Origin of the sequence: Flavobacterium sp. GSP6 (assembly GCF_003984855.1) — a bacterium.
GTDB lineage: Bacteria > Bacteroidota > Bacteroidia > Flavobacteriales > Flavobacteriaceae > Flavobacterium.
The window spans coordinates 57,543-220,184 of record NZ_RYDO01000004.1; the positions used below are offsets into that span (position 1 = coordinate 57,543).

Genomic DNA, 162,642 nt, shown 5'->3' on the forward strand with positions numbered 1-162,642 from the left:
TGTTACTGAGTTTCCTCTTCCCATTCAAAAAATAATCTGTGAAAATTGGTGTAATCTGTGTTAAAAAAGATTTCTTATGTGATTTACTTAAGCCGTTTGAACACAGTTCTTTGGTCTCCTTCCTCTAACATCTATCCAGACAAAACACCTCTATTTTTAATACACGACAGTATATAATAGTTGTTACTGAGTTTCCTCTTCCCATTCAAAAAATAATCTGTGAAAATTGGTGTAATCTGTGTTAAAAAAGATTTCTTATGTAATTTACTTAAGCCGTTTGAACACAGTTCTTTGGTCTCCTTCCTCTAACATCTATCCAGACAAAACACCTCTATTTTTATTGATGACACACAAGGAATAGTCTTTTTGTTCGGCTTAAAAAAAATAGTGCGTGTAAGAAAATGTTTTATTTCATATATTTGACGTGAATATCGTTTAAAGCGCATAACCTAAAACCAATCAATTTTGAACCCGGAAACCAACAGAAATGCAACCCGATTTAATTCTAAATTTTTTTCAAGAATAAACCGAAGGCTGAACATGCATAATTTAGGTTATTTGCCCCGATGGATCATCGTATTAATTGATCTTATGGTGCTTACCACCTCCTTTGTGTTTACTTTTCTGATCTTTAAAGGAACAGGAATGGATTATATTATTACCGACCACAGCGCAATTTTAATTGCTGGTTTTTTTGCGACTAATTTGTTTTTCTTTTGGCTTTTCAGAACCTATTCCGGGATCATTAGGCACTCTTCTAATATTGATGCGGTCAAGTTGTTATTTTCACAAATGTCCGTACTGATTGTTTTTTTTATTTTTAATTTTCTTTTCCAAATTTTTTTTAAACAAAAAGCATTCTTAAATACAGCCCTTTTTATCAATATTGTACTTTCTTTTTGTGGCCTGTTTTTATACCGAGTGGTCGTGAAGCAAACGTTTGAGTTATATTTTTCAGAAAAGAACGACAGTAAATTGATACGAACCATAATTTATGGAACCGATGCCAATGCGATTTCGGTAGCGAATGCGCTGAAATTTGAAACACCATCCCGCTTTAAAATAGTCGGGTTTGTAGATAAGAACAATCAAAACGCATCTAAGCGCATGCTGGATTTGCCTATTTTAATCCAAAAGAAAAAGTTGCCTACACTAATGCGTTCTATAGGTGCCGAAAGTGTCATTATAGCGGATAAAAGTTTGTCTAAAGAAGAACAGATTGTGATCGTAGACCAGTGTCTGGAGTATAATTATAAGGTATTTACCGTTCCGCTGATCTCCGATTGGGAAAATCAAAAGGAAATTTCCCAAAAAGTAAAAACCATACAAATTGAAGATTTGCTGGAGCGAAAACCAATAGTGCTGGACAATAAAGCCATATCGAAACAATTAAAGGATAAGGTAGTTTTGATTACTGGTGCAGCAGGTTCTATAGGAAGCGAAATCGTCCGACAAATATTGGTGTTTAATCCTAAGAAAATTATTATTCTGGATCAGGCGGAGACCCCATTGCATCATTTAAAACTGGAAACCGAAAACATCAGTACCACAGTAAAAATATGCACGGTAATTGGAGATGTCAGAAACAGACAGGCTATGGATGAAATCTTTAAAGCCTACCGTCCGCAGGTTGTTTATCATGCTGCAGCTTATAAACATGTGCCGCTGATGGAAGAAAATCCCTGTCAGGCTATATTCACCAATATTGAAGGAACTAAAATTCTGGCTGATTTGTCTTGTTTGTACAAAGTCAAAAAGTTTGTGATGGTCTCTACCGATAAAGCGGTAAACCCAAGTAATGTCATGGGAGCCAGCAAACGGATCGCCGAAAAATACGTGCAGTCCTTGCAACTCAGGGATCAGATTGAGAACGGGGAGGAAGCTACAAAGTTCATTACGACGCGTTTTGGTAATGTTTTGGGATCCAATGGATCTGTAGTGCCTTTGTTTACAAAACAAATTGCCGAAGGAGGGCCGCTGACCATCACCCACAAGGACATCATCCGTTATTTTATGACCATACCAGAGGCGTGTCAACTAGTGCTGGAAGCGGGTGCGATGGGGAACGGAGGGGAGATTTATATTTTTGACATGGGTAAACCGGTTAAAATTATTGATTTGGCTCGAAAGATGATTAAGTTAGCGGGATTTATTCCGGATAAAGACATTAAAATACAAATTGTAGGGTTGCGTCCCGGGGAAAAATTATACGAGGAATTGCTCAATGACACGTCTAAGTCGATACCCACACACCATGCTAAAATTATGATTGCGCAGGAAATTCAAGAAGAGTTTGAAGCATTACATGCAGATATTGATGAATTAATTTGTATTGCCAGCAGGTTCGGAAATAAGGCTATTGTGACGCAAATGAAAAAGATTGTGCCTGAATTTAAAAGTATGAATTCAGCGTATGAAATATTAGATAAACACGAGGAAGTTGCTGCGGTTCCTTATTTAACAGAACAATAATTATTGTGAACTTCTCAATACGCTTCGCACTCGGAGCGACGTGTTTCGAGAACCGTTTTTAATTCCAAATTTATTACTTCCCATACGATCGCCCAAAATCAAGATCACTCGTACGGATGAAAATTGCAATTAAAACAATCTTCATCCAGCGAGTTTCATATTTGACTTTATGATGTTTAAACTTTGGACTTAATTGGTTCCGAGTTGGGTATTGGATTATTTATTTTTCTTTGCTTTAATCAACAGCTCCAGCTGATCCCAAAGTGCTTCCGGTATCGCTTCTAACAGATTGAATTGTCCGGCGCCTTTCAGCCACTCACCACCATCAATCACCACCACTTCACCATTGACATACGCTGAAAAATCAGAGACCAGATAAGCCGCTAAATTAGCCAATTCCTGATGGTCTCCCACGCGTTTCAATGGCACTTTTTTTGCCATATCAAATTTCTCGGCTAAGTCACCGGGTAGTAAACGGTCCCATGCGCCTTTAGTCGGAAAAGGTCCCGGTGCAATTGCATTAGAACGGATTCCGTATTTTGCCCATTCTACAGCAAGACTGCGCGTCATTGCCAGGACACCTGCTTTTGCTGTCGCACTAGGCACCACATAAGCAGAACCGGTCCAGGCATACGTTGTTACGATGTTTAAAATGGTTGCTGATTTTTGTTTGGTGTCAATCCAATGTTTCCCAAAAGCAAGGGTGCAGTTTTTTGTCCCTTTCAAAACAATATCAATCACGGTGTCAAAAGCATTAGCAGAGAGTCTTTCTGTGGGGGAAATGAAATTTCCGGCGGCGTTATTAAGCAGGACATCCACTTTGCCAAAAGTGTTCAAAACCTCTTGCAGCATGTTTTCGACTTCACTATAATGACGTACGTCACATTGAATAGGAAGGCAGGTTCCGCCAGTTAGCGTTTCCAGCTCCGCAGCGGTTTTTTTTAGTTTTTCTAAATCCCTGGAGGTGATGGCGACTTGCGCACCTAATTCCAAGAAATAGTGAGTCATCGCTTTTCCTAAACCACTTCCGCCTCCGGTGACTACAATCACTTTGCCTTTAAGAGCATCGTCCCGTAACATTTTATCTGTATAACTCATGTTTTTTATGTTTTAATGGTAAATATAGCAAAATTAAATAGTATGCATGCATAATAAAATAATAATATATTGAAACGATTTGCTAAAGGATGAATCCATTACACGACGATTCAACAGTTTCTCCCGCGTGTGTGTTGTAATCATTTTTGTTTTTGGAGTGCATGCTTTTTCTATAATCGCCCAATTTGGGGTGTAATGATCGCGTACTATGGGAACTTCATAACAATAAATATACTCGTGCTGCTATTTGGAAGTTTACTCCTAAAAAAAATCATTAATTCTAATCATAAAAATAGGGTTTTATAATTAGAATTAATGATTAGAGGTGTTGTTTTATTAAGTCCAACAATTCAGCGTATTCTGTTGTTTTATTGAATTGTAACTTTGTTAACGGATCTGGTTTACCTTTTTAGTAAAAGAAAAAGAAGTTTGAATTTACATTTTGTGGATGATAAAAATAGTCGGTCGTTTGTGCAAGTCGATGGCTTCTTTTTTCCAGGCCGCAATTTTCTTAGTCTTGATATATTCGGTCGGTAAAGTGATATCCGCAGCAATGCACAAGTGTGTTTCGGGATGCAGTGTTTGTACTAAATCTTCCAATAATTTGTTGTTGCGATACGGCGTTTCTATGAAAATCTGAGATTGATTTTTTTCAAAAGAAACTCTTTCCAAGGTTTTGAAACTGGCTTTTTTTTCGTCTTTTTCAATAGGCAAATAGCCATGAAACGTAAAGCTTTGTCCGTTCATTCCGGAAGCCATCATGGCCAAAAGGATGGAAGAAGGACCAACCAAAGGAACAACCTGAATGCCTTTTTCATGGGCTAATTTGACAATCACAGCACCAGGATCAGCCACTCCGGGACAGCCTGCTTCGCTCATTAAGCCCATATTTTGCCCTTCCAGCAATGGTTGTATAAAGTCTAAATGTTCTTTGGTTTCAGTGTGTTTGTTCAAAACAAAAAGTTTTAACTCGGATTGTTTCTTCTCAGGACTAACACCTTTGATCGATTTGCGAGCTGTTTTGTCGTTTTCTACAATATAATAATCAAGGAGGTCAATACTTCTTTTTATGGTTTGCGGCAAAACATCCATAGGATCGCAATCGCCCATTGTGGTAGGGATTAAATAGAGTTTTCCTAAAACAGCGTTTGGTTTCATAGGTGTAATTTATGTTCCTTAAAATGGTGTGTTTATAGTTTAGTATGGTCAGTATATTGTTAGGATATCCAAAATAATTTGATCCGAAAAAACTAGGTGTGTTTGGCGATTAGCTTTTGTGCAAGAACCGTACACGCTTCATCCAGCATGTTGTACACAATTTCAAATCCATTAGGCAAACCAAAATATGGATCAGGAACATCTACTTTTTCGTTTGGAAATAAGTCATTCAAAATCAGTTGTACTTTTTCTATTTGTTCCGGGTGCTCCGCAAGCTGCACGACATCCTCATAATTGGAATTATCCATGACATAGATATAATCAAATGTGTCGAAATCAGCACTACTGAATTGCCTCCCTTTTTGATTTGAAATGCTAATTTTGTTTTTTTTTGCAACAGCAATAGAGCGTTCGTCCGGCGAATGGCCAATGTGCCAGGATCCAGTTCCTGCCGAATCCACTGAGAATTTGTTCTTTGGAAGCTTAGAAGCTAATAGGCCTTCAGCCAATGGGGAACGACAAATGTTTCCCAAACAAACCATTAAAATTTTTATGGACATAAGGTGTCTATAGCGTTAATTTTTTATTGATATCTTCCACAAATTTTTTGAATTGCTTGTCCGTAGCCACTAAATTATCAACGGTTTTGCAAGCGTGTAATACTGTAGCATGATCGCGATCTCCAATTTGGGAACCAATATTTGCCAAAGAGGCTTTTGTGAATTTCTTTGCAAAAAACATCGCCAATTGTCGGGCTTGCACGACGTGTCTTTTTCTGGTTTTGGATTGCAGTGTTTCTAAATCCAGCTGGAAATACTCCGAAACAATTTTTTGAATGTAATCAATAGAAATTTCTCGTTTTACATTTTTTACAAATTTTTCAACGACACTTTTAGCCAGTTCCAGCGTTACTTCTTTTTTATTAAAAGACGACTGTGCAATCAATGATATAATGGCTCCTTCTAATTCCCTTACATTCGATTTGATATTACGCGCTACGTATTCGATGATTTCGTCCGGAATTTCAACGCCGTCTCTGTACAATATGTTTTTTAGGATGGAAATTCTGGTTTCATAATCCGGTTGGTGCAATTCAGCACTCAATCCCCATTTGAAACGCGAAAGTAACCGTTGTTCAATATCTTGCATGTCAACAGGCGCCTTGTCCGAAGTTAGGATGACCTGTTTGCCGTTTTGATGTAAATAGTTGAATATGTGAAAAAACACATCCTGAGTTCCTGACTTTCCGGAAAGAAATTGCACGTCATCAATAATTAAAACATCAATTAATTGATAGAAATGGATGAAATCATTTCGGTTATTTTTCTTAACCGAGTCGATGTATTGTTGGGTAAAAATTTCAGCCGAAATGTATAAAACGGTTTTTTCAGGGTATTTGTCTTTTATTTCTACCCCAATGGCATGCGCCAAATGCGTTTTTCCAAGACCAACACCACCAAAAATCAATAACGGATTGAACGAAGTTCCACCCGGTTTATTGGCAACAGCCATACCTGCAGAACGAGCCAATCGATTTGAATCCCCTTCTAAAAAGTTGTCAAAACTATAATTTGCATTCAGCTGTGATTCGATTTTTAAATTTCGGATGCCTGGAATTACAAATGGATTTCTTAATTCGGGGTTTAAGTTTTTAAAAGGAGCATCTACTTCTTGCGGCTTCATAGGAACTCTATTGGCGCTTGGCAACTGTTCCGTAAACGGTTGTTTATTGCCGTAAGTGTTTTCCATTCTGATTTTATAAAGTAACTTAGCATTTTTTCCAAGTTCTTTAGTAAGGGCCACTTTTAACAATTTTACATAGTGCTCCTCGAGCCATTCGTAGAAAAATTTACTAGGTACCTGAATATATAATGCGTTATCGGTAAGTTCAACTGATTTGATTGGTTCGAACCAAGTTTTGTACGCTTGGTCTTGGATGTTGTCTTTTATGAAAGACAAACAGTTTTCCCATACTGATTGAGCAGTTTTGTTCATATATTCTATTAAATTATTTTTAATTGGTAATTTTTATCTTACTAAAAAAAAGAGGTTGTGTGATTATTTATTGGGGTAACAAATATGTGAACAAATTTCTGTAAAAAAAAATATATAGGGCACTAATTTCCCGAATTATTGTTGTAAGGCGCTTTTTTAAATTTAAATTTTTTTAATACATAAGTAATGAAAGATCATCAAATAGAAGTTCGGGTGCGATACTCGGAAACGGACCAAATGGGAGTTGTATACCATGGGAATTACATTCCTTATTTTGAGATAGGAAGGGTGGAATGGCTTAGAAACAAAGGGATCTCTTATAAAAATATGGAGCAAAGCGGAATTGCGCTGCCTATTGTTTCTATGAATATTAATTATAAAAAATCAGCGCGCTATGATGAGTTGTTAACGGTTCATACGATTTTCAAAAGCCAGACTTCGGTGAAGATAGAATTTGATTGTGCTATTTATAATGAATCTGATGAGTTATTAACAACGGCTCAATTTATTTTGGTTTTTGTCTCCTTAAAAACAGGTCGTCCAATGGCTCCTCCAGCGTATATTTTAGAATTGTTAAAAACAATCGAATAAAGTACAAAAGAAGCAATATTGAATGGGAATTAGAGTCGTTTTATACCGATTTCAAACATCGAATTGAAAGTGTCGAATAGTTTTTCGGCATTTTTTTTTCGGGTTTTTAGCTCGATTTTACCTATCGGAAGGGTAGTAATCGCACTTATTTCCATTTCCTGAGATACAATTTCCAATTTTTGTTCCTTGATGACCCGCATTACTTTATTCATATTTTGGTACTCAAAGGCGAGGCTAAAATGACAATCGATTGTTTTCTCTATAATGGCACAGCTTTCCAGAATCAGTTGTGCCGTGGTTTTATAGGCAGTAATCAAGCCGCCAACGCCTAACTTTACGCCGCCAAAAACCCGAACTACGACTAGCAGGATATTAGTGACTGAAAACGACTGAATTTGTCCGTAAATAGGCATACCGGCACTATGGCTTGGTTCTCCGTCATCGTTTGCTCTATAGGCCACTGTGCTGGTGCCAATTTGATAGGCATAGCAAAAATGTCCTGCATGAGGATGTTGCTTCCGCAAAATATCGATGAGCGGCTTTACTTCGTCCTCCGATTGAATGGGATAGGCATAGCCAAAAAATTTGCTGTTTTTTTCTTTGAATAGCAGTTCCTCTGAAGAAAATGCAATGGTGTTGTATGTGTCTTTCAATTGAAATTAAAAAAAGGAGTGAAATTTGAAATTTGATATGACTTGAAGCGGTTCTTTCAAATTATTTTTTTGTCCAGTAAATGGATGACATCTTCTGTGCCTACTTGTAAATTCCAAACTTCAAATCCCAATGCGAGTGCGACATCTGTATTTTCTTTTTTATCATCGACAAATAACGTTCGCTTGGGCGCTAATTCATGGTTGCTTATCAAATGATGAAAAGCGTCAGGATTTGGTTTTCTTAAGCCTAGCTCAAATGAAAAATAGACTTTCTCAAAGCATTGGTAAAAATCCCTGTAAAAAGAAATCCCGTTTTTGCGTTCGAACGTTTCTATATGAATAGCATCCGTATTGGATAATAAAAACAAGCGGTATTTTTGCGAAAGCATTTGCAGGAATTCCAATCGATACAACGGGAAATCGAGGAGTATGGCATTCCAAGCGGCTAGAATTTCTTTGGTGGTGGCATTTGGAAGATGTTTTTGAATGCCCAAAAGGAAATTTTCACGGGAAATTTTTCCGGTTTCAAACTGGATGTTCAAATGGTCTAAATCAGCATTCCATTCCTTCAGGCCTAATTTCTGGAACGCAGTAACGGTGGCTTGTTTGTCTAAGTTGATAAAAACATCTCCAAAATCAAAAATGATAGTGTTAATCATGGTTTCTGTGAATTAGAAGTTCGTCTGAACCTATGCATTGTTTTGTGAACTGTTTTTGAACAAGAATAGGCGCCTTGATTCCAGTTTTAAATTGGATATTTCCAACAAATATTCGAGCTTCGTCCCAAAGATTAGCATCGATAAAAGTTTGCAGCGTTTGCCTTCCGCCTTCAATGATAACGGATTGAATTTGATGTTTGTACAGGGATTGAACCAAGTGTTCAGCTGTGTTTTTTTCAAAATCGATGCACTCAAAGATAGTATTTTCTTTTTCAACACCCGTTTTAAATCCGGAAAAAAGGATAGTTTTAACGTGATTGTCAAAGATGTGACTGTCTTTTGGGATGCGGTTCTTTTGATCTAAAACCACCCGAATGGGATTGTTTCCATACCAATCGCGCGCATTGAGTTTTGGGTTATCATCAATAACAGTTTGTGTTCCCACCAGTATGGCTTGCTCCTCGGTGCGCCATTTATGAACCAGTTGTCTGGAATAAATAGTGGTGATCCAGACCGGTTTTTTTTCTGATTTTTCTTTTGGCGCAATAAAACTATCTTGACTTTGTGCCCATTTCAAGATAATATACGGTCTTTTCTTTTTGTGAAAGGTAAAAAACCTTTTGTTGAGCTCCTGGCATTCGTCTTCCAGAACGCCTAGGGTTACGTGTACTCCGGCTTCCATGAGCTTTTTGATTCCGTTTCCTGCCACTTTTATATTGGGGTCAACAGTGCCTATAACTACATTTGGAATTTTATTTTTGATAATCAAATCACAACAGGGCGGTGTTTTGCCAAAATGACTGCAGGGCTCTAAACTCACGTAAATAGTTGCTTTATTCAGCAGCGATTTGTCTTTTACGGAATTTATTGCAAGGACTTCTGCGTGCGGTTCTCCTGCTTTTTGATGCCAGCCTTCGCCAATGATGTTGCCGTCACAAACAATTACACTGCCTACTAACGGATTTGGATAGGTGGTTCCCAGACCATTTTTGGCCAGCTCGACGCACCGTTTGATGTATTTTTCATGTATTTTCACTCTACAAAAGTAGTGATTTTTGCGTGTAGCCCCAATCAGGTACCCAAACTTGGGATTGAGGCAGGATTAGTTTTAAAAACTTTAGAGAATAACAACAAACAATTGATACTTTTGTGGCTAAAATTAGTTTCTGAAAAAAAATGGAAAAGTACCGCATTAGAAAAATAAAAAAAGAAGACAATCTCGCAGTTGCAGCATTGATACGAGCAGTTTTTGACGAATTAAAGATTCCAAAAGTAGGAACGGCGTATGAAGATCCGTATTTGGATTTAATGTATGAGGAGTATAATAAGCCAAAATCAGTTTATTATGTGGTGGAAAAGGATGGGAAAATTATAGGTTCTGCCGGGGTTGCCCCACTTGAAAATGAAGCAGAAACCATTTGTGAACTTCAAAAAATGTATTTCCTGCCGGAAACCAGAGGTCTTGGACTTGGAAGTCAGATGATGGCTCAGTGTTTAGAAAGTGCCAAGGATTTTGGTTTTGAAAATTGTTATCTTGAAACCATGCCATTTATGCTTGATGCCCAGAAACTGTATAAGAAAGTAGGTTTTGAATACCTTGAGTCGCCCATGGGAAGCACTGGTCATACCAGTTGTCCGATATGGATGCTCAAAAAATTATAAATCATGAATTTTAAATGAAAAACAGTTCCGTTAAAATTAGAGATTACAGAACCCAATTTATTCAAGAACTGACTCCAATTTATGATGCCGGAGAAGCAGAGAGTTTTTTCTATTTAATAGCAGAAGAAAAGCATCAACTGAAAAGAATAGATCTGGCCTTGCATCCTGATTTGGTTTTTTCGGAAACGGAAAGGGTAGTTTGGAATTCGATTTTGGCACAATTAAAACAGGAAATCCCGATACAATATCTTTTAGGCAAAACGAGTTTTTACGGATTGGATTTTGAAGTCAATGAAAATGTATTGATTCCAAGACCCGAAACCGAAGAACTAGTCGCATGGATTATTAGAAATAATTTAAAGATTGAAAAATTCAAAGATTTAAAGATTCTTGACATAGGCACGGGAAGTGGTTGTATTGCTGTTTCATTGGCAAAACACATTCCGAATGCGCAGGTTTTTGCAATTGATGTGTCTGAAAAAGCGTTGGCTACAGCCCACAATAACGCCCACAATAATGCTGTAAATATTACTTTTATCAAGCAGAACATTCTTGAAACTGAAGATTTACTTCAGGAATTTGATGTTATTGTTTCTAACCCGCCGTATGTTCGCAATTTAGAAAAAGAGGAAATTAAGAAAAATGTATTGGACTATGAACCGCATCTGGCACTTTTTGTAGAAGATAATGACGCATTGATTTTTTATAAAAAAATAGCCAAACTGGCTCAAAAAAATCTGCTGCCAAACGGAAAGTTGTATTTTGAAATTAATCAGTATTTAGGCAAAGAAATGGTCGATTTACTCGAAAAAATGAATTTCAAAAACATCGAATTACGAAAAGATATTTACGGGAATGACCGGATGATTAAAGGAGAAATAAGTAATTAGTATTTATAAGTTGAAAACGGATCAGTTTTTCAAAAGTTTTAGAGACTGACCACTGTAATCTACTCATAACGCAAGGCTTCAATGGGATCCAGGACCGCCGCTTTGATTGCGGGATATAAACCGGAAGCAATCGCTACAATGAAACTGGTAATAAAAGCCGCCATGATAGCGCCCCACGGAATTACAAAGGCAAAGTCCATGGCTGTGGCAATACCAAATCCGATTAGGATTCCAAAAATAATGCCTACTAATCCGCCCATTTGGCCTATCAGTAATGTTTCTATAAAAAACTGAATGGCGATTGTCGTTTTCTTGGCTCCCAAGGCTTTACGGACTCCAATTTCCCGGGTGCGTTCCGTAACGGAGACGATCATGATATTCATCAGGGCTATCGAAGATCCCAGCACGGTGATGATGCCTATAAGCCAGGATGCCAGTCCCAGGTATTTTGTGATTCCTAAAATTCGGTTGATCAAGTCATCGCTGCGCACGACGCCAAAATTACTGTCTTCTACGGGACTCAATTTACGAACCCGGCGCATCGTACTTGTGGCGTTGTCCAAGGCTTGTTCCAGTAATTCTTTTTTGCCCACCATGACACTCACTGTATAATTGATGTTGGGTGCCGTAAACAAGGAGCGCGCTAGTTGAATTGGAATCAAAACCCGTAAATCCTGACTGTTCCCAAACGTGGATCCTTTCTCTTTCAAAACTCCGATGACCTTAAATTTAGCTCCTCGGATGGATATTGTTTTATCAATGGGATTTACGTCTTTCAGCAATCCTTTTTCAAAATCAGACCCTACAACACATACATACGCATTGTTGTCAATGTCAAATCCTGTAAAATTGCGACCGGAACTGGTTGCTAATCCGGAATTCGTTATGAAAAATTCGTCAACTCCGAGGATCGCATTTTCGGGATCCGTTTTTGTTGCCTCATATTTTACTTCGGCGGCAGATGTCGCGGTAAATGAAAGCGACGTTTCTGTAAATGGGTAGTTGTATTTTTTCTTGAAAGCCACAGCCTCCGGATAAGAAATGATGGGATTAATGATTTCTCGCTCGTCCCCGCCACGATTTCGAGTGGTGTTTTCGTACTGTTTAATGTTGAAGGTATTGGCTCCCATGGAGGCAAAATCTGAGGAAATAGTGTTTTCAAGTGCCGAAACAACCGTAAGAATACTGACTAAAGCCGTGATCCCAATAGCGATAATCATCACCGTAAGCACCGTTCGCAACAATTGCGTTCGGATGGAACCAAATGCAATCCGAATATTTTCTTTGAATAATTTTAACATCATATACGTTTGACACGAAATTACAATTTTTGTTACAAATTAAGCTTTCGAAGACAGAATATTTATTTTGAATCAATATATTTGGTGTGAGAAAAATTTAAATTTCCATTTTTAGGAAATATATTTTTTTGAAATTTTTAATTTATAATTATTTGAAATGAATAATATTTTTTTCGCCTTTTTCTGTATTCTTTTTTGTAGCAATATTGGTCACTCCCAGAATTTTAAAATCACTAAAATGATTGCTGATAAAACAACAAAAGTACCTTTAGAAAACGTTAGTATATATAATGATAAAGATAATTCTACAACAAATCAAGAAGGATTATTTGTATTTATTTCTGGCCGTAATGAAATTAATTTTAATTTGCTGGGCTATAATTCTCTGAAAACTACTTTTGAAAGAATAGAAAGGCACGACACCATTTTTATGGAAGCCAAAGCGTTTGAACTAAAGGAGGTTGTTGTGGCTAATAATGAATCGTTTATCAAAAAAGTATATGATAAAATGGTCGACAATTATAGTGCAAAGTATACTTCAAACTTCTTTTTAAGAAATGTACTCAAAAAAGGCAACAGCATCGTCGTGTTGCAGGATATTCACGCCAAAAGAGGTAAAAATTCATTTCCCAAAAATTTTAGTGAGATCGAAGTTTTAAATATGAGGAAAACTAGTTTTTTTGAAAAAAAGAAGCAGATTGATTTTGCCTTTCCAGATTTTACAGAGTTTTTTGGTGGATTCTATCCAGCGTTGGATCAAAATATTTTTACCGAGGTGGATTATAATGATTTTGATTTTAGAAAATTTTTATTTGAAGCCAAACAAAAAAATGTTTGGGGGCAAATTAGTAAAGGGTATTTTATTATTAATAGAAATGATTACGCAATTGTCGAATTTTTTGTATCAATGTATGATAATCCTGAAGTAATACCTTTTAAGAAATTTAAGCTTTCAAGTACGCAATATAGGACCACACGATACGAAAAACTCGTCACCTACAATAAAAACAGTACAGTAAATAAATACTATCTCAATTTAGCAAAACTGAATGCACAGGTAGAAGTATTAGCTGATAAAAATAGCGATGGGTCATTTAAATACAACTTAACAATGGATTATTTTACAACCAATTCTGTTACTAATGAAAAAGTAGAATCCAATTTTGCTGTTGATAAAGATGTTTTTAAAGCTAAATTTCCTTATTCGGCAACCTTTTGGAACACTCAAAATCAACTGCCTTTAACGAATGAGCTTAAAGATTTTTTGAAACGAGTTTCTGATAACAAAGACCAAAAGAAGGAATTTGAGATAATTGGAAATTTCTAATTTTTTTTATTTAAAAATCAAGATATTTGCAGAGAGAATTAGGATTTTCAATGTAGCCATTACGATTTTGAAGAAATCGATTTTGTTTTTTGTAATTCGTATTTCGTAATTTGTAATTAATTAAAATGGCATCAAAACCTAGTATTCCAAAAGGAACCAGAGATTTCTCACCAACCGAGGTGGCAAAACGGCACTATATCATCCAAATCATAAAAAACAATTTCGAGAAATTTGGTTTTCAACCCATAGAAACCCCTTCATTTGAAAATTCCGAAACCCTAATGGGAAAATACGGAGAAGAAGGCGACCGTTTGATTTTTAAGATTTTGAATTCCGGAGACTATTTGGCGAAAGCCAATGCCACGCATCTCGAAAATAAAGACAGTACAAAACTGACAGCGAGCATTTCGGAGAAAGCGTTGCGGTATGACTTAACCGTTCCATTTGCCCGGTATGTGGTACAGCACCAAAACGAGATTGAATTCCCGTTCAAAAGATACCAAATCCAACCCGTTTGGAGAGCGGATCGCCCCCAAAAAGGCCGTTTCAGAGAGTTTTTTCAATGTGATGCGGATGTGGTAGGGTCTAAATCATTGTGGCAAGAAGTAGAATTAGTGCAATTATATGACACTGTTTTTTCAGCTTTGGGATTAGAAGGGGTAACCATCAAAATCAATAATCGAAAAATATTATCCGGAATTGCAGACGTGATTGGAGCATCGGATAAACTGATCGATTTCACAGTGGCACTCGATAAACTGGACAAAATTGGCGAAGACGGGGTCAAAAAAGAAATGATGGAGAAAGGAATTTCAGCAGCAGCAATTCTGAAAGTCCAGCCGTTATTCCATTTTACAGGAACCATTTCTGAAAAAATAAGCCAACTTTCAGTCTTGCTTGCTGAGTCAGAGGAAGGAATGAAAGGCGTGGAAGAATTGCGTTTCATTTGTGATAATGTGATGAAATTAGGTTTGAGCAATTCGACTTTAGACCTGGATGTAACTCTGGCTAGGGGATTGAATTATTATACCGGTGCCATTTTTGAAGTGGCGCCGCCAAAAGCTGTTGCAATGGGCTCCATTGGCGGCGGCGGACGATACGATGATTTGACCGGAATTTTTGGATTGAAAAACATGAGTGGTGTGGGGGTTTCTTTTGGACTGGACCGCATTTACCTGGTGATTGAAGAATTGAATTTGTTTCCGGAAACCGTAACAGCAACTTCAAAAGCATTGTTTATTAATTATGGTGATGCTGAAGCTTTTTATGGATTGCAAGCCATTCAGAAGCTTAGAGCTGCAGGAATTAAAGTGGAATTGTATCCGGATAATGCTAAAGTGGCCAAGCAGTTTCAGCATGCGGACAAACGAGGAATTCCTTTTGCCGTAATTGCAGGAGAACAGGAAATAGCGTCGGATACGTTTGTGCTCAAAAATTTAATATCGGGGGAACAGCGTACAGTGGATTTTGAGAGTCTAAAACAAGATTTATTACGGTCTTAATTTAAACACATAAAAAAAGCTCCGTTTTAGTACACGAAGCTTTTTTTTACTATTAGGTAATGGTGAATTAATAATTGTTTAGAATAAAATCGTGAGTTTTTACTTTCTAAAAGTGTTCTAAATAAAAAATTTTAACAAAGCTAAAGAAACAATAGCAAGATAATCTTAAAATAATCTTAAAATTTTGAGTACTCAGGTGTTATATTGAAAAGAAAAGCGAAATCAATAAAAAGATGACAATTTGACATTTTAAAAGAATTGGCAGTACTTTTGCAATCCCAAAAAGAATAAAAATGAAGTTTAAGAATATTTTTAAAAATACGAGTACTATGACTACCGAAAATACAGAAATCGATCAAGAATTAGAGGAGGTGACATTAGAAAATAATGCCAATGAAGAGCAAATCATTGTTGAGGAATTAAGTGTAGAAGAGCAATTAACGCAAGACTTAGCTAAAGAGAAAGATAAATATTTACGCTTATTTGCTGAATTTGAAAATTACAAACGCAGAACAACCAAAGAGCGTATTGAATTATTCAAAACGGCTAATCAAGAAGTGTTATTAGCGATGCTGCCTGTATTGGATGATTTTGACAGGGCTTTGGTTGAAATAAACAAATCGGATGACGAATTGTTGACAAAGGGAGTGGAGCTTATTCATGAGAAATTAAAAAGCACTTTGATTTCTAAAGGATTAGAGCAAGTTGAGGTTAAAGCTGGAGATGTTTTTGATGCGGATTTTGCAGAGGCAATTACTCAGATTCCAGCTCCAAAGATGAAGGGGAAAATTGTTGATGTTCTTGAAAAAGGATATAAATTAGGAGACAAGATCATTCGTTTTCCAAAAGTGGTTATCGGTCAGTAGAGATGCGATTTATTGCGTCTTAATTAAATAGACAAAGACGAGATACATTGCGTCTGTACTGTATAAAAAAATAAAAATGAAAAAAGATTTTTACGAAATATTAGGCATTTCCAAAAGTGCTGATGCTGCTGAAATTAAAAAAGCATATAGAAAAAACGCTTTACAGTACCATCCTGACAAAAATCCCGGAGACAAATCGGCAGAAGATAAATTCAAACTAGCTGCTGAAGCTTACGAAGTATTGAGCGACCCTCAGAAAAAAGCCAAATACGACCAATACGGCCATCAAGCTTTTGATGGATCGGGTGGTTTCAGTGGCGGAGGTGGTCACGGAGGTATGAATATGGATGATATTTTCAGTCAGTTTGGGGATATTTTTGGTGGCGGTTTTGGTGGTTTCAACAGTGGTGGAGGCGGTGTTCGTCGCGCTAAAGGAAGCAACCTGCGCATCAAAGTAAAATTGACGTTGGAAGAAATTGCCAACGGCGTGGAGAAAAAAGTAAAAGTAAAACGTAAAGTTCAGGCCCCTGGAGTTAGTTATAAAACGTGTTCAACCTGTAACGGTCAAGGACAAGTAATGCGGGTTACGAATACCATTTTGGGCAGAATGCAATCGGCTTCTACCTGTCCTACCTGTGGTGGTTCCGGACAAATTTTAGATAAAAAACCAGCCGAAGCAGACGCACAAGGAATGATTCTTGAAGATGAAACGGTTTCTATAAAAATACCTGCGGGTGTGGTAGACGGCATGCAATTGAAAGTGTCTAATAAAGGGAACGATGCTCCGGGAAACAGTATTCCGGGAGATTTAATTGTGGCAATTGAAGAGTTAGAGCATGAATTCTTGAAACGCGAAGGAGAGAATTTACACTACGATTTATACATTAGTTTTGCAGAAGCGGTTCTAGGAATTTCCAAAGACATTGAAGCTATAAACGGAAAAGTGAGAATCAAACTAGAAGAAGGAATCCAATCCGGTAAAATTTTGAGATTAAAAGGAAAAGGAATTCCGAGTATCAATGGGTATGGAAACGGTGATTTACTGGTTCATGTCAATGTTTGGACGCCAAAAACGCTGGATAAAGATCAAAAACAGTTTTTCGAAAAAAATCTTACGGATGAGAATTTTATTCCAAATCCGGAAAAATCAGACAAATCCTTTTTTGAGAAAGTAAAAGACATGTTTTCATAAAAAAAAAGTTAGACTCGAGTTATCGATTCGATAAAAAAAATACATTACCCATCCTTGTTATAATAAGGATGGGTTTTTTATGAAATCACCATTAACAATTTGTTTGCATACAAACAGCAATAAATACAAAGCGATAACATAGATGACCGCTGAATATTAAATGCTACATATAGGAAACAATTCTTAGTATTTTGGTACTAATTATTTACTTTTACACCAATTAAAAAATAAGCATGAGTAATATTCTTGAAGTGAATAAAGTTGTCAAGCAATACGGTGATTATGTTGCGCTTAACCAGGTTTCATTAACGGTTCCTAAAGGAAGTATCTACGGACTTTTAGGTCCAAACGGAGCCGGAAAAACATCACTTATCCGAATAATAAACCAAATTACATTACCGGACAGTGGCGAAATTATTCTTGATGGCGAAAAACTGCAACCCAAACACGTTCAATATATAGGATATTTACCGGAAGAAAGAGGCTTGTACAACACGATGAAAGTAGGAGAACAATGCTTGTATTTAGCCCAGATGAAAGGGCTTTCTAAAGCTGAAGCCAAAAAACAACTGGAGTATTGGTTTGAAAAGTTTGAAATACAAGGCTGGTGGAACAAGAAAATCCAAGAACTTTCTAAGGGAATGGCTCAGAAAATTCAGTTCGTCGTGTGTGTGTTGCACAAACCAAAACTATTGATATTTGATGAACCTTTTTCTGGTTTTGATCCCGTGAATGCCACTATTATCAAAGAAGAAATTCTGGCGTTGCGAGAAGAAGGAGCCACCATAATTTTTTCGACACACCGCATGGAAAGCGTAGAAGAATTATGTGATCACATCGCTTTGATTCACAAATCAGATAAACTGATTGAAGGAAAACTGGACGATGTTAAAAGACAATTTAAAACCAATAGTTTTGAAGTGGGTATTTTATCGGATAATGCAACGGGATTGATGTCTGCTATTACACAGAAATTTAGCGTTGCTCCGGCACATTTTAAATCACTGAATAACGAGTTAAAACTGGAAATCCAACTCGGAAATGCTACGCCAAATGAATTATTGAATATCCTCACGCAATGTGGACAAGTAACACATTTTGTAGAAAAAATTCCAAGTGTAAATGATATTTTCATTCAAACAGTAACACAATAGATGGTCAGACTTCTTAGATTGTCAGACTTTTTACAGTTTCCTAATCTAATTGTTCTAAAAAAATCTAAGCAATTTAAAAATTTAAGCAGTCTAAAAAATGAGTATCATTTCATTAATCATAAAAAGAGAATTTATTACTAAAGTGCGTAATAAATCTTTTGTTGTAATGACTTTTTTAAGTCCGTTGTTATTTGTTGGGATAGCAGCATTTATAGGCTATTTAAGTTCCATGAAAGCGGATACCAAACGCATCGCCATTCATGATGAATCAGGTTTGTTCGTTAAAGAATTTATACTTAAAAACAAAAACAGCCAGTACAAATACCTCGATTTATCTCTTGTAGATTTAAAATTTTTGAAAGACAGCATCGCTGACGAGCGCTATGAAGGACTATTATATATTCCAAAGTCAGAACACACAAAGGATTTCGAAAATAAAATACAGTTTATTTCAAACAACAGTCCCAGTATTTCCTTTATAGAAAAAGTTCAGGATGTGATTGCCAATAAATTGACTAAAAACAATTTAGAAAAAGCACATTTAGATACGCTTGCCATAAAAAAAGCCCAGGCCCAAGTCAATATTAGTTTGACAAAAGCATCGGGTGAAGAGAGTGTCAAAGGACTTAACGAAATCAAAATTGGGATTGGTGGCGCATTTGGATACCTCATAATGATGTTCATAATCATCTACGGAAACATGGTGATGCGAAGTGTGATCGAAGAGAAAACCAGCCGAATTGTAGAGATTATTATATCCTCGGTCAAACCGTTTCAACTGATGATGGGCAAAATCATTGGAACTGCGCTAGCCGGATTGCTGCAGTTCCTTATTTGGGCTATCATTGGACTCTCATTAATGTTTGCAGCCTCAGTCTTTTTTGGGGTAAATGTGGGTCCAAGCTCCAGTGTTTCGCCTGAATTGATGCAAGCTGCACAGCAGGAAATGACTGGAACTGCCCAAATGTATATTAAGGAATTATGGAATCTGCCCATTGCAAATATCTTGATTGGATTCGTGATTTATTTCATCGGCGGTTATTTTTTGTACAGTTCGTTTTACGCAGCCATTGGTGCCGCAGTAGACAATCAGACGGACTCACAACAATTCCTTTTACCTATCATTATGCCATTGATGCTGAGTGTTTACGTTGGTTTTTTTACGGTTATCAATGATCCACACGGAACAATTGCCGTTATTTTTTCAATGATTCCGCTTACATCACCAATTGTTATGCTGATGCGAATTCCGTTTGGCGTACCTTTGTGGCAAATCGCCATTTCAGTAACGCTGCTATTTGGCACCTTCTTTTCTGTAGTTTGGTTTGCCGCAAAAATATACCGAATAGGAATACTAATGTATGGCAAGAAACCCACTTGGAGGGAATTATATAAATGGTTGAAATACTAATAGAAGTTTAATCGGTTATTTGGTTAACTGATTAACCCAATAAAGAAAAGAGATGTCAAAAATACTAATCATAGAAGATGAGGCCGCCATTCGAAGAGTACTTACAAAAATACTTTCGGAAGAAAATGATACTTATCAGGTGGAAGAAGCCGAAGATGGTCTTGCAGGTCTTGAAAAAATAAAAAATAACGATTACGATTTGGTTTTGTGCGACATCAAAATGCCTAAAATGGATGGTGTTGAGGTACTGGAAGCTGTAAAAAAAATCAAGCCCGAAATTCCTATGGTGATGATTTCTGGTCATGGCGATATGGAAACGGCTATCAATACAATGCGTTTGGGAGCCTTTGATTACATCTCAAAACCGCCCGATTTAAACCGATTGTTGAATACAGTTCGAAATGCTTTGGACAAAAAACAACTTGTAGTAGAGAACAAATTTCTGAAGAAAAAAGTCAGCAAAAACTACGAAATGATTGGCGAAAGCGACGCCATCAATCACATTAAAGTGATGATTGAGAAAGTAGCCCAAACCGAAGCCAGAGTTTTAATTACGGGACCCAACGGTACCGGAAAAGAACTGGTTGCACATCAATTACATGAAAAAAGTGAGAGAGCTAACTTCCCTTTAATCGAAGTGAATTGTGCGGCTATACCATCGGAATTGATTGAAAGCGAATTATTTGGTCACGTAAAAGGAGCGTTTACCTCCGCAGTGAAAGACCGCGCAGGAAAATTTGAAGCGGCAGATAAAGGCACTATTTTCTTGGATGAAATTGGAGATATGAGTCTTTCGGCGCAAGCTAAAGTATTGCGTGCTTTACAGGAAAGTATGATTACCAGAGTGGGAGCGGACAAAGATATCAAAGTCGATGTTCGTGTAGTCGCGGCAACCAATAAAGATTTAAAAGTCGAAATTGCCGAAGGACGTTTCCGGGAAGATTTATACCATCGTTTGGCCGTGATTTTGATAAAAGTTCCGGGATTGAACGAAAGACGGGATGATATCCCGATGTTGATTGCTCATTTTGCCGAAAAAATTGCTTTGGAGCAAGGAAATGCGGTAAAAAAATTCTCTTCAGCAGCGATTCATTTATTGCAGGATTATGATTGGACAGGAAATATTCGGGAATTACGAAATGTAGTGGAGCGTTTGATTATCCTTGGCGGAAACGAAATTTCTGAGAATGATGTGAAGTTATTCGCATCTAAATAAAATTAATTTAATGATTTAAAAATTTAATGATTTAAAGATTAGGCAATAGCTTTAATCTTTTAATTTTTTAATTTTTAATCTTTCAATCTAAAATAAATGAAACTAAAAAAAATAAACCAAGCGTTACAACAAGCCCTGATTGAAAACGGTTTGACTGAGGCCAATGCAATTCAAAAAGAAACATTTTCGACACTAAAAAGTGGTTCGGATTGTATTATTATTGCACCAAAAGGAAGCGGGAAATCAACTACAATCGTGCTAAATGTAATTCAGAGATTGACAGGAGCAACCGAAGAATCGCCAAGGGCTTTGATAATTGTTGAAGACAAAGCGAAAGTATTGGAAATGGAATCCCTATTTGAAAAATATGGGAAGTATTCTAATTTAGAAGTCTATGGTGTTCATGACAAAGGAGATATGGAATACGATAAGAATTATATTTCCAGCGGAATTGACGTGTTGATAGGGACTCCAAATAAACTAAGTGAAATGTTTACTACGGCTGGTTATAATGTAAACCGATTAAAAATGCTTGTTCTTGATGATGCAGATCCAATTTTGAAATTGCGTCATGAGACAAAAATCATGCGTATTTCGAATAGCATTGTCAAAACCCAACGTATTATTTTGTCGGAACAATTCACCGAGCGAATAGAGGTTCTTGCTGAAAAAATGCTGGTGGAGCCTTTTGAATTCGATTTTGATGGAGAAGAGGAAGAGGAAGAGGAGGAAGATTTAGAACCTGAAGTTGGAGATGACTTCCATAGCTAGAAGAAAATAAATAATTTATACTCCTTATGCTCCGCAAAGTTTTTAACTTTGAGGGGCTGTGGTTCAGTCTATGCTCCGCAAAGTTTTAACTTTGAGGAGGTGTGGTTCAGTCTCAGACTGAAGTAATAATGATATGAAAGAAGGCTAGATTACTTGCTCCGCAAAGTTTTTAACTTTGAGGAGGTGTAGTCAAGTCTCAGACTGAAATAATAACGATATGAAAGAAGGCTACATTATCCGAGACCAATCAAAACCTCATTTTATTACGGCAACAGTTGTAGATTGGGTAGATGTGTTTTCTAGAAAAAATTACAAAGATTGCATTATTGAAAGCTTGGATTTTTGCATAAAAAACAAAGGGATGATTTTGTATGGATTTGTAATTATGTCCAATCATATTCATTTGATTATTCAATCCGAAGAAAGTAAATTATCTGATTTGATTAGAGATTTCAAAAAGTTTACGGCAAAGACTATTTTGAATAAAATAGAAAACGGACCGGAAAGTCGCGCAGACTGGATGTTAAAACGATTTGAATTTGCTTGTAAAAGTCATACGCGTAATGAAAAATATCAGTTTTGGCAATATGGCAGCCATCCCGAAGAAATCTTTTCTGAAAAATTTATGTGGTCTAAATTAGATTATATCCACATGAACCCAATACGAGCGGGAATAGTTATTAAAGCGTCACATTATTGCTATTCAAGTGCATCAAATTATGTAAATGATGAAGGAATCATAGCAATTACAAAAGTTGACAATCCAGTAATAGATGTTTTAAAACCGTCTTCAATAACGAATAATTTTATTTGGTAACGAGGTCAAAATAAAATAGGGAAAACTATTAGATTATAAATAACAAGGTCAGGAGACCTTTAACGCATCCTCAAAGTTGGAAACTTTGCGGAGCTGGATATTACATTAAAAATAATAAGGTCAGGAGACCTTTTACGCATCCTTAAAGTTGGAAACTTTGCGGAGCTAAGAACAGGATATTAGATTATAAATATTAAGGTCAGGAGATCTTTAACGCATCCTCAAAGTTGGAAATTTTGCGGGGCTAAGAACAGATATTACATTGAAAATAATAAGGTCAGGAGACCTTTAACGCATCCTCAAAGTTGGAAAGTTTGCGGAGCTAAGAACAGATATTACATTGAAAATAATAAGGTCAGGAGACCTTTAACGCATCCTCAAAGTTGGAAAGTTTGCGGAGCTAAGAACAGATATTACATTGAAAATAACAAGGTCAGGAGACCTTTTACGCATCCTCAAAGTTGGAAATTTTGCGGAGCTAAGAACAGATATTACATTAAAAATAATAAGGTCAGGAGATCTTTAACGCATCCTCAAAGTTGGGAATTTTGCGGAGCTAATCAAAATAAAATAGGGAAACTATTAAATTATAAATAATAAGGTCAGGAGACATTTAACGCATCCTCAAAGTTGGAAACTTTGCGGAGCTAAACAATTAAATAAAGAGTAAAATGGGATTAATGAAAGTGTTTTCGGGAAGTGAAATTTTAGCAATGGCGTTACAAGAAAAAATCGAAGCGATTGGTGTAAATGTAGTAGTGAAAAACAATATACAATCGGCTCGATTGGGAGGATTTGGAAATTCAGATTTAGCGGTTGAATTGTTTGTTCAGGAAACCGAGTTTGCAAAAGTAAACCCCGTTATTGAAGAATTCAGAATGAGTATTTAAATTAGTATATTTGCTATTCAAATACGGCTATAAGACGGATATAACTGCGAAAAAAAATAGAATTGATGGATTGATTACTTCACATCGATCATGAACGTAAACTGAGAAAATAATAGTGTTTAAATCTGTTTTAGACCAGAAATTTGTTGCTCATACTATAGCTGTTATACAGTTTATAAAGAAGCTGATAGATGAATTTTATCAGAAAAACATACAACTATTGAGGATTTAGAGAAAGAAATGGAGAAATGGTAATATGCAAAAGCCAATTACCATACTTTAGTATAATGAAGCGAAAGCCGATTTAAAATTAATAGTTGAATTGATTAAATTAAAATCTCTTCAAGGAGCGAGAAATGGTATCAGAGATATTGTAATTCAAAGTAAAAATATTCATTTTGTGGAACAATATCAACTTGATGAATTCTTGGGAGAACCATACAGAAGAATGATTATTCTAACGTATAAAATTATTTATAAAATTCATTCTGAAATGAAAATTCGTATTCTTCAAATTTTTGACAATCGTCAGAATTCAATCAAATTGAAAAAGTAATTTGTGAATCCGCAGTAATTGAAACTACTACGTTTAAAAAATAAAAATGAAATATAAAATGTTGGTTTTGGACATGGATGATACTTTGTTGAACGATGATCATACCATTTCAGACGAGAATAAAGGGATGTTGGCTAAGGCGCAGGAATTAGGGGTTTATGTTATTCTGGCTTCTGGGCGACCTACACCTGCAATGATTGCCTACGCCAAAGAGCTACAATTGGATAATTCCTACATGATATCCTACAACGGGGCAGTAATTACCGATTTAAAGGAAGATAAAATTATTTTTGAGCAAATGTTGACACAAAAGCAAATCCATGAATTGTACGATTATAGTATAAAAAGTAAGACACATATTATTACCTATATTGACGGTAAAATTGTAAGTGAAACGGATTCTGAATACATAGAAATTGAAAAGAAAATTACCGGTTTAGCCCATAATAAAGTGGTGAGTTTTAAAGAGGAAGTGCAGTCTTCAGCTGTAAAATGTATTTTATTGCAAGAGCCAAGTTATCTTAAAGAAGTAGAAAAAGACCTGAAAATCGATATGCCGCATCTAAGTGTCAGCATGTCTAAGCCGTTTTTTCTGGAAGTAGCACAAAATGGAATTGATAAAGGAGCCAGTATTGAATTTTTAGCCAAAAAATTAAATATTCTGCAAAGTGAAATTATTGCTGTTGGAAATGCAGGGAATGATTTAACCATGATTGAATATGCTGGATTGGGTATTTGGGTGGATAATGTGGATCCTGAATTAAGACACAGAGGAGATTTTATCGTGGCATCAAATAATAATCATGGAGTGGCTGAGGTGGTAAGACGGTTTATATTGAACTAAGATTTTTTTTAGGAGTTTTACAACTAATATAAAAATCAAGGTATTGTTGTAATCTTTGTAGGAGACCTGTTCGAATTTCTAAAAGCTTTTCTCTTTTTGTCTCAGTTCAGTAGTTTTTGAAGCAATTGCATATTCCTTCTTGTATTGTTTCTGAACGGCGTTAAAAAGCACTTGTAAAAGGTGGTGTCAGAAAAAATTCCTTTTGGGTTGTAAATTTATTTTAGCAATTTTATGCATAGAGTACAGATAAATTAAATTCATACTGAGCAAAATTCACTAAATGGTTTGCTGTATTAGTTTTAATTGCAATAATGGATGCCGTAGCACTTTTGAATTAAAATCCTTGGTAAACAGGAACTCAATATTGCTCATTTGAAACGCAAAATCAGGACTGGAAGCGTTATGAATACTATTGATTTTATATTCCCAATTTGAGTAGCGCTAGATTGAAAATCGGAAAGCTGCATTTGGTACTTATCATGCCATTCAACAATGTTTTGAGCATTTGCTTGAATTGCATTAAAAAGGAATGTAACTAAAATTATTTCTTTCATCTTTTGAGTCTAAATTAGTCGACTTCACGATGCTAGTATATAGAAAATTATTGATTTCATTTTCCAGAATATTGTTCGTAAATTTGCACTCTTAATTTTTTGACAACGATTTCATTAATTGAGTTATCTTATGGAAAACAGAAAAAAAGTTGCTTTTTATACACTAGGTTGTAAACTGAATTTTTCAGAAACGTCAACAATTGCCCGTACCCTGCAAGACGAGGGTTTTGATCGGGTAGGTTTTGAGGAAGTGGCTGATATGTATGTGATTAATACGTGTTCCGTTACGGAAAACGCGGATAAGCAGTTCAAGCAAGTTGTGCGAAAAGCGATGAAGTTGAACAATAAAGCCTTTGTAGCGGCGGTGGGTTGTTATGCGCAATTGAAACCCGAAGAATTAGCGAGTGTTGATGGAGTCGATTTAGTCCTTGGTGCTACCGAAAAATTTAAATTGACCGATTATATCAATGATTTGTCGAAAAATGATTTTGGTGAAGTACACTCCTGCGAGATTTCCGAAGCTGATTTTTATGTGGGAAGTTACTCGATTGGGGATAGAACCCGTGCGTTTTTGAAAGTACAGGACGGTTGTGATTACAAATGTACTTATTGCACAATTCCATTAGCAAGAGGAATTTCCAGAAGTGATGAACTGGAAAATGTATTGAAAAATGCAGCCGAAATTTCGAAACAAAACATCAAGGAAATTGTGCTTACCGGCGTAAATATTGGTGATTACGGAAAAGGGGAATTTGGTAATAAAAAACACGAACATACTTTCCTGGAATTGGTTCGGGAATTAGACAAAGTAGAAGGAATAGAAAGATTGCGAATATCCTCTATTGAACCGAATTTATTGAAAAATGAAACGATTGAATTTGTATCAAAAAGCAGAACTTTTGTGCCGCATTTTCATATTCCGTTGCAGTCTGGAAGCAATGATATTTTGAAATTAATGAAGCGTCGGTACCAACGTGAAATTTATACTGAAAGGGTAAATAAAATTCGGGAAGTGATGCCGCATGCTTGCATTGGCGTGGATGTGATTGTGGGTTTCCCTGGAGAAACAGACGAGCATTTCCTGGAAACCTATCATTTCGTGAATGATATGGATATTTCGTATTTGCACGTTTTTACCTATTCTGAACGTGATAATACTGAGGCAGCAACCATGGCAGGTATTGTTCCTGCTAATGTTCGGGCTAAACGCAGTAAAATGATGCGCAGTTTATCCGTCAAAAAACGCCGTGCTTTTTATGAAAGTCAGTTGGGAACTAATAGAACTGTTTTGTTCGAAAGTGAAAATAAAGAAGGCTATATTCACGGGTTTACGGAAAACTATGTGAAAGTAAAAACCCCCTGGAATCCGGAATTAGTAAATACATTACAAAAAATCAATTTGACAAAAATTGATGAAGACGGTAGTGTCCGAATGGAATTTGTTACAACTTTGGTTTAATTAGTTTTTAAACATATAAGTCATATAAGCAAAAGATTAAAAACCATTAAGGGATTAAGTTCATTAAGTTAAACGCTTAATTTTCTTAATCCCTTAATGCTTTTTTTTTACTAGATATTGGTCATTCGACTTTAAGACTTATGACTTCCGAATACTTTTAAGGATTTGTAGACCAAATACTGCTGTTTTTAATGAAAACGCGTCGGTTAAGTTTGAGTTGTGCGATGATTAACTCTGCCATATCTTCTGCTTGCATGACTTTTTCCGGATTCCCGTCGGTCAGTTTTAAATCTTTGGCCATTTCCGTGGCAACCGTACTTGGGGTTAAGGCCGTTACACGAATATTGTGTTTACGCACTTCCTGCATCAACGATTCCGTTAATCCTAAAACGGCAAATTTTGAGGCACTGTAAGCGCTTGTCAATGCATTGCCACTTAATCCGGCTGTGGAAGAAATGTTGATGATGTCCCCGGTTTGTCTTTCGATCATATTGGGTAAAACGGCGCGAGTTACATAATAGGTTCCCATTAAGTTTACCTGAATGATGCGTTCCCAATCCGTAGGTTCTAATTCTAAAAATTTTCCAAAAGCGGCTATTCCGGCATTGTTGATTAGAATATCAATGGTTCCAAATTCAGCCAATGCTTGCTCAACGGCAGCGTTTACCGAGTTGATATCAGCAACATCAGCAGTTATTGCAAGTGCTTTTACGCGCAACGAACGCACTTTTGCCGCTACGCTGTCTATTTCATCCTGTGTTCTGGCAATCAAAATTACATTAACACCTTCTTTGGCTAGGGCCAAAGCGATTGCTTTACCAATTCCTTTTCCTGCGCCGGTGATCAGGGCATTTTTATTTTTTAAATCTGTCATTTGGAGAATTATTTTAGGCCAATAAAAGGCTAAGTTTACTGTAAAAGTAGTCCGTTTTACATTTGAAATCTATTTTGATTTTCTATTTAATCTAAATTTAACGTTCTGTTATTTTGACAGCAACGAACATTTTTTAATCAAATGGACTTTATTTTTTGTCCAATGTCAGTTTGTAAATTTCGGTTTCTAAAACCTCGGTATCTTTGTCTTCACAGAGCAGAAATTCTATTTTTTCTTTTGAATTGGCGTATAAAGTCAACCCCTCGAATTTATGGGTGCTGCTAATTTTTTGTGTGAAATCGATTTTCATGGTTGTCAGGTTGATGCTTCCAATAAGACTTCCTAAAATTTCGCCATCCTCATAAGTAGATTTGGTATCTTCGGCTGTGGCCAAAAAATAAATGCTGTTGTCGACTAAAACGGCATCGGTAAAACTACTTCGTACTCCTTGTATTTTTGGGAGTTTGTAGTTGTTTGAAAGAATAGCGAAATCAGTAGTGAGGTTTTTTCCTTCGATGGTAAAAAGGACATTCTTATTGGCGCTTCCGTTGCCACGATTCACTAAAAACCAACTTTTGCCATTGTAGACGGCACCTTCAATGTTGAAATCTTCGGCTTTTATTTCCCCGAAACTTTGCAGCGCTGCATATAAATTAGTGATATCATTTGTGGCAGTTACTCTTTTATGGCTGGAGTTGATTTGAATCATTTTGTTCCTTTTTTCGGTGGAACCGGAGCCAAAAACATACACGCTGTCTTCAAAATGGGTTATGGCTTCAAAATCAGCTTTGTCTTTTTTTGGCGTGTTCTCTGTAGGATTTTCCAGTAGCGGATAGCGTTTTAAATCCTTGGAATCGATGTGATATTCGTAAAGAAAGCCGCTGTTGTCGCCAATAATCAGTAGCAAATTGTCTTTGTAAACAAGTCCTGATGCGGAACCAATGCCGATAATTTGAAACAGTAATTCGAGTGTGAATTTTTCCATTGTATATGTTTTGAAAACAAGTGCCTAGCCCAGATAATAGTGGAAATCCTTTTATTATTTTTCTTTAAAATAATAAAAGATTGCAACGAATAGCTGGAATATGCTCCTAAAATTCATCAGGATTAATCCTTATAGTTTGTTACATTTGAGTTGCAAAGATAAATTATTTGTTATGAAATCTATAAATCCCGATGATTTTAAAGTGATTGGCAAAATGGAGCGAGTTGCAGGATGTGATGCATGCGCACAACAGGTTCTGGTTTTGATTTGTTTGCAAGGCATGGATACATCGTTAAGTGTAGCCTGATTCGGGAAGTTTGCGGTTTTTAACCGAATGCAAAATAACGTTATAGTTTGAAACCATAAGCCACACGAACGCCAACTTGTCCTACACCTTCTCCTAGAGTTCCATTGTTATTCACTCTAGGAAAATCAGAATAGTGCTCATATCGCAAAGAGATATCAATGTATTTTGTAGCGTAACCAATACTTGGCGCTACGATTAATGAGGTTTCATTATAACCGTTAGTCACTGCAAAAGCAGCACCGGCTTCTCCCATTACATAAAATTGATCGTCCCATATAAAAGCTTTAAAACCTGCTTTTGCCGGAATAAACCCTAGATCAGATCCATCAGCTTTACTTACAAATAAGTTGTTGAAACCAGTTGTTACGGTTACAGAATATCGTTTTGATAAATCATATTGTAATCTGGCATCGGCTCCTAAAGTTAATTTGTATGGATCATTTACGGAATATCCACCATTTACACCAACTCCTAAACGGAATCCTTGATCATAGTGCTCTACTTTGGTTGTTTCTTGAGCTTGTACATTATTTGCAAACATCATTACGATGGTACATGCAAATGCGATTTTCATTTTTTCTGTGATTTTCATAATTGTATTTTTTAAATTTATATTCTGTTTTGTAGGTTAAACTGCCCCCAAAACAACATATCAAAAGTAACAGTACCAATGCTGAAAAAGTTATACAATTATTTCGTTTTGTTATAGAATTTATAACTTGCAGCCTGTTTCACTAAAAAAGTAGTGATATATATCAAATAGTAGTGATGCAATTGAAAGCTTCTAATTATATTTGCCATCAAAAAAGCAAAAAGTGAATTTATCCCAATACTTCAAAGAGTTTTCTTATAATATAAGATTAGCGTATCCCATAATTTTAGGAATGTTGGGACATACCTTAATAGGGATTGTTGACAATTTCATGGTAGGAAAATTAGGGTCTACGGAGCTGGCGGCGGTATCACTGGGAAACAGTTTCATCTTTATTGCGTTATCGATAGGAATAGGATTTTCAACAGCAATTACTCCTTTAGTTGCAGAAGCTGATGCGGAAAAAGAGGAGGATAAAATCCGTTCTATTTTTCACCATGGATTGCTTTTATGTACAGTTCTTGGAGTCGCTTTATTTATTCTGACCGTTTTGTCCAAACAAATTATGTACTTGATGCACCAACCCAAAGAAGTGGCTGACATGGCTGCTCCGTACATTGACTGGGTTGCTTTTTCTTTGATTCCGGTAATAATATACCAGGGATACAAACAATTTGCGGATGGTTTAGCAAAAACTAAATATTCTATGTATGCCATACTTATGGCTAATGTGGTGCATATTTTTTTTAACTATGTTCTTATTTATGGCATTTGGATTTTTCCTAAATTAGGTATTCTTGGGGCGGCTTTAGGAACTGTCATTTCAAGAATTATGATGGTCGTTTTTATGCATTATTTAATAAAAAGAAATGCAGCATTAAAACGATATTTCAAAAATTTCAGTTTCAAGGAAATACGAAAATCAGTGTTGAAAAAAATCATCAATCTTGGGTTGCCTTCAGCCATGCAAATGCTGTTTGAAGTAGCATTGTTTACCGCTGCTATTTGGCTTTCAGGTTCGATTGGAAAAAACAGTCAGGCCGCCAATCAAATAGCCCTCATCCTGTCATCATCAACATTTATGGTCGCTATGGGATTGAGTGTTGCCGCCATGATCCGCGTGAGTCATACCAAGGGAATGAATGATTACAAAGAATTGATTGTTGTAGCCCGTTCTATCTTTTTACTGGCTATAATTTTAGAAACATTTTTTGCCATTATTTTTGTGGCGTTTCATCAATACTTGCCACATTTATTTTTGAATATGTCTGATTCGGCTCAAATAATTGATAATTCTGAAATTATCACTATCACATCAAAATTACTGTTAGTAGCCGCTGTTTTTCAAATTTCAGATGGAATTCAAGTTGTTGTTCTTGGTGCTTTACGTGGCTTGCAAGATGTGAAAATCCCCATGTATATTACCTTTGTGTCCTATTGGGTTATTGGTTTTCCAATTTCCTACTATCTGGGAAACTATACCAATCTAAAAGCAGTTGGAATTTGGATCGGGCTTTTGGCAGGATTGACGGCAGCCGCTTTATTTTTGTATATTCGCTTTGCAAGATTGACAAGAAAGTTGGTAATGCAAAGCGAGAATAAATAAAACAATAAATACTTAACTATTAAATTCATGGAATTACCAAAATTTTTACTGGGCGACAACACCGATTTTCCTGAAGATATTTTTATCATTCATTTGGATTATCCCCGATTTATTATCAATCTGAAAGACGATGAAGTCGAATTTATCGAAGAAGCCGAAGATCTGGATGAAGGCGAACTAAATGCAGAAATGGAAGGATTAATTATTCTTGCCAATGAGTTTTACGATAGAGAAATCAAACTTTACGAGGAGTAAATCTATTTTTTAAAATAGGTTTCTAATAATTTTTGAGCGGCTGCAAAGGGTGAAATTTCATCATTTTGCACCGCTTTTTTAGTTGCATTCATTGATGCTTGAATTTCCGGATTATTGTAAAAATTAGTTTTTAATTGTTCGTTGATGGTTTCTAACATCCAATATTGGTTTTGTTCTTTCCGTTTTTCAAAGAAATAATTATTGACTTTAGTAAGTTCCAGAAATTTATGAATGGTTTCCCAAACTTCCGCTATTCCTTCGTGACTTATGGAGCTACAGGTAGAAGTGGTAGGGATCCAGCCTGATTTTTTAGCCGGAAAAAGATGCAGAGCTCTCTTGAATTCCAGTTTGGCTAATTGAGCTTTTCGGATATTGTCTCCATCGGCTTTATTAATTACGATGGCATCAGCCATTTCCATAATACCGCGTTTTATTCCTTGTAAATCATCACCAGCCCCGGTAATTTTTAACAACAAAAAGAAATCTACCATGCTGTGTACTGCGGTTTCACTTTGACCAACACCCACCGTTTCGATCAATATAGTGTCAAAACCGCAGGCTTCACAAAGCGTGATGGTTTCCCTGGTTTTTCGGGCTACTCCACCTAGGGTTTCCCCAGAAGCAGATGGTCTGATGTATGCATTTTTGTCTTTAACCAATTCCTCCATTCGGGTTTTATCACCTAAAATACTTCCGTGCGAAATGGTACTGCTCGGATCTACTGCCAAAACAGCTACTTTCTTTCCTAAACTGGTCAAGTGCAAACCAAAGGCTTCAATAAAAGTGCTTTTTCCTACTCCGGGAACCCCTGTTATTCCTATTCTGACGGATTTATTGGCGTGAGGCAAACAAGCATTTATGACTTCATTGGCTTTCGCTAAATGGTTGGTGTTTGTACTTTCTACTAACGTAATGGCACGACTCAAAGCTGTGATATTTCCCGCTAATATACCGCTAAAGAGTTCGTTAGATGAAGGCTGTATTTTTCTAAATTGCTGGATATGTTCCACCGCTGCAGCACTGATAGCTTCAGGAGAAGAAATCCCAGGTTTTTCGTTAAGGGCAGAATGAAGTAGTTTTTTATTTGGCAAAGCAGCTTTTTTTAAAAGTAAAATTAATAAAAAAGGATGGTGAATGAATGGTGATTTGCATAAAATATCAAATTGATCGTGATCAGGCTTTTGATGCACAGCTAAATCAATAATTTTATTTTTTGAATTGAGTTTATAAAGGATTTGTCAATATCTTTGCACCATTATGAATAATTTTATCTTGATTTTTGTTTTTTTATTCCTCGGTATTGTGCTGCAAAATATAAAAGCATTCCCTGTTATTAGTGTTTACAAGCTGTTAAATAAGCTTGTTATTTATATTTGCCTTCCGGCTCTGGCCTTGTATTATATTCCAAAAATAGACTGGAGTCCTGAATTGTTATTCCCTATTGGGGTAGCCTGGATTGGATTTGTAGTTTCCTATTTGTTTTTTAGTTTTTTAGGAAACAAATTTGGCTGGTCTAAGAAACTCACTGGGTGTTTAATTATCACGGCTGGTTTAGGGAACACATCTTTTTTAGGTTTTCCAATAATTGAAGCATTATACGGTGAAGAAGGTTTGAAAACGGCTATTTTAGTAGATCAGCCCGGTTCTTTTGTAGTGCTTTCGACCTTAGGGATTCTGGTGGCAACAGTATACTCTACCGGAAGTCCAAATGGTGTTCAAATTGCCAAGAAGATTCTGTTTTTTCCACCTTTTATAACTTTTTTAGTAGCCTGTTTGATGAATGTTTGTAATGTGGATTTCCATGAGTACATCCAAGTTCTATTTCAAAAAATGGGAAGTGCAGTAACTCCTTTGGCTTTGCTATCGGTTGGTTTGCAATTGCGTTTTGAACGGAAAAGCCAGCACTGGAAGTTTTTAGGACTGGGCCTTTTGTATAAATTAATTTTGACCCCGGCTCTTATTTATGTGTTGTATGTATTGATTTTGCAACAGCATTCTAAAATTATTCAAGTTGCTATTTTAGAGTCGGCTATGGCCCCAATGATTACAGCTTGTATTTTAGCTTCTACGCACGGTTTAAAACCTCGATTGAGCAGTATGATGATCGGTTTTGGAATACCACTATCTTTTATCACGTTGTTGTTTTGGTATTTTTTGGTTCAATTGGTGTAATTTCTCGGTTGCTAAAGAAAAACGATAAACTAGCCTCACTTACTTCATTCCAATATCGGAAAGGATGGTGATACGTTGGTATAGGACTATGATTTCGCACTGCTTTGAAAGAAAAAAAGTTGATTTTAGTTTGAAATCCAGAAAAAGGAATGTGCCGTACTATTATATGGGAGCAGCGTACTCCTATTTATTTTGAATAAAAAAAGCTCGCCTGGATTAAAATCTTTAGCGAGCCTTTTAAAAAATAAAAAACAAACAAACTTATTTTTGATTCTCCAAGCGGTAGGAAGTTGTTTCAGTGTAGGTTTTTCCAAATTGATCTGTGGCTTTAATCTCGATCGTATGTACGCCTATTTCCAGATTCGTAGGAATTTTTCCTTTCCAAAGATGTTTGCTTTCTATAGGATTAGACGAGCGTCTACCAGGAATTAATTCTTCGGTTAGATCCCATTCATAAACCTCAGTGGCATACGAAGGATCTATTTCCTTTACATAGTCCATTGCTTTCCATTCGCCTTGGTCTACACGGTATTCGAGGCTGTCGTTTTTACTTCCCATAAAGAAATTCACATAAATTCCGGATCGGGTAGGACGGCCTTTTTCCACTACTTTGGGTGCAAAAACTTCCATTTGATAGGTTTTGGGTTTGCCCGCCACTTTATAATCCAGACTGTATTTATTTCCTTTAAAATTAATAAAGGCGTATCCTTTTGGTGTTCCATCACGCATGGTCGAAACCGGAACGCCTTCGGAATTCAGTTTTCCGGAATACCAATCTCCGGAAGTGGTTCCTACATTGTAATGATGGTGTGGTTTTTCCTGCAACCAGCCATCGGTTTTGCCAAAGTAATCCTGGCGTTGAATGTGGGTATGGGCAGAAAGAGAAAGTGTGTTTGGGAAATCTTTTAAAAGTTCGAATAACTGATCCCGATCTGCATTTCTGAAAGTATCTTCATCGGTAGGCTCACTTATTGGAATATGAAAAGCCAGCACTATTAAATGTTCTTTTGAAACCAATTTCAAATCATTGGCTATAAACTGCAACTGTTTTGGTGTAAAACCGCCCCAATATCCTTTTTGATTTCGGGGATCAGGATAGAGCACATTATCCATGACGATAAAATGGACTTTACCATAATTGAAGACATAATTTGCTGGGCCAAAATGGGCTTCGTAGGTTTCATCGGCCATTTCATCTGTGGTGGCATCAAAATTAAGATCGTGATTTCCCAATAAATTGTACCACGGAATCCCCGCTTTTTGTACCGCTTTAATGTAAGGATTAAAAAGAGCAAGGTCATTTCCTACTAGATCTCCCAGGCTCAATCCGAAAGGAACATTTTTAATTCCTTCTACTTCGGCTACAATCCCTTTGGCAAAAAAGTCAACTTCAGCCTGGGTATAAGGTTGCGGATCACCAAAAATAAGAGCTGTGAACTCTTGATTTTCCTGTTGGGGAACCAAACCAAAATCGATTGATTTAGGCAATTTTCCCGTGGGGTCTACTCCTTTGAATTTTAATTGAGGAGAGCCATTGGGTTTGTGATTGTAAAAAAACTGAGGCAGATTATTTTCATCCACGCCTACTTTATAATTGGTGGGTTTAATTACGGCTATAATTGCATCGTCGCTAATAGGCAGGATGTATTTACCTTTTTCATCGGTAAGGACCACTTCCAGACCATTGGTTACGGAAACATTAGCAATTCCTTTTTCATTTCGTTCTTTTTTGCCGTTCTGATTGTGGTCTTCAAAAACACAACCTTGAACGTTGGTTTGTGCCATAATTCCTATTGAAAACAGCAAGGCACAAATGGAGAATGTTGATTTTTTCATTGTTTATTTATTTTAAATTAAGATTTTATTTGTCCCACCAAACTTTAGTGTTAATATCATCTGTACCCAACATTTCAACTGCTTTGAGGTAATTTTGCTGGTTGTTGATTTGAATGCTCGTTGGATAATAAAAACGGGAAGGCATAATTCCATTATTTTCCATGGCAGTCGTTTTTGGAAGAATTGGGAATCCAGTTCTGCGGTATTCAAACCACTGTTGGTAATCGATAAAATAAAGGGCATAATATTTTTGAAGCATGATTTTTTCTAAAGTGCCATCATAAGCTGCTAATGAATTATCAAAATAAGTACTGGGTATTGTGGCTCCCAATTGCTCCATGGCGGCCTTAACTCCTTTTTTATAATGCGTTTCGGCATCCGTGGTGAATCCTCTTTGCGCCATTTCGGCTTTTATAAAAGCTACTTCGGCATACGTCATCAAGAAAATATTCATGGGATTGGTTATCTGAGTTGCATTAAACGTAGAAGCATTGTAAGCAAACTGAGATTCAGCTCCTGCATAGGCACTGGGAATTCCTTTGTAGCCTATGGAAACATTGTTCAAGTCTCTTGCAACACCAGCAATAACAGGTCTTCGGGGATCGGCCATGGTGTTTAGATTGTCTATAAAAAAAGAGGCTATTTTTACGTTTAAACTAAAATCCTGCGGTCTTCCCCAAGGAGAAACATTAGGGGTTACCCCAGTTACTTTCAGGATGGCAGATTCGGATGTGTTTTCAAAAACAGGGTATTGTGTTGGATTTTGAATCATCGTTGCCAACTTTTGAAAAGAATTGGTTTCGGTACGGTTGGATATTCTCAACAACAAACGCATTTGAAGGGAATTAGTGAATTTTCTCCATTTCGTGACATTGTTTTGAAAGAGGATGTCACTGGCATAAATCATAGGAGTAGTGGAATTATAAAGGGCATTTGCTCGTTCTAAATCGGCTAAAATAGTGGTGTAAATTAATTCCTGAGAATCAAATGCGGGATAAAGGTTGCCTTCCTCACCGTTTACAGCTTCGGTCATGGGAACCGGTCCAAAAATATCCGTAAGATTGGCATACACCCAAGCATTTAGTGTCAGTGCAATGGCTTCATAATTGCGATCCTCTGCCCGTATCGCCGCAGTTTTCATTTCCTTGATATTATTGAGCCATTTGTAATAATTAGCCCAGGACGAATAGCCTATTTCCTGACTTAAATCATAACGGTGAAGCCCTCCGGAAACGCTGGGAAAGGGGAGCGATACCTGCATCAAATCGAACGTGACACCCGCACTTCGGGTCGCGTTGTGTGTAGCCAGACCATAAATAATAGGATTAATTAATGTTCCCGGACTTATCTGGGCAATCCGGTTAGGGTCTTCATTGAGCTCGCTAAAATCGCCCGTGCAAGCAAAGTTTAGCAGTATTAGAACTAAAGTTGTAGTAAAAATTTGTATTTTTTTCATCTTTAAATAATAGTTTAGAAATTCACTTTTAAATTAAAACCATAGGTAGCAGGGGTGGGCATTTGACCCATTTCGATACCGGGTAAAATAGTATCTCCATTTAAGGCTGCCGTTTCCGGATCGAAAATAGGAAAGTCAGAAAGAACCGCTAAGTCTCTACCGAAAACCGATACATCTAAACTTGTAATGCCGGTATTCTTAAGCCATATTGGAGAGAAACTGTATTGCAGACTTACTTCTCTCAATTTTACATAAGAAGCTTCAAAAGAGTTGGACTCGACATTGGCTCTGCGGTAATACCTGGCGTACCAGTCCGGAGTCAGTGCCTCAGTAGTGTTTTGAGAATACGTACCATCGGAATTTAATACAACTCCTTCGCCTACAATCACTCCTTCTTCGCGTCCTTTTATGGTAGATCTGATTTTACCCATTTCAGATAGTTTATGATGGGTTTGGGAATAGATGATACCGCCAAGTTGACCATCCAACATGACATTTAAACCTATGTTTCCAAATTTAAAACTGTTGTATAATCCGGCTCTCCAATCCGGAGTGGCATCGCCTATGTATTGAATTTCATCCGGATAGGCCGGTAAACCCGCATTGTCATATACAATCTGACCGTCAGGAGATCGTACAAAACCGTAGCCGTATATTGCGGTTGTTGTGCCACCCTCTTTGGCAATCAATGTGGCTGAACCTCCTGAACCAATGGTTTGTTGTCCCTGAATACCATCGGCAAGTTCCATGACGCGATTCCAGTTTTTGGACCAAGTTAAAGTGGTTGACCACTTAAATTTATCCATATTGACAATTTTTCCGGTTAGGGTGAGTTCAACTCCTCGATTTCGAACTTCGCCAGAATTCATGATGCCGGAACTGAATCCCGTTGTGATGTCTAAGGGAACAGAAATAATTTGGTTTTTAGTCGTTGTCTGATAGACCGTCGCGTCAAAATTGATTCTGTTTTTGAATAATCGCCCTTCAAAACCGGTTTCAATACTGGTGGTGATTTCCGGTTTAAAATTGGCATTATACAAGGTTGATGGCGCTACTGCTGAACTTGCAAAGGCAGATTGATCGTAGTATTTACTGGTTCTATACGGATCAGTATCATTACCCACTTGGGCAAGAGACAATCGGTATTTAAAATATTCCAGTGATTTGGGTAAGTTGAATATTTCAGAAAGAATAAAACTGGTATTTACAGAAGGGTAAAAGAAAGAATTGTTTTGTACTGGTAAAGTACTGGACCAGTCGTTTCTGCCCGTAACATCTAAGAAAATCTGATCTTTAAAAGAAAGGGAGAACAGTCCGTACAAGCTATTGACTTTTTTATAACTGTCATTTACACTTATGATTGGATTGCTGATCCCATTTGCCAATTTATAAACATCAGGAACGACCAAGCCTTCCACAGCAGCATCCATCCTTTGGTATTTATAGCTCATCGCATTTCCACCTGCTGACGCAGAAAAGGAAAAATCGTTTGACAGCTTATTCTTGTAAGTCAATAAAAAATCAGAATTTACTTCCTGCATAAATACATCCTGTGTTCTAAAAAATCCTTTAGCATACCGGTTGATACTGTAGGGTCTTTTTTGCTCCCGATCCTGATGGTAGGTGTTTAAAGCAGTTCTCAATAAAAGATCTAAATTGGGAGCCAACTGGATTGTGGCGTTCAGATTTCCCACGATTTGGTTACTTGCTAAGGAATTTGTAGCTTCATTGGCAATTAAATAGGGATTATCAATATAACTACTGAAGGGTTGCAGCTGTTGGATTTGGTTTTGACCTTGTCTCCAAATAGGGCGGTACCAATCGAGATCTACATTTGGATTTTGGAAAATCGTAAAGTAGGCGATAGAGCCATTATTGTAACCGGTACTCGGTAAATTGTCACTGTCTCTGTTGTTGTAATTGATCACCGAAGCAATTTTAATTTTATCCGAGATTTTATAATCCGCATTCACAGAGGCTGTAATTCTTTCAAATCCGGTATTAGGCATGATCCATTCATTTTTAGAATGACCAATAGACATTCTCATGGAACCATTTTTGTCCCCGCCTTGAAGCGTGAGGTTGTTGTTTATAGTAATTCCGGTACGCCAGAAATCTTTAATATTATTCTTGTAGGGAGTCCAAGGTGTTCTTTCGGTTCCTTGAGTCTGCGTTACGGGATCGTATTGAAAATAGGATTGTCCGTCAAATTTTGGTCCCCAGGCGCTACTGGTGGAACCCGTATTGTTTCCATCGGCAGAACTTAAATAGGAATAATACGGATTTCCATTTCGATCAAATGATTTGCCGGTACCCTGACCATATTCATATTGGTAATCTGGCCAACGTTGAATGACGTCAAAAGTGACTCCTGTATTATAGCTAATCCCAAGGCCTTTGTTCTTTTTACCGGATTTGGTAGTGATAATTAACGCACCATTTGCGGCACGACTTCCATAAAGTGCAGTGGCTCCGGGTCCTTTTAAGACTGTTACGTTTTCGATATCATCAAGGTTAAGGTCTGAAATACCGTTACCAAAATCAACTGGAGAATCGCGGCCCATATACGCACTGTCAGATCCTGAGCTGGTTATTTTACTGTTTAGGGGAACACCATCTACAATAATTAAGGCATTATTCCCATTGGGATTCAACGAATTATTTCCTCTTAAGGTAATTTGTTGGGAATTTAGAGGCCCGGATCCTGAGGAAACGATATTTAAACCGGCCACTTTTCCTTTTAGGCCTGAAGACCAGTTATTTGGAGCAGTTTGTGCCAGATTATCAGCATTGATGGTTTGTTGCGAAAAACCCAATTGTTTTTCCTGTCTTTTAATTCCTAAAGCAGTTACCACAACCTCGTTCAGCGCATTAGTGTTCGCTGTTAAGCGGATTACCAGTGGCGCAGAATTATTTGCGGATACTTCTTTGTCATCAAAACCCATATAGGAAACTACTAAAATCGCATTAGCCGTGGAGGTGGTCAGACTAAATTTTCCGTCAAAATCAGTTGTGGTGCTGTTTGTAGTTCCTTTTTCTAAAACGCTTGCTCCAGGTAAAGGCAAGCCTTGAGAATCATTTACTGTGCCGCGTGTGAGCTGCTGAATTGAAGGAGATTTGGTTACAGAAATGGTATTGTTGATGCGGCGAAATTGAAAGCCAGTTTGGGCGGTAATTTTATTTAAAATAGTATGTATGCTTTCCTTGTTTACCACTAAAGTCAAACGTTGTTTTGAAGAGGCGATTGCTTGGTCAAAAACAAAGGTGTAAGGAGTCTTTTTTTCTAAGATATCAAAGACTTCCCTGATTTGGATTTCTTTGATGTCGATAGAGAAGTTTTTCTCCTCGGTAGTTATAGTTGTATAAGGCATTGCAGCCATTTCAGAAAATATGAAGAGGAAACTGAACAGGTACAGGTATTTTTTTAATTTTAGGGAAAAAAGAAATTGGATTTTCAAATTCATTTTAATAGGTTTTAAATATTTATTTTGTTTTAATGGGATCTCAATTCGAATGCCACTTAAGTATTGGTTTTAATAGCGAATTCCAGCATTTACTTCTTTGGTTTTTCTCGTATAAAAATGGTGTTTTGGTTTTGAACGTGAATTTCTAATTGTTTTACCTCGGCAATACTGTTGAGGATAGTAGTGATATTTTCGTTTTTAAATTTTCCGGTAATCCGAAGTTGCTCTAATTCCGGATGCTCAAAAAGAATGGTGACATTAAATTTATTTCTCAAAATTGCGGCTGTTTCGCCAAGGCTTGTATTTTCGAGCACTATAATATTTTTAGTCCAAGCCAAGAAATCTTCCCGGGTATTGTTTGTGAGCAGTGGAAGCTGTGATGTATGAAAACGCAGTTGTTGATTTTTAGTTAGCAATACGTTGTGATTGGGGTTTTCTTTAGAATTCACGGTTACTTTTCCGGATAGCACACGGATGGTATTGGGATAATTTTCATACGCGCTAATGGTAAAAGAAGTTCCTAAAACTTTGATTTTGAATTGAGGGGTTTCTACTGTAAAAGGACTTTTTGGATTGCGAACTACTTTGAAATAAGCTTCTCCTTTAAGGTCTAGTTTTCGGTTGTTTTTGAAATTGGTTGCGTAAGTAACGCTGCTGTTGCCATTTAAAACCAGCTGACTGCCATCAGGCAAAAAGAGTGTTTTTATTTCCCCTTTGGCAGCGGATTGTGTGATGCGATTTGTACTGGTAGATTGGGTTATTACGAAAGAAATTCCGATAAAAAGAAGTGCAATGGCAGCTATTTTGCCTATATTCGAATAGCGTTTTTGCTGCTTTCCTTTGGGCTTGTTAATGGTAGTATTTATTTTATGTAGGATTGCATTTCTTTTCTCTTGGGTTAAAGAAAAGATTATGATGTTTTGTTCTTTCTCTGTTTGTTTAAAGAAGAAGGTTTCTACAGCCTCTTTTTCGGATAGGGTGCATTTATTTTGAACATATTTTTGGGCTAATGTGAGGAAGTCTTCTTTTTGCAAAACGGGTCTTTTTACTATAAGTACCCGCTGGTATTGTTTTTACGTAGTGGGAAATTCAGTCTTAAAGATTTGGTAACAGAAGTGGGCGTGGATTAACATTGCAGCAACATTCCCGTAATAAAAATCGAGAATTGGCAGGGGTCAATCTTCATTTTAAGCAATTTCAATCCATCACTGATGTGCTTTTCTACGGTGCGGACTGAAATGTTTAATTTTTGGGCAATTTCAATATTGGTGTAATGTTCCAATCGGCTCAGGATTATGACTTCTTGGCTTCTGGGAGGGAGTTTCTTTATTTGCTTAAAAATTTCGGATTCAAATTCTTGGTATACTAAATGCTTGTCGGTTCCGGAAGGATTCGGGATGTTTTGGAGTATTTCAAGATGCCCGGAATCAAATTTTAAATCCCGAATGTGATTGGCAACTTTGTATTTGACGGCTCGGAGTAAATAACCTTCTAAATTTTCAATAGATGTATTGGCTGATTTTTCCCAGAGACTAATAAATATTTCCTGAACAATATCTTCGCAAATGGCTTCCTCTTTGTAGATTTTAAAAGCATAGGTATACAATCTTTTCCAATAACGGTCAAATAAGATGCCAAAGGCAAGCTGATCCTGGTGCTGCAATCTTGTTTGTAATTCCGTATCGGATAATAGTAGTAGTGTTGTTTTCATGCTGTAGTAGTTGCTACAAATGAAATCAATTTTAACGTGCTGGGATTCGAAAGGAGTTTAAGCTATGGTTAACGAATGTCGATGATTTATCCCCAACGGGGTTGAACATTTTTTTTCTGGTTAAAAAGAAAAACGGCGCTGAAATAAGCGTCGTTTTTTATAAAGTGAAAATGGAAGGTTTTAGTTTAGCATTTTTTTCCGCTGGCTTTTGCCATTGTTGCCGCACACTTTTTTCCTTCGGCTTTGCATTTTGTTTTGCATGTTTCAACTTCTGCGGCAGTCATTGCTTTGGAGTCTTTTTTGGCACAACAGGATTCTTTTTTAGCTTTTGCGACAGCTTTTACTTCTTGCGCACTAAGAGCAGTAGTGAAGAATGCAATTGCAACAAATGTTAGTATTTTTTTCATGTTATAAATTTTAAAATTGGTTTATTTACTTTGGATATCAGTCCAAATATAGATAATAATTCAAATCAATTTTAAAATTCAGAGTACTATTAAAAATATAAGGTAAGTTTTATTTTTTATAAATATACTTTTTAAGTATTTCTCTAAATAAGTTTTGCTCTTCTGCCATTAATAAGATTATTATACAGGACCGTCCGTAATTATACCACTTAATTATTCCAGCCACGAATTACCCGAATTACCCGGAATTTTTATTTTAATTTTTAAAAAAAATGCTGAAAATTAATGTGATTCGATGCTAACTTTTTTAGGAATAGTTCTCTTTTGTAAATATAGTCCACTTAGTCGAGAGTCCTTTTGTTTTTTAGCAACTGTCATTTTACAGAATTATCAATAGGGCCCATGCTAAAAAATGAAATTGTGGTTATTTTTGACTTAGCCTGCAATACAAAAGAATGGAATCAAAAAAATATAAAAAGGAGTACCCATAGATTGAATGGATTTTGCGGTCAATTACGGGTTATTTTATTGGAATGAAAAAATCAATTTATTGGTGCTAAATTACAAATGGGTAGGAACTTATTTTACGATAATTTTTTTGCTGATGCTTCCTTTGGACGTTTTCAGTTTTACAATATACACTGCAGCTGCGTTATCTTGAATCTGGATTTTCATATTGGTTTGTTCTTTGTCCACAACCTTCCATTCATCCATTAATTTCCCTTGAATATTGAAAAGAGAAACAGAAAGAACGGTGTTGTCATTTGCACTATTTGCAATATTCAAAACATTATTAGAACGGGTAAAGAATACAGTAATTGCGCTATCATATACTGGGTTTTGTACCGCAAGACTTTTGTCAGTAAATCGCAAAGAGAAACGATTCGTAACATATCCTTCGGGAAGTGTTACCTCATAAAGTTTGTTTTTTAGGCTATTGTAAGTATCAGTTTCTTTATCGTAAATAAAGATATTTTGGTTTTCATCAAAGTTTTCTAAGGCATCAATACCAAACGATACTTTTCCAGCAGCCTCTGTTTGAACCCCAATAGGGAAGGAGGCCTCTTGATTAAAATAACCTTCTCCTTGTATGGCTAATTTATTTTCGCCATTCAATAAATACATATCACTAGGATAATCATCAATGTTATAGGCATCATAGCCATCATTCATTTCTGTGTTCGCTTTTTCCTCCATAAAGGCTAGAAGTACCTGTCTGTGAAAAGTTTTGTCGATAACATTAAATCCGAGACGTATTTTTTTGTGCGTGTCGTTCTCAATTCGAGCATTGCTGTTGTCAGTCCAATGATTTGAATCTTTAGGTGTTTTAGAGATTCTATAGATTGTCTGCGAAAGACCGAGAGAATCTTCTTTAACAAAATCTCTTTGATTATTATTAAAAGTTACGGTACCACCAGATCCAATTTTTCCAATTACAAAAAATCCTTGTCCTACGGGAATGTATCTTTTTGGATCTAATTTTGAGGATGATCCAGTACCACTTATGAAATCGACTCCTGTAGCACTTGGAGCGACTCCACCGGATAAGTTTCTAATGCCATAACCACCTTGATACGCCGTTAAATCATGCGAATTGTTGGTCGAATAATGTTCCCAGAAATACAAGGCGCCATCAATTGCCGGATTAGTTGTTGACGTTTCAATAGAATTAATATTATCCATTATAAATTGATCAGCGTCCAATGCTGAAGGATACGGATTGCCTACCAGTAATAACTGATCAGAACCAACGGTATTTGTTATAGTACCATTATTTGGTTTTCCTGAAAAGGTAAGGTTTTGTGTTCCTGAAGTTCCCGGTCCTTTCAAGGTGAATCCTTTTCCTGCTTGAAGTGTGCCTGTTTCTTCTATTTGAGTCCAATTAGCATAATCAGAGGTATTCAGGTTGCTGTCAAATTTATAAATCCAGTAGCGTGCTAAACTAAATGGAGTCGTAGCGCCGTCATAACCATTAATCCAAGTTATCGTTCCTGGAACTGCAGGATTTGTTCCGTCCCTTAAGACTTCAGCTACAGTAAAATTATTGGTAGTATCGTTAATTCGACCCACCGGAGCACTCCAATAGTTAAAATTGAATTTATTGCCTTGGCCTTGCTGGTCTCTTTCTATGGATCCTGCACTTGTTGCATCTAAGTCACTGCCTAGTTTTTGTACCAATTGGGATCTGCCTACTAAGTCTATTTTTCCATCGAGTTTTAGATAATGGGAGACTTCTATTTTGGAATTGTTAGTTGCACTTAAAGTATTGCTGTTAACAAATAATCCTAAAACGGTTTTATTTCCTGGAGAAGTAATAATGTGGGTTGTTTTTACAATATTCCAATCTATGGGAGTAGTATTGTTGATAATAGATAAACTATATGGTACATCTTGATTTCCTCCATTTTTCCATGTTGTTGGAGTTTGCCATAACCCATTACTATCACTAATGTATGGCATCGGAGCATTTTGTACATTGATTGATATTTTATCAGGAATTACTAAACTTCCTCTGTTCACATTTACTGAATCATCGTCAAGATGTGTTCCTATGTAAGAGTTCATAGAGTAATAAGCAATTAAATTATTCCAAAGTAAGGTATTAGTATCGTTTTTAGTAATTGTAGAAGGAATAATAGTTCCAATTGTTCCGGTATTACTTTGTACTATTTCTTGGTTCATAATAAATTGAATCTCTGTTGCGGTAAGTACTCGATTCCACATTCTGAGTTCGTCTATATCACCTTTAAAGAGGTTATTAATGGCGTTTTTAGTTATGTACTGGCCACCAATACTGAAAGTCCCTGTTGATGTACCAGGATTTCCGGTCATTGTCACTGTTTTTTCAAAAACACCATCAATATAAATAGATAATGTATTGGAAGTATGGGTATATGCTATATTATGCCATTTTGCATTTGGTAAAATGGTATTTGTGATAGCGGTACTTAAAACAGCTGACCCATTGTACCATTCAAACCTAACTCTATTGTCGTTTTGTAAAACTATTTGATATCCATTTCCAGCAGCGGATTTTTTTGATAAAATAGTTCGTTCATTTGCTAAAGTATTATTGCCATTTGGTTGTATCCAGGTCATAAAAGAAAATGCAGCAGGTAGTTCGTTGCTATTGCCAATTCTTACAAAATCGTCAAGCCCATCGAGTGTTATATGTAACGGTTTTGTGGCTCTATGTGCCACACCAAAAGTGATGTATTTAGTTCCATCAAAATCATATAAACAGGTTTGATTGCCACTCGCTGTTGACATGAAAACAGTTTCAAGTCCTGTTGTAAAAGCTGAATTGGTAGCCACAACCATTACGTATGCGTCTGTTGGGCCTAAAGCAGGTAATCCGCTTAAGAATGTCGCCGCTGGAATGTTGACACGAACGGTGCCTACGTCTATTCCTGTTTTTTCTACTACTTTCCATTTCCTGTTGACTACCTCAGTACTAGTAGAAATGGTTGTTGGTCCAAGATTAATGTTTAAGTTGATTCCAGAGTTTGACATTGTGCCATTGTTGGAACCCCACATCAGATAGTTTCTATCTCCTCCAAAATTATTTGGATTATTACTATTGGTGCTTGTTATATCACCAAGCCCAATAGTTAAAACTGTATTAGGATTTTCACTTTTAGATTGCTTTTGTATTAGTACAGTATTATCATCTCTTCCTATTCCAGCTATGTCATAATTAAAACCTGTATTAGCTGCAACATCCCAAATAGGATCTCCATTGGAATCGATGTAGTTTACATCTCCAAAATTATCTGCTGTCGTACTTCCGCTTGCGTGTAAGGTTACTCCATTCTTAATTCCCAAATAAGATTGTATTTTTTGTTGCTCAAGCTCAGTTCTGGCGGTCGAATAACTTGCTACCTCTGTTATTCTACCATCTAGATAGGTGTTAAATAAAACTCCTCCTACTAAAAAACCATTAAGAGTAAATCTACCGACTCCTAATTGATAAACAGAATTGTTAAAATCCGAAAAAGTTAACGGAGTTCCTGTACCACTTGTCCCAGTTGTAGCTGTATGAGTATCAATTTTTTTACCATTCAAATAAATTTCAGTAACGTTTGGAGTTACTGAGGTATTTGATTTGATATTTAAAATCATTACGGTTCCTCCAACAGTATTTGTAGGAGAAGGTGGTGCATAACTTCGACCATAAGAGTCTGGATTACTGGACACTGAATAGGTTCCAATCATGTGGGATATTAAATTGTCACTATTAAATCGAGAGGAAATTCTTCCTAATCCCAGTCCAGTTCCATCTTGCCCAAAATTTTCAGTTGTTATCCTTCCAGATATTATTTCTTGTGAATTATTTGTTGATTTATCGGAATTACCGTTTGTTTTTACTACAACATAATAATCCGTAGACCAATAGCCTCCCTTTCCTTTTAAAACATTACTTCCACTTCGACTAAAATCTACAACAGGATTAAAATTAATGTTTCGACTCGCATCGTTTCTGTATTTAGGAGCAAAAGTACCATAACCGTTTGCACTATTGTCATAGGCTTGGTCTGACCATGAGGTTACTGTACTGTTATCAGTTGTTGAGTTTGTCCCTACATTTGCTTTTAACCAAAGTTTAAGATTTCCGTTTATATTACCAGGCCCTATCGCTGGATTTGCTGGTGCAGTAATATGTTCTCCTTTAATTATGACATTGTCAATAGCTACTCCGTCATCGTTACGATTATTATCTGATCCAAAATTAATTCTAAATCGTAAAGAGGTAGCATTATTTAATCCAGCGACATCACTACCAGATATCGAGGCTTCTATAAATTTAGATGGACTTTGCTCTACTTCAGTATTTATTCCAGACCATCCATGAACATTATTACCTATACCATTAACATCATTGTCATTATACCAATTATTTACATTACTAGAGTTTCCTAATCTGACCCATCCTGTTAATCCAAGTGGGTCAGTAGTGTATTCTATATTCATACCATCCCAGTTGACTTCTGTTTTATAACGAATATCAATATAGAATTTAACATTATTAAAACCGCTAGTTGAAATTACAGGACTCGTTAATCTTGTTAAATAATTAATTCCATAATCGTTGTAATTATTTATGCTCCAGTAACTTCCTTCGCCAATTATAGGATTTGCGTTATAGGACCATGATCCATTTCTCCCTGATTCAGTGCTTGATGTCCAGCCTCCATTATTAGCGTCAAAATTTTCGTAATGTATGGTTTTGGTCTGTGAATATCCTAAAAAAACAAGACATAAAAGCGCTATAGTAAAACAGGTTGTTTTTGTAAAAAGTAAAGTTCTTTTCATGTTTAGGAAATGTATGAATTATCGTGGTTATAATTGTAAACTGGTATGGTACAAGAGACTAATTATCGTTATTAATGAATTTTAATCCTCATTCAATTAAGACTTTTACACTATAATTTAACTGTTCAAATATAAAATATTTTTCAGTAAAACACTCTTTTTTTACCGTTTAAAAGCTATTATCACCGTTTAAACGCGTAAAAATGTATTTTTTCTGCTTTTTTTGTAAAAAAAAAATAGGCAAGGCAGTACTGAATTTCTACAAAGAGAGGCGTAATAATTTTTATAAATACCTAAACAGGATTTTAATTTACTGTAATAACAAATCGTGCTTGTTTTAATTTTTTTCCATCTTTTTTACGGATTAAAACGCAATTTTTAACTAATTTTAGCACCTTATTCAGAGTATACAGCTAGGTCAAAAAGGAGTCAAAAGCATCTTAAATAGTATGGCTTTCAGTCTTTTGTTTTTAATTAATTTAACGGTTTAGGCTGCTTTTTGCTACTCCTTATTCGCGTTAATAATACAGTTTTATTAAAAAATATGAATTCATCTTCTGATAATGCAACACAAATTGACACTGCCGTTATTGCACAGCAAACCGTGTATCCTGTCCTGTTTTCTATTGCATTTGCTCATTTGCTCAATGATTTATTACAGGCCGTTATTCCGGCCGCGTACCCTATTTTAAAAGAAAATTTTAATTTAACCTTCACCCAAATCGGGTTAATTACCTTGGCCTATCAATTAGCGGCTTCCATTTTGCAGCCGATCGTGGGACTCTACACGGACAAAAGACCAAAACCTTTTTCCCAAATTTTCGGAATGCTTTTTACCTTATCCGGAATTGTGGGTTTGTCCTATGCGTCCAGTTTTTCAATGATCATAGTGTCGGTTGTATTGGTCGGGATCGGTTCGTCTATTTTTCATCCTGAAGCATCCCGAATCTCCTTTTTGGCCTCTGGAGGAAAACGGGGTTTGGCACAATCCATTTTTCAGTTGGGGGGCAATGCAGGAACAGCAATCGGGCCTTTACTGGTTGCCTTAATTGTGGTTCCTAATTCCCAATATCACATCATTTGGTTCGTCTCCGTCGCCCTTATCGGATTGGTTGTTTTGAGTAGGATTGCCCTGTGGTATCAAAATCATTTGAGTTTAAGGAGCGCTAAAAAAACGGTAATCAATTTGCCTAATTTGTCTCAAAAAACGATCGCAATCTCCGTGGGAATTTTGATGGTTTTGATATTTTCAAAATTCTTTTACATGGCCAGCATGTCCAGTTATTTCACCTTTTATTTAATCGAAAAATTTGGATTATCAGTGCAGGATGCCCAGTTTCACTTGGTTTTGTTTTTAGCTTCTTGCGCAATAGGAACTTTAATTGGTGGGCCTTTGGGCGATAAATACGGCAGGAAATACGTCATTTGGTTCTCTGTCTTGGGAGCCGCGCCTTTTACCTTACTGTTGCCGTTTGTCGATTTATTTTGGACCGGAGTCCTTTCCGTCCTCATTGGAACTATAATGTCCTCAGCCTTTCCGGCTATTCTGGTTTTTGCACAGGAATTACTGCCTAAAAAACTCGGAATGGTTTCTGGACTTTTCTATGGTTTCGCCTTCGGAATGGGAGGTTTAGGCTCTGCTTTACTCGGAAATCTAGCAGATCACACCAGCATCACTTATGTCTATTACCTGTGTGCCTATTTGCCGCTGATCGGAATTATTGCTTTCTTTTTGCCTAATTTAAAGAAAAAATAATACTTTTTCGTAGCTATATTTACTTCGTCAGTTCGCTTCGCTCGTATCCTGCTCTGTACTTGTATTCCAAGGTAATAAAAACTACAGCTGAAAAAGCCTCGTTTTTCTAAATCGGGAGATGCTGTTGCGATCAGAGCTCTAGGTATTTGGTTTCCTAATGGCATTATTTTTTAAAGGGCTTCGTTCTGGTTTTTATAAAAATTAGTAGAATTTTAAGAGTTGTTTTCCCTCTATAGTGTGTTTATTTCAATACCTTACAGTGTTACTAATTATTAAAATAAACAAGTATGGCAACAGTACGATTAGGCGATATTGCTCCTGATTTTGAAGCAGAAACGTCACAAGGAAAAATAGAATTTCATCAATGGCTGGGAGATTCCTGGGGTATTTTGTTCTCACATCCCGCTGATTTTACACCGGTTTGTACCACTGAGTTAGGAACAGCAGCACTGTATTATCCTGAATTTAAAAAACGAAATGTCAAGGTAATCGCATTGAGTGTAGATAGCGTCGATTCACACATGGAATGGATTAAAGACATCAATGAAACTCAAAATACTACTGTAGATTTCCCTATAATAACCGATGAAGACAAGCATATCGCGGAACTATATGACATGATTCATCCCAATGCAAGTGAGAGTTTCACCGTTCGTTCCGTTTTTATAATAGGACCAGACAAAAAAATAAAATTGACATTGACCTATCCGGCATCAACCGGTAGAAATTTTGATGAATTATTGCGTGTCATCGATAGTCTGCAATTGACAGCTAATTACAGCGTGGCCACACCGGCCAACTGGAAAGATGGAGACAGTGTTGTAATTTCGCCTGCGGTTAAAGATGAAGATATCCCGACTAAATTTCCAAAAGGCTACGAAAGGGTTAAACCGTATTTGCGAATGACTCCGCAGCCCAATAAATAATGTTTTTTAGAAAACCGTATAAACATGAAAGCAGAATGAAAATAAATTCATTCTGCTTTTCTATTTTGTCAAAAATTAAAAATTACTTCTTATTGGTAATTAATAAACCAGAAACAATGATGCCCATACTAATAATTTGTATCAATCCAATTGCTTGATTTAGGAAAAAGTAAGCAAGAATACCGCTGAATATTGGGATTAAATAATAGATTAGAGCTGTTTTCGATGTGCCTATCAATCGTATGGCTTCGTTCCACAAATAGAAAGAAACCAGCGAAGCAAAAATGCCAACATAGGTGGTAATCAGAATCGTTTTAGTGTCAAAAACAACTTTTTTGTAAAACAAATGTTCACAAAGATAAAAAGGAAAAAGGAGCAGTGTGCCTATTACAAAAACACTAAACAAAAATACTTTTGGTGTTAATTCAGGTGGTTTTTTACGCACTAAAATAGTGTAATACGCAAAAAAGAAGCAAGCCACAAGCATCAATAAATCCCCAATGGTAAAGTTGATTTTTAGCAAGGCCTGAAGCGAACCTTTGGTAATTAGCACTAGAACCCCTGTGATTATAGTTACAATTCCTATGATTTTCAGATTAGAAACGGTCTCTTTAAAAATAATTCTGGAGATTACAACAATAAATAACGGAATCGAAATGGCGATTAGCGATAAATTCACAGCACTCGTTGTTTTTCCTGCAATGTAAATTAACGTGTTGAAAATAGTGATTCCCAATACCGCCGTAAACACAAGATACCGGAGGTGTTTTTTTACAATTGTGAAATTTTTGATAGTGCTTTTTAAAGCAAATGGAGCCAAAACGAGACATGCAATTGTCCAGCGCCAAAAGGCCAGTCCTATAGGAGGAATGTGGTCTTTTATGCCACTGGCGATGACCATATTAACGGACCATAACAAGGTAGCAAATAAGGCAAATAGAACTCCTTTAGTGGGATTACTCATTAAACCAAATTATGAATTTTAGCATACTGTAGTAACATAATAGTCTTGGCATCCTGCATTTGACCAGATTCAATCATGGCATACGCTTCTTCAAAAGACATTTCAATCACATCTATATTTTCTTCCTCATGTGCTACTCCGCCACCGTCACTTACTTTCATAGATTCATCGTACTCGCCAACAAATAAATACAATATTTCAGTTACAGCTCCTGGCGACATATATGTTTCCATGACTTTTTTGACTGTAGAAATACGATATCCTGTTTCTTCTTCGGTTTCTCTAATGATGCATTGCTCCGGATTGTCTTGATCCAAAAGGCCGGCACAAACCTCAATCATCATGCCGGTTTCATTCCCGTTAAGATAGGTTGGCAAGCGAAACTGACGTGTAAGAATAACGGTTTTTTGTAAAGTGTTATAAAGCAAAATGGCGGCTCCGTTTCCTCTATCATAGACTTCTCTTTTTTGGGTAATCCAGGAGTCGTCTTTTTTTTGATAGTCAAAAGTGACTTTGTTTAAAAGGTACCAATTGTCTGAGAGCAATTCGGTTTTTTGTATTTTAATGGTTGGGTTTTTCATTCGTAGGAATTGATTTTTACACTAAAAAAAACGTCCCGATTTATCGGGACGTTTCATAATCTTATTTCAGAATCGTTTGCTTTCTGTCTGGACCTACAGAAACAATTTTGATAGGCACTTCTACTTCTTTTTCGATGAATTCAATGTATTCTTTTAATTCGATTGGTAACTCATCATATGTGGTCATACCAGTCAAATCTTGTTTCCATCCTTTGAAATCCTGATACACTGGAGTTACATTTTCCGGTTCAATGTTGTATGGGAAATGTGAAATATTTTCTCCTTTATAATTGTATTCCGTACATACTTTCAACGTTTCAAATCCTGAAAGGACATCCCCTTTCATCATCATCAGTTGGGTTACACCATTCACCTGAACCGCATATTTCAGTGCTACTAAGTCTAACCAGCCACAACGTCTTTGTCTTCCGGTTACTGATCCAAATTCATTTCCAACACGGGCCATAGTTGCACCATCTTCGTCAAAAAGTTCAGTAGGGAACGGGCCACTTCCAACGCGTGTTACATAGGCTTTGAAGATTCCGTATACTTCCTTGATTTTATTTGGAGCAATCCCTAAACCAGTACAAGCGCCTGCGGCAGTTGTATTAGAGGAAGTCACAAATGGATAGGTTCCAAAATCAACATCTAATAACGAACCTTGGGCTCCTTCACATAATATTGATTTACCTGCTTTTTGCGCTTGGTGTAAATATTCTTCGCTATCAATAAAGTCTAATTTTTTTAGCTCTTCGATAGCTTCAAAAAATTCTTTTTCTAATTCTTCTAAATTGTATTGTATCGCAACATCATAGAATTTTATCATGGCTTCGTGCTTGTCAGCCAAAGCTCTGTAACGATCTGTAAAATCTTCTAATTCAATATCACCCACACGGATTCCGTTTCTTCCGGTTTTGTCCATATAAGTAGGGCCAATTCCTTTTAAAGTAGAACCAATTTTTGCTTTTCCTTTAGATGCTTCTGATGCGGCATCTAACAAGCGGTGCGTTGGCAAAATTAAATGCGCTTTTCTTGAAATGATTAATTTGTTTTTGATGTCTAAATTAAATTTTTCAAGGCCTTCAATTTCTTTTTGAAAAACTACAGGATCAATTACAACTCCGTTTCCAATGATGTTTACAGCAGTTTTATGAAAAATACCGGAAGGAATAGTTCTAAGAACATGTTTTATTCCATCAAATTCTAAAGTGTGTCCTGCATTTGGACCTCCTTGAAAACGTGCAATAATGTCATATTTCGAAGTAAGAACATCCACAATTTTTCCTTTTCCTTCATCTCCCCATTGCAACCCTAGTAATAAATCTACCGTCATTCTATATGTTATTTGTAGTTAATTTTTATATTTAGGAACGATCTTGTTCGTCCAGAGTATTCTTTTCCTTTTTTACACCGTAAAGGTATAAGGAGTGATTTGTAATTTCTATATCGAAAATTTCCTCAATTGTTTTTTTGATGCTTTGGATTCTAGGGTCACAAAACTCGATTACTTCACCGGTATCAGTCATGATAATGTGATCGTGCTGTTTGTCAAAATATGATTTTTCGTAATGTGCCTGATTCTGTCCAAATTGGTGTTTGCGCACTAAAGCACAGTCCAATAATAATTCGATCGTATTGTAAAGGGTTGCCCTACTAACCCGATAGTTTTTATTTTTCATTTTGATGTAGAGATTCTCTACGTCAAAATGTTCTTCACTATCGTAAATTTCCTGAAGAATAGCATAACGTTCAGGCGTTTTGCGATGTCCTTTTTTTTCAAGATACATTGTGAAAACATTTTTTACAATTTCTTGATTCTTGTTGTTATCTGTGGAAATGAGTGTCATATGCTGGCAAAGATAAATTTTTTAGTTTAAAGATTAAAATTTCCGGTTTGTTTAGTTTCAAGTTTGTTCCGTTTCAGGTATGAAAAGCTACATTATGTAAAAAACCAGCAACTTTTCTAGGTTTTATAAACTCGGGTTACCTTATCTATTCCATCAATCTTTTTGATATTATTGATTAATTTTTTTAAGATTGTATTGTTCTGAACAATTACGGCCACCTGCCCATGAAAGATACCTGCCTCTGTGCTCAAAGAAATACTCTGGATGTTCACATGCATATTATTCGATATCACTTTTGTCAGCTGGTTGGTAAGTCCTAAAACATCCATTCCGGTTATGTTTATGATGGCTTTGAATTCTTCTTGGGAAGAGTCAATCCATTTGGCCGTCATGATCCGGTAGGCATAGTTGGATTGCATTCCAATCGCGTTTGGGCAATCTTTTTTATGCACTTTTATCCCTTCGTTTATCGTGACAAACCCAAACACGTCATCCCCGGGAATTGGGTTGCAACACGGGGATAATTTATAATCCAGTTTGTCATGTTCTTTGCCAAATACGAGCATGTCATAATTGCTGCTTATTATTGGTTTATGAATGTCCTCATCAGCTGTGCTAGCGGTTCGTTTTATTTTATTCTTGAAAAAATTAATAAAAGTATTGCTTTTTTGGGCGGCATAATCTTTGAGTTGTTGGTTTTCTATAGCGCCAATCCCGACTCTGTAAAATAAATCTAAGCTTGTTTTTAACTTAAAAAAATTGACTAGCTCATTTACAACAGATTCATTTAAAGTTATTTTTAAATGCTTTAGTTTACGCGTCAGCAGTTCTTTTCCTTCTTCTCCAATTTTCTTGGTGTTCTCGTTTAAAACATTTTTTATCTTAGTTTTGGCTCTTGAAGTGGTCACATAATCCAGCCAGTTGATCGTTGGTTTTTGATGTTGTGACGTGATTACTTCAATTTGATCACCACTTTTTAATTCAAAATTCAACGGGACTAATTTTCCGTTTACACGTGTTCCCCTGGTGCGAATGCCTATTTCGGAGTGAATGCTGAAAGCAAAATCAAGCGATGTAGCACCTTTGGGCAAGGATTTTATTTCTCCCTTTGGGGTAAAAACAAAAATTTCTTTTGAATATAAATTCATCTTGAAATCCTCCACAAAATTTACTGCATTTGTCTCAGAATTCTCTAAGGCTTCTTTTAGTAAATTGAGCCAGACATCCAAACCACTTTCTTCGGTAGCGCCATTTTTATATTTGTAGTGCGCAGCATATCCTTTTTCGGCAATTTCATCCATGCGTTCGCTGCGTACCTGAACTTCAATCCAGCGCCCTTTGGGTCCCATTACGGTAATATGCAAGGCTTCGTAGCCAGTAGATTTTGGAGACGAAATCCAATCGCGCAACCTACTCGGGCTGGGCCTGTAGTGGTCCGTTACAATGGAGTATATTTTCCAAGCGATGAATTTTTCGTCATGGGGAGTTGATTTGTAAACAATTCGGAGTGCAAATTTATCATACACTTCGTCAAAACTTACATTTTGAGCCTGCATCTTTCTCCGGATGGAGTAGATTGATTTTGGACGGCCTTTTATGATATAATCAATTCCTTCAGTATCTAAGGATGTTTTTAAAATATTTGAAATAGCCTCAATATACGCATCCTGCTCCTCTTTAGTTTCTTTTATTTTACTTACGATTTCATTGTATACTGCTGGTTCCGTATATTTTAATCCTAAATCTTCCAGTTTTGTCTTGATATTGTACAAACCCAATCGATGGGCCAGTGGCGCATAAATGTACAAGGTTTCAGATGCAATTTTAGTCTGCTTGTCCTCTTGCATCGAATCCATGGTTTGCATGTTGTGCAGGCGATCAGCAAGTTTAATCAGGATTACGCGCACATCATCATTTAGTGTCAAAATCATCTTGCGAAAATTTTCGGCTTGCATTGAAACGTTCAGGTCTCTTTGCACCATAGATATTTTTGTTAATCCTTCAACAATTTGGGCTACTTTAGGATTAAATAAGCGCTCGATGTCCTGAATTGTAGTGGGTGTATCCTCGACCACATCGTGCAATAATGCAGCTGCAATAGAGGTTGCTCCCAAACCTATTTCTGAAGCAACAATTTTTGCTACAGCGATAGGATGAAAAATATAGGCTTCACCGGACTTTCTGCGTTGCTCTTTATGGGCTTCTACAGATACATCAAAGGCTTTCCGGATGAGTTTTTTGTCCTCATCACTCAAGGTTTGGTAGCTTATTCGAAGTAACTCTTTGTACTCCTGAGCAATAGCTTTATTTTCTTTTTCTAAATCTATTTCGATCATAACGGCATGGTTCATTTCTTAAAAATAGCAATAAGTTAGCAGATATGCAATTTTATTTAAGCACGATATTACAGGATTTTTTTAAACGCTAAATTTTGAAAGTCATAACTGAAATCAGTCCGTCCGGAAATGGGTTTTATTGTGATTCAGACTGCTTTTCAATTGCCCCACATTCTAAAAATAAATACACATCAGCATGAAAATAGGTATTATTCCATTTTACCACACAATTACTGTCTTTGCAGAAAAAATAGCACCATAAAGTTGTGGGAACGTTTGGAAGCAAAATAAAATTTCTCTTTTACTTGAAAGTTGTACTTCTCTAAACCAATTGTCTTTAGGTGTGCCAATGAAAATTTTGAAATCTCCTATCAAAAAAGCATTCATCTTCAGTCTAAAATCCCCGTTGTCTTTTGGCTTCAAAGATCAAGATGGCTGCAGCAACGGAAACATTCATAGAATCGATTTCGCCCTGCATTGGAATAATAATATTGCGCGTGGCTTCTTCTCGCCATGCTGCTGTCAAGCCAGTTGCCTCTGTTCCTACTACTAAAGCCGTTGGTGTGGTGTAATCTTGGGTATGATAGGAAGTGGAGTTTTGTAGCGTTGCACAATAAAAATTGATTTTTCGTTCCTTCAAAAAAGCAATAATTTCTGCTGTAGTTCCGGTTGCAATTTGGTTGGTAAACAAACAACCTACGCTGGAACGCACAATATTTGGGTTGTATAAATCGCTTTTTGGGTTGGCAATAATCACGGCATCCAGATTAGCAGCATCCGCAGTGCGCAACAAAGCGCCAATGTTTCCCGGTTTTTCAGGTGCTTCAGCAACTAGAATCAATGGGTTTTCGGATAATTCTAAATCGGATAATCGCAATGATTTGGTTTTGGCTATAGCCAAAATACCCTCGGTGGTATCGCGATAAGCCAGTTTCTGGTAGACTTCTTTGTTGATTTCGATCAATTCTGCATTTTCAGAAAATTGATGCGCTTCAGTTTCGGAACAAAGTTCAGGTAAAAACAATAAAGTTTCTATTTCGTAACCGCCTTTGATGGCAATTGAAATTTCCCGTTTTCCCTCTATCAAAAAAGTACCGGATTGTTTGCGCGCTTTTGCTTTTTCCTGCAATTGCACTAAGGATTTTATGTGCGGATTTTGTATCGAAGTAATTTGTTTCAAGGCTTTCCTCTATTTAATTAAACACGACAAAGATACACAGAGAAAATCCAGTTTTCTAATCTGATCCGAATATTTATTTGGAAGCAATAGCAGCATTAATGCCAGTTGCTTTGGTTATTTTTACGAGTATTTTCTTTATTTTTGTAAAAATTCCATATTTAAAAAATTTCAATCTAAATGTTTTACTTTCTAGACTTTGTCGGTACGATTGCTTTTACCATGTCAGGCGCATTGACCGCTATGAGTAAAAAACTCGATCCTTTTGGGGTGTTCATCATTGCGTTTGTAACGGCTGTTGGCGGGGGAACCTTACGAGATGTTATGATTGGTAGGACGCCCGTGGGCTGGATGCTGGACCTGAATTACGTGTATGTGATTTTTTTGGGGTTTGTTTTGTCGATTATTTTCAGGAAAAAATTTGATCGTTTGCGCACTTCTTTGTTTTTATTTGATACCGTCGGGCTGGGCGTTTTTACATTAATTGGTCTTGAAAAAGGAATAAATATTGGTTTGCATCCTGTTATATGCATTGCATTAGGAACGATCACAGCTTGTTTTGGAGGGGTTATTCGGGATATTTTATGCAACGATATTCCGGTGATTTTCAGGCGGGAAATTTACGCCACGATTTGTATTCTGGGCGGAATGCTATTTTTTATGCTTCGGGAATTTAATTTGGATAAGGATATTTTATACATAACAACGTCAATTTTTATTATTATAATTCGGTTGATGGCCGTAAAATTCAAATGGTATCTGCCCACTTTAGAACCTAAATAAAAAATGATTACTTTCACAAAGTCTAAAACCAAAGCGTGAAAAATTATACCGTCAAACGATATCAAAAAAGCGATTATGACCATTGGAATTCCTTTATTGGTCAAGCCAAAAATGCAACCTTTTTGTTTCACCGTGATTTTATGGAATACCATGAGGATCGCTTTGAAGATTTTTCAGTACTGATTTATGACAAACAAAAACTGGTAGCAGTTTTGCCAGCTAATAAACTGGAAAACAGCATTTTTTCACATCAGGGTTTGACCTATGGCGGCTTGGTTTATTCAGCTATAATAAAAGCAGAAATAGTAGCGGAACTTGTAGACTGTCTTTTGTCTTTTTTTAAAGACCATAGCATCCAATCCTTTTATTTGAAACAAATCCCTTTTTTTTATCTTTCAAAAGGAAATGCTGAAATGGAGTTTTTCCTGCTTAAAAAAGGCGCTTTTCTGGAGAAGAAAGAAATGAATTTGGCCATTAATTTAGCAATGCCACTGACTGTTTCTAAAAGTAAATTGAAGCATTTGAGAAAAATGGAAGCACTCGACTTGCAACTTGTCGAGGAAGCGGAGCCGGACTCTTTCTGGGAATTGGTTTTAGAACCAAGATTGCGTGAAAAATACAATGCAAAACCAGTTCATACCTTGCAAGAAATCACAAAATTAAAGATATTATTTCCGCAAAACATCAAACAATTTTCAGTGTATTATGACGATGTAATAGTTGCCGGAGTGACGCTGTTTGAAACCGAAACGGTGGTGAAATCACAATACGGAGCTACCACTAAAAAAGGCGAGGAGTTGCGCGCATTGGATTTTGCATTTATTACCTTAATAGAAAAATACAAAAAACAAGGCATGCTTTTTTTTGATATGGGTATTGTAAATGATACTAATGAAAGCGGATTTCATGCCGGACTTTTGAAACAAAAAGAAGAATTAGGCTGCACGGTATATGGCCAAGACTTTTATAAAATGAATCTAGTATGATACCATTTTTAGATTTAAAAAAAACAAACAAGCCCTATGAGACTGCTTTTCAGGAAAAATTAAAAGGGTTTTTAGCGAATGGTTGGTATATTTTAGGGAATGAAGTCAGCGAGTTTGAAACCAATTTTGCGGCTTATTGCGGAACAAAATACTGTATTGGGACGGGAAATGGTTTTGATGCTTTAGTGCTCATTTTTAAAGCCTATATCGTGTTAGGAAAACTGCAAAAAGGGGACGAAGTCATTGTGCCAGCAAACACGTACATTGCCAGTATTCTCGCTATTTTGCAAGCAGATTTAATTCCGGTTCTGAGCGAGCCAAAATTAGAAACCTATAACTTGGATCCCGATTTAATTACAGCAAAAATTACTTCTAAAACGGGAGCGATTCTAGTGGTTCATCTCTACGGACAGCTGGCAGAAATGGAGAAAATAAATGAAATTGCTGTAGCAAACAATTTATTAGTAGTAGAAGATGCGGCTCAGGCTCACGGGGCTTCCTTTGAAGATGAAAGTGCGAAGACCATAAACCAAAAGCCAAAAACCCAAGCCTATAGTTTTTATCCTGGGAAAAATCTAGGGGCATTGGGCGATGCCGGTGCCGTTACGACTAATGATTCTGAATTAGCCAGGGTTATTCAGTCGCTTCGAAATTACGGATCGGAAACCAAGTATTATAATGACTATGTAGGGATAAACTCCAGATTAGACGAATTGCATGCTGCTTTTTTAAATGTGAAATTACCGTTTTTAAATGCTGAGAACGACCGCCGAAGAACAATTGCCAATCGCTATTTATCAGAAATAAAAAACGATAAAATAATACTTCCATTTTGGGATTTGTCAAACAATCATGTCTTTCATTTATTTGTCATTCGAACTCAGGATAGAACGGATTTACAAGAATATTTACGTCAAAACGGAATTCAAACGGTTATCCATTATCCAGTTTCGCCCCACCGTCAAAAAGCTTTCTCTTCTGAGACTGCGGGATGGAATATGTTGTCCTTTCCAATTACTGAAAAAATTCATGAAGAAGTTTTGAGTTTGCCCATAAGTCCTGCCTTGACACCGGAGGAGGTTCGTCATATTATTGCAATTTTAAATACATATTAAAAAGTGTCCGATAGTAAAACGTCATATCATCGCATTGTAAAAACGACTTCGCTTTTTGGAGGTGTTCAGTTTTTTATGATTATTATTGGGGTTATCCGGACTAAGTGTATTGCTGTTTTTATTGGGCCTGAGGGAATGGGGATTATTTCTTTGTTGAACTCGGCGATGAATCTTGTGGGCGGTGTTACTGGTTTAGGGATTGAAACCAGTGGTGTAAAACACCTTTCCAGTAGCTACAAAAACGACAATTTAAGTACGATTGCATCTGTAGCAGCACTTATAAAAAAGCTCGCAGTACTAACCGGGATTTTAGGATGCGTTCTTGTGATCCTGTTTTCTAGTTGGCTGAGCCAAATTACTTTTGGGAATTCGAATCATACTTTTACCTTTGTTTTTATTTCGATCACCTTGTTGTTCCGGCAATTAATGATTGGCCAGCTGGTTGTTTTGCAGGGTTTAAGAAAAATGCGGTTTTTAGCCAAAGCTAATTTTTATGGAAATGGATTGGGGTTGTTAGTTTCAATTCCGTTGTATTATTATTACCGGATTGATGCCATTGTCCCAACCATCATAGTTGCCTCTTTAGCCTCACTATTGGTTTCTTTTTATTATTCGAAAAAAATACCATTTGAAAAAAATGTGTTTTCCAAAGAACAAGGAAATGCCGAAGGAAAAAGTATTATTAGACTAGGTATTTTATTGACATTAAGTGGTTTGCTGACCTTGTTATCAACGTATTTGATTCAAATTTTTGTTGGAAAATGGGGTAGTTTAGAACAAGTTGGGTTTTACAATGCCGGTTTCACCTTGTTGAATTCCTATGTGGGAGTAATTTTTACGGTCATGAGTACCGATTATTTTCCAAGATTAGCGTTCATTAGTACGGATAATGAAAAAGTAAGAACCAGTGTTGTTCAGCAATCGTTTGTTTCAATATTGATTATTACACCGGTAATCATTTTGTTTTTAACGTGCATTCCGTTGATTGTGAAAATTATATTTACACCGGAATTCAACGCCATTATTCCAATGGTTTGTTTTGGAATAATAGCAATGTTGTTTCGGGCCGTTTCGTGGTCAATGGGCTATATTTTGATTGCCAAAGGCGATTCGAAAATGTTTATGCGAACTGCTGTTGGATTTAATAGCATTTCGCTTATTTTGAATATTTTTGGGTATTATTATTATGGTTTGGAAGGTCTTGGATTTAGTTTTTTGCTCTATTATTTCATTCATTTTTTGGGTTTAAAAATAATCACCAAAAAAAGATATGGGTTTTATTTTGAAAGCGATTTTTATAACACTTATTTAATTTGCATCTTGCTGTGTGTGGCAACTTTTTTGTTCAGATACCTTCCAAATCCAATTTTAAAGTATGGCTTAATGTCACTAATGGTAGTAGTGTCGATTGTTTTTGTTTTATTTGAAATGAACAAAAAGACCGCATTAAAAGAATTGTTCAATGCTATAATTAAGAAAAAGAATGATTGAAATACTTAAGAATGTTTACAGAAAAGTAAGATTTTTTTATCATCGGTTACAACTGTATTATTCCGTAAACTGGACCAAAACACTGTACTTTAATTTTAAAAAATTCCCGTATCCTATTGCTAAGCAGCTCCCTGTATTTTTTTATGGAAAAGTAAAATTTACTTCAATAACGGGTGCAATCAAAATTGAGGGAGTTGTCAAAAAGGGAATGATCGGTTTTGGACAACCTTATGAAATGAACACGCTTCACAAAGGAATTGCCGAAATTACTATTTTGGGAACGCTCATTTTAAAAGGTCACATACAATTAGGTAAAGATTATTTTATTTATGTTGGTGACGGTGGATTGTGCGAATTGGGACACATGGCTTCATTGGCCTCAAATGCAAAATTGATTTGTATGGAGCATGTTGTATTAGGGGATTACGCCCGTTTTGGTTCGGAATCACAAATTATGGACACTAATTTCCATCAGATGATGGATACTACAACGGGTGAAAAGTTTAAAATGACAGCACCAATTAGAATAGGAAATTACAACTATGCAGCCAGCAGGGTTACGGTACTGCAAAATACGACTACCCCTGATTTTTGTACGATAGGCTCCAGTAGTGTGTGTACTGCGGATTATACGTCATTTGGTTCAAATATTTTGATTGGTGGTATTCCGGCAAAATTTATAAAAAACGCCATTTCCAGAGATTGGGAAGGAGAGAAAGCCTTGCTGGACGAGTATTTGATAGTGTAGTTTATGAAGCTAACAAATGAAATCGCAACTTAATTTCCATAATAATATAGCGCAGTAACAACGTATTATGAGCAGTTTTATAGGCGAGAATCATCTCAAAATGAATGCGTTTTAAAATTGCTTTATCCTCTTTTTTTGTTCTATTGAGCCCAATTGCTTTTTTAAGTATCAAATATGTACTCTGATTAATTTTTCTGGCTCTGGCATCTTTTTTCTTAAAAAAATGCGTGCCTAGGGAGTGGTGTACAATTCTTTTTTGAACCAGAATAGCATCAATAAAGTCAAATTCGTACGTTCGGGAAGCCCGAATCCAAAAATCCAAATCCTCGTACGCCAGCGTTTCATCATAGCCGTTCAAAGCATCGAACAGTGATTTTTTGACCATTGATGAAACGGAGCAAATACAGTCACCACCAGAAAGAAATGATTCATAAATATCTCCCGTTGTTCTTTCCTTGACTACCTTTTGAAAGCTATCAACAGGGAAATAATAAGATTCGTGTTTGCCTTTTTCAGTGATTAATTCGACGTTTCCATATACAATTCCAAGATTTTTAAAAGTTGTGTTGTTGAAAGCATTTATTTGTGAAGTGATGCAATTGGGCAATAATACATCATCAGCAGCCAAGTCAATAATATAATCCCCTTTTGCTGTTTTTAAGGCATTATTGAAAGACTTAGTATTCCCTAAATTAGTGTCATTGGCTATAAATGGAATTTGTGGATAATCCAGAAGCCATTTCTCAATTACGGATTTAGAATTATCAGTACTGCAATCGTCTACGATAATCAACTCAATAGTATTGTAGTGTTGGTTTAATACGGACATTAAGCTCTCTATTACATAATCTTTATGATTGTAACACAAACAAATAACGGTGACTAGTGGATTATCTTGCATGTTTTTTTAAAAGCGTTATATTTGAGACGAAAATAACAAATTGAGAATGATAATACCCAATAAAAAATATAAAATCGCATTAATAGGGTACCGATTAAGTGATGGAGGTGCTGAAAAAGTGATGGCTGTTTTATCCTTTTTTTTTGAAAAACAGGGCATAGAAGTTCATACTATTATTGTTCTGGATGCCGTTTCCTATTCCTATTCCGGAAAATTAGTCAATTTGGGTAAAATGAAAAACAAAACCAACGGTTTTTCAAATAAATTCAGTCGGTTTTTATTTTTGAAGAACTATTTGAAAGAGCATGAATTTGATTTTATTATTGATTTCCGATTTAGGATAAAACCCATTCAAGAATTATTAATTTCAAAATGGCTTTATAAAACCAATACTATTTTCACCGTGCACAGTTATTTGATTAATCATTATATGCCCAATTGGTCGGTGCTTACCCGATACATGTATGGAAATTGTTATAAAGTGGTTAGTGTTTCTAATCAATCGAAAGAGTTAATAGCGCGAAAGCACCAGCTGAAAAACGCAATTACCATTTACAACCCTATAGATATTGAGGAAATTGTCAGGAAGAGTGAAGAACCTGTTTCACTTAACTTCAAGTATATTATTGGGATAGGTCAAATGGAAACTAATATCAAGCAATTTGATAAATTAATTGAAGCGTATGCCCATTCGACTTTATCCCAAAAAGGGATACATTTGGTTTTATTAGGGGAAGGCAAAAGAAAAAATATTCTTTTAAAGTTAGTAAAAGAAAAAAAGCTGGGAGATAAAGTTCATTTTTTAGGGTTTAAACAGAATCCGTTTAAGTACCTGAAAAATGCTAAATTTTTTGTTTTGAGTAGCTTGAATGAAGGACTGCCAAATGTTCTACTAGAATCATTAGCCTGTAATACGCCGGTAATATCCTTTGACTGCTTAGCCGGTCCAAGTGAAATAATTGTAAATAAAGAAAATGGTTTATTAGTTGAAAATCAAAATGGTAGTAAAATGACGGAAGCGATGAATTTATTCATTGAAGACGAAGTATTGTATCAGCATTGTAAACAAAATGCATTGGCAAGCGTACAATCCTTCTCAATTGAAAATATAGGCATGCAATGGTTAGATGTAATGAAAATTAGCAGAAAATGACAACAGTAGAAAACGTACAAGTATTAAAAATTCCTGTAATAGACGATGTTCGTGGAAACTTAGCCTACATTCAAAGTGGTGTAATTCCATTTGAATTCAAACGAATTTACTATCTCTTTGATGTGCCTAGTACTGCTTTTAGAGGCGGTCATTCCCATATTCAGCAACAAGAAATTTTAATTGCATTGAGCGGTAGTTTTGAGGTGGTTGTTCATGACGGTATCGAGAAAAAAAGCTACCTATTAAATAAACCAAACGTAGGTTTACTTATTACAACAGGAATTTGGAGAGAACTGCAAAACTTTTCTTCGGGATCAGTTTGCTTGGTTTTAGCCTCAGATATGTTTAAAGAAGAAGATTATATCAGAGATTATGACGAATTTTTGAAATCAAAAAAATGAAGTTGCTATTTGTAGTTCCTAACATTAATAACGCCGGAGGTGTGGCAAGAGTTATTGCTGTCAAAGCCAATTATCTGGTTGAACAATTAGGCTATGAAGTTGTTATTCTGACTCAAAACGGAGGTCATTCTCCTTTGTTTTATTCTTTTAATAAGAAGATCACTTTTCACGATATGATTTTAAAAGGAAAAAATCTTTCTTTTTTGAAAGCGTATTGTAAGAAACTAAACAGTTGTATTAAGACTGTAAACCCGGATATTATACTTGTTTGTGATAATGGTCTAAAGGCATATTTAATTCCTTTTATTATAAAATATAAAATTCCTCTGGTGCTAGAAATGCATAGTTCCAGGTTTATTGAAGAAAGTGAAATTGTGACAAACAGTTTTACTAAATTGTTCTCGAATCTTGTTTTACAACTGAAAAAAAACGGAATAAAAAAATACAATCGATTTGTTGTTGAAACAAACGAGAGTATTTCAGAATGGAACATAAAAAACACACTGGTTATTGCGAATCCTTTATGGTTTGTAACGGAAAAATCTGGTGAATTAACAAACAAAAAAGTAATTGCGGTAGGGCGACATACGTACGAAAAAGGTTTTGACAGCATGTTGCACATCTGGAAAAAAGTGGTTTTAAAACATCCAGATTGGATATTGGAAATTTATGGAAAATCTAATGAAAATATCGATTTAAAACAACTTGCCCAAAAATTGGATGTTTCAAATAATATAGTTTTTTATGAACCTGTTCAGAATATTAACGAAAAATATTTAGATGCTTCATTTTATCTGATGACGTCTCGATATGAAGGTTTTGGAATGGTGTTAATTGAGGCAATGGCTTCCGGATTACCCTGTATTGCTTACGATTGTCCTTGCGGACCAAGAGCAATAATCACGCATAAAGAAGATGGATTTTTGATTGAAAACGGGAACGAATCGGATTATGTAGCGGCTATAGAAATTTTAATCGAAAACGAGGTGTTACGAAGTGAAATGGCAAAAAAGGCAAAATTATCGAGTAAAAAATATCACATCGATGCCATTATGCAAACTTGGCATCAATTGTTTATTGGACTCAAAAAAGGAGTTTAGGTTCTGCTCTTAAAGTCAATGGAGCATAAATAACCTGCTCTGAACAAATTAAAAACCAGTATATTAGGATTGTCTCCGGTCAAGTTTTTAAATAATAATTTTTCAAAAACGGCATTTATTTTTGAAATAATAAAAGTTGATTTGGTTGTTTTTAAAAAATGATACAGTTGCAATAATCGTACAAATTTAATGTCAATTTTTTTCTTCTGATACAATAAATTTAAATTTTCTAAAGACTCTTTGGTCTTGTTCAAATACACTAGATTAGTGTCTAAATCGCCATGTTCAACAGGGTTTTCTATATGGCTTACTTTGGATTTTAATTTGCTTAGTTGAAACGAGAGTTGGGTGTCATCGTGACCATATTTTTTTATGGTTTTGTCAAATTGTACTGTGTCAAAACAGACTTTTTTAATTATGGTATTATTAAAAAGTAGTGAGTGATAGGGTTTTGTCTTTCTGTTTGCAGCGGATTTATCTTCAATGAATCTTCCGTACTTCCACCGTAGTTTTTGATTATCAGAAGGACATTTTTCTGGATGCAAGCGTCCTCCATAAACCACATCAAAATCAAATAAATTTGATAAATATCTTTTGATATAATCAGAATTCACAATAGTAGAATCCCCGTCTATAAAAAGTAAATACTCAAATTTTGCTTTTTCGGCAAGTGAATTCCTGTTTTCTCTGTGGGCAATGTTTTCTTTTAATGAAACAAAACTGCAGTGAGAAAGCAAATTTATTTTTTCATTAAAAATATTTAGGGAAGAATCAGAAGCATCATCTTGGCATAAAATCTCAAAATCAATATTGCATTCCAAACATTGTTTGCGCAGCTCCAATGCTAAAGGATACACATTATAATTGTATATTGGGATAAGAATAGAAAGCATTACACGGCTCTCTGTTGCACTACTTCAAAAATTCGTTCGTCCTCACATTTTAATGTTTTCGAAGGGAATTTCATAAGCAACGCATAATCATGAGTGGCCATAATGACTGTTTTTCCATTGGCATTGATGCTTTTTAAAACTTCCAAGACTTCAGCACTGGTTTGTGGATCCAGATTCCCGGTAGGTTCATCCGCAAGTATAAGTTCAGGATCGTTGAGTAAAGCTCTGGCAATGGCAACACGTTGTTGCTCACCACCTGAAATTTGGTGTGGCATTTTGTTGCCAAACTCTTTCATTGCTACTTTGTCCAGCACCTCATCAATTTTTCGCTGCATTTCATCAGCATCAGTCCAGCCTGTAGCTTTCAGGACAAATAACATATTGTCTTTAATGGTTCTGTCCGGCAGTAATTTGAAATCCTGAAAAACGATTCCAATTTTTCTTCTCAAAAACGGAATGTCATCTTCTTTTAAGGTGGCTAAATCAAAGTCAACAATACTTCCTTCGCCTTCTTTTAAAGCCAAATCACCATACAAGGTCTTCATTAAGCTGCTTTTTCCGGAACCTGTTTTTCCTATAATATACAGGAATTCACCATGTTTTACCTCCAAATTTACATGAGCTAAAATAGTTTTTTGTTCTTGGAAAATAGTAACGTTTTTTAAAGACAGGACGGATTGTGACATAATACAGTTTATTTATGGGGTAAAAGTAACAAGATAACGGTTCTATTCAAAATAAATTCTATTCTATTCAACGGATTTTCAAAAAACAGGTATAAACAAGGGAAAGTCCGAATTTTATTTAAAGCCAATTTATCCGCACTTTATTGCTGCTTGAAGTTCCCATTTTAGCATAAAAAAAGAGTAGAAAATGAAGGTTTTCTACTCTTTTAATGAAATATAATTTGTTAAGGACCTTTTCAGTAGCCTCACTCAAACAGGATAGTTTTGTTGCTTTAAGGAACAAATGAAATCAAGACGGAAGTTCTTATTTTTTAAAGCGCAATCCTCTATCGGGATAATCCGTTATGATGCCATCAACTCCCCAACCTAGAACCGTTTTCATCCGACTTGCTTCATTAATAGTCCAAGGAATAACTTTCATTCCTTTGGCATGTAATTCCGCTACAATTTCGGCAGTCAATAGCGTATGTTCTGGACTGTAGCTGTCTGGGATAAATCCCAAAGCATCTAAATTTGTTTTGACACTATCTTTGTACACCAGAGCCGCTAGTTTGTAATCAGGGTAGGCTTGATGGATATAGCGCAGTACTCTAAAATCAAAACTCTGGATAGTTAGTCTTTCCATAGGGATACGCCCTTGGATTGTTTTAATAAATAAATCCGCAAAAACCTGAGGTGTTGGATGGTATTTATTGTCCCCCTCTGGAGTACTTTTTATTTCAATATTATAGAAGATCTTTTGGTCAGATAAAAGTTCAGACTGCGCAATTACATCCAACAGCAATGGTTTTGAAACCCTACTATTAGTCTGCTCCGGAAATTGTGGATGTTCGATGGTGCCACAATCATAGTGCTGTACTTGTGAATAAGTAGTCTGATAGATATTTAAGTTTAATTCGTCCTCCTTGTTAATAGTGTTTCCTAAACTATCCAAACAAATTATGTGGTTGAAAAAAGGATCATGTGATACCAGTATTTGGTCGTCCTTTGTAACAACTACGTCTAGCTCTAAGGTGTTTACTCCCAATTTGATTGCGTTTTCAAAGGCAACTAACGAATTTTCGGGGTAGAGTCCTCTTGCTCCACGATGCCCCTGTAAATCAAAATTAAAGTGAGTTTGAATTTCACCAGGAAGTAATTGGACTGTTTGTTTTTCTTGTTTAGCCTTGCAACCTAGCAGGCACAATACTAAAACTACTGTGATTAAAATTTTATTCATATTTTTATTGTAAGATTGTTTGGTTTAAAAAGCGTACCGTAGCCCGATAAACACCTTGCCAATCCTTAGAGCGCAAATCACATGCAATAACATGATCACCACTTTCTGGAAAGGCTATTTTTGTTTTTTTATTTTCAGGGGTTCCTAAAGAGTTATACATTGTATGCATGGCAGAAACGGAAACGACTTGGTCTTGTTCTTTTTCGTTTTTGTAATAATAGCCTAAGAAAACCGGACACTTGACCTTTGTAAATGTAGTTTCGGTCATGTTTTGCTTAAGCATAGTGATTAAGGAAACATAGCCATTGATGTGGTAATTGGTAGACCAGTACTTAGCTTGTTCCTCTGGGCGGTTTTGTGTTCGCATATTGCCACCAATAGTTTCTTTGAATTTCTCTCTACCACCAGGCAGGATGATACCCGCCATAGCAGGATTAAATAAATCGACAAAAGGCGAATAGAGGATCAATCCCGAGATGCTAGGATCTTCGGATGCCAATTTCAAGCTTAAAGTTCCTCCCGTCGAGGTACTGACCAAAATTACTTTTTCTCCCAGTTTTTTCCCAATTTCTAGTGCTTGTTGAGCAGAGGCAATATAGTTTTCAGGCGTAAGAAATTCGAAGGTGTTTTTACGATAAAGACCATGTTCCTCTAAACGCGAGAGGTAGATGTTGGCTTTGTATTTTGTAGAAAGCTTTTTTAAAACCGGTTCTCCCTCACGGTGACTGGCACCAAAACCATGCAAATAAACAAAAGCAACAGCTGTTTTTTTGTTTTTATACCCATCAGCCCATATTATTTTAGCCGCATTGTTTGGCTTGATTCCAATTACTTTGGCCTCTGTAGTAGCGAGATAGGAATCTAAGCTGGATATTTCTACTGTGCTTATTCCTACTTGGCTAAAAATAGAAGTACAAAAAAAGAGTGCTGCAAGTAGTGTGTTTATTGTTTTTTTCATTTTTGTTAAAATTTAACAGCCATTTGTACACCATAGAACTGAGGTGCACCAGCTATAAAAGTTGGTATTCCAAAAGCACCACCGGTATTTCCGGCATCAATAATATACTTTTTGTCAAAAAGATTAGTCATGAATAATCCTATTTCGTATTTTTTTCTAATGGTTAATCCTGTTCTGATATTCAAAAGACCATACCCTGCTTGTGAAATATTAGGTAAGTTTGTTTCTTCAAAAAACACTTTCGATTTGTATGTATAGCTTGGTCTAAGGTAAAGGTCTAAGATAGTGTTTACAGATGGATTGTAATTAAAACCAACAGAAAAGGAATGTTTTGGAGTCAATCGAAAAGTATTTCCCGCCAATTGTTGTTGGTTTCCGTCTGAATCCGTTTCATCAAAGGCAGCATCGATGTACGCATAATTGACAAAGAAAGAACTGTTTTTTGTAAACTGATATTGCAAGGCCGTTTCAAAACCAAAAGTTGAGGCAGAACCGCTGTCATTTGGCTGAATCACTAAACCATTCTGTTCGTCTAATCGTGCGATAGTCGTTTGAAAATTGCTGTAATCGTATATAAAAGCATTGATGTCAAATTGCAATCGGTTGTTTAGGAAGAGAGATTTGGCGCCAAATTCATAAGACCATACCGTTTCATCCGATAATACATTAACAGTTTTCGCGGTAACATTAATTACGTTAGGTCTTCGGCCTCTGGCAACATTCCCAAAAAGAGTAATGTGGTCCGTTATATCATAATTTATAGCAAATCGTCCAACAGCTGAGGTGAAGGTTTCGCTGGCAGTACGTTTTCCATTTGTAGGAGCAAATAAGTTGTTAGGAAAAACTCCTAAAAAATTACCCAATACACCAGGCTGATCTGCATTTTGAACCTCTAAACCGGCATTACTATTTTCTAAAGTAGCTCTTACACCCAAAGTAAAAGTCAATTTATCAGTTAAATCATAAGATGCATCTGCGAAGATATCTCCAGAATAATTCTCTCCAAAATTGGTTGATTTTTCTTTGTTGAAAGCTAAAAGCGGAGCTCCTGCCAATGGACCAAAAGCAGGGTCGTTTGGAATATTTGGGTATAAGGTAGGAACGCCATTAACGATTAGTGTGTTTCTAGCTGCCAATAAGGCAAAATAACTTTGTTCATTTACTTCAAAAGGAACCGCTTGAGATCCTTTTTCGTAAAAAGCATTTGCGCCAACGAAACCGGATAATTTATTTTTATCATTAAAATTAAATCTCATTTCTTGGCTGAATTGTTTTCCTTCGGCAATTTCTCTAAAGTAAAGCACTGGAGCTGCCGTACCATCGGCATCAAAAGCTTCATCTGATTTAAATTCTCTGTAAGCTGTGGTGGCGGTCATATCCCAATTAGGATTGATTTCAGATTTCAATATCGCTGTAAGACCATAAACTTTTCTGTCGATCCCCAATTCGGTTCCTCTTTCTAAGTCCGCAAAGGTATTTGGGTTGGTTGTTCCGCCTAAAGGGGCATAAGTTCCGCTTTTGAAACCCGTTCCCGGTGGGGTATCCTGTTGCCAGTTTGCAATTAAATCTAAACTGGTTTTATCACTCATTAAATATTTTAAGGAAGTTCTAAAAGCTAGTGTTTCTTTACCATTCAAGTTGCCTCCGGATCTGTTTTCTATAAAACCATCTCTTTTACTCAGGATTCCGGCTACTCTTACAAATAGTTTGTCCTTAATAAGGGAAGTGTTTACAAACCCATTCATTGAGAACTGGTTGTAATTACCCGTTCCTATTTTTAGTTCTCCTGAATTTTCGTTTTTAGCTTTGTTTTGAATAATATGCATGGCACCAATTTGTGCACCTCTGCCAAAAAGAGTTCCCTGAGGGCCTTTTAGAACTTCAACGCGTTCAATGTCAAATAACTCTACTACAGATCCTCTGGATTTACTGATGGAAACGCCATCTTGAAAAATTGAAACGCGTGGTTCTACTCGAGAATCCCCACTATCACTGGTAATCCCTCTAATAACGATCCCAGGATTATTTACACTTTGAATCTGGATTTGTAATCCAGGAACATAATCTGAAAAGGCATCATATTCTGAAATCCCTAAATTTTCAATAAATTTCCCCCCATAAGAGGTAATGGCGATGGGAACATCTTTATTTAATTGTTCTCTTTTTTGGGCGGTAACAATAATACCATCTAATTGAAAGGAACTTTCTTTTAAAATAAAATTTTGTGTTGTTTCGGATTGGTTTAAGGAGATTGAAATTTTTTGGCTTTCGTAACCAAGATAGGCCACTTGAATTGTGTAAGTGCCGAATTTTATATTTTGCAATTGGTAACTTCCAGCAATATCAGTTATCGTGTTCTTAGATGTGGTATTAATGTTGATTGATGCACCAATAAGAGGTTTGCCTGATTCGTCTGTAATAATTCCATTTAAAGTGCTGTTTTCTTGTGCTTTAATAGTAAAAAACCATAGTGTACTCAATAAAATAAAATAGTAATTAACTTTCATTTTTTTTATATGTTTATGTTTAAATTTATTAAAGTAAAGATATTTTTAAGGTGTTAAGTCAAAACTCGTTGTCCGTTACTATTGTGTTAACGGATCCGGTGATCAGGTTATTAAAAGGTATAATAATTGGTCAGTCTGTTTTAAGAAGGTTAAATTATAAACGGTTAAAAAAAAATATTCATAATAAAAACCAATCGCAATTCGTTATAAAGATCAGAATGCAATACATTTGAATTATTAAAATAAAACCACAATGCGTAAAATTTCTTGGCTTTTCTGTAGTTTCTTCATTAGTAGCACTATCAGTATTTCGGCACAAAAATCAACTATTTATACCCACGATTTAAAGGATTTCAACAAAGCGGTTTCGTTGTTTAACGAAGAACAATATGCATCGGCACAAATTATTTTTAATAAAGTAAAAGAATCCGCCGGCACCGATGAATTAAAATCAGATTGTGCCTATTATGTGGCAAATTGCGCCATTCGTACTAATCAAGCCAATGCAGATCAGATGATGGAACGCTTTGTTTCGGATTATCCTACGAGTGTCAAACAAAATCAAGCGTATATCGAGGTGGCACAGTATCATTTTAGTTTGGGAAATTATCCCCAAGCCCTGCAATGGTTTGACAAAGTGGATGAAAGGAATCTGAGCAGAAAGGAACAAGACCAGTTTAATTTTCAAAAAGGGTATAGTTTTTTTAATGCCAAAAAGAAAAAAGAGGCAACTGTTTATTTTAATAAAGTGGTGAATGCTCCTGAATATGGTTCGCAAGCTAAATATTACTTGGGATTTATGGCCTATGAAGGAGATGATTATAAGCAAGCGACAAAATATTTTGACGCCGTTTCCGGAGAAGAAAAATACAAGGAAAAACTGTCTTATTATCAGGCGGATATGAATTTTAAATTAGGAAATTTCCAAAACGCAATTGATTTAGGGGAAAAAGCAATGGCCAAATCAAATCCTTTAGAAAAATCGGAACTTAATAAAATCATTGGCGAAAGCTATTTTAATTTAAAAAAATACGATACCGCAATTCCCTATTTAGTTGCTTATCAAGGTAAAAAAGGAAGATGGAATAATACGGATTTTTACCAATTAGGATATGCGTATTACAAACAAAAAGACTACGAAAATGCCATTTCTCAGTTCAATAAAATCATAGGTGGGAAAGATTTTGTTGCACAAAACGCCTATTATCATTTGGGGGAAAGTTACCTCAATACAAACAAGAAACAGCAAGCTTTAAATGCTTTCAAAAATGCGTCGGAAATGTCATTTGACGAAGCAATACAGGAAGATGCGGGTTTGAATTACGCTAAATTAAGCTATGAACTTGGAAATTCCTATCAAAGTGTGCCTGCAATTTTGCATGCTTTTTTGAAGAAATACCCCAATAATGCCAACCGTTCAGAAATAGAAAGACTCTTGATTGATTCTTATATTTCTTCTAAAAACTATAAAGAGGCCTTAGTAATATTGGAAAAAAACAGATCCCCTGAAAACAAATTAGCGTACCAGAAAGTTACTTTTTTCAATGGGTTAGAATTGTATACAGACGGTGATTATCCGGAAGCCTTGACTATGTTTACGCAGTCTATGAACGAACAGAAAGATCCGTATTTTACTGCCAGAGCGGCTTTCTGGAAAGCAGAAACAGAATATGTTTTGAATGATTTTAAAAATGCGTTGTTGAGTTTCAAACAATTTGCAGGCTTTGCACAAGCCTCAAAAACTCCTGAATATAAAAATCACAATTACACGATTGCGTATGCTTATTTCAAATTGAAAGAGTACGATCAGGCAGGAAATTATTTCGAAAATCAGATTGAAAAAGCACCAGAGGATAAAGTACGTTTGAATGATTCGTATTTGCGTTTGGCAGATTGTCGTTTTGTAACCTCAAAATACGGTCCCGCAATGGATGCGTACTCTAAAGTGATAGCCTCTAAAAGTGTCGATGCGGATTATGCGTATTTTCAAAAAGCAATTTCCTATGGATTTATGGATAAAAACGATAAAAAAATAGAGGAATTGAATGCTTTTTTACAATTGTATCCAAAATCGGGTTACCGAGATGATGCTTTATTTGAACTAGGGAATACGTATGTTGCCGAAAATAAAAATGATTTGGCTTTAAAAGCGTATGAGCAACTGAATACAGAATTCAAAAAGAGTTCTTTTGCCTCAAAATCTATTTTGCGCCAGGGATTAATTTATTTTAATTCAGACAGGAATGATCAGGCAGTAGTGAAGTTTAAGAAAGTAGCGGCTGAATTCCCTCGGTCTCCGGAGGCATTAGAAGCAGTAGCTGCAGCCCGATTAATTTACGTAGATACGGGCCGAGTAGATGAATATGCAATTTGGGTACGTACCCTAGATTTTGTGGCTGTCACGGATGCAGAGCTGGATAATGATACATTTGAAGCTGCCGAAAAACAATTTCAACAAAACAATACCAAACAGGCAATTACAGGTTTCAGCGGGTATTTAAGTCAATTTTCCCCAGGAATACACGCCTTGAAGGCTAATTATTACCTGGCGCAATTGTATTTTTCTGAAGGATCTGAAAGCAAATCAATTCCTAATTATGAATTTGTAATAGCCCAATCCAGAAGTGAATTTACGGAGCCATCTTTAGTGCGTTTGGCACAGTTTTTTCTGAAAAATAAGGAATATGACAAAGCAATTCCGGTATTGTCCCGTCTAGAAAACGAAGCAGATGTTTCTCAGAATAAAACATTTGCACAATCCAATCTGATGAAATGTTTTTATGAAAATAAGGACTATCCAAATTCAGTAGTGTACGCGGAGAAAGTCTTAATGAATCCAAAGACTGATGATAATGTCAAAAGTGATGCGCAAATTATCATTGCACGCGCAGCAATGCAAACTGGTGATGAAGCCATAGCACGAGCGGCTTATGCCAAAGTAATGACAATTGCTAAGGGGGAATTAGCGGCCGAAGCCCTGTACTACGATGCTTATTTTAAAAATAAAGAAGAAAATTTTGAAGCTTCTAATGTTGCCGTTCAAAAATTAGCCGAAAATTATGCGAGCTATAAGTATTTTGGAGCCAAAGGATTAGTCTTAATGGCGAAAAATTTTTACGGACTCAAAGACAGCTATCAGGCGACTTACATTTTAGAAAACGTCATTCAGAATTTTACTGATTTTCAGGATGTAGTTTCAGAGGCACAAACTGAATTAGAAAGAATTAAAGCGGAAGAGTCCAAAACAAATGCATCGATAACTAAATAAAGCTGTGAGTGGAAGTTAGAAAAACAACCAAAATCAACGCGAAAAAATAACTGAAAACAAAAAAAAACATACGGAATGAATCTACCTTTTTACATCGTTGATGTTTTTGCAGAGAATAAATATACAGGCAATCAACTCGCGGTTTTTTTAGGTGCTGATTCCTTGAGCGACCAGCAGCTGCAGACAATTGCCCGCGAAATCAACTTTGCCGAAAGCACCTTTATTACTAAGCTTCAACCGGAGAATAAAACTGCTGCGATTAGGATTTTCACACCAGACCACGAAATGCAGTTTGCAGGCCATCCAATCATAGGAACATCATGGGTTTTGATGCATAAAATATTTGAGAATAAACCTGAAAAGATTTCGCTGTCGGTTCCAATTGGTGAAATTCCGGTACATCAATCGGGAGATTTGGTTTGGCTACAGGCGGCTCAACCGGAGTTTTTGAATACTTTTTTAACGGAAGATTTTTTATCCTTCAGCAATTTAAGCAGAGCTGATTTTGAGGATGAATTTCCCATTCAGGAAGTGACTACAGGAAGCGCTTTTGTGATTGTTCCTATTAAAAGTAAAAAGGCACTAGAGCATTTGATTCTTGATAAGGATAAAATGAACGAATGGCTGCATGCACACTGCAAAACCAGTCATAGAGCGTTGTATTTTTATTGTTTGGTAGAAAAAAAGCTGAGTAGCAGGATGTTTTGTATTGAAGCAAATCAGCTTATAGAAGACGCGGCTACGGGAAGTGCGAGCACGTGTTTACAGGCTTTTCTTTTAAAATATCACTCGCCGGAAATTCAAATGATTAATCATCAGGGCGATTTTATAAACAGAGCCTCTCAGATTTATTTCGATGGAAAATTAGCTGAAAATCAGTTTGATATTAAAATTGGGGGAAAAACACAATACCTCGCAAAAGGAGAATGGGAAGTGTAACGTACCGGTTAAAAATGCAGTAGTAAAAAAAGTAGCAGTAGGAAGTTAGCAGTAAAAAAATAAAACATGACATTTAAAAACAAAGTAATATCGGTTATAAATAATAGCGTAACGTTTTCGGATCCGTTCCCTTTGGGGAGCGTTGGGTTGGGGATTTTATTTCTTTTCGTTTCTCAAGTTTCATTTGCACAAAAGAAAGAGCAAATAGGTACCGAGACCGTAAATGTAGTCAAGCCATTCACACCAACCATATTAGATGCTTTCAAAGTGAAGGAAACACCGTTGCTGGACGAAGAAGATAACACAAAAAAGGAAACCGTAAAGTATACTATTTTCTCTTTCCCGGTAGCATCAACTTTCACGCCGTCTAAAGGAAAAGCAGCAGGCGTAGAGAAAGAAAAAGAAGCCGTTTTGTTTCAAAACTACGCCACATTTGGTGTAGGGAATTACGGAACCTTTGTAGGGGAATTATATGTGAATCATGACCTTAATGCTACGGATTATATTGGTGGCATGTTTCGGCATCACTCCTCCCAAGGGGGTATTGAAAAGGTGATTCTGGACGATCGTTTTTATGACACTTCGATTGATTTGATGTATGGATCAAATCGAAAAGAAGTTTCATGGAATCTGGATTTAGGATATCAAAACCAAACGTACAATTGGTATGGATTACCGGCTGATTTTGGTACTACGCTGGCGCCTCAGGACAGAGCAATCTTGATCAGTGGAATCAGGCCGCAGCAATCCTACAGTACGCTGACGTTAGGAGGGAATGTAGCTTTTAACGAAAGTTTTTTTAATAAAATGAGTCTAAAATTTAATCATTTTTCTGATATTTTTGATTCTTCAGAAAATAGGTTTTACGCCAAGCCAACTGTAGAATTTGATGTGATAGATAGTGCTGTAAAAACTGACTTAATCATAGATTATGTTGGTGGAAGTTTCAATAATAATTATTTAAATACCAATACAGAACCAATCAAATACGGTTTTACAAATCTGGGAATTGCACCTAGTTTTGTGATGCAGGAGGAGGATTGGACACTGAATATTGGTGCCGCTATTTTTTATAGTCTGGACAATCAAAACAGCAATAATAAATTTTTTGTGTATCCAAAATTTAACGCTTCCTATAATGTTGTTGGTGATTTGATGATTTTTTATGCGGGAGCCGAAGGAAATTTAAAACAAAACTCGTACCAGGACTTTGTAGATGAAAATCCTTTTTTGTCACCAACACTCGCTATTGCACCTACGGATCAGCAGTATGATGTTTTTGCAGGATTAAAAGGGAAATTGACTAATAATATGAGTTATAATATAAGAGGTTCCTATATTAATGAGCGCAACAAGGCTTTGTTTAAAAGCAATAATTACAATGAAAATGCAACCAATCAGGACTATGCTTTTGGGAATTCTTTTCAAGTGGTGTATGACGATATGAGAACGTTGAATTTTTATGGAGAAGTAAAAGCTGATTTTTCTAAGAACGTGACTTTTGGAATCAACGGAAGCTTTAGCAGTTTTACAAATGATTTTCAACAAGAAGCGTGGAATTTGCCGGCTATAAAATTAAATTCAAGCTTGGATGTTAACATAACAGAGAAGTGGTTTGCTGGTACAAATGTGTTCTATGTGGGCGAGCGAAAAGATTTTCAGGTTAATACCAATGTGGTGACTAACGCTGCTCCTGTAACTTTGAAGTCTTATTTTGATGTCAATGCAAATGTTGGTTACAAATATAGCGACCGATTGACTGCTTTTGCCAGAGCCAATAATATCACTAATAATGCCTACCAAAAATGGCAAAATTATCCAGTGCAGGGATTTCAGGTGATTTTAGGCGTGAACTATAAATTTGATTTTTAATCCCTACTCCAGCCCTACCCGAAGGAGAAGGAGCCGAAAAGTAAAACAATCTTCGCTTTTTTTATTTAAAAACTTTGAATGCCTGACAGGGTTCAAAACCCTGTAAGGCATGTAAATCTACTTATGACTTTCAAACAAAAAATACATACCCATTACCTGCAATTAGTTCAGGATCGAATCGATGTTTTCAAAGACATGATTGTCGCACTTACCGAAGATTCTAAAAACGATGCTAAAGGTTCAGCCGGAGATAAACATGAAACCGCTTTGTCTATGATGCACATTGAGCAGGAAAAACTCAATCGTAAATTGAGAGAAGTACTGGACCAAAAAACAGTTTTGGATAAAATTGATGCTGGCACAGTTGCCGAAACCATTATTGTGGGGAGCTTGGTAAAAGCGAACGGAATCTATTTGTACCTGAGTGTGGCACTTCCTAAAATCAATGTCGAAGGAATCAATATTATCGCATTATCACCACAATCACCTTTGGGAAATAAACTGATGGGAAATCAAGAAGGATTTACTTTTGAGATAAATGGTACGAAGTATTTGGTTGAGGATATTAAATAAAAATCCGTTATTTACATCCGTCTCATTTGCGTCCCATTTTACAATCCGCAACTTCAATTCTATTTTTAGCGCCTTTCCATTACGGTTTAAACGTAAATTCTATTTTTTAGTTATAAATTATAACTAAAAAGAGTATTTGCGTTTTTCAATTAGAACTATAACTCCATCTTTGCCCTATCAAAATGAACAAAGCAGGTTTCTTTCATAACTTGACTCGAGAGTTTTACTCGAACAGGCGAAGCAAACCTTAAACTTTAAACAAAAAAATTATGTGCGGAATAGTATGTGCCTTTGATTTAAAACAAAAAGCGGAAGTTTTAAGACCGCAAGTATTAGAAATGTCTAAAATTATCCGTCATCGTGGACCGGACTGGAGTGGAATTTTTAGTAATGAAAAAGCCATTTTGTCTCACGAACGACTGGCAATTGTTGATCCTGCTTCAGGGAAACAACCGTTGTTCAGTGAAGACAAACAACTTGTTTTAGCAGCAAATGGTGAAATTTACAACCACAGAGAATTACGTAAACAATTTGAGGGTAAATATAACTTTCAAACCGAAAGTGACTGCGAAGTAATTCTAGCACTTTACAAAGAAAAAGGGCCTCATTTTATAGATGAAATGAATGGGATTTTTGGATTTGCTATTTATGATGTCGAAAAAGACGAGTATTTTGTTGCTCGGGATCACATGGGAATTATTCCATTATACATAGGTTGGGATGAACACGGAACTTTTTATGTGGCTTCTGAATTGAAAGCATTAGAAGGCTATTGTACTAAAATCCAATTATTTCCTCCAGGACATTATATGTCGAGCAAAGATGGCGAATTTGTACAATGGTATAAAAGAGAATGGACAGATTATGATGCTGTAAAAGACAACGTAACCAGCATTGATGAAATCAAAGTGGCTTTAGAAGCTGCTGTTCACAGACAACTAATGAGCGATGTACCTTATGGTGTCTTGCTTTCAGGAGGTTTAGATTCTTCTATTACTTCGGCTGTGGCCAAAAAATATGCGCAAAAACGTATTGAATCCGGAGATGTTGCTGATGCTTGGTATCCGCAATTGCACTCTTTCTCGGTAGGATTAGATGGTTCTCCAGATTTAGCGGCGGCGCAAATCGTAGCGGATCATATTGGAACCATTCACCACGAAATTAAATTCACTATTCAAGAAGGGTTAGATGCAATTAAAGATGTAATTTACAACTTGGAGACTTACGATGTGACTACGATTAGAGCATCAACACCAATGTGGTTGATGGCAAGAGTTATTAAATCTATGGGTATCAAAATGGTGTTATCAGGTGAAGGAGCAGATGAACTTTTTGGAGGATATTTGTATTTTCACAAAGCGCCAAACGCGAGAGAATTTCACGAAGAAAACGTACGTAAATTAGGAAAACTTCACATGTACGATTGTTTACGAGCGAACAAAAGTTTAGCCGCATGGGGAATTGAAGGACGTGTGCCATTTTTAGATAAAGAATTTATGGATGTGGCGATGCGCGTTAATCCACAAGATAAAATGATCAATACAGAACATCCTATGGAAAAGTGGGTGGTTCGTAAAGCTTTTGAAGAGATGTTGCCGCCAAGTGTAGCTTGGAGACAAAAGGAACAATTTAGTGATGGTGTAGGTTATGGGTGGATTGATACATTAAAAGAAGTTGTCGCTGTTGAAATTACCGATGAACAATTAGCAAATGCTAAATATAAATTTCCGTTGCAAACTCCTACTTCAAAAGAGGAATATTATTACCGTTCGATTTTTCATGAGCATTTTCCAAGTGATGCCGCCGCTTTGTGTGTGCCGCAAGAAGCAAGTGTGGCGTGTAGTACAAAAATTGCATTGGAATGGGATGAAGCGTTCAAAAACATGAATGATCCGTCCGGAAGAGCGGTGGCAAGTGTGCATGATGATGCGTATGCAAAAGCATAAATACAATTAAATAAGATTTTATAAATAGATAAAACGCTCTCCCTTTTGAGAGCGTTTTTTTATGAGAAATATATTTCGAGAGTAGTTTAGAATTTGAAGAAACATTATAATTACACATTGTCTAAAATAATTAGGAGGAGTTCTTTATATTAGCAAAACTAAAATGTTTATTATGAGAGATATTACTTTATTCTTTGTTTTATTTTTATTGATTTCGTGTGATCAAAAAAATAAGATTTCCGTTGATACCATTATTACCGGTGCCACTATTTACACGGTCAATAACTCCTTTGAGAAAGCTTCGGCTATGGCAATCGATGAAGGTAAAATTATCGCTATTGGGACTAATGGTGAAATTTCAAAACAATATGAATCCAAGAATACGATAGATGCGAAAGGTAAATTCATTTATCCAGGCCTGATTGATGCACATTGCCATTTTTATAGCTATGGATTGAGCTTGCAGGAATCGGATTTGCGCGGTACCAAAAGCATGAACGAAATAATTTCCCGTTTAAAGGCTTTTCAAAAAGATAAAAATCCAACCTTTATTGTGGGTAATGGTTGGGATCAAAACGATTGGAAAGTCAAAAAATATCCAACAAAAGCAGATTTAGATGTTGCGTTTCCTGATATTCCTGTAGTTTTAAATCGAATCGACGGTCATGCCATTATCGTGAATAGTAAAGCTTTGAAGTTAGCAGGAATCACAAAGGATACGAAAGCTGTTGGTGGTCAGATCGAAATTACAAACGGGGAGCCAACAGGAATTTTAGTAGACAATCCAATGGAATTAGTGTTCAAAATAATTCCAAAACCAACTCGTAAAACACAAATAGCCGCTTTGCTTGATGCCGAAAAAGTGATGTTTGATTACGGATTGACGACCGTAAATGATGCAGGATTGGATCCGGATATTATTCACTTGATGGATAGTTTGCAAAAGGCAAAAGTGATGAAGCTTAATGTATATGCAATGATTACTGCAAATCAAAAAAACATTGATTTATACTTAAAAAAAGGAATTTATAAAACAGATAATCTAAATGTGCGTTCCTTTAAAATGTATGGTGATGGTGCTTTGGGTTCGCGTGGCGCGTGCATGCACAAACCGTATTCCGACAAGCCAGGCGAATATGGCGCTTTGTTGGCACCAATTTCTGGATTAAGCGATGTAGCTAGACAAATTGCAGCTTCAAATTTTCAGTTGAATACACATGCCATTGGCGATTCAGCAAATACGGTGATTTTGAAAATTTACAGAGAAGTTTTGACAGGCACAAAAGACCGAAGATGGAAAATTGAGCACGCTCAAGTTTTGCGTGAAGCGGATTTTGACTATTTCAAATTTGGAATTATTCCTTCGGTTCAACCCACGCATGCCACATCTGATATGTATTGGGCTGAAGACAGATTGGGAAAAGCAAGATTGAAAAATGCCTATGCTTATAAAAAATTACTTCAAAAAGCTGGAATGGTAGCTCTTGGAACTGATTTCCCAGTAGAGGAAGTGAATCCGATGCTTACTTTTCATGCTGCTGTAGCCAGAAAAGACAGTAAGGAATATCCAAAAGGTGGTTTCCAAATGGAAAATGCGTTGACCAGAGTTGAAACTTTAAGAGGAATGACTATTTGGGCCGCCTATTCTAATTTTGAAGAAAAAGAAAAAGGAAGTCTGGAAGTAGGGAAATGGGCTGATTTTGTGATGTTTGACCAGGATTTAATTATGGTGAAAGAGAATATGATAGTAAAAATGAAACCAAGTAATACCTATTTAAAAGGTCAAAAAGTCAAATAATTAAACGGATGCGTTTATGAGTTATAGTTATTATAGTAGGTTTGGTTTTTCTGATAATTAAATTACATTTTTGATGTTAAACGTATTTTTTTGTTTTAAATAGTAACTAAATATCATAATTGTGTTTTGTATTTGTAACTGCTATTGCATATTTGTCGACTTAGAATTGGGAAAAAATAAAAATATAGAGTTATGTGCGGAATATTAGCCATTATCGGAAGAGGAAAAGAGGAACAATTGTTTGGAGCACTTTCAAAAAGAATGACGCATCGTGGTCCGGATGAAAGTGATTTACATGTTACTGAAAAAGGGCATATTTTAAGTCACGAACGATTGTCTATAATTGATTTACATTCTGGAAAACAACCGATACAAGGCACAAAAACGGCCTATATGGTTCATAATGGCGAAATATACAATCATCAGGAATTGAGAGATGGTGTGTTGAAAAGGCATGCTTTTAGAACCAAATCAGATTCAGAGGTTATTGTGCATTTGTACGAAGAGTTTGGATACGATTTTTGCAATATGCTGGATGGCGACTGGGCTTTTGTGGTAGTAGATGGCGATGATTTTATTGCTGGCAGAGATCCAATGGGAGTGAAACCGTTGTATTATGGTTTGGACGAAAGAGGAAGAATCTATTTTTCCTCCGAAATGAAACCTATTGCGGATCAGTGTAAAACATTTTCTACTTTTCCTCCGGGACATTATTATACTCAAAAAACAGGTTTTGTGAAATATTACAAACCGGAATATGAAGATTATTTAAAAGCCGACCAAGAATTAGATTTGGATTTAATCAGGGAAACGTTGACTGAAGCAACTCGTAAGCGTTTAATGAGCGATGTACCCATTGGAGTGTTGCTTTCAGGAGGATTGGATTCTTCATTAACATCAGCAATTGCTTCTAGGTTATTGGCGGAAAGCGGCAAAAAATTACAATCATTTTCTATTGGATTAAATGCGGATGCGCCAGATGCTTCGGCTGCCAGAAAAGTAGCGGAATTTTTAGGGACTGAACATCATGAAATTCATTTTACTGTTGCAGAAGGAATAAAAATCTTAGATAAATTAATCTGGCATTTAGAAACGTATGACGTGACTTCGGTTAGAGCAAGTACACCAATGTATTTCTTGTCGAAAGCGATTACGGATTTAGGTGTAAAAGTGGTGCTCTCAGGCGAAGGAGCCGATGAGATTTTTGGGGGATATTTGTATTTTAGAAATGCACCTTCGGCGGAGGATTTCCAAAAGGAAACTATTGAAAGAGTACAGAAATTGTTTACCGCCGATTTGTTAAGAGCGGACAAATCAACGATGGCGCACGGATTAGAAACCAGAGTTCCGTTTTTAGACAAAGCGTTTTTGGATGTGTCAATTCGCATCAAAGCAGAAGAAAAGATGCCTAAAACGTACGATGGAAAAGAAAAATACATTTTAAGAAAAGCATTTGATACGCCAGACAATCCGTATCTGCCTGAAGAGGTTTTGTGGAGACAAAAAGAACAATTTTCGGATGGAGTAGGATACAATTGGATTGATGAATTAATTGATTATTGTGCTACGCAAGTTACGGATGAGCAATTAGCTGGAGCTGTAGCTGAATTTCCGTATAATTCTCCTACAACTAAAGAAGCGTATTTTTACAGGTCGGTATTTAATAAATATTATCCGCAAGTAAGTGCGGCACAAACGGTTAGGAAGTGGATTCCAAAATGGCAGGAAAACCTTGATCCAAGCGGAAGAGCGAATGCGGCACACGTTCAGGCAGATACTGAAATTGCCAAAATAGGAGTTGTAGTTTGAAACAATAATTTAAATTTTTTATAAATGAAGAACGCTCTCAATTTTGAGAGCGTTTTTTTGTAATTATATGAACAAATGTTAATAACTTAAGGGCTTTAAAAGGGAATTTAACGGTTATATAATTTGCGTTTTTATATATTTGCGTGTTAGACAAAAAGTACATTTTTTTTAGAATAAAATATATATGAGCGAAGAAATCAAGAAGGACAGTTATTCAGCAGATAGTATTCAGGCATTAGAAGGAATGGAACACGTAAGGATGCGTCCTTCGATGTATATTGGAGATGTGGGAGTTCGAGGTCTGCATCATTTAGTGTATGAGGTTGTGGATAACTCTATTGATGAGGCAATGGGAGGCCATTGTGATACCATAATAGTTGATATTAATGAAGATGGATCCGTTTCTGTTGAAGATAATGGGCGTGGTATTCCGGTAGGAATTCATAAAAAAGAAGGGGTTTCAGCATTAGAGGTTGTAATGACCAAGATTGGTGCCGGAGGAAAATTTGACAAAGATTCGTATAAAGTTTCCGGTGGTCTTCACGGTGTAGGGGTTTCGGTGGTAAATGCATTGTCAAACCATTTGAGAGCTACAGTTCACAGTAGTGATGGTAAAATATACGAACAAGAATACGAAAAAGGGAAAGCATTATACCCGGTTAAGCAAATTGGAGAAACGACTAAGAGAGGGACAATTGTTACTTTTTATCCGGATCCAAGCATATTTACCCAAACTATTGAGTATTCGTATGATACTTTATCGGCTCGTATGCGTGAATTATCTTATTTGAATAAAGGAATCACGATTACATTTACGGATAAAAGAGAATTTGATAAAGACGGAAATTTTGTTTCAGAAGTATTTCATTCTGACGAAGGTTTAAAAGAATACATCCGTTACTTAGATGGGAACCGTGAGCCAATTATTGCGCACGTAATTTCTATGGATCATGAAAAAGGAGAAATTCCGGTAGAGGTGGCGTTAATTTACAATACCAGCTATACGGAAAATATTTTCTCGTATGTGAATAATATCAATACGCATGAGGGAGGAACGCATTTGCAAGGTTTTAGAACCGGTCTTACAAGATCGTTAAAGAAATACGCAGATGCTTCCGGAATGTTAGACAAATTGAAATTTGATATTTCAGGAGACGATTTCCGGGAAGGATTGACCGCTATTATTTCGGTAAAAGTGCAGGAGCCACAATTTGAAGGACAAACGAAAACGAAACTTGGGAACAGAGAAGTTGTTTCTCCTGTAAGTCAAGCGGTAAGTGAGATGATTGAAAACTATTTGGAAGAAAATCCAAATGATGCCCGTATCATTGTTCAAAAAGTTATTCTTGCAGCACAAGCACGTCACGCAGCCAAAAAAGCACGTGAAATGGTACAACGCAAAACCGTAATGGGTGGCGGTGGATTGCCAGGAAAATTATCAGATTGTTCAGAACAGGATCCAGCAAAATGTGAAGTATACCTTGTCGAGGGAGATTCGGCGGGAGGAACCGCAAAACAAGGTCGTGATCGTGCGTTTCAAGCTATTTTACCTTTGCGTGGTAAGATTTTGAACGTAGAAAAAGCAATGCATCACAAGGTTTTTGAAAACGAAGAGATTCGAAATATATTTACTGCGCTAGGCGTTACAATAGGAACTGCCGAAGACAGCAAAGCATTAAATATCGAAAAATTACGCTACCACAAAGTAATCATTATGTGTGATGCCGATGTCGATGGTAGTCATATTTCTACTTTAATCTTGACGTTCTTCTTTAGATTTATGAAAGAATTAATCGAACATGGGCACGTATATATTGCCGCACCGCCTTTGTATTTAGTTAAAAAAGGAAACAAAAAAGAATACGCATGGAATGATTTACAACGTGATCAAGCAAATGAAAGAATGGGCGGAAGTGCAGGAATTCAACGTTATAAAGGTCTTGGAGAGATGAACGCAGAGCAATTATGGGAAACTACAATGGATCCAAGTTTTAGAACATTGCGTCAGGTAACTATTGACAGTTTGGCGGAAGCCGATAGAGTTTTCTCAATGTTAATGGGTGATGAAGTACCACCACGAAGAGAATTTATTGAGAAAAATGCAGTTTACGCAAATATTGATGCGTAACGTAACGTAATCATCCGTTTTTATTCTAATAGAATAACGCAAAAAAAGTAACCAAATTAACAAATAACCGAATAAACTTTAAAATATGAAAGTTACCATTGTAGGAGCAGGAAATGTAGGAGCAACATGTGCGGACGTGATTTCTTATAGAGGAATTGCCAGCGAAGTAGTACTATTGGATATTAGAGAAGGTTTTGCTGAAGGAAAAGCGTTAGATATCATGCAATGTGCTACCAATACTGGTTTTAATACCAAAGTATCAGGTGTTACCAATGATTATGCTAAAACAGCAGGAAGTGATGTAGTGGTAATTACATCTGGAATTCCAAGAAAACCAGGAATGACTCGGGAAGAATTAATAGGAATTAATGCAGGAATCGTGAAAACGGTTGCTGAAAATGTATTGAAGCATTCACCGGATACTATTATAGTGGTCGTTTCTAATCCTATGGATACCATGACATATTTGGCATTGAAATCTACGGGATTACCAAAAAACAGAATTATTGGAATGGGTGGAGCGTTAGACAGTTCTCGTTTTAGAACGTATTTGTCTTTGGCTTTAGACAAACCGGCCAATGATATTTCAGCAATGGTTATTGGGGGACACGGAGATACTACTATGATTCCTTTGACACGATTAGCATCTTATAACGGAATTCCGGTTTCACAATTTCTATCGGAAGAGGAATTGCAAAAAGTAGCTGCCGATACAATGGTTGGTGGAGCTACACTTACAGGACTGCTTGGAACATCGGCATGGTATGCTCCAGGAGCTTCCGTTGCTTTCTTGGTGGATAGTATTTTAAATGATCAAAAGAAAATGATTGCATGTTCTGTTTTCGTTGAAGGAGAATATGGTCAGGATGATATCTGTATTGGTGTTCCGTGTATTATTGGTAAAAATGGAGTAGAAGAAATTCTTGACATTAAACTAAATGATGCTGAAAAAGCCTTATTTGCTAAAAGTGCAGACGCTGTCAGACAAATGAATGACGCTTTAAAATCGATTTTGGTATAAAAATTTACATATAAAAAAGAGAAGACTGCATCTTTGCAGTCTTTTTCTTGAGATTAATCTATAAATAAATTGGTTAATCTTACCGTTAATTATATATTTGCTCGGTTTAAAAAAAATGAAGTAGCTCGATATATTCTTTTATAATATAAAAAACGAATGTAAAGTGTTCTTTCATAAGGTTTAAAGCAAAAATAAATAAATATAAAATAATTAATTTTTAGTAATAATGCAGAATAAAGGACTTATTAAATTTTTCGCAATTCTATTTGCATTGGTAAGTATTTACCAACTTTCGTTCACTTTTGTCGCGAGCAAAATTAAAAATGATGCGAAATCTTTTGCGGGTGGAAACCCTGATAAAGAAGCTAAATATTTAGATTCTATTGGTAAAGAAAAAGTATTTAGCCTTGGGTTTACTAATTTTACTTATAACGAAGTAAGTGATAAGCAAATCAACAAAGGTCTTGACTTAGAAGGAGGTATTAATGTAATACTTCAAATATCTGTTAAAGACATATTGAAAGGTTTATCGAATAACTCAAAAAATCCGGTTTTTAATAAATCTTTGGCTGATGCAACAGCAAATTTAAAAGGAAATCAAACCTATTTAGATGCATTTTTCAATGCTTTTGAAGCGAATTCAAAAGGGACCGTAAAATTAGCTTCTCCTGATATTTTTGCAAACAGAAGTTTGCAAGGTGAAGGTGGAGTCGATTTTCAAATGACCGATGCTGAGGTCGAAAAAGTAATCAAAAGAAAAGTAGATGAGTCTGTAGAAAGTGCTTTTGGTGTATTGAGAGAGCGTATAGACAAATTTGGTGTTACCCAACCTAACATTCAAAAATTAGGGGAAACGGGAAGAATTCTTGTAGAACTTCCAGGGGCTAAAGATGTAGACAGAATTAAAAGATTATTACAAAGTACCGCTCAACTAGAGTTTTGGGAAACATATAAAATAGAAGAAATTGGTAATTTTTTGATGGCAGCTAACGAGTCATTGAAGAAAACTGAAATCAATATTGCCGAAGTTAAACCTGTTGTGAAAGATTCTTTGAGCGCTTTGCTTTCGGATGGTAAAGATTCAGCTGACGCAAAAAAAGGAAATAATCCTTTGTTTGATAAAATCATTGGTCAAGGTGGAGGCCCAGTTTTGGGACTTTTCTCTCCAAAAGATACAGCTGTTGTAAACGGATATTTAAAAAGAGCGGATATTAGAGTTTTATTGGCTGCAGACCAGCGGTATGTGAAATTTGTTTGGGGAAAACCTTTGACTATTAAAGACGATAAAGCAAAAGCTGTTGAAGCAGTAGAATTATATGCTTTAAAAGGAAACCGAGACAATGTACCTGCAATGGCTGGTGGTGTGGTTACTGATGCAAAAGATACCTTTGACCAATCAGGTAAACCAGCGGTTTCGATGCAAATGAACGGACAAGGTGCAAAAGCATGGGAAGAATTAACTGGTAGAGCTTACACTCAAAAAAGTAATATTGCTATTGTTCTTGATAATGTGGTGTATTCTGCACCAGGAGTTTCTACAGGTCCAATTTCAGGTGGTAGGTCTGAAATTTCAGGAGCTTTCGATGTTACAGAAACTAAAGATTTAGCAAATGTATTGAGAGCAGGTAAATTGCCGGCTGCCGCAGATATTATTCAGTCAGAAGTGGTAGGGCCATCCTTAGGTCAGGAAGCAATTGATAACGGGACTAATTCTGCTTTGTTAGGATTGCTTTTAGTGTCACTCTGGATGATGATTTATTACGGTAGAGCAGGTTGGTATGCTAATATTGCATTAGCGGTTAACTTACTTTTCTTATTCGGAATTTTAGCAAGTATTGGTGCAGTTCTTACATTGCCAGGTATTGCAGGTATCGTATTGACAATGGGAACAGCTGTTGATGCGAACATCATTATCTACGAAAGAGCAAAAGAAGAGTTGCGTGCGGGTAAAACACTAGAAGAAGCCGTTAAAACTTCCTACAGCTGGAGAGGAGCAATGTCCTCGATTACGGATGCCAATGTTACGCATATTTTGACCGGAGCCGTATTGTTCATTTTTGGTTCAGGACCAATTAAGGGGTTTGCTACTACGTTATTAATCGGTATTATAACCTCATTGTTTACTTCTATTTTTATTGCGCGAATTTTTATTGACTGGAACATTAGTAAAAAGAACAATTTGACGTTTGTTACTAATTTCTCTAAAAATATGTTTGTCAATTTCAAGTTTAATTTCTTGGGAGTTAAAAAATGGACGTATTTATTTTCTAGTATTATAGTTGTTATCAGTTTTACTTCATTAGCAATTAACGGTCTTGATGAAGGAGTCGACTTTGTAGGAGGGCGAACTTTTCAGGTGCGTTTTGAAAAAGCAATTGAAACTGAAACCGTAAAAGCAGAGCTAGCGGAAGTTTTTGATGGTAGTGCCGAAGTAAAAGTTTTTGGTAGTGATAATCAATTGAAAATTACCACTAAATACAAAGTGGAAGAGCCAGGAATCAAAGCAGACGAAGAAGTAAATAAATTATTGTTTACTACTTTAAAACAACATTTTTCAGCTGATATGACGTATGATAAATTTGTTAATGCTTATGATGGTAAAAAACTCGGTATTTTACAAGCGTCTAAAGTAGGGCCAACAGTTGCTGAAGATATTAAAACCAATGCTTATTGGGCGGTTCTTGGAGCAATGGCAATCGTATTTTTATATTTGATGATCAGTTATAGAAAATGGCAATACAGTTTAGGAGCGATTGCTGCTGTTGCCCACGATGTTATTTTTGTGCTAGGAATTTATTCATTGTGCTATAAATTTATGCCTTTTGGTATGGAAATCGATCAGCATTTTATTGCTGCGATTCTAACCGTTATTGGGTATTCTATGAATGATACAGTTATTGTATTTGACAGGGTTCGTGAATATTTAGCCGGAAAAACTAAAGGTTCTTTCTCTGAAATCGTAAATCAATCTATTAATACAACGATGTCAAGAACTATCAATACCTCTTTGACGATGATTGTGGTGTTGTTGATCATGTTTATTTTTGGAGGAGAATCTATCAGAGGATTTATATTTGCTATGTTAGTTGGTATCATTGTAGGGACATACTCTTCATTGTTTATTGCAACACCAGTACTTGTAGACACCATCTCAAAAGAAGATAAAGACAGAGTCGAAAAGGCGCATCTAGAAAACTAGAAACAGCTTTTTATACCAATTAAAAAAAGAGATTCAGCGAAAGTTGAATCTCTTTTTTTATTTGTAACTTTAAACATGATTTTAATTCCTTTTTTGAAAACTGTATAATCAGATAAACGAAAATACTAGTAATTATGCGGATTAAAGTATTAGTTATTTTAGTTTTAGTCCTTTGTACAATTCCATTTTATGCCCAAGAAAAGGCAAGTAAAGTTGATTTGGGTTTTTCGTATGGAATGGGAAATGAATTTAAAAACAGAAATTATACCTTTACAAATCAGTCTTATAAGGTGCAATTTTATTATGTTGTAAAACAAACGAAGAATTTTAAATACGCACTAGTGCTTCAGCCAGAAATTAATTTTGCAAGCCATCAACTCCTAAATATTTATTTTGTGGAGCCTGATGATCCGGATTATATTGCAAAACGGGAGCGCTATACAAAGCTAAAAGATGTAAAAGAGTACGTTCTTAATCTTGGCTTTTTAGTGCGAAAACCAGTCTTTAAATCGGCGAGTATTTATGTTTTAGGGAGCATAGGTCCAATGATTACAGATACAGAAACGGAACGACTCTCCAAAGGTTTTGCCTTTTCAGATGTTTTAGCGGTAGGATTTACTTTTAGGTTTAAGGGTGTGACTTTAGACGTAAGACCAAATATTCGTCATGTGTCTAATGGGGGATTACAGAAAACCAATGCGGGATATACGACTAAAAACATTGACTTTGGGTTCTCCTTTTCGTTATAAAGAAAGCGTTAGCTACTAAGATGCAGCTAACGCTTTTTTTTGTTGTAACGTATTGTTGTTTAGTTTGTTATTTCTTTTTCTGACGTAAGAATAAAATACAGTCCTATAAGAATAAAGGGGATACTAAGCCATTGTCCGGTTGAAAATAAACCTAAAGCACTTTCAAAACCGCCTTGACTTTCCTTAACAGATTCTACTATAAAACGGACTGTAAATAAAAGAACCAGGAACATACCAAATATAAATCCGGTATACCTTCTTTTTTCGGTTTTCCAATACAGGAAAAATAAGACTGCAAAAACAAAAATATAACAGAATGCCTCGTACAATTGAGTAGGATGTCTTACCGGAACTTGTTCCAGTAAAGAGACAAATTTAGGGTCGTTCGCAATGGCTGAGTACGCAGCTTGAGGATTGGGTATTTGAGTCGCATTGACCGCGTCCATAGCACTAAAATGGTCTTTCAAGAATTTTATTCCAAAGTCAGAAGTCGTTTTATGACCAATAATCTCCGAATTAAAAAAGTTACCCAATCTGACGAAAATAGCACCGCTTGCAACAGGAATAACCACCCGGTCCAAAATCCATAACTGGGGTTTTTTCAATATATTTTTACTGTAAAAATACATAGCAATAATTATTGATATGGCAGCACCATGACTTGCTAAACCTTGAAAACCTGTGAATTCCCATCCTTTTATAATGTATAAAATCGTTTCGTTTGGATTTTCTCGTATTGGCATAAAAATTTCCAATAAATGATTGCGATAATACTCCCAATCGTAAAAGAAAACGTGACCCAAACGTGCACCAAGTAAGGTCGCTAATACAGTCCAGATAAATAACGAATCTAATTTTTCTATTGATTCCCCTTCACGATCAAAGATATTTTTCATAATATACCAGCCTAATCCAAAAGCAATTACAAACATTAAACTGTAATAACGAATGATAAAAAAGCCTAAATCAATTCCTTCTGATGGATTCCAAACGATGTTTAAAGCGTGTGTCATGTATTGTATTTTATATGTTTGACGTAAAAATAGAGATTAAATGTAAAATTCGTATTAAAAAAGAGAATCTTTATGGGTACATGATTTTTTGGGAACCGGATCATAGCCGGTTTTTCCCCAAGGATGGCAACTAAAAATACGTTTTATACCTAAAAACCCGCCATAAAACAAACCGTGGGTTTGTAAAGCTTCAATCATATACGAGGAGCACGTGGGTTCAAATCTACAAGCCGCAGGTGTAAAGGGTGAAATAGCCACTTGATAGAAACGAACCAATAGTAAAAATGGGTAAATGATGATTTTTGATAACATGATTTTAAAATTAAAACTTCTCTGTTGTTATTCAAAATTATTTTTCAGTTGTAATCGATTTCGGTATTTAGCGAACTAGATACTAAACGAAGTTCCTTCTTTACCATCTTTTAACTGAATTCCTAATACAATTAATTGATCCCTTATTTGGTCAGAAAGTGCAAAATTCTTATTGTCGCGAGCTTGTTTTCTCATTTCAATAAGCATATTGACCGTTCCTTCTAACTTATCGTTATTGCTGTCCGAGACTTTTTCGTCTTCTAATCCTAATACGTCAAACGCAAATGCATGCATTGTTTTTGCAAAATGGTTTAAATCTTCCGCATTCAAGGTCTCTTTTTCATCCTTTAGTAAATTGATAAAACGTACACCTTCAAACAACTGCGCAATCAAAATAGGAGTGTTAAAATCGTCATTCATTGCATCATAACAGGTTTGTTTCCAAGCCGGAATGTCAACGGTGCTTTTTGTGTGAACAGTGATTTCTTTCAACGAATTCATCGCTTCCATCAATCGTTTGTATCCTTTTTCGGCAGCAACAATGGCATCATCAGAAAAATCAAGAATACTTCTGTAATGCGCCTGGAGCATAAAAAATCGTGCTACTGATGCTGAAAAAGCTTTACTTAAAACGGTGTTTTCTCCAGTCAATATTTCTCTTGGCAAAATATTATTTCCCGTAGATTTTGCCATTTTTTTTCCGTTCAAAGTCAACATATTGGCGTGGAGCCAATAATTAACCGGAGTTTGACCGGTACAGGCTTCGTTTTGTGCAATTTCACACTCATGATGCGGGAACTTTAAATCCATTCCGCCACCGTGAATGTCAAAATGATTGCCTAAGTATTTAGTGCTCATTGCAGTACATTCTAAATGCCATCCAGGAAATCCATCACTCCAAGGCGAAGGCCAACGCATAATATGTTGAGTTTCCGCTTTTTTCCAAAGCGCAAAATCCTGTGGATTTCTCTTGTCACTTTGCCCGTCAAGATCGCGGGTATTGGCTAGCATATCCTCAATGTTTCGGCCACTTAATCTGCCGTAATGATTGGTTTCATTAAATTTTACCACATCAAAATAAACAGAGCCATTGGCTTCATAACCAATTCCTTTTTCAATTATGGTTTTGATAATTTCAATTTGCTCAATAATATGTCCCGTTGCAGTAGGTTCGATACTTGGTGACAAAAAGTTAAAAGCATTCAGAATTTCATGAAAATCAACCGTATAGCGTTGCACTACTTCCATTGGTTCGAGTTGTTCCAGACGTGCTTTTTTGGCAATTTTATCCTCACCTTCATCCACATCGTCCACAATATGCCCCACATCCGTAATGTTTCTAACGTAGCGTACTTTGTATTCTAAATGCAAAAAATACCTAAAAATCACGTCAAAAGACATAAAGGTACGCACATTTCCAAGATGTACATTGCTGTAAACTGTAGGTCCACAAACATACATTCCTACATTTCCTTCATGAATAGGTTTGAAAATTTCTTTTTCTCCTGAAAGAGAATTGTATATTTTTAGATTTTGGCTATTGTATAATGGCATTGTAGATTATTGTTTTCCCCACCCCAGCCCTCCCAAAGGGAAGGGAGTTGAGACGTGAATGCGTTATTAATAATTGTTGTAATCTTGTTCTGATCTTACCAAGCTGGGCTCCCTCTCCTTTGCAGAGGGTCGGGGAGAGGACTAGAACTTAGTTTCTAATTTAATGTAATCTAAAAACTCTCTGCGAGTGACACTATCTTTAAATTTTCCGCCAAATTCAGAGGTTACGGTACTACTTTCAATATCACTGATTCCTCTTGAATTTACACAAAGGTGCTTGGCATCGATTACACAGGCTACATCTTCTGTACCTAATGCGATTTGTAATTCCTGAACAATTTGCATGGTTAAGCGCTCCTGAACCTGAGGTCTTTTAGCATAATATTCTACGATACGGTTCATTTTAGACAAACCAATAACTCTGCCGTTTGAAATATAAGCCACATGCGCTCTTCCTATAATTGGTAATAAATGATGTTCACAGGTAGAATATACGATGATATTTTTTTCAACTAACATTTCACCGTACTTGTAATTATTGTCAAATGTAGATGCTTTTGGTTTTTTAGCAGGATTTAAACCGCCAAAAATTTCCTTTACAAACATTTTGGCAACACGATTGGGCGTGCCTTTTAAACTATCATCGGTCAAGTCCATTCCAAGTGTGATTAGAATGCTCTCCACGTCCTTTTTTATTTTTTCAATTTTTTCCTCATCAGAAATGACAAAAGCATCATCTCGTACTGGATTTTTTGCGGATAAACTAATATGGTTTTCTCCTATTTCGTCTTGAAATTCTTCGTTTTTTATCATTAAAAGCAACTATTATTGTTGGTGTAAATATTTAAGGGGTAAAGGTAAATAATAAAAATTAAAAAATTTCTATCGCTCCTACTATTTAAGACTACTTTATTGGTTCAGCCGCCCGTTATACTCTCTTTTTTGGATCTAAAAAGAAAAGGCAATAACGAACTCGTTACTGCCTTTTATAAAATAGTTCCGGTTCCCTAAAGGGGATGTCTACCAAAATGTGTTTGATTATACTTTCGTTAGTGTCGCATTATAAACAGGAATCGCTGCTTTCAGGATTCGTACTGCGCTAATTAAATCTTCTTTCTTTAAAACATAAGCAATTCGAACCTGATTTAATCCCATTCCCGTAGTAGAGTAAAAACCGGCTGCTGGCGCTACCATTACTGTTTCTCCATTTAGGTCATAACTTTCTAATAGCCATTGCGCAAAAGCATCGGCATTAGCAACTGGTAGTTGCGCAATACAATAAAAAGCCCCTTTTGGTTTGCTTACAATAACACCATCTATTTTATTTAATTCTTCAATCAAAGTGTCTCTGCGTTCTCTATATTCTGAAATTACTTCGTCAAAATAACTTTGTGGAGTGTCAAGAGCAGCTTCGCTTGCAATCTGTTCAATCGTTGGTGGACTTAATCTTGCTTGTGCAAATTTCATTGCAGTAGCCATCAGTTCCTTGTTTTTAGAAACAATGCATCCTATTCTGGCACCGCACATGCTGTATCTTTTTGAAACAGAATCAATCATGATTGCATGTTCTTCAAGCCCGGGAACATTCATTACTGAATAATGGACATCACCATCATAAGTAAATTCACGATATACTTCATCAGAAATTAGAAATAAATCATGTTTTTTGACTAAGGCAGCCAGTTGCATGATTTCTTCTTTTGAATATAAATAACCTGTTGGATTTCCTGGATTACAAATCAGGATCGCTTTTGTTTTTGGCGTAATCAGCTTTTCAAAATCAGCTACGGCCGGTAATGCAAAGCCGGTTTCAATACTCGAGATTACTGGAACTACAGAAACTCCTGATGCGGTTGAAAATCCATTATAATTTGCATAAAATGGTTCCGGAATAATGATCTCATCACCATGATCCATCGTGCTGCCTATAGCAAACATCAAGGCTTCAGATCCTCCGGTGGAGATTATAATATCTTCAATATGTACAGGAATTCCTTGATTTGTATAATAGGCAGCTAATTTTTTTCTATAGCTTTCATTCCCGGCGGAATGGCTGTATTCTAAAATAGTTAAATCTATATTTTTAACCGCATTCATAGCAACTTCAGGAGTTCTGATATCGGGTTGACCAATGTTTAAATGGTATACTTTATGGCCTTTATTTTTCGCTATTTCAGAGTAGGGAACCAATTTTCGTATTGGTGATTCAGGCATTTGTTTGCCTTTATTTGATATTGTTGGCATAGTCTTAAATTATTGAATTGCAAATTTGCGATTTTTTTTTCGAATTTATCACAATTTATGCCCGGATATATCATATAAAATACGGTTTTGTTTTATATTTTTAGTATTTTTATAGAAAGCTAGCACAATGAAAAGAACGCTAAATTTATTTTTTTTAATCTTCTCAATATCCAGTGTTTTGGCGCAGCAAGGATTTCAGTTTGAAAAAAACGGAGACAAAATTAGTGTGCCTTTCAAGTTGATCAATAATTTAGTGCTTCTGCCTATAAAAGTGAATGGAGTTGAATTGAATTTTTTATTGGATTCCGGTGTGGAAGAGACCATATTATTTAGTTTGGAAGAAAAAAAAGAAGTTCGTTTTTTTAACGCGGAAAAAGTACTATTAAGAGGATTAGGGAGTCAAGAGGCGGTCGAGGGATTGAAATCGACCAATAATATATTGCAATTCGGCAGCATGTTGTATGCGGATCATATGGTTTATATTGTTTTGAATCAGGATTTTAATTTATCCTCTCATATTGGGATTCCTGTAAACGGAATTATAGGATTTCAGTTTTTTAGAAATAATCTGGTTGAAATTAATTACTCTAAAAAGAGAGTTATAGTCTATAGCGATACCGCTAAAAATAGAAAAAAAATAGTTAGAAAGTTCAAAACTATTCCTATCGCTATCGAGAAATCAAAGCCGTATTTAAAAGGTACGGTGTTGTTGAATAATAAGGAACTGGTGGTCAAGTTGCTGATTGATATAGGAAATAGTGATGCAATATGGTTGTTTCAGGATCGCTCCGAATTTCTTAAAGTTCCCCCGAAAAATTTTGCTGATTTTTTGGGCAGAGGATTTAGTGGTGATGTTGAAGGAAAAAGAGCCAGAATTCAAAAATTCGCAATGAATCAGTTTGTATTTAATAATCCAATAGTAGCTTTCCCGGACTCTACTTCAATTAGGAATGTTACTATGGTTCCTGATCGGATGGGATCAGTAGGAGGAGAGATTATGAAAAGATTTACCGTTATTTTTAATTACCCTAAAAAAGAAATGTATGTAAAAAAAAATAGTCTTTACAACGATCCTTTTGCATACAATAAAAGCGGAGTAGAGATCCAGCACAACGGATTACAGTGGGTTCAGGAAACTGTTCGGATGGAAACCGTCCCTTTGTTACCAAAATATAATGAGTCAGGCGAAACTAAAGTACTCAATGACTTTAAATATAAATTCCAATTAAAGCCTATTTATGAGATTGCAAATGTTAGAAATAATTCGCCTGCAGCAAATTCAGGAGTACAAAAAGGCGATATTATTATTTTAATCAATAACGCTCCTGCTTATAGATATTCGTTGCAAAAAGTTAATTCTCTCTTTAGATCTGAGGAGGAAAAATGGATAACATTGGAAGTGGAAAGAAACAGTCAGATTCTGAAATTTAGATTTCAGTTACAGGATTTTCTCTAACAAAAAACGCCTCCAGAGGGTTTCAGGAAGCGTATTGATGTGTACACATGGAATTTAAATCCATCAAGTAGGTCGGGTAAAAATCAAATAAGACACATTGGATTTAGAGGAATAGTGTTTTTGTCCATTGGCTCCTTAACGCGAAAGTCTGAGGAAACAGGGTATCTCCTTGTTTTAAATAAATCACAATTGCGTGATTTAATTTGCAACTACTTCCCCTTTTATTTTTAAAGCGACTCTCCCGGAATCGTAATTCACGGCATTCGATTCAACAGTTATTGTTTTTCTAATTGGTCCGGGAGCCATATTGTATTTTATGGATATTTTCCCTGTTTTTCCCGGCATAATTGGCTCGGTTGGTTTTGTTGGAATGGTGCACCCACAAGTAGAAAGTACATTTGTAATAAGTAATGGCGCATTTCCAGTGTTCGTAAAAATAAAATTACGGGTTCCATTATCATTTTTGGTAACCCTCCCATAATCGATTGTATTGTCTTTTGCAGCAAATTCAATTTTAGGGCCATTTTGAGCAAATCCTACGGTGCTAATTAATGTGAATGCAAATAAAATTAGTATTTTTTTCATTTTCATTTTTTTAAATTCATTAAAGTAAATATACTTTGTTTTAATTAACGCACAAATTTTTATTTCCCTTTTTATAGTCTACTTAATTATTTACTTTTGTGCCCTATCAGAATTACAAATATCAGACCAAAGTCTACAAGGGTATTTGTTGATCTGGTTATTGGTTTAACGGAACCAACAAACAATTGAATTTAACGATTAAATGACCCACAATAAAATGATTATTCCTGCACAATTTGACGCTAAAACTATTGAGAATAAGTGGTATGACTACTGGATGAAAAATAATTATTTTCACTCAGAGCCGGATCATAGAACACCATATACTATCGTAATTCCACCGCCTAATGTGACTGGAGTTTTACACATGGGACACATGTTGAACAATACTATTCAAGATGTATTAATAAGAAGAGCGCGTCTTAAAGGGTTCAATGCGTGCTGGGTTCCGGGAACGGATCATGCCTCAATAGCTACAGAAGCTAAGGTGGTAGCCAAATTAAAAGCTGAAGGAATCCATAAAAATGATTTAACACGTGAAGAATTTTTGGCGCATGCCTGGGAATGGACGGATAAATATGGCGGTGTAATTCTGGAACAACTCAAACAATTGGGCTGTTCATGTGATTGGGATCGAACAAAATTCACCATGGATCCTGATATGTCAGCCTCAGTGATTCGTTCTTTTGTAGATTTATACAACAAAGGTTTGATTTACCGTGGGTATCGAATGGTCAACTGGGATCCGGAAGCCAAAACGACTTTGTCTGATGAAGAAGTGATTTTTGAAGAACAACAGGGAAAATTATATTATATACAATATAAAATCCTCACCCCAGCCCTCTCCGAAGGAGAGGGAGCTGAAACTTTTAACTCCCCTCCTTCGGAGGGTTTGGGGGAGGAATTTCTGACAATAGCAACAACGCGTCCGGAAACTATTTTCGGCGATAGCGCCATTTGTATTAATCCAAATGACGAACGTTTTGCTCATTTAAAAGGGAAGAAGGCGATTGTCCCTATTTGCGGAAGAGTAATTCCTATTATCGAAGATGACTATGTAGACATAGAATTTGGTACCGGTTGTTTGAAAGTGACTCCGGCTCACGATATGAATGACAAAGCACTTGGAGAAAGACATAATCTGGAAATCATTGATATTTTCAATGAAGATGCTTCTTTAAATAGTTTTGGTTTGCATTATCAGGGTCAAGATCGTTTTGTGGTTCGTGAAGAAATTGCAAAAGAACTAGGGACTATAGGTGCTTTAGCAAAAACAGAAACACACTTAAATAAAGTAGGTACTTCGGAAAGAACCAAAGCAGTTATCGAGCCTCGTTTATCAGACCAATGGTTCTTGAAAATGGAAGATTTGGTAAAACCGGCAATTCAATCCGTATTGGTTGATGGCGAAATTAAATTGCATCCAGCACGTTTTAACAATACGTACGCCCATTGGCTAAACAACATTCGCGATTGGAATATTTCGCGTCAATTGTGGTGGGGACAACAAATTCCGGCCTATTTCTATGGCGACGGAAAAGAGGATTTCGTGGTCGCTGAAAATATTGAAGACGCTCTAAAGTTAGCGAGAGAGAAAACTTTAAACCATAAACTTGAAACAAAAGATTTAAAGCAAGATGTTGACGCTCTTGACACTTGGTTCTCGTCTTGGCTATGGCCAATGTCCGTTTTTGGAGGTATAATGAATCCGGAAAGTGAAGACTTTAAATACTATTATCCAACCAATGATTTAGTAACTGGTCCGGATATTTTGTTTTTCTGGGTAGCGAGAATGATTATTGCAGGATATGAGTACACAGGAAAAAAACCTTTTACAAATGTTTATTTGACTGGTTTAGTTCGTGACAAACAAAGACGTAAAATGTCTAAATCATTAGGGAATTCACCGGATCCTTTAGACTTAATAGAAAAATTTGGTGCCGATGGTGTTCGGGTTGGATTGCTTTTGAGCGCTTCTGCCGGAAATGACATTATGTTTGACGAAGAATTGTGCAACCAAGGAAAAGCATTCACCAATAAAATTTGGAATGCCTTTAAATTGATCAAAGGTTGGGAAGTTTCGGAAACGATTCCACAACCGGAATCTTCAAAAGTAGCAATCGAGTGGTATGAAGCCAAGTTGCAACAAACACTTCTAGAAATCGAAGATAATTTCGAAAAATACAGAATTTCCGAAGCTTTAATGGGAATTTACAAACTGGTTTGGGATGATTTCTGCTCTTGGTTCCTGGAAATGATAAAACCGGCGTACCAACAGCCAATCGACAGCGTTACTTTGGCGAAAGCCATAGCAATGCTTGAAAATAATTTAAAATTATTGCATCCGTTTATGCCGTTCCTGACAGAGGAAATTTGGCAAATTCTTGCCGAAAGAACTACAGATGAAGCATTAATCGTTTCGACTTGGCCAGAAATAAAACCGTTTGATTCCCGTTTAATTGCTGATTTTGAAAACACAATGGAGGTTATTTCCGGAATTCGTACGATCCGTAAAGACAAGAATATTCCGTTTAAAGATGCGATTGAATTTAAAATTGTCAATAATGACAATACTTCGGATTATTTTGATTCGGTGGTGACTAAATTAGGAAACTTGACTTCCTTAGAATATGTTTTGGATAAAGTGGATGGCGCCTTGTCTTTCCGTGTCAAATCGAATGAATATTTCATCCCAATCACCGGAAATATTGACGTACAAGCTGAAATTGCTAAACTGACGGCGGAGTTAGTCTATACGCAAGGTTTCTTGAAATCAGTACAAAATAAACTAGCCAACGAGAAATTTGTGGCTGGTGCACCGGAGAAAGTTTTAGCCAACGAAAGACAAAAAGAAGCAGATGCTCTGGCAAAAATGGAAACTATCGAGCACAGTTTGGCGGGTTTAAAATAGACTTAGTCAAAATATATAAACCCGACCCATTTTCAATATGGGTCGGTTTTTTTTTTTTGTCAACTTAGTTTAGCAGGATTGAAGCAGAAATTTAGCCAAATAAAAACAAGAATAATAACGGAAATATAATTCCGGCAACGGCCAGTTTCCAACCCCTGTTTTTCCAACTGAATTTTCCGGCTTTAATCATAACCGTTCCTGTTAAGGCAATAATGATTAAGCAGATCGCAAAAATATCAGAATAATAAATCCAAAAATTAGAGGTGTTTTTATGCAATTTCATCGTTTGGCTGATAATTGGCGTTTTAGAGAAGGAAACAATCTCACCTTTTCCAGTTTTCAGGTCAATTTCGACATCGTGCTTTTCAAAAGAAATTTTAAAGGTTCCTTTTTTTACCATTTGACGTCTCATTTTATCATCGATGCCCAATTGTTTGCCTAAATCTTCAGCAAATTTTTCATTAATTTCATTTTCAGCAAAAACTTTTACTTGGATAGCCTTGGTTTCGGTAGTGTATTTTTCCGGATGCCAGTATTCTCTGTGGTTCATCATAAGTCCTGAGATGGCAAAAGAAACAATTAATCCGATATAGAAATACCCTAAATCACGGTGTAAATTTCTTGCTTTTATTTTCATCATGGGTTTGAATTTTAGGTTTTGAATTATGAATCAGACTTTTTATTTGGTAAAAGGTTTAATTAGAATTTATATTTTAAGCTGGTCATCACTTGACGAGGTGCTGTTGGGTTTACACTGTAATTTTCATGTACGGTATAATTCAAAACATTTGTAATATTTGACAATCTGCAAAAAAAAACTCAAATTGGCTGTATGTTATGTTGTTCTTGCTAAAATATCCTCTACTACAAGACTGCCGCTTGTGCCAAAAGATTTAGAAATTTTCAATTATGTGTGCAGTTTCTTGTGCAAAGCCACTTATGCTGAAAAATAAGGTTAAAGTGGGTATTAAAAAGTTTCTCATAAATCTTTATTTGGAATTATTAAAAATAACGATGCAAATATAGAATCTGAATTTGATTTAACAAAACTTATTTAGATTAAATATGGATAATAATTTAAATGTTTTTTAATGTATTGTAATACAGTTTTTTAAATAAAAAATCCTTGCTTTTAGACAAGGATTTTTAATTTTAGCGTGAAATGTTAAATTTTAACATTTGATTTTCGGTTTCTTCCCCACCAAATATAGCATCCGGTTATAGGAAGACTCGCAATAAGTAAACTGATTAAAAAGGCAAATATTTTTCCGGCTATTCCAAAAACGGCACCCGTATGAATGTCGTAATTCAAGAGCAGCAGTTTGTCGGCAATTTTAGCTTCTTTATACCTTCCGTAAAGGTGATCTACTTTTTGTTCTTCTAGGTTGTATTGGTCAAAATAACGGTAGTCTATTTTCCAATAGGTGCCTTCCTCAGGATTTGCATTTGCAGCAATAGAAGAACTGGCACTTTCCGGTGGATGCACTTCTATAGATTTTGCTTTTGGATATTCTTTTTGCATTAAAGTCCAAATTTGATCCAGCGGTTTATCTACTTTTTTTGTTTTTATAGTCGAAATAGGATCTTCATAAACCAATGATTTTTCTCCACCAAGAACCGTATAATAAGAATAAGCAAACCATTGGAAACCCCAAACTAAACCCGTAATTGCAAAAATAACGGCTATTATTAGCACGTATAAGCCAGTAATATTATGCAAGTCATAGTTTTTACGTTTCCATTTTAATCCTTTTTTCCATTTAAACCAAAACCGTTGTTTGGCAGCATTTTTATTTTTTGGATACCAAAGAATCATTCCAGTAATCAGCAGAATCAAAAACACTAAAGTTGCCGATGCTGTAACGGTTTGTCCAATTTCATGAGGCAGCCAAAGATAAAAATGACCGTCAAGAATAAAGTTAAAAAACCCATCTTCCATATTGGTTTTTTCAAGGACTTCACCTGTATACGGATTGAGGTACACAATATAATGATAGGAAGGTTCGTAATGGAAAAATATAGCTTCCGCTGATTTGACAGAACCATTGTATTTTATGGCATGTAACACTTTGTTCGGAATTTCTTTTCGGGCAATTTCTTCCAATTGCGTAGGTAATAGAAATGGTTTTTCCTGTTTTGAAACAAACCTGTACTCATCGGTGTAATCTTGTATTTCTTCCTGAAAGGCATACAAACTTCCCGTGATGGCAATTATGAAAACAAGTATGCCTGAGGATAAGCCAAGCCAAAGATGGATTTTTAGGATTGCTTTTTTTAAGGTGTTATTTTTCATTATAAATGGATTAAACTCCTCCAGGAAATGAGGAGTTTAGTTAGACAAAACGAATTAGGAATCTTAAAATTTATATGTCAAACCGGCAGTTACACTTCTTAATCGCTGTGGAGTTACAGTAGACCAGCCTGAATAATATTTTTCGTTTAATATGTTATTTAATTTTAAAGCTAAATTGAATTTATCATTCGAATACGACAAAGCCGAATTTAATATGGTATAACTTGGTAAGGCAAACGTTCCGATATTCGATCTGTTCAACGTTTTATATTCACTGGCGTGGTTTCCGCCAAATCCTAGACCGAATCCTTTTAATTTCCCGGAAGTCAACGTGTAATTTGCCCAAAAATTTACTAGCGTTTCTGGTCCGGCTTCTTCAGGTCTTAATCCTAAATATCCATCACCGGGATTGTCTTTTGTAACTTCACTTTTGTTATTACTGAATCCAGCAATCACATTAAATCCTTTCATTGGGTTTGCTGTAAAACTGATTTCAACTCCTTTACTGTTGACTTCACCTCCCTGAATTGCGTTGTTAATATTGTTTGGATCCGTCATTAATCGGTTTTTTACATCAATGTTGTAGTAGCTAATCGATGCCGAAATGATGTCTTTGTATAAGTTTGTTTTTAATCCAAATTCATATTGATTAGCTTGCTCCGGATCAAAAGATTCCATTCTTGGATTAGAACCATCCACTTCAGAAACTTCTCGTGGCGTTACATTTACAAAGCCATTCATATAATTTGAAAAAACCGAAACTTTATCTTTAATCAACATATAAACCAGACCGAATTTTGGAGAAACGGCTGCTTGGCTGTTTTCTTCGGTCGCTGTTTTCGATTTGAAATGATCGACGCGCAAACTGATCATTGCAGATAATTTATCGGTAACATTCAACACATCTGAGGCGTACGCACTAATAACCTCAACTTCAGCAGTTGAATTTCCGTCAAACGAATCTACTAAAAGATTATCAACTCCCGCTTGGGTCAAATCTCCGGTATCTGATCCATCGATTAAGGAGACAATTCCGTTTCCAACCCAACCGGTACTCCCGTTTATAATATTTGATTTATAATAATCGACACCAGCAACCAATCGGTTTCTTAAGTTTCCAATTTTAAAGTCTCCAATAAAATTTTGTTGAATATCCGTTGCTAAAGTTTCTCCGTTTCTTTTAGAAATGAATCGTGTAAAATCATTTCCGTTTGATGCATCAAATAAATAGGAATAATACCCATTTGTTTTACTGTTGCTTCTGGATAATACCGTTTGTGAAGTCCACTGATCCGATATTTTATAAAACATTTGAGCCTGTAAATTATAAGTAGGATTGCTGATGGACAGCTCGTTTGAAGTGAATGATTTATTATAGTTTTTTTCGAATAATTCCATCGAATCAAATGATAGAGCGGAATTTCTGTTCAAGAAAAGCATCGGGGCATTTGATGAATTTCGGTTTGTAAATTCAGTATTGATCAAGAACGAAAGTTTATCACTAACTTTATAACTCAAGGAAGGCGCAAAGAAAAAGGATTTGCCAAAACCGGCATCCTGAAACGAATTTTCTTTTTGGTAGGCTGTATTGATTCGTACGGAAACATCTGTGTTTAGTGGGATATTTACATCTGCAGTAAGACGATCCATACCATACGATCCGGCATTATAACTGATTTCTCCGCCAAATCTTGAATAAGGTTTTTTAGTTACAATATTTATTAAACCTCCATATGAAATCAAACTACTGCCAAATAATGTTCCTGAAGGTCCTTTGATCACTTCAATATTGTCCACGTTGGCCGGATCAATACTTCCATTGTTGATTCCGGGAAGCCCGTTGATCATTGTTGGCTGAACTGAAAAACCTCTCATGGAAAAATATTCAGCGCCATCGCCGCCACGCCCGGTTGATTCCCAAAGACGCGTGATTCCAGTTGCATTTTTTAGCGCATCACTAAAGTTAGTAACCACTTGTTCTTTCATTAACTCGCTGGTAACGGTGTTGTACACCTGTGGATTTTCAATATTATTCAAAGGCATTTTAGAGACGGTGGTGCTTTTTTCTCTTTTATACCTGTATTTGTTGGTGTTTATAATCACTTCTTTCAATGTTTTTAAGGTATCTTTTTCTTGCTCTTTCTTTTCTTGAGCAGTAACCGTTATTCCAAAAAGCAAAACGAACAGGTAAAAGGCAGGTATCTTTTTCATTTATTTAGATTAATTAAAAATAAGTTGCAAATATAAGAGTGCTTTTGCTCTTAACAAAACTTATTTAGACTAATTATAGATAATATTTAAAGATTAATTCTTATTCCACTGTAAAACAGTTTTTTAACGGCATAAAAAAACCTTGCTTATTTCGAGCAAGGTTTTGATTGGAACTAAAATGTTAAAATTTTAGTTGATTTTTTTCATTGAATATTGTTCGGAACTGGGTTTTCCTTGCTGGATTCCTGAAATTTTTGTTACCATACTGTCTGGATTGATTTCACTATAAATAATTTTTTGAGGATAATCATGTTTCGGGTTTTCAAAAACCAGTTGTTTCTCAGTTGTCGTTGTCAACTTGAATGCGACTGCTTTATCCTCGTTTTGTCCTTTTACCATAGTTGAATACGTTAATTCTTCTCCTTTTTGTTGCAAAATAATAGATTCAAAATGCAAAGTGTCTTTTTCTTTGATAAAATAGGATTGCGCTTCAAAAGTACTGTCGTTTACTTTTTTCCAAGTTTCAGAAAGATTTCCATCAACGGACTTATTTTCCCAATTTCCTAAAATCCAATTGGCGGCTTTCATTTTTTCTAATTCATTTGCATCCGATTCTTTGCAGGAAAAAATGGTTAACAAAAGTAATATAAGAGTTGTTTTTTGAAACATTGGTGTAAATATTTGGTTTTATTTTGAACTGCTAAATTAAGAAAAAATAGAATAACGTCGCTTTTTTAGTTTTGGAATCACAGGTTCACCATATAAGTCATATAAGTTTTTAATTTGAATAGAATAAAGGACAAAACAGTTCATTTAAGGAAAGTCGCATAGTTCATAAAGAATGTTTTAACTTACGTTCTCTTCAGCCAATGTGACAAATAAACTAACTTTCTTAACCCGTTGGGTGCAATTAATTTTTGATGATAATTTTCGTCAGTTCGAGTGATCCCGCTTTTGGGCGGGATTATATCGAGAACTAGAAAATTAGTATTAAAAACGGTTCTCGATACACGTCACTTCGAGTGCGAAGCGTATCGAGAAGTTTGTTCCATTTTACTACACAAAAAACACTCGAACTGACGTTTTGAATAATTGCACCCAACGGGTTTTCTTATATAACTTAAGTAATGACTAAAATTTAATGTCGTATTTTAATAAAGCACTAAATTTCTTTTCCACAGATTAGCACAGATTAATTCGTTATGTAATTTTAAAAATCTTTTTAATCCTTACAATCTGTGGCAAAAACTCTTTTTAATAATTGCGACAATATATCTTTCTTGCTACTTATATGGTTAAAACAAAATTTAATCACTTTCATTCAAAATAATATAAACCAATTCTTTAGTTGGTTTTTGATCTTTCAGTTTTGCTCTGACCACATCAAAAGGCACTTTGAAATCACAGCCTGATTTATAATCGCTGCAACCATAAGCCATTTTTCCTTTTAGCACCGTTCCTTTCTTGCATTTCGGACAGGCTAATTCGTCCGGAATGACTTTTTTTAAAGCTTTCTTGGCTTCTAATTGAAGTTGGAAATTTTCGTCAAAACGAAGCAAACCTTCCACAGTGCCGATATCAGTTTTAAAATCTTTCAAGTTTACAGTAGATCCTTTTTGTAGTAATCGCAAGTATTGGTTCTCGGATATTTTTTTTTCTGCAAAAGTGTAAGGCAATAGGAACGTGCAACCTGCTTTATAATTGGTACATCCAAATGAAGATTTTCCTTTGATAAGTGTTCCTTTTCTGCATTTTGGACAGGCTTCCGCCAAAATCCCTGCGGCTTTCTTTTTCTCGACTTTAACAACTTCTTTTTGAATGCTTCCCGCATGCGAGATATTGGCACGTCTGGTTTCACTTCGCACTTCATAGACCAAAGCTTCTACCATGTTTTTCATGTTCTTAATAAACGCAGCAGCGGTAAAAGTTCCTTTTTCAATATCTTTCAACTGCTTTTCCCAAGAGCCGGTGAGTTCAGCTGATTTCACCAAATCATTTTGAATGGTGTCAATAAGCTGAATTCCCGTAGGTGTTGGCAATACCTGTTTTTTGTTCCTAATGATGTATTGGCGTTTAAACAGCGTTTCAATAATATTGGCTCGCGTGGAGGGACGCCCAATACCGTTTTCTTTCATCAATTCGCGTAAATCTTCATCATCCACTTGCTTGCCTGCGGTTTCCATGGCGCGCAATAAAGTAGCTTCGGTGAACTGATTCGGTGGTTTGGTTTCCTTTTCTAAAAACGAGGGTTCATGTGGCCCTTTTTCACCTACAACAAAACTCGGTAAAATATCGGCTTCTTTTTCTTTGGCGTTTGGATCTTCAAAGACTACGCGAAATCCCTTTTTAAGGATTTCTTTTCCTGTCGTTTTGAAGGCTACATCTGCTGCTTTCCCAATAACGATGGTATTGGCAACCAAACAATCGTCATAAAACACGGCTATAAATCGCTTGGTAATTATGTCATATACTTGCTGCTGATTGTATTGCAAGTTGGATTGAATCCCCGTTGGAATAATCGCATGGTGATCCGTAACTTTTTTATCGTTGAAAACTTTGGTCGATTTTTTTATCTTTTTTTCCAAAAGCGGTTGCGTCAATGCAGCATAATTCGTCAAGTTTTTCAGAATCCCAGCCACTTTTGGATAGATATCATTGGGCAAAAACGTCGTATCAACTCTGGGATACGTAACTACTTTTTGTTCGTACAAAGTTTGGACAATTTTGAGTGTTTCATCTGCCGTAAAACCAAATTTGGTATTGCAATACACCTGTAATCCTGTTAAATCAAATAGTTTAGGTGCAAACTCATTGCCATTCTTTTTTTCGACAGAAACTATTTCAAACTCACTTTCCTTGACTTTATTGGCCAAGAGTTCGCCATCTTCTTTTTTCAAAAAGCGTCCTTCTTCATAGCTGAAAAGCGTTTCTCTGTATAAAGTTTGCAACTCCCAATACGGTTGCGGTTTGAAATTCTCGATTTCCTTGAATCGGTCCACAACCATTGCCAATGTTGGGGTTTGTACCCTGCCAATAGACAAAACTTGTTTGTATCCGCCATGTTTTACGGTGTACAAACGCGTGGCATTCATGCCCAGTAACCAGTCGCCAATGGCTCTGGAAAATCCTGCATAGTATAAATTATCATAGTAGGCAGATGGTTTCAAGTTCTGGAAACCCTCTTTGATGGCTTCGGTGGTTAGGGAAGAAATCCACAAGCGTTGCACCTCGCCTTTATAATTGGCTTCGTTCATCACCCAACGCTGAATAAGTTCACCCTCTTGCCCGGCATCCCCGCAGTTAATGACCAACTCGGCTTTGTCGAAAAGGCTTTTTATGATTCGGAATTGCTTTTGGATCCCCGAATTCTCGACCACTTTGGTTTCGAATTTGTCGGGAAGCATGGGCAGATTGTTCAAATCCCAACTTTTCCAATGGGGCTTGTAATCGTTCGGTTCTTTTAAGGTACATAAATGCCCAAAAGTGTAGGTGACCTGATAACCATTGCCTTCATAATATCCGTCATGCTTGGTATTAGCTCCCAAAACGGATGCGATTTCGCGGGCGACACTTGGTTTTTCGGCAATACAGACCTTCATTTTTTCCTACTGATTTAAGGGTGCAAAGTAGGAATTTAGAAATTGGTATTAAAAATAAATTTTATGGAGTTATGAACTGGTATGTGATTCATTGCGAGGAACGAAGCAATCCCATTCAGTTGGTCTATTATTTATTTGCTTATCGTTATGGGCACAGAATACAATTCTGCGCTAACGATTGTGGATATTCGAGCGATCGGTAATACAGACCTTCATTTTTGCTACTTATTTTGAGGGTGCAAATTAGGAATTTACAAATTGGTATTAAAAAGAAATTTTGTGGAGTTATGAACGGTTAGGACGTGCTGTTTATTAGGAGCAGTACGAATGGCGTTTTTTCAAGAACCCATCTTCCTGCTGTCCGCTGTATCCACGCTAAAAAGCGTGGGATGCCGCTTCCATCAGGGCTATTGATTACGTCTCATTTTCATAATAACGAAAGAAAAAATGCCGTAGATTACTTCATATATTCTCATTTACTGTTAGCGCAGAATTGCATTCTGTGCCCACTCCAATTGACACCCAAACTAATTTACAAAATTACTTCTAAATCAGCTTTAAAAATTAAAAAAAAAAGCTAATATCGTTTTATGGATTAGCTCTTTTGACTTGTTTTACCTGTCCTCGTTTGTGGGCACAGAATGCAATTCTGCGCTAACGACTGTGGATATATGAGCAATCGGGTCCGCAAATTAAGAATTTAGAAGTTGGTATTAAGAAGAAATTTTGTGGAATTATGAACGGGGAGGGTTAAGTCATTGCGAGGAACGAAGCAATCGCATCTAGTTAGTCTATTATTTTATTTGCTCATCGTTCTGGGCACAGTTTGCAAAACTGCGCTAACGATTGTGGATATCCGAGCGATCGGGTGTTAAACATTAAAAAAAAGCTAATATCGTTTTACTGACATAGCTTTCTGACTTGTTTTTTCCTGCCCTCGTTTGTGGGCACAGAATGCAATTCTGCGCTAACGATTGTGGATATCTGAGCGATCGGGGGATATCCGAGCGATCGGGTATCTGAGCGATCGGGGTTTCATTGTTCGTGCTGCGCACGCAACGAATCCCTAGCTGTTATGTGCCGTTTTTATTCTTCTATTATTTTAAAATCTAATATTCTAGCTTTAAGTACATAGCCTTTTTTGAAGCCATCCTCAAAAAGTGTATTAATACATCCTATCGTTTTAGCCAGAAATGGCTTAATCACAATATCTTCTCTGCTACCACTAAAATAAGTGTTCTCATAGTAATTTACAATAACTCCAGTAGTATCATAAACCAAAATCAATACTTTTATGTGACTTACAGATACAGGAAGATTATTTTTTATTGAAAAATTAAAACTATATGAGGCCCAACATCCCCACTCAAGGTTTCTTATTATTACACCTTCTTTAATATTAGGCTTTACGGCATTTGTTTTTGTAGACTTTATTGGTTTTTTTACAGTTGATACAGGAGTTAAAATTCCTAAATTGTTCTTTAATGCTAACAAATATTCAACTGGGATTGCAAAATTTAAATTTTGCCCTTCACTGTAAGTTGCGAATGCAACTCCAACAACTTCGCCTTTTAGATTTAAAACAGGACCACCACTACTACCTGGCGATATTGGAGCAGTAATTTGTAAAACTTGATTTTTATCAAAATTTCGAATTCCGCTAATTATGCCTTCAGAAAAAGTTCCATTAAATCCTTTTGGATTTCCTATTGCATATATTTTCTCTCCAATTTCAGGAATATTTCCTTGATTTAGTGTCATACTTTTTTGTTTTAACCCTGAAACTTTTAAAATCACTAAATCATTTGCTTTATCAATTGATAAATATCCATCTATTTTATATTTTTTTTCTTGACCATTAACCAAAACATAAGCTGAAGAACTTCCTTCAATAACGTGTACATTAGTTGCTATTAATTCGTCTTCAATAATGAAACCTGAACCAAATCCTAATGGTTGTGAAGTATTATCTAATGCAACTATTGAAACTGTTGATTGGATTGCATTTTTTGCTATTTCAGTAGCAGATTGACCAAAAGCAAATGAAGTGCAGAATAAAACTATAAGAATTAATAAATTTTTTTTCATCGTGTTTATTTTAGAACAGAGTATTTTATCTTTTTATTTAGGTTGTATTTTATAGTTAAGTCTTGAATTATATCACAAAACCATTTTGGGGAATAAGGGCTTAAAATTATTTCGTCAATCAATATTTCTAAATTATTATTTAATTGCTTTCCTGAACTATTAATTTCGGAATCCCAATCATATACAAGACCATTTTCTACTTTTACTAAATGAATTAATCTCAATTCATCTTCATAATTATAAGCAATGTTTTTATGAATAATTGGATAGTTTAAATTTCCTCTTCCAATTAAGTCAGTTTCGTGATTTATATATCTAACTTCACTTAATTGAATGTTTTCAGGCGTTGCTTCAAAAGATTTAATTAAATTTTCAATATTTGAAGTTATCATAATTCCTTTATTAATTTCAGAATAAATTTTACATAAAGCATAAGATTCCGAATTATATTTATTCCAACAACAAACACAATTTAAGCTTTTAAATTTCTCTTCCGTATTTTTTCTAATCAATAAATTTTTTGCAACGGATTCATCAATATTAGAAGATTTTATATGTTTTTGTTCATAAAGTTGTCTATACCAATATTCGTTATATTCTAGATTAAGTTTTGGAGAAGAACCTTCAAATTTATCCAAACGACAAAAAAAGAGAGATTTTGAATGTATTAAAGAGATGAATTTTGCTAAATCCAAATATTTTACAATCTTGTAATTCTCCTCTGGAAAGAAAACAGGTGCAGTTTGTTCAGTTGGTTTTTCAATTGGCATAAATTCAATTTTATGGTTTCATATTTTCTGCGGTTTTCGTGTAAAATGGCACATAACTCATTTGTAGGCGAAGTTTTTTTTGCTAATCTAACCAAATTGGTATGTATATACGAAGTTCTGTCCCACATTTTTTATTTTCAAATATATAACTTTCTAACGAAAATACTGATAAAAATGAATTCAATTTTATATCATTTTAAAAACTAACTCCTTTTGGTTCAGGGATTTTACGGGAAACCGTAAACGCAGTTATTTTAACACAAACACCTTAGCCCTGATGGAAGGGAAAATCCTTTATTGATAAAACGCGGAGCAAGTTTTATCAATAAAGATTGGAATGACAGCAGGAATCAGCTCCTCGAAAAAAATGTGAAATCTGCAATCCAAAATGTGAAATCTTTTCACTGAATAATGTGAAATATTTCACTAAATTTGCACCCTAAATAAAGGACTAAGAAAATGTTAGATAGACTTCAAATAGTAAAACAACGTTTCGATGAGATTTCGGATTTGATTATTCAGCCGGATGTTATTATGGATCAGAAGCGTTATGTGCAATTGAATCAAGAGTACAAAAGTTTAAAAGCTTTGGCTGAAAAACGCGATGAATATGTTGTTTTGATGGCAAACATCGACGAAGCAAACGAAATAATTGCCGATAACAGTGATGCGGATATGACCGAAATGGCCAAAATGCAACTGGACGAAGCTAAGGAAAGATTGCCGGAACTGGAGGATGAAATCAAATTTATGTTGATTCCTAAAGATCCCGAAGATGCTAAAAATGTTATGGTGGAGATTCGTGCCGGAACGGGTGGGGATGAAGCGAGTATTTTTGCCGGGGATTTGTTCCGTATGTACACGAAATATTGTGAGAACAGAGGTTGGAGAACTTCGGTGGTCGATATGAATGAGGGAACTTCGGGTGGTTTCAAAGAGGTGATTTTTGAAGTTACCGGTGAGGATGTTTACGGAACCTTGAAGTTTGAAGCGGGTGTTCACCGTGTACAACGGGTACCGCAAACGGAAACACAAGGACGTGTTCACACATCAGCGGCGACTGTTATGGTATTGCCGGAAGCAGAGGAATTTGATGTGCAAATTGATATGAATGATGTGCGTGTGGATTTCTTCTGTTCGTCAGGACCTGGTGGACAATCGGTAAATACAACTAAATCAGCGGTTCGTTTGACACACATTCCAACTGGATTGGTGGCACAATGTCAGGATCAGAAATCACAACACAAGAATAAAGATAAAGCTTTTGGCGTTTTGCGTTCCCGTTTGTACGAACAGGAATTAGCCAAAAAACAAGCGGAAGATGCTACAACGCGTACGTCTCAGGTAAGTTCTGGTGACCGTTCTGCAAAAATTCGTACCTATAATTATGCACAAGGCCGTGTAACGGATCACCGTGTAGGTTTGACGTTGTACGATTTGGGAAATATCATGAATGGTGATATTCAGAAAATTGTAGATGAGTTGGCGTTAGTCAACAACATGGAAAAACTGAAAGAAGCCAGCGAGGTTTTTTAAATAGGTTTTGGGCGCCGGGTTTTAGGTCTTAGTAGGTTATAGGTTTTTGTAAAACTAAAATATATGAGAAACTTTAGGGATTTAGAAGTTTGGCAAAGTTCTGTTTTACTTGTTAAAAAAAATTATATTATTACTGGTTCGTTTCCCAAAGAAGAAAAATTTGGACTGGTTTCTCAAATCAATAGATGTGCAGTTTCAATTCCTTCGAACATAGCGGAAGGTTGTTCCAGAACTTCTCAAAAGGATTTTTCTAGATTTTTACAGATAAGTTTAGGTTCGGCCTTTGAATTAGAGACTCAAATTGAAATAGCTAAAGAGATAGGTTTTGTGGATGTGTTTTTACACTTAGAAATTATTTCCGAGCTTAACATAATTCAAAAAAGAATTCAATCCTTAAAAAAGTATGTTGATTCCAAGGTTTAAAACCAACACCCAACATCTAAGAACCCACCACCTAAAAAATGACTACACAACAACTTATTGACCAAATCAGAAGCAAGAAATCATTCCTAGCAGTAGGACTCGATGTCGATTTGACTAAAATTCCACAGCATCTATTAGAATTGGAAGATCCCATTTTCGAATTCAATAAAGCGATAATCGATGCAACGCATGATTTGGCTGTGGCTTATAAACCAAATGTTGCTTTTTATGAAGCGTATGGTTTGAAAGGATGGACGTCTCTACAAAAAACAATCGATTACATCAACTCAACGTATCCGGATATTTTTACTATTGCCGATGCCAAACGTGGTGATATTGGTAATACGTCTGCCATGTATGCCAAAGCTTTTTTTGAAGATTTGAATTTTGACAGTATTACCGTTGCTCCTTATATGGGAAAAGATTCAGTGGAGCCTTTTCTGGCTTTCAAAAATAAACATACCATTATGTTGGCTTTGACTTCTAACGAAGGTGCTTTTGATTTTCAGACTTTAAACGTAAACGGAAAAGAATTGTACAAACAAGTTTTGGAAATATCTAAAAACTGGAAAAACAGCGAAAACCTGATGTATGTTGTAGGTGCAACAAAAGCCGAATATTTCACTGAAATTCGCAAAATTGTTCCTGACAGTTTCTTGCTTGTTCCCGGAGTAGGAGCACAAGGCGGAAGTCTGGCTGAAGTTTGTAAATACGGAATGAATGCGAATGTTGGATTACTAATCAATTCTTCCAGAGCGATTATTTATGTTTCAAACGGAACTGATTTTGCCGATAAAGCAAGAACCGAAGCGTTGAAAATGCAACAGGAAATGGAGCAAATTATGCGTTTGAAGTTTAACGTTTAACGTTTTTGGGTTTTTATAAAATATTTTGAATTCAATCATTCTTCATTTTAAACCATTAAGAAATTAAGTTTTATTACCCTTGCGCTAAGATTTGAATCAAAAATTTTAGCGCTAAACTTTTTAAGCCTTAATTTTTCTAAATTTCTTAATGGTTTAAAAATATAATTTTTGATTAGATTTACTAAACATTAAACATTAAACTTGAGACAAAAAACTTTAATCGATCAACTCGGAATAACACATTCTTTTGAAACTTCGCCAAAACGCATTATATCATTGGTTCCCTCACAAACGGAATTGCTGTATGATTTAGGTTTGGAAGACCGAATTATAGGAATTACAAAATTCTGTGTGCATCCGTATCATTTTAAGTCGACCAAGAAAATAGTTGGTGGTACCAAAAAAGTGCATTACGAAAAAATCAGATTGTTGCAACCGGATATTGTCATTTGTAACAAAGAGGAAAATACCGCTGAAATTGTGGAAGAGTTGCGTAAAATTTGTCCGGTTTGGGTGACCAATATCATCACGATTGAAGATAATTTTCAGATGATTGCAGACTTTGGTCAACTTTTCAATTGCAGAACCGAAGCCCAGAAATGGAACGATAAATTGGCTTTTGCCCTGAGCGATTTTAAAAACTTTATAAAAGATAAGCCGCAACAAAAAGTAGTATATTTCATTTGGAAAAATCCTTTTATGGTTGCCGGTTCTAATAATTTTATCAATGAATTACTGAAACTAAACCATTTTCAAAACATATATGCAGGCAATGCCGAGACTTCTGGACGTTACCCGGAAATTGAACTCAAAAAAATGCGTTTAGAAGGGGATCCGGATTTGGTTTTTCTTTCATCAGAGCCGTATCCTTTCAAAGAGGAAGATGCTTTCGAAATAGGAAGGCATACACACCACGCAAAAACGGTATTTGTAGATGGTGAAATGTTTTCCTGGTATGGAAGCCGATTGCTAAAAGCGTTTGACTATTTTAAAAAAATGCATCAAAAATTATAATTCGCATTCTTCTAAAATCAATTTTTCTGTTATCACGATCGATTTAACAGAAGAATTTTCGATATGGAAATTTAGTTCTGAGAACTTTTGGTACTCTTTTTTAAGCTTTTCTATTTCACTTTTCTCTTGCAATAATCCTTTCATGGGTGATGATTTTATGCAAATTTACATTTTACGATCTTAAAAGAAGCATTATTATTTGTTAAGATTGGGATTTAAAATTAATGTGCTATTTTTACAAAAAAAAGACGTGATCAATTATACCATTTACGAAAATAAAAACAGCGACCAATGGGTAACTTTTGTTCACGGTGCTGGTGGAAGTTCGTCTATATGGTTCAAACAAATACGGGATTTTAAGAAACAGCATAGTGTTTTATTATTGGATTTACGCGGTCACGGGGAATCAAAACCTACGCTGAAAACAGCTTTCAAACAAAAATATACTTTTTCGGCTTTGGCCAATGATATTCTGGAAGTCTTAAACCATCTCAAAATTGAAAAATCACATTTTGTCGGAATTTCATTGGGAACCATACTCATCAGACAATTGGCTGAAATGTATCCGGAACGCGTGCAAAGCATGATCCTTGGCGGTGCGATATTGAAAATGAATTTCCGTTCTCAAGTATTGATGCGATTGGGTAATTTGTTTAAATATGTACTGCCTTATTTGGTTTTATATCAGTTTTTTGCCTTTGTCATCATGCCAAAAAAAAGTCACAAACAGTCTCGGGTGCTTTTTATCAACGAGGCCAAGAAATTATACCAAAAAGAATTTATCAAATGGTTTAAACTCACCGCCGAAATAAATCCGGTACTCAAATGGTTCCGTCAGGTCGAGTTAAATATTCCTACGCTTTATGTGATGGGCGAAGAGGATTATATGTTTTTACCATCAGTTAAAAAAGTGGTAGAAAATCATTACAAATCGTCCACGTTGTTTGTAATACAAAACTGTGGACATGTAGTCAATGTGGAACAGCCTAATGTTTTTAACGATGCTGTTCTTTCTTTTATAAACACTGCTAAATAAAAATTGCCTGCATTTTTTATGCAGGCAATTCTTTAACTAACCAAAACCAAAATAATAAATAACCAGTTTATTACTCTGCAAAGATCACACTTACAGAGGCGTTTTGCTGTTAAGATTTTGTTATTACTTTGTTGTACATACGTTAAGTTTTTTTTTACTTTGTTTCAATGCATACTTTTTGTTCACTCGGTAGCAAGTTACACGATGGACTGTCTCAGGTTTTAATTTTGAGTTATCTTTTTGTTTAAGACCTGGATTTTAAAGGGTAATAAGTCTATAGAAATACTATCGTTTTATTGTCATATACTATTGTTTTTCTCTCGGCATGCAGTTTTATGGCTCTTGCCAAAACCGTACGTTCCAGATCACGTCCTTTCATGATGAAATTTTCAATAGAATGACTGTGTGTAACTCGGGTAATATCCTGCTCGATAATTGGACCTTCATCCAATTCCTCAGTCACATAATGACTGGTAGCGCCTATGATTTTAACACCTCTCATGAAAGCTGAGTGATAGGGTTTTGCCCCGGGAAACGCAGGGAGAAAGGAATGATGAATGTTGATGATTTGATTCGGGTATTGCGCAATCAATTTAGGGGTGATAATCTGCATGTAGCGAGCCAAAATAATAAAGTCAATAGTATACTGCTTCAGTAAATCCAGTTGTTTTTGCTCGCCTTCGGCTTTTGTATCTTTGGTAAAAGGTACATAATGAAACGGAATATTAAAACGGTCTGCTACTGGTTTCAAATCCTCATGGTTGCTTATTATCAAAGGAATTTCTAGTGGCAATTCACCAGCGCTGTGGCGTCCTAAAATATCATACAAACAATGGTCGTATTTTGAAACAAATAATGCCATTTTTGGTTTTTCATCTTGGGTGTACATTGCCCAGGACATATTAAACGGTGAAGCCAACGTTGCTTGAAAATCATTTTTAATAGCTTCAATATTCCAATTTTTGGTATTGAATTCACATTCTAAACGCATGAAAAACACATTCTCATTAGCATCAACGTGTTGGTCCAGGTAGATTATATTGCCATCAATGGAGGCAATATAATTTGTAACGGAGGCAATAATTGCTTTTTGATCTTTGCAATGGATTAGGATTGTAATTTTTTGCATTAGCATTTTGTTTTTAGCTTTGTTTTTTAGTAATGATTAGTGTTTTTCAAAACTAAATGTATCTGTGTTTATAAAAAAGTTAGATTGAGTTGTTTTATGTTTAAAAAAAATAGCCCAATTTTAATCTATTTGTTGTCCTGCATGGCATAAACTTTATTATTTATTAATAACCAACAGTAACAACGGATAATTTTTAAAATAAAATTGTAAATTGCAGTCTTAAATTATCATATTCATAAAATGGAACAACAAAAACCATATATCCCTAACAATAAAGTAAGAATTGTTACCGCAGCTGCGCTTTTTGACGGTCACGATGCTGCAATCAATATTATGCGTAGAATCATTCAGTCTACCGGTGTTGAGGTAATCCATTTGGGCCACGACCGCAGTGTGGAAGAAGTTGTCAATACAGCGATTCAAGAAGATGCGAATGCTATTGCGATAACTTCGTATCAAGGCGGACACAACGAATATTTCAAATACATGTATGACTTGCTTCAGGAAAAAGGAGCTGGGCAAATCAAGATATTTGGCGGCGGCGGCGGCGTAATCCTGCCTTCTGAAATTGCCGAATTGCAAGCGTACGGAATCACCCGTATTTATGCGCCGGATGACGGTCGAGCGATGGGATTGCAGGGAATGATTAATGATTTAGTACAACAATCTGATTATCCCGTTGGAGATAAACTGACGGATGAAATAAAACATTTGGAAGAAAAAAATCCAAAAGCAATTGCCAGAATTATTTCATCAGCAGAGAATTTCCCAGACATAGCGGCCAAAACTCTGGAAGTTATCCAAAAAAAGAATCAGGGTTGTAAAACTCCGGTTCTTGGAATCACAGGAACAGGTGGAGCAGGAAAATCTTCTTTGGTGGATGAATTAGTGCGTCGTTTTCTAATCGATTTCCCGGAAAAAACTATCGGATTAATATCCGTCGATCCATCAAAAAGAAAAACCGGCGGTGCCTTGTTAGGTGATAGAATCCGAATGAACGCTATTAATAACCCTCGAGTTTACATGCGTTCTTTGGCCACACGCCAATCGAATTTGGCTTTGTCTAAATATGTTGCCGATGCAATCCAAGTGATTAAAGCAGCAAATTATGATATCATAATCCTGGAAACCTCAGGTATAGGACAATCCGATACAGAAATCATGGATCACTCTGATGTATCCTTATATGTAATGACGCCTGAATTTGGCGCTGCAACTCAATTGGAAAAAATCGACATGCTTGATTTTGCTGATTTGGTAGCGATAAACAAATTTGACAAACGCGGATCTCTGGATGCATTGAGAGACGTGAAAAAACAATACCAACGCAACCATAATTTATGGGATGCGAATTTAGATACGCTTCCGGTTTTTGGGACTATTGCTTCGCAGTTCAACGATCCGGGAATGAATACGCTGTACAAAGCGATAATGGATAAAGTCCATGAAAAAACGAATTCTGATTTGAAATCAACATTCCAAATCACTCGTGAAATGAGCGAGAAGATTTTCGTTATTCCGCCACACAGAACCCGTTATTTGTCTGAAATTGCCGAGAGCAACCGGAAGTATGATGTTACGGCCGTTAGCCAAGAACAAGTGGCTCAGAAATTGTACGGGATTTTTAAAACGATTGAATCGGTTACTAGAAAAATCCCTGAATTGAATAAAACAGGAATTAATGACGATTCGGTTTTGCCAAGTGCTTTAGAATCTGAAAAACCGGGTGCTGCTGAGGACAAAATATTTTTAAATCTTTTACTAAATCAATTTGATAAAATAAAAATGGATTTGGATCCATACAACTGGGAAATCATTTTGACTTGGGACGAGAAAGTAAACAAGTACAAGAATCCGGTGTATACGTTCAAAGTTCGGGATAGAGAAATCAAAATGGCCACGCACACGGAGTCCCTTTCACATTCTCAAATTCCGAAAATTGCATTGCCAAAGTACAAAGCTTGGGGTGATATTTTACGTTGGTGTTTGCAGGAAAACGTTCCTGGAGAATTTCCCTTTACCGCAGGTTTATATCCTTTTAAACGTGAAGGAGAAGATCCATCTCGTATGTTTGCCGGAGAAGGCGGACCGGAAAGAACGAACAAACGTTTTCATTATGTAAGTGCGGGATTACCGGCAAAACGATTATCAACGGCTTTTGACAGTGTGACTTTATACGGAAACGATCCACATGTACGCCCTGATATTTATGGAAAAATAGGTAATGCCGGAGTTTCTATTTGTTGTTTGGATGATGCTAAGAAATTATATTCTGGTTTTGATTTGGTTCATGCAATGACTTCGGTGAGTATGACTATTAATGGACCGGCACCTATGTTATTAGGGTTTTTCATGAATGCAGCGATTGACCAACAATGTGAGTTTTACATCAAAGAAAATGGCCTTGAAAAAGAAGTTGAGGTAAAAATCAACAAAATATATGCAGCAAAAGGAGTTGAAAGACCGCATTATCAAGGGGATTTGCCCCAAGGGAATAACGGTTTAGGGTTGCTGCTTTTGGGTGTAACCGGAGATCAGGTTTTACCTTTGGAAGTATATAACGAAATAAAAGCAAGAACGTTATCTCAAGTTCGTGGAACCGTTCAGGCCGATATTCTTAAAGAAGATCAAGCGCAAAATACCTGTATTTTCTCTACTGAATTTGCGTTGCGATTAATGGGTGACGTACAGGAATATTTTATTACTAAGAATGTAAGGAACTTTTATTCGGTTTCTATTTCAGGGTATCATATTGCCGAAGCGGGAGCAAATCCAATTACACAATTGGCTTTCACACTTTCTAATGGGTTCACGTATGTAGAATATTATTTGAGTCGTGGTATGAATATCAATGATTTTGGACCCAACTTATCGTTTTTCTTTTCGAATGGTGTAGATCCTGAATATGCCGTTATCGGTCGTGTGGCACGTAAAATTTGGGCGAAAGCCATGAAAAATAAATATGGCGCTAACGAGCGTGCGCAAATGTTGAAATACCACATTCAGACTTCGGGACGTTCTTTGCACGCACAGGAAATAGATTTCAATGATATTCGTACTACTTTGCAAGCGTTGTATGCGATTTATGACAATTGTAATTCCTTGCATACCAATGCGTATGATGAAGCAATTACAACACCTACAGAAGAATCTGTGCGTCGTGCGATGGCAATTCAGTTGATTATCAATAAAGAATTAGGACTGGCCAAAAACGAAAATCCAATTCAAGGTGCTTTCATTATTGAAGAGCTAACGGATTTAGTCGAAGCGGCAGTTTTATTAGAATTTGACCGAATTACAGAACGTGGTGGCGTGCTTGGAGCTATGGAAACCATGTACCAAAGAAGTAAAATTCAAGAAGAAAGTTTGTATTATGAGACTTTGAAACATACAGGTGAATTTCCTATCATTGGTGTGAATACGTTTTTGAGTTCCAAAGGTTCTCCAACAGTAATCCCCGCCGAAGTAATTCGCGCCACAGAGGAAGAAAAACAATACCAAATTGATATGTTGAACCATTTGCATCAATCCAATCAGGATGTAGTGAAGGATCATTTAAATACGCTTCAGGAAGCAGCCATTAAAAACGAAAATTTATTCGAGCATTTAATGGAAGCGACCAAGGTTTGTTCCTTGGGACAAATAACAGCTGCTTTATTTGAAGTAGGTGGACAATACAGAAGAAATATGTAAGCAGAGAACCACTTTTTGCATCGCAAAAAGTGTGTGAATCGCTTATCCCGTTTTTGGGCGGGATCTAAGGTAATCAGTATTGAATTGCATCGCAAAAAGTGTGTGAATCGCTTATCCCGCTTTTGGGCGGGATCTTAGGTAATCAGTATTGAATTGCATCGCAAAAAGTGTGTGAATCGCTTATCCCGCTTTTGGGCGGGCGTGATCTAATTTTTTTTTAAAAGACCTTACAGTAATGAGAGGTCTTTTTTTGTTCATGTAATTATTGCGACTTTATTACATTTATTCTAAAGTAGCTGTTGGGTGTAATCCAATGCGTTTAATTTTTTAACCACATAGAAACATAGATTTTAAAATTATGTAAGTCGTTTCACTTTTTTGGAGAAAATCATAGCTATATGAAGCCAAAAATTGGGCTGTCCAACTCTTTTTTTCTATGTTTCTATGTGGTTCATTTTTTTAGTTAAGATTAATTGAAATTTTCATTAATTACACCCAACGAGTTAAAGTACTATATTTACATTTTACCTTAAAACCGAATAGTATGAAAAAACTTCAAATTGTATTCTTATTTTTTCTTCTTGGTCATACTGTAGTTTCTTATGCAGCAAAAGCCGATACATTGCAAATTCCTAGTATGGCAATGAATAAAACGTATAAAGCTGCGGTAGTATTACCAAGTTCGTATACAAAAAGCAAGATTAATTATCCCGTGCTTTATCTGTTGCATGGCGCTTATGGTCATTTTAATGATTGGTTGTCTAAAACTCCAGATAAGAATTTATTGCACAATTTAGCCGATCAGTATAATATCATAATCGTAATGCCGGAAGGAGAAACATTCAGTTTTTATCTTGATAGTCCTGTGAATAAGGGAAGTCAGTTTGAAACCTACATTACAAAAGAAGTAATTCAGAAAGTAGACAATACCTATCGGACAATAAATAACAGAAAAGGACGTGTAATTACGGGACTTTCTATGGGAGGTCACGGAGCATTGTATCTTTCGACAAGACATCCAGAACTATTTTGTGCAGCAGGAAGTATGAGCGGAGCTGTTGATATGGGAAGCATGATTAATCCGGAATCTAAGGAAAGAGTTACTAAATTAATGGAACCTGTTTTTGGGATTGAAGGAGCGCCACAGGAAGTATATGCCTCCAGTGCAGTTTTGAATATGGTGGATAAAATAAAAAGTAACAAACTGGAATTGATTATAGATTGCGGTGTAGATGATTTTTTGATTGAATCCAATAGAGAATTACACCGAAGGCTTGTTTATAATAAAGTTGCTCACGATTATACGGAACGGCCAGGAGCGCATACGTGGGAATATTGGGAAAATGCGTTACCTTCTCATGTGTTGTTTTTTAGCAAAATTTTAAACAATAATGGCGTGGCTGTTGTGGAGAAATAATAACCGAATAGTAATAAAATTTTAAAAAAGCCTTTCATCTGAGAGGCTTTTTTAGTTCCTTTTAAGCCCAGGATTATTAGGTATAATTTAAGTTTTTTTTCCATAATTGAAAAGCACTTTTTTTTGAAAATAAAGTTTGGCACAATTCATGAATAGAGTTTTTTAATATAAATTATAAAACGATAACGAATGAAAAAAATTACCTTATTTTTAGTTTTCATCGGGATGATGACTCTACAAAGTTGTGAAGTGACAGAACTATATGATACCGTTGATAACGGTCCTCGAACTGAAGTGTATGAAGTTACAACTTCGTTCAACTCCAATAATAATTATAGCAGCTTGGTTGTATTTGATCCGCCAATTTATTCTTCGGATTCTGTTTTAGTATACCATTTGTATGATACGGTAAATGGAGCAGATATTTGGAAATTAATGCCTCAAACGTATTATCTGAATAATGGTGGTGAATTAGATTTTAATTTTGATTATTCCAGGTTTGATGTTAAAATTTTTCTTGCGGCTAATTTCAATCTGAATACTTTAGATTCCAGTTGGACACAAAATCAAACTTTTAGAATAGTAATTGTACCAGCAAATTTTGCCTCTACAATAAACAAAAATAATATGGATGCAGTTATGTCCTCATTGAAGGTTAGTAAAAGTGAAATTCAAAAAATAAATTTATAATTTCAGAGAAGTCAAAAAAAAAGGAAATCGAAAGATTTCCTTTTTTTATAGACCTTAAAATTAGGAGACAAACTCTTTGCTGTTTTTTCTAAGTGAAACTACAATTCCCACTATAAGAGCCACCGCTATAAAAGCCAGTGACATCCATTCCGGAATTTCATAATTGTATTTTTTTAGTATGTCATGGGTTAACATTTTCACACCAACAAAACTTAAAATAGCGATTAGACTGTATTCCAGATAACTAAATTTAGCTAACATATTAGCCAGAAAGAAATACATGGATCGCAATCCTAGAATGGCAAAAATATTAGAACTGAAAACTAAAAAGGGGTCATTAGTAATGGCTAAAATAGCAGGAACACTATCAATGGCAAAAACCACATCCATGACTTCAATAACCACAAGAGCTACAAATAGAGGGGTTGCGGCAGTAATGTGTCTTCTTTTGACAAAGAAATGCTCCTCATCCATATGATTAGATATGGGCATTATTTTTTTTAGGCTTTTATAGACGAATGATTTTTTAGGTTCAAATTTTTCATTTTCATTTCCAAACAACATTTTCATGGCAGTATAGATCAGGAAAGCACCAAAAATATACGTCATCCAAGAAAATTTATTGATTAGCATAACGCCAAAAAAGATCATTAGGCCTCTAAAGAATATTGCCCCTAATATTCCCCAAAATAAAACACGATGCTGGTATTGTGGCGGAATTTTAAAAGCAGAAAAGATTATGGCTATGACAAAGATGTTGTCAATGCTTAATGATAATTCAATTAAATATCCGGTAATGAACTTTATGGATGCTGTTGTGGGAGTTAATTGATCCGGATTTGCGATATAATTATTGTTGTAGAGCCAATAAATAACGCCGGAAAACAGGAATGATAAAGTAACCCATATTGCAGTCCACTTACCCGCTTCTTTTGAACTTATAATATGTGGCGTTTTGTTGAAAACACCTAAATCAAGAGCCAAGAAAATCATTACGGCTACTAAGAAAGAAATCCAGACAATCATATATCATATATTTAAAAAGTTGCACAAAGATACTTTTAGATTGTTTAACTTCAATAAATATTTAATCGAAAGTTTGCTGTTGTTTGTGATTGTCTATGTTTATTTTATTTTATGAAAATATCAGTAAAAATAAATAGGGGTGTTTAAATTGCTAAGTTGTTATTATAATTAATATTTTTTGTTAATTTAATAAATTTGACGTGGTTACCCATAAAAAACAGAGGTAATATTTTATAAAAGTAATTATTAAATTATATTTGCATCAAAATAATAGGGGGTTTAATTAATTAAAACAAAATTGTATGTCATCATTACGTTTTCAAGCTTTGAAAGAAGCATCAAACAGAGTTCCAGTAAAATTTGAAGAGACTGATAGAAAATCAACTATTTTTGGTTCAAATGTCTTTAATGACAAAGCAATGAAACAGTTTTTAACTTCAGATGCTTTTAAAGGAGTGCGCGATGCAGTTCAACATGGAACTAAAATAGACAGAAAATTAGCGGATTATATCGCAATGGGAATGAAAGAGTGGGCCTTGGCTAAAGGGGTGACTCATTATACACACTGGTTTCAGCCACTTACAGGAACAACCGCTGAAAAACATGATGCTTTCTTTGAAACTTCGTATGATGGCAGTGATCCAGTAGAGAAATTTGGTGGCGCTCAATTAGTACAACAAGAACCGGATGCATCTAGTTTTCCAAATGGTGGAATCAGAAATACATTTGAAGCTAGAGGGTATACAGCTTGGGATCCAACATCTCCAGCATTTATTTTTGGAACTACTTTGTGTATTCCAACGGTTTTTATTTCCTATACGGGGGAAGCTTTAGACTATAAAACACCTTTGTTGAGAGCTTTGACCGCTATGGATGACGCTGCTACCGAAGTATGTAAATATTTTGATAAAAATGTAAAAAAGGTAACTGCAACTTTAGGTTGGGAACAAGAATATTTCTTAATTGATAGATCTTTAGCAAATTCGCGTCCTGATCTTATGATGACCGGTAGGACTTTGTTAGGACATACATCGGCTAAGGGGCAACAATTAGATGACCATTATTTTGGGTCTATACCTACTCGTGCCTTAATGTATATGAGAGACTTGGAACAAGAATGCATGTTGTTAGGAATTCCTGTGAAAACACGTCATAATGAAGTAGCACCAAATCAATTTGAATTGGCTCCTATTTTTGAAGAAACAAATCTTGCTGTTGATCATAACTGCTTGTTGATGGATGTGATGCAAAAAGTAGGAGAACGCCATGATTTGAAAGTGTTGTTTCATGAAAAACCTTTCAAAGGAGTGAACGGTTCCGGAAAGCATAATAACTGGTCCTTGGCAACAGATACAGGAGTGAATTTATTGAGCCCTAGTAAAACTCCAATGAGTAATTTACAGTTTCTGACTTTCTTTATCAATACAATAAAAGCAGTAAATGATTACGAGTCTTTATTAAGAGGTGCAATTGCTACTGCAAGTAATGATCATAGACTAGGGGCAAATGAAGCACCACCAGCAATTATATCCGTATTTATTGGGGCGCAGTTGACTAAAGTTCTAGCAGAATTAGAAGGTGTAACTGCAGGGAAACTATCTCCAGAAGAAAAAACAGACTTAAAACTAAATGTAGTAGGGAAAATTCCAGATGTTCTTTTGGACAATACAGATAGAAATAGAACATCACCATTCGCTTTTACAGGAAATAAGTTTGAGTTCAGAGCAGTAGGATCATCAGCTAACTGTTCTAATTCAATGACGACTTTGAATACTATTGTAGCAAAACAATTAAAAGATTTCAAAATTGAAGTAGATGCGCTGATAGAATCTAAAGACATGAAAAAAGATGATGCTATTTTCAATGTTTTGAGAGAGTACATCAAAGTTTCTAAGAAAATCCTTTTTGAAGGAGACGGATATAGTGAAGCATGGGAAATTGAAGCAGGTAAAAGAGGGTTAAGTAACTTTAAAACAACTCCTGAAGCACTAAAAGCAAGAGCTTCTAAGCAAGCTTTAGATTTGTTTTCTGAAATGGGTATCATGAATCATATTGAAGTGGAGGCACGTTATGAAATAGAATTAGAGGAGTATACTAAGAAAATTCAAATTGAAGGTAGAGTTTTAGGTGATCTTTCTCAAAACCATGTTATTCCAACAGCCATTCGCTACCAAAACACTTTGATTGAAAATGTGAAGGGACTAAAAGAGATTTTTGGTGCTGATTTTGAAAAAATTGCAAAAGAACAAATCATTTTAATCAAAGAAATTTCCGGACATATTGAGGGGATCAATTCTAAAGTTCATGAAATGACCGAAGCTAGAAAGAAAGCCAATGCAATTACTGATGCACATGAAATGGCTCTAGCTTATTGTGATAAAGTAAAACCATTTTTTGAAGAAATTAGAAGCCATTGTGATAAACTGGAGCTGTTAGTGGATGATGAGATTTGGACACTAACAAAATACAGAGAATTGTTATTTACGAAGTAATCTACTTATTAACACATCGAGTGTCATTATAAGTCAAATAATATCTGGATTTACCGGTACTCTAGGGTAGTATTATTTTTTGACGCATGCATGCTTGATTGGGAGTAATTTATTGCGCCATTGAAATTTAATAAAAATGTCTATCTGTTTCAGGTAGACATTTTTTTGATGTTTTGCACCTTGAAAGGCTAAATTGAAGGGTGTAAACAAATATTCTTAGTATGACAATTTTAGCAAGAAACACTTCTGATGACTCGATAGGCAAAACCCAAAAAAATAATTACCTTTGCCGCACAACTACCTGCATAAAAGCAGACTTCACAACTAGACTACATGAGTTCAGATACTTCAAAAAGATATGCGCTTCGCGGTGTTTCGGCATCCAAAGAAGATGTTCATAATGCGATAAAAAATATTGATAAAGGATTATATCCACAAGCTTTCTGTAAAATTGTCCCTGATTATTTAACTCAAGACGAAGAATATTGTCTGATCATGCATGCTGACGGAGCGGGAACTAAATCCTCTTTGGCCTACATGTATTGGAAAGAAACAGGCGATATTTCTGTTTGGAAAGGCATTGCCCAAGATGCTTTAATCATGAATATTGACGATTTATTGTGCGTGGGTGCAACGGATAATATTCTGCTTTCATCAACCATTGGAAGAAATAAAAATTTGATTACCGCTGAAGTAATTTCAGCAATTATTAACGGAACCGAAGAACTGATTAAAGAACTGGAATCTTTTGGGGTGACCATTCATTCAACAGGTGGAGAAACTGCTGATGTAGGCGATATTGTTCGAACTATAATTGTAGATTCAACAGTAACTGCTCGTATGAAACGCAGCAAAGTAATTGATAATGCTAATATTAAAGCCGGTGATGTAATTGTAGGATTGGCTTCTTTTGGCCAGGCTACCTACGAGAAAAACTATAATGGCGGAATGGGAAGCAACGGGTTAACATCGGCGCGTCATGATGTTTTCGGGAAATATTTGGCAACCAAATATCCGGAGAGTTTCGATGCTTTAGTTCCTGAAGAATTAATCTATTCTGGACAAGTAAAATTGACAGACGCCGTTGAAAATTCACCAATCGATGCCGGACAATTAGTGCTTTCGCCAACCAGAACGTATGCACCAATCATTAAGAAAATTTTAGACCAATATTCTTCCAATCAAATTCACGGAATGGTGCATTGCAGTGGAGGAGCCCAAACTAAAATTTTACACTTTGTAGAAAACCTACACATTATAAAAGACAATTTATTTCCAGTTCCGCCATTATTTCAGTTAATTCAAGAACAATCTAAAACGGATTGGAAAGAAATGTACCAAGTTTTCAATTGCGGTCACCGTATGGAAATTTATGTTCCGGAAGCTGTTGCACAAGACATTATTGCGATTTCAAAATCATTTAATGTTGATGCGCAAATCGTAGGTAGAGTAGAAGCTGCTACTTCAAAAAAACTGACTATTACCAGTGAATACGGAACTTTTGAATATTAAAAAGCTTCAATTGAAGTTCATTTTTCAATCTTTCAATTCTTTAATCTTTTAATTTTTTATCTATGTACGAATTGGTTTTTTGGAAATATCTGGAGGGAATTTATCTCAACCATCACGAAGTTTATGAAGCTGTTTCAGAAGAACAAGCTGAAATTGAAGGTCTTGAAGAACTTCCGGTACAAGTCATTTTGAACAGAATTGCTTCTGTATTCTCCAAATGGGAAAAAGTAGACGAGAACAGTTGGAAAAATAACTATGGTGCAGGTGCTTTTCATATCAGGATGACGCCCCAAAGTGTAAAAATTGATTGTTATGGCACTGAAGGAAAAACAATGGATACTTTAGTGAATATAATGGATGAATTCAAATGTTCGCTGTATGATCCCCAAGTTCCGGAGCGATATGATGAAATGAGTGAATAAAATTTTCACGTCTATCGCGGCTATGAGAATCAGTGATGTAAGTAAGTCGAAAGTTTAAAAGTCGTAAAGTCAAAAGAATTAACTTTAAGTAAAACAGCTTTAAATCATATTGTTACATAATTTTATCCTGATTTTAAAATACGACATTATACCATGGTTATTACTTATAACCCAAATTAGTTTTAAATCAGCTTATTTACCGCTGGTGTATTCAGAAGAATTGGTGTTCCATAACCAATTTTCTTCAGCTTTTTTAACTGCGTTTCAGCATCACCTACCACTAAATAGATCATTTTATCAGCATTCAAATACTTTTCTGAAAGCTTTTTTATGGAGCCAATAGTAATTTTGTTTGGTATTAATAACCAAATCTTTGACCTATCCCTCCACAGTGGTTTACTTGTAATGGTTGTCTGTTTCTGTAAAAAAAAAATCAGAAAATTCTATTTTAGTTAATATGGATCATTACTTAGTTTTTTCCTTCAAGGTTAAATAGAGGAATGGTATAGGATCAGAATTAAATTTGGCTGACAAAATCTAAAAAAACTTTTTTGTGAAGTTCTAAATCCATGGTAGGAGAAAGTGCTACACGTACGATGTAATCTTTGTCACCCTCTTTAGTCGTCCCTTGAGTTGATGTTGCCGGAATTGTCCAGTAACATCCTTTTAACTGCCCATAACTCACACAAAACTTGCTTTCATTAGGTATTTCTCTAATCATTAAATTTATTAACCTAAGATTTAACTCTCTTTTATGAGCTTCTTTTTCTTCCGTTGTGTTCCCTTTACTGGGAAGGTCTAATGAAAACACAGAGGGGGTAAATCCTTGGTCTGCCAATGCTGACGAAACAAAATTAATTTTCGCCGCTGGTAAAGTTTTTTTTATGAAGTTTACAAATTCATGTGTATTATGATATGCATCCTTTATTCTTTGATTCATAGAAGGCAATTGTTTTGCCAAAATCTCCATTTGAAGATTGGTAGCCTCATTATCGCAAAGTTTTAGATGAAATTCTATTTTTTTCATCAACCCTTCCGTTTTTTTATTTCCCACACAATAGCCCGCAGTACATTGCCCGCCACTTGGAAATTTAGATCCGCTTACATATGAAATGGTCCTAATTGGTGATAATATATCCTCTTCACCTAAAAAGTGTACATTTGGACAAAAGGTTTGATCTAAAACAAAAATAGGATCTGTAGCAATTTTACCAGTTGCAGTTTTTCGCTGTTTACTCAAAGTAGCGCTTAATTTGAAAAGATCCGGAACTTCAACTCTGGGATTTGTTGGAATTTCAGCAATTATGATTGGAATAGCATCCTCGTCAGCAATTTTATCTAAAAGAAGCGCAATACTTTCAACCATATCTTTACCACCGTCAACCAGTAAATCCAGTATTTCAACAGAGTCAATGCAAGCAGCAACCCGTCTGGCTTGGTCGTTTGTACCACCGTAACAATTGGGGGGAACAATAATTTTGATCGCCTTTCCTTTATGGTTTTCCTCCGCATCATGAATTAATCCCATGACAACCGCATATTGAATTGATAGTCCACTGGAAGCAATTAGTGCTTTTGTCTTGCTTCCGGTAATGGTCGCAATCGAATCTAAAACCATTGCTTTGTTTGTCTCGATAGTATTCTCTTTTGGTTCTAAAGAAGATTGTGCTGTCAGAATTTTCAACATAGCAAGACAATTGGCTGGCGTCATTGCAATGGTCTCTCTTCTTCTGACATGCTGAATTTCGGGGATATAACTTTCGTTTTGGTCTCCATTTACAACTAAAATACTTCCAAAGTCAGAATGAACATTGATAAAAAAGTCAATGTTTTTGGTAAAATCAAAAGTGCTAATTTCATCTTGCTGCGTAATGAAAATGGTACTCCCGTCAAACTTGGAAATGGCTGTTTCTTTTTCAATCTTCTTTAAATCAAATGTATAGCCATAAATGTGCTGAAGTACTTCAACATCAAAAAATTCTGGTAATTCACCAGTGTAAATAATTTGAGTGTTTTTGCCAGCTAATAAATTTTTCCTTAGTACTGCCAAAATCGGAGTCGTCTTTGAGGAAAAACTAATTACATTTTCTGGTTTTAAATGATGTAAGTGGGCAATCACCCATTCTAATATACAAGATAATGGATGCCCTAATCGAATATAGTCATAAGCAGTGGGTAACTCTCCTAATGCCTTTGATTCAGAATTATTGCTATTAAATAAAATTTCAAACTGTTCTAAGAATTGAGTTTTTGCCAATTTTTCGTCATAAATATCTAGTCTGTGAGTTGTTAGATTCAACCAGCCAGTTGGCTTATTTTCTAACACGTCTTTAATATAACGTAATATTTTATTGTCTTTCATAATTTCCACCTTTAGATAAGATGGTAATATACAGTAATTAGATTTATTTAAAAGTGTTACAAGAGGTTTTATTATTACAGATCTGTTGTCAGTGTTGTGAAAGTGTCAGGAATAAATCCTCTAGGAGTGCTCTTTTTGGTTAGTCAGTAAATAAATATATGGCATAGAAACTTCAATCAGAATTCTTTAACAAAAATTATTTCGTCGGTCTTAAAAAAGATATTATTAAAAAAAAATAGTTTACCCGTAATTAAAAAATCCCTAAACGAATGCTCGGAGTGCTTACTCGCACCGGAGTGTTTATTATAGTACGATTTGGTCTTCTCTGATAGTTGTGTCTGTTGTCGTATTGGTAATAATAAAACTGGGCATTGCTATAAAAATAATCGCTATGGTGATCGTGATTGCAATGTTGGTGATGTTCTGCGTATGCCTCTTTTTTTCCTTGAATGTAGGCGCGATAAGCTTTTTTGTTGTTTTTCTTTAATTGTTTTTCGTATTTTTTTTGTTCTTTCCAAAAAGCTTTGTCTTCGCTGTTGTTTTGAGCAGTAAACTCCTGCTCATATTTTGCATCCTCTGCAGCGCGTTGTTGGTAATAAGTTACCGTAGCTTGTTTTGTGTTTTTTTTTGGTTCATCGGTACTATTGGCTTCTTGCGCATTTATATTTATGGCAAAACCAATAGTGATCAAAATGAGTAAGGCTTTAAATGTGTTCATAATTTTTATTTTAGTGATTATTGAGTGCTTCTTTATTGATAGCATTCTCAAGTAAGACAACTCTAAAGCAATTTACCCTACCAAGGGTTCATAATGTTTGTGACCCAACATACGTTGTATTTCTAATGCCGAAAAACTCTTTTGTGACAGCATCACGAGTTCAATACAGAGCATCCAATATTGGAAAAAGCAAATTAGTATTCTCCATAACGGTGCCTGAACGAAGACTGACACGACTACCGCATTTTTTGCATTGAAATTTTAAATCTGCCTTACGAAAGTAATGTTCGGTGTGTTGACACTTTTTACATACAATTCCCATTTCAAGTAGTTTAGCTTTGAATCCCTTATTACGTGTGGCTTAATCAGGGTATTTCTCTAAAAATTCAGGTAGGTTCATAGCTCGTATTTAATAGGTTGATGACTCAAAAACAAGCTATTTTTAGCATTGGTACTCATATTAAATTAATGCCTTTCAGCAAAGCTATTACAAATTAGATTCTCTAGAAACCAAATTCAGGGTTACAAGAACTAAATAAGCGACCTGAGCAATCGGTGCTTATTTTGAAAACAAACATTGTAGCTTGTATAATTACTAAGCTGGTTTTGTATAAACAATAAAAAACAGTAGTTTAGCTAATAATTTTTTATTTATAAAATCCGTAATCTGCAAACCTAATAAATATGTCACAAGAAACTACTTCTGGAAGCCTAAAAAAAGGAAAAGTTGTGAATGTCATTCCGTTAAAAACAGCCCAAAGATGGGCAAAACGATGGTCTAAACGAGAAGGAAATTATAACAAACACCATCATTTAAATGCTTTTTTGATCCCTAAAATTGATTTAGTAGAAGTCCTCAAAGAAGGGGTCGATGCAGTGAGAGCATACATAGGAGTTGATGATGATGGAGTAGAAAAATTAATGATTGTGGGAACAAAATATGATCCCCTAACTCAAATTTATGTTGATATGATCACTCAAGACAATGGTGACGCTGGTGCAACGGAAGATGATATTTATGATTTTACGTCTCCTTGTCCATCTACTTGTGATCCTGAAACTCTAATGCTACAATAGATGTTAAATGTATTTATATATGTAGGTCTCTTGGTTTTATTTTTGAATTTTGTTTTATTTATCCGGTGCTTTTCTCTTCAGGATAAAGTCTTTAAGATTTTTACAGGATATTTAGGGTTGGTTTTAGTTATCCAAATAATTTCGAATGTCTTGGCAAGAGTTAATATTAATAACCTTTATTTGTCTCATTTTTATTTTGTGGGTCAGTTTATAATACTCAGTTTTTTTTACAAAGTTTTATTAAAAGAGACGTATCAAAAAAAGATTGTTACAGTGGGTTTGTATGCTGGTTTAGCAGTCATTGGAATTCAATACGTACTAGATCCGAGTTTGTTTTTTAAATTCAATTTATTCGAAATATTCATTACCTCTTTTTTAATAGTTAGCTACGCAACCCTACATCTTTACAACATATTAAATGAGAAAAAAGAGTATTATTATATCAATATGGGTATTTTACTCTATTTATTTGGAAGCACCATTTTATTTATAGTAGGAAATTTGACAAATATATTGAGACTGGAATACACAAAAATACCTTGGGTATTGAACTCAGGACTCTATATAGTCTACCAATTATTCATTTTACTAGAGTGGAAAAAAAGTTTTTCCAAAAAGTAATTAAATAAATATTTATGAAGGCAGAATTAATAAATGAAAGTGATATAATCGAAATAATTATTTATTCCTGTGTTGCTTTTCTTTTGATGGGATTCGTCTTAATCTTGTTTTTCTATTTTTCGAGAAAAAAAATTATCCAGAAAGAATTAGAAAAAAAAGATCTGGAAATCCAGTATCAAAAAGAGTTATTGAGTGCCGTAATTATTACGCAAGAAGAAGAGCGCAAGCGTATTGCCCAAGATTTACATGACGACATCAGTTCTCAGCTTAATATTGTGTCTTTGAACAGTCATTTGTTAAATACTCCAAATTTGACCAAAGATGAGGTAGGAACAATTACCGAGAATATCATCAATCTGACTGCCAAAGCGCTGGATAGTTCCAGGAAAATTGCACACGGTTTGTTACCTCCGGTTTTAGATAAATTTGGACTAGATGCAGGAGTGGGAGAATTATGCATGGAATGCAATAGTTCTCAAGTTGTCACGGTAAATTATGAAAATACAACCTTCTTTGATATTAAAGATAATATGAAGCATTTACACGTATTTAGAATCTTGCAAGAGTTGATCAATAATTCCATTCGGCACGGTAAGGCAACTGTCATATCTATTCTTTTTGAGGACAATTACGGACTCAAAAAATGCTCTTATTCTGATAATGGAATTGGTTTTGATATGAAAAATAAAGACAAGCAAAAAGGTCTTGGGATGAAAAATATTAATAGTAGAGTCGCTTTTTTAAACAGCACTATTGTCATTAATTCAGCTGTAAATAAAGGGATTACGGTCACTTTTAATTTTTAAATAATGAATGATGTTATTCAAATAATTTTAGTAGATGATGAAATTCTTTTTAGAAAAGGAATCTCTTTTTTGCTGGAACGGGAAACAAATATTGAGATTGTTTTTGAAGCCTCCAATGGGGATGAATTGATTTCCTACCTTCGCAGTACTAAAAATCATCCCGATATTATTATCATGGATCTGAAAATGCCAATTTTAAATGGAGTCGAAGCCACTAAGATCATCCATAAAGAATTCCCTGAAATAAAAATTATAGCGCTAACCAGCTATGATTCTAAATCTTTTGTGGCGAATATGATTGATGTTGGTGCTGTTTCCTATGTGATAAAAAATGTGACACCACAAGAATTGCTTACAACCGTAAATGAAGTGGCTTTAAAAGGATTTTACTATACGGAATATGTCATGAAAATTATTCAAACCAATATTTTGAACACTAGAAAAACGAAAAGTAACTTTGATAGTGGATTTTTGAGTGTACGTGAATTGGAAGTACTCAAACTTATTTGCTATCAAAAAAGCACCTTAGAAATTGCAGAGCAACTTTTTATAAGTCCAAGAACGGTGGAAGGACATCGAAATAACTTGTTGCTTAAAACAGAATCCAGGAATATTGCAGGATTGGTTGTGTATGCGGTTCAAAATGAAATTATGCCGTTTGAAGATTAATCAGAACCCATTTGTACTAAAAGCAATGCTGGATGCACTTTTTTTTTGCAAAAAAAGAGAAGATTTTTTTAAAATTTTAAACAACTTAAATTCAGGTTTTAAGATAAGGGATTCCTTTAACAAATGCCAATGGACTAAGAAATAGGGTGCTTTTTTTCGATTCTGTTATACGGCTTGAACTTTAACGAATATCCTTTGAAATCTTTTTTAAAAATAGTTTTCAGCATTTTTTTTATGGATTGTATTCCGCCAAAATCCCGTAAATAGGTAAACAGAAATTGCGATACGATCATTTTTTTTGATTCATGGTCAAATTCAGTTTCAAATTTGATAAAATCAGTGGTGACAGTAGCAAGCTGTGATTCAATTTCATCACAATTAAAATAATCAAACGGATCAGGATTTAAATTTGTAGTTCTTAACGCAAAGTGAATTCGGTAGTCTAGTTTACTGACGGCTAAGGTTTTTATAAAACCAGAATAAAATGGATTGGTTACATATCCTAATCCTATTTTGAATTTATTTTTTCTTAAAATACCATGTTCAATATCATTTAACGAGAATATGGAACGTGCAATCTTTATCCTTTTAAGACGATACATAGTGTCGTCTTGTTTTGTTTCGTTTAGAATAATGAGATAAAAAGCATTATAGATATTAATCCAAAAAGTTTTTTTTAAAGCATCAGTGTCCAGACTCTTTTCGATTTTTGTATGTCTGATATAATAAAGTTGTCTTCTGAGGGAAGTCGTATCTTTTCCTAATTTTGCAGTTGATAGGATTTCTTCTGATAACGCGGCATAATAATTTTTTGAAACAATTGGTTGTGGTGTTTTTTGGTCTCGATTTAGCATTACAGAAGAAAATAATTAAAACATAAAGTGTTAAAAAACAACAATAAGTCCTACTAACAAAGAAAATCCAATTTTTTTAAAAATAGTTTTAAAATTAAAATGGTTATTGTTTTCCTTTGAATTTAGTACTAAATTTTTCATTTAATGTAGATTAGGTTATAGTTACAAATTTATAGATACTAATTCGTCTGGCTATAGGTGTTTTTACGTGGTTTTATTTAAATTAGATTGGTGCATTCATTTTAAAGTTAAATTATTCTCATTTGAACGGCTTCCTTTCTATCTTTGAAATATAAAAAGGCAATACAATGATGTACAAGCGATTTATATATATTCTGATTTTTCTACTATCAATTTCCGCAAAAGCTTCTTTTATTTTGTTGCCAATGGATGAAACTACGCAACAAAATCACTTGAAGGCGTATGGAATTACGTTTTGGTGTTTGGAAAAAAATCACAAAGTCAGCTGGCTACTCAACTACCGTGGCGGTTCTTTTTTAGTGCCTGATGCGCAGGAAATACGCAAAGAGTGCCAGATTAGAGGAGTGAGTTTTGAAATAATCTCTGATGAGGAAGAAGTGATACTCTTAAATGAAATCTCCAGTCCGTCCCAGAATATGGAATCCGTTATTTTAGAGAAAGCACCAAAGATTGCAGTGTATACACCAAAAGGGAAACAACCGTGGGATGATGCAGTGACGCTGGTCTTGACCTATGCTGAAATTCCTTTTACAGCTATATATGATCAGGAAGTGTTGGGAGACCAATTGTTGCTTTATGACTGGTTGCACTTGCATCACGAAGATTTTACCGGGCAATACGGTAAGTTTTACGGAGCCTATAAAAATGTACCTTGGTATATTGAACAAAAGAAAGAAGCTGAAATACTGGCGACAAAATTAGGGTTTTCAAAAGTATCTGACGAAAAGGGAGCTGTGGCTAAAAAGATTAGGGACTTTGTAATAGGAGGTGGGTTTATGTTTGCAATGTGCTCCGCAACAGATAGTTTTGATATTGCTCTTGCAGCGGATGGAGTAGATATTTGCGAAGCTATGTTTGATGGGGATGTGAGTGAAGGCAATTACCAATCGAAGATGAATTATAGTAATTCTTTTGCTTTCAAAGATTTTATCTTAGAGCGAAGACCTGAACAATATGAGTTCTCTGATATTGATATGACCTCTAAACGAAGAATTCCTATGGAAAAAGATTATTTTACCTTAATGGAATTTTCGGCAAAATGGGATCCTATTCCCACTATGTTGTGTCAAAATCACACACAACTTGTCAAAGGATTTATGGGACAAACAACATCATTTGATGCGGTACTTGTAAAATCGAATGTTTTAGTCATGGGGACAGGTGAACTTAATGGCGAAGCCCGTTATATTCATGGGCAGAAGGGGAAAGGGATGTTCACTTTTTATGGGGGTCATGATCCGGAGGATTTTCAGCATCAGGTAGGCGATCCCCCTACAGTTTTGGACTTGCATGCAAATTCACCCGGATACCGTTTGATTTTGAACAATGTGTTGTTCCCTGCAGCTAAAAAGAAAAAATTAAAGACATAGAATAAAAAAACCAATCAGTACCAATTGGTTTTTTTAGCCCTGATGGCAGTGGTATACCACGCTTTTTAGCGTGGATAAAACGAACAGCAGGAATTGCTCCAAATAATTTAAAATCAAAAAAAAAGCCACCTGTTACGGTAGCTTTTGTGATGTGAAAGATAAATGATTAAACGCTTCCATCTTCATTTTCCTTGTCTAAATATTCCTGAACAATATCAATTGCATTAGTTACAACATCACTTAATGCGGTGTGGATATCAATTCAAAGAAAATTCAAACCAAATAGGAACGTGATCGGATATTTTTCGAGCTTCTTTTAGTGTGCTAAAATTTTTATAAAAAGGAATAATACCGGAATTTAGAAGTGTAGTTTTAGAAGTTTTGTAATACATATTATCAAATTCAGAAGCGAGACAAATCTCTTTTTTGCATTCTTGTTTCAACGAGGTTTTTTGGTTTACTAAAATAGATTGAAATCCCATTTTTTTCAACGAATTGAAAACCGAATGTGATTGCGGACAGTTGAAGTCTCCTGCAAAAATTAAATTCAAGGTGGGATATTCATCAGGTAAAAATTTGAAATATTTAATCTCGGTTTCGGGTTGCATTTTTTTAGTAATAGCATGAAAATTCACCAGCGTGAATTGTTTGTTTTCATATTGAAAAGTGCAATAATAAGGCTCTCTCTCAATCTCTAGATGGTATTTTTTTTCGAGCCAAGCTTTTCCTATTTTCTTTACTTTGCTCGTTTTCCAAATGAAGGCATATCTTTCGGTTTTATAGGCACTGCTGCTGGTGGGGTCACTGATCACATACTCCCATTTAGCTCCTTTTCGGTTGAGTTCATCTGTTAATCGTGCTACTGCCTGTGCGCCTCCATATCCGGCAACCACTTCCTGAATGGCAATTATGTCGTAATCTTTCAGCGTTTTTGCAATATAAGTAATGGTTTCTTCGGATTTCGATTTTCCAAAATTGGCTATGTTCCAGGAAAGGATTTTGGTTTGAGCGAAAGCAAAAGTGGCTAGGAAGAGGAACAGTAAGGAAAATAGGGGTTTCATTTAATTAGGAGAATATTAGTATCACTTTTTACGGATAGAATTAGAGTAGCTCAAACGTATGATAATTAAATGGAATTTGAGGAATTTTTCGAGTCTTATGGATTGTTTAATATTGTTTTCTGATGTATTTTATTTTGGTTATATCGACAAAGGAGAAATTTCATTACTTAGACTTGTTATAGGATTCTCCTTTTTTGAAATAATAATAATTGTATGTACTAGAGGCAGTATGGTACAAATAACGGGTAGTCTTGAAAGATAATTACAATTTTAATATTTGATTTTTTTTGAGATTCATATAATTTTTTTTAAAGTTTGGTATAAACAATCAAATGACCATAGTTAGGAACTAAAGCTAATTCTTTTTGTTATTTATTTTATAGTTGTAAATCCCTTTTTGGACTTCATTGATACTGTTGATAGTCTCCAGTTTTAATTTTGCCAATATTTTTTCTTCTATAATTTCACCATTTTTCAAACGGATTTTTATGCTATAGCTTTTGTGTTCATTCATTTTTAAAAAAATAAATACAATCAGAAAAAAAAGTAATCAGTAAGATTAGGTCTATTTGCAGGTATAAATAGGAAAGAAAACCCAAGGATAGTAATGCCCAAATAATTATAAATGTATAAACCGGCCTCATTTTATTTACTTTAACGTGAGTCTTGTCTAACTCAGAAAATAATATTTTTTGTGTTTTATAAGTCAATATTATTCCGTTTTCAGTTACCGTTATTTTTCTGAAATTGTTATTAAAAATCATTTGTTTAATTATAATTAAATATTCTTGTCAACTTTTAGAATTTATGGTGCAACAGGTACTTTAATGACTTAGGTTTAAAGGTCATATTACAGGATTTATTTCGTATTGTAAATACTTTTACAAAGCAAATCACTTCCCTTCATAAGCCCCAACAGTTTCCAATAATTCCTTTTCAAATTGATAAATGTCATCAATTGACTGAATGTGATGTTTTATTTCGATTTTGTTTTCATTGAAAAGGCCAAGATATTTTTTAGTTCCGTTGAGATGCAACCTGCATAAAGGTTTGCGGTTGTTGTCATCAAGTAAAATCCCAAAGTAGGATTGAGTATCCCGAGGAACGATTCTGTTTACAGGAATTTTACGCCTTAGAATAGCCACGACAATTCGATAGGCTTCCAGTTCTTCGTCACTGGTAACCACTTTGCTCGCTTCTTCAATGGGTTCCGTTTTTTCTTCCTGTTGTTTTATTGTTTCTTTATTTAGTGCGGCATTCAAGCGGTCATTAATTTTTTCGTTGATAAATTGATTAAATGCTTTTTGAACTAACATTTTGAATTCTTCCATCACTTTTTCCGTAAGTCTTCCAGCATATACTTTATTAGCAAAGAGTTTTATAAAATCATTCGAGGGATTTTCCAGTTCGTCATTAATCTCTTTTTTGATTTCTTTGGTATATTTTAAAGCACTCGCATTGTTTAGAATGTGATCTACATTAAAACTTGATTTATGGAATTTAGCAATTTCAATGATCGAATTTTCTTTGAGATTGATGATGTCAAACTCCAGAAAAGGCTTCTGGTCCATTTTGTTTTTCTCGTCTAAATCGGTATAAAATTGATATTGAATGCCATTAGTTAAGAGTGCAAAACGAGTTTTTGTGACATGAAAATAGCGAAATAGTTGTGAGCTGTGCACTGAAAGGTTTTCTTTCCAGCTTTTGCATTCAACAATTAGGATGGGTTCACCGCTCTGGAAAATAGCATAGTCTACCTTTTCTCCTTTTTTTAATCCAATATCGGCAGTGAATTCAGGGACTACCTCCAGCGGATTGAAGGCATCATAGCCAAGCATGTTGATAAATGGGAGTACAAATGCGTGTTTGGTTGATTCTTCGGTTTCGATTTTGTCTTTTAACTGAATGATTTTATCCGCTAGGGATTTTAGTTGAATGGTTAATTCCATAGTATTTTGTTGCTAATTGGTTTCAAAATTACTTCCGTAAAAGATAACTTCTTTACGGTTTTCCTCATTTGGATTGTTTTTTCCGAATTTTATACGCTATATCAATAATCCGCCGATACTCGGTACAACTATTTGTATTGAAAACAACAGGATGTATTTCATAATTATAATTTTTTCCATTGATTCTTTTTTTTACGTTCCGATGTGTAAATAACTTTACCTTTTCGTTGTCTTGAAGAGCTTTTTAGCTTTTCTTGAGGTATAGCAATCCCAATTGGACTTTGTATTGGATTTGCAAGAGGTATTTGATTTTTTCTTTTTAACGAATCAGTTTGCGTATTTGTTTTTTTGTCTATAGCTGTATCCGTTTGTTTTGGTACTACTAACACATCGTCATCATATTTTCGATGTATTTGGTTGTGAAGTATTTGTCGGTGTTGAGGTTGTTTTTTTGGTTCTGATTTGCAAGATGTTAGGATGCAAAATGACAGTATAAAAAAGATGGGTTTTTTTATTTGGTTTTTGAACTCCCGATAGTTGTCCTTTGTCAAGATCCTTCCTTCGGAATATCGAGCGAATACTAAATTGGTTATTGTAAACTGGAGCATTTGTTTCATTTGATTTTTTATAAACCAAATCTAGCAACTTTTGAAATCTATTTTTTACGGGAAACCGTAAAGACATCATTTTTATTAAAATCAGGCTATGATTTGCCAATACAATGGTCAAAAAAAGAAGTGAATTTAAGCTAATATCGCATACTTAAGTAGCAAGAAAGATATATTGTCGCAATTATTAAAAAGAGTTTTTGCCACAGATTGTAAGGATTAAAAAGATTTTTAAAATTACATAACGAATTAATCTGTGCTAATCTGTGAAATCTGTGGCAAAGAAATTTAGTGCTTTATTAAAATACGACATTAAATTTTAGTCATCACTTATCTTTGGTACAACCGTAAAAAACATATCAATTCTACCGCTATGTTTTATGATTTAATCACCGTGTCAAAAATCTTTGGAGCGCTGTAAATGATCTTAGCAATTGATTGTTTTTGATGCTTTTAAATTGCAGTAATAACGTTATTGGAATATTTTTTTTAGTTTTTAATAGTCTGAAATGCGAATTAGACTAATCCTAAATCTTTAGTGATGGCTATAAGATGTACGTTATTGTTTGCTTTGAAATATATTTTAAGCCTATTGATGCGTTTTTCAAGACTACTGGTGCCACTAGGAATAATTCCGGAATTTTTAAATTCCGAAGCAATATCCTCCAGGGTTAATCCATTGGATAAAGATTTTAAAAGTAAAATATCATAGGCTTCAATTTCAAAAAGGGATTTGTTTCTTAAAGCATGGCGTACTTCCTCAGATGGATGAAGGTTCTTATTATTATAAATATTTTGTATCGTTTTCTTGAGTTCCGGAATACTGTCTCTTCCTTTTGATACATAGGCATTTATTCCTAAATTAGTATACAGTGATTTTATTCTAAAGGATTTGTCTTCTATCGAAAACACAATGGTTTTAAGTTCAGGCTGTTCTTTTTTTACGGCTTCAATGAGTTCCTCACCAGAGGATAATCGATCCTGACGGTGATCGGGTTTAAATGATAAATCACTAATCAACAAGTCATAGGGAACTTTGTCATGAAGGGCTCTTTTTATTTTTAGGAAAGCTTCATCACAGTATTTGGCATGGTGAATTTCTAAAATAGAAAGCTCTCTTAGTGCTTGAATTATTGCGATGCTTATAGTGTCTAAATCTTCGGCAACTAAAACTTTATGGAACATATGGACTAGATTATATTGGAAAAATAAAACGGACTCTAAACCCTTTGTTGGATTTACTGTCAAAATTAAGGGTTCCTTTTATGGCATGAATACGGTTTTCCACATTTTGAAGTCCATTTGTTGAAGTTAATTCTTCAAGCGTGGCTCCAATACCATTATCAGTGTAATCGACTTGTAATTTATTTTTATTTTTTTTGAAAGTTAATACAACTAAACTGCATTGGCTGTGCTTTTTCATGTTGACCAGTAACTCTTGTACCACTCGGTAAAGCGTTATTTTTTTAGTACTGTTTATAGCGTTCCACTGAATTGTATCCATTCCATTGGTTAATATATTGATTTCATTTGTTTGAAAACCGGACATCATTTCTTTTAAACTAGTTTCAAACAGTGCTCCTGCTTCAATAGTGCTGTTTTCTCTGGAAATGTTTCGTGTCCGGGAATAAATAGTGTCTAGGCTGGTTAGTAAAACTTCTTTATTTTGTGCGGTGGATAAATCTTGTGTTTCTGCAAATGCCATGGTTTGATACACATCGTTAGCTAGTTCATCATGTAGTTTTTTTGAAATTCGAATTTCAGTGGTATATGAAATTTTCACCTTTTCTCTTCGGTTTTTAGCCATAAGAAAATTTGCTGCGGAAATGCTTATTATTAAGGTGAATACGATAACAAAGGATAAAATTAGATTTCTATTTTTTTGCTTTTCTAATAAAAGTGCATTTTCTATTTTTTGTGTTTTTAGTTCTAAATTTTCATCTTTATCTTTTTTAGAATCATATTTTATTTTTGCAAATTGATTTTTTGCTTTTTGTCGGGCTTTATTGATGCTGTCATTGATGTGGAGGTGAAGAATGGAAAATTTTTTTGTTTCCTTCCCAACGCTATTTCGTATTAATAATGCGATTGCTTTCAATCGGTCATCAACATTGTTAATTTTTGTTGCTTTTTCGTAAGCTAATTGTGCATATTTATAAGATAATCCAGGATTGGATTTTTTATAGAACTCAGCAATATTAAGATAACTGGTTGTAATTCCAAAGTCATCTTTTATTTTTTTTCTAATGATTAAAGCGGTATTCAGATAGTGAAGACTTCTTGAATCACCCATTTTGAAATAGCAATAGCCCAAATTATCAAGAACCCTGGCATTATTTTCCTCATCGTTTGAAATGTTTGTATGGAGAGTTAATGGCACCAGAAGCTGCAGTGCGCTTTTGTAATCATTTTTGCCTATATACGCTACGGCAATATTATTTGTAAGGATTGTTTTTTGTGATTCATCCGGGATTTGATTGAGTGCTTTATTATAGTAGAGTATTGCATTGTCATAGTCATAAAGTCGCTCATAATTAATACCTAATATATTGTATACAGCACATTTGTAGTAGCGATTTGTTGTTTTTTGGAATAAGGAAATAGCCTCAGTAGCCGTGGTTTCACTACTCAAATAATCCCCTTGTATTTGCTGAATTACAGCCATTTTTAATAAGGAATAAATTATTTTTCCAGTATCCGTTCCTTCATTACAAGCTAATTTTGATTCGTTGTAGTAATAAAAAGCACTATCATAAACTTGGTTTTCAAAATGTTTTTCTGCACGTAAAAAATGCTGTTGGTAGTGCGGGTTGCTTTTGATTTGTGTTGCAATGGTACTTTCTTTTTTGCAAGATATAAATCCTGTAAATAAAAGGATGAGTGAAATTAAAAACGGGGAATTCAACTTTTTAAGTTTCATTCCCCGAAAATACATAAATTAATTTTAGATATGGATTTAATTCTATATTTGTATTGTTATTTTGGAGGAGGAATTTTAGTTTGTCCATTCGCACCTCCTCCTGTATCATCTGCGGATACTTGTTGTTTGTTATCTGGAGTGGTTTGTACTTCGTCATTGGTACAGGAAACCATTGCAATTCCGGCAATGATTAAACACGATACTAGTAGTATTCTTTTCATTTTTTTTTGAATTAAAATTAAATATGGGTTGGTCAGTCCGATTTCGAAATCGAATTGTTATCAGGATTAGCCTACCATAAAAGATTTGCTTTTTGGGGAAGTAAGTGTGCTGAAAACAGAATAGGACCATCTATACTTCCCGAATAGACCGACCAGGCTGTTTTGTAGCACTTTTTTTAAGAACTAGTTTTGTACATTTGTCTTGATTGCAATTCAAGACAGCAAAGAATTCTTAAGCAAAGGAATGAGGATAGTGCAGTTTGTTCTCAAAGGAATTCCGGTAATTCCGGTAATTCTGATAGTTTCCGACTAATGCTTATAAATACCAAAATAGGAGTATGAATAAAATTACTTTTGAGGAGTATAAACGTGCCATTAAAGCAGAATATCAAGTATCTAAAATGGATGAAGTGTCGGGAATATTATTAAATCCAACCCCTGCACAATTGCGGAATCTATGCTTGATGAAATTGGGTAATGGCCTGTCCAATGCAGATGAAAATGTATTTAAAATGTTTTTTGATGCTAAAGCGGAGGATACTTTGAGACGGGTAATTGAAAATTTTGATCTCGGAAAATTTAAACCCATTATATCCTTTCTAAAAGGACAGAAAGATTCTGATACTGCGGCTAGAATAGAATTAGCAGCCATTTTGGTAGATTTTATTCCAAGGCCTTATAATACGTATTTACTCCATGGTAAGAGTAGCGAAAGAGATGCTCAAGAAAGTGTTAAAGCGTTTCAAAAAAAGAGAATGACCGATGTTGGTATTCAATTAGTGAACCCTACTAATAATGTTCTAGCAGGAATCTCTCAATATGCGCATTTGAGAAAATCAGGAATTATTCTTGCTATTTTGATGGCATTATTTTTTATGGGATATACTGTAAAAGGAATTTTTTTTCCAGAGAAGGACTGTATGAAATGGGAGGGGAATTATTATGTAGCAGTAGATTGCTTGAAAGACAATGGACAGTTTGGAATTAGTAGTTCCATTGATGAGGAGGTAATGAAATTAAAGAAAGTAGATTGTAGTAGTACGTTGCAATTCTTTAATAAAGAGACACCTATCGTGTGGTATTGTAAGCGTGATGGAGAGATAGAACTTTTCAATATGGCAGGATTTCACCCAGTAACGGGAAAACCACTAAAGCCTATTACCAAGTACATTATCAAAAAGTATAATTTAATGCAATGATGGTGCAGAAGCAGTTAAGCTGAACAGTATGTAAACAAAAAAACCCAATCTTTCGGATTGGGTTTTTTATATAAGTAAGTAATCTAAATTGAGTTATAAAACGTTTATTTTACTTTATTAAGTACAGCTTTGAAAGCTTCTGGGTGATTCATTGCTAAATCAGCAAGCACTTTACGGTTCAATTCGATTCCGTTAGCTTTTACTTTACCCATGAATTGTGAATAAGACATTCCTTCCAATCTAGCTCCAGCGTTGATACGTTGAATCCATAATGCACGGAAATTTCTTTTGTTCACTTTTCTGTCACGGTAAGCGTAGCACATTGCTTTCTCTACCGCATTCTTAGCAACTGTCCAAACGTTTTTACGTCTACCAAAGAAACCTTTGGCTTGCTTCATTATTTTTTTTCTTCTTGCTCTTTTAGCAACTGAATTTACCGATCTTGGCATAATTTTTATTGTTTTTTGTAGCAGGCGGCTTGAATTAAATCAAAAGCGCTTAATGGCCGTACTCCAAGGTTATTTTAAATTGTTTTAACCTAAAGACTATTTAGTCAAAAGTTTTTAAAGTCGAATGTCCAAAGGCTTTAAGACCTTTGACTTTGCAACTTTAAGACTTATTAAATAATTCTTAATTGTTGTTTGATGCTTTTCATATCTGTTTTGTGAACTAGCGCAGAGTGTGTCAATGCTAATTTACGTTTTTTAGACTTTTTAGTCAAAATGTGACTTTTAAAAGCATGCTTTCTTTTAATCTTTCCAGAACCAGTAACTTTAAAACGTTTCTTGGCGCTAGATTTGGTTTTCATTTTAGGCATTTTTTCCTAGTGTTTTAATTTATTCGTACTTACTTATTTTTTCCTCTCCCCAGCCCTCCCCAAAGGGGAGGGTGACGAGAAGTTATATTTGTTTCTCCTTTTTTTGTTCCCTTCCTTCGGAAGGGTTAGGGGAGGATATTACTTTTTCTTTTTAGGAGCGATGAACATGATCATTCTCTTTCCTTCCAGAACAGGCATGGCTTCTACTTTTCCAAATTCTTCAAGATCTGTTGCCAATCTCAACAATAAGATTTGACCTTGGTCCTTGTATATGATTGAACGCCCTTTGAAGAAAACGAATGCTTTCAATTTGGCTCCTTCTTTCAAGAATTTTTCTGCATTCTTTCTCTTAAACTCATAATCATGCTCGTCGGTCTGTGGGCCAAAACGGATTTCTTTCACAACAACTTGTGTAGATTTCGCTTTTAGGATCTTATCACGTTTCTTTTGTTCGTAAACAAATTTCTTGTAATCCATGATTTTGCACACCGGTGGTTCTGCATTTGGAGAAATCTCAACAAGATCCAATTCAAATTGATCCGCTAATCTTAGAGCTTCCGAAAGTTTAAAAACTCCCGGCTCAATGTTCTCTCCTACAAGTCTTACTTCTTGTACACCACGAATAAGACTGTTTATTCTGTGTGCATCTTTTTTTTCTACGCGAGGTTGGTAACCTCTGTTGCTTCTTATTGCTATGACTTTATAATTTAAGTTAAACTGTAAATACTTTTAATGTTTTATTGATCTCTTCATTTACAATAGCAACAAATTCGTCTATTGTAACGCTGATATTTCCCTTTCCTTCTTGTCCGTGACGACGAATAGAGATGGTTCCGTTTCTCTCTTCTTCCTCACCTACGATCAACATAAACGGGGTTTTTTGCATTTCGGCATCTCTGATTTTCTTCCCGATTGTCTCGTTTCTATTATCTATGAGGGCGCGAATTTCGTGATTTTCTAGCAAATCTAAAACTTTTTTCGCATATATTTCATATTTCTCGCTCAAAGACAATATTATAGCTTGTTCCGGCATTAACCAAAGAGGGAAATTTCCTGCAGTATGTTCTAATAAAATAGCAATAAAGCGTTCCATTGATCCAAAAGGAGCTCTGTGAATCATCACCGGTCTGTGTAATTCATTGTCAGATCCTTTGTAGGTCAAATCAAAACGTTCCGGCAGGTTATAATCTACTTGAATGGTTCCTAATTGCCATTGTCTTCCCAAAGCATCTTTTACCATGAAATCCAATTTTGGACCATAGAAAGCGGCTTCACCATATTCAACGACGGTGTTCAGCCCTTTATCTGCAGCAGCATTAATAATCGCATTTTCTGCTTTTTCCCAATTTTCATCACTACCAATATACTTATCTCTGTTTTCTTTGTCTCTCAAAGAAATCTGAGCGGTAAAGTTTTCGAATCCTAATGAACCAAATACATACAATACCAAGTCAATTACTTTCTTGAATTCTTCATCCAGTTGTTCCGGTGTACAAAAAATATGGGCGTCATCCTGTGTAAATCCTCTTACACGGGTTAATCCGTGCAATTCACCACTTTGTTCGTATCTGTAAACGGTTCCAAATTCAGCATAACGTTTTGGTAAATCTTTGTAGGACCATGGTCTTACATTATAAATTTCGCAGTGATGGGGACAGTTCATCGGTTTCAATAAAAACTCTTCACCTTCAGCAGGAGTGCTTATAGGTTGAAAACTATCAGCACCATACTTAGCATAATGTCCTGAAGTGACATACAATTCCTTCTGACCTATATGTGGCGTAATTACTTGCTCATAACCCGCTTTCTTCTGTGCTTTTTTTAAAAACTGTTCTAAACGATCTCTCAATGCAGCTCCTTTTGGCAACCATAACGGTAAGCCTGCTCCAACTTTTTGTGAAAAAGCAAATAACTCTAATTCCTTTCCTAGTTTTCTATGGTCGCGACGCTTTGCCTCTTCTAGTAATAAAAGGTATTCCGTAAGATCCTTTTGTTTAGGAAACGAAGTTCCGTAAACCCGGGTCAACTGTTTGTTTTTTTCATCACCGCGCCAGTAGGCACCGGCAACACTCATTATTTTCATCGCTTTGATGATTCCAGTATTTGGAATATGACCACCGCGGCATAAGTCAGTAAACGTATCATGATCGCAAAACGTAATCGTTCCGTCCTCAAGATTGGTTATCATTTCTGTTTTATAAACGTTGTCTTTGTATAATTCTAAAGCGGCTTTTTTAGATACAGGACGTAGCTTGAATTCATGTTTTCCTCTTGCTATTTCAAGAACACGATCCTCAATTTTCTTAAAATCCGCGTCCGTTATTTTTTGATCTTCAAAATCCACATCATAATAAAATCCATTAGATATTGCTGGTCCGAGCGTTAATTTGATTCCTGGGTACATTTCCTCCAGAACCTGTGCCATAACATGCGAAGTAGAGTGCCAGAATGCTTTTTTTCCGCCCTCGTCATTCCAGGTATACAAGATAAGACTGCCGTCTGTCGTCAAAGGAGTTGTGGTTTCAATAGTTGTACCATCAAAAGAAGCCGAAATCACATTTCTGGCAAATCCTTCACTAATGCTTTTAGCAACATCCATCGGTGTTACCCCTGAAGCAAACTCTTTAACTGACCCGTCGGGCAAAGTAATCTTAATCATTGTTTATTATTTTAAGAATGCAAATATAGCGCATTGCAGAAATACACACAATATATAAGTAAGGTTTGTTGCTATATGGGTGTAAATACAAAATCATAACGGATTATAAACAAATGAAAAGCAATCATTTATTTTGGGGAGTTGTCTGCTTTTTTAGTTCGTTTCGTTCGTTTTCTACTATACTATTGCACGCTTTTCTTTCGTAAAACAAAGGAAAAGCCTTTTCACATTTATCAAAACTCAATTACACGATTAGTTTTCTGACGGACTTTAAAAAAAAATAAGATCCTGATCTTGCGGAATAAAATCCAATTTTGAAAATGTTTAATTTGACTCTTTACCATTTACTTCTCACCCTTCACTTTGTCAATTCACATTTTAAAACGTTGTATCTTTGATTCTTTAGCACCTTTAAAAAATATTTCAATAAAAATGAACATCCCAAACTCACCTTTACCCAGAATAGTTATTATAGGCGGTGGCTTTGCCGGAATTGCGTTAGCTAAAAAACTCAAAAATAAAAAAGTCCAGGTTGTCCTTTTAGATAAACACAATTACCATACTTTCCAACCACTGCTGTATCAAGTTGCTACAGGCGGTCTTGAAGCTGGCTCTATTGCTTATCCCATTCGAAAAGTCATTCAGGAATACGATGATGTTTATTTTAGACTCACCAATGTTCAGGAAATTGATGCCGAAAACAAAAAAATTATTGCTGAAATTGGAGTATTAAGCTATGATTATCTCGTGATTGCCACGGGTTCCAAAACGAATTATTTTGGCAATAAGGAAATTGAGCGCAACAGTATGGCCATGAAAACCATACCGCAATCACTCAATATTCGAAGCCTGATTCTTGAAAATTTCGAACAAGCCGTTTTAACCACAGATGCAGCCGAACAAAACAGTCTCATCAATTTTGTCCTGGTTGGGGGAGGACCAACAGGAGTAGAGCTATCAGGTGCTTTAGCTGAAATGAAAAAAGCCATTCTCCAAAAAGATTATCCGGATCTTGATATTGCTAAAATGGAAATCAATCTCATTCAAAGTGGGGATAGAATCCTGAATACTATGAGCGAAGAATCCTCTTTAGCTGCCGAAAAATTTCTGGTCAGTTTAGGCGTAAAAATCTGGAAAAACGTACGTGTTACTAATTATGATGGACGTACTATAACGACAAATTCCAATTTAACGTTTGAAACTGCCACTCTGATTTGGACAGCAGGCGTTCAAGGTGCGGTTGTTGCTGGACTGGATGCAGCAGCACTAGTTGAAAAAGCAGAACGTATACGGGTCAATGAATTCAATCAAGTGATTGGTTATGATACTATTTTTGCAGTGGGTGATATTGCTTCCATGGAATCCGAAACCTATCCGCAAGGACATCCCATGATGGCGCAACCTGCGATGCAGCAAGGGAAATTATTGGGCGAAAACTTAATAAAATTAATTGAAAATAAACCCATGGAAGCTTTTGAATATAATGATAAAGGATCTATGGCAACCATAGGAAGGAATAAAGCGGTAGTCGATTTGCCGGGATACCATTTCAGCGGTGTTTTTGCCTGGTTTGTCTGGATGTTTGTCCACTTGTTTTCACTGATTGGTTTCAAAAATAAAGCCGTCGTATTCCTGAATTGGGTCTACAACTACATTCGTTTTGATCGGGAAGGCCGTTTGATTATCAGACCCTACAAAAAGAAAAGTTTTACGACATTTACCAGCGATGAAGTATAGAAAATCATGAATTTTAAAGTCTTATTTATAACTCATAACTTCTTTCCTTGTAATAATTTACCATCAAATTTATAAATTTACTATAGCCCTCGATGCCGTCTTTTTGCTGGTTTGCTTTCAGGAATTGATCATAAAAAGCATGGAATCCTTTGTCGATAATCGTGTCGTATTGCTTCCAGAAATGCTCACTTTCTTTGTAGTTTTTGATAATACCGGGATGAACAGTGTTTAATAATTGTTTAAAAACCACCTCGTCTCGGGCCTTCCAGTTGCTTAAACAATATCGCAAAGCCATGCTGTACCCTGAATATTGAATATACAAATCATCATTTTTGACCGAAGCTAAATACCCAATAAAATTGCATTCACTTTCGCTTGCAAAGCCTATTTGGTGTGCCATTTCATGATTAGTAGTCATGGGGAAACTGTACATTGGACCTAGGTAATTAACCTGTGCTTCATTGGTAAACGGATTCAAATAGCCTCCAAAACCCATGTAGGTCAAGGGCAAACTAATTAGCGATTTTTTAGTGCTTAGCTTTGAATAGGCGAAGTAAGGATGTTCCGCTTCCAGGTTTTTATATCCATTCATACTCATTTCAAAAACCTGTTCTTGAGAGTACGGGAATACCACTTTCAAGCTGTCATTTTTTGTGAGTTGGTTTTGAACGGCATTGGTTTTGGCAATTATTTTTTTGGTGAAAGCCAACAAATCAGCATCTGAATAGTCTTTTTGAATTTCCATTTTTTCAAAAAGCGGTTCACGGTAATAATTCAGTGCCCAAAGTACATGAAACAAAAAGTAAAAAACCGAAACAAAGCTCAGTATACTCAAAAGGGTGTCTTTCCAATTGGATTTCCATGTTTTTCGTTTGTTCCAAAGCCATTTGAAAACAAATAAAATAACTATGAAATAGAGACAATCGCCTATGGAAAATGGAATTTCTCCCAGAATGGTTCTCGAGAACAACGAAAGTATCGGGTAGAGACCATTGCTATACCATTCTTCTACCTGTTCCGGATAGAAGGAAATAATTTGTAAAAGCAGTATTTGGATAAATAGAAAGGAGGAAAGGAAATATTTTGTTTTCAATGGTTGAATTTTGGAAATGTAAATATAATTACAATATCAATTACTACCGTAAGGAATTTAAACTTTGTAACTTTGGGACTTGTAAATGTTAAACCTCAAACACAAATAAATGAGTCAAGAAATAAGAAGTCTGGAACCAAAAGCACTTTGGAACAAGTTTGCCGATTTGAATGCCGTGCCTCGTCCTTCTAAAAAGGAAGATCGTGTGATTGCGTTCATAAAAAAATTTGGCGAAAGCCTTGGATTAGAGACTTTTGAAGACGAAATTCGCAACGTAATTATCCGAAAACCGGCAACTGCTGGTATGGAAAACCGAAAAGCTATCGTACTTCAAGGACATTTGGATATGGTGCACCAAAAAAATGCTGATACTGTTTTTGATTTTGATACCCAAGGAATCGATATGTATGTAGATGGAGATTGGGTTCGTGCTCGAGGAACAACGCTTGGTGCTGATAACGGTCTTGGAGTTGCTGCGATTATGGCAATTTTAGAAAGTACTGATATTCCGCATCCTGCAATAGAAGCTTTGTTTACTATTGACGAAGAAACAGGAATGACAGGAGCACTGAACTTAAAAGGAGGTATTCTGCAAGGTCAAATTCTTTTAAATATGGATACGGAAGAAGATGATGAAATAGATATTGGTTGTGCAGGAGGAATTGATGTGACGGCCACTGCAGAGTATGATGAAGAGGCCACTCCCGAAGGTTCTGTGGGGTATACAATTACTGTAAAAGGCCTGAAAGGCGGCCACTCCGGAATGGATATTCATAAAGGGTTAGGTAATGCCAATAAAATTATGAACCGATTGTTATTTGATGGTTTTGATAATTTTGGTTTGCAAATCTCCGAAATAAAAGGAGGAAGTTTACGCAATGCAATTCCGCGTGAAAGTCAAGCTAAAGTAATTATTGCCGAGGTATATGATGAAGCTTTTGTTTTTGACATGCAGCAAATTGTAAACGAAATCAAAACGGAACTTAAAACGACAGAGCCAAATTTAGAAGTTGTTTTTGAAAAAATGGAGGCAGCTCCTGCTAGAGTAATGCCTACAATTGCTCAGTTTTATTTTGTACGATCTATGTATACGGCGCACAACGGAGTGTACAGCATGAGTGCTGATTTTGCAGATTTAGTAGAAACATCGAATAATATTGCCAAAGTAATTGTAGGTGATGGACAACTTTCAGTACAATGTTTAACACGTTCTTCTGTTGAAACGGCTAAATTTGATTTGGCCAATGCGTTGCGTTCCGCTTTTGAACTAATGGGTTGTGAAGTAGAATTTTCAGGTGTATATCCTGGTTGGACACCAAATTCAGAATCTGAAATTTTGGATGTTTTGGTGCCAATCTACGAAAAACAAAACGGTGAAAAACCAAAAGTAGTGGCGTGTCACGCAGGATTAGAATGTGGAATTCTAGGGACAAATTATCCGGATATGGATATGATTTCCTTTGGGCCAACCATTCACGGAGCGCATTCCCCTGATGAAAGAGCTAGTATTTCTTCTTCTCAGAAATTTTGGAAATTTGTTTTGGAAATTTTAGCTACTATTCCAGTCAAATAAAACAAAGTGTTCAGTAATCAGTTTTTAGTATTCAGTCTATTTGTAACTGAATACTAAAAACTGCTCACTGCTCACTAATAATTAGTCTCTTTTGGGAGTGTTTTTCTTGTCTCTTTTTTCTTCTTTCTTTTCTTTAGCCGTTTTTAAAGGCTCTTTCTTTGCGGTTTTCTTCGCGTCTTGACTTTTTGCCATAATAGGAGTATTTAGGTTTTGTTTTTAATTCTTGATGTAGGTAAATGTATATAATATTTTTGATTTGTTTGAAATATTACTTTAAAAAAGCCCCAATTTCTTTAAGAATTGAGGAATGATTTAATTTATGGAAATGGCAAAATTTCAATATAAGAGTATGTTTTATTTTATCTTTAAAACTTTATATTCTTCATAACAGCCACTGATAGCATCCATGATTTGTAGGTCGTTTGCTGTTTTTATAAACGATTCAGAGTAGTTGCAGCGTTGCAAAATTTCAGGAATTTCATTTTTGTCAATACCTAAAAGTACCGCAATAGTTTCTCTGTCGAATTTTGATTCCAAAAGATTTCGAACGGTATCATCCTTTTTTAATTCTTTTAGTTTCTTGAGTTCTTTGGGATTGTTACCAAAGAAATTATAAAGCATATCTGCTGGATTAAAGATGGAGCCCAATACTCTTCCAAATGCATTTGGGGAATATTCACCTGCCTCGTATCCTTGTGTTAATCCGGAAATACTGTAGCGGTAATTTTCACTGATAGGAATGATTTTAGTATCTACTTCAAGATATCCGGTTAGATTAAAAGGTCTTATAACTATTTCTTCAAGAGCAATTGCTTTTTCTGTTAGCTGTATTTTGGTGCTTTTATTTTTTATCCAGTCATTAGTAACTCGTACACGAAGCGATTGGAATCCGAGACTGGTAATGTGAAGTGTGTCATTTAGTTGTACATCGATTTCAAAATGGCCTCTTGAATCGGTTGTCGCTCCTCTGACTTTATTAATATTAATGATGTTTACACTAGATAATGGTTCTCTAGTTGTGTTACTGATGATGACACCATCAACTTTCTGGGAAGGTTTCTTAACTTGCGCAAAAGCAGGTACAGATAGTACTAAAAAAAAGAAAACTACAAAATATTTCATAAACTGATTTAAGACTTTAAAAGTAATAAAACAGGATTAAATATTTTGTAGTTTCAGTATATAATTATAAGAATATTAACAATGAATGTTAGTCTCTTCTTGGTCTTCTTGGTCTTGGTGTGTCACCAAAGCTTTCAGAACGTCTTGGTGCTCTGTCAGAACCTTCTGTTCGAGGTCTGTCAGATGAAAAACCGCCTTCTCTTCTTGCTCCGAAACCACCTTCTCTAGGAGCAGAATTTCTGTCGCTTCTAAATCCACCAGAACCTTCTCTTCTTGGAGCAAAACTACCTTCTCTTCTTGGAGCTGAACTTCTTTCGCCACCAGAACGACCTCCGCCAAAACTTCCGCCAGAACTTCTTCCGTTATGATCACGTCTTCCGCCACCATCGTTTTTAGAAATTTCAACATTGATTCTACGTCCTTCTAATTGAACATTGTTCAATACTTCCATTACTTTATCGGTATGTTCCGGATCTGTGTTAAAGAAAGAGAATCCTTCTTTTACATCTACTTTGAAAACGTCATCACGACCTAAGTCTAATGTTTCTTTCAGGTAATCTTTCAATGACATCCAGTCAAAGTTATCTCTAGAACCTATGTTCACAAAATATCGTGTTGCGCCACCATTGTTGTTTTCTCTCGGAGCACCATCTCTATCGTCGCGCTCACGTCTTTCAGAACCTGAAGCTTGATTAGAAATATCTCTAGTTTTCTTGTAATAATTGATAAAACGGTTAAATTCAACCGAAACCATTTTCTTGATTAATTCCTCTTTCGATAAATCTTCAAGAACGCTGTTAATTGCAGGAAGATAGTTGTCAATTTCGTGATCAACTTCTACATCTTTAATTTTATTAGCTAAGTGTAATAATTGGATTTCGCAGATTTCAATTCCAGAAGGAATCGTTTTTTCTTCGAATTTTTGTTTGATGATTCTTTCAATTGAAGAAATCTTGCGCAATTCGCTTTTAGTTACGATTACGATAGAAGTTCCTAATTTACCAGCACGGCCAGTACGACCTGAACGGTGATTGTAAGTTTCAATTTCGTCTGGTAATTGGTAATTTACTACGTGAGTAATGTTATCAACATCAATTCCACGTGCAGCAACATCAGTAGCGACAAGCATTTGGATTTGTCTTCCTCTAAAAGATTTCATTACACCATCACGTTGCGCTTGAGATAAATCTCCGTGCAATGCAGCAGCACTGTATCCGTCTTCAACTAATTTTTCAGCAACAGCTTGCGTATCTCTTTTGGTACGACAAAATACTACTGAGAAAATATCTGGATTAGCATCGGCTAAACGTTTCAAAGCTTCGTAACGATCACGAGCATTTACAAGGTAAAATTCGTGAGAAACTGTAGCAGAACCTGAATTTTTAGCTCCAACTGTAATTTCAATTGGGTCTTTCATGAATTGTTTTCCAATTCGTGCTACTTCGGCAGGCATTGTAGCTGAAAACAACCAAGTGCTTTTTTCGTCTGGCGTAGTAGAAAGGATGTTTACGATATCTTCGTAAAAACCCATGTTCAACATTTCGTCAGCTTCGTCAAGAATACAATAGTTGATTTGAGAGATGTTTACCAAACCTCTATTAATCATATCTTGCATTCTTCCTGGAGTTGCTACAATAATTTGCGCGCCTCTCTTTATGTCTCTCGCTTGATCTGTAATGCTAGCTCCACCGTAAACTGCTACCACATTAATACCTTTTTCGTATTTAGAGTAGTTTTTAATTTCGTTGGTAATCTGCAAACAAAGTTCGCGTGTTGGAGATAAAATTAATGCTTGAGTATTTCTGTTGTTGGCATCAATTTTCTGAATAACTGGAAATCCAAATGCTGCCGTTTTCCCTGTCCCTGTCTGAGCCAACGCAACCATATCTGTGTCTTTTTCCAATAATAGGGGAATCGCTTTCTCCTGTACTTCGGTCGGATTTTCAAATCCTAGATCTAAAATCGCCTTCAGTAACGATTCACTCAATCCTAATTGTTCAAATTTATTCATATGTATTTTTAAAATAGGGTGCAAAATTACTGTTTATAATTCATATAAACTAATGCTATTTTAAGATTTTACAATTTATTATAATTTGATTATCAGAATGTTATCGTTTTGTTTGAAAATTAATCGTTTTGATTTGGTGTATTTAGTGTGAAATTTTTATTTGGAATTCAAGTTTTTGTTATAAAAATAGTACAATTGAATCGTTTATTTATTCATCTTTAGAAAATGAATCAGTTGTTGTGTTGCTTTTCCTCTATGGCTTATTTTGTTTTTTATATCTAATGATAATTCGGCAAAAGTTTCCTGATAGCCATCAGGTTGAAAGATCGGATCGTAACCAAAACCTTGATTACCAGTTTTCTTTAAGGTTATTTCACCACCAGCAATTCCGGTAAACAGATATTGTTTCCCGTTTAGATTTAGTGCTATAACTGTTTTGAATTGTGCTTTTCTATCCTCTTTATCCAAAAGGGCATCTAATAATTTAGTCATATTATCATTTGCATTGCGTTGCTCGCCTGCATATCTGGCAGAATAAACGCCGGGTGCTCCATTTAAGGAATGGACTTCGAGTCCAGTATCGTCTGCAAAACAATCGCATCCATATTTTTCAGTGATGTAATTTGCTTTCTGAATGGCATTGCCTTCAATCGTATCGCTTGTTTCCGGTATGTCTTCAAGACAATCGATACTTTCTAAACTTACAATGGTTATGGTTTTAGGAAGCATGCTTTGTAATTCGAAAATTTTATTTTTATTGCTGGAAGCGAAAACGAGTTGCATTTTTTTAGTTTAGGTTGTCAAATATACATTTTTTAAAAACAGTGTTGTCCGGTAAAATTATTTAGATAGAATTTGAAGTTTTTTATTGGACTGCAAATGAATTAATAAATGAGACAATCCGTTCCTTGTGGGTTTGCACAAGGGATAGCAGTGGAAATCCTTTTATATTTTGTCAGGGTTTTTAATCCTGACAAGATATAAAAGATTGTAACGAATAGCCCGACCACGCTGTAACGCTAGTGAAAGCGTGGATGTGCCCAAATACAAACTTTATTTTTTATCTACCATAGGTCTTTCGGCGCGGTTTGCCAGTTCCCAGGCGGTTACAAATGCAAACTGGGCTCTTTTAGTCAAGGCATCATATTCAATTTTGTCCGGACTATCAGTAGGTTTGTGGTAATCAGCATGGACGCCATTAAAAAAGAAAACAGAAGGCACACCGTTTTTGGCAAAATTATAATGGTCAGAACGTTCGTAAAAATGATTTGGATCTTTTGGGTCATTGAATTTGTAATCCAAAACAAGATTGGTGTATTTAGCATTTGCAAAGGTACAAATGTTATCCAGATCAGTTGATAATCGATTGGCACCAATGACGTATACGTAATTATTGCTGCTGGCGTGGGCATCATCGCGACGGCCTATCATGTCAATATTGATATTAGTTATTGTATTGGCTAATGGGAATAGAGGATTTTCAGAATAATATCGGGAGCCATGTAGACCATGTTCTTCGCCGGTAACATGGAGAAATAGGATGGAGCGTTTTGGACCATGACCTGCTTTTTTAGCTATTTGGAATGCTTGTGCAATTTCTAACAAAGCAACAGTTCCGGAACCATCATCATCAGCGCCGTTATAAATTTCTCCGTTTTTTGTCCCTACGTGGTCGTAATGGGCAGAAATGACCAAGACCTCATTTGGTTTTTCAGAACCCTCAATATAGGCCCAAATGTTTTCAGAATCCGGTAAGTTTTCATTGCGTTTTGCATTTAGGAAGGCGGCAGGAATTTTTTGGTAATAGTCGGAAGCGCCTGTAGGAAAGGGAACCGCATTTTTATTATATTGATCAATGAGGTACATCCCCGCTTTTTTTTGTCCGGCAGATCCTGTTTCACGGCCTTCCATTTCGTCTGAAGCAACAATATAAAGGTGCGTTTTAAGTTCGTCAGCTGTTATTGTATTCATGTATTTTGTAGGATCAACACGAGCAACGCTAGATTCTTGAGAAGCACAGCTGATGGTTAGAAGAATCATGAAGGATAATAAAGAGAATTTTTTCATTTTTTTTTAATGTAGGTTAATAAAGGTTTATAGGGTAAAAGGAATACTATAATAAGGACTAGAATAAAGTTAATAAAAAATAACAGGCTGCTTTTAGGAAAGAAATCAATCGAGTTTCTTCATAAGAACGGCTGTTTTAAATGTTCTAGTTTGCTAAATGTTATTGGCTGGTTTTTTTTACTATTATATTTTTTCAAAATAACGAATAGGATTTGCCATTCCTCTAATTTTAGGCACTATTTTATTCATATATATCAAGAATTTCTTTTGAAATAATTTCTGAACCTTCAAATCCCCATCTTTTTGTGCCTCTATATTCAATATCTTGAACCCATTTTTCATGTTTAAATATTGCTCTTATTACACCTTTATATTCGGCTAAAACAAGCTCTGAATTTTCTGCTCTGTTTTGTCTAATACCCACCAACCTCTAGTTGCTTCGTAAATATTGGGTCTGTCATAAACTGGATTTTCACTTTTCTTTTTTCGTTTATTATCGTATGTTTTATTTATATTAATTACTAAAACTGTATGTTCAATATTTTCTTTTTTTAATTCTTCACAATTGTAAAGTATTTCATATTCATTAACAGTTTTAATTCCTTGGTTAAATGAATTATGTCTAGCGACGATATTTGAAATTTTAGCAATTTCTGCAAAATCCCTAAAGGTCAAAAAATCAATTAAAACAGATTCAACTATTAGAGCTTCATTTTCTTCTAATCCGTGTCTAATTATAAAGTGTTTTACTTTTAAATTTTCTATTTTAATTGCTCTGATAATTTCTAATTTTTCAGTTTCGCTTGGATTAAATATTGCTTCATTAATATGAGAAAAAACACGATTTCCATAACCTTTTCCAACATAGAATATTTTGTTATCTCTTGGGTCAATTAGAATATAAACATAAGATTTTAATTCTTCTTGTGTCTTTTGTGAAAATTGTTCAGTCATAATTCGTTATTTTTCTCCGATTTTAGGTATACTTGACACATAACGTCAATTCTCCTGAAGGATCGGGATAAAAACCTCTAAACGAACTGTATTTTGTTAATCATTGAGTAAATATATGTTATTTAAACTACAATTAAAATTCGTTCTGGTAAAAGTCGCTTATGATTATTAAAATAAAACAGTCCGTAAAAAGGGTTGAAAATTGCTCTTAACATCACAAAACATAAAGTGATCCTTTTAGGAAATGGCAATGAATACTAACAAATCCGGCAGGATTCATGGTATTTGCTAAGCAACCTTTTGGCGGTTCAAGTCAGGTGGTGGAATATTCGGGGAGATACACCCATAAAATCGCCATCAGCAATCACATGTACAGTTTAAACCGGAATAGGGTGTTCAGTTTGCCCCGGAATATCCAGTGGAAGAGGAATTGCACCGCTCAACTTTTGGTTGGTTAAAAGTTAAGCGAATACAATAGGCATCTGTTTTCATCGCTAAAATTCTAGTATTTGTTTACTAATTCAAAATATTAGAAAAGGAAAATATTACAGCGCAAATTTTTAGCACGAAAGGACATACTGCAATTCCGTCAACAATTTTTTTGTAACCCACTCATTAAAATCCTTAATTATTCTTTTTTTAGCTGAGGGAATATATTAATTATCTAATTACAAAGGTGGGTTTTTTTATTTATAAGTTTTTATTAATGTTTGTAATAATATGCATTAAATAAATTTATGTTGTTTAAATGGATTACTTCTATTCTGTTTAAAGCAAATAAATCTCAGAGCATGGTAAAACTGGATATGCAAACTAATGACCGATTTACAAAAAGGACATCTCAGTTTTATTCTTAATGAAAAAAAACTCAAAAGCAAATTCATATTAGTGAAACTAAAAACGAAACACTAAAACACCTGGCTTTTAATAAAATCAAAAGATCAATATGCCGGTGATAGTGACATTTTGCTACAAGACAAATCCGTAATTTCTAACGTGACCCTATAAAAGGTAGAAAACTAAAGGCGTTAAGCTATTATTTGAGCGTTCCTCCATATATAAAAAGAGGAATTACTATAGCGTGTAGTAGTCTCTTTTTATATAAGGAGTCGGGCTATCCGCTACAAGTCCTCATAAAGTTGCGTTACGCTCCACTTTCTTGCGGGCTTTTCACTACTATCCCTAACGCGTGCTTTCTTAGTTTAGAACTTTTAGTTGTTTTGATGTATATAATGATACCTTATATATAGGATATAAAAGCAATAGTACAATTTAACACACTATCCCATCTATATAGCACAAAACCATTAGTTGGATTAATTTTAGACTTCAATAATGGAGGTAAAGCACCCTATGAATTAGAAAAGCGAAACGAAGAGCGGGTAAAAGAGCAGCTATAGCTGTATTTCGAAATATTTGGCAAAGAAAGAAAAGGAATCGAAGTGTTAGTATTGCAGTTGGAATAGTCGTTTTAGAGAAAGAATGGGTATACTTTGGAGGCGGGTAGGGTTATAAAGAAAAAACTTTGATCTTCAAAAAACGTGATATCAGCTAGTTAAAGAAAAAGTTAAGAAAAGGATAAAAAAAAGGGATTAAAAAGCTTGTAAAAGCGAATAAAGGGTGTAGTTTTGCACCCGCAAACAAGTTTACTGAACACCAATTAGAATATAATTATAGTGAGGTAATGGTTTAGAAGTTCTTTAAAATACTGGCAAGTTAATTGGATCAAAAGGAAAATTTATTTTCAAAAAAAGATTCGATAAAGCTTGTGAGAATAGAAAACGGATGTTACCTTTGCACCCCGCAAAACGCGCAATGTTCCTTGACAGATTGAT

At 35.6% G+C, this 162,642-nt stretch carries 129 protein-coding genes and 2 pseudogenes; 62 read left to right on the forward strand and 69 right to left on the reverse strand.

Annotation, left to right across the window (positions count from 1 at the left end):
• Positions 1 to 540 precede the first annotated feature (540 nt).
• On the forward strand, positions 541 to 2,472 hold the full coding sequence (locus tag EKM03_RS06140) for a nucleoside-diphosphate sugar epimerase/dehydratase (protein WP_126740030.1): 1,932 nt from the start codon (positions 541 to 543) through the stop codon (positions 2,470 to 2,472).
• Positions 2,473 to 2,688: 216 nt separating this feature from the next.
• Here EKM03_RS06140 and EKM03_RS06145 read toward each other — a convergent pair whose 3' ends face one another.
• From EKM03_RS06145 to dnaA, 4 genes are all read right to left on the reverse strand, one after another.
• Positions 2,689 to 3,570 (reverse strand): SDR family oxidoreductase, encoded by an 882-nt coding sequence (locus EKM03_RS06145; RefSeq protein WP_126461240.1) that lies wholly within the window; start codon positions 3,568 to 3,570, stop codon positions 2,689 to 2,691.
• A gap of 435 nt (positions 3,571 to 4,005) precedes the next feature.
• Complete coding sequence (locus tag EKM03_RS06150) at positions 4,006 to 4,728, reverse strand: SAM-dependent methyltransferase (RefSeq protein ID WP_126564285.1); 723 nt, start codon at positions 4,726 to 4,728, stop codon at positions 4,006 to 4,008.
• A 92-nt stretch (positions 4,729 to 4,820) separates the two neighbouring features.
• Positions 4,821 to 5,288, reverse strand: a complete 468-nt coding sequence (locus EKM03_RS06155; RefSeq protein WP_126740031.1) for a low molecular weight protein-tyrosine-phosphatase — start codon at positions 5,286 to 5,288, stop codon at positions 4,821 to 4,823.
• Positions 5,289 to 5,295: 7 nt separating this feature from the next.
• A complete protein-coding gene (gene dnaA, locus EKM03_RS06160) occupies positions 5,296 to 6,723 on the reverse strand; it encodes a chromosomal replication initiator protein DnaA (RefSeq protein WP_126461231.1) in 1,428 nt (475 codons plus the stop codon).
• Positions 6,724 to 6,909: 186 nt separating this feature from the next.
• On the opposite strand from dnaA, the gene EKM03_RS06165 reads away from it, so the two are divergent.
• Positions 6,910 to 7,314 carry a thioesterase family protein gene (locus tag EKM03_RS06165; protein WP_126461228.1) on the forward strand — a complete coding sequence of 135 codons (405 nt, stop codon included), beginning with the start codon at positions 6,910 to 6,912 and terminating at the stop codon, positions 7,312 to 7,314.
• Between the two features lie 29 nt (positions 7,315 to 7,343).
• On the opposite strand, the gene EKM03_RS06170 is transcribed toward EKM03_RS06165, so the two are convergent.
• Genes EKM03_RS06170 through ribD form a run of 3 tightly spaced genes read right to left on the reverse strand, consistent with a single transcriptional unit; the run spans position 7,344 to position 9,662 of the window.
• Positions 7,344 to 7,967 (reverse strand): YigZ family protein, encoded by a 624-nt coding sequence (locus tag EKM03_RS06170; RefSeq protein ID WP_126561824.1) that lies wholly within the window; start codon positions 7,965 to 7,967, stop codon positions 7,344 to 7,346.
• A 56-nt stretch (positions 7,968 to 8,023) separates the two neighbouring features.
• Entirely contained in the window at positions 8,024 to 8,626 is a 603-nt protein-coding gene (locus tag EKM03_RS06175; RefSeq protein ID WP_126461222.1) for an HAD family phosphatase, read from the reverse strand.
• Positions 8,619 to 9,662, reverse strand: coding sequence for a bifunctional diaminohydroxyphosphoribosylaminopyrimidine deaminase/5-amino-6-(5-phosphoribosylamino)uracil reductase RibD (gene ribD / locus EKM03_RS06180; protein WP_126564284.1), 1,044 nt, complete (start codon positions 9,660 to 9,662; stop codon positions 8,619 to 8,621). Before ribD ends, EKM03_RS06175 begins: the two co-directional genes overlap by 8 nt.
• 140 nt (positions 9,663 to 9,802) lie before the next feature.
• Here ribD and EKM03_RS06185 point away from each other — a divergent pair, with 140 nt between their 5' ends.
• Both EKM03_RS06185 and prmC read left to right on the forward strand, forming a co-directional pair.
• Positions 9,803 to 10,288 (forward strand): GNAT family N-acetyltransferase, encoded by a 486-nt coding sequence (locus EKM03_RS06185; protein ID WP_126461216.1) that lies wholly within the window; start codon positions 9,803 to 9,805, stop codon positions 10,286 to 10,288.
• Between the two features lie 14 nt (positions 10,289 to 10,302).
• Positions 10,303 to 11,178 (forward strand): peptide chain release factor N(5)-glutamine methyltransferase, encoded by an 876-nt coding sequence (gene prmC, locus EKM03_RS06190; protein ID WP_126564283.1) that lies wholly within the window; start codon positions 10,303 to 10,305, stop codon positions 11,176 to 11,178.
• A gap of 59 nt (positions 11,179 to 11,237) precedes the next feature.
• On the opposite strand, the gene EKM03_RS06195 is transcribed toward prmC, so the two are convergent.
• Positions 11,238 to 12,482 carry an ABC transporter permease gene (locus EKM03_RS06195; RefSeq protein WP_199740681.1) on the reverse strand — a complete coding sequence of 415 codons (1,245 nt, stop codon included), beginning with the start codon at positions 12,480 to 12,482 and terminating at the stop codon, positions 11,238 to 11,240.
• A 154-nt stretch (positions 12,483 to 12,636) separates the two neighbouring features.
• On the opposite strand from EKM03_RS06195, the gene EKM03_RS06200 reads away from it, so the two are divergent.
• From EKM03_RS06200 to EKM03_RS06250, 11 genes are all read left to right on the forward strand, one after another.
• The gene (locus tag EKM03_RS06200; protein ID WP_126740032.1) at positions 12,637 to 13,806 is read left to right on the forward strand and encodes a hypothetical protein; all 1,170 of its coding nucleotides are present in this window, start codon (positions 12,637 to 12,639) and stop codon (positions 13,804 to 13,806) included.
• Positions 13,807 to 13,931: 125 nt separating this feature from the next.
• The gene (gene hisS, locus EKM03_RS06205; RefSeq protein ID WP_126740033.1) at positions 13,932 to 15,308 is read left to right on the forward strand and encodes a histidine--tRNA ligase; all 1,377 of its coding nucleotides are present in this window, start codon (positions 13,932 to 13,934) and stop codon (positions 15,306 to 15,308) included.
• Between the two features lie 293 nt (positions 15,309 to 15,601).
• On the forward strand, positions 15,602 to 16,174 hold the full coding sequence (locus EKM03_RS06210; RefSeq protein WP_126461203.1) for a nucleotide exchange factor GrpE: 573 nt from the start codon (positions 15,602 to 15,604) through the stop codon (positions 16,172 to 16,174).
• Between the two features lie 76 nt (positions 16,175 to 16,250).
• Positions 16,251 to 17,366: a molecular chaperone DnaJ gene (gene dnaJ, locus EKM03_RS06215; RefSeq protein ID WP_126453722.1), complete on the forward strand. Its 1,116-nt coding sequence runs from the start codon at positions 16,251 to 16,253 to the stop codon at positions 17,364 to 17,366.
• Positions 17,367 to 17,599: 233 nt separating this feature from the next.
• Positions 17,600 to 18,520, forward strand: coding sequence for an ABC transporter ATP-binding protein (locus EKM03_RS06220; RefSeq protein WP_126555245.1), 921 nt, complete (start codon positions 17,600 to 17,602; stop codon positions 18,518 to 18,520).
• Between the two features lie 97 nt (positions 18,521 to 18,617).
• Positions 18,618 to 19,931, forward strand: coding sequence for an ABC transporter permease (locus EKM03_RS06225; RefSeq protein WP_126555242.1), 1,314 nt, complete (start codon positions 18,618 to 18,620; stop codon positions 19,929 to 19,931).
• A 52-nt stretch (positions 19,932 to 19,983) separates the two neighbouring features.
• Entirely contained in the window at positions 19,984 to 21,147 is a 1,164-nt protein-coding gene (locus tag EKM03_RS06230; protein WP_126461194.1) for a sigma-54 dependent transcriptional regulator, read from the forward strand.
• A gap of 96 nt (positions 21,148 to 21,243) precedes the next feature.
• Positions 21,244 to 21,918 carry a DEAD/DEAH box helicase gene (locus tag EKM03_RS06235; RefSeq protein ID WP_126453715.1) on the forward strand — a complete coding sequence of 225 codons (675 nt, stop codon included), beginning with the start codon at positions 21,244 to 21,246 and terminating at the stop codon, positions 21,916 to 21,918.
• Positions 21,919 to 22,135: 217 nt separating this feature from the next.
• Positions 22,136 to 22,735, forward strand: a complete 600-nt coding sequence (locus tag EKM03_RS06240) for a transposase (protein ID WP_126740034.1) — start codon at positions 22,136 to 22,138, stop codon at positions 22,733 to 22,735.
• 671 nt (positions 22,736 to 23,406) lie between these two features.
• Positions 23,407 to 23,625, forward strand: a complete 219-nt coding sequence (locus EKM03_RS06245; RefSeq protein WP_113633582.1) for a DUF2007 domain-containing protein — start codon at positions 23,407 to 23,409, stop codon at positions 23,623 to 23,625.
• A 602-nt stretch (positions 23,626 to 24,227) separates the two neighbouring features.
• Complete coding sequence (locus tag EKM03_RS06250) at positions 24,228 to 25,025, forward strand: Cof-type HAD-IIB family hydrolase (RefSeq protein ID WP_126740035.1); 798 nt, start codon at positions 24,228 to 24,230, stop codon at positions 25,023 to 25,025.
• A 368-nt stretch (positions 25,026 to 25,393) separates the two neighbouring features.
• On the opposite strand, the gene EKM03_RS06255 is transcribed toward EKM03_RS06250, so the two are convergent.
• Positions 25,394 to 25,579: a hypothetical protein gene (locus EKM03_RS06255; RefSeq protein ID WP_126740036.1), complete on the reverse strand. Its 186-nt coding sequence runs from the start codon at positions 25,577 to 25,579 to the stop codon at positions 25,394 to 25,396.
• Positions 25,580 to 25,709: 130 nt separating this feature from the next.
• Here EKM03_RS06255 and mtaB point away from each other — a divergent pair, with 130 nt between their 5' ends.
• Entirely contained in the window at positions 25,710 to 27,038 is a 1,329-nt protein-coding gene (gene mtaB / locus EKM03_RS06260; RefSeq protein ID WP_126740037.1) for a tRNA (N(6)-L-threonylcarbamoyladenosine(37)-C(2))-methylthiotransferase MtaB, read from the forward strand.
• 157 nt (positions 27,039 to 27,195) lie between these two features.
• Here mtaB and EKM03_RS06265 read toward each other — a convergent pair whose 3' ends face one another.
• Together EKM03_RS06265 and EKM03_RS06270 are read right to left on the reverse strand one after the other, a co-directional pair.
• Entirely contained in the window at positions 27,196 to 27,912 is a 717-nt protein-coding gene (locus EKM03_RS06265; RefSeq protein WP_126461175.1) for a 3-ketoacyl-ACP reductase, read from the reverse strand.
• 148 nt (positions 27,913 to 28,060) lie between these two features.
• On the reverse strand, positions 28,061 to 28,897 hold the full coding sequence (locus tag EKM03_RS06270; RefSeq protein WP_126740038.1) for a hypothetical protein: 837 nt from the start codon (positions 28,895 to 28,897) through the stop codon (positions 28,061 to 28,063).
• A 172-nt stretch (positions 28,898 to 29,069) separates the two neighbouring features.
• Between EKM03_RS06270 and EKM03_RS15405 the strand changes: the two genes are divergently transcribed.
• The gene (locus tag EKM03_RS15405) at positions 29,070 to 29,204 is read left to right on the forward strand and encodes a hypothetical protein (RefSeq protein ID WP_255416325.1); all 135 of its coding nucleotides are present in this window, start codon (positions 29,070 to 29,072) and stop codon (positions 29,202 to 29,204) included.
• Positions 29,205 to 29,244: 40 nt separating this feature from the next.
• Here EKM03_RS15405 and EKM03_RS06280 read toward each other — a convergent pair whose 3' ends face one another.
• Positions 29,245 to 29,796: a hypothetical protein gene (locus tag EKM03_RS06280; RefSeq protein ID WP_126461169.1), complete on the reverse strand. Its 552-nt coding sequence runs from the start codon at positions 29,794 to 29,796 to the stop codon at positions 29,245 to 29,247.
• Positions 29,797 to 30,019: 223 nt separating this feature from the next.
• On the opposite strand from EKM03_RS06280, the gene EKM03_RS06285 reads away from it, so the two are divergent.
• Positions 30,020 to 31,402: an MATE family efflux transporter gene (locus tag EKM03_RS06285; protein WP_126740040.1), complete on the forward strand. Its 1,383-nt coding sequence runs from the start codon at positions 30,020 to 30,022 to the stop codon at positions 31,400 to 31,402.
• A 27-nt stretch (positions 31,403 to 31,429) separates the two neighbouring features.
• On the forward strand, positions 31,430 to 31,657 hold the full coding sequence (locus tag EKM03_RS06290) for a hypothetical protein (protein WP_126461163.1): 228 nt from the start codon (positions 31,430 to 31,432) through the stop codon (positions 31,655 to 31,657).
• A gap of 2 nt (positions 31,658 to 31,659) precedes the next feature.
• Here EKM03_RS06290 and meaB read toward each other — a convergent pair whose 3' ends face one another.
• A complete protein-coding gene (gene meaB / locus EKM03_RS06295) occupies positions 31,660 to 32,748 on the reverse strand; it encodes a methylmalonyl Co-A mutase-associated GTPase MeaB (RefSeq protein ID WP_126740080.1) in 1,089 nt (362 codons plus the stop codon).
• Between the two features lie 166 nt (positions 32,749 to 32,914).
• Between meaB and EKM03_RS06300 the strand changes: the two genes are divergently transcribed.
• Positions 32,915 to 33,829, forward strand: coding sequence for an AEC family transporter (locus EKM03_RS06300; protein WP_126453692.1), 915 nt, complete (start codon positions 32,915 to 32,917; stop codon positions 33,827 to 33,829).
• 261 nt (positions 33,830 to 34,090) lie between these two features.
• Here the strand turns inward: EKM03_RS06300 and EKM03_RS06305 are convergent, their stop codons facing one another.
• The 7 genes from EKM03_RS06305 to EKM03_RS06335 form a co-directional block, all read right to left on the reverse strand.
• Entirely contained in the window at positions 34,091 to 35,665 is a 1,575-nt protein-coding gene (locus EKM03_RS06305; protein WP_126740041.1) for a calcineurin-like phosphoesterase family protein, read from the reverse strand.
• Between the two features lie 25 nt (positions 35,666 to 35,690).
• On the reverse strand, positions 35,691 to 37,121 hold the full coding sequence (locus EKM03_RS06310) for a SusD/RagB family nutrient-binding outer membrane lipoprotein (protein ID WP_126740042.1): 1,431 nt from the start codon (positions 37,119 to 37,121) through the stop codon (positions 35,691 to 35,693).
• Positions 37,122 to 37,135: 14 nt separating this feature from the next.
• A complete protein-coding gene (locus EKM03_RS06315; protein WP_126740043.1) occupies positions 37,136 to 40,585 on the reverse strand; it encodes a SusC/RagA family TonB-linked outer membrane protein in 3,450 nt (1,149 codons plus the stop codon).
• A gap of 89 nt (positions 40,586 to 40,674) precedes the next feature.
• Complete coding sequence (locus EKM03_RS06320; protein ID WP_126561837.1) at positions 40,675 to 41,619, reverse strand: FecR family protein; 945 nt, start codon at positions 41,617 to 41,619, stop codon at positions 40,675 to 40,677.
• A 92-nt stretch (positions 41,620 to 41,711) separates the two neighbouring features.
• On the reverse strand, positions 41,712 to 42,296 hold the full coding sequence (locus EKM03_RS06325) for an RNA polymerase sigma factor (RefSeq protein ID WP_126561838.1): 585 nt from the start codon (positions 42,294 to 42,296) through the stop codon (positions 41,712 to 41,714).
• Positions 42,297 to 42,481: 185 nt separating this feature from the next.
• Positions 42,482 to 42,703 carry a hypothetical protein gene (locus EKM03_RS06330; RefSeq protein ID WP_126740044.1) on the reverse strand — a complete coding sequence of 74 codons (222 nt, stop codon included), beginning with the start codon at positions 42,701 to 42,703 and terminating at the stop codon, positions 42,482 to 42,484.
• 579 nt (positions 42,704 to 43,282) lie between these two features.
• Positions 43,283 to 48,016, reverse strand: a complete 4,734-nt coding sequence (locus EKM03_RS06335) for a LamG-like jellyroll fold domain-containing protein (protein ID WP_126740045.1) — start codon at positions 48,014 to 48,016, stop codon at positions 43,283 to 43,285.
• Between the two features lie 544 nt (positions 48,017 to 48,560).
• Between EKM03_RS06335 and EKM03_RS06340 the strand changes: the two genes are divergently transcribed.
• Together EKM03_RS06340 and EKM03_RS06345 are read left to right on the forward strand one after the other, a co-directional pair.
• A complete protein-coding gene (locus EKM03_RS06340; RefSeq protein WP_126568242.1) occupies positions 48,561 to 49,772 on the forward strand; it encodes an MFS transporter in 1,212 nt (403 codons plus the stop codon).
• Between the two features lie 287 nt (positions 49,773 to 50,059).
• Positions 50,060 to 50,698 carry a peroxiredoxin gene (locus EKM03_RS06345; RefSeq protein WP_126740046.1) on the forward strand — a complete coding sequence of 213 codons (639 nt, stop codon included), beginning with the start codon at positions 50,060 to 50,062 and terminating at the stop codon, positions 50,696 to 50,698.
• 82 nt (positions 50,699 to 50,780) lie between these two features.
• Here EKM03_RS06345 and EKM03_RS06350 read toward each other — a convergent pair whose 3' ends face one another.
• The 6 genes from EKM03_RS06350 to EKM03_RS06375 all read right to left on the reverse strand — a co-directional run bounded on the left by EKM03_RS06350 (position 50,781) and on the right by EKM03_RS06375 (position 57,606).
• Entirely contained in the window at positions 50,781 to 51,662 is an 882-nt protein-coding gene (locus EKM03_RS06350) for a DMT family transporter (protein WP_126740047.1), read from the reverse strand.
• Positions 51,662 to 52,243, reverse strand: coding sequence for a GDP-mannose pyrophosphatase NudK (gene nudK / locus EKM03_RS06355; protein WP_126515818.1), 582 nt, complete (start codon positions 52,241 to 52,243; stop codon positions 51,662 to 51,664). Before nudK ends, EKM03_RS06350 begins: the two co-directional genes overlap by 1 nt.
• Before the next feature lie 61 nt (positions 52,244 to 52,304).
• Positions 52,305 to 53,576 carry an adenylosuccinate synthase gene (locus tag EKM03_RS06360; protein WP_126461129.1) on the reverse strand — a complete coding sequence of 424 codons (1,272 nt, stop codon included), beginning with the start codon at positions 53,574 to 53,576 and terminating at the stop codon, positions 52,305 to 52,307.
• A 31-nt stretch (positions 53,577 to 53,607) separates the two neighbouring features.
• Entirely contained in the window at positions 53,608 to 54,090 is a 483-nt protein-coding gene (locus EKM03_RS06365) for a Fur family transcriptional regulator (RefSeq protein ID WP_126461125.1), read from the reverse strand.
• Between the two features lie 116 nt (positions 54,091 to 54,206).
• Positions 54,207 to 56,426, reverse strand: coding sequence for a bifunctional (p)ppGpp synthetase/guanosine-3',5'-bis(diphosphate) 3'-pyrophosphohydrolase (locus EKM03_RS06370; RefSeq protein WP_126556323.1), 2,220 nt, complete (start codon positions 56,424 to 56,426; stop codon positions 54,207 to 54,209).
• A 394-nt stretch (positions 56,427 to 56,820) separates the two neighbouring features.
• On the reverse strand, positions 56,821 to 57,606 hold the full coding sequence (locus EKM03_RS06375) for an RNA methyltransferase (protein WP_126556320.1): 786 nt from the start codon (positions 57,604 to 57,606) through the stop codon (positions 56,821 to 56,823).
• A gap of 177 nt (positions 57,607 to 57,783) precedes the next feature.
• Between EKM03_RS06375 and EKM03_RS06380 the strand changes: the two genes are divergently transcribed.
• From EKM03_RS06380 to EKM03_RS06400, 5 genes are read left to right on the forward strand one after another with little or no spacing between them, the layout of a single operon-like run.
• Positions 57,784 to 58,386 (forward strand): trimeric intracellular cation channel family protein, encoded by a 603-nt coding sequence (locus EKM03_RS06380; RefSeq protein WP_126556317.1) that lies wholly within the window; start codon positions 57,784 to 57,786, stop codon positions 58,384 to 58,386.
• A gap of 35 nt (positions 58,387 to 58,421) precedes the next feature.
• On the forward strand, positions 58,422 to 59,372 hold the full coding sequence (locus EKM03_RS06385) for a GNAT family N-acetyltransferase (RefSeq protein WP_126568245.1): 951 nt from the start codon (positions 58,422 to 58,424) through the stop codon (positions 59,370 to 59,372).
• Positions 59,369 to 60,487, forward strand: a complete 1,119-nt coding sequence (locus tag EKM03_RS06390; RefSeq protein ID WP_126740048.1) for a DegT/DnrJ/EryC1/StrS aminotransferase family protein — start codon at positions 59,369 to 59,371, stop codon at positions 60,485 to 60,487. Before EKM03_RS06385 ends, EKM03_RS06390 begins: the two co-directional genes overlap by 4 nt.
• Before the next feature lie 3 nt (positions 60,488 to 60,490).
• Positions 60,491 to 61,978, forward strand: coding sequence for an oligosaccharide flippase family protein (locus EKM03_RS06395; RefSeq protein ID WP_126556309.1), 1,488 nt, complete (start codon positions 60,491 to 60,493; stop codon positions 61,976 to 61,978).
• Positions 61,971 to 62,726: a transferase gene (locus tag EKM03_RS06400; RefSeq protein ID WP_233579286.1), complete on the forward strand. Its 756-nt coding sequence runs from the start codon at positions 61,971 to 61,973 to the stop codon at positions 62,724 to 62,726. The genes EKM03_RS06395 and EKM03_RS06400 overlap by 8 nt, the downstream gene beginning before the upstream one ends.
• Before the next feature lies 1 nt (position 62,727).
• Here EKM03_RS06400 and EKM03_RS06405 read toward each other — a convergent pair whose 3' ends face one another.
• Positions 62,728 to 63,627, reverse strand: coding sequence for a glycosyltransferase (locus EKM03_RS06405; RefSeq protein ID WP_126740049.1), 900 nt, complete (start codon positions 63,625 to 63,627; stop codon positions 62,728 to 62,730).
• A 46-nt stretch (positions 63,628 to 63,673) separates the two neighbouring features.
• Between EKM03_RS06405 and EKM03_RS06410 the strand changes: the two genes are divergently transcribed.
• The 3 genes from EKM03_RS06410 to EKM03_RS06420 are packed head-to-tail and all read left to right on the forward strand — an operon-like array spanning position 63,674 to position 66,281.
• Positions 63,674 to 64,780, forward strand: coding sequence for a glycosyltransferase (locus EKM03_RS06410; RefSeq protein ID WP_126740050.1), 1,107 nt, complete (start codon positions 63,674 to 63,676; stop codon positions 64,778 to 64,780).
• Positions 64,777 to 65,181, forward strand: a complete 405-nt coding sequence (locus tag EKM03_RS06415) for an FdtA/QdtA family cupin domain-containing protein (RefSeq protein WP_126461096.1) — start codon at positions 64,777 to 64,779, stop codon at positions 65,179 to 65,181. Before EKM03_RS06410 ends, EKM03_RS06415 begins: the two co-directional genes overlap by 4 nt.
• Positions 65,178 to 66,281, forward strand: coding sequence for a glycosyltransferase family 4 protein (locus tag EKM03_RS06420; protein ID WP_126564268.1), 1,104 nt, complete (start codon positions 65,178 to 65,180; stop codon positions 66,279 to 66,281). Before EKM03_RS06415 ends, EKM03_RS06420 begins: the two co-directional genes overlap by 4 nt.
• On the opposite strand, the gene EKM03_RS06425 is transcribed toward EKM03_RS06420, so the two are convergent.
• From EKM03_RS06425 to EKM03_RS06445, 5 genes are all read right to left on the reverse strand, one after another.
• On the reverse strand, positions 66,278 to 67,174 hold the full coding sequence (locus tag EKM03_RS06425) for a glycosyltransferase family 2 protein (RefSeq protein ID WP_126740051.1): 897 nt from the start codon (positions 67,172 to 67,174) through the stop codon (positions 66,278 to 66,280). The genes EKM03_RS06420 and EKM03_RS06425 overlap by 4 nt on opposite strands.
• The gene (locus tag EKM03_RS06430; protein ID WP_126461087.1) at positions 67,174 to 67,860 is read right to left on the reverse strand and encodes a cell division ATP-binding protein FtsE; all 687 of its coding nucleotides are present in this window, start codon (positions 67,858 to 67,860) and stop codon (positions 67,174 to 67,176) included. Before EKM03_RS06430 ends, EKM03_RS06425 begins: the two co-directional genes overlap by 1 nt.
• Positions 67,861 to 68,164: 304 nt before the next feature.
• Entirely contained in the window at positions 68,165 to 69,079 is a 915-nt protein-coding gene (locus EKM03_RS06435) for a glycerophosphodiester phosphodiesterase (protein WP_126740052.1), read from the reverse strand.
• A gap of 4 nt (positions 69,080 to 69,083) precedes the next feature.
• Positions 69,084 to 70,037, reverse strand: coding sequence for a carboxylesterase (locus EKM03_RS06440; protein ID WP_126740053.1), 954 nt, complete (start codon positions 70,035 to 70,037; stop codon positions 69,084 to 69,086).
• Between the two features lie 5 nt (positions 70,038 to 70,042).
• Complete coding sequence (locus EKM03_RS06445) at positions 70,043 to 72,544, reverse strand: TonB-dependent receptor (protein ID WP_126556292.1); 2,502 nt, start codon at positions 72,542 to 72,544, stop codon at positions 70,043 to 70,045.
• A gap of 253 nt (positions 72,545 to 72,797) precedes the next feature.
• On the opposite strand from EKM03_RS06445, the gene EKM03_RS06450 reads away from it, so the two are divergent.
• The 11 genes from EKM03_RS06450 to EKM03_RS06500 all read left to right on the forward strand — a co-directional run bounded on the left by EKM03_RS06450 (position 72,798) and on the right by EKM03_RS06500 (position 91,846).
• Positions 72,798 to 75,812: a tetratricopeptide repeat protein gene (locus tag EKM03_RS06450; RefSeq protein ID WP_126564264.1), complete on the forward strand. Its 3,015-nt coding sequence runs from the start codon at positions 72,798 to 72,800 to the stop codon at positions 75,810 to 75,812.
• A 75-nt stretch (positions 75,813 to 75,887) separates the two neighbouring features.
• A complete protein-coding gene (locus EKM03_RS06455) occupies positions 75,888 to 76,751 on the forward strand; it encodes a PhzF family phenazine biosynthesis protein (RefSeq protein ID WP_126461071.1) in 864 nt (287 codons plus the stop codon).
• A 66-nt stretch (positions 76,752 to 76,817) separates the two neighbouring features.
• On the forward strand, positions 76,818 to 78,623 hold the full coding sequence (locus EKM03_RS06460; RefSeq protein ID WP_158615223.1) for a TonB-dependent receptor: 1,806 nt from the start codon (positions 76,818 to 76,820) through the stop codon (positions 78,621 to 78,623).
• A gap of 123 nt (positions 78,624 to 78,746) precedes the next feature.
• Positions 78,747 to 79,196, forward strand: a complete 450-nt coding sequence (locus EKM03_RS06465; protein ID WP_126564263.1) for a hypothetical protein — start codon at positions 78,747 to 78,749, stop codon at positions 79,194 to 79,196.
• 269 nt (positions 79,197 to 79,465) lie between these two features.
• Positions 79,466 to 81,142 (forward strand): asparagine synthase B, encoded by a 1,677-nt coding sequence (asnB, locus tag EKM03_RS06470; RefSeq protein ID WP_126576411.1) that lies wholly within the window; start codon positions 79,466 to 79,468, stop codon positions 81,140 to 81,142.
• 172 nt (positions 81,143 to 81,314) lie between these two features.
• Positions 81,315 to 82,940, forward strand: coding sequence for an amidohydrolase (locus EKM03_RS06475; RefSeq protein ID WP_126740054.1), 1,626 nt, complete (start codon positions 81,315 to 81,317; stop codon positions 82,938 to 82,940).
• 192 nt (positions 82,941 to 83,132) lie between these two features.
• Positions 83,133 to 84,749 (forward strand): asparagine synthase B, encoded by a 1,617-nt coding sequence (gene asnB, locus EKM03_RS06480; protein ID WP_126740055.1) that lies wholly within the window; start codon positions 83,133 to 83,135, stop codon positions 84,747 to 84,749.
• A gap of 184 nt (positions 84,750 to 84,933) precedes the next feature.
• Complete coding sequence (gyrB, locus tag EKM03_RS06485) at positions 84,934 to 86,877, forward strand: DNA topoisomerase (ATP-hydrolyzing) subunit B (protein ID WP_126740056.1); 1,944 nt, start codon at positions 84,934 to 84,936, stop codon at positions 86,875 to 86,877.
• Positions 86,878 to 86,962: 85 nt separating this feature from the next.
• On the forward strand, positions 86,963 to 87,898 hold the full coding sequence (gene mdh, locus EKM03_RS06490; protein WP_126461042.1) for a malate dehydrogenase: 936 nt from the start codon (positions 86,963 to 86,965) through the stop codon (positions 87,896 to 87,898).
• Positions 87,899 to 88,124: 226 nt separating this feature from the next.
• The gene (gene secDF, locus EKM03_RS06495) at positions 88,125 to 91,097 is read left to right on the forward strand and encodes a protein translocase subunit SecDF (RefSeq protein WP_126740057.1); all 2,973 of its coding nucleotides are present in this window, start codon (positions 88,125 to 88,127) and stop codon (positions 91,095 to 91,097) included.
• A 134-nt stretch (positions 91,098 to 91,231) separates the two neighbouring features.
• On the forward strand, positions 91,232 to 91,846 hold the full coding sequence (locus EKM03_RS06500) for an acyloxyacyl hydrolase (protein WP_126740058.1): 615 nt from the start codon (positions 91,232 to 91,234) through the stop codon (positions 91,844 to 91,846).
• A 59-nt stretch (positions 91,847 to 91,905) separates the two neighbouring features.
• On the opposite strand, the gene lgt is transcribed toward EKM03_RS06500, so the two are convergent.
• The 5 genes from lgt to EKM03_RS06525 all read right to left on the reverse strand — a co-directional run bounded on the left by lgt (position 91,906) and on the right by EKM03_RS06525 (position 96,969).
• Positions 91,906 to 92,859, reverse strand: a complete 954-nt coding sequence (lgt, locus tag EKM03_RS06505; protein ID WP_126454092.1) for a prolipoprotein diacylglyceryl transferase — start codon at positions 92,857 to 92,859, stop codon at positions 91,906 to 91,908.
• 54 nt (positions 92,860 to 92,913) lie between these two features.
• A complete protein-coding gene (gene yidD, locus EKM03_RS06510) occupies positions 92,914 to 93,171 on the reverse strand; it encodes a membrane protein insertion efficiency factor YidD (protein WP_126454090.1) in 258 nt (85 codons plus the stop codon).
• A gap of 75 nt (positions 93,172 to 93,246) precedes the next feature.
• Positions 93,247 to 94,725, reverse strand: a complete 1,479-nt coding sequence (cysS, locus tag EKM03_RS06515) for a cysteine--tRNA ligase (protein WP_126740059.1) — start codon at positions 94,723 to 94,725, stop codon at positions 93,247 to 93,249.
• Between the two features lie 141 nt (positions 94,726 to 94,866).
• Positions 94,867 to 95,538: a GTP cyclohydrolase I FolE gene (gene folE, locus EKM03_RS06520; RefSeq protein WP_126461026.1), complete on the reverse strand. Its 672-nt coding sequence runs from the start codon at positions 95,536 to 95,538 to the stop codon at positions 94,867 to 94,869.
• A 225-nt stretch (positions 95,539 to 95,763) separates the two neighbouring features.
• The gene (locus EKM03_RS06525) at positions 95,764 to 96,969 is read right to left on the reverse strand and encodes a pyridoxal phosphate-dependent aminotransferase (protein ID WP_126461023.1); all 1,206 of its coding nucleotides are present in this window, start codon (positions 96,967 to 96,969) and stop codon (positions 95,764 to 95,766) included.
• A gap of 127 nt (positions 96,970 to 97,096) precedes the next feature.
• Between EKM03_RS06525 and EKM03_RS06530 the strand changes: the two genes are divergently transcribed.
• Positions 97,097 to 98,425 (forward strand): PDZ domain-containing protein, encoded by a 1,329-nt coding sequence (locus tag EKM03_RS06530; protein ID WP_126740060.1) that lies wholly within the window; start codon positions 97,097 to 97,099, stop codon positions 98,423 to 98,425.
• Positions 98,426 to 98,623: 198 nt separating this feature from the next.
• On the opposite strand, the gene EKM03_RS06535 is transcribed toward EKM03_RS06530, so the two are convergent.
• Positions 98,624 to 99,010 carry a DUF1573 domain-containing protein gene (locus EKM03_RS06535; protein ID WP_126461017.1) on the reverse strand — a complete coding sequence of 129 codons (387 nt, stop codon included), beginning with the start codon at positions 99,008 to 99,010 and terminating at the stop codon, positions 98,624 to 98,626.
• Between the two features lie 217 nt (positions 99,011 to 99,227).
• Here EKM03_RS06535 and EKM03_RS06540 point away from each other — a divergent pair, with 217 nt between their 5' ends.
• A complete protein-coding gene (locus tag EKM03_RS06540; protein ID WP_126740081.1) occupies positions 99,228 to 101,921 on the forward strand; it encodes a valine--tRNA ligase in 2,694 nt (897 codons plus the stop codon).
• A 91-nt stretch (positions 101,922 to 102,012) separates the two neighbouring features.
• On the opposite strand, the gene EKM03_RS06545 is transcribed toward EKM03_RS06540, so the two are convergent.
• The 7 genes from EKM03_RS06545 to EKM03_RS06575 all read right to left on the reverse strand — a co-directional run bounded on the left by EKM03_RS06545 (position 102,013) and on the right by EKM03_RS06575 (position 112,882).
• A complete protein-coding gene (locus EKM03_RS06545) occupies positions 102,013 to 102,561 on the reverse strand; it encodes a PepSY-associated TM helix domain-containing protein (RefSeq protein ID WP_126740061.1) in 549 nt (182 codons plus the stop codon).
• A 525-nt stretch (positions 102,562 to 103,086) separates the two neighbouring features.
• On the reverse strand, positions 103,087 to 104,214 hold the full coding sequence (locus EKM03_RS06550; protein ID WP_126568270.1) for a PepSY domain-containing protein: 1,128 nt from the start codon (positions 104,212 to 104,214) through the stop codon (positions 103,087 to 103,089).
• A gap of 63 nt (positions 104,215 to 104,277) precedes the next feature.
• Entirely contained in the window at positions 104,278 to 106,425 is a 2,148-nt protein-coding gene (locus tag EKM03_RS06555; RefSeq protein WP_126740062.1) for a TonB-dependent siderophore receptor, read from the reverse strand.
• A 189-nt stretch (positions 106,426 to 106,614) separates the two neighbouring features.
• Positions 106,615 to 107,094: a DUF6265 family protein gene (locus EKM03_RS06560; RefSeq protein ID WP_126740063.1), complete on the reverse strand. Its 480-nt coding sequence runs from the start codon at positions 107,092 to 107,094 to the stop codon at positions 106,615 to 106,617.
• A 638-nt stretch (positions 107,095 to 107,732) separates the two neighbouring features.
• On the reverse strand, positions 107,733 to 110,024 hold the full coding sequence (locus EKM03_RS06565) for a DNA topoisomerase 3 (RefSeq protein WP_126740064.1): 2,292 nt from the start codon (positions 110,022 to 110,024) through the stop codon (positions 107,733 to 107,735).
• Between the two features lie 1,086 nt (positions 110,025 to 111,110).
• Complete coding sequence (locus EKM03_RS06570) at positions 111,111 to 112,112, reverse strand: S1C family serine protease (protein ID WP_126740065.1); 1,002 nt, start codon at positions 112,110 to 112,112, stop codon at positions 111,111 to 111,113.
• A gap of 5 nt (positions 112,113 to 112,117) precedes the next feature.
• Positions 112,118 to 112,882, reverse strand: a complete 765-nt coding sequence (locus EKM03_RS06575) for a hypothetical protein (protein WP_126740066.1) — start codon at positions 112,880 to 112,882, stop codon at positions 112,118 to 112,120.
• Positions 112,883 to 113,341: 459 nt separating this feature from the next.
• Between EKM03_RS06575 and prfA the strand changes: the two genes are divergently transcribed.
• The 5 genes from prfA (at position 113,342) to EKM03_RS06600 (ending at position 117,757) form a co-directional block, all read left to right on the forward strand.
• Complete coding sequence (gene prfA, locus EKM03_RS06580; protein WP_126460993.1) at positions 113,342 to 114,418, forward strand: peptide chain release factor 1; 1,077 nt, start codon at positions 113,342 to 113,344, stop codon at positions 114,416 to 114,418.
• A gap of 63 nt (positions 114,419 to 114,481) precedes the next feature.
• Complete coding sequence (locus EKM03_RS06585) at positions 114,482 to 114,841, forward strand: four helix bundle protein (RefSeq protein WP_126740067.1); 360 nt, start codon at positions 114,482 to 114,484, stop codon at positions 114,839 to 114,841.
• Between the two features lie 38 nt (positions 114,842 to 114,879).
• Positions 114,880 to 115,707 carry an orotidine-5'-phosphate decarboxylase gene (gene pyrF / locus EKM03_RS06590; protein WP_126740068.1) on the forward strand — a complete coding sequence of 276 codons (828 nt, stop codon included), beginning with the start codon at positions 114,880 to 114,882 and terminating at the stop codon, positions 115,705 to 115,707.
• A gap of 201 nt (positions 115,708 to 115,908) precedes the next feature.
• Positions 115,909 to 116,721, forward strand: a complete 813-nt coding sequence (locus tag EKM03_RS06595; protein ID WP_197037203.1) for an ABC transporter substrate-binding protein — start codon at positions 115,909 to 115,911, stop codon at positions 116,719 to 116,721.
• Positions 116,722 to 116,971: 250 nt separating this feature from the next.
• Positions 116,972 to 117,757 (forward strand): alpha/beta fold hydrolase, encoded by a 786-nt coding sequence (locus EKM03_RS06600; RefSeq protein ID WP_126461574.1) that lies wholly within the window; start codon positions 116,972 to 116,974, stop codon positions 117,755 to 117,757.
• A gap of 274 nt (positions 117,758 to 118,031) precedes the next feature.
• Here the strand turns inward: EKM03_RS06600 and purU are convergent, their stop codons facing one another.
• Positions 118,032 to 118,886: a formyltetrahydrofolate deformylase gene (purU, locus tag EKM03_RS06605; protein WP_126740069.1), complete on the reverse strand. Its 855-nt coding sequence runs from the start codon at positions 118,884 to 118,886 to the stop codon at positions 118,032 to 118,034.
• Positions 118,887 to 119,126: 240 nt separating this feature from the next.
• Between purU and EKM03_RS06610 the strand changes: the two genes are divergently transcribed.
• The 3 genes from EKM03_RS06610 to EKM03_RS06620 all read left to right on the forward strand — a co-directional run bounded on the left by EKM03_RS06610 (position 119,127) and on the right by EKM03_RS06620 (position 124,686).
• Positions 119,127 to 122,579: a methylmalonyl-CoA mutase family protein gene (locus EKM03_RS06610; RefSeq protein ID WP_126460982.1), complete on the forward strand. Its 3,453-nt coding sequence runs from the start codon at positions 119,127 to 119,129 to the stop codon at positions 122,577 to 122,579.
• Between the two features lie 544 nt (positions 122,580 to 123,123).
• Positions 123,124 to 123,996 carry an alpha/beta hydrolase family protein gene (locus EKM03_RS06615; RefSeq protein WP_126740070.1) on the forward strand — a complete coding sequence of 291 codons (873 nt, stop codon included), beginning with the start codon at positions 123,124 to 123,126 and terminating at the stop codon, positions 123,994 to 123,996.
• A 189-nt stretch (positions 123,997 to 124,185) separates the two neighbouring features.
• Positions 124,186 to 124,686 (forward strand): hypothetical protein, encoded by a 501-nt coding sequence (locus EKM03_RS06620; RefSeq protein ID WP_126460976.1) that lies wholly within the window; start codon positions 124,186 to 124,188, stop codon positions 124,684 to 124,686.
• 60 nt (positions 124,687 to 124,746) lie between these two features.
• Here the strand turns inward: EKM03_RS06620 and EKM03_RS06625 are convergent, their stop codons facing one another.
• Positions 124,747 to 125,712, reverse strand: coding sequence for a TerC family protein (locus EKM03_RS06625; protein WP_126460973.1), 966 nt, complete (start codon positions 125,710 to 125,712; stop codon positions 124,747 to 124,749).
• A gap of 302 nt (positions 125,713 to 126,014) precedes the next feature.
• Here EKM03_RS06625 and EKM03_RS06630 point away from each other — a divergent pair, with 302 nt between their 5' ends.
• The 3 genes from EKM03_RS06630 to EKM03_RS06640 all read left to right on the forward strand — a co-directional run bounded on the left by EKM03_RS06630 (position 126,015) and on the right by EKM03_RS06640 (position 130,138).
• Positions 126,015 to 128,204, forward strand: coding sequence for a glutamine synthetase III (locus EKM03_RS06630; protein ID WP_126460970.1), 2,190 nt, complete (start codon positions 126,015 to 126,017; stop codon positions 128,202 to 128,204).
• Between the two features lie 333 nt (positions 128,205 to 128,537).
• Positions 128,538 to 129,716: an AIR synthase related protein gene (locus tag EKM03_RS06635; RefSeq protein WP_126460967.1), complete on the forward strand. Its 1,179-nt coding sequence runs from the start codon at positions 128,538 to 128,540 to the stop codon at positions 129,714 to 129,716.
• 62 nt (positions 129,717 to 129,778) lie between these two features.
• A complete protein-coding gene (locus tag EKM03_RS06640) occupies positions 129,779 to 130,138 on the forward strand; it encodes a hypothetical protein (RefSeq protein WP_126460964.1) in 360 nt (119 codons plus the stop codon).
• A 517-nt stretch (positions 130,139 to 130,655) separates the two neighbouring features.
• On the opposite strand, the gene EKM03_RS06645 is transcribed toward EKM03_RS06640, so the two are convergent.
• The 3 genes and pseudogenes from EKM03_RS06645 to EKM03_RS06655 form a co-directional block, all read right to left on the reverse strand.
• Positions 130,656 to 132,500 (reverse strand): PLP-dependent transferase, encoded by a 1,845-nt coding sequence (locus EKM03_RS06645; RefSeq protein WP_126568280.1) that lies wholly within the window; start codon positions 132,498 to 132,500, stop codon positions 130,656 to 130,658.
• A gap of 250 nt (positions 132,501 to 132,750) precedes the next feature.
• The gene (locus tag EKM03_RS06650) at positions 132,751 to 133,218 is read right to left on the reverse strand and encodes a hypothetical protein (protein WP_126460955.1); all 468 of its coding nucleotides are present in this window, start codon (positions 133,216 to 133,218) and stop codon (positions 132,751 to 132,753) included.
• Between the two features lie 81 nt (positions 133,219 to 133,299).
• Positions 133,300 to 133,627, reverse strand: a pseudogene (locus EKM03_RS06655) (IS1595 family transposase); the annotation flags it as partial.
• A 275-nt stretch (positions 133,628 to 133,902) separates the two neighbouring features.
• On the opposite strand from EKM03_RS06655, the gene EKM03_RS06660 reads away from it, so the two are divergent.
• From EKM03_RS06660 to EKM03_RS06675, 3 genes are all read left to right on the forward strand, one after another.
• A complete protein-coding gene (locus EKM03_RS06660) occupies positions 133,903 to 134,295 on the forward strand; it encodes a hypothetical protein (protein WP_126561872.1) in 393 nt (130 codons plus the stop codon).
• Between the two features lie 635 nt (positions 134,296 to 134,930).
• Positions 134,931 to 135,722: a sensor histidine kinase gene (locus EKM03_RS06670; protein WP_126460945.1), complete on the forward strand. Its 792-nt coding sequence runs from the start codon at positions 134,931 to 134,933 to the stop codon at positions 135,720 to 135,722.
• A 3-nt stretch (positions 135,723 to 135,725) separates the two neighbouring features.
• Complete coding sequence (locus tag EKM03_RS06675) at positions 135,726 to 136,391, forward strand: response regulator transcription factor (protein ID WP_126740071.1); 666 nt, start codon at positions 135,726 to 135,728, stop codon at positions 136,389 to 136,391.
• A gap of 134 nt (positions 136,392 to 136,525) precedes the next feature.
• On the opposite strand, the gene EKM03_RS06680 is transcribed toward EKM03_RS06675, so the two are convergent.
• A complete protein-coding gene (locus EKM03_RS06680) occupies positions 136,526 to 137,245 on the reverse strand; it encodes a DUF547 domain-containing protein (protein ID WP_126460939.1) in 720 nt (239 codons plus the stop codon).
• A gap of 311 nt (positions 137,246 to 137,556) precedes the next feature.
• On the opposite strand from EKM03_RS06680, the gene EKM03_RS06685 reads away from it, so the two are divergent.
• Entirely contained in the window at positions 137,557 to 138,816 is a 1,260-nt protein-coding gene (locus EKM03_RS06685) for an asparagine synthetase B (RefSeq protein WP_126561891.1), read from the forward strand.
• A gap of 257 nt (positions 138,817 to 139,073) precedes the next feature.
• Here the strand turns inward: EKM03_RS06685 and EKM03_RS06690 are convergent, their stop codons facing one another.
• The 7 genes from EKM03_RS06690 to EKM03_RS14980 all read right to left on the reverse strand — a co-directional run bounded on the left by EKM03_RS06690 (position 139,074) and on the right by EKM03_RS14980 (position 145,575).
• Positions 139,074 to 139,877, reverse strand: coding sequence for an endonuclease/exonuclease/phosphatase family protein (locus EKM03_RS06690; protein ID WP_126740072.1), 804 nt, complete (start codon positions 139,875 to 139,877; stop codon positions 139,074 to 139,076).
• Between the two features lie 355 nt (positions 139,878 to 140,232).
• Positions 140,233 to 140,391: a hypothetical protein gene (locus EKM03_RS14975; protein ID WP_158616367.1), complete on the reverse strand. Its 159-nt coding sequence runs from the start codon at positions 140,389 to 140,391 to the stop codon at positions 140,233 to 140,235.
• A gap of 379 nt (positions 140,392 to 140,770) precedes the next feature.
• Entirely contained in the window at positions 140,771 to 141,826 is a 1,056-nt protein-coding gene (locus tag EKM03_RS06695) for a type I restriction endonuclease (protein ID WP_126460933.1), read from the reverse strand.
• A 164-nt stretch (positions 141,827 to 141,990) separates the two neighbouring features.
• A complete protein-coding gene (locus EKM03_RS06700) occupies positions 141,991 to 142,443 on the reverse strand; it encodes a hypothetical protein (protein ID WP_126740073.1) in 453 nt (150 codons plus the stop codon).
• Positions 142,444 to 142,950: 507 nt separating this feature from the next.
• Entirely contained in the window at positions 142,951 to 143,619 is a 669-nt protein-coding gene (locus EKM03_RS06705) for a response regulator transcription factor (protein ID WP_126460926.1), read from the reverse strand.
• Between the two features lie 10 nt (positions 143,620 to 143,629).
• On the reverse strand, positions 143,630 to 145,354 hold the full coding sequence (locus EKM03_RS06710) for a tetratricopeptide repeat protein (RefSeq protein ID WP_158616368.1): 1,725 nt from the start codon (positions 145,352 to 145,354) through the stop codon (positions 143,630 to 143,632).
• Positions 145,355 to 145,410: 56 nt separating this feature from the next.
• Entirely contained in the window at positions 145,411 to 145,575 is a 165-nt protein-coding gene (locus tag EKM03_RS14980; RefSeq protein WP_156063249.1) for a hypothetical protein, read from the reverse strand.
• Between the two features lie 338 nt (positions 145,576 to 145,913).
• Between EKM03_RS14980 and EKM03_RS06715 the strand changes: the two genes are divergently transcribed.
• On the forward strand, positions 145,914 to 146,774 hold the full coding sequence (locus EKM03_RS06715) for a hypothetical protein (protein ID WP_126740075.1): 861 nt from the start codon (positions 145,914 to 145,916) through the stop codon (positions 146,772 to 146,774).
• 104 nt (positions 146,775 to 146,878) lie between these two features.
• Here the strand turns inward: EKM03_RS06715 and rplT are convergent, their stop codons facing one another.
• The 4 genes from rplT to thrS all read right to left on the reverse strand — a co-directional run bounded on the left by rplT (position 146,879) and on the right by thrS (position 150,250).
• Positions 146,879 to 147,223 carry a 50S ribosomal protein L20 gene (rplT, locus tag EKM03_RS06720; protein ID WP_035633036.1) on the reverse strand — a complete coding sequence of 115 codons (345 nt, stop codon included), beginning with the start codon at positions 147,221 to 147,223 and terminating at the stop codon, positions 146,879 to 146,881.
• Between the two features lie 170 nt (positions 147,224 to 147,393).
• Positions 147,394 to 147,591: a 50S ribosomal protein L35 gene (gene rpmI, locus EKM03_RS06725; protein ID WP_022827375.1), complete on the reverse strand. Its 198-nt coding sequence runs from the start codon at positions 147,589 to 147,591 to the stop codon at positions 147,394 to 147,396.
• 138 nt (positions 147,592 to 147,729) lie between these two features.
• Complete coding sequence (gene infC / locus EKM03_RS06730) at positions 147,730 to 148,287, reverse strand: translation initiation factor IF-3 (protein ID WP_370273076.1); 558 nt, start codon at positions 148,285 to 148,287, stop codon at positions 147,730 to 147,732.
• Positions 148,288 to 148,303: 16 nt separating this feature from the next.
• The gene (thrS, locus tag EKM03_RS06735; protein WP_126460917.1) at positions 148,304 to 150,250 is read right to left on the reverse strand and encodes a threonine--tRNA ligase; all 1,947 of its coding nucleotides are present in this window, start codon (positions 150,248 to 150,250) and stop codon (positions 148,304 to 148,306) included.
• A 432-nt stretch (positions 150,251 to 150,682) separates the two neighbouring features.
• On the opposite strand from thrS, the gene EKM03_RS06740 reads away from it, so the two are divergent.
• A complete protein-coding gene (locus EKM03_RS06740) occupies positions 150,683 to 151,987 on the forward strand; it encodes an NAD(P)/FAD-dependent oxidoreductase (protein ID WP_126555653.1) in 1,305 nt (434 codons plus the stop codon).
• A 25-nt stretch (positions 151,988 to 152,012) separates the two neighbouring features.
• On the opposite strand, the gene EKM03_RS06745 is transcribed toward EKM03_RS06740, so the two are convergent.
• Positions 152,013 to 153,080, reverse strand: a complete 1,068-nt coding sequence (locus EKM03_RS06745) for a DUF3810 domain-containing protein (RefSeq protein ID WP_126460909.1) — start codon at positions 153,078 to 153,080, stop codon at positions 152,013 to 152,015.
• Between the two features lie 109 nt (positions 153,081 to 153,189).
• Between EKM03_RS06745 and EKM03_RS06750 the strand changes: the two genes are divergently transcribed.
• Positions 153,190 to 154,653: an aminoacyl-histidine dipeptidase gene (locus EKM03_RS06750; protein WP_126740076.1), complete on the forward strand. Its 1,464-nt coding sequence runs from the start codon at positions 153,190 to 153,192 to the stop codon at positions 154,651 to 154,653.
• Positions 154,654 to 155,007: 354 nt separating this feature from the next.
• On the opposite strand, the gene EKM03_RS06760 is transcribed toward EKM03_RS06750, so the two are convergent.
• From EKM03_RS06760 to EKM03_RS06780, 6 genes are all read right to left on the reverse strand, one after another.
• Positions 155,008 to 155,775 carry a carboxypeptidase-like regulatory domain-containing protein gene (locus tag EKM03_RS06760; RefSeq protein ID WP_126460905.1) on the reverse strand — a complete coding sequence of 256 codons (768 nt, stop codon included), beginning with the start codon at positions 155,773 to 155,775 and terminating at the stop codon, positions 155,008 to 155,010.
• A gap of 88 nt (positions 155,776 to 155,863) precedes the next feature.
• Positions 155,864 to 157,786 (reverse strand): DEAD/DEAH box helicase, encoded by a 1,923-nt coding sequence (locus EKM03_RS06765; protein ID WP_126460901.1) that lies wholly within the window; start codon positions 157,784 to 157,786, stop codon positions 155,864 to 155,866.
• Between the two features lie 204 nt (positions 157,787 to 157,990).
• On the reverse strand, positions 157,991 to 158,569 hold the full coding sequence (locus tag EKM03_RS06770) for a non-canonical purine NTP diphosphatase (RefSeq protein WP_126740077.1): 579 nt from the start codon (positions 158,567 to 158,569) through the stop codon (positions 157,991 to 157,993).
• A 270-nt stretch (positions 158,570 to 158,839) separates the two neighbouring features.
• Complete coding sequence (locus EKM03_RS06775) at positions 158,840 to 159,853, reverse strand: M28 family metallopeptidase (RefSeq protein WP_126460895.1); 1,014 nt, start codon at positions 159,851 to 159,853, stop codon at positions 158,840 to 158,842.
• A gap of 183 nt (positions 159,854 to 160,036) precedes the next feature.
• Entirely contained in the window at positions 160,037 to 160,195 is a 159-nt protein-coding gene (locus tag EKM03_RS15240) for a hypothetical protein (protein ID WP_233584069.1), read from the reverse strand.
• Positions 160,196 to 160,231: 36 nt separating this feature from the next.
• Positions 160,232 to 160,807: a GIY-YIG nuclease family protein gene (locus EKM03_RS06780; RefSeq protein ID WP_233584070.1), complete on the reverse strand. Its 576-nt coding sequence runs from the start codon at positions 160,805 to 160,807 to the stop codon at positions 160,232 to 160,234.
• A gap of 275 nt (positions 160,808 to 161,082) precedes the next feature.
• On the opposite strand from EKM03_RS06780, the pseudogene EKM03_RS06785 reads away from it, so the two are divergent.
• A pseudogene (locus tag EKM03_RS06785) lies at positions 161,083 to 161,172 on the forward strand (transposase); the annotation flags it as partial.
• Positions 161,173 to 162,642 lie beyond the last annotated feature (1,470 nt).

What these genes read in the sequence shown, in the direction of transcription:
- EKM03_RS06315 (WP_126740043.1), bottom strand. Translation starts at nt 40,585, where the DNA reads ATGAATTTGAAAATCCAATTTCTTTTTTCCCTAAAATTAAAAAAATAC.
- EKM03_RS06290 (WP_126461163.1), top strand. Translation starts at nt 31,430, where the DNA reads ATGGAATTACCAAAATTTTTACTGGGCGACAACACCGATTTTCCTGAA.
- EKM03_RS06685 (WP_126561891.1), top strand. Translation starts at nt 137,557, where the DNA reads ATGTACAAGCGATTTATATATATTCTGATTTTTCTACTATCAATTTCC.
- EKM03_RS06500 (WP_126740058.1), top strand. Translation starts at nt 91,232, where the DNA reads ATGCGGATTAAAGTATTAGTTATTTTAGTTTTAGTCCTTTGTACAATT.
- EKM03_RS06235 (WP_126453715.1), top strand. Translation starts at nt 21,244, where the DNA reads ATGAAACTAAAAAAAATAAACCAAGCGTTACAACAAGCCCTGATTGAA.
- mtaB (WP_126740037.1), top strand. Translation starts at nt 25,710, where the DNA reads ATGGAAAACAGAAAAAAAGTTGCTTTTTATACACTAGGTTGTAAACTG.
- EKM03_RS06350 (WP_126740047.1), bottom strand. Translation starts at nt 51,662, where the DNA reads ATGAGTAATCCCACTAAAGGAGTTCTATTTGCCTTATTTGCTACCTTG.
- EKM03_RS06265 (WP_126461175.1), bottom strand. Translation starts at nt 27,912, where the DNA reads ATGACAGATTTAAAAAATAAAAATGCCCTGATCACCGGCGCAGGAAAA.
- EKM03_RS06780 (WP_233584070.1), bottom strand. Translation starts at nt 160,807, where the DNA reads ATGACTGAACAATTTTCACAAAAGACACAAGAAGAATTAAAATCTTAT.
- EKM03_RS14975 (WP_158616367.1), bottom strand. Translation starts at nt 140,391, where the DNA reads ATGAATGAACACAAAAGCTATAGCATAAAAATCCGTTTGAAAAATGGT.
- rplT (WP_035633036.1), bottom strand. Translation starts at nt 147,223, where the DNA reads ATGCCAAGATCGGTAAATTCAGTTGCTAAAAGAGCAAGAAGAAAAAAA.
- EKM03_RS06630 (WP_126460970.1), top strand. Translation starts at nt 126,015, where the DNA reads ATGTCATCATTACGTTTTCAAGCTTTGAAAGAAGCATCAAACAGAGTT.
- EKM03_RS06440 (WP_126740053.1), bottom strand. Translation starts at nt 70,037, where the DNA reads ATGAAAAAAACAATAAACACACTACTTGCAGCACTCTTTTTTTGTACT.
- EKM03_RS06760 (WP_126460905.1), bottom strand. Translation starts at nt 155,775, where the DNA reads ATGAAATATTTTGTAGTTTTCTTTTTTTTAGTACTATCTGTACCTGCT.
- EKM03_RS06690 (WP_126740072.1), bottom strand. Translation starts at nt 139,877, where the DNA reads ATGAAACCCCTATTTTCCTTACTGTTCCTCTTCCTAGCCACTTTTGCT.
- EKM03_RS06140 (WP_126740030.1), top strand. Translation starts at nt 541, where the DNA reads ATGCATAATTTAGGTTATTTGCCCCGATGGATCATCGTATTAATTGAT.
- EKM03_RS06555 (WP_126740062.1), bottom strand. Translation starts at nt 106,425, where the DNA reads ATGAAAAAGATACCTGCCTTTTACCTGTTCGTTTTGCTTTTTGGAATA.
- EKM03_RS06420 (WP_126564268.1), top strand. Translation starts at nt 65,178, where the DNA reads ATGAAGTTGCTATTTGTAGTTCCTAACATTAATAACGCCGGAGGTGTG.
- EKM03_RS06550 (WP_126568270.1), bottom strand. Translation starts at nt 104,214, where the DNA reads ATGAAAAATAACACCTTAAAAAAAGCAATCCTAAAAATCCATCTTTGG.
- EKM03_RS06545 (WP_126740061.1), bottom strand. Translation starts at nt 102,561, where the DNA reads ATGATGAAAATAAAAGCAAGAAATTTACACCGTGATTTAGGGTATTTC.
- EKM03_RS06700 (WP_126740073.1), bottom strand. Translation starts at nt 142,443, where the DNA reads ATGAAACAAATGCTCCAGTTTACAATAACCAATTTAGTATTCGCTCGA.
- EKM03_RS06410 (WP_126740050.1), top strand. Translation starts at nt 63,674, where the DNA reads ATGATAATACCCAATAAAAAATATAAAATCGCATTAATAGGGTACCGA.
- EKM03_RS06185 (WP_126461216.1), top strand. Translation starts at nt 9,803, where the DNA reads ATGGAAAAGTACCGCATTAGAAAAATAAAAAAAGAAGACAATCTCGCA.
- yidD (WP_126454090.1), bottom strand. Translation starts at nt 93,171, where the DNA reads ATGTTATCAAAAATCATCATTTACCCATTTTTACTATTGGTTCGTTTC.
- EKM03_RS15405 (WP_255416325.1), top strand. Translation starts at nt 29,070, where the DNA reads ATGAAATCTATAAATCCCGATGATTTTAAAGTGATTGGCAAAATGGAG.
- EKM03_RS06325 (WP_126561838.1), bottom strand. Translation starts at nt 42,296, where the DNA reads ATGAAAACAACACTACTACTATTATCCGATACGGAATTACAAACAAGA.
- EKM03_RS06360 (WP_126461129.1), bottom strand. Translation starts at nt 53,576, where the DNA reads ATGACGGTAGATTTATTACTAGGGTTGCAATGGGGAGATGAAGGAAAA.
- EKM03_RS06475 (WP_126740054.1), top strand. Translation starts at nt 81,315, where the DNA reads ATGAGAGATATTACTTTATTCTTTGTTTTATTTTTATTGATTTCGTGT.
- EKM03_RS06710 (WP_158616368.1), bottom strand. Translation starts at nt 145,354, where the DNA reads ATGAAACTTAAAAAGTTGAATTCCCCGTTTTTAATTTCACTCATCCTT.
- EKM03_RS06255 (WP_126740036.1), bottom strand. Translation starts at nt 25,579, where the DNA reads ATGAAAGAAATAATTTTAGTTACATTCCTTTTTAATGCAATTCAAGCA.
- dnaA (WP_126461231.1), bottom strand. Translation starts at nt 6,723, where the DNA reads ATGAACAAAACTGCTCAATCAGTATGGGAAAACTGTTTGTCTTTCATA.
- EKM03_RS06415 (WP_126461096.1), top strand. Translation starts at nt 64,777, where the DNA reads ATGACAACAGTAGAAAACGTACAAGTATTAAAAATTCCTGTAATAGAC.
- EKM03_RS06775 (WP_126460895.1), bottom strand. Translation starts at nt 159,853, where the DNA reads ATGAAAAAATTCTCTTTATTATCCTTCATGATTCTTCTAACCATCAGC.
- nudK (WP_126515818.1), bottom strand. Translation starts at nt 52,243, where the DNA reads ATGAAAAACCCAACCATTAAAATACAAAAAACCGAATTGCTCTCAGAC.
- EKM03_RS06645 (WP_126568280.1), bottom strand. Translation starts at nt 132,500, where the DNA reads ATGAAAGACAATAAAATATTACGTTATATTAAAGACGTGTTAGAAAAT.
- EKM03_RS06425 (WP_126740051.1), bottom strand. Translation starts at nt 67,174, where the DNA reads ATGCTTTCTATTCTTATCCCAATATACAATTATAATGTGTATCCTTTA.
- EKM03_RS06450 (WP_126564264.1), top strand. Translation starts at nt 72,798, where the DNA reads ATGCGTAAAATTTCTTGGCTTTTCTGTAGTTTCTTCATTAGTAGCACT.
- EKM03_RS06635 (WP_126460967.1), top strand. Translation starts at nt 128,538, where the DNA reads ATGAGTTCAGATACTTCAAAAAGATATGCGCTTCGCGGTGTTTCGGCA.
- EKM03_RS06210 (WP_126461203.1), top strand. Translation starts at nt 15,602, where the DNA reads ATGAAGTTTAAGAATATTTTTAAAAATACGAGTACTATGACTACCGAA.
- EKM03_RS06540 (WP_126740081.1), top strand. Translation starts at nt 99,228, where the DNA reads ATGATTATTCCTGCACAATTTGACGCTAAAACTATTGAGAATAAGTGG.
- EKM03_RS06680 (WP_126460939.1), bottom strand. Translation starts at nt 137,245, where the DNA reads ATGCTAAATCGAGACCAAAAAACACCACAACCAATTGTTTCAAAAAAT.
- hisS (WP_126740033.1), top strand. Translation starts at nt 13,932, where the DNA reads ATGGCATCAAAACCTAGTATTCCAAAAGGAACCAGAGATTTCTCACCA.
- prmC (WP_126564283.1), top strand. Translation starts at nt 10,303, where the DNA reads ATGAAAAACAGTTCCGTTAAAATTAGAGATTACAGAACCCAATTTATT.
- dnaJ (WP_126453722.1), top strand. Translation starts at nt 16,251, where the DNA reads ATGAAAAAAGATTTTTACGAAATATTAGGCATTTCCAAAAGTGCTGAT.
- EKM03_RS06575 (WP_126740066.1), bottom strand. Translation starts at nt 112,882, where the DNA reads ATGCCAATTGAAAAACCAACTGAACAAACTGCACCTGTTTTCTTTCCA.
- EKM03_RS06625 (WP_126460973.1), bottom strand. Translation starts at nt 125,712, where the DNA reads ATGATTGTCTGGATTTCTTTCTTAGTAGCCGTAATGATTTTCTTGGCT.
- gyrB (WP_126740056.1), top strand. Translation starts at nt 84,934, where the DNA reads ATGAGCGAAGAAATCAAGAAGGACAGTTATTCAGCAGATAGTATTCAG.
- EKM03_RS06770 (WP_126740077.1), bottom strand. Translation starts at nt 158,569, where the DNA reads ATGCAACTCGTTTTCGCTTCCAGCAATAAAAATAAAATTTTCGAATTA.
- EKM03_RS06280 (WP_126461169.1), bottom strand. Translation starts at nt 29,796, where the DNA reads ATGAAAATCACAGAAAAAATGAAAATCGCATTTGCATGTACCATCGTA.
- EKM03_RS06660 (WP_126561872.1), top strand. Translation starts at nt 133,903, where the DNA reads ATGTCACAAGAAACTACTTCTGGAAGCCTAAAAAAAGGAAAAGTTGTG.
- EKM03_RS06380 (WP_126556317.1), top strand. Translation starts at nt 57,784, where the DNA reads ATGTTTTACTTTCTAGACTTTGTCGGTACGATTGCTTTTACCATGTCA.
- EKM03_RS06715 (WP_126740075.1), top strand. Translation starts at nt 145,914, where the DNA reads ATGAATAAAATTACTTTTGAGGAGTATAAACGTGCCATTAAAGCAGAA.
- EKM03_RS06165 (WP_126461228.1), top strand. Translation starts at nt 6,910, where the DNA reads ATGAAAGATCATCAAATAGAAGTTCGGGTGCGATACTCGGAAACGGAC.
- EKM03_RS06330 (WP_126740044.1), bottom strand. Translation starts at nt 42,703, where the DNA reads ATGAAAAAAATACTAACATTTGTTGCAATTGCATTCTTCACTACTGCT.
- EKM03_RS06530 (WP_126740060.1), top strand. Translation starts at nt 97,097, where the DNA reads ATGAAAAGAACGCTAAATTTATTTTTTTTAATCTTCTCAATATCCAGT.
- EKM03_RS06225 (WP_126555242.1), top strand. Translation starts at nt 18,618, where the DNA reads ATGAGTATCATTTCATTAATCATAAAAAGAGAATTTATTACTAAAGTG.
- mdh (WP_126461042.1), top strand. Translation starts at nt 86,963, where the DNA reads ATGAAAGTTACCATTGTAGGAGCAGGAAATGTAGGAGCAACATGTGCG.
- asnB (WP_126576411.1), top strand. Translation starts at nt 79,466, where the DNA reads ATGTGCGGAATAGTATGTGCCTTTGATTTAAAACAAAAAGCGGAAGTT.
- EKM03_RS06445 (WP_126556292.1), bottom strand. Translation starts at nt 72,544, where the DNA reads ATGAAAGTTAATTACTATTTTATTTTATTGAGTACACTATGGTTTTTT.
- EKM03_RS06270 (WP_126740038.1), bottom strand. Translation starts at nt 28,897, where the DNA reads ATGGAAAAATTCACACTCGAATTACTGTTTCAAATTATCGGCATTGGT.
- EKM03_RS06435 (WP_126740052.1), bottom strand. Translation starts at nt 69,079, where the DNA reads ATGAATAAAATTTTAATCACAGTAGTTTTAGTATTGTGCCTGCTAGGT.
- EKM03_RS06245 (WP_113633582.1), top strand. Translation starts at nt 23,407, where the DNA reads ATGGGATTAATGAAAGTGTTTTCGGGAAGTGAAATTTTAGCAATGGCG.
- EKM03_RS06200 (WP_126740032.1), top strand. Translation starts at nt 12,637, where the DNA reads ATGAATAATATTTTTTTCGCCTTTTTCTGTATTCTTTTTTGTAGCAAT.
- EKM03_RS06535 (WP_126461017.1), bottom strand. Translation starts at nt 99,010, where the DNA reads ATGAAAAAAATACTAATTTTATTTGCATTCACATTAATTAGCACCGTA.
- EKM03_RS06705 (WP_126460926.1), bottom strand. Translation starts at nt 143,619, where the DNA reads ATGTTCCATAAAGTTTTAGTTGCCGAAGATTTAGACACTATAAGCATC.
- EKM03_RS06750 (WP_126740076.1), top strand. Translation starts at nt 153,190, where the DNA reads ATGAGTCAAGAAATAAGAAGTCTGGAACCAAAAGCACTTTGGAACAAG.
- EKM03_RS14980 (WP_156063249.1), bottom strand. Translation starts at nt 145,575, where the DNA reads ATGAAAAGAATACTACTAGTATCGTGTTTAATCATTGCCGGAATTGCA.
- EKM03_RS06615 (WP_126740070.1), top strand. Translation starts at nt 123,124, where the DNA reads ATGAAAAAACTTCAAATTGTATTCTTATTTTTTCTTCTTGGTCATACT.
- EKM03_RS06560 (WP_126740063.1), bottom strand. Translation starts at nt 107,094, where the DNA reads ATGTTTCAAAAAACAACTCTTATATTACTTTTGTTAACCATTTTTTCC.
- EKM03_RS06250 (WP_126740035.1), top strand. Translation starts at nt 24,228, where the DNA reads ATGAAATATAAAATGTTGGTTTTGGACATGGATGATACTTTGTTGAAC.
- secDF (WP_126740057.1), top strand. Translation starts at nt 88,125, where the DNA reads ATGCAGAATAAAGGACTTATTAAATTTTTCGCAATTCTATTTGCATTG.
- purU (WP_126740069.1), bottom strand. Translation starts at nt 118,886, where the DNA reads ATGCAAAAAATTACAATCCTAATCCATTGCAAAGATCAAAAAGCAATT.
- EKM03_RS06365 (WP_126461125.1), bottom strand. Translation starts at nt 54,090, where the DNA reads ATGACACTCATTTCCACAGATAACAACAAGAATCAAGAAATTGTAAAA.
- EKM03_RS06335 (WP_126740045.1), bottom strand. Translation starts at nt 48,016, where the DNA reads ATGAAAAGAACTTTACTTTTTACAAAAACAACCTGTTTTACTATAGCG.
- folE (WP_126461026.1), bottom strand. Translation starts at nt 95,538, where the DNA reads ATGATAAAAAACGAAGAATTTCAAGACGAAATAGGAGAAAACCATATT.
- EKM03_RS06405 (WP_126740049.1), bottom strand. Translation starts at nt 63,627, where the DNA reads ATGCAAGATAATCCACTAGTCACCGTTATTTGTTTGTGTTACAATCAT.
- EKM03_RS06525 (WP_126461023.1), bottom strand. Translation starts at nt 96,969, where the DNA reads ATGCCAACAATATCAAATAAAGGCAAACAAATGCCTGAATCACCAATA.
- EKM03_RS06610 (WP_126460982.1), top strand. Translation starts at nt 119,127, where the DNA reads ATGGAACAACAAAAACCATATATCCCTAACAATAAAGTAAGAATTGTT.
- prfA (WP_126460993.1), top strand. Translation starts at nt 113,342, where the DNA reads ATGTTAGATAGACTTCAAATAGTAAAACAACGTTTCGATGAGATTTCG.
- EKM03_RS06345 (WP_126740046.1), top strand. Translation starts at nt 50,060, where the DNA reads ATGGCAACAGTACGATTAGGCGATATTGCTCCTGATTTTGAAGCAGAA.
- EKM03_RS06430 (WP_126461087.1), bottom strand. Translation starts at nt 67,860, where the DNA reads ATGTCACAATCCGTCCTGTCTTTAAAAAACGTTACTATTTTCCAAGAA.
- EKM03_RS06150 (WP_126564285.1), bottom strand. Translation starts at nt 4,728, where the DNA reads ATGAAACCAAACGCTGTTTTAGGAAAACTCTATTTAATCCCTACCACA.
- EKM03_RS06455 (WP_126461071.1), top strand. Translation starts at nt 75,888, where the DNA reads ATGAATCTACCTTTTTACATCGTTGATGTTTTTGCAGAGAATAAATAT.
- EKM03_RS06300 (WP_126453692.1), top strand. Translation starts at nt 32,915, where the DNA reads ATGAATAATTTTATCTTGATTTTTGTTTTTTTATTCCTCGGTATTGTG.
- EKM03_RS06695 (WP_126460933.1), bottom strand. Translation starts at nt 141,826, where the DNA reads ATGGAATTAACCATTCAACTAAAATCCCTAGCGGATAAAATCATTCAG.
- EKM03_RS06620 (WP_126460976.1), top strand. Translation starts at nt 124,186, where the DNA reads ATGAAAAAAATTACCTTATTTTTAGTTTTCATCGGGATGATGACTCTA.
- EKM03_RS06230 (WP_126461194.1), top strand. Translation starts at nt 19,984, where the DNA reads ATGTCAAAAATACTAATCATAGAAGATGAGGCCGCCATTCGAAGAGTA.
- rpmI (WP_022827375.1), bottom strand. Translation starts at nt 147,591, where the DNA reads ATGCCTAAAATGAAAACCAAATCTAGCGCCAAGAAACGTTTTAAAGTT.
- EKM03_RS06310 (WP_126740042.1), bottom strand. Translation starts at nt 37,121, where the DNA reads ATGAAAAAAATACAAATTTTTACTACAACTTTAGTTCTAATACTGCTA.
- EKM03_RS06460 (WP_158615223.1), top strand. Translation starts at nt 76,818, where the DNA reads ATGACATTTAAAAACAAAGTAATATCGGTTATAAATAATAGCGTAACG.
- EKM03_RS06640 (WP_126460964.1), top strand. Translation starts at nt 129,779, where the DNA reads ATGTACGAATTGGTTTTTTGGAAATATCTGGAGGGAATTTATCTCAAC.
- EKM03_RS06340 (WP_126568242.1), top strand. Translation starts at nt 48,561, where the DNA reads ATGAATTCATCTTCTGATAATGCAACACAAATTGACACTGCCGTTATT.
- EKM03_RS06370 (WP_126556323.1), bottom strand. Translation starts at nt 56,426, where the DNA reads ATGATCGAAATAGATTTAGAAAAAGAAAATAAAGCTATTGCTCAGGAG.
- pyrF (WP_126740068.1), top strand. Translation starts at nt 114,880, where the DNA reads ATGACTACACAACAACTTATTGACCAAATCAGAAGCAAGAAATCATTC.
- EKM03_RS15240 (WP_233584069.1), bottom strand. Translation starts at nt 160,195, where the DNA reads ATGAAAAATGGGTTCAAGATATTGAATATAGAGGCACAAAAAGATGGG.
- EKM03_RS06585 (WP_126740067.1), top strand. Translation starts at nt 114,482, where the DNA reads ATGAGAAACTTTAGGGATTTAGAAGTTTGGCAAAGTTCTGTTTTACTT.
- EKM03_RS06565 (WP_126740064.1), bottom strand. Translation starts at nt 110,024, where the DNA reads ATGAAGGTCTGTATTGCCGAAAAACCAAGTGTCGCCCGCGAAATCGCA.
- EKM03_RS06465 (WP_126564263.1), top strand. Translation starts at nt 78,747, where the DNA reads ATGACTTTCAAACAAAAAATACATACCCATTACCTGCAATTAGTTCAG.
- EKM03_RS06670 (WP_126460945.1), top strand. Translation starts at nt 134,931, where the DNA reads ATGAAGGCAGAATTAATAAATGAAAGTGATATAATCGAAATAATTATT.
- EKM03_RS06220 (WP_126555245.1), top strand. Translation starts at nt 17,600, where the DNA reads ATGAGTAATATTCTTGAAGTGAATAAAGTTGTCAAGCAATACGGTGAT.
- thrS (WP_126460917.1), bottom strand. Translation starts at nt 150,250, where the DNA reads ATGATTAAGATTACTTTGCCCGACGGGTCAGTTAAAGAGTTTGCTTCA.
- EKM03_RS06195 (WP_199740681.1), bottom strand. Translation starts at nt 12,482, where the DNA reads ATGATGTTAAAATTATTCAAAGAAAATATTCGGATTGCATTTGGTTCC.
- EKM03_RS06155 (WP_126740031.1), bottom strand. Translation starts at nt 5,288, where the DNA reads ATGTCCATAAAAATTTTAATGGTTTGTTTGGGAAACATTTGTCGTTCC.
- EKM03_RS06400 (WP_233579286.1), top strand. Translation starts at nt 61,971, where the DNA reads ATGATTGAAATACTTAAGAATGTTTACAGAAAAGTAAGATTTTTTTAT.
- EKM03_RS06765 (WP_126460901.1), bottom strand. Translation starts at nt 157,786, where the DNA reads ATGAATAAATTTGAACAATTAGGATTGAGTGAATCGTTACTGAAGGCG.
- EKM03_RS06570 (WP_126740065.1), bottom strand. Translation starts at nt 112,112, where the DNA reads ATGAAAAAAAATTTATTAATTCTTATAGTTTTATTCTGCACTTCATTT.
- EKM03_RS06390 (WP_126740048.1), top strand. Translation starts at nt 59,369, where the DNA reads ATGATACCATTTTTAGATTTAAAAAAAACAAACAAGCCCTATGAGACT.
- EKM03_RS06145 (WP_126461240.1), bottom strand. Translation starts at nt 3,570, where the DNA reads ATGAGTTATACAGATAAAATGTTACGGGACGATGCTCTTAAAGGCAAA.
- EKM03_RS06740 (WP_126555653.1), top strand. Translation starts at nt 150,683, where the DNA reads ATGAACATCCCAAACTCACCTTTACCCAGAATAGTTATTATAGGCGGT.
- cysS (WP_126740059.1), bottom strand. Translation starts at nt 94,725, where the DNA reads ATGCCATTATACAATAGCCAAAATCTAAAAATATACAATTCTCTTTCA.
- EKM03_RS06240 (WP_126740034.1), top strand. Translation starts at nt 22,136, where the DNA reads ATGAAAGAAGGCTACATTATCCGAGACCAATCAAAACCTCATTTTATT.
- lgt (WP_126454092.1), bottom strand. Translation starts at nt 92,859, where the DNA reads ATGACACACGCTTTAAACATCGTTTGGAATCCATCAGAAGGAATTGAT.
- EKM03_RS06675 (WP_126740071.1), top strand. Translation starts at nt 135,726, where the DNA reads ATGAATGATGTTATTCAAATAATTTTAGTAGATGATGAAATTCTTTTT.
- asnB (WP_126740055.1), top strand. Translation starts at nt 83,133, where the DNA reads ATGTGCGGAATATTAGCCATTATCGGAAGAGGAAAAGAGGAACAATTG.
- EKM03_RS06175 (WP_126461222.1), bottom strand. Translation starts at nt 8,626, where the DNA reads ATGATTAACACTATCATTTTTGATTTTGGAGATGTTTTTATCAACTTA.
- EKM03_RS06650 (WP_126460955.1), bottom strand. Translation starts at nt 133,218, where the DNA reads ATGAACACATTTAAAGCCTTACTCATTTTGATCACTATTGGTTTTGCC.
- EKM03_RS06305 (WP_126740041.1), bottom strand. Translation starts at nt 35,665, where the DNA reads ATGAAAAAATCAACATTCTCCATTTGTGCCTTGCTGTTTTCAATAGGA.